At 69.7% G+C, this 230686-nt stretch carries 213 protein-coding genes, 3 tRNA genes and 6 pseudogenes (2 of these 222 cut by a window edge); 88 read left to right on the top strand and 134 right to left on the bottom strand.

The features are described 5' to 3' along the window. A protein-coding gene (locus NRF20_RS25350; protein WP_398628066.1) for a TetR/AcrR family transcriptional regulator crosses the window boundary here: on the top strand, positions 1-298 show its 3' portion. It extends 287 nt beyond the left edge of the window; the window shows 298 of its 585 coding nt (coding positions 288-585); its start codon lies beyond the left edge, outside the window; the stop codon is at positions 296-298. A 54-nt stretch (positions 299-352) separates the two neighbouring features. On the opposite strand, the gene NRF20_RS25345 is transcribed toward NRF20_RS25350, so the two are convergent. Together NRF20_RS25345 and NRF20_RS25340 are read right to left on the bottom strand one after the other, a co-directional pair. Then, positions 353-1042, bottom strand: coding sequence for a M23 family metallopeptidase (locus NRF20_RS25345; protein ID WP_266360513.1), 690 nt, complete (start codon positions 1040-1042; stop codon positions 353-355). A gap of 952 nt (positions 1043-1994) precedes the next feature. Further along, positions 1995-4523, bottom strand: coding sequence for an ATP-dependent Clp protease ATP-binding subunit (locus NRF20_RS25340; protein ID WP_093894034.1), 2529 nt, complete (start codon positions 4521-4523; stop codon positions 1995-1997). Between the two features lie 427 nt (positions 4524-4950). Here NRF20_RS25340 and NRF20_RS25335 point away from each other — a divergent pair, with 427 nt between their 5' ends. Further along, the gene (locus NRF20_RS25335) at positions 4951-5559 is read left to right on the top strand and encodes an SCO3374 family protein (protein WP_413753314.1); all 609 of its coding nucleotides are present in this window, start codon (positions 4951-4953) and stop codon (positions 5557-5559) included. On the opposite strand, the gene NRF20_RS25330 is transcribed toward NRF20_RS25335, so the two are convergent. The 10 genes from NRF20_RS25330 to NRF20_RS25285 form a co-directional block, all read right to left on the bottom strand. After that, entirely contained in the window at positions 5538-5873 is a 336-nt protein-coding gene (locus NRF20_RS25330) for a histone-like nucleoid-structuring protein Lsr2 (protein ID WP_266360508.1), read from the bottom strand. The genes NRF20_RS25335 and NRF20_RS25330 overlap by 22 nt on opposite strands. A 144-nt stretch (positions 5874-6017) precedes the next feature. Next, positions 6018-6575 (bottom strand): amino-acid N-acetyltransferase, encoded by a 558-nt coding sequence (locus NRF20_RS25325; RefSeq protein ID WP_398628070.1) that lies wholly within the window; start codon positions 6573-6575, stop codon positions 6018-6020. A gap of 9 nt (positions 6576-6584) precedes the next feature. Then, positions 6585-7085 (bottom strand): BlaI/MecI/CopY family transcriptional regulator, encoded by a 501-nt coding sequence (locus tag NRF20_RS25320; protein ID WP_398628071.1) that lies wholly within the window; start codon positions 7083-7085, stop codon positions 6585-6587. Positions 7086-7195: 110 nt separating this feature from the next. Beyond that, positions 7196-7372 (bottom strand): hypothetical protein, encoded by a 177-nt coding sequence (locus NRF20_RS25315; RefSeq protein WP_266360502.1) that lies wholly within the window; start codon positions 7370-7372, stop codon positions 7196-7198. A 61-nt stretch (positions 7373-7433) separates the two neighbouring features. Next, complete coding sequence (locus NRF20_RS25310; protein ID WP_398628584.1) at positions 7434-8012, bottom strand: hypothetical protein; 579 nt, start codon at positions 8010-8012, stop codon at positions 7434-7436. Positions 8013-8150: 138 nt separating this feature from the next. Continuing rightward, entirely contained in the window at positions 8151-8948 is a 798-nt protein-coding gene (locus NRF20_RS25305) for a type III pantothenate kinase (RefSeq protein WP_114245204.1), read from the bottom strand. Continuing rightward, positions 8948-9991, bottom strand: a complete 1044-nt coding sequence (gene nadC / locus NRF20_RS25300) for a carboxylating nicotinate-nucleotide diphosphorylase (protein WP_398628072.1) — start codon at positions 9989-9991, stop codon at positions 8948-8950. Before nadC ends, NRF20_RS25305 begins: the two co-directional genes overlap by 1 nt. Positions 9992-9993: 2 nt before the next feature. Next, positions 9994-11739: an L-aspartate oxidase gene (locus NRF20_RS25295; RefSeq protein ID WP_413753313.1), complete on the bottom strand. Its 1746-nt coding sequence runs from the start codon at positions 11737-11739 to the stop codon at positions 9994-9996. Further along, the gene (panC, locus tag NRF20_RS25290; RefSeq protein ID WP_413753312.1) at positions 11736-12815 is read right to left on the bottom strand and encodes a pantoate--beta-alanine ligase; all 1080 of its coding nucleotides are present in this window, start codon (positions 12813-12815) and stop codon (positions 11736-11738) included. Before panC ends, NRF20_RS25295 begins: the two co-directional genes overlap by 4 nt. Next, positions 12812-13762, bottom strand: a complete 951-nt coding sequence (locus tag NRF20_RS25285) for a Rossmann-like and DUF2520 domain-containing protein (protein ID WP_413753311.1) — start codon at positions 13760-13762, stop codon at positions 12812-12814. The genes panC and NRF20_RS25285 overlap by 4 nt, the downstream gene beginning before the upstream one ends. Positions 13763-13952: 190 nt before the next feature. Here NRF20_RS25285 and NRF20_RS25280 point away from each other — a divergent pair, with 190 nt between their 5' ends. Then, the gene (locus NRF20_RS25280; protein ID WP_398628075.1) at positions 13953-15176 is read left to right on the top strand and encodes a threonine aldolase family protein; all 1224 of its coding nucleotides are present in this window, start codon (positions 13953-13955) and stop codon (positions 15174-15176) included. Positions 15177-15236: 60 nt separating this feature from the next. On the opposite strand, the gene NRF20_RS25275 is transcribed toward NRF20_RS25280, so the two are convergent. Continuing rightward, entirely contained in the window at positions 15237-15497 is a 261-nt protein-coding gene (locus NRF20_RS25275) for a hypothetical protein (protein ID WP_266360490.1), read from the bottom strand. A 105-nt stretch (positions 15498-15602) separates the two neighbouring features. Between NRF20_RS25275 and NRF20_RS25270 the strand changes: the two genes are divergently transcribed. After that, the gene (locus NRF20_RS25270; protein WP_413754603.1) at positions 15603-16715 is read left to right on the top strand and encodes a DUF5937 family protein; all 1113 of its coding nucleotides are present in this window, start codon (positions 15603-15605) and stop codon (positions 16713-16715) included. A gap of 12 nt (positions 16716-16727) precedes the next feature. On the opposite strand, the gene NRF20_RS25265 is transcribed toward NRF20_RS25270, so the two are convergent. From NRF20_RS25265 to NRF20_RS25255, 3 genes are read right to left on the bottom strand one after another with little or no spacing between them, the layout of a single operon-like run. Then, a complete protein-coding gene (locus NRF20_RS25265) occupies positions 16728-17336 on the bottom strand; it encodes an AAA family ATPase (protein ID WP_413753310.1) in 609 nt (202 codons plus the stop codon). 3 nt (positions 17337-17339) lie between these two features. Beyond that, positions 17340-18017, bottom strand: coding sequence for a response regulator (locus NRF20_RS25260; protein ID WP_398628077.1), 678 nt, complete (start codon positions 18015-18017; stop codon positions 17340-17342). Positions 18018-18062: 45 nt separating this feature from the next. Further along, positions 18063-19265 carry a sensor histidine kinase gene (locus NRF20_RS25255; RefSeq protein WP_398628078.1) on the bottom strand — a complete coding sequence of 401 codons (1203 nt, stop codon included), beginning with the start codon at positions 19263-19265 and terminating at the stop codon, positions 18063-18065. 96 nt (positions 19266-19361) lie between these two features. On the opposite strand from NRF20_RS25255, the gene NRF20_RS25250 reads away from it, so the two are divergent. Together NRF20_RS25250 and NRF20_RS25245 are read left to right on the top strand one after the other, a co-directional pair. Continuing rightward, positions 19362-20396, top strand: coding sequence for an SAM-dependent methyltransferase (locus NRF20_RS25250; RefSeq protein WP_413753309.1), 1035 nt, complete (start codon positions 19362-19364; stop codon positions 20394-20396). Between the two features lie 101 nt (positions 20397-20497). Next, complete coding sequence (locus NRF20_RS25245) at positions 20498-21640, top strand: NADH-quinone oxidoreductase subunit D (RefSeq protein ID WP_093893679.1); 1143 nt, start codon at positions 20498-20500, stop codon at positions 21638-21640. 37 nt (positions 21641-21677) lie between these two features. Here the strand turns inward: NRF20_RS25245 and NRF20_RS25240 are convergent, their stop codons facing one another. The 4 genes from NRF20_RS25240 to NRF20_RS25225 form a co-directional block, all read right to left on the bottom strand. Next, on the bottom strand, positions 21678-22688 hold the full coding sequence (locus NRF20_RS25240) for a hypothetical protein (protein WP_398628080.1): 1011 nt from the start codon (positions 22686-22688) through the stop codon (positions 21678-21680). A 94-nt stretch (positions 22689-22782) separates the two neighbouring features. Beyond that, positions 22783-23769, bottom strand: coding sequence for an ABC transporter substrate-binding protein (locus tag NRF20_RS25235; protein ID WP_413753308.1), 987 nt, complete (start codon positions 23767-23769; stop codon positions 22783-22785). 100 nt (positions 23770-23869) lie between these two features. Continuing rightward, on the bottom strand, positions 23870-24544 hold the full coding sequence (locus NRF20_RS25230) for an ABC transporter permease (protein WP_398628082.1): 675 nt from the start codon (positions 24542-24544) through the stop codon (positions 23870-23872). A gap of 2 nt (positions 24545-24546) precedes the next feature. Next, positions 24547-25269, bottom strand: coding sequence for an ABC transporter permease (locus NRF20_RS25225; RefSeq protein ID WP_266360473.1), 723 nt, complete (start codon positions 25267-25269; stop codon positions 24547-24549). A 127-nt stretch (positions 25270-25396) separates the two neighbouring features. Between NRF20_RS25225 and NRF20_RS25220 the strand changes: the two genes are divergently transcribed. Beyond that, a complete protein-coding gene (locus NRF20_RS25220; protein ID WP_398628083.1) occupies positions 25397-26584 on the top strand; it encodes an ABC transporter ATP-binding protein in 1188 nt (395 codons plus the stop codon). Positions 26585-26629: 45 nt separating this feature from the next. Here the strand turns inward: NRF20_RS25220 and NRF20_RS25215 are convergent, their stop codons facing one another. Further along, a complete protein-coding gene (locus NRF20_RS25215; RefSeq protein ID WP_398628084.1) occupies positions 26630-27751 on the bottom strand; it encodes an alpha/beta hydrolase in 1122 nt (373 codons plus the stop codon). Positions 27752-27890: 139 nt separating this feature from the next. Between NRF20_RS25215 and NRF20_RS25210 the strand changes: the two genes are divergently transcribed. The 6 genes from NRF20_RS25210 (at position 27891) to NRF20_RS25185 (ending at position 32834) form a co-directional block, all read left to right on the top strand. Continuing rightward, positions 27891-29732: a phosphatidylglycerol lysyltransferase domain-containing protein gene (locus NRF20_RS25210; protein ID WP_398628085.1), complete on the top strand. Its 1842-nt coding sequence runs from the start codon at positions 27891-27893 to the stop codon at positions 29730-29732. Between the two features lie 94 nt (positions 29733-29826). Then, positions 29827-30624 (top strand): dihydropteroate synthase, encoded by a 798-nt coding sequence (gene folP, locus NRF20_RS25205; protein ID WP_398628587.1) that lies wholly within the window; start codon positions 29827-29829, stop codon positions 30622-30624. Next, complete coding sequence (locus tag NRF20_RS25200) at positions 30621-31109, top strand: nuclear transport factor 2 family protein (protein ID WP_398628086.1); 489 nt, start codon at positions 30621-30623, stop codon at positions 31107-31109. The genes folP and NRF20_RS25200 overlap by 4 nt, the downstream gene beginning before the upstream one ends. Before the next feature lie 191 nt (positions 31110-31300). Then, positions 31301-31660, top strand: coding sequence for a dihydroneopterin aldolase (gene folB / locus NRF20_RS25195; RefSeq protein WP_093893688.1), 360 nt, complete (start codon positions 31301-31303; stop codon positions 31658-31660). Then, complete coding sequence (folK, locus tag NRF20_RS25190; protein ID WP_266360463.1) at positions 31657-32268, top strand: 2-amino-4-hydroxy-6-hydroxymethyldihydropteridine diphosphokinase; 612 nt, start codon at positions 31657-31659, stop codon at positions 32266-32268. Before folB ends, folK begins: the two co-directional genes overlap by 4 nt. 83 nt (positions 32269-32351) lie before the next feature. Beyond that, positions 32352-32834 carry a DUF3180 domain-containing protein gene (locus tag NRF20_RS25185; protein WP_398628087.1) on the top strand — a complete coding sequence of 161 codons (483 nt, stop codon included), beginning with the start codon at positions 32352-32354 and terminating at the stop codon, positions 32832-32834. A gap of 37 nt (positions 32835-32871) precedes the next feature. Here NRF20_RS25185 and folE read toward each other — a convergent pair whose 3' ends face one another. The 6 genes from folE to dacB form a co-directional block, all read right to left on the bottom strand. After that, on the bottom strand, positions 32872-33477 hold the full coding sequence (gene folE, locus NRF20_RS25180; RefSeq protein WP_266365474.1) for a GTP cyclohydrolase I FolE: 606 nt from the start codon (positions 33475-33477) through the stop codon (positions 32872-32874). Between the two features lie 155 nt (positions 33478-33632). Beyond that, a complete protein-coding gene (gene ftsH, locus NRF20_RS25175) occupies positions 33633-35663 on the bottom strand; it encodes an ATP-dependent zinc metalloprotease FtsH (RefSeq protein ID WP_266360461.1) in 2031 nt (676 codons plus the stop codon). 224 nt (positions 35664-35887) lie between these two features. Next, complete coding sequence (gene hpt / locus NRF20_RS25170; protein WP_072487175.1) at positions 35888-36427, bottom strand: hypoxanthine phosphoribosyltransferase; 540 nt, start codon at positions 36425-36427, stop codon at positions 35888-35890. Positions 36428-36526: 99 nt separating this feature from the next. Then, positions 36527-37609 (bottom strand): tRNA lysidine(34) synthetase TilS, encoded by a 1083-nt coding sequence (tilS, locus tag NRF20_RS25165; protein ID WP_266360459.1) that lies wholly within the window; start codon positions 37607-37609, stop codon positions 36527-36529. Positions 37610-37808: 199 nt separating this feature from the next. Further along, positions 37809-38942, bottom strand: a complete 1134-nt coding sequence (locus tag NRF20_RS25160) for a zinc-dependent metalloprotease (protein ID WP_266360457.1) — start codon at positions 38940-38942, stop codon at positions 37809-37811. Positions 38943-38991: 49 nt separating this feature from the next. Beyond that, positions 38992-40497, bottom strand: coding sequence for a D-alanyl-D-alanine carboxypeptidase/D-alanyl-D-alanine-endopeptidase (gene dacB / locus NRF20_RS25155; protein WP_413753307.1), 1506 nt, complete (start codon positions 40495-40497; stop codon positions 38992-38994). 86 nt (positions 40498-40583) lie between these two features. Between dacB and NRF20_RS25150 the strand changes: the two genes are divergently transcribed. After that, complete coding sequence (locus tag NRF20_RS25150) at positions 40584-41078, top strand: inorganic diphosphatase (protein WP_003968257.1); 495 nt, start codon at positions 40584-40586, stop codon at positions 41076-41078. A 229-nt stretch (positions 41079-41307) separates the two neighbouring features. Then, a complete protein-coding gene (locus tag NRF20_RS25145) occupies positions 41308-43023 on the top strand; it encodes a threonine/serine exporter ThrE family protein (protein ID WP_398628090.1) in 1716 nt (571 codons plus the stop codon). Between the two features lie 24 nt (positions 43024-43047). Here NRF20_RS25145 and NRF20_RS25140 read toward each other — a convergent pair whose 3' ends face one another. Further along, a complete protein-coding gene (locus NRF20_RS25140) occupies positions 43048-43761 on the bottom strand; it encodes a DedA family protein (RefSeq protein WP_413753306.1) in 714 nt (237 codons plus the stop codon). Between the two features lie 149 nt (positions 43762-43910). On the opposite strand from NRF20_RS25140, the gene NRF20_RS25135 reads away from it, so the two are divergent. Continuing rightward, a complete protein-coding gene (locus NRF20_RS25135; protein ID WP_266360449.1) occupies positions 43911-44276 on the top strand; it encodes a YbjQ family protein in 366 nt (121 codons plus the stop codon). 56 nt (positions 44277-44332) lie between these two features. Here NRF20_RS25135 and NRF20_RS25130 read toward each other — a convergent pair whose 3' ends face one another. Continuing rightward, a complete protein-coding gene (locus NRF20_RS25130; protein ID WP_398628092.1) occupies positions 44333-45091 on the bottom strand; it encodes a MerR family transcriptional regulator in 759 nt (252 codons plus the stop codon). Between the two features lie 196 nt (positions 45092-45287). On the opposite strand from NRF20_RS25130, the gene NRF20_RS25125 reads away from it, so the two are divergent. The 3 genes from NRF20_RS25125 to NRF20_RS25115 all read left to right on the top strand — a co-directional run bounded on the left by NRF20_RS25125 (position 45288) and on the right by NRF20_RS25115 (position 48814). Further along, positions 45288-46562 (top strand): ion channel protein, encoded by a 1275-nt coding sequence (locus NRF20_RS25125; protein WP_413753305.1) that lies wholly within the window; start codon positions 45288-45290, stop codon positions 46560-46562. 134 nt (positions 46563-46696) lie between these two features. After that, positions 46697-47320, top strand: coding sequence for an NAD(P)H:quinone oxidoreductase (gene wrbA / locus NRF20_RS25120; protein WP_398628094.1), 624 nt, complete (start codon positions 46697-46699; stop codon positions 47318-47320). 69 nt (positions 47321-47389) lie between these two features. After that, positions 47390-48814, top strand: a complete 1425-nt coding sequence (locus NRF20_RS25115; protein WP_398628095.1) for a glutamate decarboxylase — start codon at positions 47390-47392, stop codon at positions 48812-48814. Between the two features lie 16 nt (positions 48815-48830). Here the strand turns inward: NRF20_RS25115 and NRF20_RS25110 are convergent, their stop codons facing one another. The 6 genes from NRF20_RS25110 to NRF20_RS25085 all read right to left on the bottom strand — a co-directional run bounded on the left by NRF20_RS25110 (position 48831) and on the right by NRF20_RS25085 (position 54336). Beyond that, positions 48831-49607 (bottom strand): ABC transporter permease, encoded by a 777-nt coding sequence (locus tag NRF20_RS25110; RefSeq protein WP_398628588.1) that lies wholly within the window; start codon positions 49605-49607, stop codon positions 48831-48833. 5 nt (positions 49608-49612) lie between these two features. Beyond that, positions 49613-50560, bottom strand: a complete 948-nt coding sequence (locus NRF20_RS25105; RefSeq protein WP_398628589.1) for an ATP-binding cassette domain-containing protein — start codon at positions 50558-50560, stop codon at positions 49613-49615. 78 nt (positions 50561-50638) lie between these two features. Next, positions 50639-51280, bottom strand: coding sequence for a PadR family transcriptional regulator (locus NRF20_RS25100; protein WP_398628096.1), 642 nt, complete (start codon positions 51278-51280; stop codon positions 50639-50641). An 18-nt stretch (positions 51281-51298) separates the two neighbouring features. Beyond that, positions 51299-51850 (bottom strand): DinB family protein, encoded by a 552-nt coding sequence (locus NRF20_RS25095; protein WP_413753304.1) that lies wholly within the window; start codon positions 51848-51850, stop codon positions 51299-51301. A 92-nt stretch (positions 51851-51942) separates the two neighbouring features. Beyond that, positions 51943-53400, bottom strand: coding sequence for an aldehyde dehydrogenase family protein (locus NRF20_RS25090; RefSeq protein ID WP_413753303.1), 1458 nt, complete (start codon positions 53398-53400; stop codon positions 51943-51945). Positions 53401-53454: 54 nt separating this feature from the next. Next, complete coding sequence (locus tag NRF20_RS25085) at positions 53455-54336, bottom strand: helix-turn-helix domain-containing protein (protein ID WP_266365470.1); 882 nt, start codon at positions 54334-54336, stop codon at positions 53455-53457. Positions 54337-54662: 326 nt separating this feature from the next. On the opposite strand from NRF20_RS25085, the gene NRF20_RS25080 reads away from it, so the two are divergent. Next, on the top strand, positions 54663-55163 hold the full coding sequence (locus tag NRF20_RS25080) for an ATP-binding protein (protein ID WP_398628099.1): 501 nt from the start codon (positions 54663-54665) through the stop codon (positions 55161-55163). A 60-nt stretch (positions 55164-55223) separates the two neighbouring features. On the opposite strand, the gene NRF20_RS25075 is transcribed toward NRF20_RS25080, so the two are convergent. Further along, positions 55224-55466, bottom strand: a complete 243-nt coding sequence (locus tag NRF20_RS25075) for a DUF397 domain-containing protein (RefSeq protein ID WP_037690973.1) — start codon at positions 55464-55466, stop codon at positions 55224-55226. A gap of 252 nt (positions 55467-55718) precedes the next feature. Here NRF20_RS25075 and NRF20_RS25070 point away from each other — a divergent pair, with 252 nt between their 5' ends. Further along, positions 55719-56192 (top strand): hypothetical protein, encoded by a 474-nt coding sequence (locus tag NRF20_RS25070; protein ID WP_398628100.1) that lies wholly within the window; start codon positions 55719-55721, stop codon positions 56190-56192. A gap of 21 nt (positions 56193-56213) precedes the next feature. Here NRF20_RS25070 and NRF20_RS25065 read toward each other — a convergent pair whose 3' ends face one another. Together NRF20_RS25065 and NRF20_RS25060 are read right to left on the bottom strand one after the other, a co-directional pair. Next, complete coding sequence (locus NRF20_RS25065; protein ID WP_413753302.1) at positions 56214-58367, bottom strand: FUSC family protein; 2154 nt, start codon at positions 58365-58367, stop codon at positions 56214-56216. Between the two features lie 66 nt (positions 58368-58433). Next, positions 58434-59624, bottom strand: a complete 1191-nt coding sequence (locus tag NRF20_RS25060; RefSeq protein WP_398628102.1) for a DUF2786 domain-containing protein — start codon at positions 59622-59624, stop codon at positions 58434-58436. Positions 59625-59730: 106 nt separating this feature from the next. Here NRF20_RS25060 and NRF20_RS25055 point away from each other — a divergent pair, with 106 nt between their 5' ends. The 6 genes from NRF20_RS25055 to NRF20_RS25030 all read left to right on the top strand — a co-directional run bounded on the left by NRF20_RS25055 (position 59731) and on the right by NRF20_RS25030 (position 68668). Further along, entirely contained in the window at positions 59731-60543 is an 813-nt protein-coding gene (locus NRF20_RS25055) for an ABC transporter ATP-binding protein (RefSeq protein WP_398628103.1), read from the top strand. 28 nt (positions 60544-60571) lie between these two features. Next, entirely contained in the window at positions 60572-62767 is a 2196-nt protein-coding gene (locus NRF20_RS25050) for an FtsX-like permease family protein (RefSeq protein ID WP_413753301.1), read from the top strand. 92 nt (positions 62768-62859) lie between these two features. Further along, complete coding sequence (locus NRF20_RS25045; RefSeq protein ID WP_398628105.1) at positions 62860-63861, top strand: DUF1259 domain-containing protein; 1002 nt, start codon at positions 62860-62862, stop codon at positions 63859-63861. 236 nt (positions 63862-64097) lie between these two features. Then, a complete protein-coding gene (locus NRF20_RS25040; protein WP_398628106.1) occupies positions 64098-65303 on the top strand; it encodes a cytochrome P450 in 1206 nt (401 codons plus the stop codon). 432 nt (positions 65304-65735) lie between these two features. Further along, on the top strand, positions 65736-66791 hold the full coding sequence (locus tag NRF20_RS25035) for a type III polyketide synthase (RefSeq protein ID WP_398628107.1): 1056 nt from the start codon (positions 65736-65738) through the stop codon (positions 66789-66791). Positions 66792-66973: 182 nt separating this feature from the next. Then, entirely contained in the window at positions 66974-68668 is a 1695-nt protein-coding gene (locus tag NRF20_RS25030; RefSeq protein ID WP_398628108.1) for a bifunctional 3'-5' exonuclease/DNA polymerase, read from the top strand. Between the two features lie 15 nt (positions 68669-68683). Here NRF20_RS25030 and NRF20_RS25025 read toward each other — a convergent pair whose 3' ends face one another. From NRF20_RS25025 to NRF20_RS24960, 14 genes and pseudogenes are all read right to left on the bottom strand, one after another. Further along, the gene (locus tag NRF20_RS25025; RefSeq protein ID WP_413753300.1) at positions 68684-68920 is read right to left on the bottom strand and encodes a hypothetical protein; all 237 of its coding nucleotides are present in this window, start codon (positions 68918-68920) and stop codon (positions 68684-68686) included. A 235-nt stretch (positions 68921-69155) separates the two neighbouring features. After that, positions 69156-69800 (bottom strand): annotated as a pseudogene (locus NRF20_RS25020) (carbohydrate-binding protein); the annotation flags it as partial. A gap of 162 nt (positions 69801-69962) precedes the next feature. Continuing rightward, positions 69963-70487 (bottom strand): serine hydrolase domain-containing protein, encoded by a 525-nt coding sequence (locus tag NRF20_RS25015; protein ID WP_413753299.1) that lies wholly within the window; start codon positions 70485-70487, stop codon positions 69963-69965. 142 nt (positions 70488-70629) lie between these two features. Beyond that, positions 70630-70703, bottom strand: a tRNA-Thr gene (locus NRF20_RS25010). Positions 70704-70822: 119 nt separating this feature from the next. After that, positions 70823-72337, bottom strand: a complete 1515-nt coding sequence (locus NRF20_RS25005) for an alpha/beta hydrolase (protein WP_413753298.1) — start codon at positions 72335-72337, stop codon at positions 70823-70825. 106 nt (positions 72338-72443) lie between these two features. Then, positions 72444-73649, bottom strand: coding sequence for a DNA polymerase III subunit delta' (locus NRF20_RS25000; RefSeq protein ID WP_398628112.1), 1206 nt, complete (start codon positions 73647-73649; stop codon positions 72444-72446). A 185-nt stretch (positions 73650-73834) separates the two neighbouring features. Continuing rightward, positions 73835-76969, bottom strand: a complete 3135-nt coding sequence (gene tmk, locus NRF20_RS24995; protein WP_398628113.1) for a dTMP kinase — start codon at positions 76967-76969, stop codon at positions 73835-73837. A gap of 278 nt (positions 76970-77247) precedes the next feature. After that, the gene (gene topA, locus NRF20_RS24990; RefSeq protein WP_413753297.1) at positions 77248-80103 is read right to left on the bottom strand and encodes a type I DNA topoisomerase; all 2856 of its coding nucleotides are present in this window, start codon (positions 80101-80103) and stop codon (positions 77248-77250) included. 330 nt (positions 80104-80433) lie between these two features. Then, positions 80434-80631, bottom strand: a complete 198-nt coding sequence (locus NRF20_RS24985; RefSeq protein ID WP_093893721.1) for a hypothetical protein — start codon at positions 80629-80631, stop codon at positions 80434-80436. Positions 80632-81014: 383 nt separating this feature from the next. Further along, positions 81015-82529, bottom strand: a complete 1515-nt coding sequence (locus NRF20_RS24980; RefSeq protein ID WP_398628116.1) for a methyltransferase — start codon at positions 82527-82529, stop codon at positions 81015-81017. A gap of 92 nt (positions 82530-82621) precedes the next feature. Next, positions 82622-83239, bottom strand: a complete 618-nt coding sequence (locus NRF20_RS24975; RefSeq protein ID WP_398628117.1) for a small secreted protein — start codon at positions 83237-83239, stop codon at positions 82622-82624. 305 nt (positions 83240-83544) lie between these two features. Further along, on the bottom strand, positions 83545-85986 hold the full coding sequence (locus tag NRF20_RS24970) for a sodium-translocating pyrophosphatase (protein WP_413753296.1): 2442 nt from the start codon (positions 85984-85986) through the stop codon (positions 83545-83547). 294 nt (positions 85987-86280) lie between these two features. Continuing rightward, complete coding sequence (locus NRF20_RS24965; protein ID WP_398628119.1) at positions 86281-86763, bottom strand: ATP-binding protein; 483 nt, start codon at positions 86761-86763, stop codon at positions 86281-86283. 431 nt (positions 86764-87194) lie between these two features. After that, the gene (locus NRF20_RS24960) at positions 87195-87548 is read right to left on the bottom strand and encodes an STAS domain-containing protein (protein WP_003967428.1); all 354 of its coding nucleotides are present in this window, start codon (positions 87546-87548) and stop codon (positions 87195-87197) included. A 78-nt stretch (positions 87549-87626) separates the two neighbouring features. On the opposite strand from NRF20_RS24960, the gene NRF20_RS24955 reads away from it, so the two are divergent. Continuing rightward, a complete protein-coding gene (locus NRF20_RS24955; RefSeq protein WP_398628120.1) occupies positions 87627-90164 on the top strand; it encodes a DEAD/DEAH box helicase in 2538 nt (845 codons plus the stop codon). On the opposite strand, the gene NRF20_RS24950 is transcribed toward NRF20_RS24955, so the two are convergent. From NRF20_RS24950 to ssd, 7 genes are all read right to left on the bottom strand, one after another. Beyond that, complete coding sequence (locus NRF20_RS24950) at positions 90046-90426, bottom strand: Rv3654c family TadE-like protein (protein ID WP_398628121.1); 381 nt, start codon at positions 90424-90426, stop codon at positions 90046-90048. The genes NRF20_RS24955 and NRF20_RS24950 overlap by 119 nt on opposite strands. A 122-nt stretch (positions 90427-90548) precedes the next feature. Then, complete coding sequence (locus NRF20_RS24945; protein ID WP_266360346.1) at positions 90549-90953, bottom strand: TadE family type IV pilus minor pilin; 405 nt, start codon at positions 90951-90953, stop codon at positions 90549-90551. Further along, on the bottom strand, positions 90940-91140 hold the full coding sequence (locus NRF20_RS24940; RefSeq protein ID WP_398628122.1) for a DUF4244 domain-containing protein: 201 nt from the start codon (positions 91138-91140) through the stop codon (positions 90940-90942). The genes NRF20_RS24945 and NRF20_RS24940 overlap by 14 nt, the downstream gene beginning before the upstream one ends. A gap of 58 nt (positions 91141-91198) precedes the next feature. After that, a complete protein-coding gene (locus tag NRF20_RS24935) occupies positions 91199-91993 on the bottom strand; it encodes a type II secretion system F family protein (RefSeq protein ID WP_398628123.1) in 795 nt (264 codons plus the stop codon). Further along, positions 91990-92787, bottom strand: coding sequence for a type II secretion system F family protein (locus NRF20_RS24930; RefSeq protein WP_266365463.1), 798 nt, complete (start codon positions 92785-92787; stop codon positions 91990-91992). The genes NRF20_RS24935 and NRF20_RS24930 overlap by 4 nt, the downstream gene beginning before the upstream one ends. 80 nt (positions 92788-92867) lie before the next feature. After that, entirely contained in the window at positions 92868-94016 is a 1149-nt protein-coding gene (locus NRF20_RS24925) for a TadA family conjugal transfer-associated ATPase (RefSeq protein ID WP_398628124.1), read from the bottom strand. Continuing rightward, entirely contained in the window at positions 94013-95074 is a 1062-nt protein-coding gene (ssd, locus tag NRF20_RS24920; protein WP_398628591.1) for a septum site-determining protein Ssd, read from the bottom strand. The genes NRF20_RS24925 and ssd overlap by 4 nt, the downstream gene beginning before the upstream one ends. A 565-nt stretch (positions 95075-95639) precedes the next feature. On the opposite strand from ssd, the gene NRF20_RS24915 reads away from it, so the two are divergent. Then, positions 95640-96479, top strand: coding sequence for an HAD family hydrolase (locus NRF20_RS24915; RefSeq protein WP_266360342.1), 840 nt, complete (start codon positions 95640-95642; stop codon positions 96477-96479). 530 nt (positions 96480-97009) lie between these two features. Here NRF20_RS24915 and NRF20_RS24910 read toward each other — a convergent pair. After that, positions 97010-97834 carry an oxidoreductase gene (locus tag NRF20_RS24910; RefSeq protein WP_413753295.1) on the bottom strand — a complete coding sequence of 275 codons (825 nt, stop codon included), beginning with the start codon at positions 97832-97834 and terminating at the stop codon, positions 97010-97012. Positions 97835-97936: 102 nt separating this feature from the next. Here NRF20_RS24910 and NRF20_RS24905 point away from each other — a divergent pair, with 102 nt between their 5' ends. Then, positions 97937-98932 (top strand): ATP-binding protein, encoded by a 996-nt coding sequence (locus NRF20_RS24905; protein ID WP_398628126.1) that lies wholly within the window; start codon positions 97937-97939, stop codon positions 98930-98932. A 149-nt stretch (positions 98933-99081) separates the two neighbouring features. Here the strand turns inward: NRF20_RS24905 and NRF20_RS24900 are convergent. After that, positions 99082-99678 (bottom strand): annotated as a pseudogene (locus tag NRF20_RS24900) (hypothetical protein); the annotation flags it as partial. A gap of 10 nt (positions 99679-99688) precedes the next feature. On the opposite strand from NRF20_RS24900, the pseudogene NRF20_RS24895 reads away from it, so the two are divergent. The 7 genes and pseudogenes from NRF20_RS24895 to NRF20_RS24865 form a co-directional block, all read left to right on the top strand. Further along, positions 99689-100164, top strand: a pseudogene (locus NRF20_RS24895) (hypothetical protein); the annotation flags it as partial. Between the two features lie 526 nt (positions 100165-100690). Further along, entirely contained in the window at positions 100691-103498 is a 2808-nt protein-coding gene (locus NRF20_RS24890; protein ID WP_398628128.1) for a bifunctional SulP family inorganic anion transporter/carbonic anhydrase, read from the top strand. 209 nt (positions 103499-103707) lie between these two features. Beyond that, on the top strand, positions 103708-105708 hold the full coding sequence (acs, locus tag NRF20_RS24885) for an acetate--CoA ligase (RefSeq protein WP_413753294.1): 2001 nt from the start codon (positions 103708-103710) through the stop codon (positions 105706-105708). 214 nt (positions 105709-105922) lie between these two features. Continuing rightward, positions 105923-107329: a Na+/H+ antiporter NhaA gene (gene nhaA, locus NRF20_RS24880; RefSeq protein WP_413753293.1), complete on the top strand. Its 1407-nt coding sequence runs from the start codon at positions 105923-105925 to the stop codon at positions 107327-107329. A gap of 47 nt (positions 107330-107376) precedes the next feature. Next, complete coding sequence (locus NRF20_RS24875; protein WP_398628131.1) at positions 107377-107910, top strand: phage holin family protein; 534 nt, start codon at positions 107377-107379, stop codon at positions 107908-107910. After that, positions 107907-108953, top strand: a complete 1047-nt coding sequence (locus NRF20_RS24870; protein WP_413753292.1) for an alpha/beta fold hydrolase — start codon at positions 107907-107909, stop codon at positions 108951-108953. Before NRF20_RS24875 ends, NRF20_RS24870 begins: the two co-directional genes overlap by 4 nt. Positions 108954-109059: 106 nt before the next feature. Then, positions 109060-109263: a hypothetical protein gene (locus NRF20_RS24865; RefSeq protein WP_229845996.1), complete on the top strand. Its 204-nt coding sequence runs from the start codon at positions 109060-109062 to the stop codon at positions 109261-109263. Between the two features lie 117 nt (positions 109264-109380). On the opposite strand, the gene NRF20_RS24860 is transcribed toward NRF20_RS24865, so the two are convergent. From NRF20_RS24860 to nth, 3 genes are all read right to left on the bottom strand, one after another. Then, positions 109381-110586: a MarP family serine protease gene (locus NRF20_RS24860; RefSeq protein WP_398628133.1), complete on the bottom strand. Its 1206-nt coding sequence runs from the start codon at positions 110584-110586 to the stop codon at positions 109381-109383. Positions 110587-110674: 88 nt separating this feature from the next. Further along, positions 110675-111505, bottom strand: a complete 831-nt coding sequence (locus NRF20_RS24855; protein ID WP_413753291.1) for an NUDIX hydrolase — start codon at positions 111503-111505, stop codon at positions 110675-110677. A 62-nt stretch (positions 111506-111567) separates the two neighbouring features. Next, complete coding sequence (nth, locus tag NRF20_RS24850; RefSeq protein WP_398628135.1) at positions 111568-112506, bottom strand: endonuclease III; 939 nt, start codon at positions 112504-112506, stop codon at positions 111568-111570. A 301-nt stretch (positions 112507-112807) separates the two neighbouring features. Here nth and NRF20_RS24845 point away from each other — a divergent pair, with 301 nt between their 5' ends. Further along, entirely contained in the window at positions 112808-113482 is a 675-nt protein-coding gene (locus NRF20_RS24845; RefSeq protein ID WP_014046869.1) for a Crp/Fnr family transcriptional regulator, read from the top strand. 88 nt (positions 113483-113570) lie between these two features. Here NRF20_RS24845 and NRF20_RS24840 read toward each other — a convergent pair whose 3' ends face one another. The 4 genes from NRF20_RS24840 to NRF20_RS24825 all read right to left on the bottom strand — a co-directional run bounded on the left by NRF20_RS24840 (position 113571) and on the right by NRF20_RS24825 (position 116094). Beyond that, positions 113571-114401, bottom strand: a complete 831-nt coding sequence (locus NRF20_RS24840) for an MBL fold metallo-hydrolase (RefSeq protein ID WP_398628136.1) — start codon at positions 114399-114401, stop codon at positions 113571-113573. Continuing rightward, positions 114398-115306 carry an NUDIX hydrolase gene (locus tag NRF20_RS24835; RefSeq protein WP_413753290.1) on the bottom strand — a complete coding sequence of 303 codons (909 nt, stop codon included), beginning with the start codon at positions 115304-115306 and terminating at the stop codon, positions 114398-114400. The genes NRF20_RS24840 and NRF20_RS24835 overlap by 4 nt, the downstream gene beginning before the upstream one ends. 159 nt (positions 115307-115465) lie before the next feature. Then, positions 115466-115936, bottom strand: coding sequence for a RidA family protein (locus NRF20_RS24830; RefSeq protein ID WP_398628138.1), 471 nt, complete (start codon positions 115934-115936; stop codon positions 115466-115468). Further along, positions 115936-116094 carry a DUF4177 domain-containing protein gene (locus NRF20_RS24825; protein WP_003967454.1) on the bottom strand — a complete coding sequence of 53 codons (159 nt, stop codon included), beginning with the start codon at positions 116092-116094 and terminating at the stop codon, positions 115936-115938. The genes NRF20_RS24830 and NRF20_RS24825 overlap by 1 nt, the downstream gene beginning before the upstream one ends. Positions 116095-116165: 71 nt before the next feature. Between NRF20_RS24825 and NRF20_RS24820 the strand changes: the two genes are divergently transcribed. After that, positions 116166-117164 carry an ArsA family ATPase gene (locus tag NRF20_RS24820; protein ID WP_398628139.1) on the top strand — a complete coding sequence of 333 codons (999 nt, stop codon included), beginning with the start codon at positions 116166-116168 and terminating at the stop codon, positions 117162-117164. After that, positions 117161-118534 carry an ArsA family ATPase gene (locus tag NRF20_RS24815; RefSeq protein WP_398628140.1) on the top strand — a complete coding sequence of 458 codons (1374 nt, stop codon included), beginning with the start codon at positions 117161-117163 and terminating at the stop codon, positions 118532-118534. Before NRF20_RS24820 ends, NRF20_RS24815 begins: the two co-directional genes overlap by 4 nt. Positions 118535-118547: 13 nt before the next feature. On the opposite strand, the gene NRF20_RS24810 is transcribed toward NRF20_RS24815, so the two are convergent. The 3 genes from NRF20_RS24810 to NRF20_RS24800 form a co-directional block, all read right to left on the bottom strand. Then, positions 118548-118898 carry a WhiB family transcriptional regulator gene (locus NRF20_RS24810; RefSeq protein WP_176740522.1) on the bottom strand — a complete coding sequence of 117 codons (351 nt, stop codon included), beginning with the start codon at positions 118896-118898 and terminating at the stop codon, positions 118548-118550. Between the two features lie 398 nt (positions 118899-119296). Then, entirely contained in the window at positions 119297-119605 is a 309-nt protein-coding gene (locus NRF20_RS24805) for a hypothetical protein (protein WP_398628141.1), read from the bottom strand. A gap of 373 nt (positions 119606-119978) precedes the next feature. Next, positions 119979-121073: a PLP-dependent cysteine synthase family protein gene (locus NRF20_RS24800; RefSeq protein ID WP_413753289.1), complete on the bottom strand. Its 1095-nt coding sequence runs from the start codon at positions 121071-121073 to the stop codon at positions 119979-119981. A gap of 306 nt (positions 121074-121379) precedes the next feature. Between NRF20_RS24800 and NRF20_RS24795 the strand changes: the two genes are divergently transcribed. Beyond that, a complete protein-coding gene (locus NRF20_RS24795; protein ID WP_398628143.1) occupies positions 121380-123623 on the top strand; it encodes a transglycosylase domain-containing protein in 2244 nt (747 codons plus the stop codon). A gap of 97 nt (positions 123624-123720) precedes the next feature. Here NRF20_RS24795 and NRF20_RS24790 read toward each other — a convergent pair whose 3' ends face one another. Continuing rightward, positions 123721-124185 carry a GatB/YqeY domain-containing protein gene (locus NRF20_RS24790; protein WP_114245277.1) on the bottom strand — a complete coding sequence of 155 codons (465 nt, stop codon included), beginning with the start codon at positions 124183-124185 and terminating at the stop codon, positions 123721-123723. 79 nt (positions 124186-124264) lie between these two features. Here NRF20_RS24790 and NRF20_RS24785 point away from each other — a divergent pair, with 79 nt between their 5' ends. The 3 genes from NRF20_RS24785 (at position 124265) to NRF20_RS24775 (ending at position 127489) form a co-directional block, all read left to right on the top strand. Continuing rightward, positions 124265-125203, top strand: a complete 939-nt coding sequence (locus NRF20_RS24785; RefSeq protein WP_398628144.1) for a metallophosphoesterase — start codon at positions 124265-124267, stop codon at positions 125201-125203. Positions 125204-125303: 100 nt separating this feature from the next. After that, positions 125304-125377: transfer RNA gene (locus NRF20_RS24780), tRNA-Pro, on the top strand. A 495-nt stretch (positions 125378-125872) separates the two neighbouring features. Next, positions 125873-127489 (top strand): MFS transporter, encoded by a 1617-nt coding sequence (locus tag NRF20_RS24775; RefSeq protein WP_398628145.1) that lies wholly within the window; start codon positions 125873-125875, stop codon positions 127487-127489. Between the two features lie 343 nt (positions 127490-127832). Here the strand turns inward: NRF20_RS24775 and NRF20_RS24770 are convergent, their stop codons facing one another. The 3 genes from NRF20_RS24770 to NRF20_RS24760 form a co-directional block, all read right to left on the bottom strand. Further along, the gene (locus NRF20_RS24770; protein ID WP_398628592.1) at positions 127833-128477 is read right to left on the bottom strand and encodes a methyltransferase domain-containing protein; all 645 of its coding nucleotides are present in this window, start codon (positions 128475-128477) and stop codon (positions 127833-127835) included. A 68-nt stretch (positions 128478-128545) separates the two neighbouring features. After that, entirely contained in the window at positions 128546-129169 is a 624-nt protein-coding gene (locus NRF20_RS24765) for a DUF2064 domain-containing protein (RefSeq protein ID WP_398628146.1), read from the bottom strand. Continuing rightward, positions 129166-129873: a glycosyltransferase family 2 protein gene (locus NRF20_RS24760; protein ID WP_398628147.1), complete on the bottom strand. Its 708-nt coding sequence runs from the start codon at positions 129871-129873 to the stop codon at positions 129166-129168. Before NRF20_RS24760 ends, NRF20_RS24765 begins: the two co-directional genes overlap by 4 nt. Before the next feature lie 114 nt (positions 129874-129987). Here NRF20_RS24760 and NRF20_RS24755 point away from each other — a divergent pair, with 114 nt between their 5' ends. Further along, positions 129988-130686, top strand: coding sequence for a response regulator transcription factor (locus tag NRF20_RS24755; protein ID WP_398628148.1), 699 nt, complete (start codon positions 129988-129990; stop codon positions 130684-130686). A gap of 2 nt (positions 130687-130688) precedes the next feature. Next, a complete protein-coding gene (locus NRF20_RS24750) occupies positions 130689-131801 on the top strand; it encodes a sensor histidine kinase (protein WP_398628149.1) in 1113 nt (370 codons plus the stop codon). Here NRF20_RS24750 and NRF20_RS24745 read toward each other — a convergent pair. Both NRF20_RS24745 and NRF20_RS24740 read right to left on the bottom strand, forming a co-directional pair. After that, positions 131776-132834, bottom strand: a complete 1059-nt coding sequence (locus NRF20_RS24745) for an NAD-dependent epimerase/dehydratase family protein (protein WP_413753288.1) — start codon at positions 132832-132834, stop codon at positions 131776-131778. The two genes, NRF20_RS24750 and NRF20_RS24745, sit on opposite strands and share 26 nt — an antisense overlap. A 204-nt stretch (positions 132835-133038) precedes the next feature. After that, a complete protein-coding gene (locus NRF20_RS24740; protein ID WP_266360298.1) occupies positions 133039-133542 on the bottom strand; it encodes an FBP domain-containing protein in 504 nt (167 codons plus the stop codon). A 285-nt stretch (positions 133543-133827) separates the two neighbouring features. Between NRF20_RS24740 and NRF20_RS24735 the strand changes: the two genes are divergently transcribed. Together NRF20_RS24735 and NRF20_RS24730 are read left to right on the top strand one after the other, a co-directional pair. Further along, complete coding sequence (locus tag NRF20_RS24735; RefSeq protein WP_383072438.1) at positions 133828-134001, top strand: hypothetical protein; 174 nt, start codon at positions 133828-133830, stop codon at positions 133999-134001. Between the two features lie 235 nt (positions 134002-134236). Then, positions 134237-134464: a hypothetical protein gene (locus tag NRF20_RS24730; RefSeq protein ID WP_398628151.1), complete on the top strand. Its 228-nt coding sequence runs from the start codon at positions 134237-134239 to the stop codon at positions 134462-134464. 322 nt (positions 134465-134786) lie between these two features. Here NRF20_RS24730 and NRF20_RS24725 read toward each other — a convergent pair whose 3' ends face one another. Together NRF20_RS24725 and NRF20_RS24720 are read right to left on the bottom strand one after the other, a co-directional pair. Continuing rightward, a complete protein-coding gene (locus NRF20_RS24725; RefSeq protein WP_266360294.1) occupies positions 134787-135107 on the bottom strand; it encodes a hypothetical protein in 321 nt (106 codons plus the stop codon). Then, the gene (locus NRF20_RS24720) at positions 135104-135508 is read right to left on the bottom strand and encodes a winged helix-turn-helix domain-containing protein (RefSeq protein ID WP_398628152.1); all 405 of its coding nucleotides are present in this window, start codon (positions 135506-135508) and stop codon (positions 135104-135106) included. The genes NRF20_RS24725 and NRF20_RS24720 overlap by 4 nt, the downstream gene beginning before the upstream one ends. Before the next feature lie 315 nt (positions 135509-135823). Between NRF20_RS24720 and NRF20_RS24715 the strand changes: the two genes are divergently transcribed. Next, positions 135824-136627: an SGNH/GDSL hydrolase family protein gene (locus NRF20_RS24715; RefSeq protein WP_398628153.1), complete on the top strand. Its 804-nt coding sequence runs from the start codon at positions 135824-135826 to the stop codon at positions 136625-136627. A gap of 209 nt (positions 136628-136836) precedes the next feature. Here NRF20_RS24715 and NRF20_RS24710 read toward each other — a convergent pair whose 3' ends face one another. Beyond that, positions 136837-137673: a class I SAM-dependent methyltransferase gene (locus NRF20_RS24710; protein ID WP_398628154.1), complete on the bottom strand. Its 837-nt coding sequence runs from the start codon at positions 137671-137673 to the stop codon at positions 136837-136839. Positions 137674-137743: 70 nt separating this feature from the next. Between NRF20_RS24710 and NRF20_RS24705 the strand changes: the two genes are divergently transcribed. Together NRF20_RS24705 and NRF20_RS24700 are read left to right on the top strand one after the other, a co-directional pair. Further along, on the top strand, positions 137744-139639 hold the full coding sequence (locus NRF20_RS24705; protein WP_398628155.1) for a S9 family peptidase: 1896 nt from the start codon (positions 137744-137746) through the stop codon (positions 139637-139639). 304 nt (positions 139640-139943) lie between these two features. Beyond that, positions 139944-140792: an SURF1 family protein gene (locus NRF20_RS24700; protein WP_413754602.1), complete on the top strand. Its 849-nt coding sequence runs from the start codon at positions 139944-139946 to the stop codon at positions 140790-140792. Between the two features lie 91 nt (positions 140793-140883). Here NRF20_RS24700 and NRF20_RS24695 read toward each other — a convergent pair whose 3' ends face one another. From NRF20_RS24695 to NRF20_RS24665, 7 genes are all read right to left on the bottom strand, one after another. After that, complete coding sequence (locus tag NRF20_RS24695) at positions 140884-142176, bottom strand: hypothetical protein (RefSeq protein ID WP_413753287.1); 1293 nt, start codon at positions 142174-142176, stop codon at positions 140884-140886. Positions 142177-142247: 71 nt separating this feature from the next. Continuing rightward, complete coding sequence (locus NRF20_RS24690; protein WP_413753286.1) at positions 142248-142910, bottom strand: SigE family RNA polymerase sigma factor; 663 nt, start codon at positions 142908-142910, stop codon at positions 142248-142250. A 273-nt stretch (positions 142911-143183) separates the two neighbouring features. Then, positions 143184-144248: an aspartate-semialdehyde dehydrogenase gene (locus tag NRF20_RS24685; protein WP_266360281.1), complete on the bottom strand. Its 1065-nt coding sequence runs from the start codon at positions 144246-144248 to the stop codon at positions 143184-143186. Then, entirely contained in the window at positions 144245-145516 is a 1272-nt protein-coding gene (locus NRF20_RS24680) for an aspartate kinase (protein WP_266360279.1), read from the bottom strand. The genes NRF20_RS24685 and NRF20_RS24680 overlap by 4 nt, the downstream gene beginning before the upstream one ends. 774 nt (positions 145517-146290) lie before the next feature. Further along, positions 146291-146950 (bottom strand): DUF5063 domain-containing protein, encoded by a 660-nt coding sequence (locus NRF20_RS24675; protein ID WP_266360271.1) that lies wholly within the window; start codon positions 146948-146950, stop codon positions 146291-146293. A gap of 113 nt (positions 146951-147063) precedes the next feature. Then, the gene (gene recR / locus NRF20_RS24670) at positions 147064-147663 is read right to left on the bottom strand and encodes a recombination mediator RecR (RefSeq protein WP_093899342.1); all 600 of its coding nucleotides are present in this window, start codon (positions 147661-147663) and stop codon (positions 147064-147066) included. 83 nt (positions 147664-147746) lie between these two features. Further along, positions 147747-148082, bottom strand: a complete 336-nt coding sequence (locus tag NRF20_RS24665; RefSeq protein WP_351086067.1) for a YbaB/EbfC family nucleoid-associated protein — start codon at positions 148080-148082, stop codon at positions 147747-147749. Between the two features lie 356 nt (positions 148083-148438). Here NRF20_RS24665 and NRF20_RS24660 point away from each other — a divergent pair, with 356 nt between their 5' ends. Then, a complete protein-coding gene (locus tag NRF20_RS24660) occupies positions 148439-149212 on the top strand; it encodes an SLATT domain-containing protein (RefSeq protein ID WP_398628158.1) in 774 nt (257 codons plus the stop codon). 101 nt (positions 149213-149313) lie between these two features. On the opposite strand, the gene NRF20_RS24655 is transcribed toward NRF20_RS24660, so the two are convergent. The 3 genes from NRF20_RS24655 to NRF20_RS24645 form a co-directional block, all read right to left on the bottom strand. After that, positions 149314-149964, bottom strand: coding sequence for a hypothetical protein (locus NRF20_RS24655; protein ID WP_266365455.1), 651 nt, complete (start codon positions 149962-149964; stop codon positions 149314-149316). Between the two features lie 206 nt (positions 149965-150170). After that, positions 150171-150944 carry a GntR family transcriptional regulator gene (locus NRF20_RS24650; protein ID WP_398628159.1) on the bottom strand — a complete coding sequence of 258 codons (774 nt, stop codon included), beginning with the start codon at positions 150942-150944 and terminating at the stop codon, positions 150171-150173. 105 nt (positions 150945-151049) lie between these two features. After that, on the bottom strand, positions 151050-152423 hold the full coding sequence (locus NRF20_RS24645; protein WP_266360265.1) for an aspartate aminotransferase family protein: 1374 nt from the start codon (positions 152421-152423) through the stop codon (positions 151050-151052). 326 nt (positions 152424-152749) lie between these two features. On the opposite strand from NRF20_RS24645, the gene NRF20_RS24640 reads away from it, so the two are divergent. Beyond that, positions 152750-154606, top strand: coding sequence for a protein kinase domain-containing protein (locus NRF20_RS24640; protein WP_398628160.1), 1857 nt, complete (start codon positions 152750-152752; stop codon positions 154604-154606). Here the strand turns inward: NRF20_RS24640 and NRF20_RS24635 are convergent, their stop codons facing one another. Then, a complete protein-coding gene (locus NRF20_RS24635; protein WP_398628594.1) occupies positions 154607-154993 on the bottom strand; it encodes a hypothetical protein in 387 nt (128 codons plus the stop codon). 175 nt (positions 154994-155168) lie between these two features. On the opposite strand from NRF20_RS24635, the gene NRF20_RS24630 reads away from it, so the two are divergent. Together NRF20_RS24630 and NRF20_RS24625 are read left to right on the top strand one after the other, a co-directional pair. Continuing rightward, positions 155169-156005: a Scr1 family TA system antitoxin-like transcriptional regulator gene (locus NRF20_RS24630; RefSeq protein ID WP_398628161.1), complete on the top strand. Its 837-nt coding sequence runs from the start codon at positions 155169-155171 to the stop codon at positions 156003-156005. Next, complete coding sequence (locus tag NRF20_RS24625; protein WP_398628162.1) at positions 156002-156238, top strand: DUF397 domain-containing protein; 237 nt, start codon at positions 156002-156004, stop codon at positions 156236-156238. The genes NRF20_RS24630 and NRF20_RS24625 overlap by 4 nt, the downstream gene beginning before the upstream one ends. Positions 156239-156278: 40 nt before the next feature. On the opposite strand, the gene NRF20_RS24620 is transcribed toward NRF20_RS24625, so the two are convergent. Continuing rightward, positions 156279-157025 (bottom strand): AraC family transcriptional regulator, encoded by a 747-nt coding sequence (locus NRF20_RS24620; protein WP_398628163.1) that lies wholly within the window; start codon positions 157023-157025, stop codon positions 156279-156281. A 54-nt stretch (positions 157026-157079) separates the two neighbouring features. Between NRF20_RS24620 and NRF20_RS24615 the strand changes: the two genes are divergently transcribed. Together NRF20_RS24615 and NRF20_RS24610 are read left to right on the top strand one after the other, a co-directional pair. Continuing rightward, positions 157080-158291 (top strand): MFS transporter, encoded by a 1212-nt coding sequence (locus NRF20_RS24615; RefSeq protein WP_398628164.1) that lies wholly within the window; start codon positions 157080-157082, stop codon positions 158289-158291. Next, on the top strand, positions 158288-158992 hold the full coding sequence (locus tag NRF20_RS24610; RefSeq protein ID WP_413753285.1) for a pyridoxamine 5'-phosphate oxidase family protein: 705 nt from the start codon (positions 158288-158290) through the stop codon (positions 158990-158992). Before NRF20_RS24615 ends, NRF20_RS24610 begins: the two co-directional genes overlap by 4 nt. A gap of 47 nt (positions 158993-159039) precedes the next feature. Here NRF20_RS24610 and dnaN read toward each other — a convergent pair whose 3' ends face one another. Continuing rightward, complete coding sequence (gene dnaN / locus NRF20_RS24605) at positions 159040-160167, bottom strand: DNA polymerase III subunit beta (RefSeq protein ID WP_413753284.1); 1128 nt, start codon at positions 160165-160167, stop codon at positions 159040-159042. Positions 160168-160528: 361 nt separating this feature from the next. Between dnaN and NRF20_RS24600 the strand changes: the two genes are divergently transcribed. After that, a complete protein-coding gene (locus NRF20_RS24600; protein ID WP_398628595.1) occupies positions 160529-162007 on the top strand; it encodes a helix-turn-helix domain-containing protein in 1479 nt (492 codons plus the stop codon). A gap of 100 nt (positions 162008-162107) precedes the next feature. On the opposite strand, the gene NRF20_RS24595 is transcribed toward NRF20_RS24600, so the two are convergent. Together NRF20_RS24595 and NRF20_RS24590 are read right to left on the bottom strand one after the other, a co-directional pair. After that, complete coding sequence (locus NRF20_RS24595; RefSeq protein WP_398628167.1) at positions 162108-162995, bottom strand: glycoside hydrolase family 19 protein; 888 nt, start codon at positions 162993-162995, stop codon at positions 162108-162110. Positions 162996-163323: 328 nt separating this feature from the next. Next, entirely contained in the window at positions 163324-163917 is a 594-nt protein-coding gene (locus NRF20_RS24590) for a TetR/AcrR family transcriptional regulator (protein WP_398628168.1), read from the bottom strand. A gap of 114 nt (positions 163918-164031) precedes the next feature. On the opposite strand from NRF20_RS24590, the gene NRF20_RS24585 reads away from it, so the two are divergent. Then, positions 164032-164853, top strand: a complete 822-nt coding sequence (locus tag NRF20_RS24585) for an SDR family oxidoreductase (protein WP_398628169.1) — start codon at positions 164032-164034, stop codon at positions 164851-164853. Between the two features lie 72 nt (positions 164854-164925). Here NRF20_RS24585 and NRF20_RS24580 read toward each other — a convergent pair whose 3' ends face one another. Beyond that, positions 164926-165159: a hypothetical protein gene (locus NRF20_RS24580; RefSeq protein WP_398628170.1), complete on the bottom strand. Its 234-nt coding sequence runs from the start codon at positions 165157-165159 to the stop codon at positions 164926-164928. 77 nt (positions 165160-165236) lie between these two features. On the opposite strand from NRF20_RS24580, the gene NRF20_RS24575 reads away from it, so the two are divergent. Continuing rightward, a complete protein-coding gene (locus tag NRF20_RS24575; RefSeq protein WP_413753283.1) occupies positions 165237-166766 on the top strand; it encodes a substrate-binding domain-containing protein in 1530 nt (509 codons plus the stop codon). Positions 166767-166828: 62 nt separating this feature from the next. Here the strand turns inward: NRF20_RS24575 and NRF20_RS24570 are convergent, their stop codons facing one another. Continuing rightward, entirely contained in the window at positions 166829-168112 is a 1284-nt protein-coding gene (locus NRF20_RS24570; protein ID WP_398628172.1) for an adenylosuccinate synthase, read from the bottom strand. A 186-nt stretch (positions 168113-168298) separates the two neighbouring features. Here NRF20_RS24570 and NRF20_RS24565 point away from each other — a divergent pair, with 186 nt between their 5' ends. Continuing rightward, the gene (locus NRF20_RS24565) at positions 168299-169156 is read left to right on the top strand and encodes a diacylglycerol kinase (RefSeq protein ID WP_398628173.1); all 858 of its coding nucleotides are present in this window, start codon (positions 168299-168301) and stop codon (positions 169154-169156) included. Between the two features lie 24 nt (positions 169157-169180). Further along, a complete protein-coding gene (locus tag NRF20_RS24560) occupies positions 169181-169438 on the top strand; it encodes a hypothetical protein (RefSeq protein ID WP_398628174.1) in 258 nt (85 codons plus the stop codon). Between the two features lie 19 nt (positions 169439-169457). On the opposite strand, the gene NRF20_RS24555 is transcribed toward NRF20_RS24560, so the two are convergent. Then, complete coding sequence (locus NRF20_RS24555; protein ID WP_398628175.1) at positions 169458-169988, bottom strand: GbsR/MarR family transcriptional regulator; 531 nt, start codon at positions 169986-169988, stop codon at positions 169458-169460. A gap of 101 nt (positions 169989-170089) precedes the next feature. On the opposite strand from NRF20_RS24555, the gene NRF20_RS24550 reads away from it, so the two are divergent. The 3 genes from NRF20_RS24550 to NRF20_RS24540 are packed head-to-tail and all read left to right on the top strand — an operon-like array spanning position 170090 to position 173052. After that, on the top strand, positions 170090-171031 hold the full coding sequence (locus tag NRF20_RS24550; RefSeq protein WP_398628176.1) for an ATP-binding cassette domain-containing protein: 942 nt from the start codon (positions 170090-170092) through the stop codon (positions 171029-171031). Continuing rightward, positions 171028-172662 carry an ABC transporter permease gene (locus NRF20_RS24545; RefSeq protein ID WP_413753282.1) on the top strand — a complete coding sequence of 545 codons (1635 nt, stop codon included), beginning with the start codon at positions 171028-171030 and terminating at the stop codon, positions 172660-172662. The genes NRF20_RS24550 and NRF20_RS24545 overlap by 4 nt, the downstream gene beginning before the upstream one ends. Positions 172663-172722: 60 nt before the next feature. Continuing rightward, positions 172723-173052: a hypothetical protein gene (locus NRF20_RS24540; protein ID WP_413753281.1), complete on the top strand. Its 330-nt coding sequence runs from the start codon at positions 172723-172725 to the stop codon at positions 173050-173052. Positions 173053-173122: 70 nt separating this feature from the next. On the opposite strand, the gene NRF20_RS24535 is transcribed toward NRF20_RS24540, so the two are convergent. The 17 genes and pseudogenes from NRF20_RS24535 to NRF20_RS24455 all read right to left on the bottom strand — a co-directional run bounded on the left by NRF20_RS24535 (position 173123) and on the right by NRF20_RS24455 (position 189727). Continuing rightward, the gene (locus NRF20_RS24535; protein ID WP_398628179.1) at positions 173123-174361 is read right to left on the bottom strand and encodes a cytochrome P450; all 1239 of its coding nucleotides are present in this window, start codon (positions 174359-174361) and stop codon (positions 173123-173125) included. Positions 174362-174461: 100 nt separating this feature from the next. Next, a complete protein-coding gene (locus NRF20_RS24530; RefSeq protein ID WP_413753280.1) occupies positions 174462-175139 on the bottom strand; it encodes a response regulator in 678 nt (225 codons plus the stop codon). Further along, positions 175136-176497, bottom strand: a complete 1362-nt coding sequence (locus NRF20_RS24525) for a sensor histidine kinase (protein WP_413753279.1) — start codon at positions 176495-176497, stop codon at positions 175136-175138. The genes NRF20_RS24530 and NRF20_RS24525 overlap by 4 nt, the downstream gene beginning before the upstream one ends. A gap of 104 nt (positions 176498-176601) precedes the next feature. Continuing rightward, positions 176602-177477: an alpha/beta hydrolase gene (locus tag NRF20_RS24520; RefSeq protein ID WP_398628181.1), complete on the bottom strand. Its 876-nt coding sequence runs from the start codon at positions 177475-177477 to the stop codon at positions 176602-176604. A gap of 140 nt (positions 177478-177617) precedes the next feature. Then, the gene (kynU, locus tag NRF20_RS24515) at positions 177618-178808 is read right to left on the bottom strand and encodes a kynureninase (protein ID WP_398628182.1); all 1191 of its coding nucleotides are present in this window, start codon (positions 178806-178808) and stop codon (positions 177618-177620) included. After that, entirely contained in the window at positions 178801-179649 is an 849-nt protein-coding gene (locus NRF20_RS24510) for a tryptophan 2,3-dioxygenase family protein (protein ID WP_398628183.1), read from the bottom strand. Before NRF20_RS24510 ends, kynU begins: the two co-directional genes overlap by 8 nt. Before the next feature lie 213 nt (positions 179650-179862). After that, positions 179863-180276, bottom strand: a complete 414-nt coding sequence (locus tag NRF20_RS24505; protein WP_413753278.1) for a DUF3151 domain-containing protein — start codon at positions 180274-180276, stop codon at positions 179863-179865. Between the two features lie 57 nt (positions 180277-180333). Further along, entirely contained in the window at positions 180334-181896 is a 1563-nt protein-coding gene (locus NRF20_RS24500) for an MFS transporter (RefSeq protein WP_413753277.1), read from the bottom strand. Positions 181897-181969: 73 nt separating this feature from the next. Beyond that, positions 181970-182323, bottom strand: coding sequence for a DUF6891 domain-containing protein (locus tag NRF20_RS24495; RefSeq protein ID WP_413753276.1), 354 nt, complete (start codon positions 182321-182323; stop codon positions 181970-181972). Between the two features lies 1 nt (position 182324). Continuing rightward, positions 182325-182393: pseudogene (locus NRF20_RS24490) on the bottom strand (hypothetical protein); the annotation flags it as partial. 92 nt (positions 182394-182485) lie between these two features. Further along, positions 182486-183661 carry a MalY/PatB family protein gene (locus NRF20_RS24485; RefSeq protein WP_398628186.1) on the bottom strand — a complete coding sequence of 392 codons (1176 nt, stop codon included), beginning with the start codon at positions 183659-183661 and terminating at the stop codon, positions 182486-182488. 87 nt (positions 183662-183748) lie between these two features. Further along, positions 183749-184780: a class II fructose-bisphosphate aldolase gene (gene fbaA / locus NRF20_RS24480; protein WP_327274372.1), complete on the bottom strand. Its 1032-nt coding sequence runs from the start codon at positions 184778-184780 to the stop codon at positions 183749-183751. A gap of 214 nt (positions 184781-184994) precedes the next feature. Further along, positions 184995-185534: an orotate phosphoribosyltransferase gene (gene pyrE, locus NRF20_RS24475; protein ID WP_266360207.1), complete on the bottom strand. Its 540-nt coding sequence runs from the start codon at positions 185532-185534 to the stop codon at positions 184995-184997. Positions 185535-185579: 45 nt separating this feature from the next. Further along, a complete protein-coding gene (locus tag NRF20_RS24470) occupies positions 185580-186377 on the bottom strand; it encodes an aldose 1-epimerase (protein ID WP_398628187.1) in 798 nt (265 codons plus the stop codon). Positions 186378-186402: 25 nt separating this feature from the next. Further along, on the bottom strand, positions 186403-187437 hold the full coding sequence (locus NRF20_RS24465) for a carbon monoxide dehydrogenase (RefSeq protein WP_413753275.1): 1035 nt from the start codon (positions 187435-187437) through the stop codon (positions 186403-186405). A gap of 85 nt (positions 187438-187522) precedes the next feature. Beyond that, on the bottom strand, positions 187523-189121 hold the full coding sequence (locus tag NRF20_RS24460) for a polyamine aminopropyltransferase (protein WP_413753274.1): 1599 nt from the start codon (positions 189119-189121) through the stop codon (positions 187523-187525). 84 nt (positions 189122-189205) lie between these two features. Then, a complete protein-coding gene (locus NRF20_RS24455) occupies positions 189206-189727 on the bottom strand; it encodes a DUF2617 family protein (protein WP_398628190.1) in 522 nt (173 codons plus the stop codon). Between the two features lie 787 nt (positions 189728-190514). Between NRF20_RS24455 and NRF20_RS24450 the strand changes: the two genes are divergently transcribed. Further along, a complete protein-coding gene (locus NRF20_RS24450) occupies positions 190515-191690 on the top strand; it encodes a pyridoxal phosphate-dependent aminotransferase (protein ID WP_398628192.1) in 1176 nt (391 codons plus the stop codon). A gap of 92 nt (positions 191691-191782) precedes the next feature. On the opposite strand, the gene NRF20_RS24445 is transcribed toward NRF20_RS24450, so the two are convergent. From NRF20_RS24445 to clpB, 3 genes are all read right to left on the bottom strand, one after another. Then, complete coding sequence (locus NRF20_RS24445) at positions 191783-192343, bottom strand: YbjN domain-containing protein (RefSeq protein ID WP_114245333.1); 561 nt, start codon at positions 192341-192343, stop codon at positions 191783-191785. Positions 192344-192414: 71 nt separating this feature from the next. Next, positions 192415-193668, bottom strand: a complete 1254-nt coding sequence (locus NRF20_RS24440) for an MFS transporter (protein WP_413754601.1) — start codon at positions 193666-193668, stop codon at positions 192415-192417. 399 nt (positions 193669-194067) lie between these two features. Then, the gene (gene clpB, locus NRF20_RS24435; protein WP_398628194.1) at positions 194068-196668 is read right to left on the bottom strand and encodes an ATP-dependent chaperone ClpB; all 2601 of its coding nucleotides are present in this window, start codon (positions 196666-196668) and stop codon (positions 194068-194070) included. 204 nt (positions 196669-196872) lie between these two features. On the opposite strand from clpB, the gene NRF20_RS24430 reads away from it, so the two are divergent. Beyond that, positions 196873-197277: a pyridoxamine 5'-phosphate oxidase family protein gene (locus NRF20_RS24430; RefSeq protein ID WP_398628195.1), complete on the top strand. Its 405-nt coding sequence runs from the start codon at positions 196873-196875 to the stop codon at positions 197275-197277. 118 nt (positions 197278-197395) lie between these two features. On the opposite strand, the gene NRF20_RS24425 is transcribed toward NRF20_RS24430, so the two are convergent. Continuing rightward, complete coding sequence (locus tag NRF20_RS24425) at positions 197396-197716, bottom strand: (2Fe-2S)-binding protein (protein WP_398628196.1); 321 nt, start codon at positions 197714-197716, stop codon at positions 197396-197398. After that, positions 197713-198057 (bottom strand): 5'-nucleotidase, encoded by a 345-nt coding sequence (locus NRF20_RS24420; RefSeq protein WP_398628197.1) that lies wholly within the window; start codon positions 198055-198057, stop codon positions 197713-197715. Before NRF20_RS24420 ends, NRF20_RS24425 begins: the two co-directional genes overlap by 4 nt. A gap of 264 nt (positions 198058-198321) precedes the next feature. Here NRF20_RS24420 and NRF20_RS24415 point away from each other — a divergent pair, with 264 nt between their 5' ends. Both NRF20_RS24415 and NRF20_RS24410 read left to right on the top strand, forming a co-directional pair. Further along, positions 198322-199173: a helix-turn-helix transcriptional regulator gene (locus tag NRF20_RS24415; RefSeq protein WP_398628198.1), complete on the top strand. Its 852-nt coding sequence runs from the start codon at positions 198322-198324 to the stop codon at positions 199171-199173. Positions 199174-199643: 470 nt separating this feature from the next. Then, positions 199644-201104: a hypothetical protein gene (locus NRF20_RS24410; protein ID WP_413753273.1), complete on the top strand. Its 1461-nt coding sequence runs from the start codon at positions 199644-199646 to the stop codon at positions 201102-201104. Between the two features lie 376 nt (positions 201105-201480). Here NRF20_RS24410 and NRF20_RS24405 read toward each other — a convergent pair whose 3' ends face one another. From NRF20_RS24405 to dnaK, 4 genes are all read right to left on the bottom strand, one after another. Continuing rightward, positions 201481-201927 (bottom strand): heat shock protein transcriptional repressor HspR, encoded by a 447-nt coding sequence (locus NRF20_RS24405; protein WP_266360179.1) that lies wholly within the window; start codon positions 201925-201927, stop codon positions 201481-201483. Between the two features lies 1 nt (position 201928). After that, positions 201929-203113 carry a molecular chaperone DnaJ gene (gene dnaJ / locus NRF20_RS24400; RefSeq protein ID WP_114245338.1) on the bottom strand — a complete coding sequence of 395 codons (1185 nt, stop codon included), beginning with the start codon at positions 203111-203113 and terminating at the stop codon, positions 201929-201931. A gap of 93 nt (positions 203114-203206) precedes the next feature. Further along, on the bottom strand, positions 203207-203848 hold the full coding sequence (grpE, locus tag NRF20_RS24395; RefSeq protein ID WP_266360175.1) for a nucleotide exchange factor GrpE: 642 nt from the start codon (positions 203846-203848) through the stop codon (positions 203207-203209). Further along, entirely contained in the window at positions 203845-205698 is a 1854-nt protein-coding gene (gene dnaK / locus NRF20_RS24390; protein ID WP_398628201.1) for a molecular chaperone DnaK, read from the bottom strand. The genes grpE and dnaK overlap by 4 nt, the downstream gene beginning before the upstream one ends. Positions 205699-205999: 301 nt before the next feature. On the opposite strand from dnaK, the gene NRF20_RS24385 reads away from it, so the two are divergent. The 3 genes from NRF20_RS24385 (at position 206000) to NRF20_RS24375 (ending at position 210189) form a co-directional block, all read left to right on the top strand. Next, a complete protein-coding gene (locus NRF20_RS24385; RefSeq protein ID WP_413753272.1) occupies positions 206000-206665 on the top strand; it encodes a sugar transferase in 666 nt (221 codons plus the stop codon). 102 nt (positions 206666-206767) lie between these two features. Further along, positions 206768-209035, top strand: coding sequence for a (Fe-S)-binding protein (locus NRF20_RS24380; protein WP_398628203.1), 2268 nt, complete (start codon positions 206768-206770; stop codon positions 209033-209035). A gap of 194 nt (positions 209036-209229) precedes the next feature. After that, positions 209230-210189 (top strand): Yip1 family protein, encoded by a 960-nt coding sequence (locus NRF20_RS24375; protein WP_413753271.1) that lies wholly within the window; start codon positions 209230-209232, stop codon positions 210187-210189. A 501-nt stretch (positions 210190-210690) separates the two neighbouring features. On the opposite strand, the gene NRF20_RS24370 is transcribed toward NRF20_RS24375, so the two are convergent. Beyond that, complete coding sequence (locus tag NRF20_RS24370; RefSeq protein ID WP_398628205.1) at positions 210691-211191, bottom strand: phosphoribosyltransferase; 501 nt, start codon at positions 211189-211191, stop codon at positions 210691-210693. A 6-nt stretch (positions 211192-211197) separates the two neighbouring features. Further along, a complete protein-coding gene (gene dcd / locus NRF20_RS24365) occupies positions 211198-211773 on the bottom strand; it encodes a dCTP deaminase (protein ID WP_398628206.1) in 576 nt (191 codons plus the stop codon). Positions 211774-212240: 467 nt separating this feature from the next. On the opposite strand from dcd, the gene NRF20_RS24360 reads away from it, so the two are divergent. After that, positions 212241-212311: transfer RNA gene (locus NRF20_RS24360), tRNA-Gly, on the top strand. A 127-nt stretch (positions 212312-212438) separates the two neighbouring features. Here NRF20_RS24360 and NRF20_RS24355 read toward each other — a convergent pair. Together NRF20_RS24355 and NRF20_RS24350 are read right to left on the bottom strand one after the other, a co-directional pair. After that, positions 212439-213050, bottom strand: a complete 612-nt coding sequence (locus NRF20_RS24355; RefSeq protein WP_398628207.1) for a DUF6461 domain-containing protein — start codon at positions 213048-213050, stop codon at positions 212439-212441. Between the two features lie 67 nt (positions 213051-213117). Then, a complete protein-coding gene (locus NRF20_RS24350; protein ID WP_398628208.1) occupies positions 213118-213942 on the bottom strand; it encodes a hypothetical protein in 825 nt (274 codons plus the stop codon). 368 nt (positions 213943-214310) lie between these two features. Between NRF20_RS24350 and NRF20_RS24345 the strand changes: the two genes are divergently transcribed. The 10 genes and pseudogenes from NRF20_RS24345 (at position 214311) to NRF20_RS24300 (ending at position 220833) form a co-directional block, all read left to right on the top strand. After that, a complete protein-coding gene (locus NRF20_RS24345) occupies positions 214311-214667 on the top strand; it encodes a hypothetical protein (protein ID WP_398628209.1) in 357 nt (118 codons plus the stop codon). Between the two features lie 7 nt (positions 214668-214674). Next, positions 214675-215022: a transcriptional regulator gene (locus tag NRF20_RS24340; protein ID WP_398628210.1), complete on the top strand. Its 348-nt coding sequence runs from the start codon at positions 214675-214677 to the stop codon at positions 215020-215022. Beyond that, positions 215019-215690, top strand: a complete 672-nt coding sequence (locus NRF20_RS24335; protein ID WP_360542931.1) for a nucleotidyl transferase AbiEii/AbiGii toxin family protein — start codon at positions 215019-215021, stop codon at positions 215688-215690. The genes NRF20_RS24340 and NRF20_RS24335 overlap by 4 nt, the downstream gene beginning before the upstream one ends. A gap of 302 nt (positions 215691-215992) precedes the next feature. Beyond that, a pseudogene (locus NRF20_RS24330) lies at positions 215993-216172 on the top strand (IS3 family transposase); the annotation flags it as partial. A 19-nt stretch (positions 216173-216191) separates the two neighbouring features. Continuing rightward, the gene (locus NRF20_RS24325) at positions 216192-216605 is read left to right on the top strand and encodes a DDE-type integrase/transposase/recombinase (protein WP_413753270.1); all 414 of its coding nucleotides are present in this window, start codon (positions 216192-216194) and stop codon (positions 216603-216605) included. Between the two features lie 627 nt (positions 216606-217232). Beyond that, entirely contained in the window at positions 217233-217505 is a 273-nt protein-coding gene (locus NRF20_RS24320) for a hypothetical protein (protein ID WP_398628212.1), read from the top strand. A gap of 110 nt (positions 217506-217615) precedes the next feature. Beyond that, positions 217616-217888: a hypothetical protein gene (locus NRF20_RS24315; RefSeq protein ID WP_398628213.1), complete on the top strand. Its 273-nt coding sequence runs from the start codon at positions 217616-217618 to the stop codon at positions 217886-217888. A 273-nt stretch (positions 217889-218161) separates the two neighbouring features. Beyond that, complete coding sequence (locus NRF20_RS24310) at positions 218162-218584, top strand: YjbQ family protein (RefSeq protein ID WP_398628214.1); 423 nt, start codon at positions 218162-218164, stop codon at positions 218582-218584. A 216-nt stretch (positions 218585-218800) separates the two neighbouring features. Continuing rightward, positions 218801-219391: a DUF5994 family protein gene (locus NRF20_RS24305; RefSeq protein WP_398628215.1), complete on the top strand. Its 591-nt coding sequence runs from the start codon at positions 218801-218803 to the stop codon at positions 219389-219391. 449 nt (positions 219392-219840) lie between these two features. Further along, positions 219841-220833, top strand: coding sequence for a phosphotransferase family protein (locus NRF20_RS24300; protein WP_398628216.1), 993 nt, complete (start codon positions 219841-219843; stop codon positions 220831-220833). Positions 220834-220850: 17 nt separating this feature from the next. On the opposite strand, the gene NRF20_RS24295 is transcribed toward NRF20_RS24300, so the two are convergent. From NRF20_RS24295 to NRF20_RS24275, 5 genes are all read right to left on the bottom strand, one after another. Further along, positions 220851-221405: an AAA family ATPase gene (locus NRF20_RS24295; RefSeq protein WP_398628217.1), complete on the bottom strand. Its 555-nt coding sequence runs from the start codon at positions 221403-221405 to the stop codon at positions 220851-220853. After that, the gene (locus tag NRF20_RS24290) at positions 221399-221902 is read right to left on the bottom strand and encodes a hypothetical protein (RefSeq protein ID WP_398628218.1); all 504 of its coding nucleotides are present in this window, start codon (positions 221900-221902) and stop codon (positions 221399-221401) included. The genes NRF20_RS24295 and NRF20_RS24290 overlap by 7 nt, the downstream gene beginning before the upstream one ends. A gap of 11 nt (positions 221903-221913) precedes the next feature. After that, on the bottom strand, positions 221914-222423 hold the full coding sequence (locus tag NRF20_RS24285) for a GNAT family N-acetyltransferase (protein ID WP_398628219.1): 510 nt from the start codon (positions 222421-222423) through the stop codon (positions 221914-221916). Positions 222424-222756: 333 nt separating this feature from the next. Next, entirely contained in the window at positions 222757-223332 is a 576-nt protein-coding gene (locus NRF20_RS24280) for a PIN domain-containing protein (RefSeq protein ID WP_398628220.1), read from the bottom strand. A 45-nt stretch (positions 223333-223377) separates the two neighbouring features. After that, positions 223378-223827 (bottom strand): helix-turn-helix domain-containing protein, encoded by a 450-nt coding sequence (locus tag NRF20_RS24275; RefSeq protein WP_266360143.1) that lies wholly within the window; start codon positions 223825-223827, stop codon positions 223378-223380. Positions 223828-224287: 460 nt separating this feature from the next. Here NRF20_RS24275 and NRF20_RS24270 point away from each other — a divergent pair, with 460 nt between their 5' ends. The 3 genes from NRF20_RS24270 (at position 224288) to NRF20_RS24260 (ending at position 227487) form a co-directional block, all read left to right on the top strand. Then, positions 224288-224503 (top strand): DUF6243 family protein, encoded by a 216-nt coding sequence (locus NRF20_RS24270; protein WP_413753269.1) that lies wholly within the window; start codon positions 224288-224290, stop codon positions 224501-224503. Between the two features lie 1245 nt (positions 224504-225748). Then, positions 225749-227104, top strand: coding sequence for a hypothetical protein (locus NRF20_RS24265; RefSeq protein WP_398628221.1), 1356 nt, complete (start codon positions 225749-225751; stop codon positions 227102-227104). Positions 227105-227241: 137 nt separating this feature from the next. Continuing rightward, on the top strand, positions 227242-227487 hold the full coding sequence (locus NRF20_RS24260) for a hypothetical protein (RefSeq protein ID WP_413753268.1): 246 nt from the start codon (positions 227242-227244) through the stop codon (positions 227485-227487). 64 nt (positions 227488-227551) lie between these two features. Here NRF20_RS24260 and NRF20_RS24255 read toward each other — a convergent pair. Next, positions 227552-228231 (bottom strand): annotated as a pseudogene (locus NRF20_RS24255) (site-specific integrase); the annotation flags it as partial. A gap of 617 nt (positions 228232-228848) precedes the next feature. Here NRF20_RS24255 and sigJ point away from each other — a divergent pair. Further along, positions 228849-229793 (top strand): RNA polymerase sigma factor SigJ, encoded by a 945-nt coding sequence (gene sigJ / locus NRF20_RS24250; protein ID WP_398628223.1) that lies wholly within the window; start codon positions 228849-228851, stop codon positions 229791-229793. Between the two features lie 113 nt (positions 229794-229906). Next, a protein-coding gene (locus tag NRF20_RS24245; protein ID WP_398628224.1) for an NAD(P)/FAD-dependent oxidoreductase crosses the window boundary here: on the top strand, positions 229907-230686 show its 5' portion. It continues 423 nt past the right edge of the window; the window shows 780 of its 1203 coding nt (coding positions 1-780); the start codon lies at positions 229907-229909; its stop codon lies beyond the right edge, outside the window.

Below are 230686 nucleotides of genomic sequence, written 5' to 3'. Positions count from 1 at the left end.
GGCACTGACCGCCGCCGCCCCGCTCTTCCAGTTCATGCAGGAGAACCAGGCGACCGTACGGGACCTCAGCATCGGGAAGACCATCAAGGACCGTGTCGTCGGCCTGGTCGATCTGATCAAGGAACCCGATGCTCCGCTGACCGACCAGGTGCGCTGTTTCACCGCGCTCTTCACGATGCACGCGGGCATGTTCGCCTTCAAGGACTTCGAAGGCGACCCCGAGGAGAAGCGCAAGGCCGTCCTCGAAGTCGCCTTCGATCTGGTCACCCGGGCGCACAGCCCGGGATCCGCCGAGTAGGTCTGTCCGGCCGCGATCCGCCGGACAGGCCCCGAGGGGTGCGTCCCGGTCAGGTCAGACCATGACGCCTTCCTTGTGCAGGAACGAGACCGGGTTGATCGCGGAACCGTAGTTCGGCGTGGTCCGGATCTCGAAGTGCACGTGCGGGCCGCTGGAGTTTCCGGTGTTGCCGGAGAGGGCGATCTTCTCGCCCGTCTTCACGGTCTGGCCGATGTGCACATCGATCCGCGACAGGTGGGCGTACTGCGAGTACACGCCGTTGCCGTGGCTGATCACGACGGCATTGCCGTACGCGGGGCCGTCACCGCCGCCGTTCGGACCGGCCTTCACGACGGTGCCACTGTGCGTGGCCTTCACCTCGGTACCGATCGGCACGGCGAAGTCCTGGCCGGAGTGCTTGTGGGCCCAGCGGGCGCCGTCGTTGCCGAAGCTCGCGCTCAGCACGTAGTGGCGCACCGGGGTCTCCCAGGCGGCAGCCTTCTTCACGGCCGCCTTCTTGACCGCCGCGCGTTCGGCCTCGGCCACCTTGGCCGCCTTGCCCTGCACCGCCGCCTGCTTGGCGACCGAGTCGGCCGCGCTGGTATTGATCAGGCTCGCGGCGTCGGGGGCACCCGCCGTGCCGGCCGCGAACGCAGCACCCACGCCGAGAACCATCGACGTCCCCAGGCCGGCTGCCACCACGGCGCCACGGACACGGGACAGGGACGGGCGACGGGAGTGCTGGAACGAAACGCGCTTCGACATAAGCGGAGAACCTCCGGAGATGACTGGACCCGACGCTTCCGCCGGGCTGGCCATCCCTTGGTAACCCGCACCCCCACCAATGCTCAAACACCCCATCTACGAACAAAAGCCGTAGCGAGGGCCTCGGGAATTCACCGGCGCGGGTTTCGCGCACCCCATGCCCCGACTCATCGAAACTCTCTTTTCGGACAGGTTTAACCCCAGGCCCAAACCGCCCTAATCGGACTAAACATAGCGATCCGGGCCCTTCTCCTTCCGCCCTCGAAAACCCCTCTCCACGCAGGGGCAAAGGCCCCCGACGCGATCACGGCGCCTGCCCCTATCACCCCTAGTAGGCCCGGAACGGGCTGTGCGCCTTGTCACGGCCGGCGAGGCCTGAGGCCGTCCGATTCGGGACCTTCGGCCTGCAACCCGACTACGCTGATGCGGCGACCGGCTCGGCGCTCCCGGGGGGGGCAGGCCATGGCCAGTGACGCCGTGGGCGCAGCGGGGCGGCGCAGCCCGGCCGCCCCCGTGCGGCTCGGTGTCCTCCACAGCGCCCAGGCGCTTTCCCGACTGCGAGATCACGGCTTCCCCGACATCCAGCGGTACGGCCCCGAGCAGCATCTGGAGGCCGACCAGCACCACCGCCACCGTCCTGCCCATGGCCGGCTGTGCGGCCTGCTGGTCTGCGAGCTGGCCCCCCGCCGCCCGTCGGGGGCGAGTCCGGGCCCCCGTCGTTACGGGGCATGTCCGGCGGTCCGGTCTTCGCCGGGACGTCATGCTCGGCATCGCACGGCAGATCCCTGGCAACGCGGCGGCCGGCGCGTGGAGTACGTGCCGCTCGCCACTGACGGCAGCACCGCGGGGACGGCGGCACGGCGGCACGGCGGCACGGCAAAAGGGGCTGCCCCGGACCGTTCTCACGGTTCCGGGGCAGCCCCTTCAGGTGCTCAGGCGCTCGGGGGCGTCCTTACACGTCCTTCGACATGTTCGGGCCCGCGCCGCCTGCCGCCTGCTCGATCGGGGGGACGTCGGGCAGAGCCGACTTCTCCTCGCCGCGGAAGGTGAACTTCTTCTCCTCACCCTCGCCCTCGGTGCCGACGACCACGATGTGACCGGGGCGCAGCTCACCGAAGAGGATCTTCTCGGAGAGGATGTCCTCGATCTCGCGCTGGATCGTCCGGCGCAGCGGCCGGGCGCCCATCACGGGGTCGTAGCCCTTCTTCGCCAGCAGCGACTTGGCTTCCGAGCTCAGCTCGATGCCCATGTCGCGGTCCTTCAGGCGCTCGTCCACCTTGGCCAGCATGAGGTCGACGATCTGAATGATGTCTTCCTCGGTGAGCTGGTGGAAGACGACCGTGTCGTCGACACGGTTGAGGAACTCGGGGCGGAAGTGCTGCTTGAGCTCTTCGTTGACCTTGTTCTTCATCCGCTCGTAGCCGGTCTTGACGTCGCCCTGGGCTGCGAAGCCCAGGTTGAAGCCCTTGGAGATGTCCCGGGTCCCGAGGTTGGTCGTCATGATGATGACCGTGTTCTTGAAGTCCACGACCCGGCCCTGGGAGTCGGTCAGGCGACCGTCTTCCAGAATCTGGAGCAGGGAATTGAAGATATCGGGGTGGGCCTTCTCGACCTCGTCGAAGAGGACGACGGAGAACGGCTTGCGGCGCACCTTCTCGGTGAGCTGGCCGCCCTCTTCGTAACCCACGTAGCCGGGGGGAGAACCGAAGAGGCGGGAAACCGTGTGCTTCTCGCTGAACTCCGACATGTCGAGGGCGATCAGCGCGTCCTCGTCACCGAAGAGGAATTCGGCGAGCGTCTTGGAGAGCTCCGTCTTACCGACACCGGACGGGCCGGCGAAGATGAACGAGCCACCGGGACGCTTCGGGTCCTTCAGTCCGGCTCGCGTACGGCGGATCGCCTGCGAGAGGGCCTTAATGGCGTCCTTCTGGCCGATGACGCGCTTGTGGAGCTCGTCCTCCATGCGCAGCAGACGGGACGACTCCTCCTCCGTCAGCTTGAAGACCGGAATGCCGGTCGCGGTGGCCAGGACTTCGGCGATCAACTCGCCGTCGACCTCGGCCACGACGTCCATGTCGCCGGCCTTCCACTCCTTCTCGCGCTTGGTCTTCGCGGCGAGAAGCTGCTTCTCCTTGTCGCGCAGGGACGCGGCCTTCTCGAAGTCCTGCGAGTCGATCGCGGACTCCTTGTCGCGGCGGACACCCGCGATCTTCTCGTCGAACTCGCGGAGGTCCGGCGGCGCGGTCATCCGGCGGATGCGCATCCGGGAACCGGCCTCGTCGATCAGGTCGATCGCCTTGTCCGGCAGGAAGCGGTCCGAGATGTACCGGTCAGCCAGCGTCGCGGCCTGGACCAGCGCCTCGTCCGTGATGGAGACGCGGTGGTGGGCCTCGTAGCGGTCGCGCAGACCCTTGAGGATCTCGATGGTGTGCGGCAGCGACGGCTCCGCGACCTGGATGGGCTGGAAGCGGCGCTCGAGAGCGGCGTCCTTCTCCAGGTGCTTGCGGTACTCGTCGAGCGTCGTGGCACCGATGGTCTGCAGCTCGCCGCGGGCCAGCATGGGCTTGAGAATGCTGGCGGCGTCGATCGCGCCCTCGGCGGCGCCCGCACCCACCAGGGTGTGGAGCTCGTCGATGAACAGGATGATGTCGCCGCGGGTGCGGATCTCCTTGAGGACCTTCTTCAGGCGCTCCTCGAAGTCACCGCGGTAGCGGGAGCCGGCGACCAGCGCACCGAGGTCGAGGGTGTAGAGGTGCTTGTCCTTGAGGGTCTCGGGCACCTCGCCCTTGACGATGGCCTGCGCCAGTCCTTCGACGACCGCCGTCTTGCCGACGCCGGGCTCGCCGATGAGAACCGGGTTGTTCTTGGTACGGCGGGACAGCACCTGCATGACCCGCTCGATCTCCTTCTCGCGCCCGATGACCGGGTCGAGCTTGGATTCGCGAGCGGCCTGGGTGAGATTCCGGCCGAACTGGTCGAGCACCAGGGACGTGGAGGGCGTGCCTTCCGCGGGGCCGCCCGCGGTTGCCGCCTCCTTGCCGCCCGAGTAGCCGGAGAGCAGCTGGATGACCTGCTGCCGCACCCGGTTCAGGTCGGCGCCCAGCTTCACGAGGACCTGGGCTGCGACGCCCTCGCCCTCGCGGATCAGGCCGAGCAGGATGTGCTCGGTGCCGATGTAGTTGTGGCCGAGCTGGAGGGCCTCGCGGAGCGACAGCTCCAGGACCTTCTTGGCCCGGGGCGTGAAGGGGATGTGCCCGGACGGGGCCTGCTGGCCCTGGCCGATGATCTCCTCCACCTGCTGGCGGACCGCCTCGAGCGAAATCCCGAGGCTCTCCAGGGCCTTAGCGGCGACACCCTCACCCTCGTGGATAAGGCCCAGGAGGATGTGCTCGGTGCCGATGTAGTTGTGGTTGAGCATCCGGGCTTCTTCCTGAGCCAGGACGACAACCCGCCGCGCGCGGTCGGTGAACCTCTCGAACATCGTTAATCGCTCCTCAGAGCGGTCAGGCAGTAAGGGGTCGGTCCCCTCCCTGTCCTTCCGCAGCTTAGTCCCGCAAGCGGGGACCGCTCATTCCAACTGCCGACACCGTCCTTGGCCTCCTGCCCCGAACGCCGACATCTGCTCCAACCCGATGGTGCGAGACGATGTTCCCGCAGGCCAGGCAGATACCCCTTTCGCCAGTACGCCGATGGCGAACGTGAGATGCCCGAGCCTGCGTGTCGCCCCTCCCCACTAGGGATGTCTTACCCGCAATTACAGACAGTCCATGCGGCGCACGCCGGTTCCCTCCGCTACGGGCGAACATCTTCGCGCTCTCGAATACGTCTCCACGCCCCCATAACGGACACACTGGGCGCTCGGCCGCAGACCCTGCGTAACTCCTGGGGTGCTCGGCCGTTCTCCTGACATGGCCATCACCGCCCCGTCCATCCTGCAGTCGCTCGCCGACGAGCAGGAGGGTCACGCCGAATGCACACGGTGGGCGCAGTGGTACGAGCGCGAGCTCGGCTGGGCAACGGAGGGCACCACACCGGTGCGGTTGCTGACCGGGCTGCGGTTCGACGCCCTGGAAGTGCCTGCGGCCGCCGGCCATGCGGCGCTGCGGCGGGTGGGCCGGACCGGACCTGTGGCGCTGACGGGATCGCGGATGAGCCTGCTGGTGACAGCGGGAAGCGCCGACGAGTTGCCCGGGCTGCTCGACTGGCTGGAGTGGGGCGGTGTCGCCCTCTCGCTGACCGCCATCGGTACGGGCGGTCGGATCACTGCGCCGACGCCGCCCGGTCGGGTGGCGGGCCGGTCGGGGGCCGCCGTATGGCTGCGGCCCCCCGGGCTGCGGCACGAGGGAGAGCCGGAGCTCCCGGCCCTGGTCGGCCTCGGGAGCAGGGGTGGGGATGCTCCCGATCTCGTACGGCTCGTGGACGCGGTGGCGACGGAATGCCACCGGGTCCGATTGATGCGCGCCCGAACGGGGCGGTCGACCGATGAGTCGACAGCTCAGCCGTTGGCCTTCTCGTAAGCCTCACGGATCTCCGCGGGAACACGGCCACGGTCATTCACATTGTGGCCGTTCTCGCGCGCCCACTTACGGATCTCCGCGGTGTCCTTGTTGCCACCCGTGACGGCACGGCCCTTGCCACGGCCGGCCGCTGCACGGCCACCCGTACGCCGGCCACCCTTGGTGTACGGCTCAAGAAGACCGCGGAGCTTGTCCGCGTTGCTCGTGGTGAGGTCAATCTCGTACGTCTTGCCATCCAGAGCGAACGTGATCGTCTCGTCCGCCTCGCCACCGTCGAGGTCATCGACAAGAAGGACCTGAACCTTCTGTGCCACCGGATTTCCTTTCATCGAAAATGCAGTACGCGGAAAGGAAACCGCTTTTCCCCGAAAAACACAAACCCCCGGCAGAGGTTCAGGATCCCGAGAAGACGGGAAACGTGCGCGATTCGGACATAGGGCTACGGCTTCTTGCGGCGGTCACAGGTGCAGAAGCATCCGACTGTTGCCCAAGGTGTTCGGCTTCACTCGTTCGAGACCCAGGAACTCTGCGACACCCTCGTCATAGGAACGCAGCAGCTCGCTGTAGACATCTCCGTCGACCGGTGTCTCTCCGATCTCCACGAAGCCGTGCTTCGCGAAGAAGTCGACTTCGAAGGTGAGACAGAAAACCCGCCGTACGCCCAGCCAACGGGCGGTCTGCAACAACTTGTCCAGTACTTGATGCCCGACTCCGGCACCCCTGATGCTGTGATCGACTGCGAGAGTGCGCACTTCGGCGAGGTCTTCCCACATCACATGCAGTGCCCCGCAGCCGATGACCCGGGCGTCCTCGTCGCGTTCTGCGATCCAGAACTCCTGGATGTCCTCGTAAAGCGTCACCGTTGCTTTGTCGAGCAAGATGCCTTCGCGTACGTACCCGTCGAGGAGACGGCGGACCGATGCCACATCGCTGGTCCTGGCACGGCGGACTGTGATGGCCACGTTTATAACCGACGGTTTGGTACGGAAATCGGTATGCGGAAGCTCTGAGGACATACCCAGACGCTATCGCCCGGTCTCCGGGTCCGCGCCATCGGCCGGATCTTCGGCCGCTTCTCCGGCCGGTTCATCAGTCGGTTCATCGACCCCTTCATGGGTCGCTTCATCCGCCGCTTCGCCGGACGGCAGCTCGGAGGCCCCGTGCAGGTTGGGCAGAACGATCCGCATGGCGTCCTTGAGGGCCTCGCGCTGCTCGGCGGACATCATGCCGAAGAAGGCGACAAGAGCGGCGGCGGGGTTGTCGCTGTGCGACCAGGCTTCGTTCATCAGTGCGGCCGAGTAGGCGGCGCGGGTGGAGACCGCCGTATATCGATATGCGCGGCCGTCGACTTCCCTGCGTACCCAGCCCTTCTGATGGAGATTGTCCATTACCGTCATGACGGTGGTGTAGGCGATGGAGCGTTCCTGCTGAAGGTCCTCAAGGACTTCCCGCACGGTGACCGGACGGTTCCATTGCCAGACCCGCGTCATCACGGCGTCTTCCAGATCTCCCAATTGACGGGGCACAATGTCACTTTAGTGCCAGATGCCGGGAATGCTCGGCTATTTACGCAGCAAAAGGGCGCACGACTCTTGACGAGTCGTGCGCCCTTCGCGTGCTGCGAGGTCCGGGGAAGTCAGACACCGTCGCGCGGCGCCTGCTGGACCGACTCGGCGCGACCGATCGCCATGTCCACGGCCGCGTCCTCCTTGGCCTTGTTGGGACCGCCCTGGCTCTTGACGATCGTCACGACGAGGCCGATGAAGAAGGCGGCCATCACCACGGGGGGCACGAGCGCGGATACGTAGTCCATGGCATCCAGAGTAGCGAGGCCGGTACCGGCTTCCGCGCGCCCCCTCCGCGTTGCGTCGGGGCTAACCCGCGGCCCACTGCTGCGGCGGCGGGACCGGACGGCGGGGCGGGAAGACCTCCGAGGGTTTCGGCGCCGGGCGCTCGGACGGCGGGGCCGGCCGGGGCGGGGCCGCCGGGGTCTTCGGCCGTTCGGGTTCGGCGTCGACGGCCCGGCCGCCGGGCAGGGCGAGGAGTCGGCTGCGGGGTGCGGGGGCCGTCGACGGCGCGGAGCGTCCGGCGAGGCGGGCCCGCACCGACCGCTCCGCGAGCGCCTGACAGCGCTCCAGGAGCGCCGCGGCCACCGGTCTGTGGCGCAGGGCGCGCAGCGCGGCGAGGTCATCGGGACGGGGGTCGTATCCGCCCGCCAGGGCGTCCTGGAGAAGCTCCAGATAGCCGCTGACGGAGCCGGGGAGGGCGTTGCGATAGCGGACGAGGTCGGCGAGGAGGAACGTGCGCAGCCGTCCCGCTTCGCCGACCGCCTCGTCCACGGCGCCTGCCAGCCGCAGGCAGTCCTGGACATCCTCGTCGGGCAGGGGTGTGGGGTGAAGGGCGATGGAGAGGGCGCGTCGGAGCACACGCAGCTCGTCCGCGCTGAACGCCATACCGCCGCGTGATCCGTAAGGCGTGGGCATGACGCGACAATACGTGCTAAATGGACAAAATCGGCTTAACTGGCCGTTGGCGGCGCGGCGGCGGCCCCCGTTCCGCCGAACCGTTCCCGCAGGTGCGCCCCGTATCCGCTACATCCGGGACACATTCCGCTCGTACACCAGACGCAGACCGATGAGGGTGAGCCAGGGCTCGTGCTCGTCGATGACGGAGGACTCGCCCAACACCATCGGCGCAAGGCCGCCCGTCGCGATGACGGTGACGTCGTCGGGGTCGGCCGCCAGCTCCTTCTTCATCCGTGCGACGACACCGTCGACCTGGCCCGCGAAGCCGTAGATGATGCCCGACTGCATCGCCTCGACCGTGTTCTTGCCGATCACGCTGCGCGGCCGGGCCAGCTCGATCTTGCGGAGCTGGGCGCCCTTGACGCCCAGTGCCTCGACCGAGATCTCGATGCCGGGGGCGATGACACCGCCGGTGTACTCGCCGCGGGCGGAGACCGCGTCGAAGGTCGTGGCCGTGCCGAAGTCGACGACGATCGCCGGACCGCCGTACAGGTCGACGGCGGCGACCGCGTTGATGATGCGGTCCGCGCCGACCTCCTTCGGGTTGTCCATCAGGATCGGCACCCCGGTCTTGATGCCCGGCTCGACGAGGACCGCGGGGACGTCGCCGTAGTAGCGGCGGGTCACCTCGCGCAGCTCGTGCAGGACGGCCGGGACCGTGGAGCAGATCGCGATGCCCTCGATGCCGTCGCCCAGTTCCTCACCGAGCAGCGGGTGCATGCCCATCAGGCCCTGGAGCAGCACCGCGAGCTCGTCCGCGGTGCGGCGGGCGTCGGTGGAGATCCGCCAGTGCTCGACGATCTCCTCTCCGTCGAACAGGCCGAGGACGGTGTGGGTGTTGCCGACGTCGATGGTGAGCAGCATCAGACGCCGGCCCCGTCGGTGTCGCGGAAGTCCAGGCCGATGTCGAGGATCGGCGAGGAGTGGGTGAGCGCGCCGACCGCCAGGTAGTCGACGCCCGCTTCCGCGTAGGCGCGCGCGGTGTCGAGGGAGAGCCGGCCGGAGGACTCCAGGACCGCGCGGCCGCCGACCAGGGCAACCGCCTCGGCCGTCTGCAGCGGGGTGAAGTTGTCCAGCAGGATCAGGTCGGCGCCCGCGTCGAGGACCTCTCGGACCTGCTGCAGGGTGTCGACCTCGACCTCGATCGGTACGTCCGGGAACTCATCGCGTACGCGCTTGAAGGCCTCGGCCACGCCGCCCGCCGCGACGACGTGATTGTCCTTGACCAGCGCCGCGTCCGACAGCGACATGCGGTGGTTGACGCCGCCGCCGCAGCGCACCGCGTACTTCTCCATGGCGCGCAGGCCCGGGGTGGTCTTGCGGGTGTCGCGGACCTTGGCCTTCGTGCCTTCGAGCGCATCGGCCCAGGCGCGGGTGGCGGTCGCGATGCCGGAGAGCCTGCACAACAGGTTGAGTGCGCTGCGCTCGCCGGTGAGCAGGTCGCGGGTGCGGGTGGTGACGGTCAGCAGCTTCTGGCCGGGGGCGACGCGGTCGCCGTCCTCGACGTGGCGCTCGACCGCGAACTCGTCCGTGCAGACGATGGACAGGACGGCCTCGGCGATGCGCAGGCCGGCCACGACGCCCGCCTCGCGGGCGGTGAAGTCGCCGGTGGCCACGGCGTCCTCGGAAACGGTCGCGACGGTGGTGACGTCGACACCGCCGTCGAGGTCCTCCTCGATGGCGACGTGCGCGACGTCCTCGACCTGGACCGGGTCCAGGCCCGCGTCCGCGAGGAGCTGGGCGAGGTCGGGGTCGAGGCCGCACTCCAGGGGGTCGAGCTCGTAGAGCTCGTCCCCGCCGCAGCCGCAGCCGTCCCCGCAGCCGCCCGCGGACGGTGCGGGCGCGCCGATCTGGATCAGCGGTACGTCCACGGGTGTGGGGCGCGGATTCTCTTCGGGCGTGCTCACGGTTACGGCTCCTCGGTGACGTCGGCGGGGTGAATCAGTGGTGCTGCTGCTGCGCAGTCTGGTGCCTGCGTCGGGTGTACGGGCCCGAATGCCTCGGTCTCCGTCCGACGGAGGACCGGTTGACGCTCCGGGGTGAGCCGGACGACGAGGTGGCGGCGCCAGTTCTCGTCGTCGCGCTCGGGCCGGTCCTCGCGCCAGTGGCAGCCGCGGGTCTCCTCGCGCCGGCGGGCGGCGGCGACCAGGACGCGCGAGACGAGGAGCAGGTTGGTGGCCTCCCACGCCTCGACACCGGGCACCGCGACCTTGGGCTCGGCGGCCCCGGCGGCCTCGGCGGCGCTGTTGTGCAGGGCCTCCAGCTGCTCGGCGGCGGCGGCCAGGCTCTCGGCGGAGCGCAGGACTCCGGCGCCCCGGGTCATGATCCGCTGGATCGTGGCGCGTGCCTCGGGGGCGAGGAGCGGCGAGGGGGCGGGAAGGGTGCCGGTTGTCGCGGCGCCCGCGCTGGGCCGGTCCCCGACGATGTCCGCCGCGATGCGCTCGGCGAATACGAGGCCCTCCAGGAGGGAGTTGGACGCCAGCCGGTTCGCGCCGTGCACGCCGGTGCAGGCGACCTCGCCGCAGGCGTACAGGCCGGGCACGGTCGTACGTCCCCGCAGGTCGGTGCGGATGCCGCCGGAGGCGTAGTGCGCGGCGGGGGCGACCGGGATGGGTTCGGTGATCGGGTCGATGCCATGGGCGCGGCAGGCCGCCAGGATGGTGGGGAAGCGCTGTTCCCACATCGCGGCGCCGAAGTGGCGGGCGTCGAGATACATGTGCTCGGTGCCGTTCAGCTGCATCTGGCGCGTGATGGCCTTGGCGACGATGTCGCGCGGCGCCAGTTCCGCCAGTTCGTGCTGCCCGGCCATGAAGCGCGTACCGGACGCGTCGACGAGATGGGCGCCCTCGCCCCGTACCGCCTCCGACACCAGGGGCTGCTGGCCCTCGGCGCCGGCGCCGAGGAAGAGGACCGTCGGGTGGAACTGGACGAATTCGAGGTCGGAGACCTCCGCACCGGCCCGCAGCGCCAGGGCCACGCCGTCGCCCGTGGAGACCGCCGGGTTGGTGGTGGCGGAGAAGACCTGGCCCATGCCGCCGGTGGCGAGGACCACCGCGGGGGCGCGGACCGCGCCGACACCGTCGTGCTGACCCTCGCCCATGACGTGCAGGGTGACGCCCGCGGTACGGCCTTCGGCATCCGTGAGAAGGTCCAGGACGAGAGCGTTCTCGACGGTGTGCAGGGCGGCTTCGCGGACCGCTTCGACCAGGGCGCGGGAGATTTCGGCACCCGTCGCGTCACCGCCCGCGTGGGCGATACGGCGGCGGTGGTGGCCGCCCTCGCGAGTCAGCGCGATGTCGCCGCTGTCCGTGGTGTCGAAGTGGGCGCCGGTCTCGATCAGCCGGCGTACGGCGTCGGGGCCCTCGGTGACCAGGGTCCGTACCGCGGCCTCGTCGCACAGGCCCGCGCCCGCGACCAGGGTGTCGGCCAGATGCTGCTCGGGGGTGTCGCCGTCGCCGAGGGCAGCCGCGATGCCGCCCTGCGCCCAGCGGGTGGAGCCGTCGTCGAGGCGGGCCTTGGTGACCACGACGGTGGCGAGGCCCGCGGCTGCGCAGCGCAGCGCGGTGGTGAGACCGGCCACGCCGGAGCCGACCACCACGACGTCGGCGTCGATGGACCAGCCGGGGGCGGGGGCGGTCAGCCGTATTCCGGTCACGTGGTGGCTCCGAAGGTCAGCGGGATGTTGTCGATCAGGCGGGTCTTGCCGACCTTCGCGGCGATGGCGAGGATCGCGTCACCGGTGGTGCGGTCGTCGGGGATCTCGGTGAAGTCGGCCGGGTCCACGAGCGCGAGGTAGTCCAGGGCGAGCGGCGGCTGTTCGGCGGCCGCGTCGTCGAGGATCAACTGCGCGGCGGCGCGTACCGCCGCGGGTCCGTCCACGGGGCGGGCCAGCGCCACCGCCTGGGTGTCGGCGGCCGCGCGGGTCTCGCCGAGCGCGGTGAGCGCGGCGGCCCTGCCGGTGGTCGCCGCGGTGGTCTGCGCGCGGGCGTGCAGCGCCTGCTGGGCGGCGAGCCTGTCCCGCGCGGCGAACAGGGCCCGGGACAGGGCGAGTGCGGTGTGCCGTTCCTCGGCGTCCAGGAAACGGTTGCGGCTGGAGAGCGCGAGGCCGTCCGGTTCGCGGACCGTCTCCACGCCGACGATCTCCACAGGGAAGTTCAGATCGCGCACCATGCGGCGGATCAGCGCCAGCTGCTGGGCGTCCTTCTGCCCGTAGAACGCGATGTCGGGGCGGGTGAGGTGCAGGAGCTTGGCGACGACGGTGAGCATCCCGTCGAAGTGCCCGGGGCGGGAGGCTCCTTCGAGCCGCTCGCCCATGGGGCCCGCCGAGATCCGGACCTGCGGTTCGCCGCCGGGGTAGACCTCGTCGACGGACGGCGCGAAGACCGCGTCCGCCCCGGCGGCGCCGGCCACGGCGAGATCGGCGTCGAGGGTACGGGGGTAGCGCTCCAGGTCGGCGGCCTCGCCGAACTGGAGCGGGTTGACGAAGACGGTGACGACGACCTGGCCGTGCGTGCCCGCGGCCGCACGTGCGGTACGGATCAGGGTGGCGTGGCCCTCGTGCAGTGCGCCCATGGTCATGACCACGGCCCGCTGCCCCTTGAGGGGGGCGAACGCGGCGAGTTCGGCGGCCGTACGAAGAAGGGTGGCCGCGGGGGCGGTGCCGGGCGTGCGGGGCGGGGCGGCGGTGTGGGGCGTACCGGACGTGCCGGGCCTGCCGGTCCTGTTTGTCATCGGGACTCCTGTGATCCGGTGCCGCCCGTCGTGCCGGCGCCGTCGGCCAGGACTCCGAGCAGGTCCTCGGCCAGCTCCGGCTTGAGCATGCCGTGGGCGAGTGCGCGGTCGGCGGTGGCGCGGGCCATCGCGACATAACCGGCCACCGCCTGCGGAGCGTGCCTGCGCAGCTCGCCGATGTGCGCGGCGACCGTGCCCGCGTCGCCGCGGGCCACGGGGCCGGTCAGCGCGGCGTCGCCGGAGCGCAGGGCATTGTCGAGCGCGGCGCCCAGGAGGGGGCCGAGCATCCGGTCGGGGGCGGCGACCCCGGCCGTACGCAGCAGCTCCATCGACTGGGCGACCAGGGTGACCAGATGGTTCGCGCCGAGGGCGAGCGCCGTGTGGTAGAGCGGGCGGGACTCCTCCGCGATCCATTCGGGCTCGCCGCCCATCTCGATGACCAGCGCCTCGGCCGCGAGCCGCAGCTCCTCGGGGGCGGTCACGCCGAAGGAGCAGCCGGCCAGCCGCTGGACGTCGACCGAGGTGCCGGTGAACGTCATCGCCGGGTGCAGGGCGAGCGGCAGGGCGCCGACCCGCAGAGCCGGGTCCAGCACCTTCGTCCCGTAACGCCCCGACGTGTGGACGATCAGCTGTCCCGGCCGCACGGCGCCGGTCTCGGCGAGGCCCTCGACCAGGCCGGGCAACGCGTCGTCGGGAACGGTCAGCAGCACCAGCTCGGCGCGCGCGAGGACTTCGGCCGGGGGCACCAGCGGTACGTCGGGGAGGAGGGCGGCAGCCCTGCGCACGGACGCGTCGGAGACGCCCGACACGGCTACCGGTCGGTGCCCGGCGAGTTGCAGGGACGCGGCGAGAGCGGGGCCGACGCGGCCCGCGCCCACGACGCCGACCGTGAGGCGGGCGGGGCGGTCCCTCGCGTCGAGGGGCTCCTTGGGGACTTTTGCATTCACGCGGCAGTGGCCTTCCGTTCCAGTCCGCGGGGGGTACCGGACGATTTCTCTGCATGCTACGCCAGCGTTTCGCCCTGGCTCCTGGCTGTCCACAGCCTGTGGGAAAAGTCCGGGCGGGGGCGCGGCCCGAGGCCCGGGTGAACCCGGAAATCGTCCGGGCCCGAGCTGCGCTCTGCATGATGATCGTCCCATGACAGACATGGCAGACACAGGCGAGCAGGCACGGCAGCGGCAGGCACAGGACGGGGCGCGGAGCAACGCGAACGAGCGGGAGCAGCCGCAGGAGTATGTGCAGCGGCTGCGCAGGACAAATGCCTGGCGCGCGGCCGAGCGGGTCCTGATCAGGCCGCCCATGAACCTCTCGCTCGGTGAACGGCTGGCCTCGCTGGCGGCGGGGGCCGGGTCGGTCACCGACCTGGAGCGCCCTGCGGACATATACGGCGATGGCGTCGTCGCCGAGCTGGAGGATCGGATCGCGGGGCTGCTGGGCATGGAGGCCGCCGCGTTCTTCCCGACGGGGACGATGGCCCAGCAGGTCGCGCTGCGGTGCTGGGCCGGGCGGACCGGCAATTCCACGGTGGCGCTGCATCCCCTGGCACACCCCGAGGTGCACGAGCGCGGCGCGCTCGAGGCGGTGAGCGGGCTGCGTACCGTCCATCCGACGTCCGAGCCCCGGCTGCCCACTGCGCAGGAGATCCGTGACTTCGCCGAGCCGTTCGGCACGATGATGCTGGAACTGCCGTTGCGCGATGCCGGTTTCGTCCTGCCGACGTGGGAGGAGCTGGAGGCCGTGGTGGCGGCCGCACGGGAACGCGATGCAGTGGTGCACGTCGACGGCGCGCGACTGTGGGAGTGCGCCCCCCATTTCGGGCGGGAGCTGCCGGAGATCGCGGCGCTCGCGGACAGTGTGTACGTGTCGTTCTACAAGACCCTCGGCGGAATCTCCGGGGCCGCGCTGGCCGGTCCCGAGTCGCTGATCGAGGAGGCCCGCACCTGGCGACACCGGTACGGCGGGCAGCTCTTCCAGCAGTTCCCTGCGGCGCTCGCCGCCCTGATCGGTCTGGAGCAGGAGCTGCCGCAGCTGCCGTCGTACGTCGCGCAGGCGAAGGTAGTGGCCGGGGCGCTGGCCGAGGGCTTCTCGGCGGCCGGCGTCGGGTGGTTCCGGGTGCATCCGGAGCCGCCGCACACGCACCAGTTCCAGGTGTGGCTGCCTTACGGGGCGGATGTCCTGACGGAGGCCTCGGTGCGGCAGGCGGAAGAGACGGGCGTGGCGCTCTTCCGCGTCTGGTACCCCGCGGCTTCCGGGCCGCCCGGGGTGTCGTTCACCGAGGTCACGGTGGGGTGGGAAGGGCTGGAGTGGACGGCGGGGGACGTACGGGCGGCGGTGGGGGAGTTCGTGAAGCGGCTGGCCTAGCGGGGGTTGGCCGGACCGCGACGGGGGTGCCGGACACGCCCAGCCCGGACGGCTGCGTCCTCAAACGCCGGACGGGCTGGAGTTGCCGCACCGGCTGGGGACGCCGGGCCGGGCGGTGCGGTGGCGCCGGGTGAACAGGGCCCATAGCGCCGTCCGCCGGCGGCGGCGCGCCGGGCGGCCCGCGATCACCGCGTCGAAGCGGCGCCGGTCGCGTGCCTCGCGCACCACCCCCCAGTCGTGCCGGCCCGGCATTGGCGGCGGCGCTTCCCCCCGCTGAGCTGCGCGATAGCTGTCGATCATGTGCTGCTGAATGGCGTCCATGGCCTCAGCGTGGGCCGGTCCCGGCTCGCCCCGCCCGTCGATTGACGACCACCGTCAAACGGCGCGTGGGCTGCTGCGCGCACCCCGCACTATGGAGAGGTGAGCGTGCACATCGACATCGCGGGGCTGGCGCCCGAACGCATCGTTTTCGAGACCTCCCCCCTCGCCGAGCTGGGGCTGGCCCTGCACGCCCTCTCCGAGCCGGGGCACCACCCGGGCCTGCACGGCTGGGCGACAGCGACCGCGAGCGCGCTGGAGCCCGATCTCGCCGACCGGCTGCACGAGGCCGACTTCCTGTGGCGCCACACGTTCTCGGACGTCTTCATGCCGTTCGCCGGGGTCCGTGGCGGCAACGGCAGGACGGGGGCGAACCTCGCCGAGGACCTGGACATCCTCGACCGGCTGGACGACGAGCGGTTCGTCTCCGCCGCCCTGGAGTTCACCTGCCACAGCCTGTACGGAACGGGCGCGCCCTCGCCGCTCAGCGACGCGACGATGCGCGCCCGCGCCCTGGACATGGCGGCGGCGCGCGGCCCCCGGCAGGTGGAGTTCACCGAGCAGCTGCTGACCGGCCCCACCTCCGTACGCCGCTGGGTCCGGCGTCTGTTCGAGGACTGCGACCAGGCGTTCTTCGCCGACACCTGGCGGCGGGTGCAGGTCCAGCTGGTCGCCGACGCCCGGCACAAGACGGATCTGCTGCGGCGCAAGGGGCTCGGCGAGGCGGTGGGCGCGGTGTCCCCGGCCCTGTCGATCGACGAGGCCGGGACCCGGATCAGCGCCGACAAACTGACCGAGGGCCGGACCGACGCGGCCGACCCGGCCGTCGGCCCCGGGCTCACCCTCATCCCGTCCACCTTCGGCTGGCCGCACCTGAATCTGCTGCACGCGCCGGGCTGGCGTCCGGTGATCCACTACCCGGTGCACCACCCCGAGCTGCCCTCCCCCGCCTCCGTGGAGCTGCTCCAACTGCGCATGGAGGCGCTGGCCCACCCGATGCGGATGCGGCTGTGCCGCCACCTCGCCCGTTCCGCGCACACGACCGGTGAACTCGCCGACACGCACGGCATCACGGCGCCCGAGGTCTCCCGGCATCTCACGGTGCTGAAGAAGGCCGGCCTGGTCATCACCCGGCGGCGCGGCCGGTACGTGCTGCACCAGTTGGACCTGACCGTGGTGGCACGGCTCGGCAGCGACTTCCTGGAGGGCATCCTGCGCTGAGCCGTGGCCGGTTCAGTCGAAGCGGATGTGCTTGATGCCCGTCCAGGTACGCCGCACCCGGTGCCGCAGCGCGCTGTCCCTGTCCGGCAACACGGTCAGCCCCGCCGATCCGGTGATCCGGTCGGCGACCTGCGGGATCGTCAGCCGGTCGGTACGCAGGTGCTCGGCGAACTCCGGCTCCGCGAGCCGCTCCAGGCAGTGATCCAGCTTCCGTACGGCGAAACTCTCCCGCTTCAGCCCACGCCCGAGCCCGCGTTCGGACAGCCGGCGCAGCACCGTGGCCCGCTCGGCGAGCAGCGCGAAGTGGTGCACTGTGTGCCCGTCGTCGCGCAGCCTCCCGATGATCTCGGCGAAGTAGCCGGGGTCGACGAGCGTCATCGGCACGATCACCGGCCCCGGATGACCCCGCAACGCCAGTTCCAGCACCTCGCGAACGCCGTCGCGCCAGGCCGTCAGATCCTGGAAGTCACCGCGCAGTCCGGGCGGCAGCATCCGGTGCAGCCCGAACCCGACGTGCTCGGGGTCGCAGACCACGCTGCCGGGCAGCCGCCGATTCAGCTCATACGCCGTTTGCGTCTTGCCGCCGCCGAACGGTCCGTTGATCCAGAGCAGCGCGCCCACGGGTCAGCCCACCCCGCCGCCGCCGGCCCGGACCAGCCCCGTCTCGTACGCGAGGACGACGACCTGCACCCGGTCGCGCAGGCTCAGCTTGGTGAGGATGCGGCCCACGTGCGTCTTCACGGTCGCCTCGGAGAGCACCAGGCGGGCCGCGATCTCGCCGTTCGACAGGCCCTGCGCGACCAGCAGCATCACTTCGCGTTCGCGTTCGGTGAGCTTGCCGATGCCCTTGTGCTGCGGTTCGCGGTTGCCGCTCGGCAGCATCGGTGAGAAGCGGTCGAGCAGCCGGCGGGTGGTGGACGGGGCGACTACGGCGTCGCCGCTGTGCACGGAGCGGATGGCGGCGAGCAGTTCGGCGGGCGGCACATCCTTGAGCATGAAGCCGCTGGCCCCGGCCTTCAGCCCGGAGAAGGCGTACTCGTCGAGGTCGAACGTGGTCAGGATGAGCACCTTCGGCGCATCCGGCTGCGCACAGATGCGACGGGTGGCCTCGACGCCGTCCAGCCTCGGCATCCGGACATCCATCAGCACCACATCGACGGCGGTGGAGCGCAGGATCTCGATCGCCTCCGCGCCGTCGCCGGCCTCGGCCACGACCTCCATGTCCGGCTGGGCGGCGAGCACCATCCGGAAGCCGGTGCGCAGCAGCACCTGGTCGTCGACGAGCATCACGCGGATGGCCATGAGGTGTCCTGTCTCCTGTCTGTCCTGCAAGGGGGGTCCGAAGACCTAATGGGTCGGCTTGAGCGGCAGCAGTGCGCTGATCCGGAACCCGCCGCCGGGCCGCGGCCCGGCGTCCAGCGTGCCGCCGACCATGCCGACCCTCTCGCGCATACCGATCATTCCGTGGCCCGCGCCGTCGGCGCCGCCGTCCTCGTACAGCTCGTGCGCCGCGCCCCGCCCGTCGTCCTCGACCAGCAGCCCGAGCCCGTCGTCGAAGTAGACCAGCCGCACACTGGCCCCGGCGTCCGGGCCGCCGTGCTTGCGGGTGTTGGTCAGGGCCTCCTGCACGATGCGGTACGCGGTCAGCTCGACCCCGCTGGGCAGCGGGCGCGGCGTGCCCTCGATCTTGAAGTCGACGGCCAGTCCGGTCTGCCTGACCTGCTCGATCAGGTCCTCGATCTGCTCGACATCGGGCTGCGGGACGTACTCCCCGCTCTCCTGGCTGTCACCGGTCCGCAGCACCCCGAGCAGCCGCCGCATCTCGGCGAGGGCCTGCCTGCCGGTGCTGGAGATGGTCTCCAGTGCCTGCCGTGCCTGGTCGGGGGCCGCGTCCATGACGTACGCGGCACCGTCGGCCTGCACCACCATCACCGAGACGTTGTGCGCGACGACATCGTGGAGTTCGCGGGCGATACGGGCCCGCTCGGCGGCCACCGCGACCTTCGACTGCGCCTCGCGCTCCCTCTCCAGCCGGGCTGCGCGCTCCTCCAGCTGGCTGAAGTAGGCGCGCCGGGTCCGCATCGAGTCGCCGAGCACCCAGGCGAGCACGAACGGCACGGTCATCACGACGCCGATGAAGACCTGCTGGGGCCAGCTGGTCTGCGGGACGTCCTGCGGCCAGCGCAGCTGGGAGACACCGGCCGCGCTCAGGCTGCAGACCAGTGCGAGCCGGGATGCCCAGCGCTCCCCCAGGGTGGCCACGGTGAAGACGATCACCAGCATCGCGAAGTTCGCGATGCCTGGTCCGACCCCGAACACCAACTGCGCGACGCCCATCGCGACGGCGAGCAGCAGCATCTTCTCCGGCGCGCGCCGACGCAACGCGACGACGGTGCAGAGGCCGACGATGATCAGCAGGGCGGCGAGCCGCTCACCGGGGCTGCCCGCGTGCGCCACCATGGACAGGCCGGAGAGCCCGAGGAGGAAGACAGCCCAGAAGCTGTCGACGCCCGTCGGGTGTCTGCGGATGAAGTCGTAGAGGCGCTGCACGTAACCCAGCGTAGGGAAAGGCGGGAGGTGCATGGGTCAGCCGAAGGGCCGATCCAGTTGCTGGGACCGTACTCCCCAAGGTGGAGACTTGGAAACGTGACGGATGAGTGGCGTGGGTGGCAGGAGGCGGCAGAGACCGCTTTGTACGGAGACGGGGGGTTCTACCGGAGCCCCGAAGGACCGGCGGGGCATTTTCGTACGTCCGTCCACGCATCCCCGCTGTTCGCCTCCGCCGTCGCCAGGCTGCTGGTCAGGACGGCGCGGGAGCTGGGCACCGACTCGGTCGACCTGGTGGACCTGGGGGCGGGGCGGGGCGAACTGCTGGCGGGGGTGCTGGCGGCGCTGCCGGCCGTGGGCGCCGACGGTCTCGCCGTACGGGCGTACGCCGTGGAGCTCGCCGCCCGCCCGGCCGGTCTGGACCCCGGAATCGAGTGGTGCGCCGAACCGCCGCCGGGGACGCACGGTCTGCTCTTCGCCAACGAGTGGCTGGACAACGTCCCGACCGACGTCTCCGAGACCGACGCGGACGGTGTCGACCGGTATGTCCTCGTCCGGACAACGGACGGTACGGAACGGCTGGGCGAGCCGGTGACCGGGGCGGACGCCGAGTGGCTGCGCCGCTGGTGGCCGTCGGCCGGACCGGGCAGCCGCGCGGAGATCGGCCGGCCGCGCGACGAGGCCTGGGCACGGGCGGTGTCCACGCTGTCCGGGGGGCTCGCGGTGGCGGTGGACTACGCCCACGCAAGGGAGGCACGGCCCCCCTTCGGCACGCTGGCCGGCTTCCGGTCCGGCCGCGAGGTGCGGCCGGTGCCGGACGGCAGCTGCGACCTCACCTCGCACGTGGCGCTGGACGCGTGCGCGGCGGCGGTGGACGCCGGGGCCGGCGCACCGCCCGAAGTGCTGACGCAACGCGAGGCGCTGCACCACCTCGGCATCAACGGCGAGCGCCCACCACTGGCCCTGGCGTCGACCGACCCGGCCGGATACGTACGGGCCCTCGCTTCGGCGGGCGAGGCAGCGGAACTGACGGCCCGGGGCGGCCTGGGCGACTTCGGCTGGCTGATGCACCGAAAAAAACAGCCCCACCGGCGCTTGAGGCGCGGAGCGAAATCCAGCCCCTCCGGCGAATGAGGAGCGGGGTCCGGGGCAGCGCCCCGGTCGGGCCGGCCCCGTCGGCGCTTGAGCCGCGGGGCCCGGAGCGGAACCCCGGACGCTCAGGGAATACTGGCCGTATGACGGAGACGACAGTCGGCATCGGCGGCGCAGCGGAGAGCACCGACATGGTGCTCAACATCGGCCCCCAGCACCCCTCCACCCACGGCGTGCTCCGTCTGCGCATCGTCCTCGACGGCGAACGCATCCAGCACGCCGAACCGGTCATCGGTTACATGCACCGCGGCGCGGAGAAGCTTTTCGAGGCCCGCGACTACCGGCAGATCGTGATGCTCGCCAACCGCCACGACTGGTTGTCGGCGTTCTCCAACGAGCTGGGCGTCGTGATGGCCGTCGAGCGCATGCTCGGCATGGAGGTCCCGGAGCGCGCGGTCTGGACGCGCACCCTGCTCGCCGAGCTGAACCGGGTCCTGAACCATCTGATGTTCCTCGGTTCGTACCCGCTCGAACTCGGCGGGATCACCCCGGTGTTCTACGCCTTCCGCGAGCGCGAGGAGCTCCAGGCCGTGATGGAGGAGGTCTCCGGCGGCCGGATGCACTACATGTTCAACCGGGTCGGCGGCCTCAAGGAGGACCTCCCGGCGGGCTGGCTCGGCCGCGCCCGGGACGCCGTCGCCTCGGTCCGGTCCCGGATGGACGTGTACGACGACCTGGTGCTCGGCAACGAGATCTTCCGGGGCCGTACCCGCGGTGTCGGCGTGCTGTCCGCCGAGACCGTGCACGCGTACGGAGTGTCCGGTCCGATCGCCCGCGCCTCCGGGGTCGACTTCGATCTGCGCCGCGACGAGCCGTATCTCGCGTACGGGGAGCTCCAGGACACCCTCAAGGTCGTCACCCGCACCGAGGGCGACTGCCTGGCCCGCTTCGAGTGCCTGCTGGAGCAGACGCACAACGCCCTGGATCTGGCGGACGCCTGCCTGGACCGGATGGCCGGCCTCGCGCCCGGCCCGATCAACCAGCGGCTGCCCAAGGTGCTGAAGGCCCCCGAGGGCCACACCTACGCCTGGACCGAGAACCCGCTCGGCATCAACGGCTACTACCTGGTGTCCAAGGGCGAGAAGACCCCGTACCGGCTGAAGCTCCGATCCGCCTCGTACAACAACATCCAGGCGCTCACCGAGCTCCTGCCGGGCACGCTGGTCGCCGACATGGTGGCGATCCTGGGCTCGCTCTTCTTCGTCGTCGGCGACATCGACAAGTAGGCCGACACCCAGGCCGACCCGCGCAGCGCCCGCGCGCCTACGAGATCGCGCTGCGCAGCTCCGCCATGTCCAGCTGCTCGGTCTCGTCGTGCGCGGTCAGGTCGATGACCTTGCCGACGGCCCGGTTCTCGGCCGTGCCCGTGCGGTGCGCGGCCAGCGCCTCCTCGCCCACCACGTCCGCGAGGTCCTCGTTCTGCACCGACTCGATCGCGGCGCGCGCCTTCTGCGTACCGAAGAAGTCGAAGCTGCCCTGCGGCACCGGATGACGGCGGGACGCCGCGTACGGAGCGACGGCGCTGGCGGCCGGCACAGTGCGCGCCGCGGGCAGCGCGGGAGACGGCCGGGTCGCGGGAAGGGCGGCCGGCGGGAGGAGGTGCTGCGCCCCGGACGCGTCCGCGGCCGCCGCGTGCTTCCCCTGCCGCTCCTCCGCCTCCCGGGCCCGCTCCGCGAGGTCCCGCTTCCTGGCCTGCTCGGCGGTACGGCGCGCCTCCTGAAGCGCCCCGTTGCGCGAGAGGTCCTCCAGCGCCTGGGCGGCACGCAGATAGGCGGCCGGTGTCGGTGTGCTGCGTGCGGCGGGCAGCTCCCGGGGCGCGGCGGCCTCGATCGCGAGTTGCCTGCGGCCCTCCAGCGCGCTGGCCCGCTCGGTCTCGGCGTTGGCGTACCGCCGCAGCAGCGCGGCGTGCTCCCCGCGCAGACCGGCGAGCTCCACCCGCTTGCGGCGCAGCTTCGTCTCCAGCCGTACGCGCAGCTCCCGCGACTCCTCCAGGTCGGCCTCGAGCTCGGCCGTACGCTCCTCGGCCCGAGATTCGTCGCCGGCACGGGCACGCGTCAACTCCGCGACACGACGGCCCGCTTCCCGGTCCCAGCTGCGCATCAGATACGCACCGGTCACGGCAGTGGCCGCCGCGGCGGCCACCAGACCGCGCAGGATCAGGGGCTCGGCGAGCAGCCAGGCGCCCGCGGCACAGACGATCGAGACTCCGACGACGGCCGAAGACGGAAGGATTCTGTGCAGAGGTGGCGAATGGCGATGACGTCCACGTGGCATGGCCTGAAATTTACAGTGCGTACGGGGCGCTTGGGGGGCCGCCCGCCAATCTGTTCCCGGCCGGTTACCTGACGGCCCCCGATTCCCCCAATCCCTACTTCTTGATGAGGCCCTTCGACTGCAGATAGTCCTTGGCCACATCGGCGGGCTTTGCGCGCTCGGCGTCGACCTTGCGGTTCAGTTCCGCCAGATCCTCGGTCGTGAGGGCCTTGGTGAGCTTGCCGAGTGCGTCGGCAATGTCCTGGGAACCCGCGTCCTTGGCATTGACGACCGGCAGAACGTTGTCCGCGTTCTGGAGCTTCTTGTCGTCCTCCAGGAACACCAGGTCGTAGCTGTCCAGCACCGCGTCCGTGGTGGTGGTGAGAACCAGTTGGTCCTTGCCGTCCTTCACGGCCTGCTTGGACTGCGGCGTACCGACTCCCTTGGGGTCGATGCCGGTGACATCGATGCCGTACGTCTCCTTCAGACCCGGTGCGCAGAACGGCCGTACCTCGCACTCGTCGCCCGCCGCGATCTTCACTTCGGCCTTCGACCTGCCGAGATCCGAAAGTGTCTTGAGCTTGTTCTCGGCGGCGAATTCCTTCGTCACCGCGAAGGCGTTCTGGTCGACGGCCTCGCCGACCGGGAGTACCTTCAGCCCGCGCGGGGTGGCAAGCTTCTCCAGCGCCGCGACCGTGGCGGTCGCGTCACCGGAGGCGACCGGCTTCTTCTCGGCCTCCTTCGCCCCGTTCACCTTGGCATTGAGGAATTCGGCGATCGTCGCGGCATATTCGGGGACGACATCGATCTCGCCATTCTCCAGGGACGGTTCGTACAGTTCCCGGTTGGCCACCGTGGTGACCGAGGTGCTGTATCCGGCGTCGCCCAGGATCTGTGCGTACAGCTCCGCGAGCACCTTGGACTCGGTGAAGGAGGCCGCGCCGACGACGAGCGAGCCCTTCTTGCCGGAGCCACCGGAGCCGCCGGACGATGCCGAGCCCCCCTTGTCCTTCTCCAGGCTGTCGCCACCGCAGGCGGCGAGCGAGCCGGCCAGCGCGACCATGCCGATGACCGCGCCCGCTATTCGCGAGGTCTTGCTCATGAGTTGTTCTCCGTCCACAGCAACAAGGTCTGTTTGAGATGGGATCCGGGGATCGAGAGGGTGCGATGAAGTGGGCCCGACGGGCGGTCGTGCCGCGTCGTCATGCCGCCCTGCGGCGGCGCAGCGGTGACAGCATCCGGTCCAGGCCCACCAGCACCGCCTCCACCAGCAGGGCGAGCACAGCGACCAGCAGCGCCCCCGCGACCACCTGCGGCGTGTTGTACGTGTTGAACCCGGCGGTGATGATCCGGCCGAGTCCGCCCTGGCCGACCATCGCGGCGATCGTCGCCGTGGCGACCACCTGGACCGCGGCCGAGCGCAGCCCTGTCATGATCATCGGGTAGGCCAGCGGGAGTTCGACCCGTACGAAGAGCTGGCTCCCGGACATTCCCATGCCCCGCGCCGCCTCGGTCACCGACCGGTCGACCTCCGTCATCCCGACATAGGCGTTGGTGAGCAGCGGCGGCACGGCGAACAGCACCAGCGCGGTGATCGTCGGCACATATCCGGCGTTGCGCAGCGGCGAGACCATGAAGAGGGCCAGCACCGCGAAGACCGGGATCGCCCGCCCCACATTGGAGATGTTGACGGCCAGCGCGCCCCCCTTCCCGATGTGCCCGAGGCAGAGCGCGATCGGCAGGGCCACGGCGCAGGCCAGGGCGAGCGCGACGCCGCTGACGTACAGATGCTCACCGAGCCGGTGGGCCGCCCCGTTCTCCCCCGACCAGTTGGCGCCGGTGGTGAGCCAGGTCCAGGCCTCGCCGAGAACTCCCATGGTCAGACCGCCTTTGCCGTGGTGACCGCGACCGCACCCGCGCCTGCGTGAACGGCGCGTATTCGGGTCCAGGGGGTCAACAGCCGCTGGAGGCCCAGCAGCAGCAGATCGGCGACGACCGCGAGCAGTACGCACAGGACCGAGGCGGTGAGCACCTGGGCCTTGAAGAAGCTGGGCAGAGCGTCCCCTATGAGGTTGCCGAGGCCGCCTCTGCCGATGATCGATCCGACCGTCGTCAGCGCGATCGTCGAGACCGTCGCGATCCGCACCCCGGCCATCAACGCGGGCATGGCAAGGGGGAGTTCGACCTCCCACAGCAGCCGGACCGGCCCGTACCCCATTCCCTTGGCGGCTTCCTTCGCCTCCTGCGGGACCGCTTCGAGGCCCGCCAGGATGTTCCGTACGAGAATGGTCAGCGAATACAGCACCAGGCCGGTGACGACCAGCGCCGCGGAAAGTCCGAACAGCGGCAGCAGCAGCGAGAACATGGCGAGCGAAGGCACGGTGTAGAGCACCGTCGTCAGCCCGAGGACCGGTCCGGCGAAGCGGCGGCTGCGGCGTGCGAGCAGCGCCAGCGGAAAGGCCACCAGGAGTCCGATCAGCACCGAGACCGCGGTGATCCAGATGTGCTGGACCGTCGCATCGGTCAACTCCTGGCTGCGGGAACGGAGATACTCCGCACAGATCCAGTCGTTCGTCACCATGCAGTTCTGTGCGGCAGCCATCCGCCCCCCTCCGATTACCGCCTCGTACCGGTGTTCTGGTGACCCTATCCTCGACCACTGACAATCGCCGAGGCCGTTGTATTCCAGCAACATGTCCTTCACAGAACACGCGCGACAATGGGGAACCATGATCCGTTTCGAGCATGTCACCAAGCGGTACGCGGACGGCACCACCGCCGTCGACGACCTTTCCTTCGAGGTCGCCGAGGGTGAACTGGTCACGCTCGTCGGACCGTCGGGCTGCGGCAAGACGACCACCATGAAGATGGTGAACCGGCTGATCGAACCGACCGAGGGCCGGATATTCCTCGACGGGGACGACATATCCGCCATCGACCCCGTCCGACTGCGCCGCCGTATCGGCTATGTGATCCAGCAGGTGGGGCTCTTCCCGCACCGTACGGTCCTGGAAAACACCGCGACCGTCCCTCATCTCCTCGGCTGGAAACGGGGAAAGGGACGTGAGCGCGCGGCGGAACTCCTCGACCTTGTCGGACTTGATCCTTCCGTTTATGGCGACCGCTATCCGGAACAGCTCTCCGGCGGCCAGCGTCAACGCGTGGGCGTGGCAAGGGCACTGGCCGCGGATCCGCCGGTGCTCCTGATGGACGAACCTTTCGGCGCGGTCGACCCGGTCGTACGGGAACGGCTGCAGAACGAATTCCTGAAACTCCAGGCACAGGTCCGCAAAACCGTGCTGTTCGTCACGCACGACATCGAGGAAGCGGTCCGGCTCGGTGACCGTATCGCCGTCTACGGACAGGGTTCCATCGAGCAGTTCGACTCCCCGGCGACCGTGCTCGGCACCCCCGCCACCCCCTATGTCGCGGACTTCGTCGGCGCCGACCGTGGACTCAAGCGGCTCTCCGTGACCCCCATCGAGGAGGGCGACCTGGACCAGCCACCGGTCGTCCACCTCGACGACTCGCTGGCGAGGGCGACCGAGCGGCTGCGGGCCGAAGGAGCGCGCTGGGCCGTCGTACTGGACGGCGAGGACAATCTGCACGGCTGGATCCCGGCCGACGGCTCCACCACCGGGACCAAGGACACAGTGCGCGCCCACGCCCGCAGGATGGAGGCATGGCTGCCCGTCGGCGCCCCGCTCAAGCAGGCGTTCGCCACCATGCTCCAGCACGACGCGGGCTGGATCGCCGTCATCGACAAGGAGAGCAACGGCCGCTTCCTCGGCGTACTCACCCCGGCGCGGCTCCATGAGGCGCTGCGCCGCTCGATCGACGCGGACGCCCAGGATGTCCCGCGTGCCGAGGTGGCCGTCGAGACAGTGGAGAGCGTCACCAAGACCGCCGCACGGTGAGCCGGTGAACGGAGGCCGGTGAGCGGGTCCTGAACCGGACCCGTCTCAGTTCTCGCTCAGCCGGCTGCTCATCCAGTCCAGCGCCGAAGGAATCTCCCGCCGCCAGGTGTTGAAGTTGTGCCCGCCGCTGTCGAGCACGATCGACGAGACCTGGGCGGGCGGCTTCACCTTGGCGATGAACTGCTTCGTGGTGCGGTAGTTCCCCTCGCCGCGCTTGGAGGTCGTGACGAGGAAGGACGAGTCGGGCTGCGGCAGATTGTCCAGGCTCCACATCAGATCGGAGCGCTCGCGCGCCCCCTGGTCGCCGTGGAAGAGGTCGCCGGTCGTCGGGTCCTCGGCCGCCTTGTAGTACGCGGAGAGCCCGGCGCTCGCGGAGAACCGGTCCGGATGGTGGAACCCGATCTTCAGCGCACAGTAGCCGCCGGTCGAATTGCCCATGATGCCCCAGTTACGGGCCAGCTTGCCGACCCGGTACGTATCCGAGACCGCCCGCGGCAGATCCTCGGCGAAGAACGTCTCGGTCTTCGGTCCGCCCTTTATGTCCACACACTCGGTGTCCCGCGGCGGCGCCACCGTCGGCCGCAGCATCACCAGGATCATCGGCTGCGCCCGGCCGGCCTTCACCCGCTCGTGCGCCGTCCGCGGGTAGTGAAGGCCCTTCAGGAGGTTCTCCGAGATACCCGGGTAGCCGGTGAGGACGACGACCGCAGGGAACTTCCGGCGGGCGAACGCCGCCTGGAAGTACTCCGGCGGGAGGTACACATACGCCGAACTCTCGATCTTCGACTTCCGCCCCGCTATCACGACCTTGTCGATCCTTCCGCCCATCGTGGGCCGCGAACCACCCGGCACGTCCGGCCGTTGTATCCCGACCCGCACGATGTTCTTGGATGCAAGCGTTCCGGCCGCGTGGTCCGTGACCACTCCCAGATCCTGCTTCTGGCCGAACAGATCGGCCCAGGAGCCGTAGAAGAGGAACGAATTGTTGGCCACCAGACCGACGGAGACGAAGACCGTGAGCTGAGTCACCAGCAGCAGGCCGACCCTGCCGAACACCGCGGACACGCTGCGCCGGGCCAACCGCGGCCAGAGCCAGACCGTGGCGGCGAAGAACACCACGGCCAGCACGATGGCCGTGGCCAGAAATGTCTTGCTGGTAAGACCCATGGGGGGTGAGCTTTCTTGTCAGGAATTTTCCGGCCGGTGGGTGAACCCTCGCCCCGGAAGCCTCGTCCTACAGATCGCACATCGTCCGGAAGGCCTCGGCCGAAGGACTCAAGAATCTCTCGCGGAGCCACGGGAAGCGATGTCTGTCACGCTAGATGGGGATAAATCGGGATCGGTTCCGAGTCCTGTACGTAAGTTCGTACGCGGCCCGCGCCCCGAATCCGTACCGACGCTGGTCGGTACCGCCTGCACCGTCGTCGGCCTGATCGATGTCGCCGCGGGCGTCTTCCCGCGCTTCCGGCACAGCCGGATGCACACTCTCGCCGAGGTGCTCCCCGGCGCCCTCGGACCGTTCGCCGCCGCCCTCTCCCTGAGTGCGGGCGTCCTGCTGCTGCTTCTCGCCCACGGGCTCAAGCGGCGCAAGCGACGGGCCTGGCGGGCGGCTGTCGTGCTGCTGCCCGCCGGTGCGCTGGCGCAGTTCGTCTACCGGCACTCGGTCATCGGCACGCTCGTCTCGCTGGCGCTCTGCCTGCTGCTGGTTCGCCATCGCGGTGAATTCGCCGCGCTCCCCGACCCCAGGAGCCGCTGGCGTGCCCTGGCCAACTTCGTGCTCCTCGGCGCGGGGTCGCTGGGTCTGGGCCTGATCATCGTCAGCGTCCACCCCGGCCGGGTCGTGGGGAGCCCCAGCATCGCCGACCGGCTCCAGCACGTGCTGTACGGGCTGTTCGGCTTCGAGGGCCCCGTCGAGTACGCCGGAGTCACCTCCTGGACCGTGGCGTTCTCGCTCGGCGCCCTCGGTCTGCTGACCGCCGTCACCACCATCTACCTCGCCTTCCGCCCCGAGCACCCGGCCGCCCGCCTCACCGAGGACGACGAGGCCCGGCTGCGCGCCCTGCTGGAGAAGCACGGCGGCCGCGACTCGCTCGGCCACTTCGCGCTCCGCCGCGACAAGGGCGTCGTCTTCTCCCCCAGTGGCAAGGCCGCCGTCTGCTACCGCGTCGTGTCCGGGGTGATGCTGGCGAGCGGCGACCCGATAGGCGACGTGGAGGCCTGGCCCGGTGCCATCGAGCGCTTCATGGACGAGGCCAAGGCCCACTCCTGGACCCCCGCCGTGATGGGCTGCAGCGAGACCGGCGGCGAGGTCTGGACCCGCGAGACCGGGCTCGACGCACTGGAACTCGGCGACGAGGCGGTGGTGGATGTCGCGGATTTCTCGCTCGCCGGGCGCGCGATGCGCAACGTACGCCAGATGGTGAAGCGCATTGAACGTCTTGGCTACGAGACCCGGGTCCGGCGCATCCGCGACATCGGCGACGCCGAACTGGCCCGCATCCGGCGGGCCGCCGCCGACTGGCGCGGCACCGACAACGAGCGCGGCTTCTCCATGGCGCTCGGCCGGATAGGCGACCCGGCCGACGGGGACTGCATCATCGCCACCGCCCACAAGGCCGACGAGCACACCGCCGACTCCCCGTACGGCGACCTGAAGGCCGTACTCCACTTCGTCCCGTGGGGCAGGGACGGCATGTCCCTCGATCTGATGCGCCGCGACCGCTCCGCCGACCCGGGCATGAACGAGCTGCTGATCGTCGCCGCCCTGCAGGCCGCCTCCCAGCTCTCCGTCGAGCGCGTCTCGCTGAACTTCGCGATGTTCCGCTCGGCACTCGCCCGCGGCGAGAAACTGGGCGCGGGACCGGTGCTGCGGACCTGGCGCGGACTGCTGATCTTTCTGTCGCGCTGGTTCCAGATCGAGTCGCTGTACAAGTTCAACGCCAAGTTCCGGCCCCGCTGGGAGCCCCGCTTCGTCGTCTACCGCGCCGCCCGTGACCTGCCGCGCATCTCCCTCGCGGCCATGCAGGCCGAGGGCTTCGTGAACCTCGCGCTGCCCCGCCCCCTCGCCCGCCGATTCCCGGGACGCCGGCCGCGCCCCTGCGCCCACACCCGGGCGCCGGGCCAGGAGCACCACGCCCGCGCGGCGTAACAGCATGCCGTACGGGGCCTACGCTGGTCGCATGAGTACCTTGCGTGGACGAGGCACGGTCCAAGGCCTGCCGGAGTGGGACCGCTGTGCGGTCATGGGTGTCGTCAATGTGACCCCGGACTCCTTCTCCGACGGCGGCCGCTGGTTCGACACCACGGCCGCGATCAAACACGGCCTCGACCTGGTCGCCGAGGGCGCCGACCTGATCGATGTCGGCGGCGAGTCGACCCGTCCCGGCGCCAGTCGGGTGGACGCGTCGGAGGAGTTGCGGCGCGTGGTCCCGGTGGTCAAGGGCCTGGCGTCCGAAGGGGTCACGGTCTCCGTGGACACCATGCGGGCCCGTGTCGCCGAGGAGTCGGTCGCGGCCGGAGCCGCCCTGGTCAATGACGTGAGCGGCGGCCTCGCCGACCCGGACATGGTCAAGGTCGTCGCCGCGGCCGGCGCGCCGTTCGTCGTGATGCACTGGCGCGGCTTCAGCGAGTCCATGAACAGCCGGGCGGTGTACGAGGACGTCGTCGCCGAGGTCGCCCGGGAGCTGCGGGAGCGGATGGACGCCGTGATCGCGGGCGGTGTCGCCCCGGAACGGATCGTGATCGACCCCGGTCTCGGCTTCGCCAAGGACGCCGGCCACGACCTCTCCCTGGTCGCCCACCTCGACGAGCTGCGCGCCCTGGGCCGCCCGCTGCTCGTCGCCGCCTCCCGCAAGCGCTTCCTCGGCCATGTGCTGGCCGACGAGGGCGCCCCACCGCCGCCCGCCCGCGAACGCGACGCCGCCACTGCGGCGATCTCCGCGCTCTCCGCCCGCGCCGGTGCCTGGGCCGTCCGTGTCCATGAGGTACGGGCCACGGCCGACGCGGTACGGGTCGCCCGCGCCGTCGAGGGAGCCGCGTGAGCGGGCCCCGCGACGAGCACGCGGAGGCGGCCGCCGACATCGCGGCCGTCGAGCAGGCCAACACCGCCTTCTACGAGGCGATGGAGCGCGGCGACTTCGACGAGCTCTCCGGGCTCTGGCTGCCGGGCGAGGACCTCACCGTCTCCTGCGTCCACCCCGGCTGGCCGGTGCTCACCGGCCGCGGCGAGGTGTTGCGCAGTTACGCCCTGATCATGGCGAACACCGAGTACATCCAGTTCTTCCTGACCGATGTCGGGGTCTCGATGACCGGCGACACGGCCCTGGTGACCTGCACGGAGAACATCCTCAGCGGCGGCCCCGCGGAGGACGGCAACGCGCTCGGACCGCTGGTCGGCCAACTCGTCGTGGCCACCAATGTGTTCCGGCGCACGCCGGACGGCTGGAGGCTCTGGTCCCACCACGGCTCGCCCGTCCTCACCGAATCCGATGAGGACGAGGACGAGGACGAGGACACATCCCCCTGACCGAGGCATCCACCCGACAGGGGTTGGAATCCGGAACCGCGGGTAGAAGCGGCTACCAGCCCCGCAAGGTCCTGTCCGGAGCCCCCGCGGGCGGGCACTGTCGGTGCTCGCAGGTAGATTCGAAGGAGAGCACCCAGCCGTCCGCACACGGCCCCGTGTCTCTACGCCCAACGACAGCAGGAGTGATTCGCGTGGATCGTGTCGCGCTGCGCGGCCTCAAGGCCCGTGGACACCATGGCGTCTTCCCCCGAGAACGGGAAGAGGGCCAGACGTTCATCGTGGACCTGGTGCTCGGCCTCGACACCCGCCCCGCGGCAGCCGCCGACGACCTGACGAAGACCGTGCACTACGGCGTCGTCGCGGAGGAAGTCGTCGACGTGGTGCAGGGGGAACCGGTCGATCTGATCGAAACGCTCGCGGAGCGCATCGCCCAGAAGTGCCTCAAGCACGAAGGAGTCGAGGAGGTGGAGGTGGTGGTGCACAAGCCGGATGCGCCGATCACCGTCCCCTTCGACGATGTGACCATCACCATCACCCGGAGCCGAGTATGACTGCATTTTCTACCGAGGGGCAGAGCGACCCGACCGTACAGCCGGTTCCCGCCTCCGTGGTCGAGCAGGTGGACGCCGCGGACATCACCCTCTCCAACCCCAAACGCGCCGTGATCTCCCTGGGCTCCAATCTGGGCAACCGCCTGGAGACCCTCCAGGGGGCCATAGACGCCCTGGAGGACACCCCCGGCCTGCGGGTCAAAGCGGTCTCCCCGGTGTACGAGACGGAGCCCTGGGGCGTCGCTCCCGGCTCCCAGCCCTCGTACTTCAACGCGGTGATCGTCGTGAAGACGACGCTCCCCCCGTCCTCCCTCCTGGAACGCGGCCAGGCCATCGAAGAGGCCTTCGACCGGGTCCGTGAGGAACGCTGGGGCCCGCGCACCATCGACGTCGACATCGTGGCGTACGCGGACGTCGTCTCCGACGACCCGGCGCTCACCCTCCCCCACCCCCGTGCCCATGAGCGCGCCTTCGTGCTCGCCCCGTGGCACGACGTCGACCCCGAGGCCCAGCTGCCCGGCTCCGGCCCCGTCGCGGAGCTGCTGGCCGGTGTCGGCCGGGAGGGCGTACTGCCCCGTGCGGATCTGGAACTCCGTCTGCCCGAGTAGTCGTTAGGCTCAACGGAAACGGATCACTGGCTACACGGATCACTGGTGACATGCACCACTGGCGGCGAAGGGCGGATCACTCGGTGAAGCAACTACGGCTCGGGGTACTGGCCGGCCTCTTCGCCGCGGCCGGGGTGCTCTCCTGGGGCGGTGCCCGCCTCTGGGACTCCCTGGGCAGTCTGCCGAGCGTTCCCCTCGCCGCGCCGATCGTGCTCGCGGTGATCGCCGCCATCCTGCTCGCGACGGCGCTCTCCATCCGTTCCCGGCTGCGCGCCCAGCGTGAGCGCCGGCCGGGAGCCAAGGGCGTCGAGCCACTGATGGCGGCCCGCGCAGTCGTGTTCGGCCAGGCCAGCGCGCTGGTCGTCTCCCTGGTCTCCGGCATGTACGGCGGCACGGGCGTCTTCCTGCTCGGCTCCCTCGACATCCCGGCCCGTCGCGAGCAGGCGATCTACGCGGGCTTCGCGGTCCTGGCCGGCATCGCGGTGGTTGCCGCGGCCCTCTGGCTGGAGCGCATCTGCAAGCTCCCGGAGGACAAGGACAACGACAAGAGCTCGGCGGCCGCGTAGCGGTCACCGGGCTCTCCCCTCACAGCCGCTCCGGAGCTCAGCGCGCCATGATCAGGCTCATGGCCTCGGCTCGCGTCGCGGGGTCACGGAGCTGGCCGCGTACCGCCGAGGTCAGCGTCTTCGCACCGGGTTTGCGGATACCGCGCATCGACATGCACATGTGCTCGCACTCGACGACGACAACGACCCCGCGCGGCTCCAGAATCTCCATGAGCGAATCGGCGATCTGCGTGGTGAGCCGCTCCTGGACCTGCGGGCGCCGGGCGAAGACATCGACGAGGCGGGCCAGCTTCGACAGGCCGGTGATCTTGCCGCTGGTCGCAGGGATGTACCCGACATGCGCGACACCCCGGAACGGCACCAGGTGGTGTTCACAGGTGGAGAACACCTCGATGTCCTTGACCAGCACCATCTCGTCGTGACCGAGGTCGAACGTGGTCGTCAGAACGTCCTCGGGCTCCTGGTAGAGGCCCGCGAATATCTCCTTGTACGCCCGTGCCACCCGCCCCGGCGTCTCGCGCAGTCCCTCACGGTCCGGGTCCTCGCCCACGGCGAGGAGGAGTTCGCGTACGGCCGCCTCGGCCCGCTTCTCGTCGAACTCACCGATCGAACCCTGGCCGTCCAACGTCACCGGGTCGGTCATCTGTGCCTCGTTCCTCTGAGCTGTCACCCGCACATACCTCCGCACGGGCGTACGAAAAAGCCGCGCCCCCACAGGCTAGAACCTGCGGGGGCACGGCATCCATTCCGGGCCCGGTGCAGCTCCCGTGACAGGCGCCACACCGGGGTCGCGGGATCTCAGCTCTCGGGGCGGTCCTCCGGAAGCACCTCGGTGGCCGGGACGGTGTCCGTGGGGACGACCGAGCCGTTCGCCGTGGTGGCGCCGTTGGTGAGGGCGAGCTCCTTCGGCGAGAGCACCGGCGGCCGCGTCGACGGGGTGCGTCGGGCGGAACCGGTCCATGCCGGACGGGACGGGCGCTTCACGATCGGGGCGAAGATCTCGGCGATCTCCTCCTTGCCGAGCGTCTCCTTCTCGAGGAGCTGGAGAACCAGGGCGTCCAGAACGTCGCGGTTCTCGACGAGGATCTCCCACGCGTCGTTGTGCGCGGTCTCGATGAGCTTCTTGACCTCTTCGTCGACGAGGGCCGCGACCTCTTCCGAGTAGTCGCGCTGGTGGCCCATCTCCCGGCCCACGAAGGGCTCGGTGTTGTCGCCGCCGAACTTGATCGCGCCGAGCCGCTCCGTCATGCCGTACTGCGTGACCATCGCGCGGGCCGTTGCGGTGGCCTTCTCGATGTCGTTCGCAGCGCCGGTGGTCGGGTCGTGGAAGACCAACTCCTCGGCCGCGCGCCCGCCCAGCATGTAGGCCAGCTGGTCGAGCATCTCGTTGCGCGTCGTGGAGTACTTGTCCTCCTCCGGGAGCACCATCGTGTAACCGAGGGCGCGGCCGCGGGAGAGGATCGTGATCTTGTGGACCGGGTCCGACTGGGGGGAAGCCGCCGCGACCAGGGCGTGTCCGCCCTCGTGGTACGCGGTGATCTTCTTCTCCTTCTCGGACATGATCCGGGTCCGCTTCTGCGGACCCGCCACGACACGGTCGATGGCCTCGTCGAGCATCTTGTTGTCGATCAGCTTCAGGTTGCCGCGCGCCGTGAGGAGCGCCGCTTCGTTCAGCACGTTCGACAGGTCGGCACCGGTGAAGCCGGGCGTACGACGGGCAACGGCGCCGAGGTCGACGTCCTTTGCGACCGGCTTGCCCTTCTGGTGCACCTTGAGGATCTCGAGACGGCCCTGCATGTCCGGCCGGTCGACCGCGATCTGCCGGTCGAAACGGCCCGGTCGCAGCAGTGCCGGGTCGAGGATGTCCGGCCGGTTCGTGGCGGCGATCAGGATGACGCCGCCCTTCACGTCGAAGCCGTCCATCTCGACGAGCAGCTGGTTCAGCGTCTGCTCGCGCTCGTCGTGACCGCCGCCCATTCCGGCACCGCGGTGCCGGCCGACGGCGTCGATCTCGTCGACGAAAACGATCGCCGGAGCGTTCGCCTTGGCCTGCTCGAAGAGGTCACGGACCCGGCTGGCACCGACACCGACGAACATCTCGACGAAGTCGGAACCGGAGATCGAGTAGAACGGGACGCCCGCCTCGCCCGCGACGGCGCGTGCGAGCAGCGTCTTGCCCGTACCGGGAGGCCCGTAGAGCAGGACACCCTTCGGGATCTTGGCGCCGACGGCCTGGAACTTCGCCGGCTCCTGGAGGAACTCCTTGATCTCCTGGAGCTCCTCGACGGCCTCGTCCGACCCCGCCACATCGGCGAACGTCGTCTTCGGGGTGTCCTTGGTGATCAGCTTCGCCTTGGACTTCCCGAACTGCATGACCCGGGATCCGCCGCCCTGCATCTGATTCATCAGGAACAGGAAGACGACCACGATCAGGACGAAGGGCAGCAGCGAGAGGAGGATCGAGATGAACGGGGACTGCTTCGACGGCGAGACAGTGTAGCCCTTGTCGATCTTGCCGCTCTCGAACTTCTGCTGCAGCGTGTCGGCCAGCTGGACACCCTGGTCGCCGATGTAGCTCGCCTGGAACTTGCTGCCGGACTCGCCCGAAAGCTTCTGTCCCTTGTTCAACTCGATCTTGATGATCTGTTCGTCACCGGTGGTCAGCTTGGCCTGCGCCACCTGGTCCTTGCTGATCGCCTGGATCACCTTGCCGGTGTCCACCGATTTGTAGCCGCCCGACGAGCCGACGACCTGCATCAACACGACCACGGCGAGGACGGCCAGCACGATCCACATGACCGGCCCACGGAAGTATCGCTTCACGTCCATCCATACGGGGCGATGACGCCCCGTCCCTCCTGCCCGTAGGTAAATGCTGCTGTGAGAAAAGACTGTTCTTCGGACGGTACCCCAGCATTGTCGCCTGCGGCTGCCGAGGACGTCTGTCAAAACCCGCCTTCAAAGGCTCAACGGCGGGAATCCGGTGAAAGGTTCCCGTCGTCCGCCCCGGACGGGCCGGGCACCCCGGCCGGGCGAGAGGCGCCGGGAGGCGGTCAGCCCCCGTAGACGTGCGGAGCGAGCGTGCCGACGAAGGGCAGATTGCGGTACTTCTCCGCGTAATCCAGCCCGTATCCGACGACGAACTCGTTGGGAATGTCGAAGCCGACCCACTTGCAGTCGAGCGCGACCTTGGCCGCGTCCGGCTTGCGCAGCAGGGTGCAGATCTCCAGGGACGCCGGCTCACGCGAGCCGAGATTCGACATCAGCCAGGACAGCGTCAGGCCCGAGTCGATGATGTCCTCGACGATCAGGACGTGCTTGCCCTTGATGTCGGTGTCCAGGTCCTTGAGGATCCGGACCACTCCGGAGGACTGGGTGCCCGCGCCGTACGACGAGACGGCCATCCAGTCCATGGTGACGGGGGTGGACAGCGCGCGCGCCAGGTCCGCCATCACCATCACTGCGCCCTTGAGGACGCCGACGATGAGCAGGTCCTTGCCCGCGTACTCCGCGTCGATCTTCGCGGCCAGCTCGACGAGCTTCGCGTCGATCTCTTCCTTGGTGAGGAGCACCGACTGAAGGTCGGTGCCCATGTCCTTCTCGTTCACCCGCGTCTCTTTCTTTGCCTGCCGGATCCGGGGTATTGGCCCGGACCTGCGCGGCCGCTCGCCTGCATGTCAGCCGCTCGTGCTTCAGCTCTGCCGAATCACCAGTCTGCCACCCTGTCGCATGGCTTCGACCCGGCCCGGCAGGTTGATGGCCCGCTGGCCGCGCCAGCCGGTGATCAGACGGTCGACTTCCTCGATGTGCCGGGCGAAGAGCGAACCGGCCGGGGAGCCCGCCTCCATGGCGGCCCGGCGCAGTACCCGGCGGCGCACGGCGGGCGGCAGCGCGTACAGCTTGGCGCACTCCAGCCGGCCCGCGTCGTCCCGCACGGCGCGGTCGGCCTCGGCGGCCCAGGTGTCCAGGGCGTCGGCGTCGTCGCGGGAGAGCTGCGCCGTACGGGCCAGGGCCTCGACGACCCCTTTGCCCAGGGCCTTCTCCAGGGCGGGCAGGCCCTCGTGGCGCAGTCGGGAGCGGGTGTAGGCGGGGTCGATGTTGTGCGGGTCGTCCCAGACGGGCAGCGACTGGACGAGGCAGGCCTTGCGGGCGGTCTGCCGGTCGAGCTGGAGGAAGGGGCGGCGGTAACGGCCGGCCGGGCCGGATGCGGCGGCCATGCCGGAGAGGGAGCGGATGCCGGAGCCGCGGGCGAGGCCCAGCAGCACCGTCTCCGCCTGGTCGTCACGGGTGTGGCCGAGCAGGACGGCGGCGGCGCCGTGCCGCTCGGCCGCTGCGTCCAGGGCGGCGTAGCGGGCGTCGCGGGCCGCGGCCTCCGGTCCGCCTTCCTGGCCGACCTGCACGGCGACGGACTCGACCGGGTCGAGGTGCATGGCGGTGAGGCGGTCGACGACCTCGGCGGCCCGGGTGTCGGATCCGTCCTGGAGGCCGTGGTCGACGGTGATGCCGCCGGCCCTGACGTCGAGTTTGCGGGCCTCGAAGGCGAGGGCGGAGGCGAGGGCCATGGAATCGGCGCCGCCGGAGCATGCCACCAGCACCAGCGGGGTATCGGGGCGTTCGGGGAGTGGGGCGCGCTGCCTGCCCGCACCGGCTTCGGCGAGCTCGGGGTGCGGGGTGCGCCGGGTGTGCTCGGCGCTCCGGGTGTGTTCGGTGAGTACGTCGTGGAGTACGCGGCGGACCGCCAGGCGTATCGCCGCGACCGCAGGATGGGGACCCATGTCCGGTGCCCTTCGTGAAGTTTTGGGAGGTGCCTCGGAGTGCCGGGACGGGAAGAGTGCCGTCACTCAGAGTGCGTCGATGGTGACAGAGGCAAGCCGTCCATCGAGCATTGCACGCCTTCCCATGCCTCTACGGTCCCTCGGATGGGTGATTACCGGCGCGTTCGTGTCCTGTCGTCCGCCGTCGGGCCCGTCGTGATCAGGACTCTGCCTTACGGTGCACCCTCGCGATCCAGTCCGTCGGTTTCGCGATCTCCGCCTTGGTCGGGAGGGTGTTCGGCGAGGTCCAGACCCGGTTGAAGCCGTCCATGCCGACCTCGTCGACCACGGCACGGACGAATCGCTCGCCGTCGCGGTACTGGCGCAGTTTGGCATCGAGTCCGAGAAGCTTGCGCAGCGCCTGGTCGAGACGGCTCGCACCGCGCGCCCTGCGCTGCTGGAACTTCTCCCGGATCTCGCCCACGGAGGAGACGACCTCGGGGCCGACGCCGTCCATCACGTAGTCGGCATGGCCTTCGAGCAGGGACATCACGGCGGTGAGCCGGCCGAGGATCTCGCGCTGGGCGGGTGTCTGGACCAGTTCGACGAGGCTGCGGCCGCCGTCCTCGCCGTCCTCGCCCTCGGGGCGGCCCCCGGCCAGGGACTGGGCGGCCTCGCGGAGCCGTTCCAGCACGGTCATCGGGTCGACGTCGGTCTCTTCGAGGAACGACTGGATCTCGCCCTGCAGATGGTCGCGGAGCCAGGGCACACCGGTGAACTGGGTGCGATGTGTCTCCTCGTGGAGGGCGACCCAGAGCCGGAAGTCGTGCGGGTCGACCTCGAGTTCGCGCTCGACGTGGACGATGTTCGGGGCGACGAGCAGCAGCCTGCCGCCGCCGTCGGCCGAGGCCGGGAGATCACGGGTGGCGGGGGCGAACGTCTCGTACTGGCCGAGGACCCGGGAGGCCAGGAACGACAGCAGCATCCCCACCTCGACGCCGGTCACCTTGCCGCCGACCACACCGAGCACGGCGCCGCCCGGGCCGTTGCCGCGCCGGTCCTGCATCTTCCCCAGGAGCGGGCGGAGCAGTTCGCGGAAGCCCGCGGCATTGGCCTTGATCCAGCCGGCCCGGTCCACGACCAGGACCGGGGTGTCCTCCGGTTCGGTCCCCTCGGGGATCATCCGGGTGAAGGAACGGACGTGCTCCTCCGCGGCCTTGGCATGCCGGCGCAGCTCCGCGACGACCTCGCGGGCGTCCTCGCGGCTGATCTCGGGCCCCGGCCGCACAAGTCGGGTCGCGGTCGCGACCGCGAGATTCCAGTCGACCATCTCGGCACCACCGATGCTCGTCATGCGTCAACCGTACGTGCTCGGGTGCGTCCGCGGTGTGGTGTTGACCGGCTCATCGGGTACGGACGGCGAGGCTGGTGGCGAGGGCGTCGAGGGAGGACTGGGCCTCGGACGGGGATGTCGTACCGGATGCCAGGAAGGCGAAGGCGAGCAGCCGGCCCTGCCTGTCGACGACCGTCCCGGCGAGGGTGTTCACGCCGGTGAGGGTGCCGGTCTTGGCGCGGATCAGGCCGGTGCCTGCGGACTTCTGGGTGTAGCGGCCGCTGAGGGTGCCGCTGAACCCGGCCACCGGGAGACCGGTGAGGACGGGGCGCAGTTCGGGGTGGTCCGGGTCGGCGGCGCGGGCGAGGAGGCCGGCCAGCAGCCCGGCGGTGACCTTGTCCTTGCGGTTCAGCCCGCTGCCGTCGGCGAAGTTCGCACCTTTCAGCGGCAGGTGGAGCTTCTTGAGCTGCGCGGTGACGGCCCGCCGGCCGCCGTCGAAGTCGGCCCGTTCGCCCGCGGCCAGGGCGGTCTGTCGGGCGAGTGCCTCGGCGATGTCGTTGTCGCTGTTGGTCAGGGCCCGTTCGACCAGTGCGGAGAGCGGGGCGGAGAGGTGTTCGGCGACCGGCCGGGACTTGGCGGCCGGCCGGCCGGGCGCCGGGCCGGACCGGGTGGCGATCCCGGCGTCGTCGAGCAGCTCACCGAAGGTCCGGGCGGCGTCACCGGCGGGGTCGTCGCTGCGTGGGGCGGGTCCACTGTCGGTGCTGTCGAGCCTGCCCTCGTCGGTCATCAGGGCGCTGACGGGCGCGATGTTCTCGTTGGGACCGATCGGGTGCCGGGCCGGGCCGGAGTAACGGGAGGTGTCGTATGTGAGGCGGACCGTTTTTACGCCCCGGTCCTTCAGGGTGCGGGCGGTGTCGGCGGCCAGTGCGCGCAGGGCGGCCTTGTCGAGGGTGGGGTCGCCGCCGCCGACCAGGGCGATGCTGCGGGAGTCGGGGGACGCCCGGACCGTCGTGGCAATGCGGTGGTCGGGGCCGAGCGCGCTCAGGGCGGCGACCGCAGTGGCGATCTTGACGGTGGAGGCGGGTGTCATGGGCGTGTCGGCGCCCTGGCCGTACAGCCGCTCGCCGGTGGCCGTGTCGATGACGACGGCGCTACGCACGGTGCCCAGGGCGGGGGCCTTCAGCAGCGGGCCCAGGGTGGCGCGGAGGGCGGCCGCTGCACCGTCCGGGGCGTCTCGGGCGTCCGGGGCGGCGTTGTCGACGACGGAGGAGAGGGGCGTGAGGACGGCCGGGGCGCTGGGTGCGGGCTCCGGTCCGGACGGCGCGCCGGGTTCGTGATGTACGCCACCTGTACGGCTCCGGGCGGCGGCCCAGTCCTGCTCGGCCTTACGCTGACCCGAGTCCCAGGGGCCGGCGGCAAGGACGACGCCGGCTGCGAGCGCCAGGCCGAGGCCGGCGGAGACAGCCGTGAACTGCCGATTGTTCAGTCCCTTCAACCTGATCACGCTGGCCTGCCGGGTGAGCCTGCTCAGCTTGTCGAGCGGATTGACCGACGGTCTTTTCACCGGCTCGTCCACCGTTGACCAGCCCCTTTCGCGAGCACACATCTGCGTGGGGGACACTTAATCACCAGTCGTATGTCTTGATCATGGAGGAGCCACCCGTGGAGTTCGACGTCACCATCGAGATCCCGAAGGGTTCGCGGAACAAGTACGAGGTGGACCACGAGACCGGTCGGATCCGCCTGGACCGTCGACTCTTCACCTCGACCAGCTACCCCGCGGACTACGGCTTCGTCGAGAACACCCTCGGCGAGGACGGTGACCCGCTGGACGCGCTGGTCATCCTGGACGAGCCGACCTTCCCCGGCTGCCTCATCAAGTGCCGCGCCATCGGCATGTTCCGGATGACGGACGAGGCCGGTGGCGACGACAAGCTGCTGTGCGTGCCGGCCTCCGACCCCCGGGTGGAGCACCTGCGCGACATCCACCACGTGTCGGAGTTCGACCGCCTGGAGATCCAGCACTTCTTCGAGGTCTACAAGGACCTGGAGCCCGGCAAGTCCGTCGAGGGCGCCGACTGGGTCGGCCGCGCCGAGGCCGAGGCCGAGATCGAGGCCTCCTACAAGCGCCTTGAGGCACAGGGCGGCGCGCACTGACCCAAGGGTCGCGGCCGGGTTCCGGCCGGGGTACATCGCACGGTTCCGTTTACGGTTCCGTGCCGGAGACGGGCGGCACTCCTTCCCACAGGGTGCCGCCCGTTTCGTATGCCCGCCCGCGTGTCCGTCCGGTCCGTGGTTCCGCCCGCCTCGCATCAGCACCCTTGCCCGTGGCCATACTGGGCAGAAGCGCAACCGAAGACGCGCAGCCGATGAGGAGCGAGGTCGAGTGGTGGCGGAACCGGGCGGTCCGGAGGACCAGAAGCCCCAGTCCGACGAGGCGCGCAGCGCCTTCGTCCCGCCGGCCGGGGTGGGGAGGCCCACGTCTGCCTCCGACGACGACCATCCGACATCGGAATTCGCCATTCCGACCGGTCTGACGACCGAGCCCCAGGGGTCGGGGACTGGTTCCGCTTCGGGCCCCGGATCCGGTTCCGGTCAGGCCTCCGGCCCGGACACGATCGGCTCCGCCTTCGCCCCGCCGCGCACCTACAGCGCCCAGCATCCGCCACCCGCGTTCACTCCGGCGCACGGCAGCCCGATGATCCGGCTGACCAAGGAGGCTCCTTGGCAGGACCGGATGCGCACGATGCTGCGGATGCCGGTCGCCGAGCGCCCGGCACCCGAGCCGGTGCAGAAGTCCGACGAGGCGGGGCCCGCGGTGCCGCGCGTACTCGACCTGACGCTGCGTATCGGGGAGCTGCTGCTCGCCGGTGGCGAGGGCGCCGAGGACGTCGAGGCGGCGATGTTCGCGGTGACACGCAGCTACGGCCTGGACCGCTGCGAGCCCACGGTCACCTTTACCCTGCTGTCGATCTCGCACCAGCCGTCGCTGATCGACGACCCGGTGACGGCGAGCCGTACCGTACGCCGTCGTGGCACCGACTACACCCGGCTGGCCGCCGTCTTCCGGCTCATCGACGACATCACCACCGAGGATGTCGAGGTCTCGCTGGAGGAGGCCTACCGGCGCCTCGCGGAGATCCGGCGCAACCGGCATCCGTACTCCGGCTGGGTGCTGACGCTGGCCGCCGGCGGTCTGGCGGGGGCGGCATCGGTGCTGGTCGGCGGTGGTCCGCTGGTGTTCCTGGTGGCGGCGATCGGCGCGATGCTCGGCGACCGGCTCGCCTGGCTCTTTGCCGGGCGGGGGCTGCCGGAGTTCTACCAGTTCGTGGTGGCCGCGATGCCGCCCGCCGCGATGGGCGTGGCGCTGACCCTCACCCACTGGTCGGACGTACGGCCGTCCGCGGTCATCACCGGTGGGCTGTTCGCGCTGCTGCCGGGGCGGGCCCTGGTGGCGGGTGTGCAGGACGGGCTGACCGGTTACTACATCACCGCGGCCGCGCGTCTGCTCGAAGTCATGTACTTGTTCATCGGCATCGTCGTCGGTGTGCTGCTGGTCCTGTATCTGGGACTTCAGCTGGGCGCCCAGCTGAACCCCGAGGCCAGGTTCACCGCCCCCGACCGGCCGGTGGTACAGATCCTGGCATCGATGGCGCTCTGTTTGGCCTTCGCGATCCTGCTCCAGCAGGACCGGTCCACGGTGCTGGCGGTGACCCTCAACGGCGCCGTGGCCTGGGTGATCTACGGGGCGATGGCCAGGACCGGCGGCATCTCGCCGGTGGTGGCGACAGCGACGGCGGCCGGTCTGGTGGGCCTGTTCGGGCAGCTGCTCTCGCGCTACCGGTACACCTCGTCGCTGCCGTTCATCACGGCGGCGATCGGCCCGCTGCTGCCCGGCTCGGCCACGTACTTCGGTCTGCTCGGCATGGCACAGGGCAATGTGAACACCGGGCTCGCCTCGCTGTCGACCGCGGTGGCGACGGCGCTGGCCATCGCGATCGGGGTGAACCTGGGAAGCGAGATCTCCCGGCTGTTCATGCGGGTGCCGGGGGCGGTCGGCGGGGCGAACCGCCGCGCGGCCAAGCGGACGCGCGGCTTCTGAGACTGCCGCCGGCACGGCTCCGGGTCAGCGCTTGGCGTGACGGCCGCGCTGGCCGGAGGCCGGGCTGCCGCCGGCGGACGGGCCATGGCCCTCGCCGCCACCGGCCGCCGCTTCCTTCTTCGACTTGGAACGGGCCCGCAGGAACTCGATCGCGATCGGCACCACCGAGATGAGCACGATCAGGATGAGCATCGCCTCGATGTTCTCGTGGACGAAGTCGATCTTGCCGAGGGCTGCGCCGAGCAGCGTGACCCCGACGCCCCAGAGCACACCGCCGATGATGTTGAACGTGATGAACGAGCGGTAGTTCATCCGGCTCACACCGGCGATGATCGGCGTGAACGTACGCACGATGGGCACGAAGCGGGCCAGGATCAGCGACTTCGGTCCGTACTTCTCGAAGAACTCGTGGGCCTTCTCGACGTTCTCCTGCTTGAAGAGGCGGGAGTCCGGGCGCTTGAAGAGCGACGGGCCGACCTTGCGGCCGAAGAGATAGCCCACCTGGTCGCCGATGATCGCCGCCAGCGCCACCAGGACGCAGACCAGCCAGAGCGGAACCTTCAGCTGGCCCGTGGTCACCAGCAGACCCGTGGTGAACAGCAGGGAATCGCCGGGAAGGAAGAAGCCGATCAGCAGTCCGGACTCGGCGAACACGATGAGGAGGACGCCGGGAAGTCCGAAGGTGTTGATCAGATAGTCCGGGTCCAGCCAGCTCGGTCCGAGCGCAAGCGTATTCAAGGGTCCGGGGCTCCTGGATCGATCGATGGCGGCTGCGTGGCCGCCCAAAGCTATCAACGCGGGATGACGCCCCCGGGTTCCAGTGGCCCGTGCGAGGATGCATACCCCGGCGAACCGGGGCGAAAGCTTTCTGCAGGAGGTGTCACGCGATGGGCATTGAGGAATACGGCGGCGGCCAGACGGCCCAGTCCGACGTCCTGGTCGTCACCACGAATGACGTACCGGGCTACCAGGTGACCCAGGTGATCGGGGAGGTGTTCGGCCTGACCGTCCGCTCCCGCCACCTCGGCAGCCAGATCGGCGCCGGACTGAAGTCCATGATCGGCGGCGAGCTGAAGGGGCTGACCAAGACCCTCGTCGAGACCCGTAACCAGGCGATGGAACGACTCGTCGAGCAGGCGAGGGCCCGGGGCGCCAACGCGGTGCTGATGATGCGCTTCGATGTGACCGAGGCGGCCGACGTGGGCACGGAGGTGTGCGCGTACGGCACGGCCGCCGTGATCAGCAAGAGCTGAGCGCCGCGTCTACGGGGGTGAGGGCGCCCTCGCCCCCGTAACGACTGTCCGTGCGGTTACGCCGGGCGCTCCGCGTTGGCGTCGATCGCGTCCCGCAGGTGCGTGGCCAGGCCCGGCCGCATCGACTCGTAGTACGCGCGGAACTGCGAGTCGGACACATACATCTCGCCGAGTCCCCGGTGGATCTCGGGAGTGCACTCGTAGAACCACTTGGTGATGTGGAGCCGGTGGGCCTCGGCGAGGTCCATCGCCCGTTCCCCGGTGGCCGGTTCACCGGCCTCCATCAGCGCGTTGTACGCGGCGCCCCAGTCGGCGACCTCCGCCTGCATCCGCTTCCAGTCGTCCTTGGTGTACCGGGCGACCCGGCGCTGCGACTCGGCGTACGTGGCAGTGCCGCCCCAGCGGCGTTCGGCCTCCTCCGCGTGCTCCTCGGGGTCCTTGCCCCCGAAGACCTCGAACTTCTCCTCGGGCGTGAGGTTGATGCCCATCTTCCGTGCCTCCATGGCTGTTTCGACGGCGGCGGCCATCTTTCGCAGTTCGGCGATCCGGTCGGACAGCAGCCGGTGCTGGCGCCGCAGATGCTCCTGCGGGTCCGCGTCCGGGTCGTCGAGCAGTACCGCGATCTCGTCGAGCGGGAAGCCGAGCTCCCGGTAGAACAGGATCTGCTGCAGCCGGTCGAGGTCACCGTCGTCGTAGCGGCGGTGCCCCGCGTGGCTGCGCCCGCCGGGCGAGAGCAGTCCGATGCCGTCGTAGTGATGCAGGGTGCGCACCGTGACTCCGGCGAATCCGGCGACCTGTCCCACGGAGTAGTCCACGACTCCCCGCTCCCTTCTCCGTTCCGGTACGTACTGAGCCTGAGTCCTGACGTGACGTGAGGTGCAAGCCCGAGGCGCCACCGCCGTCGGCGCCATGCGAGGGGTTATGCCGCTTGTGCGTCGTTATGGTGATCGGATGGTCATAGATTCTCCCGATCCTGTCAGTACCGCTCCTGCCGATGCCGCTCCCGTCAAAATGGGTCCCGTCACAACCGTTCCCGCCAGAGCCGATCCCGTACGCCGGCTGCTGCCCGTCATCGTGCCCGCGCTGGCCGTCGGGGCCGTCTCGGCCCTCGTCCTGCTCGGCGTGAGCCTGCTCGCGGAGAAGCTGCAGGATGTGCTCTGGGGGACGCTTCCCGACGCGCTCTCCATCGGCCGCTACTCCGCGCTCTGGATAGTCGTGGTGCTCACCGCGAGCGGGCTGGCGGCCGGGCTGCTCATCCGGGCAATGCCCGGCCATGCCGGTCCCGATCCGGCCACCAGCGGGCTGGTCGATCCGCCGCTCGCGCCGGGCGTGGTTCCGGGTCTGCTGCTCGTCACGGTCGTCACCCTGGCGGGCGGGATCAGCCTCGGTCCGGAGAATCCGATCACGGCTGTCAATATCGCGCTGGCCTTCTGGCTCGGCCGCCGGTTCGCTCCCGGCACGTCGGCGGAGCTGTGGGTCTCCCTCGCCGCGGCCGGCACCATCGGCGCACTCTTCGGCACCCCGGTCGCCGCCGCACTGATCCTCTCCGAGATTCTCGCCTCCCGCGCCGGACCGGGTGCGCTCTGGGACCGGCTCTTCGGCCCGCTCGCGGCGAGCGCCGCCGGTGCGCTCACCATGACGCTGCTGGCCAGCCCCAGCTTCGACCTGTCGCTGCCGCCCTACACCCACCCGCACTGGGGCGATCTGCTCTCCTCGGTCGTCATCGCCGCGGCGGGCGCGCTGCTCGGCCTGGTGGCGGTGTACGCCTTCCCGTACGCGCACCGGGCCTTCCGGGCTCTGAAGCACCCGGTCCTGGCGCTGGCCCTCGGCGGGCTGCTGCTCGGCCTGCTGGGCGCGCTGGGCGGCCCTCTCACCCTGTTCAAGGGGCTCGACGAGGTGATGGAGCTCGCCGCCGATCCGAGCGGCTGGTCGGCCGGGCAGTTCGCGGTCATGGCCGTGGTGAAGACGGCCGCGCTGCTGATCGCGGCGACCTGCGGTTTCCGGGGCGGGCGGATCTTCCCCGCCGTCTTCGTGGGTGTCGCGCTGGGGCTGTGCGCCCATGCCCTGGTCACGTCGGTGCCGGTGGCGCTCGCGGTGGCCTGTGCGGTGCTGGGGGTGCTGCTGGCCGTCACCCGGCAGGGCTGGCTGAGTCTGTTCACCGCGGCGGTGCTGGTCGGTGACACGGCCGTGCTCCCGATGCTGTGCATCGCCTCGCTGCCGGCCTGGCTGCTGGTGACCGGGCGGCCGCAGATGCAGCTGCACGAGGACGGTATGCCGCTGAGGTGAGCCCGGACCGGACCCCTTGCCCGACCCCTGATTCCCCGCCGCTCGACGCGCCGGATGCCCCTGCTTTCCGTATCGTCACATCCGTATGGATTCGCATGGATACGTCCCTCAAGGCCCTGTCGGAGGATTCCGCAATGCCCACGTCCGTCAACGTCGCCGTCATCTACTACTCCTCGACCGGCACCGTCGCCGCGATGGCCAAGGCCATCGCGCAGGACGCCGAGAAGACCGGTGCGGAAGTACGGCTGCGCAAGGCCGGTGAGCTCGCCCCGCAGGCGGCCATCGACTCCAACCCGGCCTGGGCCGCCAACGCGAAAGCGACCGCGGACATCGCCGAGGCGTCGAAGGAAGACGTGATCTGGGCGGACGCCGTGATCTTCGGTACGCCGACCCGGTTCGGCAATGTCACCGCCCAGCTCAAGCAGTTCATCGACACCCTCGGCAGCCTCTGGCAGGCGGGCCGTCTCGCCGACAAGGTCTACAGCGGCTTCACCTCCACCAGCACCGCGCACGGCGGCCAGGAATCCACGCTGCTCGCGCTCTACAACACGATCCACCACTTCGGCGGCATCCTGGTCGCCCCCGGCTACACGGACCCGTCGAAGTTCGTCGACGGCAATCCGTACGGCACTTCGCATGTCGCGGGGCAGGGAGACATCCCGGTCGGCGTGCAGACCCTGACCGCCGCCCGGGTCCAGGCCGAACGGGTCGTGAAGTTCACCCGGGCCATCAAGGACGGCCTCGCCGCCGAGAACTGAACCACCGCACACCGACAGGACCGTCGCGGGTCACGATGACCGCCGAGAGCCGAGAAGGACTGTCCGCCGATGCCTCTCCACAAAGGTTCACCCCAGGGCACGGAACCGTCCGAGGAACGCCGCAGGCTGGCCCTCAACCCGTTCTTCGGGGAAGCCGACCCGACCGCCGGGATGGAGTCGGCACCGCCCCGGCACCGGCTGCCCGACGGGCCGATGCCGCCCGCGACCGCGTACGGCCTCGTCCATGACGAGTTGATGCTCGACGGCAATTCGCGGCTCAACCTCGCCACCTTCGTCACCACCTGGATGGAGCCCCAGGCCGGGGTGCTGATGGGCGAGTGCCGCGACAAGAACATGATCGACAAGGACGAGTACCCGCGCACCGCCGAGCTGGAGCGGCGCTGTGTGGCGATGCTCGCCGATCTCTGGAACGCCCCCGACCCTTCGGCCGTCGTGGGCTGTTCGACCACGGGTTCCAGCGAGGCCTGCATGCTCGCCGGCCTGGCGCTGAAACGCCGTTGGGCGGCCAGGAACGCCGACCGCTACCCGGCGACCGCCCGGCCGAACCTGGTCATGGGCATCAATGTGCAGGTCTGCTGGGACAAGTTCTGCAACTTCTGGGAGGTCGAACCGCGCCTGGTCCCGATGGAGGGCGAGCGCTTCCACCTCGACCCGCAGGCCGCGGCCGGCCTCTGCGACGAGAACACCATCGGCGTCGTCGGCATCCTCGGTTCCACCTTTGACGGTTCGTACGAACCGGTCGCGGAGCTCTGCGCGGCCCTGGACGCCCTTCAGGAGCGCACCGGCCTCGACGTCCCCGTCCATGTGGACGGGGCGTCCGGTGCGCTGGTGGCACCGTTCCTGGACGAGGACCTGGTGTGGGACTTCCGGCTGCCCCGGGTCTCCTCCATCAACACCTCCGGGCACAAGTACGGCCTGGTCTACCCGGGTGTCGGCTGGGCGCTGTGGCGCTCGCCCGCAGAGCTGCCCGAGGAGCTGGTCTTCCGGGTCAACTACCTGGGCGGCGACATGCCGACCTTCGCACTGAACTTCTCCCGGCCCGGCGCACAGGTGGTGGCGCAGTACTACACCTTCCTGCGGCTGGGCCGGGAGGGCTACCGGGCCGTTCAGCAGGCGTCCCGGGACGTCGCCGGCGGGCTCGCGAAGCGGATCGAGGAGCTCGGGGACTTCCGGCTCCTCACCCGGGGCGACCAGCTGCCCGTCTTCGCGCTGACGACCGCGCCGGACGTGCAGGCGTACGACGTCTTCGACGTGTCGAGGCGGCTGCGCGAGCACGGCTGGCTGGTGCCCGCGTACACCTTCCCCGCCAACCGGCAGGACCTGTCGGTGCTCCGGGTGGTGTGCCGCAACGGCTTCTCGTCGGACCTCGCCGAACTGCTCCTTGAGGACCTCGGGCTGATCCTGCCCGAACTGCGCCGCCAGTCACACCCGTTGAGCCGCGACAAGCAGGCGGCGACGTCCTTCCACCACTGAGAGCCGGGCAGCGGCTCTAGCGGCCGATCCGGGCGAACCTCCTCACCGCCAGCGGGAAGAACACCGCGATCAGCACCAACGGCCAGGCCACCGCCAGCAGTTCGGCGTGGCCGGACGCCCAGGTGCCGCCGGGCCCGCCCGGGTTGCCGAACAGGCCGCGCACCGCCGTGGCCGTGGCCGACATCGGGTTCCATTCGACGACCGCGCCCAGCCAGCCCGGCATCGACTCGGGGGTGGCGAAGACGTTGGAGAGGAAGCCGACCGGCCAGACCAGGATCTGCACCGCCTGCACCAGCTCCGGCTTCCCGGCCACCAGCGCCAGCTGGATGCCGATCCACAGCATCGCGAAGCGCAGCAGCAGAAGCAGCCCCAGCGCCCCCAGCACCGCCGCCGGCCCGTGGTGCCAGCGCCAGCCGACCGCGTATCCGACGCCGGTCATCACGGCGAGCGCGGCGGCCGACTGGAGCATGTCCGCGACGCTGCGGCCGACCAGCACCGAACCGGAGACCATCGGCATGGCACGGAACCGGTCGATGACGCCCTTGTTGAGGTCCTGGGTGACCGCGAGCATGGTCGACTCCAGGCCGAAGGCCATGGTGAGCGCGAGCATGCCGGGCACCAGGAACTCGGTGTTGTCGCCGTCGACGCCCTGCCCGCCGCCGACCAGATAGTTGAACATCAGCAGCAGCATCACGGGGAACACCAGGCCGACGACGATCCGCACCGGCTGCCGTGCCCAGTGCGCCAGTTCGCGTCGCGTCATCGTCCAGGAATCGGACACCGCCCAGCTCATCGCGCTCACGCCGCCACCTCCGCGTGCTCCGGCCTCCGGTCGGTCAGCGAGAGGAAGACCTCGTCCAGCGTCGGGCGCCGCACCGCGATGTCCTCCGCCTCGATGCCCGCCTCCTCCAGCGCCCGCACGGTCCGGGTCAGGGTCGCCATCCGGTCCGGCGCCGGCGCCCCGATCAGCCGCCGGTCCGCGTCGACGACCGCGCCGTCACCCAACAGCATCGCAGCGGCGGCCAGTTGCGAACCGTCCCGGACCACGACATCGATGCGGTCCCCGGCCACCATCGCCTTCAGCTCGTCGGCCGTTCCCTCGGCGGCCACCCGTCCGGCGTCGATCACCGAGATCCGGTCCGCCAGCTGATCGGCCTCCTCCAGATACTGCGTGGTCAGCAGTACGGTCGTGCCGCCGCCCACCAGTGAGCGCACCGCCGACCACACCTCGGCCCGGCCGCGCGGGTCGAGTCCGGTCGTCGGCTCGTCCAGGAAGAGCACCTCCGGGTCGGTGATCAGCGAGGCGGCAAGATCGAGCCGTCGCCGCATGCCGCCGCTGTACTCCTTGACCGGCCCCCGGCCGGTGTCCGCGAGCCCGAAGCGGGCCAGCAGTTCGTCCGCCCGCGCACCCGCCCGGCGTACGCCCAGGTGGTAAAGACGGCCGAACATCTCCAGGTTCTGCCGGCCGCCGAGCTCCTCGTCGACCGCCGCGTACTGCCCGAGCAGCCCGATGCGGCGCCGGACCTCGCCGGCCCGGTCCCGTACGTCGAACCCCGCCACCTCGACCCGTCCCTCGTCGTGCCGCAGCAGCGTCGACAGGATGCGTACGGCCGTGGTCTTGCCCGCGCCGTTGGGGCCGAGCACGGCATGGACGGTGGAGCGGCGGACCGTGAGGTCCAAGCCGTCCAGGGCGCGTTTGGCCCCGTATCGCTTGTGCACACCTTCGACAACGATCGCGTCGGTCAAAATCGCCACACCCTCTCGTAGTCAAACTTGACTAGCAGGGTCGAAAGTAACCGCACCGACCCCATTCGTCAAACTTGATTACTCGTCGTCGCCGGGATCGTGGGCACCCGTCGCGTACGGGTTCTCCTGCCCCTCGGCAAGCACGCCGACGAAGGGTTCACCCTCCCCCGCGAAGGTGTACGCCCCGCCCTCGATGCGGGCGATCAGCCCGCGCGTCCACTCGGCCCCGGCATCCGCCGAGTGGACCCACATGTTCATGATTTCGCCGATGTGACCGATCGACTCGGGCCCGGCCTCCGGCGTGTAGTACTCGGTGACCGAGGCCCGCCAGGCCGCGAGACCGGCCACCCGCTCCTTGAGCAGCGCGACCGCCTCGGACCGCTCCAGGTCGACGATGCCGCCGAGGCCCGCCGACAGCACATCCAGCTTCTGGTCGTACGAGGTCAGCGCCGCGCGCAGCAGAGTGAGGTACTCCTCGTTGCCCCGCTCGGTGATCTCGTACTCGGTACGGGGCGGGCCGCCCGCCGTACTCGGGGCGATCTCATGGGCGACCAGCAGCCCCTGCTTCGCCATCTGCTTCAGTGCGTGGTACACCGACCCGGGTTTGGCGTTGGACCACTCGTGAGCGCCCCAGTACTCCAGGTCGTTACGGACCTGATAGCCATGCGCCCGGCCGTGCTGACGCACGGCGCAGAGGACCAGCAGCCGGATCGCGGACATGTCACGCACCCTTTCTATTCAACTTTGATTAGAGTAGCCCCCCGCCTCGGCGACCAACTCGAACGCGGTTCGGCCGTCCAAGGACTCCCGGATGATGTCGGCGTGCCCGGCGTGCCGGGCGATCTCCTCGACGAGATGGACCAGCAGCCAGCGCATCGAGCAGTTCTGATCCTTCGGGAACCAGGGCGCCTCGGGCAGCGGGAACGTGTCGTTCATGCTCTCCACCGAGTGGATGAACTCCTCGGTCTCCGCCGCGACCTTCGCCCAGAACTCCAGCATCTGCGGGACGGTCTCGTCCCCGACGAGACGGAAACTGTCCGCCCAGGTCTCCTCGGTACGGACCTTCTCGTTGGGGCGCTGCTGAGCGAGACGCAGCCAGTTCAGCTCGGTCTCGGCGACGTGCTTGAGCAGCCCGGAGAGGGAGAGCTCACTGGCGCTGGGCCGGCTCGCCGCCTGCTCCTCGGTCAGACCGATGAGCGAGCGCCGGATCGCGCCGCGCTGCGCCTCGACGAAGGAGAGGAGCGCGCCGCGCTCGTCGCCGGAGGCTTCTGCGGGAACGTGAGTGACCATGATGTCCGCCTTGGGGAACCGTGCCGGTTTCTTCCTGACACCGACCAGGCTACGGACCCTTGCGGTCAGCTCCTGTCCTCAACCCATCGGTGTCAGAAGGGGAATGCAGTCCGGCCGTGCTGAATGGACATCCACTTCTGGGTGGTGAAGGCGTTCACGGTCGCCTCCCCGTTCAGCCGGCCGATCCCGGAGGACTTCTCGCCCCCGAAGGCCACCAGCGGATCGTCCTGGACGGTGGAGTCGTTGACGTGGAACATCCCGCTGACGACGCGCTGCGCGAACCGCACCCCTCGTTCGGTGCTGCGGGTGTGCACAGCGCCGCTGAGTCCGTACGGGGTGTCGTTGGCGATCCGTACGGCATCGTCCTCGCCGTCGAACGTCACCAGCAGCGCCACCGGGCCGAATATCTCCTGGGACAGCAGCGGGGAGTCCTCGGGGAGCCCGGTGAGCACGGTCGGTTCGACGAGGTTGCCGCGGGTCCGGCCCCGTACGAGCGCGGTGGCCCCCTCGGCCAGTGCCTGGTCGACCAGAGAGGTCAGGGCGTCGGCCTGGAAGGTGTTGATGACCGGGCCGATCTGGGTCTCCGGGTCGCGCGGGTCACCGGTCCGCAGCGCGGCCACCCTGGCGGTGAACTTCTCGGTGAACTCCCGCTCGACGCGGCGGTCCACCAGGATGCGGTTGGCGGCCATGCAGACCTGCCCCTGGTACACGAAGCGGCTGAAGACGGCCGCGTCGACCGCGTAGTCGACGTCGGCGTCTTCCAGCACCACCAGGGCGCTGTTGCCGCTGAGTTCGAGGATCGTCCGCTTGAAGTGTCCGGCCGCGATCGCGCCGACGTGGCGGCCGACCCGGTCCGTGCCCGCGAAGGAGATCACCTTGGGCACGGGGTGCTCGATGAACGCGTCCCCTATCTCGGCGACATCGGTGATCAGGATGTTGAGAAGTCCGGCGGGCAGCCCGGCATCCTCGAAGATCTTGGCAATCAGCCCGCCGCCGACGACCGGGGCATTCTGGTTGGGCTTGATGACGACCGCGTTGCCGAGCGCGAGGGCCGGTGCGACGGACTTCATCGTCACCAGGAAGGGGAAGTTGAAGGGGCTGATCACCCCTATGACGCCGACGGGCTGCCGGAAGAGACGGTTCTCCTTGCCGTCCACCGGGGAGGGCAGGATGCGGCCCAGGGGGCGCAGCGCCTGCTGGATCGCGTCGCGCAGGAACTCCTCGGCGACGCACACCTCGTGCTCCGCCTTGAGACGGGTGCCGCCCAGCTCGTCGACGATCGCCTCGACGATGTCGTCGTGCAGCTCCTCGGTGATGCGCAGGGCGCGTTCCAGGACGCTGCGGCGCTCGTACGGGCCGGTGGTGGCCCAGGACCGCTGGGCGCGCTCGGCGGCGCGGTAGGCCAGGTCGACCTCCTGCGCGGTCGCGATGGTGATCGCGGCGAGTTTCTCCCCGTTGTAGGGATTGAAATCGATGATGTCCCACGAGCCGGTGCCGGTCCGCCACTCACCGTCGATGTATTGGTCGGCCAGCTCGTAGAAGAAGGACATGCGATCCCTTAACTCAGGTGCAGACTCCCGTCGAACCGTCATCGTACTGATGAATCAGATGAGTTGGAGCAGACCACGGAGCAGATCGCGGCTCTCCTCGGGACCGGGGCTGTCCTCGTGCAGTCGCACCATGGCCTTTTCGTACTGAGCGACTTCCTCGGCCTTGTCCAGATAGAGCGCACTTGTCAACTGCTCCAAATAGACAATGTCCGACAGATCGGATTCCGGGAATCGGAGCATCGTAAAAGAACCACCCTCCCCCGCATGCCCGCCAAAACTGAAGGGCATCACTTGAAGAGTGATGTTGGGCTGTTCCGACATTTCGATCAGATGCCGCAGTTGTCCGCGCATCACTTCACGGTCGCCGTACGGCCGGCGCAGCGCCGCCTCGTCCAGCACGGCATGGAAACGGGGTGCACGTTCGGAGACGAGGGCCTTCTGGCGCTCCAGCCGCAGCGCGACCCGGCGGTCGATCTCGACGGCCGGGGCGTCGCCCATGCCCCGGCTGACGACCGCGTGCGCATAGGACTCGGTCTGCAACAGGCCATGAACGAACTGGACTTCGTACACCCGGATGAGCGATGCCGCTCCTTCCAGACCGATGTACGTCTGGAACCACCCGGGCAGCACATCTCCGTAACTGTGCCACCAACCCGCCACATTGGCCTCGCGGGCCAGGCCGAGCAGGGCGTCGCGCTCCGCCTCGTCCGTGACACCGTAGAGCGTGAGCAGGTCCTCGACATCCCTGGCCTTGAAGCTCACCCGTCCCAACTCCATGCGGCTGATCTTCGATTCGGAAGCCCGGATGGAGTAGCCGGCCGCCTCGCGGGTGATCCCGCGCGAGTCGCGCAGCCGCCTGAGCTGCGAGCCCAGCAGGATGCGCCGCACCACAGATCCACTCGACTCGCCTGCCGCCACTGGTCCGGCCCTCCCCATCGCTTCCTGGACACCGGGGCTCCCCCTGAACCCCAAGTGCCGGATTCTGCCATCAAAACGCTTCAGCCCGTACTCGTTCGATTACGGAAATGAGAAGGCTCCCAGAAAGCTACGAAAATACACGCAGGAAGAAATGACCAAGAACCGGCACGGGTTCGGACAGGTCAGGCGCGTGCACGTGCATCTGCCCTTGCATCTGCCCTGCGCATTCGGAACCATGGTCCTCGCGCACCTGCGTGCTCGTTCGTGTTGTGCCGCTGTACCCCGCAGTACCGATACAGCCGCGAATCCCGGGAGTGCCTCGCATGGGGACGAATGGATCGACGATGCTCGAGCCGTTACGGCAGGGGCTTCCCCCCATCGATCCCTCAGCCGTCTCCGGATCGGCCACCTGCACCCTGCCCGCCCGCTACGAATCCGTGGGCGGAGCACGGCAGTTCACCAGGACGACGCTGAACGGCTGGGGGCTGGGCGAGCGCTTCGACGACGTCGCACTGGTCGTCTCCGAACTCGTGACCAACGCTCTGCGGCACGCCCTTCCTGCGGACACCGCACCGGAGCCTCAGGAACCTCCCGTGCGGCTGCACTTGATGCGCTGGAGCTCGCGCCTGGTGTGCGCCGTGCGCGACCCCAGTCAGGAGAGCCCCGTAGCCTCCGAGGCTCCCGACTCGGCGGAGTCGGGTCGCGGCCTCTTCCTGGTGGAGTCCTTCAGCGACTCCTGGGGCTGGCACCCCTCCCCCGCCCCGGGAGCGGACAACCCGAACACCGCGGCGACACCGCACGGCAAGGTGGTCTGGGCACTGTTCCGGCTGTCCGACGACGTGTGACCCGCGCGGCGGCCGCGCGGACTGCCGACGGGTGGCCGGACACCGCCCCGCGGGACGCGGTCAGCCGCCCGCTATGAGGTGGTCGAACTCCCCGTCCTTCACCCCGAGCAGCAGCGCCTCTATCTCGGCCGGCGTATAGACCAGAGCCGGCCCGTCGGGGTGGCGTGAATTCCGCATCGCCACATCTCCGTCGGGCAGTTTCGCGAACTCCACGCAGGATCCCTGGGAGTTGCTGTGTCTGCTCTTCTGCCAGACGACTCCGCGAAGCTCTGTGGCCGCCATGCCGTTGTACACGTGGTGCACAGGACGCTCCCCGAGTTGCAAGGTGCAAGTGTCAACTGTCTCGGATCATAGCTCTGTTCAATTATCCCTGCATGAGCAGATGCATGAGCGGATGCACGTGCACGCGGGGTGTTCCCGCGATTACAGCCTTGGACACAGAGATAGACGCACGGGGCGCCTGTTTGGCTCCGTCCACCCCGAGTTGAGCAGCCCATCCCGACGGCACGCGCTGGTAGCTTGGCGCGGTCTTTTGTCAACAAGGGGGAATTTCGCATGCACAAAGTCGTACATACCGGCGCCGTGATCATCGCCGGACTCGTCACCGCCGCGGCACTGACCGGCTGCAGCAGCGACGGCAAGAAGAGTGACCCGGACAGCAGCTCCGGCGCCGCGAAGTCCAGTCGGGCTCCCGGCGACAGCGGCAGCGACTTGGGGGCCGACGCCGCGGCGCTGGAGGGCGGCTGGGCCGGGAAGACCGACGGCAAGGCCGTGGTCCTGTCCGTCGCGTCCGGGAAGGCCGTGCTTGTCACCGAGCAGCGTGCCTGCACGGGCACCGTGAAGGACGTGGGCAAGGTGATGCTGGCGCTGAAGTGCGCCGACGGCGACACCGACCGCACCATGGGGACCATCGAGTCCAACGACGGCAAGACCGTCGTCGTGTCCTGGGACGGCGGGACGAAGGACACCCTGGCCAAGACCGAACCGGGTGCGATCCCGTCGGGTCTGCCGGACCTGCCGACCCCCTGACGGCCCGCCGCTCCGCCCCCCTCAATCGGCTTGGCCCGACGGAGGGTTCGACTTCGGCGTCCCGTCCAGTCCCCGGGAGAACTCCTCCAGGGCTTCGAGGAGGAGGCCGGCCCCGTTCCGTACGAACGGGTCCGCCTCCCCTTCGCCCGTCCGCTGCTGCGCGTCCCACTGCGCCAGCGCCTCGCGCACCTCCGCCCAGTCCGGTACGCGCCGCTCCCGCAGCTCCTTCGCGCCCTGTTCGGTGGCCCGGCGCAGCGCTTGCGCCAGGCGCGCGGCGGCCGGTACGGGGGTGGCGCTGCCGCACGGGAGGTGGGCCTCCAGCAGCATCGCGACCCTGCCGAGCTGGGCGAGGGTGTGCTGGGTGTCCTCGGCGACGGCGCGGGAGAGGCCGCGGTTGCGCACCGGTTCGTGCTGGGCGGTGGCAAGCGCCTCCTGCCAGGCGACGCGGGCCTCGCGGGTGTCGAGCAGGGCGGAACGGACGTCGTCCTGGCCACGCTCGGCCGGTTCGGCGTACTGGTCGACGACCGCGGCCGCGTACCGCCCGTCCGCCTCCAGCCAGTCGCCGAGCCTGCCGCGAAGCCTCGGGGTCTCCCACGCCGGGTAGGCGGCGTACGAGATCATCGCGAGGAGGCCGCCGACGAGGGTGAGGACGACCCGTTCGTGTACGGTCTGCGACCAGTTGTCGCCCGCCATGCCGAGCAGAAAGACGACGTACGCGGAGACGCACGCCTGGCCGACCACGTACCCGGTGCGCATCAGCAGATACATCAGCAGGGCGCAGAACACGGAGAGCATCGCGGACCAGGTCACACCGGGATCGGTGGCCTGGCCGATCGCGGTGGCGAGCGAGACGCCGACGATCGTGCCGCCGAAGCGGGCCACGGAACGCCCGTACGTCTGGGAGAACTCCGGCCGCATCACCATGACGGCCGCCATGGGTGCCCAGTAGCCGTGACCGAACGGCAGCGCGGCACCGATGAGATAGCCGACGGCGACGACGACGGAGACCCGCACGGCGTGCCGCAGGATCGGTGAACCGGGCCGCAGTTCGGCCCGCACCGCCCTGACGACGACGGGGAGCAGCCGCAGGAGAGTGGGGCGGCGGCGGTGCGCAGCGGCGGGGATCCCGTCCCCGGTGGCCCTGATGGCCTCGGCGGCCTCCTCGGCCTCGGCCCGTTCCTCCTTCGTCCCCTCGCCCTCGGCCGTCTCGATGACATCGGAGAGCAGCGCGCCGAGCCGGGCGGCGGCACGGCGGGACGGGCCGGTGAGGAGAGTGCCGGTGTCGGGGGTCTTCAGCGCGGCGACGGCGGACGGGGAGAGCTTCACCGGGTCGCCGCCCCGGATCGCCCGGGCCGCCGAGTCGAGCACGGATCCGGCGGCGGCGAGGAGCTCGCGGACCCGGTCCCGCTCCGGCCCCTCGGACGGGACGCCCATCGCCGGGTCCGCGAGCGAGGCGAGCACCGGTCTGATCCGTTCGGCGACACCGCGGGAGCCACGCAGCTCGGGCGGCCGGTGGCGGGCCTGACGCGGGGTGACCGCGGCTGCGCTGCGGGCCGTCATCAGCGGCACCGGGTCGAAGGCGGCGAGCGGATCGTGGCGCAGCCGGCGGGCGTAGTCGGCCTCGGCGGCCAGGGCGTCGGCGAGGGCATCGCGCTGGGCGCCCCATCTCCGTACCGGGAACAGGACGATCAGCGCCGCCTGCACCACACCGCCGAAAAGGATCATCACGGCATGTACGGCCGAGTTCGCGACGGAGGTGGGCAGGGTGACCGTCACCAGCATGATCGCCACGTTGGACGACGCGATGAGGCCGCCTGTCGGTCCCGCCGCCCAGGCCAGGCCCGCGAGGAACGTCCAGAGCACCAGCAGGGCCAGGAACAGCGGCATTCGGGGGCCGGCGAGATAGCCGAGGAATGTCGATACGGCGAGGCTCGCCCCGGAGACCAGGGCGAGGACTGGACGGGGGCGCCAACTGCGCTGGAACGTGGCGATGGCCGCCTGGAACGCACCGAACGCGGAACTCGCGGCGACCACCGGCCCGAAGAGCGCGAGGCCGACCCCGATGACGAGGGCGAGGCCGGCCGCGCCGCGGATCGCGATGAGCGGTTCGAGACGCCGCCGCTCGATCGTCAGCCCCGAGCGGGCGGTCTCCTTCAGCGCCCGGAGCCAGCCCATGCGCAGAGCCTAGCCGGAATCACCGATAAGCCTGAGTTGCCGTAATTCATAAGGCATCTGAGGTTTCTACCGGTTTCCATGTCTGCCGTGGATCTCCGGCCCGGTCCCGCCCATCCTCGCCCGGTCCGCGGCGGCCGTTCCATGGGTCCATCCGTCGAGGTCCGTGGCGCCCCGGACGCGCGTGGTCGTGGTCTCGGGGAACATCCGCTCGGCGGTGTCCGTGACAGCCATGTCGCGGGCGGCAAGGACCGGGAGCAGGTGGGGTACTGCCGCCCCTGCGGCTTCGGATTCGGTCCCGGCTTCGGCGGCCGCTGTGACGCGGGCGGTGTCTGCGGCGAGCCGGCTGCCCAGGCGCTGGGCGTACGCCATCAGGAAGGACTGCCGGAACGTCTTGGTCCGCTTGCGTCCGCCGGCCCGCTGACCCGCCTCCGCCCTCGTCATCGCCACCGCGCCCTGGACCAGCAGGGAGGTGTGCAGCAGCTCCACGGCTTCCAGGTCCGGCTCGAAGCCGACCACCGTGGAGAAGCCGAGGTCGCTGTTCCACACCGCACGGCAGCGGTTCGCGGAGGCGACCGCGTCGAGCAGGATCGCCTTCGCCGTCTCGTACGGGGCATCGACCCCGATCCGGCACGCTCCCGGCGCCTCCTTGCTGTGGGTGCGGGCGGCGAGCAGGGCCTCGTCGATGGAGTGCCTGGCCATCAGCTCCTGCGCCTTGGTGGTGAGGGCCTCCGCCTCCTCGGGGAAGCCGGTCGCCTCCGCCTTGGCGAGCAGGGCACGGATCCGGGTCAGCATCCGGGGTTCGTCGTGCGCGCGCGGCAGGTGGAGCCCGTACGGGGAAGCGCCGGGCGGCGGACCGACCGGTTCGATGGCGGGGAGCCTGAGCAGCAGCCGGTACAGGCCGAGGAGCGCGGAGGCGTAGGAGAATCGGTCGGGCCGGTTCCGGGGCGGCGCGGCGGGGAGCCCGTCGAGCTGGGACCGCCAGCGGGGCGGCAACTGCTCGTACCGTCCGGTCTCCGATGCGATCAGCCCGGCGGCGAGGCCGACCGCGGTCTCGTCGAGTTCGCGGCGGACGACGCGTACGACATCGGCGGGCTGCCAGCCGCGCTCCCAGGCACGGCGGACGAACTCCTCGCCGCGCCGGAACAGTTCCGCGTCGGCCGTCGGATCGGCGGCCAGGAGAGAGGCTCCGGTGTCGAGCCCGGCGTCGCCCTCGGAGTAGAGGGCTGCCGCGAATGCCTGGTCGATCACCGGTTCCATGAGGCCAGGGTAGGCAGGGCGGTGCGGCCGGGTATGCCTGGCCCTACCCCGAGGACGGGCTCTGGTGGTCGTGATCGCGGAGCGCGGAAACGGTTCGATCGAGGACATGACTTCCCCGCATGCATGCGCCGCATCCGCGAGTGCCACCGATGCCGTACGGCTCCGCTCCGTACGCCGTACCTATGGGGAGGTCGACGCCCTCGACGGCATCGACCTCACCGTCCGTCCCGGCACCTTCACCGCCGTCATGGGCCCGTCCGGCTCCGGCAAGTCCACGCTGCTGCACTGTGCGGCCGGGCTGGACCGGCCGACGTCCGGCACCGTCGAGGTGGGCGGGGTGGAGCTGACCGGCCTGAGCGAGCGCCGGCTGACACTGCTGCGCCGGGACCGGATCGGCTTCGTCTTCCAGTCGTTCAACCTGGTCCCTTCGCTGACCGCCGCGCAGAATGTCGCGCTGCCGCTGCGGCTCGCGGGCCGCCGCCCGTCCCGTACCGAGGTGCGTGAATCCCTGGCCCGGGTCGGTCTCGCCGACCGGGCGGGGCACCGGCCGGCCGAAATGTCCGGCGGGCAGCAGCAGCGGGTGGCCCTGGCACGGGCCCTGATCACCCGGCCCGCGGTGCTCTTCGGCGACGAGCCGACCGGTGCACTGGACACCGCGACGAGCCAGGAGGTGATGGTGATGCTGCGGGAACTGGTGGACCGGGAGGGGCAGACGATCGTGATGGTCACCCATGACCCGATGGCCGCGGCATATGCGGACCGGGTGGTCTTCCTGGTCGACGGGCGGGTGGCGGACGATCTGACCGGACTGCCGGCCGAGCGGATCTCGGCCTGGATGGCGGCGGGACGTACCGCGGCACGCCGCACGACGGCCGCCGCAGCAGGTGCCGCGGGCCGTGCGGGGGTGGCGTCGTGCTGACCGTCGCGGGCCACACGGGGGTGGCGTCGTGCTGACCGTCGCCCTGGCCACCCTGCGTACCCGCTGGACCACGCTCATCGGCACCTTCGTCGCACTCGCGCTGGGCGTGGGGTTGATCGCGGTCATGGGCCTCGGCCTCGCCTCGACCTTCGACACCCCGGACCGGGCGCCGCAGCGGTTCGCCGGATCGCCGGTGGTGGTGATGGGTGACGACACCTTGACCGTGGAGGTGCGGCGCGGGCCGTCCACAACGGAGGTGAGCCGCAGGCTCGCTCATCCACACCCTGTGGATATCGCACTCCTGCGCGACCTCCGGGCGCTCGGCCAGGTGACACGGGACGACGGAAACGGAGCGCACCGCGGGCCGGACGCCGTAGGCGTGGACGCGCCCGTCGCCGAGGTGCGCCGCGTCGTCGGCGACCGCGCCCTGGTCCTCACCGGCGACGGCCGCCGCCGCGCCGACCCGGCCGCGGAGCGGGACGCCGAGGGGCTGCTGACCGTGAACGCCCTGTTCGGCACGGCGGGCGGCGTCACCGCCTTCGTCTCGGTCTTCGTCGTCGCATCGACGTTCGCCTTCGCGGTGGCGCTGCGCCGGCGCGAGTTCGGGCTGCTGCGTACGGCCGGCGCCACGCCGGGCCAGCTGCGGCGGCTGCTGCTGACGGAGGCGGCCGTGGTCGGCACGCTCGCCTCGGCTGCCGGGTGCGCGCTGGGCCGCTGGGCCGCGCCGCTGTCGGCCGGACTGCTGGCCGACGAAGGGATGGCGCCGCCCTGGTTCACCATCCGCCCGGTCGCCTGGCCGCTGCACGCCGCCTTCTGGACCGGCCTGGCCGTGGCGTTCGCGGGGGTCTGGGTGGCCTCGCGGCGGGCAGGCAGAACCGGCCCGGCCGAGGCACTGCGCGAGGCCGATGTCGATACGGGCGTGCTGCCGCCGGCCCGTCGTCTGCTGGGCTTCGCCCTGCTCGCGGGAGCCGCGTTCCTCATGGCGAAGTCCCTCGCCACGGACCCGTCCGCGCTGCTGAAGCGGAAGACGTACACCACTCAGCCGATGGTCCTGATCACGGGCACTGCCCTGCTCGCACCGCTGCTGGTACGCCCGTTGGCCCGGCTGATCCGGCTGCCCGGGGCGACCGGAATGCTCGTGAGCGCGAACACGTCGGCGTCGCTGCGGCGTACGGCGGCGGTGGCCGCTCCGGTGCTGATCACCGTGGCGCTGGCGGGTTCGGTGGCCGGCTCCGCGATGACGGTGACGGCGGCGAAGGCGGCCGAGGCGCGCGAGCACACACGGGCCGATCTGGTCGTGACGGGCAAGGAGTTGAAGGTACGGCCGGTGCGTGGCGCAACGCTGTCCGCGTCCGCCTCGACAGCCGTCTACGTACGCGAGGACGGCACCGCTCTCATCACTTCCGAGGCACGGGCGGTGGACGACGCGAAGGCCCTCGCGACGGTGGAGCGGCTGCCGGTGGTGGCGGGCGACATCCGGGATCTGGACGACCGCTCGATCGTGGTGAACGAGGAGTGGGAACAGCACACGGTGGGCTCGACGGTACGGGTGTGGCTCGGCGACGGACGGCCGGTCGCGCTGCGGATCGCGGCGGTGCTGGCGCGCGGGACGGGGAACAACGGGGCCTATGTCACGCAGGCGAACGCGCCGGCGGCTCCGGTGGACCGGATCGACGTACGCCTCTCGCCGGGCGCGGACCGGGCCGCCGTCGCAGCACAGTTGCGCGGCACCGGCGGCGAGGTGCGGTCGACGGAGCAGTGGCTGGCCGCGACACACCCGCGCACGAGTCCGCAGACCCGGCTCGGCCTGGTCGTGATCCTGGGGATCGCGCTGGTGTACACGGCGATCGCCCTCGCCAACACGATGCTGATGGCGGGATCCGTACGGTCCTCGGAGCTGAACGCGCTCCGGCTGGCCGGGGCCACCCGGCCGAGGGTCCTCGCGGTGGTGGCCGGGGAGACCCTGTTCGCGGTCGGGCTCGGGGCGCTGCTCGGACTGGCTGTGACCGCAGTCGGCCTGGCGGGCCTCGCCGCCGCGCTGGCCTCGTTGTCCGCACCGGTGGCGATGTCGGTGCAGTGGCCGCTGACGGCCGGGGCGGCCGGGGTGTGCGCGGTGGTCGCGGTCGGAGCAGCGCTGTTGCCGAGAGCGGTGCGGTGCCGCTCGATGCCGGTGCACCGAAGGTCCGGATGGGCCGTACGGGACCAGGCCGGAGAGCGCGCTTAGTCCATCCAGCCCCACCCATTGACGATGCATCCGCTTTCACCCTTATATCCAGGTTTCCCGTGATTTCATCTCGCCATGGAGGCGATCAAGTGATGACCGGAGACCGACAGCAGGACACGAATACACGGGCGATCACGTCGCGGCGACGCGTACTGGCCGCGGCCGCACTCGCGCCGATGCTGACCGCGGCAGGGCCTGCCGCCGCTCGCGCGCTGCCCACCGGGATGCCCGGGCCGGGGCACGGCAGGCGGGTCAAGCCGGTGCCGACCGGCCTGGCGGACTGGGCGGGCGTGGCGAAAGCACTGGGCCGCACCGGCGACATGCTGCGCGGAACGACCTACCACACGGCCTTTCCCCGGCGGGATCTTCTGGTGGTCTCCGACGGCGTCGTCGTCACACCGGGGCTCGCGCTGGGCACTCATGTGGCCTTCGTCCGTTACGCCGACGGCAGCACGATGCTGATGGGCGACGTGGTGGTCACCGAGAACGAGCTGCAACGGGTGACCGATGCCTGGCAGGCGCACGGAATCGAGCAGACCGCGCTCCACAAGCACCTGCTCTCCCAGACCCCCGACATCTGGTGGACCCATGTCCACGCGCACGGTCACGACGCGGTGGCCCTGGCCCGCGGCCTGCGCGCGGGATTCGACCGCACCGGGACCCCGCCCGCCCTGCCGCCGGGCCCGCGGACCCCGATCGACCTGGACATCGCCGGAATCGAGGCGGCGCTGGGCGCCAAGGGCGTCAGCGACGGCGAGGTCTACAAGTGCGTCTTCCTCCGCCGCGAGACCATCGCGGACGGCCATCTGATCCTTCCCCCCGGCCTGGGATCGACCAGCGCGTTCACCTTCCAGCCGCTGGGCGGCGGCCGGGCCGCGCTCTCGGGCGACTGCGCCATGCTCGCCGGCGAGGTCCAGAACACGCTGAAGGCCCTGCGGCGCGGAGGGATCAAGCTCGTCGAGCTGCACAACCACCACCTGGCGGAGGACCCCCGCCTGTTCTTCACCCACTTCTGGGCCGTGGGCGACGCCGTCGAGCTCGCCCGGGCGCTGCGCCCCGCGGTGGAGGCCACCAACGTCGTACCGTCCCTCTGAGACCGGCCGTTCACGCCGAACGCGCCTGAATTCGCCGAGTTCGTCGGGTCGCACCGGCCGAACAGGGTCGCTGGACCGATTGCGCCGGTCCAGCGACCAGGTCTGTCGAATCCGTTCTGCATATGGACCAATCGGCCCGGAGTGGCGCGTGCCTGTGCGGGTGACCGGGCACCCATGTCCCGTCCAGCCCGCAGATTCCTCGAACCACCCGTCAGATCCCCCCTCTGGAGCTCCGTATGGAACCAGTCGCCGGCGCACGGCACTGCCCGTTCGACTATGCCGAGGCCCTCGAATTCGACCCGGTGCTCAGGCACTTGATGACCGAAGAACCCGTCTCCCGCATCCGGCTGCCGCACGGCGACGGCGAGGCATGGCTCGTCACCGGCTACGACGACGTGCGCACGGTGACCACCGACCGGCGCTTCAGCCGGAGCGCCATCATCGGCCGGAACTTCCCGCGCATGACCCCTGAGCCGATCGTTCAGGACGAAGCGATCAACGTGATGGACCCGCCGGGCAGCAGCCGCCTGCGCAGCCTGATCTCCAAGGGCTTCGCGCCTCGTCACATGGAGCGCATGAAGGTGCGTACCCAGCATGTCGTGGACGAGCTGCTGGACCGGATGGAGGAGCACGGAGCCCCCGCCGATCTCTTCGAGCATCTGGCGGCCCCGCTGCCCCTGACCACCATCTGCGAGGTCCTCGACATTCCCGAGGCCGACCGCGCACAGCTGCGCGCCCACGCCCGGACGATGATGGACACGACCGTCGAGAACCGGGACGCCGCGGTACGGGCCAAGGCCGATCTCCGCGCCTACTTCCAGAAGCTGACGGCGCAGCGGCGCGAGAACCCGGGCGACGACCTGATCAGCGCGCTGGCCACGGCTCGCGATGGGGACGAGATCCTCAACGAGCAGGAACTGACCGTGATGGCCATGGTGCTGCTCATCACGGGCCAGGACACCACCACGTACGAGATCGGGAACATCGCCTACACGCTGCTCACCAGGCCCGACGAGCTCGCGATGCTGCGCGACCGCCCCGAGATGCTCCCGCAGGCCATCGAGGAGCTGCTGCGCTTCATTCCCTTCCGCAAGGGTGTCGGCATCCCCCGTGTCGCCACCGAGGACGTGGAACTGAGCGGCGTGGCGATCCGGGCGGGGGACATCGTGCATGTCTCCTATCTGACGGCCAACCGCGACGGCCGGAAGTTCGACCGGCCCGACGAGCTGGATCTGGAGCGCGAGGGTCCGTCCCATATGACCTTCGGCTGGGGCGGCCATCACTGTCTGGGTGCCCCGCTCGCAGCGACGGAGCTCCAGGTCGCCATCGGAACTCTGCTGGAGCGCTTCCCCGCTCTGAAGCTGGCGACGCCGGCCGAGGCAGTGCGCTGGAACAAGACCTCGATCTGGCGCTATCCCCTCGAGCTGCCTGTCAGCTGGTGACAGGGACGGTCCGGCAACGCACCGGACCTCTGTGCACGGACAGTGACGCTCATTGATGATGCGTCGCACCAAGGCGCCCGGCAACCCGGAACAATCCCGGGGCGCCGGGCGCCTTGCTGTGCCGTGCTGCGCGCTGCGCGTCGGCTCGACATGCGGCCCCGATCCGCCTGCCGTAGCGTGATCCCGACGGCCACCCACCCAAGCCGTGGCGGATCAGTATCCGCCCACGAACGGCTAGAACTTCAGTCTTCGACGGTCGGCCCGTCCGCGCCCGTATCAGGGGTACCGACCCCGGCGCAGGAATCCACCAAAAGCTCTGTTTCGCGCGGCACCGCGCGTGCGGAGCCGTGGTGGCCACTCCCGCGTCGGCGAACACCCCGCAACCGTTCCGGGCCCGGCGGTGTGGACCAAAAGTCCGCTAGGAGGAGTTCCATGGCGGTTCTCTGCAAGCCGGCAATCGAGGTTCCCGAGTATGTCATCACCAACGAGGAAACCCTGGAGCTGGCCCAACGGTTGCACGGCGACCATCCGCAGATCGACCTGGTCCTTCGTCTGATCGAACATACCGGGGTGCAGAAACGGCACCTGATCCAACCGATCGAGAAGGTACTGCAGCACCCGGGCTTCGACGCCCGCAGCATCACCTACGAGCAACAGACCAAGGCCAGGGTGCCGGCGGTGGTACGCCGGGCACTCGATCAGGCCGAACTGGAGCCGCGGCAGATCGACTTGATCGTCTACGTCTCCTGCACCGGCTTCATGATGCCTCCGCCGACCGCGTGGCTCATCGGCAAGATGGGCTTCCGGCCGGAGACACGGCAGATGCCGATCGCCCAACTCGGCTGCGCCGCGGGCGGCGCAGCCGTCAACCGGGCCCACGACTTCTGCACGGCCTACCCCGACGCCAATGTGCTGATCGTCGCCTGCGAGTTCTGCTCGCTGTGCTACCAGCCCACCGATCTGGGTGTCGGATCCCTGCTGTCCAACGGCCTGTTCGGCGACGGCATAGCCGCCGTCGTGGTCCGCGGCAGCGGTGGCACCGGAGTCCGCCTGGAACGCAACGGCTCGTACATCATCCCGGACACCGAGGACTGGATCTCCTACGCGGTCCGGTCCACCGGATTCCACTTCCAGCTCGACAAGCGTGTGCCAGGAACCATGGAGCCCCTCGCCCCGGCCCTGAACGCCGTCGCGGAGGAGCACCAGTGGAACGCCGGCAAGATGGACTTCTACATCATCCACGCGGGCGGCCCGCGCATCCTGGACGACCTGAGCCGCTTCCTCGACGTGCCGCCGGAAGCGTTCCGCTTCAGCCGCGCCACGCTCACCGAGTACGGCAACATAGCCAGCGCGGTGGTGCTCGACGCCCTTGGCCGCATGTTCGACGAGGCTTCGGCCCTTGAGGGTCACCGCGGCCTGATGGCGGGGTTCGGCCCCGGCATCACCGCCGAGATCTCCCTGGGCACCTGGACGACGGGCTCCGAGTAGGTTTCGGCCCGTCCGGCGCTTGGCCCCCGGCCCCTCCAGCCCGTCCGGCGTTCGAGGACCGGGGGCCGGGGCAGAGCCCCCGGTTTCAGGAAGGGGCGCGGGGTGGGGTGAGACCCCACGCAGCGGCCCACCCCACCCCGCGCCCCACGCCCCTGTCAGTGCCGGGTGCCAGACTCGACAACATGACCGAACGTTGGGCTCTGGCCACCACGGAGACCGGCGGCGCCCTCCTCGCCCCGCTGGACTCCACCGGCCTGCCCACCGCCCCGGTCCTGGCCGAACCCGACCTCGTGGAGGCGGTCCGCTCCCGCCCGGACGTCACACGCTGGGTCTGGCGGTGCACCGCCGAGATCTACCCGCGCCTGCTCGCGGCCGGCGTCCCCGTGGCCCGTTGTTACGACATCGAGGTCGCCGAGTCCCTCCTCCTCGCCCACGAGGGCCGTCTCGGCGAACCTCGTTCCGCAGCCGCCGCCCACGCCCGCCTGCGCAACGCCCCCGTACCCCCCGATCCTCCGCCCCGCTCCGCCGAGCCCGGCTCGCAGTCCTCCCTCTTCGAGCCGCAGTCCGGAACGGACCTGCCCTTCGACGACCTGCTCCAGGTGTACGCCGACCAGCTCCGCCGCCACGACGCCACCGCACTCCCGGGCAGGATGCGCCTGCTGACGGCCGCCGAATCGGCCGGCATGCTGGTCGCCACCGAGATGAACCGGTCAGGCCTCCCCTGGCGTGCCGACGTGCACCGGGACGTGCTCCACGAACTGCTCGGCGAGCGTTACGCGGGCGGCGGCGAGCCCCGCAGGCTGGCCGAGCTGGCCGACGAGGTGTCGGCCGCCTTCGGCAGACGGGTCCGCCCCGACCTCCCCGCCGACGTGCTGAAGGCGTTCGCACAGGCCGGCATCAAGGTGAAGTCCACCCGGCGGTGGGAGCTGGAGGAGCTGGACCATCCGGCGGTGGAACCCCTCATCCAGTACAAGAAGCTGTACCGGATCTGGACGGCGCACGGCTGGAGCTGGCTCCAGGACTGGGTGCGCGACGGCCGCTTCCGCCCCGAGTACCAGCCGGGCGGCACGGTCAGCGGCCGCTGGACGACCAACGGCGGAGGAGCGCTGCAGATCCCCAAGGTGATACGGCAGGCGGTCGTCGCCGACGAGGGCTGGCGCCTCGTCGTCGCGGACGCCGACCAGATGGAACCCAGAGTGCTGGCTGCGATCTCCCGCGACCGCGGTCTCATGGAGGTGGCGGGCCATGACGGCGATCTCTATACGTCGCTGTCGGACCGGGCCTTCCACGGCGACCGGGACCACGCCAAGCTCGCCCTGCTGGGGGCGATCTACGGCCAGACCTCGGGCGACGGCCTGAAGAACCTGGCAGCCCTGCGCCGAAGATTTCCGCTGGCCGTGGCCTACGTCGACGATGCGGCAAAAGCGGGCGAGGAAGGACGTCTCGTACGGACGTGGCTGGGCCGGACCAGTCCGCCCGCGGCCGGCAGCGAGGAGGACGACGAGGCCGGCATCCCGCAGGAGAGCACGGAACAACCCTCCGCCGAGGGCGAATTCACCCCTGGTTACGCATCGTCGAACGCCCGCGCCCGGGGCCGCTTCACCCGAAACTTCGTGGTGCAGGGCAGCGCGGCGGACTGGGCACTGCTGCTCCTGGCCGCCCTGCGCCAGTCGCTCGGCTCCGCCGGTCTCCGGGCCGAGTTGGTCTTCTTCCAGCATGACGAGGTGATTGTGCACTGTCCACAGGAGGAGGCAGAGGCGGTCGTGAAGGCGATCCGGGCGGCCGGTGACCTGGCCGGGCGGACCGCCTTCGGCGATACGCCGGTGCGTTTTCCGTTCACGACGGCGGTGGTGGAGCGCTACTCGGACGCGAAGTAGCCCGCCACCTGCGGATCACCCGCCGGAGCCGGGCGTACTCGGCCCCTCGGGCCCTCCGCTCCCCTGCTGTTCACCCATATCCGGCCCCGGGGCAGGTCGTGCGCCCGGTCCGTCGTCGAACCCGGCCAGCCCGTGATCGTAGTGCGCGGGACGCAGATGCTGATGCCGATGCCTGGCATTGAGCAGGTGGATGACGAACGCTGCGATCGCGATCATCGCGAGGACGACCATGACGGTGACCAGGGTGTCCATGCGGTACCGGCCCCCTTCGATGCGCAGGCCGACAAAGGCGGCTCACCGGGAGCCGTACACATCCAGGCTACTCCGCGGACCGGCACCCGCCCCCGGACAGCGGCCCCACCGCGTGCGCCCCACAAGGGCCCGGACCGCAGATGCTCCGGCCCGGGCCGAGCACGGCGTGCGCCCCGCGAGGGAATCCCCGGGGCACGCCCGCGCAGCGGTGGTACGCCTGCGCCGTGCTGCGTATCTACCCGCGTTCCCACAGCGCGGGCACGTTCGGCGGTTCCCAGCCGACGATGGCCGAGTGCGCCTGCAGACAGCGGTACGTGACCCCGCCGTACGTGACACGGTCTCCCGCGTTGTACAGCGATCCGGCCGCCCAGGCGGAGCCGGGCGGGTCGGTCGGCGGGTCCCTCGGGTCAGTGGGCGGGTGCGTCGGAGCGCCGCTGGTGACCAGGGTGAGCCCGTACGCCTGGAGCGCCGGGTTCACCGGCTGGAAGTACGTCGTACCGCCCTGGGAGCAGTTGCCGGAGCCGCCGGAGGTGACGCCCTGCGCCTGGCTGCCGGAGATGAACGAGCCGCCGGAGTCGCCCGGTTCGGCGCACACATTGGTGCGGGTGACCCCGGAGACGGTGCCCTCCTGGTAGGTGACGCCGGTGTTGCGCTGCTGGACCGTTCCGCAGTGCCGGCCGGTCGTCGAGCCCGAGCGGCAGACCGACGATCCCTCCAGCGCCTCGGTGGATCCGGTGACCGTCACCTCACCGCTGCCGTACCCGTTCACCAGGGCACGTGGCGTCCAGTTGATGCTGGTGGCGACCCAGGAGTAGTCGCGGTCGGGGAAGGTGGAGCCCTGGAAGGAGCCCTGGGCCTGCTGGTTGTAGCCGCTGGTGCCTCCGGCGGCATCCCCGACCGCCACCTCGCCGAAGCCGCCTCGCGCCGCGCGGCCAACCCGACGATGAGCCCGCACGAGGTGGCCCTCATCGGCCGAGCGACGTCACTGATCACCGAGTTGACGGACTGAGCACCCAGACCGCCGACCCGCCCACCGACCCGTTCACCGCCCCGCCGGCTGGGCCGGCAGCGTATGGATGTACTGCGGGGTCACGACGCGGGTGATCGCCTCACCGAACAGGGTGCTCGGTTCGGACTGGTCGAAGACCATGCCTCCGGCGGCCCACGCCCAGGAAGGGTTCCAGTCCGCCGCGTCCTCGGTCCTGCCGCTCGCCGTCTGGTCGGTATGGCCGTGCGCGTGCGGGGCCGGGAACTCCGTTCCCCGCGGCAGGAACGTGTGGTTCATTCCCGCCGGTTCGAGGACGTTCCGCTCGATGTACTCCGCCAGCGGCCGACCGCCCACCTTCTCCACCACCAGTCCCAGCAGGATTGCATTGGTGTTGGAGTACTCGAACTTCTCACCGGGCTGGAACTGCACGGGATGCCCGAACGAGTACGCGAGCAACTGCTCCGGGGTGAAGGGCCGTTGGGGATGGCTCGTCAGCGCCTTGAAGAAGCCCGGATCCATCGAGTAGTTGAACAGCCCGCCGGCCGATGCTCCCGGTGGCCGTCCGACCGCCTCGGACATATCGGCGTCGGGCGGGACTTGATGCCTCTTCCACCCTCCCACCGGGTCGCCGCATGTCAACCGGAGGCCCCTTGCGGCAACGGTCGAGCAAGCGCATAAGAAAAACCCCAGGTCACGGCGAGTGAGTCCTGGGGTTTCTCGGAGCCGCCTTCGGGATTCGAACCCGAGACCTACGCATTACGAGTGCGTTGCTCTGGCCAACTGAGCTAAGGCGGCACGCCCTGTCGCACCATGGCGCGATCAGCAGCGTCGCCAAGTCTACACAGTTTCCGGGGGTGCTCCGTACCAGCCCGCCTTTGGCCCGTTTTCGCAGGTCAGCGGAGCGCCGGATGGGATCAGGAGCACATCTTGCCCTTGGTCGGCGGGGTGCCGTCCAGGAGGTAGGTGTTGATCGCCGAGTCGATGCAGTCGCTGCCGCGGCCGTACGCCGTGTGGCCGTCACCGCGGTAGGTGAGGAGGGTGCCGGAGGAGAGCTGACCGGCCAGGGACTCGGCCCACTTGTACGGAGTGGCCGGGTCGCGGGTGGTGCCGACCACGAGGATCGGATCGGCACCCTTCGCCTCGATGCGGTGGGGGGTACCGGTGGGCCGGACCGGCCAGTGGGCGCAGTTCAGGGCGGCCCAGGTGAAGGTCCTACCGAAGACCGGGGATGCTTTCTCGAATCCGGTGAGTGCCTGGGCTGCGGCATTGGCGTCGGCGAAGGCGGGCGGCAGATCCAGACAGTTCACGGCGGTGTTGGCGAACATCAGGTTGGCGTACGTGCCGTTCGGCTCGCGTTCGTAATAGCTGTCCGCCAGGGAGAGCAGGCCGGAGCCGTCGCCCTTCTCGGCCCCGGTGAGGGCGTCGCGGAGCTGTGGCCAGGCCGACTCGTCGTACATGGCGGCGATGACTCCCGTGGTGGCGAGGGATTCGGTGAGCTCGCGGGAGGCGCCGGTGGGAATCGGCCTGGCGTCGAGGCCGGCGAAGAGCTGCTTCAGGCGGGTGGCCGCGTCGGCGGTGGAGGTGGTGCCGAGCGGGCAGTCCGCCTTCTTCACGCAGTCGGCGGCGAAGGACTTGAACGCGGTCTCGAAGCCCGCGGTCTGGTCGCGGTTCGCGTCGACTGCGGGGAGCGACGGGTCCATCGCGCCGTCCAGGACCAGGCGGCCGACCCGGGCGGGGAAGATCTCGGCATACGTCGCGCCTAGATAGGTGCCGTACGACGCCCCGACGTAGTGCAGCTTCTCGTCACCGAGCAGGGCCCGCAACATGTCCATGTCGCGGGCCGTCTCGACGGTTGAGACATGAGGAAGGATCTCGCCCGAGCGCCGCTCGCAGCCGCTTGCGAACTCCTTGTAGGCCTCGCTCAGCCTGTTGACCTCGGTGGCGTCGTCCGGGGTCTGGTCGACCTGGGTGTAGGCATCCATCTGCGGACCGGTGAGGCATTCGACGGGCTCGCTGCGGGCCACTCCGCGCGGGTCGATGGCGACCATGTCGTAACGGGCCCGGACCTGGGCGGGATAGCCGATGGCCGCGTAACTCTGGAGGTAGCCGACGGCCGAGCCGCCGGGGCCGCCCGGATTCACCAGGAGGGAGCCGATCCGCTTGCCTGGTCCGGTGGCCTTCGCGCGGGAGACGGCCAGCTCGATGTCGCCGCCGTCCGGCTTCGCGTAGTCCAGGGGCGCCTTCATCGTCGTGCACTGGAACCCCCCGACGCCGCAGTCCCGCCAGTTCAGCTGTTGCGCGTAATGCGGCGCGAGCGCTGCGGGGACCGATGGGGCGCTCGTCGAACTGCCACTGCTGCAGCCGGAAATGAGGAGGCCGGCAGTGCCGAGCGCGGTGGCAAGGATGCGGAGCGGGCGCCTGGTGTCCATCCCCGGAGCGTAGTCGTCGCGTGACGGGACGCCCGTTTGTCTGCTCGTACGGGTGAAAAAGCAGTGATGAACGGTGATGAGCAGCGGCGATGGGTGATGAGTGGCGTCAGCCCGCGCGCAGCGCCATCGTCATCGCCTCCACCGCGAGCAGCGGCGCCACATTGCGGTCCAGCGCACGGCGGCAGGCGATCACCGCCTCTATCCGGCGCAGGGTTCGCTCGGGCGTGGAGGAGCGGGCGATGCGGTCGAGGGCGTCCTGTGCGTCCGCATGTGCGATGGCGATCCGCGAGCCCAGCTGGATGGCCAGTACGTCGCGGTAGAAGCCGGTCAGATCGGTGAGGGCGAGATCGAGGCTGTCGCGCTGGGTACGGGTCTTGCGGCGCTTCTGTCTGTCCTCCAGCTCCTTCATCACCCCCGCCGTGCCGCGCGGCATCCGCCCCCCGGCGGCAGCGCCGAGCGCGGCCTTCATCTCCTCCGTCTCCTTGGCGTCGACCTCCTCCGAGACCTGCTTGGCGTCATCGGTGGCGGTGTCGATCAGCTCCTGGGCGGCCTTGAGGCAGCCTCCGATGTCCTCGACCCGCAGCGGGAGCTTGAGTACGGCGGCGCGACGGGAGCGGGCCCTCTCGTCGGTGGCGAGGCGGCGGGCCCTGCCGATGTGGCCCTGGGTGGCACGGGCGGCGGACGCGGCCCGCTCCGGATCGATGCCGTCGCGCCGGATCAGGACGTCGGCGACAGCGTCGACCGGGGGCGTGCGCAGCGTGAGGTGACGACAGCGGGAACGGATGGTGGGCAGCACATCTTCGAGGGAGGGTGCGCAGAGCAGCCACACCGTGCGCGGCGCGGGCTCCTCGACGGCCTTCAGCAGAACGTTCCCCGCGCCTTCGGTGAGCCGGTCGGCGTCCTCCAGAACGATGACCTGCCAGCGGCCGACGGCCGGGGAGAGCTGGGCGCGGCGGACCAGCTCGCGGGTCTCCTTCACACCGATGGAGAGCAGATCGGTACGGACCACCTCTACGTCGGCGTGCGTGCCAATGAGGCTGGTGTGGCAGCCGTCGCAGAAGCCGCAGCCCGGTGCGCCGCCCAGGGCGCGGTCGGGGCTGGTGCACTGGAGGGCGGCGGCGAAGGCCCGGGCGGCGGTGGAACAGCCTGAGCCCGGCGGGCCGGTGAACAGCCAGGCGTGGGTCATCTTCGACCCCGGAGGCACTGGCTCCCCCGCGGAGTGGGCGGTGACCAGCGCATCGGCGTCCCGGGCGGCGGCACCGAGCTGCTCCTGCACCCGGTCCTGACCGACCAGGTCGTCCCATACGGTCATGGGTCACCGCCCTTCCGGTGGTGTGCGGCCGCGCGGCTGTCCTGCGATGCGGCCGCGCAGCTGTGATGTCACTGCTTGTCGATCCGGCTTCCCCGATCCGACTCCCATTGTGGGGGACGGGTCTGACAATCCCGGCAGCACCGCAGTCCGGCTGCCGGGCAGGCCCGCCCGGCAGCCCCCGCGGATCAGCGGCGCGGGCGCCGTCCCCGGCCCGAGGGGCCTGAGCCCTCGTCGTCGCGGCGGTCGCCCAGCAGCTCGTCCGCCAGCGTCGGAAGATCGTCCAGCGGAGTCTCCTCGGCCCAGTCGGGACGAGGGCGCCGGCCCCGGCGCTCCTGGTGTTCCTGACCGTCCCAGTGGTCCTGAACCGGCTCCGGGGTGACCGCATGCGGGTCGCTGATCTGCGGAAGCTCGCGCGTGCGCTCGTTCTCGCTCTCCCGGGCGAAGTCCGCCGGGCGCTCGTCACGGAAGATGCCCCGCGGAACCCGGTCTGCCGGATTCGCGTCCCGGGCGTCACGAGCAGCCCGGGCGTCACGTACGTCCTGTACCGGAGGAAGAACCGCCGTCTCATCCGCGGCACCCGCCGCGCCAGGGCGCTCGGACCGGTCGTGGATCTTCGGAATCATTGCCGTCTCGGCCTCGTCGGAGGGCGAGGGCGGGGTGACCGGCGAAGGCACGGGCTGCGTCACATCGTTCGGGTTGACGATCGGTGTCGGCACCGTGATCTCGCTGTCCGGTACGGACGTCGCCGCAGCCGCCTCGGCCTGTCGGCGGGCTTCCTCGGCCCGCAGCAATGCCTCTTCGGCCTTGCGCTGCTTCTCCAGCCGCCGCGCCTCGGCCTCCTTGCGCAGCCGGGCCTCCTCTTCGGCCTGTCTGCGCAGCCGGGCCTGCTCGGCCTCGCGGGCCGCTTCCTCGGCCGCCAGCCTGGCCCTCTCCTCCTCGGCAAGACGCCGGGCTTCCTCGGCCCGCTGCCGGGCCTCCTCCGCCTGGCGTTCGGCCTCGCGTCGGCGTGCCTCCTCCAGCTCCCGGCGCTTGCGCTCCTCCTCCTCGGCGCGGAGCTTGGCGAGCTGTTCCTGCCGCTCGCGCTCCAGCCGCTCCTCCTCGGCCTTGCGGGCCGCCTCTTCCTCGGCCTTGCGCCTGGCCTCTTCCTCGGCGGCCTTGCGCGCCTCCTCCTGGGCCTTGATCTCGGCCTCGGAGAGCGGGAGGAGCTGGTCGAGCCGGTGGCGTACGACCGTGGTGATCGATTCCGGGTCCTGGCCCGCGTCCACCACCAGGTAGCGGGTCGGGTCGGCCGCGGCCAGCGTCAGGAAGCCGGACCGCACCCGGGCATGGAACTCGGGCGGTTCGGACTCCAGCCGGTCGGGCGCCTCGGTGAACCGTTCCCGCGCAGTCTCCGGGTCGACGTCCAGCAGCACCGTCAGATGCGGTACGAGTCCACTCGTCGCCCAGCGCGAGATCCGGGCGATCTCGGTCGGGGAGAGGTCACGGCCCGCGCCCTGGTAGGCAACGGACGAGTCGATGTAGCGGTCGGAGATGACGATCGCGCCCCGCTCCAGCGCCGGACGGACGACCGAGTCGACGTGCTCGGCGCGGTCGGCGGCGTACAGCAGTGCCTCGGCCCGGTTGGAGAGCCCGGCCGACGACACATCGAGCAGGATCGAGCGCAGCCGCTTGCCGACCGGGGTCGCGCCCGGCTCGCGGGTGACGACGACCTCGTGGCCCTTGGCGCGGATCCACTCGGCGAGCGCCTCGACCTGGGTGGACTTGCCGGCGCCGTCGCCGCCTTCCAGGACGAGGAAGAAACCGGTCGTGGCGGGGGCGACGGCCGGGTCGCCGCCGCGCAGTGCCTCGCGCAGATCACGGCGCAGCGGCACTCCGGAGCGGTCGTCAGTCTTGGCGAGGACGATCGCGGCGACGGGCAGCAGCAGTGCGCCGATCAGCATCAGCGCGAAGGCCGCTCCACCGTGGGCGAAGACGAAGTCACCGGAGGTCAGCCGGTGCTCGCCGATCGCGGCGGCCAGCAGCGGGCCCGCGAGCGCGCCGAGCGCGATGAGGACCCGTACGACAGCCTGGAGGTGTTCGGTGGTCCTGGCCCGGCGGAACTCCTCGGCCTCCTGGTCGACCAGGACATGACCGGTGCCGGCCGCGACACCCGCCGCGTATCCGGCGAGCACCGCGATCATCAGCACGGTCGCCGTGTCCGGCACGAGCCCCATGGCAAGGAGTGCGATGCCCGTGACGGCGGTGGCCAGCGCGAGCAGCCGGCGCCGCGACAGCGCGGGCAGCACCTTCCCCGCGGTTCGGATGCCGACGCCCGTGGCTCCGGTCAGGCCGAGGATCAGCAGGGCGAAGGTGGCGGGGCCGCCACCCAGGTCGGCGGCGTGCAGTACGGCGACGGCCGCAGCGGCGGCAATGGCTCCGGCGACTGCGGCACAGACGCCGACGATCAGCGGCACGGAACCGGTGCGGCCCTTGTCGGTTCCGCTGCCGGTCGACGGCCGGCGCAGGCCCTCCAGCGGCGAGCGCGGGCGGGGCGTCTGCGAACCGGGCAGTTCCAGGAAGTACAGGGTGGAGATCGAGGCCGAGAAGAGCCCGGCCGCGACGTACGAGCCGAGGGCCGCCTGATGGAGCGAGAACCACTCCAGGCCCGAGCCCAGCAGGTTGCCGATGAGCGTGGCGATCAGCAGGACGGCCGCGGCGGCCGGAATGGCGGCGAAGTCGGTACGGATGGAGAGCCGGCGCAGTGCGTCGAGGTGATCGGGCAGCGGACGTACGGCGGCGCCTTCGGGGGGCGGGGCGGGCAGCAGCGCGGGGGCGGCACCGTCCTTGGCAACCGTCCACAGGCGTTCGGCTGCGCCGATGACGAAGACGGTGATGAGGATCATCATGAGCGCCTTGTCGGGCATCCAGTCGATCCACAGCGGTGCGACGACCAGCAGCGCGAGCCGCAGCCCGTCCGTCCCGATCATCAGCCACCGCCGGTCCAGCGGCCCTCCTGGCGCGGTGAGCGTCGTCAGCGGCCCCAGGAGTACGGCTCCGAAGAGCAGGGTGGCAAGGATCCGGGCACCGAAGACCGCGGCGACGGCAAATGCCGCCCCTCGGTACCCGGCTCCGAATGAGCCCTCAAGGACCGCCGCTTGCAGCGACATCAGCACCAGCACGAGAAGGGCGAGTGCATCGCCGATACTGCCGACGAGCTGGGCGCTCCACAACCGCTTCAGCGGGGGAACACGCAACAGGGCTCGTACGGCGCGCTCGCGTGAGTCTGCGGCAAGTGTGTCGGAGGTGGGGCTCACGACCGTTGGCTGCTCGGCTCGCGTCATCCGCCCAGCCTATCCGGAGCGGCGGGGTCCCCGGAGGCCCCGCCCGAACATATGGGCGTCCGGGGGCGGGCGTCTCCAGCCCCGCCGGCGATTTGAAGGGCATTCCCAGAGCCTCCGGCGCTTGAGGAGCGGAGGTCCGGGGCAGAGCGCCGGTTCCGGGAAGGGGCGGGTAGGGGACCAGCCCCGCAACAGGCGTCCCGCCCCTCGCCCACCCGGCCCCGGTACGCAAACGCCGGAGGGGCTGGAAAACCCAGCCCCTCCGGCGATCGGTCGTACGGTCAGTCCTCCACAGACGCCGCAGTCGTCTTCTTCGCCGCAGTTGTCTTCTTCGCGGTCGTCGTCTTCTTCGCCGCGGTCTTCTTGGCTGCCGCAGTCGTCTTCTTGGCCGCCGTCTTCTTCGCGGTCGCCTTCTTGGCCGGGGCCTTCTTGGCCGGGGCCTTCTTCGCCGTCTTCTTCTTGGCGGGCCCCTTGGCACGCTTCTCGGCGAGCAGCTCGTAGCCGCGCTCCGGCGTGATGGTCTCGACGCTGTCGTCGGTCCGCAGCGTGGCGTTTGTCTCGCCATCGGTGACGTACGCACCGAAGCGCCCGTCCTTGACCACGACCGGAGCCCCGCTCACCGGGTCGGTGCCCAGTTCCTTCAGCGGCGGCTTGGCGGCGGCGCGGCCGCGCTGCTTGGGCTGGGCGTAGATCGCGAGGGCCTCTTCGAGGGTGATGTCGAAGAGCTGTTCCTCGGAGGTCAGCGACCGCGAGTCCGTGCCCTTCTTCAGATACGGGCCGTAGCGGCCGTTCTGCGCGGTGATCTCGACGCCGTCGGCGTCCTCACCGACGACACGCGGCAGCGACATCAGCCTGAGCGCGTCGGCCAGCGTCACCGTGTCCAGCGACATGGACTTGAAGAGCGAGGCCGTCCGCGGCTTGACCGCGTTCTTGCCGGTCTTCGGGGTGCCCTCGGGAAGCACCTCGGTGACGTACGGGCCGTAGCGCCCGTCCTTGGCGATGATCTGGTGCCCGGTGACCGGGTCCGCACCGAGCTCGAAGTCGCCGCTCGGCTTGGCCAGCAGCTCCTCCGCGTACTCGACGGACAGCTCGTCGGGCGCCAGGTCCTCCGGCACGTCCGCGCGCTGGTGGCCCTCGGAGTCCTTCTCGCCGCGCTCGATGTACGGGCCGTACCGGCCGACCCGGAGCTTGATGTCGTTGCCGACGGAGAAGGAGGAGATCTCGCGCGCGTCGATCGCGCCGAGGTCGGTGACGAGCTCCTTCAGACCGCCGAGGTGGTCGCCGTCGCCGTTGCCCGCGTCGGAGGCCGCCCCCGCTCCGGCCGTGTCGCCGGCGCCCGCACCGAAGTAGAAGCGCTTCAGCCATGGCACGGCCTGGGCCTCGCCGCGCGCGATGCGGTCGAGGTCGTCCTCCATCTTCGCGGTGAAGTCGTAGTCGACGAGCCGGCCGAAGTGCTTCTCCAGCAGGTTGACCACGGCGAAGGAGAGGAAGGACGGGACGAGCGCCGTGCCCTTCTTGAAGACGTAGCCGCGGTCCAGGATCGTGCCGATGATCGAGGCGTACGTCGACGGGCGGCCGATCTCGCGCTCTTCGAGCTCCTTGACCAGCGAGGCCTCGGTGTAGCGGGCCGGCGGCTTGGTGGCGTGGCCGTCGACCGAGATCTCCTCGGCGGACAGCGCATCGCCCTCGGCGACCTGCGGGAGGCGCCGCTCACGGTCGTCGAGCTCGGCGTTCGGGTCGTCGGCGCCTTCGACATACGCCTTCATGAAGCCGTGGAAGGTGATCGTCTTGCCGGACGCGGAGAACTCGGCGTCACGGCCGTCGCTCGCCCGGCCGCCGATCTTGACGGTGACGGAGTTACCGACCGCGTCCTTCATCTGGGAGGCGACGGTCCGCTTCCAGATCAGCTCGTAGAGCCGGAACTGGTCGCCGGTGAGGCCGGTCTCGGCAGGGGTGCGGAAGCGGTCGCCGGAGGGGCGGATCGCCTCGTGCGCCTCCTGCGCGTTCTTGACCTTCCCGGCGTACGTGCGCGGCTTGTCCGGCAGGTAGTCGGCGCCGTACAGCTGCGTGACCTGGGCCCGGGCCGCGGAGACCGCAGTGTCCGAGAGGGTCGTGGAGTCTGTACGCATATAGGTGATGAAGCCGTTCTCGTACAGCTTCTGCGCAACCTGCATGGTGGCCTTGGCCCCGAAGCCCAGCTTCCGGCTCGCCTCCTGCTGGAGGGTCGTCGTGCGGAACGGGGCGTACGGGGAGCGACGGTACGGCTTCGACTCGACGGACCGTACGGCGAACGTGGCGTCGGCGAGCGCGGCGGCCAGGGCGCGGGCGTTCGTCTCGTCCAGGTGCAGCACCTGCCCGGAGCCGGACTTCAGCTGCCCGTCCGGACCGAAGTCACGGCCCTGGGCGATGCGGCGGCCGTCGACCGCGCTGAGGCGGGCGGTGAGGGTCGACGGGTCGGAGGCGTCGCCGGTGCGGCCGGTGGCGAAGGTGCCGGTCAGGTCCCAGTACTCGGCGGAACGGAAGGCGATGCGCTCGCGCTCCCGCTCGACGACGAGACGGGTCGCCACGGACTGGACGCGGCCGGCCGACAGGCGCGGCATGACCTTCTTCCAGAGGACCGGCGAGACCTCGTAGCCGTAGAGACGGTCGAGGATTCGGCGGGTCTCCTGGGCGTCGACCATGCGCTGGTTGAGCTCGCGCGGGTTGGCGACGGCCTCCCGGATCGCGTCCTTGGTGATCTCGTGGAAGACCATCCGGTGGACCGGGACCTTGGGCTTCAGGACTTCCTGCAGGTGCCACGCGATGGCTTCGCCCTCGCGGTCCTCATCGGTGGCGAGGAAGAGTTCATCGGACTCGGCCAGCAGCTGCTTGAGCTTCCTGACCTGGGCCTTCTTGTCCGCGTTGACGACGTAGACGGGCTGGAAGTCATGCTCGACGTCGACGCCGAGCCGACGGACCTCGCCGGTGTACTCGTCGGGGACCTCTGCGGCGCCGTTCGGCAGGTCGCGGATGTGCCCGACGCTCGCCTCGACGACGTATCCGGGGCCGAGGTAGCCCTTGATCGTCTTCGCCTTGGCAGGCGACTCGACGATGACGAGTCGGCGGCCGCCCTGTGCGGTCTCGCTGGTCGGGGACAACTTCGCTCTTCTCTCCGGTCGACACTCAGTGGGCATCCGGGCAGCGCGATGACGCTGCCGACGGTGCTGTCGCTGCGGAGTGTGACGGTACAACCCGCCCCCGTGTCAAACGGCAAAAGCCCGCAACGGCCACTCGAACGGTAACCCGACTTCCGCCATTCCTGCCGCCCGGACTGCCCGGTCCGCTGCGCGCACGGCCGCTGCCTGCGGGTTTCTGGTTGCTGTCGCGGCGCTGTCGGCACCGGCGGTGAGAGGCGGACGGTCCGGGCGTGTTCCCTGCCACTGGCCGCCGTGCCCTGCGGTTCCCGGCCCTGTCCGGCGGGGAGTGGATCAGATGCGGGTGAAGCACCACACACCGAGGACGAGAAAAAGTACGCCGAACACAGTGGCGAGAGCGGCGGAGGCGACGGGGCTCACACCGTGCGCCACCGGCGCGCGGTGCAGCACGCGCGCCCCCGTCCACAGCAGCAGCGCGGCGCCGAACAGTGCGAATGCTGTTCCGGCGAAGACCGCAGGTCCGCTCTCCATGTCCGTACGCCTCCCTGTCCCTGCTCGGCCGTGGCCTGTGCCATCCGGTCAGGGGGAGGCTGCCACCCCAGGGCGTCGTGCACGCGAACCCCCGGTAAATGGCCGGATTCACACATCCCGGAACAGCGGGGCCGAGGCCCCGGGGGGCAACACCGGTCCGTGAGCCAACCGGAATCCGCAGCCCCTGCGGCGGACCGTCGGCGGTGAGCGTGAAGACGCTGGTGGCGAGCCCGTTCATTACATACGGCAGCACGCGCCCGGACCGGAACGGAGCCCACATCCGGAGACAGCTGCGGTGGCGAAGTCGACAGCCGCTCCACCCCGGGGCCGGGGCTGGGACCGGGGCTTGGACTGGAACCAGGACCAGGACCAGAGCAACGTCATCAGCTCGCCGTTGGCACCGGCTCCAGGAAGCCCTCCTCCACCAGCAGTCGGATCGCCTGCGGGGTGCGATCGCGCAGCAGCACGGGGTCCTCGTTCATCAACTGGGCGATCGCGTCCAGGATCCGGCCCGCGGGCAGCGTTCCGTCGCACACGCCCGCGAAGCCCGCGCCGACGGCGTCGACCTTCGTCGCACGCCGCATGCCGCGGTTCTGACGGAGCACCACATGCTCGGGGTCCTCCGCGCCGGGCAGTCCGACCTGCTCCTGCACGACCTCGGCGGCGAGTGCGAAATGGCCGGCCAGGAGCGCCGCGTCGTCCTGTTCGCGGAGGTAGTCCTGGCGGGCGAAGTGGGCCTGGACGGCCGGTCCGAGCGGCTGCTCCACCGCGTGCGGCCACTCCTCGATCACGACGGACGGGTTCCCGGCGGCAGCTGCGGCGGACTTCCGCAGGGTGATCCAGCCGAAGCCGACGCCCTTGGTCTTGCGGGCCTCGAACTCGTCCAGCCAGGCGTCGTACCGTGCGGCGTACTCGGCGGGGTCCGTGCGGTGGTCGCCGCTGTCGCGCAGCCACAGCTCCGCGTACTGCGTGACGTCCTGGACCTCGCGCTGCACGATCCAGGCGTCGCAGCCGTGAGGCACCCAGGAACTCAGCCGGTTCTGCCACTCCTCGCCCTCGATATGCTGCCAGTTGGCGAGGAAGTGGGCATATCCGCCTTCGTTCAATCGGTCGCCCGACTGCTGCACCAGGGTCCGGCACAGATCGTCGCCGCCCATGCCGCCGTCGCGGTAGGTGAGGCGGGCACCGGGCGAGATGACGAACGGCGGGTTGGAGACGATCAGGTCGTACGTCTCGGTTCCGACCGGCTCGTACAGGGAACCCTGGCGCAGCTCGGCCGGGGCGGCTCCGGACAGAGCGAGCGTCAGCCGGGTGAAGTCCAGCGCACGCGGGTTGAGGTCGGTGGCCGTGACCCGGGTGGCGTGCTGCGAGGCGTGCAGCGCCTGGATGCCCGAGCCCGTACCGACATCGAGCGCGGAGGCGACAGGCGTACGGACGGTGATCCCGGCGAGCGTGGTGGACGCCCCGCCGACTCCGAGGACCACGCCCTCCTCGCGCGAACCGATGCCGCCCGCGCCGCCGACCGCGCAGCCCAGATCGGAGACGATGTACCAGTCCTGCCCCTCGGGCCCGCTGTACGGGCGTACGTCGACCGTGGCCCGCACCTCGTCGCCGGTCCGGGTCACCCAGCCGTCCTCGATGCACTCGGCCAGTGGGAGCGCGGTGCGGGCCCGCTCGTACGGGACGGGGTACTGGAGCAGGAAGAGCCGCACCAGTATTTCGAGCGGGGAGTCCCCCCTGGTGGCACGCAGCGCCGGAACCGTCTCGCTACGGGCGAGCGCGGCATAGGACGGCGCACCGAGCAGGTCGAGGAGCCCGTCGGCGGTGAAGGCGGCGGCGAGCAGGGCTTCGCGGAGCCGGGGCGAACGGTCGGGCGCGGGGAGACTGGTCGTACTCACCCACCCATTGTGGCCGCTACCGCTGACAACGGCAGCGGCCCGGCGCCCACCGGGGCCGCCGGGCCGTCCGTACAACCGCTGCTTCCGCCCAGTTACGACTTCTTGCTGGGCGAGGCGGACGGGGAGGTCGGCTTCGAGGAAGCGCTATTCGGCGGCACCGAGGCGGTCGGCTTCTGGCAGCCCTTCTGCTTCGCCATCGCGGTGCCGACCTCGCCGGACTGGAGCTTCTTCAGCGCCTCGTCACCACTGGTGCTGATCTTGTTCAGCTCGTCCGCGATGCCCTTGAGACCGTCGGCGAACTTCGCCTGGTCCTTCGTGTTGAGGGCGTCGACCTTCTTCTGCAGGTTCGCGTACGCCGCGGAGGAGGCGTTGAGCTCCTTCACGGCCTCCTTCTGCGTGGTCTCGCCGCCGTCGACCGGCGGCGCGCCCGCCGAATCGACAGCCGCGCCCAGTGCCTTGTACGCCTGCGAGATCTGCTGGAAGGCAGCCGAGTCGGTCTTCTGGACATCGGCGGGCTTGCTGTTGTCGGCGGTCTGCTGCTGGATGGCGGCGTTGGCGTTCGCGATCTTCTGCAGTTGGGGCTGGACCTGGTCGCAGACCTTCTTGGCCCAGGCGTTCACCTTGTCGCTGTTGTCGTCGCTGCTGCAGCCCGACAGCGTAAGTACCAGTACCGCACCGCCGGACAGCGCGGCCGCAAGCTTCTTGTTCACCGGATCGGTCCCTTCCAAGGCTCTCGGCCCCGGAACTTACACGTCGAGCGCCCTCCATCCGGGTGCCGGACGTCCGATAGGTGGCCTTTTGTAGCCATTTGCACCAAGGGAAATGAGGGAGATACAACTCACCCACACAGCCCTTGGCAAGCTGGAACGCCTGCACGAGCAAGCACACGGACGGGCGTACCGACCGGCATACCGACACCAGAACACGACCGGGCGGACGACACATCAGAGTGCGTCGCCCGCCCGGTCGTTGAGCGGGGCCGACTACATGCCACCGGCCTCTTCCTGTCGCCGCTTCACGAAACAGCCGCCTGGTCGGCCGGTTTGGCGGGTCCCCCGCCACTGTCAGCGGGGTCCTCCTCGTCCCCCACGGCGATCCCACGCCGTTTGGAGACGTAGACCGCGCCGATGATGACGGCGACGGCGAGCACCGCCACCACCGCTCGTACGCCGGTGCTCGCGTCCTGCCCGTAGCTGAACTGCACCACCGCCGGGGCGATGAGCAGCGCAACCAGGTTCATCACCTTGAGCAAGGGGTTGATCGCCGGTCCTGCCGTGTCCTTGAACGGGTCGCCGACCGTGTCCCCGATGACGGTCGCGGCATGGGCCTCGCTGCCCTTGCCGCCGTAATGACCGTCCTCAACGAGTTTCTTGGCGTTGTCCCACGCACCACCGGAGTTGGCCAGGAAGACCGCCATCAGTGTGCCGGTACCGATGGCGCCCGCGAGATACGAACCCAGCGCCCCGACGCCGAGCGTGAACCCGACGGCGATCGGCGCCAGGACGGCGAGCAGGCCGGGCGTGGCGAGCTCGCGCAGGGCGTCCTTGGTGCAGATGTCGACGACGCGCCCGTACTCCGGCTTCTCGCTGTAGTCCATGATCCCGGGATGGTCGCGGAACTGCCGCCGCACCTCGTAGACCACGGATCCGGCGGACCGGGACACCGCGTTGATCGCCAGCCCGGAGAAGAGGAAGACGACCGCGGCACCGAGGATCAGGCCCACCAGGTTGTTGGGCTGCGAGATGTCCAGACTGAGTGTCATCCCCCCGGCCTTGGCCCCCACGTCGTCGACCGCCGTGGCGATCGCGTCGCGGTACGAACCGAAGAGCGCCGACGCCGCCAGGACGGCGGTGGCGATGGCGATGCCCTTGGTGATGGCCTTTGTGGTGTTGCCGACGGCGTCCAGGTCGGTGAGGACCTGAGCACCGGCGCCCGTGACGTCACCGGACATCTCCGCGATGCCCTGCGCGTTGTCGGAGACCGGGCCGAAGGTGTCCATGGCAACGATGACACCGACGGTGGTGAGCAGCCCGGTCCCCGCCAGGGCCACCGCGAAGAGCGCCAGCATGATCGACGTACCGCCGAGCAGGAACGCCCCGTAGACGCCCAGACCGATCAGTAGTGCCGTGTAGACGGCGGACTCCAGACCGATGGAGATACCGGCGAGTACGACGGTGGCCGGCCCGGTCAGCGAGGACTTGCCGATGTCCCTGACGGGCCGCCGGCTGGTCTCGGTGAAGTAGCCGGTCAGCTGCTGGATCAGGGCGGCCAGCACGATGCCGATGGCAACGGCGACCAGGGCGAAGACCCGCGGGTCGCCGCCGTGCGAGGAGATGGCGGTGTCGGTGACGCCGTCCAGATCCGCGTACGAGGACGGCAGGTAGACGAAGACCGCCACGGCCACCAGGACGAGCGAGATCACCGCGGAGATGAAGAATCCGCGGTTGATGGCGGTCATTCCGCTGCGGTCGGCGCGCCGCGGGGCGACCGCGAAGATCCCGATCATCGCGGTGACTACGCCGATCGCCGGGACGATCAGCGGGAAGGCCAGTCCGGAGTCGCCGAAGGCGGCCTTGCCGAGGATGAGCGCCGCGACGAGCGTCACGGCGTACGACTCGAAGAGGTCGGCCGCCATGCCCGCGCAGTCACCGACGTTGTCGCCGACGTTGTCGGCGATGGTGGCGGCATTGCGTGGGTCGTCCTCCGGGATGCCCTGCTCCACCTTGCCGACGAGGTCGGCGCCGACGTCCGCGGCCTTGGTGAAGATACCGCCTCCGACCCTCATGAACATGGCAATCAGCGCGGCACCGAGACCAAAGCCCTCCAGCACCTTGGGCGCGTCGGCGGCATAGACGAGGACGACACAGGAAGCACCGAGCAGCCCGAGGCCCACGGTGATCATTCCGACCACGCCACCGGTACGAAAAGCGATCTTCATCGCCTTGTGCGAAACAGCGGTGAGATCCCTTTCGGGTTCCCCTTCCGCGGGAGTCGCCTCACGCGCAGCAGCAGCCACACGGACATTACTGCGTACGGCGAGCCGCATCCCGATGTATCCGGTGGCCGCCGAGAAAAGCGCACCCACCAGGAAGAACAGCGAACGGCCTGCGCGCTGCGACCAGCTGTCGGCCGGAAGCAGCAGAAGCAGGAAGAAGACCACGACGGCAAAGATGCCGACGGTGCGCAGCTGCCGGGCCAGATAGGCATTAGCGCCCTCCTGGACGGCTGCCGCGATCTCCTTCATGCGGTCGGTGCCCTCACCGGCCGCCAGCACCTGGCGCACCAGCAGCCGGGCGACGACCAGCGCGGCGATGGCGACGACCGCGACGACGATCACGATGATGCGGTTGTCATCGGTGAGTACCGCGGCCGCGAGAGATGCGGGTCGACCGGAAGGTGTGGAAAGTGCGGAATCTTGCGTCAGTCCTGCCAGTGGGGTGTTGAAGAACTCCGCCATACGTCCTCCTTGACGCTCAGCGCTCAAGACGTGGACGGATTGTAGGGAGCGGGAGCTGATCAAAACAGTGCGCGGTAAATGTAATTGACCTTAACGGCGGATCGGCAAATGATCACGGTCGCGGATCGACCCGAATGCAGTAATGGGGCAGGCACATTTTCTGTAGATCAATGATCACACAGAAATGAAAAAAGGCCCTGCTCAGCAGGGCCCAAAAGAGGGATCAAGAAATGGATCGGGGAATGGCTTCGCAGGAATCGGGACGGCCGGACCGCCCGTGATGCCCGCGGCGCCTCAGGGAAGCACCGTCACGGGCGTCTTAGGCCAGCTCATGCGGATCACTCCGCCGTTGGTCCCCGATCTGACTTCCACATCATCGACGAGGCCACTGATGACTGCGAGACCCATCTCGTCCTCTCCGTCGGCGTCGGCCTCGGAATCCGGACCGTCGAGTCCCACGCCGGGCGTGGCGCCGCGTGTCGCGGAGGCTCCGGCGGGTCCGCCGGGAGCGGGCTCGGCACCCGGCCCGGGCACCTCGTCGCCGACCTCGATGGAGAAGGACTTCTCCTCCTCGGTCAGGACGACGGAGACGGGAGCGGTAATGCCATGACTGCGGTGCAGCCCGACTGCGCGGCTGCAGGCTTCACCGACGGCGAGTCTGACCTCGTCGAGCACGGCTTCATCGACCCCCGCCCGGCGCGCCACGGCGGCTGCCACGAGGCGGGCCGTCCTGACGTGTTCGGGCTGGGCGCTGAAGCGGAGTTCAACGGTGGCCATGCGATCCCCCTCAGACGTACGGGCGTGCATCCCAGGGGACCCGGGCGGGCTGCCCGACACCCCTGCTCCTCTTCCAGTGTTCATCCGGTGTTGTTCCGGTCTTCTTCCGGAACCGGCGAAGCCGTCGGCCGACCGGCCTGGTCGCCGACCGCCGGCCCACTGACGGACAGGCTGTCGACTGACCGACAGGCGCCCGAACCGGCAGACGGCCCATTCCCAAGCGGCCGAATGCCGAACAGCCGACCGGCAAGCAGTCGGCCGACAGACCGGACGCCGACCGGTTGTTCAGCGGTCGGGGTACTGGATATCCAGGTCCCGACCACTGACTGCCCGACCGGCCGACTGCCTGACTGAGGCAATCGGCGGTCAGGCCGCCCGTCGGTCACGGCTACCGGTGCACCGACCGCGCCGGACCGGCCGCGGACCGACCGTCAGTCGGTGGCCGCAACTGCCTCGTCGACCGTGGTGTGAATCGGGAACACCTTGGTCAGACCAGTGATCCGGAAAATCTTGAGAATGCGCTCCTGGTTGCAGACCAGGCGCAACGAGCCCTCATGGGCCCGGACACGCTTCAGGCCGCCCACGAGCACGCCGAGGCCGGTGGAGTCGAGGAAGTCGACGCCTTCCATGTCGACAACCAGGTGGTAGCTGCCGTCATTCACCAACTCGACCAACTGCTCGCGCAGCTTGGGCGCGGTATACACATCAATCTCGCCACCGACCTCGACGACCGTACGGTCGCCACCAGGGCCGGACACATTGCGAGTCGACAAGGACAGGTCCACGGATCCTCCAGCACCTTGCTATCGAGCGGTCGCCCCTCAGTCTCCCCGGCGGAGCCAGGGGACGGATCGCCAGCCGCGATGGCATTCAATCACTTACCAGCAGCCATGCACGACGCCTTGGGACCATTGTCCGTCACGCCGGTGACACACTCGGTGCCGATGGCCAAGAATCACCGCCCCAGTCGACCACCCGAGAACAGGGACTCCCGCCCCTCTCCCGCCATGGTCCTCGACCGGCTCGCCGCAGCGGCGGGCCGGTCCGCGCGCATCACTCATACGGAGCACTTGCCCCCGCGTACGGGAACCCATGCCATCTGGCCCGATCGCATCCGGCCAGAAGTGATCGCCGCGATCCAAAAAGCCGGAATCGACCACCCTTGGGCGCACCAGGCGGCCGCCGCCGAGCATGCCCTGGACGGCAATTCCGTGGTCATCGCCACCGGCACGGCGTCCGGCAAGTCGCTCGCCTACCTCGCCCCGGTACTCAGCGCACTGCTCGACGGATCCGAGGCCCCGAACGGCCGTGGCGCGACCGCCCTGTATCTCGCCCCCACCAAGGCCCTGGCCGCCGATCAGAGGCGTGCGGTGAAGGAACTCGTGGCACCGCTCGGCAACGCCATCAGGCCCGCGGTCTACGACGGCGACACGCCGGTCGAGGAACGCGAGTGGGTGCGCCAGTACGCCAACTACGTCCTGACCAACCCCGACATGCTGCACCGCGGGATACTCCCGTCCCACCCCCGCTGGTCCTCCTTCCTGCGCACCCTGCGCTTCGTCGTCATCGACGAGTGCCACACCTACCGGGGTGTCTTCGGCTCCCACGTCGCCCAGGTGGTGCGCCGGCTACGCCGTCTGTGCGCCCGCTACGGAGCGAATCCGGTCTTCCTCCTCGCGTCGGCCACCGCGGCGGAGCCCTCCGTCGCGGCGGGCCGCCTCACCGGTCTCCCGGTCAAGGAGGTCGCCGACGACGCCTCGCCGCGCGGCGAAATGGTCTTCGCCCTGTGGGAGCCGCCCCTCACCGAGCTGCACGGCGAGAAGGGCGCGCCCGTGCGCCGTACCGCCACTGCCGAGACAGCCGACCTCCTCACCGATCTGACCGTCCAGGGCGTCCGCTCGGTCGCCTTCGTACGCTCCCGGCGCGGCGCCGAACTGATCTCCGTCATCGCCAAGGAACGCCTCGCCGAGGTGGACCGCTCCCTGCCCGCCCGGGTCGCCGCCTACCGCGGGGGTTATCTCCCCGAGGAACGCCGCGCCCTGGAGCGCGCCCTGCACTCCGGCCGACTGCTCGGCCTGGCCGCCACCACCGCCCTCGAACTCGGCGTCGATGTTTCCGGCCTGGACGCCGTCGTCATCGCGGGCTATCCCGGGACCAGGGCGTCGCTGTGGCAGCAGGCGGGCCGCGCCGGACGCTCCGGCCAGGGCGCCCTGGCCATCCTGGTGGCCCGCGACGACCCGCTGGACACCTTCCTCGTCCACCATCCCGAGGCGCTCTTCCAACAGCCCGTGGAGTCGACCGTCCTCGATCCGGACAACCCGTACGTCCTCGCCCCGCACCTGTGTGCCGCAGCTGCGGAGCTCCCGCTCACCGAGTCCGATCTGGAGCTCTTCGGCCCGGCCGTGGCCGGGCTGCTGCCACAGCTGGAGGCCGCGAAGCTGCTGCGCAAACGGGCATCGGGCTGGCACTGGACCCGCCGCGAGCGCGCCGCCGATCTCACCGACATCCGCGGCGAGGGCGGCCGCCCCGTCCAGATCGTCGAGGAGGGCACCGGCCGGCTGCTGGGCACCGTCGACGAATCGGCCGCGCACACCGCCGTCCACGAAGGCGCCGTCCACCTCCACCAGGGCCGCACCTATCTGGTCCGGAAGCTGGACCTGGAGGACTCGGTGGCCCTGGTCGAGGAGGCCAACCCGCCGTACTCGACGACCGCACGCGACACCACCGCCATCGCCGTCCTGGAGACCGACACCGAGCTCCCGTGGGGTGACGGGCGGCTCTGCTACGGCTCCGTGGAAGTCACCAACCAGGTCGTCTCCTTCCTGCGTCGCAAACTGATCACCGGCGAGGTCCTCGGCGAGACCAAGCTGGATCTGCCGCCCCGCACTCTGCGCACGCGCGCCGTGTGGTGGACGGTCACGCAGGACCAGCTCGACGCCGCCCGTATCAACCCGGAGATCCTGGGCGGCGCCTTGCACGCAGCGGAGCACGCGTCGATCGGGATGCTGCCGCTCTTCGCCACCTGCGACCGATGGGACATCGGTGGCGTCTCCGTGCCGTTGCACCCGGACACCCTGCTGCCCACGGTCTTCGTGTACGACGGTCATCCAGGCGGTGCCGGATTCGCGGAGCGGGCCTTCCACACCGCCCGTAGGTGGCTGACCGCGACCCGCCAGGCCATCGCGTCCTGCGAATGCGAGGCGGGCTGCCCGTCCTGCATCCAATCCCCCAAGTGCGGCAACGGCAACGATCCGCTGCACAAGCGGGGCGCCGTGCGCCTCCTCAGCGAACTCCTCCGGTCCGCGCCGCCGGACCCGGGGGAGCCGGGCCCTCCGGAACCGTCGGAGGCGACGGATCCGGGGAGCCGGGAGCAGCCGCCGGAGGGCCGGCCCGGGACCTGACCGCCGGTTCGTACGGCCCGAAACTCACCCGGGCCGTCACATCGGCGATCTCCCCACGCACCGTGCACCGCACCACCACCGCCCCCTGTGCCGCGGCCACCTCCTTGGCCGCCCCGCATGCCTCCCCGGGCCCTTGCAGGGCCCGGTCGGCCGCGGCCAGGGCTGCCAGGTCCGCTGCACCGCCGGCCCGGTGCCGGGCGACCATCACCTGCCCGAGCGCCAGCACGACCGCGAACACCGCGCACAACGTGGCCGTGGTCATCGCCACCCACACCGTCGCCAGGCCTCTGTCCCGGTCCGGGGCCCGACCTCGATTCCGACCGTGATCCCCACTCCTGTGCAGCCACCCGAGGACGGCCTTCCGGGCTCCCCCGCCTGTCCTGGTCACGGCGCCACCCCCACCGTGTCCTCTGCCAGTGCTGCCGCCTCCGCATGGAGCTTGAGGGCCAGCGGGCCGGGTCCGGGCATCGGCGCCGCCACTCGTACCCGCCACAGCTCCCCGGCCCGCTCCATCGCGACTTCGGCCCCGCCCGGTGCCGCCGAAAGAGTGGCTTCCAGCACCTGCGCCTCCGGTTCCGAGCGGGCCGCCGCCCTCGCCCCGGCCCTGGCCGCGTCCACGCAACGGATCTGGGCGGAGGCGGCCATCAGCGCCCAGACCAGGGCCAAGGCGAACACCACCAGCACCGGAATCGCCATGGCCGCTTCCGCCGTCACCGCCCCCCGGTCTCCGCACACGGTCCTGGAACGACCTCCGGCGGACGCCCCGGAACTGCTCCTAGAACTTCGCATCGAGCGCGTCCTTGAGCAGTGACTGCAGTGCGGACATAACCGGCTGGCTGGTGACCACCTTGTAGAGCACCGCCGCGAACGCACAGGCCGCGATTGTCCCCACCGCATATTCGGATGTCGTCATTCCGTTGTCCGACCGGACTCGGCGCACCATGCTCCGCACCCAGCCCCTGATTCGCTGTTCCATTCCAACCCCCACGAAATACATAATTCATATCAAATAGATACTTGCTAGTACTTTTCTGTCACCCGTTGTGAAGCAGACCGGTTGCCAGACCGATCACCACCGGCGCCACTCCGACCGCCAGGAAAGCGGGCAGAAAGCAGAGCCCGACCGGAGCGGTGATCAGCACACCTGCCCGCTGGGCGCGCGCCACGGCCGCGCTCGCCCGCTCCGCCCGCATCGCCTCGGCCAGCCGCGCCACCGGCTCCGCCGCCGGAGCCCCGGTCGATCCCGCCCGGTCCAGGCAGCGGGACAGCGCACCCGCGCCCGGTATCTCCCCGAACCGCCCCCAGGCCAACGCAGGTTCACCCCCGAGCCGAATCTCCACGGCCGTCCGCGCCAGACGCACGCCGACCGGTCCACCCAGTGACTCCCCCACCGCCTCCGCCGCCTCTCGGGGCCCGGCTCCGGCAGAAATGCAGGCCGCCAAGAGATCTGCCGCCAATGGGAGTTGACGTGATACCTGCGCCGCTTCCACAGCGCCGACCCCCGGTTCGCGGCCGCGCCGGGCCCGCTGCCACCTCCAGGCGCCGTACGCCCCTGCCAGCCCGGTAGCGAAACCGGGCAGGCCGCCGATCAGGACCACGCCCGTCGCCAAAGCACCCAGTGGCGCAATCCATTCCTTCACCTGGGCGCCGGAAACCGTCCGCCCGCGCCGACGCCTCTCCGGGCCGACGGCCAGCAGCACCGCACCCCGACGGTGTACCGTCCGCCTCCGCCGCAGTCTCGCGAGGACGAGGGCCAGATACGCGACCGTGCACAGAACCGCCCACACTGCCGCCGCCCGGTGGACGGCTTCGCCGGTGCCCCCGTTCACGCCGCCTCCCCCGCCCGTACGATCCGGCCGGCCCAACAAAGCCCGGCCGCCTCCAGCAACCCACCCGCCACCAGACAGACCAGCCCGGCCGGCGTGTGCAGCAGCACCCTCAGCGGATCGGCCCCGAGCGCCGCCCCCAGCCCCAGACCCAGCACCGGCAGCAGCGCCAGCACGGCCACCGTCGACCAGGCACCTGCCAGTTGGGCCCGTAACTCCTCCCGCCTGCGTCGCTCCGCCCGCAGCGCACCCTCCAGGCGGTCCAGGCCCGCCGCGAGCCCAGTCCCGCCGTCCACCGCCACCCGCCAACAGGCCGCCACCCCGGCAAGCCCGTCCAGACCCGGCTCCCGAGCCGCCTGCCCGAGCGCCCCCGGCACATCGCCGCCGAACCGCGCCGCAGCGGACACAGCGGCCTCCGCCGTTCCCATCACCCCGGTCCCGCGGACAGCGACGAGCAACGCCCGCCCCGGCTCGTGCCCGGCCCGCAGCTCACCCACGACCGCACCGCACAACGCCACCACCCCATCGGCCCGGCGTTCCCGCTCCTGTGTCAGGGCCCGTCTCCGCAGCCACCGCCGCACCAGCGGCACCGCCACCACCACCGCCAGCACCGGCAGCACGGATTCCCCCAGCACGGCGATGGCCAGCGCCACCGGCAGACAGAGCCACTCCCGCCGCGCCCGCAACCGCTCCTGGAACCAAGCCCGAATCCGCTCCCAGCGCTCACACAGCGGCGACTCCATCACCCCGTCGACGAACAACACCCGCGCTCGCCGACGCCCCTGGTCCTGCACCATCACCAGCCAGGCCGCCACCCCTACACACAAGCCCGCCGCAAGGCTCGCGCCGGCCGACAGACCCACCGCCACGTCACCGCTCACAGCGCACCCCCGGTCATCGACCGCAGCCTTTCCCAGCCCCGCTCCTGCACAAATCCGTCGGTGCCCCAGCGCAGTGCCGGCACGGTCACCACCAGCCCAGCCGCATCCCGCTCCAGGACCTGCACCTCGGCGATCCGCCGCTGCCCGGACCGGTCCCGTACGAGATGGACCACCACCGACAGCGCGGCCGCCAACTGGCTGTGAAGTGCCGTCCGGTCCAGTCCCGCCGCCGTCCCCAATGCCTCAAGGCGGGCCGGGACGTGCTCGGCTGCATTGGCATGAACCGTCCCGCAGCCGCCCTCATGGCCGGTGTTCAGCGCGGCCAGCAGTTCGGTGACCTCGGCGCCCCGTACCTCCCCGACCACCAGTCGGTCGGGCCGCATCCGCAGCGCCTGCCGCACCAGGTCCCTCAGGGTCACTCGCCCCGCCCCCTCCTGGTTGGCGGGGCGCGACTCCAGGCGCACCACATGCGGATGGTCCGGCCGCAGCTCCGCCGAGTCCTCGGCGAGCACGATTCGCTCACGCTCCCCGACCGCACCCAGCAGACTCGACAAGAGGGTTGTTTTCCCGGCCCCCGTCCCCCCACTGATCAGATATGAGACCCGGGCTTCCACCAACGCCCTCAGTACCTGGTCACCGCCCGGCGGCACGGTCCCCGCCGCGACCAGCTCCGTCAGCGAGAAGGCCCTGGGCCGCACCACCCGCAGCGACAGGCACGTCGAGCCGACGGACACCGGCGGCAGCACGGCATGCATACGGGTGCCATCCGGCAACCGCGCGTCCACCCAGGGCCGGGCGTCGTCCAGCCGCCGCCCCGCCACGGCCGCCAGCCGCTGTGCCAGTCTGCGCACCGCGGCGGCGTCCGGAAAGGTCACCCCGGTGAGTTCGAGCCCGCCTCCCCGGTCCACCCAAACCCGGTCCGGCGCGGAGACCAGGACATCCGTCACGGCCGGGTCTGCGAGCAGCGGTTCCAGCACCCCGGTGCCGACCAGCTCGCCGCGCAACTCATCGGCCGCGCCGAGCACTTCGGCATCGCCGAGCAGTCGTCCCTGGGCCCGAAGAGCTGCCGCGACCCCGGCCGGGGTCGGCGCCGCGCCGCTCTGTGCCAGCCGTTGCCGCACGGCGTCAAGCAGTGTCTCGGTCACGACGCACCCCCACCGGCGCGTCCCCCTGCACCCTCCGGGTCGAGCGCCCGCTCCCAGAACGCCGCGCAGAACCTTGCCAGTGGACCGCGCGCACTGCCGCCGGGCGGTGCGCCGCCGTCCTGGGTGGCCAGCAACCCGGAGTCGAGCGGGAGTTCACCGGCAAGCGGCAGCCCCAGCGCCTGCGCCACCCACCGCTCGTCGAGGCCCGCCGCGTACGGGCCGCGGGCCACCACCCGCAGGTCGTCCAGCACCATCCCGGCCATCGAAGCCACCCGCTTCGCCGCCGCGACTGCGCGAAGCTCCCCGGGAACCACCAACAGCCCGAGGTCCAGCTGCGCGAGCGCCTCCGCCACCGACTCGTCCACCCGGCGCGGCAGATCGACAACCACCACCCCGCCGAGCCTGCGCGCGGCGGCCAGCACGGCCTGCATGGCCTGTGGCGGGATGACCACCCAGTCGTCGCGGCCCCAGCTGAGCACCCGCAGACCGTGGAGTGCGGGCAGCGACTCCTCCAGTGCGCCTCCGCCGACCCGCCCTTTGGAATGAGCGAAATCCGGCCACCTCATTCCCTCGGCCCGTTCGCCACCGAGCAGCACATCGATGCCCCCGCCGAGCGGGTCACCGTCGATCAGCATGGTCCGCCGTCCGGCCCTGGCCGCGGTCACCGCGAGGGCGCAGGCCAGCGTGGATGCGCCGGATCCGCCCCGTCCGCCGATCACCCCGACGGTGAGTGCCGGCCGGCCCACGCCTTCCGCCGCATTGGCGATCTGATCGACGAGCCACCCCTCCGAATCGGGCAGCCTCAGCACATATTCGGCCCCGATCTCCACGGCGCGGCGCCAGACATCCGGGGCATCCTGGTCCCGGCCTACGAGCATCACACCACGCCTGCGCGCCGCTCCGCGGCACCGCTGGGCGGCATCGTCCCCCACGAGAACCATCGGGGCCTGCTCCCAGCCGCCTCTGCGTTCGGGCAACGAGTGATGAACTTCTGGTTCCGCTCCGGCGGCCGCGCACAGCCGCAGCAGATCGTCGAGGAGTTCCGCATCCTCGGTCACGATCAACGGTCCGCCCCGCCGCACCCCGACGGTCGGCAGACGATCCCGTGCGATGGATTCAGCCACGGTCTCCGCCCCCTTCTCACTGCACCTTCATCGCGGTTCGCGGTGATCTCGGAGCGTTCCGAGATCGGCGATTCCACAAGCCGCGGACTTCGCGGCTGGAATCACCGTGCAGTGCTTCGGGAAATCGTGTGGATCTTGCTCAAAAACTGTGGACAACTCTGCCGTTGTGAATATCTCTGTCGCTCATACCGGCGACTTCCGGAGAGCAGCACTTCCGCTACGCACCGTGACGAGTCAAGATGGTGAGAGACGGAACGAGAAGCGGGCCATCGCGGCCGAAATGGAGGCAGAATGCTTGATTCCGAGTGACAGAAACGCGTCCGGACATGCGACGACCCCCGCCGGGGGGGAGAGCGGGGGTCGTCCCCACGGCCGACTCGGGGGGGAGGAGCCGGACCGGGTTAGCACGGTCGCGAACGATCCGTGACTTCCATGGTGTACCCGAGAGCCTTCTCAGGCAAACCCACGCGCCAGAGTTTACGCCGAATGGTGGGCCCCTATGCTCAGCCTTGTGGAAAACCGCTTCTTGCCGCGCACAGCAGCCTTCTTCGACCTGGACAAGACGGTCATTGCGAAGTCTTCGACGCTGACCTTCAGCAAGTCCTTCTACCAAGGCGGACTGATCAACCGCCGCGCTGTACTGCGCACTGCGTACGCACAGTTCGTGTTCCTTGCCGGGGGTGCAGATCACGACCAGATGGAGCGGATGCGGGAATACCTCTCCGCGCTCTGCAAGGGTTGGAACGTCCAGCAAGTGAAGGAAATCGTCGCCGAGACCCTGCACGATCTGATCGACCCGATCATCTACGACGAAGCGGCGACGCTCATCGAGGAGCATCACACCGCCGGACGCGATGTGGTGATCGTCTCGACCTCGGGCGCCGAGGTCGTCGAGCCGATCGGCGAGCTGCTCGGCGCCGACCGAGTCGTCGCCACCCGGATGGTCGTCGGTGACGACGGCTGCTTCACCGGCGAAGTGGAGTACTACGCGTACGGGCCGACGAAGGCCGAGGCGGTCAAGGCGCTCGCACTGTCGGAGGGATACGACCTCTCGCGCTGCTACGCCTACAGCGATTCCGCGACCGATGTACCGATGCTGGAGTCGGTCGGCCACCCGCACGCAGTGAATCCGGACCGCGCTCTACGGCGCGAAGCAACCCTTCGCGAATGGCCGATTCTCACCTTTGACCGACCGGTCCGACTCAAGCAGCGACTGCCGACGTTCTCGATGCCGCCGCGCCCGGCGTTGGTCGCTGCGGCAGCGCTGGGCGCAGCCGCCGTCACGGCGGGACTGGTCTGGTACAGCTCCCGCCGCCGCACCACCACGACCTCCACCTGATGTACGAGCCGGGCGGCGGCGCCCCCTACGCACCTCCCAGACCCCGCCGCCCGGCCCGATCGATGGGATCAAGCAGGGCGACCGATGAGTCCAATTCATCCAGCCGAACCGAGTTGTCCAACTCGCCCGTAATTGAACCTAAAAGTAAAGAAGTATGGTCAGCACTACCGCTCGCCTCGGCTCTGGAGTACAAAGGACTCAACGGCCCGCGAGACCAAGGACATCCGAGAGGATTACCTGATAACGCAGAGAAGGCCCCACGGACCGAGCATGAAAACCGAGCACCCACGCGACGTCGACCCGTCGATTACGGGCCAGCCGCACCAGGGAACGGGCAAAGCCCCCGACCTGATGGGCACATATCGAGGACGCATGGTAACTGGGTAGACATGCCAGCGGCGGTACCGAGGACGGTACCGCCGCAACCCTTTTACCGGGCAGTGGAGTTACCGCGCTGGAGTTACCGCGGTGAAGTCATCGATTAGCCGCGCCCGTTTCGCGTGCCCAGCCCGCGGAACCGACGCACCCTGCTACGCAGCGCCGCGCTGCAGCGCCTCGCACACCGCCGTCGATTCCCTGACTCCCAGCTCCACGGAGCACCCGCAGTGCGCGATCCAGGCCGCCATCCCCTCCGGCGTCCCCGACAGATAACCCTCGAACGCAGCGATGTACGCCACCCGCCCCTGCTCGGCGTGGCCCACCTCGGCGGGACAGATCGACTTGGGGTCGAGGCCGCTCCCGATCAGCACGATCCGCTCGGCGGTACGCGCGACGAGGCCGTTGTACGAACCGAAGGGACGCAGGGCCAGCAGTTCACCGTGCACGACCGCCGCCGTCACCAGCGCGGGCGCCGCAGTGCCCGAAAGGATCAATCCGGAAAGCCCTTCCAGCCGCCCCGCCACCTCCTCGGCGTCCGGCAGCGGCGCTTCGATCAGCGGCTCGTCCACGGGTTCGCCGGCCAGACGTGGCCGGCCGACAGCGTCCTCGGGCGCCGCGCCGCCGGCCGCAACCAGATGCAGCCGTGCCAGGACACGCAGCGGCGACTGCCGCCAGATGGAGAGCAGTTGGCCCGCTTCGGCGGTGAGCCTCAGGGCCGCTCCGATCACATGCGCCTCACCGTCACCGCTGAAGTCGGTACGCCGGCGCACCTCCTCCAGATACCAGTCGGCGCCGGACAGCGCCGCCGAGCCACGGGCGCCGCGCAGCGCCGCTTCGGCGGTGACCTCATTGCTGCGGCGCCGCATGACGCGGTGACCGTAAACCCGGTCGACGGCCTTGCGTACGGAGTCCACCGCGTCGGCGACCCCCGGCAGGGTGCCCAGGGTGGCGAGCGGATCAGAGGCAGTCGTACTCATAAGTAGCGAGGCTACGCGCCCCCTACACCAATACCGCCCGGGAGTGGCCTTCTTCACGAAGCGCGACAGCAGACTGCAATCAGACCGCTACCCTAGGTGAACATGAAGATCGCTTTCGTAGGGAAGGGCGGCAGCGGCAAGACCACGCTGTCCTCGCTCTTCATCCGCCACCTTGCCGCCAATGAAGCCCATGTCGTCGCGGTGGACGCCGACATCAACCAGCATCTCGGGGCCGCGCTCGGCCTCGACGACCAAGAGGCTGCGGCGCTGCCCGCCATGGGGGCCCAGCTGCCTCTGATCAAGGAGTATCTGCGCGGCAGCAATCCCCGTATCGCCTCCGTCGAGACGATGATCAAGACGACTCCGCCCGGCGAGGGCTCGCGGCTGCTGCGGGTCCGCGAGAACAACCCGATCTACGACGCGTGCGCCCGCACGGTCCGGCTCGACGACGGGGAGATCCAGCTGATGGCCACCGGGCCGTTCACCGAGTCGGATCTGGGTGTGGCCTGCTACCACTCCAAGGTCGGTGCGGTCGAGCTCTTCCTCAACCATCTCGTCGACGGCCCCGACGACTATGTCGTCGTTGACATGACAGCAGGTTCGGACTCCTTCGCTTCCGGGATGTTCACCCGCTTCGACATGACGTTCCTGGTCGCCGAGCCGACCCGTAAGGGCGTCTCGGTCTACCGCCAGTACAAGGAGTACGCCCGGGACTTCGGGGTCGCGCTGAAGGTCATCGGCAACAAGGTGCAGGGCGAGGACGACCTGGACTTCCTGCGCGCCGAGGTGGGCGACGATCTGCTGGTCAGCGTCGGGCACTCCGATTGGGTACGGGCCATGGAGAAGGGCAGGCCGGCCCGCTTCGAGCTGCTGGAGGCAGACAACCGGATGGCTCTGCAGGCGCTGCAGAACGTCGCGGAGGATTCGTACGAGCAGCGGGACTGGGAGCGCTACACGCGACAGATGGTGCACTTCCATCTGAAGAACGCGGAGAGCTGGGGCAATGAGAAGACGGGCGCCGACCTGGCCGCCCAGGTCGACCCGGCCTTCGTACTCGACGAGCGGTACGTGCAGGACGGCGCCGCTCAGCCCGCCTGATCCGTCGGCGCCCGGGCCGGGAGGATGCCCTCGTTCCGGCCCGGGCGCCATGGCGCCCTCACGCGGCAGTCGCAGCCGAAGGGCGTGCAGCTCGGTGGCCGAGCACCGTCGCCGAGCACGGTCACCGAGCTGGCGGCCGGCCTGATCCGCGCCGGACCCGGCATGAGCCTTGCCGGCCCCGGCGCACGGTCCGCGTCCGCCCCCGAAGTCGCGGCTTCGTCGAGGAAGTCCGTCCAGCCCTTCGCCGGGGCCTGGCCGACATCGAGCGTGCCGAGCTTCGCCAGCGCTACCGGGTCCTGTGCGTCCAGCCAGTCGGCCAGCTGCCGGAAGGACACGCAGCGGACGCCCTCTTTGGTGCAGACCGCCGCGATGGTCTGCTCGACGGCCCGCATGTACGTGCCGCCGTTCCAGGACTCGAAGTGATTGCCGATGATCAGCGGGGCACGGTTCCCGTCGTACGCGCGGTCGAGGGCCTGGATCAGGCCGTCGCGCATCTGGTTGCCCCAGTACTCGTGTCGGCCCGGATCGCTCTGCGTCGTACCGGACTGATTGAACATAAAGTTGTAGTCCATCGGCAGGGTCTCGAAGTCGCGCCCCAGAACCGGGACGAGCTGCATCGAAAGATCCCAGATGCCGTCCTTCTTCTTGGGCCAGACCTGGTTGTTGACGCCACTGGAGTCGTAGCGGAAGCCCGTCGCCCGCGCTGCGGCCACCCCATTCTTCTGCCCCTCCAGACAGGGGGTGCGGCCAGCCGTGGCACAGCGCTTGGCACCCGGCCGGAAGCCCCCGCAGTTCGTGGTGTTCTCGTGGGACGGTGCCGGAGAGGACAGCCAGAAGCTGTTCTCTCACTTCCGTGAGGTGGGCAAGAAATACCACGCGAACATGACGTACTTCCTCAGCGGCGCATATCTGCTGCCTGAGGGCAAGCGAGAGCTCTACGACCCGCCGAAGCGCAGCGCCGGCAGCCCCGACATCGGCCTCAACGACACCGAGGGAATCCGGAACACCATCACCCAGGTTCGCGGTGCCTGGGAGGGCGGCGACGAGATCGGTACGCACTTCAGCGGCCACTTCTGCGACTCCGACGGCGGCGTCGGCACACGGTCCGTCGATCAGTGGAAGAGCGAGATCAACTGGCCAAGACTTTTGTGAAGAGCTGGAAGACCAACGACCCCGACCTCAAGGGCGAGCAGCCGCTTCCCTTCGACTACGACAAGGAGGTCATCGGTGCTGCCCGTGAAGGCGGTGGAGCCGTCGCCGATGAGCCGGAACATGCTTTCGGGAGCGGCTCGGGGGACGTTCTTCTTCGCTCCGGCGTCTCGCTTCACGGCAGCGGGGCCGGCTGCTCCGGTCCTGGAATCCGCACGGGAGGAGCAGTCGGCCACTCCCGCGGCGAGTGCCACGGCCATGACACCCAGTGTGACCCGCTTGGCGGCGATCCTTTTCGCGGCGACTCTCTTCGTGGCGCCCATCACCCGCCCCCTCTTCCTTGCGGGAAATTTGCGTTGAACTGCAGACGCGGCGCGGTCAAGGTCACATACAGCGATGCCGAAATTAATATGACAAGCCGAATGAAAAGCCGCTTATTCACTTGAACAGGTGATTGGATGGGCCATTTGATCTCAAGTATGGACAGAGATCTTTACTCTCCATTACGATCTGTTTACTGAGAGTTGAGAAATCCCGCCGCTGCACGCCGTGACCCACGGCCGCGTCCCCCACGTTCCGCGACCGCGCTGCCCCGGAGGAGACGGGAACATGTCTGCTTGCGTCCCCACTCGTCATGACCACACATCCCGCAGTTCGCGTCCACCCCGCGCCTCGGGAATCAAACGACCGCACAGCCCGCCACCGCCGCCAGGCGACAGACGATTCCGCATCGCGGGCGCCGACCTGTCCGCATCGATCACGGTCTTCCTGCTTGCCGTCCCCATGTCGCTCGGCCTCGCCGTCGCCATGGACGCCCCGCTGGAGGCCGGCCTCATCTCCGCCGCGATCGGCGGAATCGTCGCCGGACTGCTCGGCGGCACACCCCTCCAGGTCAGCGGCCCGTCCGCCGGACTGACCGTGGTCACAGCCGAGTTGATCCAGATCTACGGCTGGCGCACCACCTGCGCGATCACCATCGGCGCGGGACTTCTGCAGATCCTGCTGGGCTCGTTGCGGGCGGCACGCAGCGCCCTAGCCGTCAGCCCCGCCATCGTGCACGGCACCCTCGCCGGCATCGGCGTGGCCATCGCACTCGCCCAGCTGCACATCGTGCTCGGCGGCTCGCCTCAGAGTTCGGCCGTCGCCAACGCCCTCGCCCTCCCGGACCAGTTGGGGCGGGTGAGTCCGGCCGCCCCGCTGATCGGCGTGCTGACCATCGCCGTCCTGATCCTGTGGCCGCGGATTCCGGGGCGGATCGGCCGGGTGGTACGGCGGATTCCGGCTGCCCTCGCCGCAGTGGTGACCGCGACGGCGGTGGCCGCGATCACGGCGCCCGGGATCGCCCGGGTCGATCTGCCGTCCTGGCGCTCGCACGCACTGCCGGAGATGCCGCACGGCCCCGTACTCGCTCTGGCCACCGCTGTATTGACAGTGATGTTGGTGGCCAGTCTGGAGTCGCTGCTCGCCGCGGTCGCCGTGGACAAGCTGTCGGCCGACCGTGCCGGCGGGCAAGCGGCTGCCCGGTCCAAAGCCGACTTGACGTCGACCTCGGCCTCGGATCCGGCTTCGGTTTCGACTTCAGCCACGGCCCAGGGCCGCCCGGGCCCGGCCTGTCCGTCCCCGCCGGACCCACCCGTCAGACGCTCCGATCTCGACCGTGAGCTGCGTGCCCAGGGCATCGCCAACACCCTTTCCGGGCTTGTCGGCGGGCTGGCGGTTTCCGGCGGTGCGGTGCGCAGTTCGGCGAATGTTCGGGCCGGAGCAACGGGCCGCGCCTCCACCGTGCTGCACGGCGTCTGGGTGGTGCTCGCCGCAGGGCTGCTGGTCACCGCCCTGGAGCAGATCCCGCTGGCCGCGCTCGCCGCGCTGGTCATGATGGTCGGCATCCAGATGGTGAGTTTCGCCCACATCCGCAATGTCCATAAGCACCGTGAATTCCTGGTGTACGGGGCGACGATCACCGGCGTGCTCCTCTTCGGTGTGCTCAAGGGTGTAGTGATTGGCATCGCGGTGGCAGTGGCCGTCGCGCTGCACCGGCTGGCCCGGACCAGGATCACCGTGACCGAACAGGGCGGCCAGCATCTGGTGGTCGTACGGGGCCAGTTGACGTTCCTCGCGGTGCCCCGGCTCAGTCGGGCGCTCGCCCGGCTGCCCCAGGACGGGGATGCCGTCGTCGAGCTGGACGGCTTCTTCATGGACCATGCGGCGTACGAGACGATCCAGGACTGGAGCATTGCCCAGACGGCCCACGGCGGCCGGGTCGTCTTCACCGGCAGGTCCGGCGGCCGGATCGCCGAGCCCGCCTCGGCGGCGCATTCCTGTTGCCGCCCATGGACGCCGTGGCGCAACCATCACTGCCACGACCGGCCCGGCCAGACGCCCGAGACCCACCACACCCGCCTCGACACGGGCCGCACCCCCGACTGCGGATCCGGCTCCGCCGAGGACCGCTCCCCCGAGCAGCACACGTCCCACGACGCCTCCGGAGCCCACAGCACCCCCGGCCCGGCCGGCTCACCCACCGCCGCCCCGCGCCGGACCGGCGGCAACCGCCTGTTCAGCGGTCTGAGTTCGTTCCAGCGGAACACCGCTCCGCTGGTGCGCGAGGAGCTGGCTCGGTTGGCCCGCGAGGGTCAACGCCCCTCTCAGCTCTTCATCACCTGCGCCGACTCCCGCCTGGTCACCAGCATGATCACGGCGAGCGGCCCGGGTGACCTGTTCACCGTACGGAACATCGGCAATCTGGTGCCCCCGCCGGACGCCGAGTCGAGTGACCACTCGGTGGGCGCCGCGATCGAGTACGCGGTGGATGTACTGAAGGTGGAGTCCATCACCGTCTGCGGGCACTCCGGCTGCGGCGCGATGCAGGCTCTGCTCGGCGCCAAGCCGGACCCGGACACTCCGCTGACGTCCCTGTGGCGCTGGCTGAGACACGGGCTGCCGAGCCTGGAGCGGATGAGATCCCGGCATCATGCCTGGGCCCGGATCTCCGGCCGCCTTCCGGCCGATGCGGTGGAACAGCTCTGCCTCACCAATGTGGTCCAGCAGTTGGACCACCTGCGGGCCCATGGATCGGTGGCGCGGCGGCTCGCCGAGGGCACACTTCAACTGCACGGGATGTACTTCCATGTGGGCGAGGCGCAGGCCTATCTGCTGGCCGAGGGCGCGAGCGCCGGGCTCGCGCTCGACGAGGTGTTCAACCGCGTGGACCCTGGCGACGCCCACGCCTCGTCCGATTCCCACACCCCGGCCGATGCCTATGCCTCGTCCGATTCCCACACCCCATCCGACGCCTATGCCTCGTCCGATTCCCACACCCCATCCGGCTCCCGCTCGCCCGGCGACACCGACACCCCCAGGCCCGCCGCCCCGGGTGATCCAGCCGGTTCCGGCGAGTTGGAACGTACCGGCGTCTGAACCACATTCGCCCCCGGTCCGTGAGACCTTGTGGTCCCGCCTCCATGTCGCTCCGTACGGCTCCGTGTCGCTGTGCTCCGCACTGTGGTGCACAGCGCCGCGCCGCACCGGACCGCATGTGGAGGCGGGAGCGTGTCTCCATACACGAGACACAGGTCTAAACCAATTCCGGGCAGACACTTGTCACCCGGCCTTTGGCCTGATGAGCTATGCCCCGGGACACAACGGACACCCTGGGAATGGGAGATGTCGTGAGCAACGAAAGCCTGGCCAATCTGCTCAAGGAGGAGCGGCGGTTTGCACCGCCTGCCGATCTGGCCGCCAATGCCAACGTCAAAGCGGAGGCGTACGAGCAGGCCGAGGCGGACCGGCTGGGCTTCTGGGCCGAGCAGGCCCGACGCCTGACCTGGGCCACGGAGCCGACCGAGACGCTCGACTGGAGCAACCCGCCCTTCGCGAAGTGGTTCGCGGACGGCAAGCTCAACGTCGCGTACAACTGCGTGGACCGCCATGTCGAGGCCGGCCATGGTGACCGGGTCGCCATCCACTTCGAGGGCGAGCCCGGCGACAGCCGCGCCATCACCTACGCCGACCTGAAGGACGAGGTCTCCCGCGCAGCGAACGCCCTCACCGAGCTCGGTGTCGGCAAGGGCGACCGGGTCGCCGTCTATCTGCCGATGATCCCCGAGGCTGCCATCGCGATGCTGGCCTGCGCCCGCATCGGCGCGGCGCACTCGGTGGTCTTCGGCGGCTTCTCCGCCGACGCCATCGCCGCCCGTATCCAGGACGCGGACGCCAAGGTCGTCATCACCGCCGACGGTGGCTACCGCCGCGGCAAGCCATCCGCACTCAAGCCCGCCGTGGACGACGCCGTCTCCCGTTTCGACAGCGTCGAGCACGTCCTCGTGGTGCGGCGCACCGGCCAGGACATCGCATGGACCGAGGGCCGGGACGTCTGGTGGCACGAGATCACCGGCCGGCAGTCCGCCGAGCACACCCCCGAGGCGTTCGAGGCGGAGCAGCCGCTCTTCATCCTCTACACCTCCGGCACGACGGGTAAGCCGAAGGGCATCCTGCACACCTCCGGTGGCTACCTCACGCAGGCCGCGTACACCCACAACGCGGTCTTCGACCTCAAGCCGGAGACCGATGTCTTCTGGTGCACCGCCGACATCGGCTGGGTGACCGGCCACTCGTACATCGTCTACGGCCCGCTGGCCAACGGCGCGACGCAGGTCATGTACGAGGGCACGCCCGACTCCCCGCACCAGGGGCGTTTCTGGGAGATCGTGCAGAAGTACGGCGTCACGATCCTGTACACGGCGCCGACCGCGATCCGTACGTTCATGAAGTGGGGTGACGACATCCCCGCCAAGTTCGACCTGAGCAGTCTTCGGGTCCTCGGTTCGGTCGGTGAGCCGATCAACCCCGAGGCGTGGATGTGGTACCGCAAGCACATCGGCGCCGACAAGTGCCCGATCGTGGACACCTGGTGGCAGACCGAGACCGGCGCCATGATGATTTCGCCGCTGCCGGGCGTCACGGAGACCAAGCCGGGAAGCGCCCAGCGCGCCCTGCCCGGTATCTCCGCCACGGTCGTCGACGACGAGGCCAATGAGGTTCCGAACGGTGGTGGCGGCTATCTCGTCCTCACCGAGCCGTGGCCGTCGATGCTCCGCACCATCTGGGGCGACGACCAGCGCTTCATCGACACGTACTGGTCACGCTTCGAGGGCAAGTACTTCGCGGGCGACGGCGCCAAGAAGGACGAGGACGGCGACATCTGGCTGCTCGGCCGGGTCGACGACGTGATGCTCGTGTCCGGGCACAACATCTCGACCACCGAGGTCGAGTCGGCGCTCGTGTCGCACCCCTCGGTCGCCGAGGCTGCCGTGGTCGGCGCCGCCGACGAGACGACCGGCCAGGCCATCGTCGCCTTCGTGATACTGCGCGGTACGGCTGCCGCCTCGGACGAGCTCGTCGCGGAGCTGCGCAACCACGTCGGCGCCACGCTCGGCCCGATCGCCAAGCCGAAGCGGATCCTGCCGGTCGCCGAGCTGCCGAAGACCCGCTCCGGCAAGATCATGCGGCGTCTGCTGCGTGACGTCGCCGAGAACCGCGAACTGGGCGACGTCACGACGCTCACTGACTCGTCGGTGATGGACCTCATCCAGACCCAGCTGCCGTCCTCCTCCTCATCCGAGGACTGACCGAGGCGAGTACGTCCCCGAGGGGCATCCGGCGACGCGCCGGGTGCCCCTCGGGCATTTAAGGTGAAGATCACCGGATACCGCCCCGCGCACCCCGGGTACAGTGGCAGCCGCGTCAACAAAGCAATAAGAAATCTCCACAGGGTGTGCCGGGAAGTCTGGTCGGCAAGTGCATCAGCCATGCCATCGCTGCCCGACCCGGAGGTCCTCACTCGTGGCCACGCCCACCCCCACACCATCTTCCTCCCGCCGCACCTTTCTGGCGCGCCTGTCCCTCCCCGAGCGGAACTACCTCGCGGACGCCCTGCGCACCGAGACCGTCGGCGGAGTCATCCTGCTGGTGGCCGCGATAGCCGCCCTGGTGTGGGCGAACACCTTCGGTTCCAGTTACGCGGCCGTCAGCGACTTCCACTTCGGTCCCGGGTCGCTGGGTCTCAACCTCTCCGTGGAGCACTGGGCGGCGGACGGGCTGCTCGCGGTCTTCTTCTTCGTCGCGGGCGTCGAACTCAAGCGGGAACTGGTCGCGGGCGAACTGCGCGACCCCAGGGCGGCCGCACTCCCGGTCGTTGCCGCGCTGTGCGGAATGGCTGTTCCGGCCGTCGTCTACACACTCGTGGCCGTGACCGGCGGGGGTTCCACGGACGGCTGGGCCGTCCCCACCGCCACCGATATCGCCTTCGCGCTCGCCGTCCTCGCGGTCATCGGCACCTCGCTGCCGAACGCGCTGCGCGCCTTCCTGCTGACGCTCGCCGTCGTCGACGACCTCTTCGCGATCCTGATCATCGCGGTCTTCTTCACCGAGCAGATCAACTTCATGGCGCTGGCCGGCGCCTTCATCGGTCTCGCCGTCTTCTATCTGCTGCTGCGCAGGAATGTGCGCGGCTGGTACATCTACGTACCGCTCGCCCTGGTCATCTGGGGGCTGATGTACAACAGCGGCATCCACGCCACCATCGCCGGTGTCGCCATGGGCCTGATGCTCCGCTGCACCCGGCGGGACGGCGAGACCCACTCCCCCGGCGAGCACATCGAGCACCTGGTCCGCCCGCTGTCGGCCGGTATCGCCGTGCCGCTGTTCGCCCTCTTCTCAGCAGGTGTCCCCCTCTCCGGCGGCGCACTGGCGGGCGTCTTCACCCGGCCCGAGACGCTCGGTGTCGTCCTGGGGCTCGTCGTCGGCAAGACGGTAGGCATCTTCGGCGGTACGTGGCTGGCCGCCCGCTTCACGAAGGCGGAGCTGAACAAGGACCTGGCCTGGGCGGATGTCTTCGCGGTCGCCTCGCTCGCCGGGATCGGCTTCACCGTCTCGCTGCTCATCGGTGAACTGGCCTTCGCCGGCGACGAGGACATGATCAACGAGATCAAGGCCGCCGTGCTGATCGGCTCGCTGACAGCCGCCGTACTCTCCGGTCTACTGCTCAAGCTCCGGGTACGCAGATACCGGACGCTGCACGAGGCGGAGGAGCTCGACGAGGACGAGGACGGCGTGCCCGACGTCTACGAGCAGGACGACCCGGAGTACCACCTGCGGATGGCCGCGATCTACGAGAAGAAGGCGGCCGAGCACCGCCGCCTTGCCCAACTGGCGGGGGCAGCGAGCAGCAAGCCGGACGGTCCGGCATGATCTGACACCAGATGTGTTGAGCAGGAAAGCAGGAGAGGGAGTCAGGGATGAGCGACCCCGGCAACAACGCGGGCAGTGCCGACCGCAGTCTCGGGCAGTTGGTCGCCGCGGCGACGGCCGAGATGTCCGCACTGGTGCACGACGAGATCGCCCTGGCCAAGGCCGAGGTGCGGCAGGACGTCAAGCGTGGCGTAACCGGGAGCGTGGCGTTCATCATCGCGGGCGTGCTGGTTCTGTTCGCGATCCCGGTGCTGAGCTTCGCGGCGGCGTACGGAATCCACTACCTGGGGCTCGGCCTCGCCGTGTCGTTCACGATCGTGGGAGCCGCCTTCATCGTGCTGGGGGCGTTGCTCGCACTGTTCGCCATCGCCAAGCTCAAGAAGGTGAAGCCTCCGGAGAGGTCCATCGCTTCGGCCAAGCAGACAGCGGCCGTGCTGCAGGGCGTCAAGCCGCACCCGCGGCCCGCTGTCACGGCGGGGGCGAGCCGTCCGGCCGCTGTGGGCAGCAGGCCTGCGGACAAGGCTCTGGAGAAGTCTTCGGTCCAGGACAAGGCGTCCGCTGTGGCACGCTCGTCCACATGACGGTCCCCGATTCCAGTGCATCCGGCCCAGTAGGCCCGGAAGGTCAGGCAGGCCCGGACGGCTCCTCGGGCTCGACCGGCCGCTCAGGCCCCTCTGACCTGCCGAGTTCCCCCGGCCCGGTCGGCTCCGGTGGGCCCGTACGGCTCGACGGGCCGTGGACCCACCGGGACGTGGCGGCCAACGGCGCCCGCTTCCACATCGCCGAGCTCGGCGAGGGGCCGCTGGTGCTGCTGCTGCACGGCTTCCCGCAGTTCTGGTGGACCTGGCGCCATCAGCTCACCGCACTGGCCGACGCCGGTTTCCGGGCTGTGGCGATGGATCTGCGCGGAGTCGGCGGCAGTGACCGCACGCCCCGGGGTTACGACCCCGCCAACCTGGCGCTCGACATCACCGGCGTGATCCGCTCGCTCGGCGAACCGGACGCCGCCCTGGTCGGCCACGACATGGGTGGCTACCTCGCCTGGACGGCTGCGGTGATGCGGCCGAAGCTGGTGCGCCGCCTCGCGGTCTCGTCGATGCCGCATCCGCGCCGCTGGCGTTCCTCGATGCTCTCCGACTTCACGCAGTCCCGCGCGGGCTCGTACGTCTGGGGCTTCCAGCGCCCGTGGGTGCCGGAGCGTCAGCTCGTCGCGGACGACGCGGCGTTGGTGGGACGGCTGATCCGTGACTGGGCGGGCCCCCGGACCCCTGAGTTCCCCGACGATGCGGCGGTCGACGTCTACCGGCGCGCGATGTGCATCCCTTCGACGGCGCACTGCTCGATCGAGCCGTACCGCTGGATGGTGCGCTCCCTGGCCCGTCCGGACGGAATCCAGTTCAACCGGCGCATGAAGCGGCCGGTGCGGGTACCCACACTGCATTTGCACGGTTCACTCGATCCGGCGATCCGTACGCGGAGCGCGGCGGGGTCCGGCGAGTACGTCGAAGCGCCGTACCGTTGGCGACTTTTCGACGGTCTGGGGCACTTCCCCCACGAGGAGGATCCGGACGGGTTCTCGGCCGAACTCATCAACTGGCTCAAGGATTCCGAGCCCGACCGGTAGCCGTACGGGCACAGTTGTCCGACGAACAGCCAATTGCCTGGCGCATAGGCCAATTGGCTGGCGGATGGGCGGTTACCGACCATGAGGCACGGGCAGACGTCGGGGTATGGGCTGGACGCACGACTTCGGTGACGCAGCACGCAACCGTCGCTCGACCGCCACGGCGAGTCCGAGCACTCATGAGGGGGGCGGCCCCCAGGGCCGGGTGCACGATATGCATGTTCTGCATGATCCCCGGCTCGGCATTCCGCGCATTCTGCGCCGTCGGGCCCGCTGGGTCTCGGCGCGGCTGCGCCATCCACGCGGATGATGTCCGCCCCGGCCGGCCGGTGAGCGTTCACCGACCGGGCGGGACTTCCACGACTCTCCCGGCTGCCACAGGGCAGTACGCCCAGGGCCTGTCCGGCGGATCAGGGCCGGAGAGGCTCTAGAGGGCGCACGCCTGGCTGTCGACCTGCTGGTTGGCGGTGCGGCCGTGCGCGATGTCCTTGCGGATCTCGTCGGCCGTCAGCGCGTAGCCGGTGTCGGGGTCGTCGAGCGACTTCGCGAAGACGACTCCGTACACCTTGCCGTCGGGGGTCAACAGCGGTCCGCCGGAGTTGCCCTGACGGACGGTCGCGAAGAGCGAGTACACATCGCGGCGGACAGTGCCCCGGTGGTAGATGTCCGGTCCGTCGGCGTCGATACGGCCCCGGACGCGCGCGGCCCGTACGTCGTACGAGCCGTTCTCCGGGAAGCCCGCGACGATGGCGCTGTTCCCGGTGCCGGCGTCGTGATCGGTGTCGGTGAACTTCAGCGGCTTCGCGTCGAGATCCGGTACGTCGAGTACGGCGATGTCGCGCTGCCAGTCGTAGAGAACGACCTTCGCGTCGTACAGCCTCCCCTGGCCGCCGATCTGGACGGTCGGCTCGTCGACGCCGCCGACGACATGGGCGTTGGTCATCACCCGGCGGTCGGAGAAGACGAAACCGGTGCCTTCGAGGACCTTGCCGCAGCTCGGGGCCGTACCGACGACCTTGACGATGGACTTCTTGGCGGCGGCCGCCACGGGGCTGCCGACCAGCGCCGGGTCCGGGGCCCGGACCTCGGTGATCGGCTCGTTGGCGAAGGGGCTGAAGACCTGCGGGAAGCCGTTCTGCGCAAGGACCGAGGAGAAGTCCGTGAACCAGGTGGAGGCCTGGGCCGGCATCACCCGGGAGATGCCGAGCAGGACCGACGAGCTACGGACCTCCTTGCCCAGCGTAGGCAGTGAGGTACCGGCCAGTGCGGAGCCGATCAGCCAGGCGACCAGCAGCATCGCGACCACATTGACCAGGGCGCCGCCGGTGGCATCGAGAGCGCGCGCGGGCGACCACGTGATGTACCGGCGGAGCTTGTTTCCGAGATGGGTGGTGAACGCCTGGCCCACCGAGGCACAGACGATCACGATGACGACGGCGACGATGGCCGCCGTCGACGAGACTTCGGAGCCGTTCGTCAGCTGGTCCCACAGGACCGGCAGCAGATAGACGGCTACGAGACCGCCGCCCAGGAACCCGATCACCGACAGGATGCCGACGACGAACCCCTGGCGATAGCCGATGACCGCGAACCACACGGCGGCGGCCAGCAGCAGGATGTCCAGCACGTTCACCGTCTATAGCCTCGCAGATTCGTCACCGGGCCTGTTCCTTCGACTGGGTCCGGGCAGGGCCGGACAGCGCAGCACGGGAGTCAGCCTGTCATGCACGCCAGTCGAGCGGCACCTGCTTGGCGGTGTCCCACGGGCGCTCCCAGCCCGCGAAGTGCAGAATCCGGTCGATCACTCCGGCCGTGAAACCCCAGACCAAGGCGGATTCGACCAGAAATGCCGGGCCTCGGTGACCGCTCGGATGGACCGTGGTCGCGCGATTGGCCGGGTCCGTGAGATCCGCCACGGGGACAGTGAAGACCCGGGCTGTCTCACCCGGATCGACGACGCCGACCGGACTCGGCGACCGCCACCAGCCGAGGACCGGTGTCACGACGAAGCCGCTCACGGGGATGTAGAGCCGGGGCAGCACACCGAAGAGCTGCACTCCGCGCGGATCGAGGCCGGTCTCCTCCCGGGCCTCCCGCAGAGCGGCCCTGAGCGGCCCTGTAGTGGCTTGGTCGCCGTCCTCCGGGTCCAGGGCGCCGCCGGGGAAGGAAGGCTGCCCAGCGTGGGAACGCAGGCTTCCTGATCGCTCCATGAGGAGCAGCTCGGGACCGCACTCACCCTCCCCGAACAGTACGAGTACGGCGGACTGCCGCCCGGCGCCGCTCTCCGGCGGCAGAAAGCGGCTGAGCTGGTCCGGCTCGATCGTCCGCGCGGCACGGGCCACGGGGTCGAGCCAGTCCGGCAGGCCCTCGGTCGTGACGGTGATGGCTCCGTCGTGACCTGCGCCTGCCGTGGTGGCGGCGGCCGCCGCGATCGCCGCAGCGGGGCTCACGGCCGCCGGGTTGACCGCAGCAGGGCTGACCGCCGCGGGCGCGGCTGCCGCTTCCGCGCTCTGTTCGTGCGTGCTCTGCGTGCTCTGTTCGTGCGTCTTCATAGGCACCCCTCGTCTCACAACGCCTGTCATCACGCATTTCGTTCCGGAGCGAGCGCCGTGCGTCAGCCGGCCCCCAGGGCCGGCGCGGGCTTGCCCGGGTAGTCCGCCGGCGGGCTCAGCCGCTGCCCGGGCTGACCGCCCATCTCGTACTTCAGCAGCTTCCTGGCCTTCTCCGGGTCCGTCTCGCCCTCCCCGTACGCCGGGCAGAGCGGGGCGATCGGACAGGCGCCGCAGGCGGGCTTGCGGGCATGGCAGATGCGGCGGCCGTGGAAGACGACGCGGTGCGAGAGCATCGTCCACTCGCTCTTGGGGAAGATCGCAGCGATCTCGGCCTCGACCTTCTCCGGGTCCTCCTGCTCCGTCCACTTCCAGCGGCGGACCAGGCGCCCGAAATGGGTGTCGACCGTGATGCCCGGTACGCCGAAGGCATTCCCGAGCACGACATTGGCGGTCTTGCGGCCGACTCCCGGAAGCGAGACGAGATCGGCGAGCCGGCCCGGCACCTCGCCGCCGAACCTGTCCCTGAGCGCCACGGAGAGGCCTATCAGCGACTTGGTCTTGGCCCGGAAGAAACCGGTCGGCCGAATGAGCTCTTCCAATTCCTCCGGGACGGCCGCGGCCATGTCCTCGGGGGTGGGGTAGGCGGCGAAGAGGGCGGGGGTGGTCTGGTTGACCCTCAGATCAGTGGTCTGGGCGGAGAGGACCGTGGCGACGAGAAGCTCGAAGGGATTCCTGAAGTCCAGCTCGGGGTGGGCATACGGGTAGAGCTCGGCGAGCTCACGGTTGATCCTGCGCGCACGGCGGACCATCGCCAGATGCGATTCCGGTTTCGCACCGGGCTTTGCTCCGGATTTCGCGGGTTTCACAGTGGCCACCGCGGTGGACTTGGCTGCGGCCCGTGCGGTGGCCTTCGCGGCAGACTTGGCTGCGGCCGGTGCGGCGGACTTCGGCGCGGGCTTCGCTGCGGTCTTCACACCGGCCCTAGGGACCTGCTCACCCACGGGGCGTTTTGTCGCTTTTTTCGGGCGACTCGCAGCCTGTTCGCCCACAGCGGAATCACGGCCTTCCGACACCCCATCAGCCCCCTTGGCCTGCGCTCTCACCGGCGATTTGGACACCCGGCCAGCCTAGAGCCACACACCGACATCCGCCCCGGTCACCGCGTATCCACCCCCAATCGGCCCCCTGCCTCACGGTTCGGCACGCTCGTGCGTCAAACTGGTTTGTGATTGATCGCACTGTTTTACCGTCCGGCATGATGGGGACCACGGTTCCCTGAACAGGCCGACAAGGAGAGAACTCGTGGACGACGTTCTGCGGCGCGCCCCGCTTTTCGCGGCGCTCGATGATGAGCAGGCCGCGGAGCTCCGCGCCTCGATGAGTGAGGTGACCCTCGCGCGCGGCGACGCGCTCTTCCACGAGGGCGACCCGGGCGACCGCCTCTATGTGGTCACCGAGGGCAAGGTGAAGCTCCACCGCACCTCCCCCGACGGGCGCGAGAACATGCTGGCGGTCCTCGGCCCCGGCGAGCTGATCGGTGAGCTGTCGCTCTTCGACCCGGGCCCGCGCACCGCCACCGCGACCGCGCTGACCGAGGTCAAGCTCCTCGGCCTCGGCCACGGCGACCTCCAGCCCTGGCTGAACGCCCGCCCCGAGGTGGCCACGGCCCTGCTGCGTGCCGTCGCCCGCCGACTGCGCAAGACCAACGACCAGATGTCCGATCTGGTCTTCTCGGACGTACCGGGCCGTGTCGCCCGCGCCCTCCTCGACCTGTCGCGCCGCTTCGGCGTCCAGTCCGAGGAAGGCATCCATGTCGTCCACGACCTGACCCAGGAAGAGCTGGCCCAGCTGGTCGGCGCCTCCCGCGAGACGGTCAACAAGGCGCTCGCCGACTTCGCCGGACGCGGCTGGCTGCGCCTGGAGGCGCGCGCCGTGATCCTGCTGGACGTGGAGCGCCTGGCCAAGCGGTCCCGCTAGCCGGCCCGCCCGGCCGGCCCCGGCCGGGCGCCATCTCCGTACGCAAGGCCCTGCCGCACGGCGGGGCCTTGCGCATGTCCGTTCCGGCCTAGATCAGCCCGTGCTCGCCGAGGTACTCCAGCTGCGCCAGAACCGAGAGTTCCGCCGCGGGCCACAGGGACCGGTCCACGTCCGCGTACACCTGCGCCACCACCTCCGACACCGTCCGGTGTCCGGCCTCGACCGCCGTCTCCACCTGGGCCAGCCGGTGCGCGCGGTGTGCGAGGTAGAACTCGACCGCGCCCTGCGCGTCCTCCAGCACCGGGCCGTGCCCCGGCAGCACCGTGTGCACGCCGTCGTCGACCGTGAGCGAACGCAGCCTCCGCAGCGAGTCGAGGTAGTCGCCGAGCCGCCCGTCCGGATGTGCGACGACCGTGGTGCCGCGTCCGAGGATCGTGTCCCCCGTCAGCACCGCCCGGTCGGCGGGCAGATGGAAGGAGAGCGAATCCGCAGTGTGCCCGGGGGTCGGCACGACGTGCAGCTCCAGGCCCCCGGTGGTGATCACATCGCCCGCGGTCAGGCCCTCGTCGCCGAGGCGCAGCGCCGGGTCCAGGGCGCGCACCGCGGTACGGGTCAGCTCGGCGAAGCGCGCCGCGCCCTCCGCATGGTCCGGGTGCCCGTGGGTGAGCAGGGTGAGCGCGATCCGGCGGCCCGCCCGCTCGGCGGTGTCGATGACGGCCCGCAGATGTGTGTCGTCCAGCGGGCCCGGGTCGATGACGACCGCGAGGTCGGAGTCGGGCTCGGCGACGATCCAGGTGTTGGTGCCGTCCAGCGTCATCGCCGAGGCGTTGGGTGCGAGGACGTTGACGGTACGGGTGGTGGCGGGTCCGGACAGCACCCCGCCGCGTGGCTGGCCGGGCAGCGCGGCCGCGTCGCTCATACGGCTTCACCTCCCGCGCCACCTGCACCTGTCGGCCGGCTCGGGATGTGCTTGGTGAACTCGTCGTGTCCCGGCCAGCTCAGCACCAACTCGTCGCCCTCCAGCCGCGCCTGTGCCAGTACGGGGGTGAGGTCCTGGGAATCCGCCGCCTTCAGGGCCTCGGCGGCCGTCCCGTACGGCCTGAGCGCCCGCAGCGTCGACACGGTCGGCGGCATCATCAGCAACTCGCCCCTGTCGTACCCGTCGGCGGCCTCTCCGGGCGCTATCCACACCGTGCGGTCGGCCTCCGTGGAGGCGTTGCGGGTGCGCTGGCCCTCGGGGAGCGCGGCAACGAAGAACCAGGTGTCGTAGCGGCGTGGTTCGAACTCGGGGGTGATCCAGCGCGCCCAGGAACCCAGCAGGTCGGAGCGCAGCACCAGACCACGACGGTCCAGGAACTCAGCGAAGGAGAGCTCGCGGGCGACCAGTGCCCCGCGGTCGGCCTCCCAGTCGGCGCCGGTCGTGTCGCTGACGACCGTATCGGCGGTCGGGCCGGCGAGGAGGACACCCGCTTCCTCGTACGTCTCACGGACCGCCGCGCAGACGATGGCCTGCGCCTCGGCCGGTGTACCGACGCCGAGCCGCTCGGCCCAGCTCTCCAGCGCGGGTCCGGCCCAGCCGACGAGCCGGTCGTCGTCGCGCGGGTCGACCCCGCCACCCGGATAGGCGTACGCCCCGCCGGCAAAGGCCATGGAGGCTCGGCGGCGCAGCATGTGGACGGCGGGGCCGCCCCCGGTGTCAGCGGCAGGATCCCGGAGCAGCATCACGGTGGCGGCCCGCTTCGGGGTCGCGGCCGTCAGCTCGCCCGCGGCGAGTGCCCGGATCCGGTCGGGCCATTCCGGTGGGTACCACTGACCATTGGACATGGCCGGAGGCTATCCGGAACCGCGACGATGTTCGAGAGGCACGTTGACCCGTACATGCCCCGTACACACATGATCCCGCCCGGTCATCACGACCGGACGGGATCAGAGAATCGACAGCGGACGGCAGCGACCGCCCAAGGACCGCGGCGGGCGTACGGCTCAGGCCCCGACCAGCTCGACCTGGACCTCGACCTCCACCGGCGCGTCCAGCGGCAGCACCGCGACGCCCACCGCGCTGCGCGCGTGCACGCCCTTGTCGCCGAGGACCGCGCCCAGCAGCTCGCTGGCGCCGTTGATCACGGCGGGCTGCCCGGTGAAGTCGGATGCCGAGGCGACGAAGCCCACGACCTTCACGACTCGCGCGATCCGGTCCAGGTCGCCCGCGACGGACTTCACGGCGGCCAGCGCGTTGAGCGCGCAGATCTTCGCCAGTTCCTTGGCCTCGTCGGGCGTGACCTCCGCACCGACCTTGCCGGTGACGGCGAGCTTGCCGTCCACCATCGGGAGCTGGCCGGAGGTGTACACGTACACCCCCGACTGCACGGCCGGCTGGTACGACGCCAGCGGCGGCACGACGTCCGGCAGCGTCAGCCCGAGCTCGGCGAGCTTCGCCTCCACAGCGCCGGCCACTACGCCTTCTCCCGCTTCAGGTAGGCCACGAGCTGCTCGGGGTTGTTCGGGCCGGGAACGACCTGGACCAGCTCCCAGCCGTCCTCGCCCCAGGTGTCCAGAATCTGCTTGGTCGCGTGCACGAGAAGCGGCACGGTCGCGTATTCCCACTTGGTCATGGCCCGACTGTAATGCCTTGCACGCGCAGCCTCGTGCGTAGCCCGCGGCCCGACTGGTTAGGCTCGAATACGTGAGCAGGTTCCAGGTCGTCAGCGGCAAGGGTGGTACCGGTAAGACCACGGTCGCCGCCGCCCTCGCGCTCGCCCTCGCGACCGAGGGCAGGCGGACCCTCCTCGTGGAGGTCGAGGGCAGGCAGGGCATCGCCCAGCTCTTCGAGACGGAGTCCCTTCCGTACGAGGAGCGCAAGATCGCCGTCGCGCCGGGCGGCGGCGAGGTGTACGCCCTCGCGATCGACGCCGAACGCGCCCTTCTCGACTACCTCCAGATGTTCTACAAGCTCGGCAGCGCGGGCCGGGCGCTCAAGAAGCTCGGCGCGATCGACTTCGCCACCACGATCGCGCCCGGTGTACGGGACGTGCTGCTGACCGGCAAGGCCTGCGAAGCCGTACGCCGCAAGGACAAGCAGAACCGGTACGTCTACGACTACGTGATCATGGACGCCCCGCCCACCGGGCGCATCACCCGCTTCCTCAACGTGAACGACGAGGTGGCGGGGCTGGCCCGGATCGGCCCTATACACAATCAGGCGCAGGCCGTGATGCGGGTGCTGAAGTCCCCCGAAACGGCTGTCCATCTGGTGACACTGCTCGAGGAGATGCCGGTCCAGGAGACCGCGGACGGCATCGCGGAGTTGCGGGCCGCCGAACTGCCGGTCGGCCGGGTCATCGTGAACATGGTGCGACCGCATCTGCTGGACGAGGACGCGCTGCGCACCGCCGCGGGCGGCCGCCGCAAGGAGATCGCCAGGGCACTGACCCGGGCGGGCGTGACCGGCTCCGCGGGGCTCGTACGCCCCCTGGTCGAGCAGGCGGCCGAGCATGCCCAGCGGGTCGAGCTGGAGCGCGAGCAGCGCGGGGTGCTCGCGGGCCTGGAGCTGCCGGGGTACGAACTCCCGCTGATCGGCGAGGGCATGGACCCGGCCGGGCTCTACGACCTGGCGACCGAACTCCGCAAGCAGGGCGTGGGTGACGGGGTGGGCGAAGGGGTGGGACAAGGGGTGGGTACATGACACAGGGCACGGACGCGGACACGGCCACAGACAGGGCCACCGCACCCGCACCCGCGCTGGACACCGACGCACTGCTCGACGACCCCGGCATCCGGATCGTCGTGTGCTGCGGTTCGGGCGGGGTCGGCAAGACCACGACCGCCGCGGCGCTGGGCGTACGGGCGGCCGAGCGCGGCCGTAAGGTCGTCGTCCTCACCATCGACCCGGCGCGCAGGCTCGCCCAGTCCATGGGCATCGACTCGCTGGACAACATCCCGCGCCGGGTGTCGGGCATCGACGGCGAGGGCGCCGGGGAGCTGCACGCCATGATGCTCGACATGAAGCGGACGTTCGACGAGATCGTCGAGGCGCACGCGGACGGCGAACGGGCCCGCGCGATCCTGGAGAACCCCTTCTACCAGTCCCTGTCGGCCGGTTTCGCGGGCACCCAGGAGTACATGGCGATGGAGAAGCTCGGGCAGCTGCGCGCGCGCAACGAGTGGGACCTGATCATCGTCGACACCCCGCCGTCGCGCTCCGCGCTGGACTTCCTGGACGCACCGAAGCGGCTCGGTTCGTTCCTGGACGGAAAGTTCATCAAGCTGCTGATGGCCCCGGCGAAGATGGGCGGCCGGGCAGGGATGAAATTCCTCAATGTGGGCATGTCGATGATGACCGGCACCCTCGGCAAGTTGCTCGGCGGTCAGTTCCTGCGCGACGTACAGACCTTCGTGGCGGCGATGGACACCATGTTCGGCGGCTTCCGCACCCGGGCCGATGCCACGTACAAACTGCTGCAGGCGCCCGGTACGGCGTTCCTCGTCGTCGCGACACCGGAGCGGGACGCGCTGCGCGAGGCGGCGTACTTCGTGGAACGGCTGGCCGCGGAGGAAATGCCGCTGGCCGGCCTGGTACTCAACCGTGTCCATGGCAGCGACGCCGCCCGGCTCTCTGCCGAGCTCGCACTTGCGGCCGCAGAAAATCTTGACGGGGTCGGCATTGTGGATCAGACGGCCGGGAAGGCTGGACTTCGTGACCCGGCCGACTGGTCGGTCGCCTCTCCCGCAGCCGTTGCCGATCCTTCCGAGCACGAGGACACCGAAGACCGCGAGCCAGATCCCGAACCGGCTCCCGAAGTCGCAACCAGGACCGAGACCGTGACCGAGGCCGCTTCCGTCCAGCAGTTGACCGCAGGTCTGTTGCGGCTGCACGCGGAACGGATGCAGGTGGTCGCGCGCGAACAGCGCACACGCGACCGCTTCACCGCGCTGCACCCCGAGGTCGCCGTGACCCAAGTGGCCGCGCTGCCCGGTGACGTACATGACCTCGCGGGGCTTCGGGCCATCGGGGACCGGCTCGCGACCGGTTCCACCCCGGCCGGAGCTGCGTAGCCGCCCGTCCGCTCTACCCCACCGCGGCGTACCTCTCGTGCAGTTCGTCATCGTCCAGCCCGATCGCCACGGGCAGGATGCCCGTGGACTGCTCATACTCGCTGCGCGCGGTCTCCAGCAGCCGGCGCCAGGACGTGACGGTCGGTCGCCTGCGCAGCAGTGCGCGGCGCTCCCGCTCCGTCATTCCGCCCCACACGCCGAATTCGACGCGATTGTCCAGCGCATCGGCCAGGCACTCGGTCCGCACCGGGCATCCGGTGCACACCGCCTTGGCCCTGTTCTGCGCTGCCCCTTGTACGAACAGTTCATCCGGATCGGTAGTGCGGCAGGCTGCCTGCGCACTCCAGTCGGTTACCCAGCCCATCACGGCGCCGTCCTCTCCCGAATCGAGGCTCCCCCACGGCGGTAGCGGCATATTCACCGCTGCCAGTTGAGGACGTTACGGAAGGCGGCGACAGCACAACACCCCCTTCGGGCCCAATCTTGAATGGCCCGAACGGACTATGCGTATGCGGCAGATCACCCAGGGGAGTGAGGTGAGGACATACCTGAATGTCCCAGCAGAATCAGGACAGTTCACCTGGATCACAACGGACGTTCGATGACACAGGAGGCGAATTCGGGAGTGCCTGAACTCGTGGCCGGATCGTGCATGGGGGTTGATACGCAACAGGACTGCTGTGACAGTTGGGAGCAGCTTAGGCCAAGGCATATACGCGTGTCCGGCGAATGAGAACGTAGACACCTCACGTTGCTATGCCGTCAAGTTCGCGGGATGAGTCCTCCGAACACGGCGCGGTCGTAGAGCCGCTGGCTCCACTCGTTGGCGTCGGGGCCGGGGGCAGTGGTCAGGACGGGGTTCGGGCCCGTCTCGATGAGGTGCAGGAGCGTCCAGGCGACGCCGTAGCAGTCGTCGGGCCCGAAACACGCGACCAGCGCCTTCGCTTCCTCCCCGGTGACCGGCTTCGGGATCGCACGTAGCTGCTGATCGCGCCTGTCGATCTCTTCTTCGCTCGCGTCCCAGTCGGGGAGCGGGCCACCCGCAACGAACGTCTGCACTTCGGGTCTCATGGGCGAATGATCGGCTGCTGCCGGCCCTCTGGGCCACCGACTCAGCAGGGAATCTGCCACCCCTCCTTTGTCGATGTCAGAGTCGGGCAGCCGATCCACTCGCCGCTGTCTGGATACTCCCAGTTGTCGTCATCGGCCAGAAGCACTGGCAGGTCTCCCCGTGCGATGGGCGCGCCGGGCTGAAGGCCAGGGCTTCCATCAGGAGCAGTCCAGGGAATGACGCGGCAGACCTCGATCCAGCCCCTGTCGACGAGAGACAGAAGGACGGGGGTCAGCTCCGCGGAGGGTCCTCATGACCGTTCTCACCGAAGCCAGTCGCCGTCTCATCCAATCCAGTCGGGGTAGAGGCCTGAGGGGCATCCGCGCCCGGCCGTCACGCGGGCCGCTGTACGGCCGGCCATTCCCCGGTGCGGGCGAACCGCTCGATCTCGGCCTCGTACGGTGTGGGGTCGAGGCCTCGCGCACGCACCCACGCCGTGTCGAGGTGGGTGTTCCGGTACGGATCAGCGGTGTCGCCGATGATGGTGACGATGCTGCCCTGCGTCCCCGCCTCGCGCATCCGTGCCACGAGGTGGCACGTCCCCCAGAAGTTGGTGCCGGTCGCCGGTCCGGCTTCAATCCCGGCAGTAGCGCGAAGCCACCGCAGGGCTGCAATGGACGCCGCGTCCGGTACCGGGATCATCAGATCGATCAACGCCGGCAGGAAGCCGGGTTCGATGCGTGGGCGACCGATGCCAGGTATCCGCGAGGGCATTCCCGTGGTGTAGTCGCCACAGCCGCTCGCCCAGGCGGGGAAGTAGGCGGAGTTCTCCGGGTCCACCACGGCCAGCCGAGTCGGATGACCGTGTCGCCGCAGGTGGCGCCCGACCGCGGCCGAGGTCGCCCCCGTTCCGGCACCGGTGACGATCCACTTCGGGATGGGGTGTGGCTCCCTGCTCAGTTGAACGAAGATCTCGTCGGCGATCGTCGGCTCACCCCATCCGGCCACCGCTCGCTCCGCGTCAGTGAAGTGGTCCAGGAAGTGGCCACCGAGCCGCTCGGCCAACGCCCTCGCCTCCCCCTGCACCGCAGCCGGCGGCTGCTCACCCACCTGCCACCGGCCGCCCTCCCTCTCGATCCTGGCCAGGACGTCCACAGAGGTCTTCGCCGGTACGACGGCGGTGAACACCAGACCCAGCAGTCTCGCGAAGTGGGCTCCGGCGACGGCGACTGCCCCGCTCGTAGCCGCGATTACCGGCGTATCCGCCCTGATGGCGCCGCTAGCTATCGCCTCACAGAACATGGCCCGCACCAGGCGATACTTCATACTGCCGGTGGGATGCGCGGACTCGTCCTTGACGTAGATCTCGACGTCCCGGATTGCGGGTAGCGGAAGCGGGCGCAGGGGCGTCGGTGTCAGACGCCGGCCGTCGGACTGTACCCGTCGGATCGCGTCGGCAGCCCACGAGTTGGGGTGGTCCATGGCCATGACCGGACCCTACTGGAGGCTCGGCACCAGTCAGGTCGCCATGCCCAGCGGTCATCATGGCGACACGAACCTGCCGCTGTGCCAGCTACCGCGCTTCGGCTCTGCCGTATCGCTTGGGCGGCTGGATCGGATGAGACGGCGACTGGCTTCGGTGAGAACGGTCGGCTCAAGGTCCGCCATCCTGGGACAACGCGACAGGTCACGCAGCCACTGCTTCCACGCCTGGATGTCACGGTCTGGTACTCGAACGCCCCGAGAAGCCCCTGCTCCTACGGAACGCTCATAACTACGGATTAGGCTGCCCCCATGCCAAAGAAGCGCTCGGGCGGGGGTCTCACGACGACCCAGCAGGCCGCCAAGTTCCTCGGTGTCGCCGCACTTGCCGGAGTTGTGCTCGCGGGCATCGCTCTGCCGGCCGCCGGAGCACTGGGTCTCGCCACCAAGGGGACGGTCGAGGGATTCGACGAGATCCCGGCCAATCTCCGTACTCCACCGCTGAGCCAGCGCACCACAATCCTGGACAACAAGGGCGGAATGATCGCCACCGTCTATTCGCGCGACCGCACGGTGGTCGAGCTGAAGGACATCTCGCCGTACATGCAGAAGGCGATCGTGGCGATCGAGGACGCCCGCTTCTACGAGCACGGGGCGATCGACCTCAAGGGCATCCTGCGCGCGCTGAACCGCAATGTGCAGGAGGGCGGGACCGCGCAGGGCGCATCGACCCTCACACAGCAGTACGTGAAGAACGTCTTCGTCGAGGAGGCCGGCGACGACCCGGACAAGGTCGCGCAGGCCACCCAGCAGACCATGGGCCGCAAGATCCAGGAGCTGAAGTACGCGATCCAGGTCGAGGAGAAACTCGGCAAGAAGCGGATTCTGACGAACTACCTGAACATCACCTTCTTCGGACAGCAGGCGTACGGCGTCGAGGCCGCCTCCCAGCGCTACTTCTCCAAGTCGGCGAAGGACCTGACGCTGGAGGAGTCCGCGCTGCTGGCCGGCATCGTGCAGTCGCCGAGCCGCTACGACCCGGTCAACGACACCGCCGAGGCGACCAAGCGCCGCAACACCGTGCTCCAGCGCATGGCCGACGTCGGCGACATCTCGCAGGCCGAGGCCGACAAGGCGAAGTCGAACCCGATCAAGCTGAAGGTCAAGAAGCCGCAGAACGGCTGCATCACGGCCGTCAGCGGAGCCGGTTTCTTCTGTGACTACGTCCGTCACGTCTTCCTCTCCGACCCGGTCTTCGGCAAGACCAAGGAGGACCGGGCCAAGATCTGGAACCGGGGCGGTCTGACGATCCGGACGACGCTCGACCCGCAGTCCCAGCAGTCGGTGCAGAGCTCGATCAAGAGTCACGTCTACAAGTCGGACAAGGTCGCGACCGCCGTGACGCTGGTCCAGCCGGGCACCGGCAAGATCATGGGAATGGGCCAGTCCAAGCCGTACGGCTTCGGGACCAACGAGACCCAGTACAACTACTCGGTCAACAAGAGCATGGGCGGCTCGAACTACGGCTTCCCGACCGGTTCGACGTTCAAGCCGTTCCTTGCCGCCGCGGCCATAGAGGGCGGCAAACCGGCCACGCAGACCTACCCCTCCCCGTACGAGATGGACTACCCGGACACGGTGCAGTCCTGCGGGAAGCCGTGGGTCAACGACGGCGTGCCGAAGTATCACCTGGAGAACGAGAGCGAGTCCGAGAGGGGGCCGTACCCGCTGAAGGTCGCGATGGAGAAGTCCGTCAACACCTACTTCGTGCAGATGCTCCAGGACATCGGCATGTGTCCGGTCTCGAAGATGACCGACAAGCTGGGCGTGGTGCAGGGCGACGGCACCAAGCTGCCGCAGAACCCGTCCACACTGACCCTCGGTTCCAATGGCCTGTCGCCGCTGACGATGGCCAGTGCCTACGCCGCCTTCGCCAACCGCGGTACGTACTGCACACCGATAGCCATCGAGTCGGTGAAAACGGCGGACGGCACCTCGCTGCCCGTACCGAAGACCACCTGCTCACAGGCGATGTCGCAGACGACGGCGGACACCATCAACACCCTGCTGCGCGGCGTGGTCGACTCCGGTACCGGTCAGGAGGCCGGCCTCCAGAGCCGCGACAACGCGGGCAAGACCGGTACGACCGACGCCCGTAAGAACGCCTGGTTCGTCGGCTACACGCCGAACATGTCCGGCGCGGTCTGGGTCGGCAGCCCGTCCCAGAGCGTCGAGATGGAGCGCATCACCATCGGCGGCGTGTACCAGGACAAGGTGTACGGCGGACAGGTCCCCGGACCGATCTGGCGTGACGCGATGACGGGCGCCCTCAATGGAGTAGACGCCCCCGCCTTCAACACCGTCAACATCCCGGACCCGCCGGAGCAGCACGGCGATGACGAGGACCATGGCAGGCCGGGTCCCGGGGGCAAGAAGCCCGGCAAGAAGCCCGGCGACAAGAATCCCTTCCCCGGCATGAGCATCCCGCCGGACCTGATCGGCGGGAACACCGGCGGCCGCGGCGGTCAGACCAACGGCGATACGCAGGGTCCCTGACCCCTACGGTTCACGCACATGAAGGTGGGGCGCCCCGGATCGATCCCGATCCGGGGCGCCCCACTTCGTACATCCCTGTCCCGTACGTCGCGCGGCCTCAGCCCGCCAGGAGCTTCTTCACCGCGGCGGCCACCCGGCCGCCGTCCGCGCGCCCCGCGACCTTCGGGTTCACGATCTTCATGACGGCGCCCATCGCCCGCGGCCCCTCGGCCCCGGCAGCCTTCGCCTCCTCGACGGCGGACGCCACGATCGCACCCAACTCGTCGTCGCTCAGCTGCTTCGGCAGGTATGCGTCGAGCAGCTCGCCCTCCGCCTTCTCACGTTCGGCCTGCTCGGTCCGGCCGCCCTGGGCGAAGGCCTCGGCCGCCTCGCGGCGCTTCTTCGCCTCCTTGGCGATCACCTTCTGCACCTCGTCGTCGGAGAGCTCGCGCGCCGTCTTGCCGCTGACCTCCTCCTTCGTGATGGCGGTGAGGGTCAGCCGGAGCGTGGACGAGGTCAGCTCGTCACGCGCCTTCATGGCCGTGGTGAGGTCTTCCTTGAGCTTGGACTTGAGCGTGGTCATGTGCTGATTGTGGCAGGTACGGGGCGCCCGCCGCCCGCCGGTTTTCTTCCTGCCGCACCGCGTCTGCGACGATGGACGCATGCGCGCACGCTACGGAGTACCCCTGAAAGTCACGGCAGTCGGCGCAGCGGTCGGCGCTGCCGGCCTCGCCTACGCCGCCGGATTCGAGGCCCGCTCGTTCCGCCTGCGACGGGTCACCATCCCCGTACTCCCGTACGGGGCCCGACCGTTGCGCGTACTCCAGGTCTCCGACATCCACATGGTGAGCGGCCAGCGCAAGAAGCGCGCCTGGCTGCAGTCGCTGGCCGGCCTGCGCCCGGACTTCGTCGTGAACACCGGCGACAACCTCTCGGACCCCGAGGCCGTACCCGAGCTGCTCGACGCGCTCGGTCCGCTGATGCAGTTCCCGGGTGTGTACGTCTTCGGCTCCAACGACTACTACGGCCCCAAGCTCCGCAACCCTGCCCGTTACCTCTTCGAGAAGGCCCGGGGCAAGCACGGCCTCAACGGGAACGCCCCCGCGGTCGGCGTCGTCCACAACCCGTGGGAACCGATGCGCGACGCCTTCGACGAGGCGGGCTGGCTGGGCCTGTCCAACACCCGCGGCCGCCTCAAGGTCGACGGCCTGGAGATCGCCTTCACCGGCCTGGACGACCCACACATCAAGCGCGACCGCTACGCGGAGGTGGCGGGCGGCCCCGAAACCGGCGCCGACCTCTCCATCGGCGTGGTCCACGCCCCCTACCTGCGCTCCCTGGACGCCTTCACGGCGGAGGGTTACCCCCTGATCCTGGCCGGTCACACCCACGGCGGCCAGCTCTGCATCCCCTTCTACGGTGCCCTGGTCACCAACTGCGACCTGGACACGGACCGGGTCAAGGGCCTCTCCACCCACTCCGTCGAGAACCACCGCGCCTACCTCCACGTCTCCGCAGGCTGCGGCACCAACCGCTACACCCCGGTCCGCTTCGCCTGCCCGCCCGAGGCGACCCTGCTGACCCTGACGCCCCAGGACTGAGCACCCACGCCCCCTCGCCCTCGGCAGCACATAAAGCGGATTTCGCCTGAGGGCGCAGGTGGGCTAAAGTAATCGATGTCGCCGGGAGACCGGCGACGATCGGGGTGTAGCGCAGCTTGGTAGCGCGCTTCGTTCGGGACGAAGAAGTCGTGGGTTCAAATCCCGCCACCCCGACAAAGGTCAGAGGCCCATTCGCTTGATCGCGAATGGGCCTCTTTCGTGCTCGAGGGGGGCCAAGCAGGGGGCCACCCGAAACTGATCAAGCCTCGTCGGCGTCTACCTCGCGATCGCCGGCAAAGATCTCGTCCGTGGCCTCGGCGCCCTGAACGATCACGGGCCGGAGCTGCTTGCGACAGACAGCCTCGGTCGTCGCCCGGCTGCTGTGGCCGACCAAGAGCGCGACGGTCCGACGACTCTTCCGCGTCTTGGTCTCGCCGTGCCTGTGGACGGAACGCACACCGCGACGTGCGGCGGAATGCCGTCCCGCGTCGACCGGTAGACGTGATCCCACGTGAGAGGGCGCGCCTCCTCAGTACGGACGCCACTCAATAGCGAGACCCCATGACAGCTCCCGGCCAACGCCGCTACGCCGACCTCCCGCCCGCCAACCGGTTGATCTCCATGGCGGGTCGCGGATCCGCCCTCCGGGGCGGCTGGGACGATTCGCCCATGGCACCCAGGGCAGGCACTGCTCCGAGTTCGGCAACGGCGCGACTCGTCCTGTTGACGCTCGCTGCCGGTCAGTTCCTGATGGCGCTCGACAGCTCTGTCATGAACGTCTCGATCGCGACCGTGGCCGACGACGTGGGCACGACAGTGACGGGTATCCAAGGGGCCATCACGGCATACACCCTTGTGATGGCAATGTTCATGATCCCCGGGGGTAAGGTCGGGGCGCTGATCGGCCGCAAACGCGCGTTCGTGATCGGTTGCGGCATCTACGGCTGCGGATCCCTCATCACGGCGCTCGCGCCCAACCTGCCTGTGTTGCTGCTCGGCTGGTCGTTCCTCGAGGGGGTCGGAGCGGCGCTCATCCTCCCCGCGATCGTGGCGCTCGTGGCCGGCAACTTCGCCACGGATCGTCGTCCTGCGGCCTACGGACTCGTCGCGGCAGCAGGGGCCGTGGCGATCGCGCTCGGGCCGCTCATCGGGGGTGTCGCCACGACGTACTTCTCGTGGCGGTGGGTCTTCGCCGGGGAGGTCTTGGTGGTCCTCGGCATCCTGGTGCTTGCCCGTCGCACCGCTGACGCTGTGAGCGACGAAAGCCCACGCATCGATCTCGTCGGCGCCGTGCTCTCCGCGCTCGGGCTCGGGATCTTCGTCTACGGGGTGCTCCGCTCGGACGAATGGGGCTGGTTCAGTCCGAAGCCCGCCGCGCCTTCGTGGCTCGGGGTTTCCCTGGTCGTGTGGTTGATGCTGGCAGGGCTGCTTCTGGTCTGGCTCTTCCTCCGCTGGGAGGCCCGGCTCGTGGAGCGGCGCAGGGAGCCGCTCATTCACCCATCCATGCTGGAGAACAAACAGCTCACCGGCGGGCTGACGATGTTCTTCTTCCAGTACCTCGTGCAGATGGGCGTGTTCTTCGTCGTACCGCTCTATCTGTCGGTTGCCCTGGGCCTGTCCGCGCTCACGACCGGTGCCCGCCTCCTGCCGCTCTCGATCACGCTGCTGGCTGCCGCAGTCCTGATCCCACGCTTCTTCCCCGACGTCTCCCCGCGGCGCGTGGTGCGGCTCGGGGTTCTCGCGTTGCTCGCGGGCGCCGTCGCCCTGATGGCCGCGCTCGACGCAGACGCCGGTGCGGAAATCGTCACCATCCCGCTCCTGTTGATCGGGCTCGGCATGGGATCGCTGGCGTCCCAGCTCGGATCAGTCACCGTGTCCGCAGTGCCGGAGCAACAGAGCGCAGAAGTCGGCGGCGTCCAGAACGCCGTCACCAACCTCGGCGCCTCGATCGGAACCGCACTCGCCGGGTCGATCATGATCGCCGCGCTCACGTCTTCTTTCCTGACCAACGTCGAACAGAATCCGGCGGTCCCGGCCGACGTCAAGAGCAAGGCGACCGTCGAGCTCCGAAGCGGAGCACCCTTCCTGTCGGACGCCCAGCTCAAGACCGCCCTCGAAGAGGCCGGCACAAGTACGGAGGTGACTCGGGCGACGCTCGACGCGAACGCCGAAGCGAGACTCGACGGCCTGCGCGCCGCACTCGCCATCCTCGCCCTCACCGCTCTCCTCGCGATGTTCTTCACCCACCGGATCCCGACGTCCCAGCCCCGGTCGACGGAGCCATAGATCCCGGCGTCGCGTTCACGAGCCACGAGAACCGTAGATGCCGGGCGGCAACGACCGCTTGGAGAACGCCGTTTGGGTTTTCCTCACACACACGCGCGGGTTGGGGCCTCACACGGAGAGAGCACCGAGTTCGGGTCATGAGTGCTGCGGGCCTTCCCGGCAAGGGATTCGATGGCCGGGTTCCCTGAATCACCGACTTCCCGTACCACGTCGGGCGCCCAGTCCTCCGTGGGCGGCTCGGACAGGACCAGGTACCGACGCTCCACGCCGCCCGTACGTCGGGCGGGGCGCTCGCGGTCGTGGCGGTCGGTACGGCCGGGCTCCTCGTCGTACGGACGCTCCTTCAGCGACGCCGTAGCCGAACGAACCAGCGGTCCTCGGCCTGCCACGGGCCGTCGGCCGTCCAGCCCGCGGCCTCCGCGTACGCCGACAGGGCCCGTATCCCTACGCGGGCCCAGGGAAACGCGGTTCCCCGCGCTCCCCGCCCGTCGACGACCCGTACGTCGACCCGCTCGTCCACATCGAGGGCGGCGGCCTCCACGATGGCCACGCCGTCGGGGCCCACCAGCTCGGCCGTTCGCGCGAGCAGAGCCGCGGGGTCACCACCGATGCCGATGTTCCCGTCGACGAGCAGCACCGTCCCCCACCGTCCCTCGCTGGGCAGTGGCTCGAAGACGGAGCGGCACAGCGCCGTCCCGCCACCCCGGACCGTACGGTCGACCGCCTCCTGACTCACATCGATGCCGAGCGCGGGACGGCCGAGCGCGGCCAGAGCCGTCACCAGCCGCCCCGGCCCGCACCCGATGTCGAGCACCGGGCCCCTGCACCGGGCCAGCACGGTACTGTCGGCACTGTCCGCCGCCGCACACCAACGCTCGATCTCCAGGGGCAGCAACCAGCCGTCACCGCGTCGCAGGAAGAGCGGGCCGCGCCCCGAACGCAGGGCGTCGGTGTACGGGTCGGCCCGCCAGGCCCGAAGCGAATCCAAGGACCGCGCGGATGCCAGGGGCCCGACGGGCTCGACGGATTCCGCCGGCCGCGCCGACTCCAGGGCGCTCACCTGACACCTGTCCCGGTAAGTGCCGCGTGCAGCACGGCGAAACGGCTGCCCGGGACCTTCCCGGCCACCGCCAGGGCGTCGGCGGCGGTATCCACGTCCCGCAGCGCCGGCAGGTCGCGGACGGTGAGACCGGCCTCCGTCAGCCGACGGCGCTGCACCCTCCCGGTCTCCGGTACGGACATGGGTACGCCGCGCAGCAGTTCCGGGTCCGGCGCGGCGAGCCCGAGGGCCCAGAAGCCGCCGTCGTCCGCCGGCCCGAACCAGGCGTCGCAACGACCGAATTCCAGTCCGGTGGCCAGGAGCGCCGGAGTGACCTGCGGGGTGTCCATGCCGATCAGCAGTGTCGGCCCGGCACATCGGGCGAAGGCCGCGGCCAGCCGTTCGTCGAGCCCGCCCGGAGACTGCGGCACCACTTCGAAGCCGACGGGCAGCCAGGCGCCGGGATTCCCCGCCAGGACCAGGACTCGGCGGTCGGCGGGCGTGGCGAGCACCGTCTCCAGAGTGTCGGCGAGCGCGGCCTCGGCGAGCCGGGCCGCCTCCGAGGGGCTGAAGGGCGGAGTGAGCCGGGTCTTCACCCGGCCCGGCACCGGCTCCTTGGCGATGACCAGCACGGTGCTCACCGGGCCGCCTCCAGCGGCTCCTCGCCCAGCACCTTCCGCATGTCCCGTACTGCGTGCCAGGTGCCCCGCCACGTTCCGGTGACCTTCGACTTCCCCGTGCGGGGCAGATACGGGACGTCCCTCTCCCGCACCCGCCAGCCGGCGTCGGCGGCGCGCACCACCATCTGGAGCGGGTAGCCGCTGCGCCGGTCGGTGAGGCCGAGGGAAAGCAGCGCCTCGCGGCGCGCGGCCCGCATCGGGCCGAGGTCGTGCAGGCGCAGACCGGTACGACGGCGCAGCATCCGGGCGAGAGCGAGGTTGCCCGCGCGGGCGTGCGGAGGCCAGGCCCCGCGAGACTGCGGACGCCGCCGCCCCAGAACCAGGTCGGCTTCTCCTGAGGCCACTTGGGCCGCGAAGGAGGTGAGCAGGCCGGGGTCGAGCGAGGCGTCGCAGTCACAGAAGCAGACGATGTCCGCGTCCGCAGCGAGCAGACCCGCATGGCAGGCGGCGCCGAAGCCCCGCCGCGGCTCGCTCACCACGGTGGCGCCGAGAGAACGGGCGATCTCCGGAGATCCGTCGGTCGATCCGTTGTCGACGACGATCGGCCGCCAGCCGGTCGGGATCCGTTCCAGGACCCAGGGCAGGGCCCCTGCCTCGTCCAGACAGGGCAGGACAACGTTCACCGCGTACGGGGCCGCGGAATTCGAGTCGGTCACGGATTTCACCGTACGAATCCGAACCGGGCACAAGGGTTCCGAAGTCCTTACGAAACGCGGACATCGCTCCCCTGCGCCACTTCGGGGCGCCCGTCGGCCGAAGCCCGGTGCGAGGCTGGCCCCATGCACACAGCGCAGCACGTCCTGGTCGTGGACGACGATCCGACCGTCGCCGAAGTCGTGACCGGCTATCTGGAGCGCGCGGGCTTCACCGTGGACCGGGCAGCCGACGGCCCGGCTGCGCTGGCGGCGGCCGCCGCACGGTGGCCGGACCTGGTGGTCCTCGATCTGATGCTGCCCGGCGCGGACGGCCTGGAGGTCTGCCGCGAGCTGCGCGGCCACGGACCGGTACCCGTGATCATGCTGACAGCCCGCAGCGACGAGGAGGACCGCATCCTCGGCCTGGAGATCGGCGCCGACGACTACGTCACCAAACCGTTCAGCCCCCGCGAACTGGTGCTGCGCGTCACGTCCGTACTGCGCCGCCATGTCGTCGGCCGGCGACCGGGCCCCCGCCTGCGCGCGGCGGGGCTGGAGCTCGACCCGGCGGCCCGCCGTGCCACCAAGGACGGGCGGTCGCTGGCACTGACCCTGCGCGAGTTCGACCTGCTGAACTACTTCCTTCTCCATCCCGGCCAGGTGTGCGACCGCGAGCGGCTGATGCGGGAGGTGTGGGGCTGGGACTTCGGCGATCTGTCCACCGTCACGGTCCATGTCCGACGGCTGCGCGGCAAGATCGAGGAGGATGCGGCGCAGCCCCGGCTGATCCGGACCGTATGGGGCGCCGGCTACCGCTTCGATCCCGCCCCGCCGGAGGTGTGAGCGTGCGCGACATACTCCTCATCGCTCTGTACGCCTTCGTCGGCGCGGCCGCGGCAGGCCTGCTGGGCGCGGCCGTACTGCGGCTGCTGCGGCTCCGCTCGGTCGCGGTGTCCCTCGCGATCGTCGCCGCCGTCGCCGTGACCGCGATGCTCGCCGGAACCCTCGCGGTGGCGTGGGCGATGTTCCTGTCACCCCACGACCTGTCCGTCGTCACCACGGTCGTCGCGATGGCGGCCGTCGTCTCGCTCGTCACCGCCCTGCTGCTGGGCCGTCGCGTCGTCGTCAGCTGCCGCGAACTCGCCCTGGCCGCCCGTGAATTCGGGGACGGCGGCGTCTTCACCGCACCTGGCCTCCCGGCTCCCGCCGAGCTGGCAGCGCTCAGCCGCGAGCTGTCGGCGACCAGCCTGCGCCTGGCCGAGTCCCGGGAACGCGAACGCGCCCTGGAGGCCTCCCGTCGCGAACTCGTCGCCTGGATCTCCCACGATCTGCGCACCCCGCTCGCCGGTCTGCGCGCCATGTCCGAGGCCCTGGAGGACGGCGTGGTCAGCGACCCGGCCCGCTACCACCGCCAGATCCGTACCGAGGTCGACCGGCTCAACGGCATGGTGGGCGACCTCTTCGAACTCTCCCGGATCCACGCCGGAGCGCTCGCACTGACCCCTGCCCGCATCTGTGTCCACGACCTCGTGGGCGACGCTCTCGCCGGCGCGGGACCGCTCGCCCGCGAGCACGGCGTCCGGCTGGTCGGCGACCGGGTCGAGGCCGTCCCCGTAGAGGTCGACGGCAAGGAGATGACCCGGGTCCTGGCGAATCTGCTGGTCAACGCCATCCGCCACACTCCCGCCGAGGGCACGGTCGCGGTCGACGCCGGACTCCGCGCCGGCTCCGTCGTCCTCGCCGTCACGGACGGCTGCGGCGGCATCCCCGCCGACGACCTCCCCCGGGTCTTCGACACCGGCTGGCGCGGCACCGAGGCCCGCACCCCGCCGGCCGGCGCAGGCCTCGGCCTCGCGATCGTCAAGGGCATCGTCGAGGCCCACGCGGGCCGCGCCGACGTGCGAAACGTGACGGGCGGCTGCCGCTTCGAGGTCACTCTCCCCGCAGCCGGCTCGTAGCGAACTCGGCCATGCCCGCGGCGAATCCGACCTCGGGCCGCCAGCCCAGTTCCGACTTCAGACGACTGGAGTCGGCCGTGATGTGCCGTACGTCCCCGAGCCGGAACTCCCCGGTCACCACCGGGGACGGCCCGCCGTGCCCGGCCGCGAGGGCCGCCGCCATCTCTCCCACCGTGTGCGGCTCGCCACTGCCGGTGTTGTACGAGGTCAGAGCTCCGGGCACCCGGACGTCGATGGCTTCGAGCGCCACCGCGTTGGCTGCGGCCACGTCCCGGACATGGACGAAGTCCCGGCGCTGTCCGCCGTCCTCGAAGACCCTGGGCGCCTCCCCCCGCGCGAGTGCCGAACGGAAGAGGGAAGCCACTCCGGCGTAGGGGGTGTCACGGGGCATCCGAGGGCCGTAGACGTTGTGGTAGCGCAAGGACACCGCACGACCACCGGTGGTACGGGCCCATGCGGCCGCCAGGTGTTCCTGGGCCAGTTTGGTCGTCGCGTAGACATTGCGCGGATCAACCGGCGCGTCCTCCCCCACGAGCCCGGGCGACAGCTCCGCACCGCACTGTGGGCACAGAGGCTCGAACCGCCCCGACACCAGATCCTGCTCGGCGCGCGGACCGGGCCGCACCCACCCGTGGCTCGGGCACTCGTAGCGCCCCTCGCCGTACACGACCATCGACCCGGCGAGCACCAGCCGCTCCACCCCGGTCTCCGCCATCGCGGCGAGCAGCACGGCAGTCCCGAGATCGTTGCAACCCACGTAGTCGGGCGCGTCCGCGAAGTCCTTTCCGAGACCGACCATCGCGGCCTGATGGCACACCGCGTCCATCCCGCTCAGCGCCTGCCGCACCACGTCCCCGTCTCGTACGTCCCCGCGCACCCACGCGGCACCGCCCGGCTCCGGCGGCCCGGTCACGCTGCGGTGCGCGGTCGGGAGCAGGCTGTCCAGCACGACCGGTTCGTGCCCGCGGGAGATCAGGGCCTCGACGATGTGGGACCCGATGAACCCCGCACCGCCGGTCACAAGTACACGCATGTGCCCCACCGTACGGACCGGGCGGCGCCGCGTCCGGGTACGCGCGCGCACGTCAGCGAGCCGTAAGAAAGCGGGCCGTCACGAGAGAGCGGGCCGTCACGGCCCCGGCCTCCGGCTCATTGCGGCCCGGCCGGGACAGGCATCCCCCTCCCCCGTCGGACGTTTCTGCTTCCTTACGGGGTGACGGGCTGTGCTCGTGAGGGCTTACGCCGCGGCGACCTTGGCCGCGAAGGCATCCAGATTGCCCGACATGCGCGCGAGGCGCTCGTCCAGCGTCAGGGACTCCTCGTACCGCCCGGAACGCAGCTTCGGCTGCCGCTTGCCCCGCAGATACAGGGGGCAGGCGAGGTCCGCGCAGATGTAGATACCGACTGTGTTGCCCTCGCGACCCCGGGCGCCCGCCAAGGGGGCAGCGAGCAGGGTGACCCCGGAGGAGGCGTGACCTGTCAGGCAGATCTGGCACATGCTGGACTTCACGGCGCTGGTACGCCTCACGGAGGGTATACGCAGAGATATCCCCAGCGGACCCTGTGTGCGGGACACCACGAGGTGTGCCCGCAGCGGCGCTCCAGGATCCACCCATCCCAAGAAGTCCAGGTCCTCCCAGGGCAGTTCGTCGAAGTCGAGCGGCAGCCGAAGCCGTGCCGCCTCACCCTTGGTGCAGTTCACGAAGGATGAGCGGATCTGTTTCTCACTCAGCGGTTCCACGGGCATCGACCCTATGTCCGTCCCCGACCGGCCCGCATCTCAATATCCCGGTGCGGTGACCGCCCGGCCGAGGGGCGGCTTTCCCCTGGGCAGTGTCCCGCCGACGGACGCCCATGCGGCGCGGATCCGGTCCGCAAAGGGGCGGATACCCGGGCTGTGGCCAGTCCCTGCCGCCTGCGTCGGGATAAGCGCTCTCGACAACGGAAGCCTGAGATGCACCTTCCGTACTCAAATGCGAATCTGGTAGTGGCCCATCGTCCGAGATCCGCTACAGGAGGCACGATCGTGGGCAAGAAGCAGAGTCGGCAGAACCGAGGTGCCCGCACCGGCGGCCACGAACGCAGCGCTGCTCCGGAGACGAAGGAACAGCCGACGCGGCCAACGGCTGCCCAGGACACGGTGCACTCGATCTCAGAACAGGTCTCCCACCGGAAGCAGCGGAGGTTCGGCCACAACTGACCCTCGTAGATCTACGACAACCGCCCTCTGTGGTGGCAACCCCGACGCGGGGTTGCCACCACAGAGGGCGGTTGTCGTCAGGGCCTACGGTTTTGGCCGTCCGGCGGCCCGGAGCGGTCCCGGAAGAGTTCTTGATGGCTTCTTCATAGGTCCTTCATGGGCGCGGTCCTACATTCGTCGCCGTCCGGCCGGAGGGGAATCCGGGCGACGGCCAATGTGCGAGGAGCCCATGAGCATGAGTGCGCGTCGGTGGTACGGGGGATGGCTGCTGATCGGGGTGGTGTCGGTGGTGACGTTGACCGTGACCGGCTGCGGGGGCGGCGGAAACAGCGGGAACGAGGTCGCCTCGGCGTCGAACGGCAAGACCGGCGCCACGGCCTCCAAGAGCGGTTCGAGCGAGCTGACCGACTATGTCGAGGGGCAGCGGAAGTGGGTCGAATGCCTGCGCGACGAGGGGTTGTGAGCTGCTGTCGGTTTGCTGAGCTGGAGTGCGTTGTAGTGAGCGGGAGTGAGTCCTGTCGGCGGGTTCACCGCGATCGGACGACGCGCCCTCGGACACCCGATCCGGCGTCGGACGGCACCGCCCCCACACGACCGGAGAGATCGTGCGAGGCATCGGACCGCCCAGGCCAGGCCAGGCAACCGAGGACGTGACGGAACCCGCCCACCCGCAACGGACCACGCCCCCAGAGACGTGCCGCCGAACGGGACGCGAAAGCGGCAACCCAGCGCATCCAACACCGTTCGGGATGCGCCCAGAACACATCGGTGGGTCCAGGACCCACTCATGCACACTGGCTAGGAACGGTTCGACACCCCCGATCCCGACTCCGGGGGCAGGATCGGACCGCCTCCGTGGCGACGCGGATGCGCTGACCGGTGTCCTTCGCCAGCGCGCCCACCGTCGGCGAGACCCCGTCCCAGGTGCCGTGCGCGAAGCCGTACGCGTACAGTTCGCCGGTGATCCGGGAGACCTCCTGCTGCCCGGCGGCGACGGAGTCGCGGACCTGGAGGTTCGCCTGCCGCAGAGTCAGCCGGGCGGTCGCCGCTGTGGCGGCCATCGCGACAAGCATCAGCAGACCGAGCGCCCGCAGTCTGAAGCTCACTGCCCCGCACCGGGCCCGTTCGCCAATCGGTATCCCCGGCCGTAAACGGTCTCCACATACCTCTGGTCCGCTCGCCCCCGCTCCAGCTTCCGCCGCAGGTTCATCACATGGGCATCGACGGTACGTTCCAGTACGTTCTGGTCGAACCCGAAGACCTGGTCGATGATCTGCGCCCGGGTGAACGCCCGTCCGGGCTCCCCAGCGAGCACGGTCAGGATGGCTAACTCCTTGCCGGTCAACACCACCGGCGCCCCGGCCACCCGTACCTCGAAACGGGCGGTGCCGATCTCCAGGTCGCCGGCCGTGAGCACCGCCGGACCGGTGCGCCCGGCCGCCGTCGACCGGCGCAGCAGCGCCCTGACCCGAGCTGTCAGCTCCCTGGGGCTGTACGGCTTGGCCACGGCGATTGACGGCCCGTCACACGGCGGCCTTCGTCAGCCTGTTCAGGCGCCGACTACTTGGCCCAGCGGGGGCCGACTCCCGCACCCCAGGAGCCATGCAGCGGGGCCCCACCGCCGCCCGAACACTCAGGTCTCGCAAGGAGATTCAGGTACCCGAGAGGTTTATCTACGCGCGGAGCCAGCACGACCGAACGATCATTCGGGCATATCAGACCAGTTCTTACACAGCTATTACCGGCGAGTACCAACAGCTGCTAGAAACGGGCGCGCAATCAACCCCCCACCCACCCCCCACACTTCGGAGGGCTGACAGCCATGTCAGTACGGAGATTCTGGGCGTCCGCATCCACTCTGGTCCTCGCCGCCGTGGCCGCTCTGGGCGTCGCCCAGCCGGCCTCGGCATCCTCGGCCGCCGCCGGCGGGTACGTCGCGCTCGGCGACTCGTACTCGTCCGGCGTCGGTGCGGGGAGCTATCTCTCCGACAGTGGCGACTGCCGCCGCAGCACCAACGCCTACCCCTACCTCTGGGCAGCTGCGAACTCACCTTCCTCTTTCGCCTTCGTCGCCTGTTCGGGCGCCACGACGAGTTCGGTGGCCGGCAGCCAGCTGGGCGCACTGAGCTCGTCCACCGGCCTGGTCAGCGTCACGGCGGGCGGCAACGACGTCGGCTTCGCCGATGTCATGCAGGACTGCGTGCTGTCCAGCGAGGCCACCTGCCTGAGCAGCGTGAGCTCGGCCGTGTCGCAGATGCAGAACTCACTTCCGTCCGGTCTGAGTTCGCTCTACGGTTCCATTCGGTCGCGGGCCCCGCAGGCACATGTCGTGGTGCTGGGATACCCGCGCTTCTACCGGCTGAGCGGCAGCTGCATCGCCGGCCTCTCGGAGAAGGAGCGGGCGGCCATCAACAACGCGTCCGACGTCCTGAACGGTGTCATCGCCAAGCAGGCGGCCGACGCCGGGTTCACGTTCTCCGGTGTGGTGGACGAGTTCACCGGGCATGAGCTGTGCTCCGGTGACGCATGGCTCAACAGTGTGACGCTCCCCGTCTACAACTCGTACCACCCCAAGGCCGCCGGACAGTCGGGCGGCTATCTTCCGGCCTTCCGCTCGGCCGCGTAGGACGCGGACGACGGAGGTACAGAAGCGCGGCGGGCCGCCGGGGTGTTCCGGCCACCCACCGCGCTTCTGTTGCGTCCAGGCACGCGCACATCGCCTCAGTCGCAGGCGGTGCGGCTTCGCGCGCGGGCGTGTCGCTTCAGGCGTGGGCAGCCGTGCCCCGTCGGTGCAGAGCGAGGCACTGACAATGGGCCTTGAGTGTCGGTCTCCGGTCAGGATCCGGCCGGGCGCGACGCCTTGACCGAGTACATCAGCGGGATGCGCGGACGGTCGGCGGGGAAGCGGTAGAAGCCGTCGCCGTGCCGCTCCAGCGCCGAGAAGCGGGCGAAGAGCGAGGCGTCGTGCTCGTGCAGGAACTCGATCCGCAGCCCGGCGGCGGCCAGTGCCGACACCACGTCGCCGATCGGGTGCTGCCATTCGACGCTGCGGTTGTGGACGGTCGGTGCGTCGAAGTCCGCGTAAGTGCCCGGCGTCTCGTCCACCCAGGCGTCACGGCTGAAGTAGTCGTGGACGACCTTCGCGCCGGTCGAGTCGTCGAGGCAGTCCGTGAGCGGATGGAACTCCGCGAGGTAGAGGAAGCCACCGGGCGCCACGAGCGATGCGGCGGTCTCGGCCCAGCGCCGGGTGTCGGGCAGCCAGTTCAGCGCGCCGACGCCGGTGTAGACGATGTCGTACGACGAGTCCGGGACGGCCTGCGCGGCGTCATGGACGTCGGCGGCGACGAACGCTGCCCGGTCCTGGGTGAACCCCAGCTCGCGGGCCAGGGCGCGCGCGGTCTCCACGGCCGGTTCGGAGAAGTCCAGACCGACGACGTGTGCGGCGCCGTGCCGGGCCCAGGAGAGGGTGTCGACCCCGATGTGGCACTGCAGATGCAGCAGCGACTTGCCCGTGACGTCCCCGACCTCGGCGAGTTCGAAGTCGCGCAGGGCGTCCTTGCCGGCGCGGAAGGAATCCAGGTCGTAGAAGTCGCTCCCGGCGTGGATGGGGACCCGCTCGTCCCAGTGCGCGCGGTTTGCCTCGTGCCAGTCGGCAGGGGTCGATGCATGCATGCCGGGAGGTTATCCACAGGCTGCGGACGAAGCGAACGAATTGTCGGCGTTCCGGCGCAGAATGGGGGACATGACTGAGACCACTGGCTCGACGGCCCCCACCGCACCGGCGACCGATTCCGCTCCGGCAACCGCTTCCGTACCGGAGTGGGAGCAGCGTTTCCGGGCGCCGCGGGTGTCGTTGCCCGACTGGGCGGAGGATGCGCCGGACCGCGCGCTGTTCGTCTCCAATGCCACGGGGACGTACGAGCTGTACGCATGGGACCGCGCGACCGGCAAGCAGCGTCAGGTGACCGACCGGCCGAACGGGACGACTGACGGCGTGCTGACACCGGACGGCGAGTCGATCTGGTGGTTCAGCGACACCGACGGGGACGAGTTCGGGGTGTGGATGCGCCAGCCGTTCCACGGCGGCGTGGGCGAGGAGGCGGTGGACGAGCCGGCGGCGCCCGGTCTCGGTGCCTCGTACCCGGCGGGGCTCGTGATCGGGCGTGACGGTACGGCGGTGGTCGGCCGTTCGACCGACGAGGACGGGACGACGGTCCATGTCGTACGGCCCGGGGCCGCGCCTGTCGAGATCTACCGCCACCGCGAGTCGGCGGGCGTCGGCGACCTGTCGTACGACGGGACGCTGATCGCCCTGGAGCACACCGAGCACGGCGATGCGATGCACTCCGCGCTGCGCGTGGTGCGGCCCGACGGGTCGACGGTCGCCGAGCTGGACGACACCGAGGGCGGTACGAAGGAGCTGGGCCTGTCCGTGCTGGGCTTCGCCCCCGTCGCCGGGGACACGAGGCTGCTGGTCGGGCATCAGCGGCGGGGCCGCTGGGAGCCGATGATCTGGGATCCGATGACGGGCACGGAGACGGACCTCGCGATCGACCTGCCCGGTGATGTGGGCGCCGAGTGGTATCCGGACGCCTCCGCGCTGCTGATCGTGCACGGCTTCGAGGCCCGCAGCGACCTGTGGCGGTACGAGCCGGGGGCGGGCAGCGCTCCCGTCCGGTTGGATACCCCCGCGGGTTCGGTGTCGGGAGCCACGGCCCGGCCCGACGGCACGGTGGAGTACCTGTGGTCGTCGGCCGCGCAGCCGTCCGTCATCCGGTCCACCTCGGGTGCGGTGGTGCTCGAGGCGCCCGGCTTGAGGGCTCCGGCCTCCGTGCCTGTGGAGGACGTGTGGGTGGACGGGCCCGGGGGCCGCATCCACGCTCTCGTGCAGCGGCCCGCCGCCCCGGCAAAGGGCCCGTTTCCCACCGTCTTCGAGATCCACGGCGGCCCGACCTGGCACGACAGCGACGCCTTCGCCTCCGGCCCCGCCGCCTGGGTGGACCACGGTTACGCGGTCGTCCGGGTCAACTACCGCGGCTCCACCGGATACGGCCGCGCCTGGACGGACGCGCTCAAGCACCGGGTCGGTCTGATCGAGCTGGAGGACATCGCCGCGGTACGGGAGTGGGCGGTGAAGTCCGGGCTCGCGGACCCGGCGAAGCTGGTCCTGGCCGGTGGCTCCTGGGGCGGCTATCTGACCCTGCTCGGCCTCGGTACGCAGCCGGACGACTGGGCCCTGGGCCTGGCGGCGGTCCCGGTCGCCGACTACGTCACGGCGTATCACGACGAGATGGAGGACCTGAAGGCGATGGACCGCACACTGCTGGGCGGCACGCCGGAGGAGGTTCCCGAGCGTTTCGAGGCCTCGTCCCCGCTGACGTACGTCGACGCCGTACGGGCGCCGGTCTACATCTCGGCGGGCGTCAACGACCCGCGCTGCCCGATCCGCCAGGTCGAGAATTACGTGGACCGGCTGAAGGGCCGTGACGCGGTGCACGAGGTCTACCGGTACGACGCGGGACACGGTTCGCTCGTCGTGGAGGAACGGATCAAGCAGTTCCGGCTGGAACTCGACTTCGCCCAGCGCCACCTCGCCACGGGGAGCGCCCCCGCCTCTTCGAGCCTGTCCGGCAAATAGGGGCGTCTGTCCCTCCTGCACGAAGCCCGCACGACACCACCGCCACGGGCCGTCGTGAGCCTGTCCGGCGATCGAGGACAAACCCGCCGGCCCCGCCACCGGGCGTCCGACGCGCCCGGGCGGGCCCGAGCGAACCGATTCGAGCCCGCCGGCGATCGAGGACAAATCGGTGACCGGCGAGCAACGCCCAGCGGTCGGGGTGCCGAGCCGGACGCCGATGGCCACCGGCCCCGTCGGCACCGCGGCCGCGCCCCACCCGGCACCCCGCTCCGGGCGACCGGAGCGGGGACCGTACCGTGGAGGGGTGTACCGGTTCCTGCTGACCCCGCGATGGTGGGGGATCAACCTCTTCGTCGTGCTGGCCATCCCGTTCTGCATCTTCATGGGCACCTGGCAGCTCGGCCGCTTCGAGGACCGCGTGCAGACGCACGACGCCGCCGAGAAGCAGCCCGCCCCGGGCACGAGGGCCGCCAAGCCGATCGACGAGCTCCTGCCTGTCGACACGGTGACCTCGGGCCGCCCCGCCACCGCCACCGGCCGGTACGCCGACCAGTTCCTGGTACCCGGCCGGGAGTTGGACGACAAGAGCGGCTTCTATGTCCTGAACATGCTCCGCACGGACAGCGGCAAGGCCCTGCCGGTGGTGCGCGGCTGGCTGCCCGGCAAGGCCGGCCACACCGCCGTGCCCGCCGCACCGACCGGCGAGGTCACGGTGACCGGCGACCTCCAGGCGTCCGAGAACGCCGGCACCGCGGGCGTCGACGCGACGGGGGGACTCCCGGACGGTCAGCTCGGCATGATCAGCGCCGCTTCCCTGGTCAACCTCGTCCCGTACGACGTCTACGACGCATGGGTGACACTCCAGGACACCGGCTCCAGCGGCGCGCTGCGTCCCGTACCGGCCGCCGTACCGCAGGGCACCGGGCTCGATCTGAAGGCCTTCCAGAACCTCGGCTACACCGGCGAGTGGTTCGTCTTCGCCGGGTTCGTGCTCTTCATGTGGTTCCGGCTGGTCCGCCGCGAGGCCGAAGCGGCGCGGGACCTGAAGCTGGGCCTCATCGACGGCGCGGACGCGGATGCGGGCAAGGATGCGGGCACGAACACCGGCCCCACCGATCCCGCCGACTCCAACGTGAGCGCCGGCACGGCCTGAGACAGGCACCTGAGACAGACATACGTGAGGGGGCCCGCCGAATCGACCGGCGGGCCCCCTCACGTATACGTCGTACGCCGTCGCCCCGGTGTCACGTCGCGGGGGCCAGCACCCCGGTCCGGTAGATCGTGCCCGCGCAGGCGTTGGAGATCTTCGTCTCCGCGACCGGTGCTCCCGCCTCCGGCGTGTGCGTCACGGCAACGCTGCCGTCCAGCACCCCGCCGCCGTCCTCGCTGCCGAACTGCGCAGCCGTATCCGAAGTCCCGTCGGTGGTACCCGTACCGGTGCCGGCGGCAGTGGCGCCGCCCGCGCCGTCCGTGCCGCCCGTCGGTGTCGGGCTCGGTGAACCTCCGGAGGTCGGGCAGGTGTCCTTCGGCACCCAGGCGAACTTCACCTCGTACGCCATGGACGGTTTCAGCAGTACCGTCCCCTGCTCCTGCGAGGGGTCGGGCAGTCCGGCCGCCGCGTCACCCGCGGTGTGCTGGACGACCGTGATCCTGGCCGGGTCGGCCGCGCCCATCGCCTGGAAGCCCACGCTGCCGCTGCTGACCACCGAACAGTTCTTGCCGGAGACATTGGCGATCCGGAACGTGCCGTACACCGTGCCGTCGGCACCCGCCACGCCCGTCTCGGCCGAGGCGACACCGAGCTGACCCGGATCGCAGGCCGGTATGGAGGCCGCCTCGGAGTTGTCCGGGTCGGCGCCCCCGCCGACCAGGTTGCCGTCGGCGCCCTGGCCACGGCCGTCGGACGGACTGCTCGTGCTCGTCGGCTGATTCCGGCCACCTTCGGCCTGCCCGTCGGTGCTGCCGCCGCTGCTCTTCCCGCCGGCTCCCGAGCCGTTGTCGGTGCCGCTGCCGCCCTGCGCCTGCTCGCCGTGTCCGGCTATCGCGGGGTTGGCGGTGCTCGAACCGCCGGAGTTCGCGACGTGGACGAAGGCGGGGACCGCGGTGCCGATGAGCAGCGCCGCTGCCGCCATACCGACGACAGCCTGCCGCCGCCTGGCACGCCGCGCGGGCACCGCGCGGTACAGATGGTCGAGGGTGCCGTCGCGGGGTTCGATGTGCTGGACGGCCCCGCGCAGCATGCGGCCCAGCGCGACCTCGTCCATGTCCGGGCCGCCACCGCCCCCCGAACCGGAACCCGCGCCAGGACCCTCGCCGAAGAGGCTGCTCAGCCCCCCGAGCTCGGCCGTCTCAGCGGCTGCGTCGCCCTCACAGAGGCCACCCGCGCCTCCCACGGACGCGAGGTCCCGATCCGCGAGATCCCGTTCCGCGTGATCCCGTTCCGCGTGATCCGTATCCGTGTCCGAGTTCGCGTCCGAGTTCGCGTCCGGGTTCGCGTCCGGGTTCACATGCGAGGCGCTCTCCGGCCCGTCGTTCACAGTTCCGTTTCCAGTCCGGTCAATCCGATGCTCACGCTCGTGGCTGTTCTCGTTCCTGCGGTAGCGCCGACTCATCCCTGCGCCTCCATCACGACGCGCAGCGCCGCGATCCCACGGGAGCCGTACGCCTTGACCGAGCCCAGGGATATGCCCAGCGTCTCGGCCACCTGGGCCTCCGTCATGTCCGCGAAGTAACGCAGCACCAGCACCTCCCGCTGGCGCCGTTGCAGCCCCCGCATCGCTTTGATCAGCGCGTCCCGCTCCAGCTGGTCGTACGCGCCCTCTTCCGCGCTCGCCATGTCCGGCATGGGCTTGGACAGCAGCTTCAGCCCGAGGATGCGGCGGCGCAGCGCGGAGCGCGACAGGTTGACGACGGTCTGGCGCAGATACGCGAGTGTCTTCTCGGGGTCCCGTACCCGGCTGCGCGCCGAGTGCACGCGGATGAACGCCTCCTGCACGACGTCCTCACATGAGGCGGTGTCGTCCAGGAGCAGAGCCGCGAGGCCCAGCAGCGAACGGTAGTGGGCCCGATAGGTCTCGGTGAGATGGTCGACCGTGGTTCCGGCAGCCACGCTCTCCTCAGCGCCCTTGCGCTGCGACGGCAGCCGTGCGGGACGTGCAGCGGGCATGGGCGCAATCACCGGCATACCGCCGGGTGCGCGGGGCCGTCTGAGCGGACGCACCGAAGCGCCGCGCAAGGGGCCCACCACTGTGATATCGAGAACCTCTGCCACGCCAGTTGGACACGTTTCCCCCCGTCAGGGTTGTACGCGCGCGGCACCGCGTTCATCGCAGTGCGAGATGCCCTCATACGTACCTGCTCTTCCACAAATGCCCCGAATATGCGCCCCGCCGTGCAAGAAGTGACCGCATAGACGCGTGCCCTCCGGCCGACGGTTGCACCAGGCCGAAAGGTCATCGTCGGATACCCCGACACCCCAGCTCAAGAGCTTCAGGCCTTCAACTTGCTCACAGGGCATTCACAGAGAGTACAAAACAGGTTCGAATCAGACCCGGAGAAATTCGGCAGCCACCGATTCGGCGATCTGCGCCACGTTCAACGCCGCTCCCTTGCGGAGGTTGTCGCCGCAGACGAACAGTTCCAGGCCCCTGGGATCGTCCAGCGACCTGCGCACCCGCCCGACCCAGGTCGGATCGGTGCCGACGACGTCGGACGGTGTCGGGAAGTCCCCCGCCGCCGGGCTGTCGTAGAGCACCACGCCCGGTGCCGTCGCAAGGATCTCGTGGGCCCGGTCGACCGCGATCTCGTTCTCGAACCGTGCGTGCACGGACATCGAGTGCGTCGCGATGACGGGTACGTAGACACAGGTCGCCGCCACCCGCAGGCTGGGCAGGTCCAGCACCTTGCGGCACTCCTCGCGGATCGCCAGCTCCTCCGACGACCAGCCGTCCCCGGCCTCGGTCCCGGCCCAGGGCACCACATTGAGGGCCACCGGCGCGGCAAAGGGGCTGCCTTCCGTGTCCCCCAGGGCCCGGCGTACGTCCCCGGGCTGCGTACCCAGCTCCGTACCGGCCACCATCGACAGTTGTTCGCGCAGCGCCGCGACACCGTCCCGGCCCGCCCCGCTCACCGCCTGGTACGAGGAGACGACCAGTTCCCGTACCCCGAATTCGGCGTGCAGCGCGCCGACCGCGACGATCAGCGAGAGTGTCGTGCAGTTCGGGCTCGCGACGATGCCGCGCGGCCTGATCCGCGCGGCATGCGGATTGATCTCGGGCACGACCAGCGGAACGTCCGGGTCCAGCCGGAACGCGGCGGAGTCGTCGATGACGACCGTGCCCTTGGCGGCGGCGATCGGCGCCCACTGCGCGGAGACGGCGTCGGGCACCAGGAACAGCGCCACGTCGACGCCGTCGAAGACGTCCTCGGTGAGTTCGAGGACTTCGCTCTCCTCGCCGCGCACGACCAGCTTGCGGCCGGCCGAACGCGGCGAGGCGATCAGTTTCACCTCGCCCCAGACATCCGCGTGCTGCGAAAGGATCTGGAGCATGACGCCGCCGATAGCCCCGGTCGCTCCGACGACCGCGAGCGAAGGACGGCGGGCGGTCATCGGCCGGTGCCCCCGTAGACGACGGCCTCGTCGGAATCGCTGTCGAGACCGAAGGCGGTGTGCACGGCGCGCACGGCCTCGTTGACGTCGTCGGCGCGGGTGACCACCGAGATGCGGATCTCGGACGTCGAGATGAGCTCGATGTTCACACCGGCGTCCGACAGCGCCTCGAAAAAGCCCGCCGTGACACCCGGGTTGGTCTTCATGCCGGCGCCGACCAGGGAGATCTTCGCGATCTGGTCGTCGTAGCGCAGCGACTCGAAGCCGATGGTGCCGCGGTTGCGCTCCAGGGCGTCGATGGCCTTGCGCCCCTCGGACTTCGGCAGCGTGAACGAGATGTCGGTCAGACCGGTCGACGCGGCGGAGACGTTCTGCACCACCATGTCGATGTTGACTTCCGCGTTCGCGATGGCGCGGAAGATCGCGGCGGCCTCGCCCGGCTTGTCGGGCACGCCGACGACGGTGATCTTGGCCTCGGAGACGTCATGGGCGACTCCGGAGATGATCGCGTGCTCCACCTTCTGGTCCCCTTGCGGCTCGTTGCTGACCCAGGTTCCGCGCAGTCCGGAGAAGGACGAGCGGACGTGGATCGGGATGTTGTAGCGGCGTGCGTACTCCACGCACCGGTGCAGCAGCACCTTGGAGCCGGATGCGGCCAGCTCCAGCATGTCCTCGAAGGAGATCCAGTCGATCTTCCGGGCCTTCTTCACGACCCGCGGGTCGGCGGTGAAGACACCGTCCACATCGGTGTAGATCTCACAGACCTCGGCATCCAGCGCGGCCGCGAGCGCGACCGCGGTGGTGTCGGACCCGCCGCGGCCGAGGGTGGTGATGTCCTTCTTGTCCTGGGACACACCCTGGAACCCCGCGACGATTGCGATGTTCCCCTCGTCCAGCGCCGTACGGATACGGCCCGGCGTCACATCGATGATGCGCGCTTTGTTGTGGACCGAGTCGGTGATGACGCCTGCCTGGCTACCTGTGAACGACTGGGCCTCGTGGCCCAGGTTTTTGATCGCCATCGCCAGCAGGGCCATGGAGATCCGCTCTCCGGCGGTCAGCAGCATGTCGAACTCACGCCCGGCAGGGATCGGGGATACCTGCTCGGCGAGATCGATCAACTCGTCCGTCGTGTCGCCCATCGCTGACACCACGACAACCACCTGGTTGCCGTTCTTCTTGGCATCGACGATTCGCTTGGCGACGCGCTTGATGCCTTCGGCATCGGCTACGGAGGAGCCTCCGTACTTCTGCACGACAAGGCCCACGTGCGCTCCTCGCTCAGTCCATTACTGCGGTCGACTCAGTTTAACGAGCAGTCCGGAAACGCCCCGCCGATACCACATGGTGAGATGTCCCGCTCAACACGTGATCATCGGTGTGTCGCCCCGAACCGCTCGTACGGGGCTGCTGCCCGCCGATCGGGCCCTTACTCCCATATGTGGCCTGGCCCACACGCGCGGCGAGCCGGGTCCGCGATTCATGTACCACCCACCTCCAGCGTGGACCGGAACCTTACGGTCCGCCCTTCGGAGGCCCCCGCCATGCGTAAGCCGCTCCGCGTGCTCCCCGCACTCCTGGCCCTGTCCGCCGCGCCCCTTGGCGTCGGTGGCGCCGCTTTCGATCTCGTTCGGCAAGACCCCGGTTGGTGTTGGCGCACCGCCGGGGTCGTCCGTTTTTCGGATTGTGGGTTCCTCAACGCGAACCCATAGCACGCACACGCTGTGACGCACGCAGGTCACGGAAAGTCACCCGCACGTGTGTGCACGGGACTTGGGAGGGCGGGCGGGATCGAACCCAACCGCCCATTCCTCAAGAAAAGGGCTCGGAGCCCGAGGCTTGAGCCCCGGGCCGACCTGCGACAACTCAGCCGCGAGCGACGGCGAAGCCGACGAAAGGAGTTCCAGCTGCTCCCGCCGGAGGTTGTGCGGGTGGTCGTCCGGATCACGCCCGAGCGCGCGGTGGCGCTGCCACAGACCAAACAACGTGACACTCGGACGTCGAGTGCCACGTTGCTGTGAAGGGTGGGTGGGCGCCGGGCGTTACTGCACCGGTCGCAGCCCCAGCGGTCCCGCGATCTCCTCGGCCATCACCCGGCCCGCCTCCTCGGCCAGCTCGTCGTCGGCGGTCTGCGAGTCCGTGTCCAGGCCGTCCAGCTCCTGGAGGGGCTGGTTGAGGCGGATGTGTGCGATGAGGGACTGGAGGGCGCGCAGAGTGGCGGATGCGGTGGAGCCCCAGTTGGAGAAGTAGGAGAACTGCCACCACCACAGGGCCTCGGTCGTGCGGTCCTCTTCGTAGTGGGCCAGACCGTGGCGCAGGTCGGTGACCAGGTCGGCCAGGTCGTCGGAGATACGGGCCGGCACCGGGGCCTTGCGGGGCTCGTACGGGTCGAAGACCTCGGAGTAGACGTCGATCGGCTCCAGCAGGGCGGCGAACCGCTCGCGCAGGCCGTCGGCGTCCGGCTCGGCGCCCAGATCCGGCTCGTAGCGCTCGTCGGGGACGATGTCCTCGTACGCACCGAGCCTGCCGCCCGCCAGCAGCAGCTGGGAGATCTGGAGCAGCAGGACCGGGACGGCCTCCTCGGGCTCCTCGACCTTGGACACCTCGGTGACCGCGACGATGAACGTCTTGATCTGGTCGGCGATCTGGACGGCGAAGTCGTCCGGGTCCTGCGTGACGGAGTTCAGCGTGGCGTCAGACATCGAGGGGACCTCCCGTGGGCACGGTCGCGAACGGTGAGTAGAACATAGCGTCGCTGAACGTAAAGCCGTCGTGAGCCGATGCAAGAACATCGGACGTCGCCATCGTGAAGGCATCAGACATCGAGCAGGCGCCTCCCCTCGAAGGCGCGGCCCAGGGTGACCTCGTCCGCGTACTCCAGGTCGCCACCCACCGGCAGGCCGCTGGCCAGCCTGGTGACCCGCAGGCCCATCGGCTTGACCATCCGCGCCAGGTACGTCGCGGTGGCCTCGCCCTCCAGGTTGGGGTCGGTCGCCAGGATCAGCTCCGTGATCGATCCGTCGGCGAGACGGGCGAGCAGCTCGCGGATGCGCAGATCGTCGGGGCCGACGCCCTCGATCGGGCTGATCGCGCCGCCGAGCACGTGGTACCGGCCCCGGAACTCACGGGTCCGCTCGATCGCGACGACATCCTTCGGCTCCTCGACCACACAGATGACCGTCTGGTCGCGGCGCGCGTCGCGGCAGATGTTGCACTGTTCCTGCTGGGCGACATTGCCGCAGACCGAACAGAACCGGACTTTGTCCTTGACCTCCAGGAGGGCATGGGCAAGGCGGCGCACATCGGTCGGCTCGGCCTGCAGGATGTGGAAAGCGATCCGCTGCGCGCTCTTGGGACCGACGCCGGGCAGCCTGCCCAACTCGTCGATGAGGTCCTGAACCACGCCTTCGTACAACGGAACGCCTTCCTGGAATGAGCTATGAATACAACTTACGAGTTCGGATCGCAGGTCAGAAGAGATCTGAAGGATCAGAAGCGTCAGAAGGGGAGGCCGGGCATGCCGCCCAGACCCTGGGCCAGCGGGCCCAGCTTCTGCTGCTGGAGCTGCTGCGCGTTCTCGTTCGCTGCCTGGACTGCGGCGACGACGAGGTCCGCGAGCGTCTCGGTGTCCTCCGGGTCGACGGCCTTGGGGTCGATCACCAGAGCACGGAGCTCGCCGGAGCCGGTCACGGTCGCCTTCACCAGACCGCCACCCGCCTGACCCTCCACCTCGGTCCTGGCCAGTTCCTCCTGGGCCGTGGCGAGATCCTGCTGCATCTTCTGGGCCTGCTGCAGCAGCTGCTGCATATTGGGCTGACCACCACCGGGAATCACGGTCGCTCCTGGCAATTCGACGACAAAATGTTTCGGTACGCCGAGCCTACGTGGTCACCGCGCAGCGCGCCCCACCCACTGGCGAGCAACTCTTTCGAGTGAGTTCCAGGCAACGTCGGCGAGACTCCTATACCTGATCACAGGCCCTGCACACCCGGGAATACCGCGATTTCGACCCCACGGCCCACCATTCGGCGGTAGGAAGGGCATGCGCTCAGGACACACAGGCGCACCGATCGTCACGCAAGGTTACGTACGCGGGACAGTCGGCAACGCCGGAGAGCAGTGATCAGCCCACCGTCGAACACACCGCCACACATCAGGTGTCGCTACGCAGAATGCAGAGGAGTACCCCGGTGAGTCAGCCGGAGATGCAGCCCGAAGGGCCGCCCCGTAACGAGCCCGGTCCGACCGGCTCGGGCTCCGGCGCACGCGGCCGGGGCGCGCGGGGCCGGGATCTGACCGGCACGCCGTTCCCGCTCGGCGACTGGGGCGAACCCGCCGAACGCCTCGACGAGCTGTACCGCTGGATCGAGGCCGATGCGCTGCACACCGCCGGCTGGTATCTGCGCGACCGGGTGTGGAAGCGGCGCGGGGCCAGGGCGCTGCGGATCGGTACGGCGGCCGGGGCGGTGGCGGGCGCCGCACTGCCGTTGCTCGATCTCACCGGGGCGCTGGGCGGGGCAGCGGGCTGGGGCTATCTGTCGCTGCTGCTGGGCGCCGCGTGCATGGCGTGCGACCGGTACTTCGGCCTGACCTCGGGCTGGATAAGAAACCTCGCCACCGCCCAGGCCGTGCAGCGGCGCCTTCAGGTGCTGCAGTTCGACTGGGCGTCGGAGTGCGTGCGGGAGGTACTCGGCCCGACCGAGGGGACGGCCAGCGAGGCCGCCGAGCGGTGTCTGGGGGTGCTGCGGCGGTTCTCGGAGGACATCACGGAACTCGTACGGACCGAGACCGCGGACTGGATGGTGGAGTTCCGGGCCGGGCCCGCGCCGATGGGGATGCAGGCGCTGTCGTCGGGCAGCCAGGGCGGCCGTACGGACCAGGGGGCGCCGCCGGGACGGTTCCCGATGCAGACGATGGCCCGGCCGAACATGCCGCGGCAGCGGCCCCCGGAGTCCCCCCGGTGATCCCACCGCGGTGACACCGAAGGCGCGTGGCTTCCTTGGTGCCGGTACTCGTACCTGTACCGGCACCTGCACCCGGTACCAGGACCGGTACCGGTATCTGCTCAGCTGAAGATGATCATGGAGCCTTGGGCGAGGCTGCGGGTGGCCGCCGCGTGCAGGCCCAGCCAGACGTGCCGCTCACGGGCGAACGGACTGGCATCGTAAGGAATCGGGCCTGCCGGCTCCTCCAGGGAGGTCGGTGCGGCGGGCGGCAGCGGGGCGGCCGGCGGGTTCGCCGGGTCGATGCCGATGGACCAGGCGACGAACTCCAGCTCCCGCAGCAACCCGTGCGCGGAGCCGAGCGGGCCGCCGCCCTCCAGCAGGTCGTCGTTGGAGAGCGGGACGGCGAAGTCCAGCGGGACGTACGCTCCCGCATGGTCGTAGTGCCAGACCAGGTGGGACTGCTGGGCCGTCGCCCCGAACATCTCCAGCAACTGCTCGTAGTCCCCGCCCAGTTCGCCGACGGGCGTGACGCCGAGGCCGCTGAGCTGGAGCAGATAGGCGCGGCGCAGGAAGTGCAGTGCGTCGTAGTCGAAGCCCGCGACCGGGGCGACCTCGCCGGTCAGGCCCGGCATGTAGGCGTACACGGGGACGGGCGGCAGTCCGGCCTCACCCAGTGCCTTGTCGTAGACGGCTATCTCTTCGGCGAACGGGTTGTCGGGGCTGTGGCACAGCACATCGACGAGGGGGACCAGCCACAGGTCACAGGCCACGAAGTCTCGCTCTCCCACGGGTGCGCATCGGAATATTCACAACGGTCGGGACAGCGTAATGCGGCAGGCTCGTCGCGCACAGTGGCCGGCGGATACGGGTAGGGGCCGGTCGTGGCCCGTGGCCCCGGCCGACGCGTTCGGCACGTGGGGGCTGCGGCTCCTGACGTGCGGTCAGCGCGTCGGGGGGCCCAGCTCCTGACGTGCGGTCAGCGCGTCTGGGGCTCTGGCTCCGACGACCCGGGGGGCGCTGCCTGCCCGGTCGGCTGCGGACCGTGGCCCGGGTGCGTGGGGTTTCCGGCCGCGAGCCGGTCCGCCCAGCTCAGCGCGTGTGCGTTGAAGTCGTCAATCACCGCGCGCACCGCGTCGTGGCTGCCGAGCGTGATCGCCGCGACCAGTTCCGGGTGGCCGTGCCAGAGCCAGTCCCGGGCGCCCGCGTCATGGCGCAGGTACGGCACCGCGAACACCCAGGCCTGGACGCGCAGCCGGTGCAGGAAATCGTTGATGTACGTGTTGCCCACGAGCGCGCCCAGCTCGCGCCAGAAACGCAGGTCGTAGCCGATGAGGATGTCGAGGTCGCCGCCCTGCGCCGCCCGTGCGGCCTCCTGGGCCCTGCGGCGTACGGAGACCAGGCAGTCCGGGTACGTCGCCGTCTGCGCGGGCGACAGCGAGGGCCCGTGGTAGATGCCGCGGATGACTCCGTCCATGACCAGGGTGCGGGCCTCGACCATCGACCGGTAGTCGGCGACGGTGAACTCACGCACCCGGAAACCGCGGTGCTGATCCGATTCGAGCAGGCCCTGCGCGGAGAGGTCGAAGAGCGCCTCGCGTACCGGAGTGGCCGAGACACCGTACAGCTCGGCGATCTGCTTGACGGTGAACTCCCGTCCCGGTTGCAAACGCCCGGCAAGCACTTCGTCACGCAGCGCGCCCGCGATCTGCTGCCGCAGCGTACTGCGAGTTACAGCTCCGCTCGCGCCCATGGCGCCCCTTCCCCTTTTTCGGCTTGGGTCACCTTAAGCCAGGGTCGCCGTGCCCGGATCCGGGCAGGGGAGGGGCGCCGTACTGCTGAGCTGCGCGGGTCCGCGCTACACGGTGTACTCGTCCGCGACCGACAGTGCCACGTCGAGAGCAGCGAGGCCCTCCTTGGCCTCGGCCTCGGTGACGTTGCAGGCCGGAACGGCGTGGGTGCGGTTCATGTTGACGAAGGGCCACAGGCCGTTCTTCTTCGCCGCCGCGCCGAAGGCCGCCATGGCCGCGTTGGCCTCGCCCGCCGCGTTGTACGGGACCAGCGGCTCGCGGGTCTCCTTGTTGCGGACCAGGTCCAGCGCCCAGAACGCGCCGAGGCCGCGGACCTCGCCGACCGACGGGTGGCGTTCGGCGAGCTCGCGCAGGCCGGGGCCGAGGACCGTCTCGCCGATGTGGGCGGCGTTCTCGATGACCTTCTCGTCCTCCATCACATGAATGGTGGCGACAGCGGCGGCGCAGGCCAGCGGGTGACCGGAGTAGGTCAGTCCGCCCGGGTAGGGGCGGGTCTCGAAGGTGGCGGCGATCTCGGCGGAGATGGCGACACCGCCGAGCGGTACGTAACCGGAGTTGACGCCCTTGGCGAACGTCATCAGGTCCGGCACCACGTCGAAGTGGTCGGCGGCGAACCACTTGCCGGTGCGCCCGAAGCCGGCCATCACCTCGTCGAGGACGAAGACGATTCCGTACCGGTCGCAGATCTCGCGTACGCCCGCGAGATAGCCGGGCGGCGGCGTCATGATGCCCGCCGTGCCGGGGATCGTCTCCAGAATGATCGCGGCGATGGTGGCGGGGCCCTCGAAGGCGAGGGTGTCCTCCAGGTGCTGGAGCGCGCGGGCGCACTCCTCGGCCTCGGTCTCGGCGTGGAACGGCGAGCGGTAGAGGAACGGGGCCCAGAAGCGTACGACGCCCGCCGAACCGTTGTCGGACGGCCAGCGGCGCGGATCACCGGTCAGGTTGATCGCGGTGGAGGTGGCGCCGTGGTACGAGCGGTAGGCGGAGAGCACCTTCGTACGGCCGGTGTGCAGCCGGGCCATCCGGACGGCGTTCTCGACGGCCTCCGCGCCGCCATTGGTGAAGAAGATCTTGTCCAGGTCACCGGGGGTGCGCTCGGCGATGAGGCGTGCGGCCTCGGAACGCGCCTCGATCGCGAACGCGGGGGCGAAGGTGGCGAGCTTGCCCGCCTGCTCCTGGATCGCGGCGACGACGGTGGGGTGCTGGTAGCCGATGTTGGTGTAGACGAGGCCGCTGGTGAAGTCCAGGTAGCGATTGCCGTCGTAGTCCCAGAAGTACGCCCCCTCGGCGCCGGCGACGGCGAGCGGGTCGATCAGGCCCTGGGCGGACCAGGAGTGGAACACGTGCGCGCGGTCGGCGGCCTTCACGGCCGCACCGGCAGCGGGGTCGACATGCGGGGCATGCGGGGCATGAGGGGTCATGCGGTGAGCGTAGGTCGCGCCGGGAGCGGCTCGACATGGCCACCTTGTATGGCGTGGGGCGCTTTGGTGGGCAGGGTGTCGGGTCGGCGCGGTGGGTGGGGGCGGGCAGCGGGAACCGGGGGCCGTCCGGTGACCGTCTCTGTGACGGGCGCCGAATGCAGCCCGTCCGGCGAAAAGACAGCCCGTCCGGCGATTGAGGACAGAGCAGGGGGCAGGGCCGGGGGCACCCCACGGACGGGCCTGAGAACCACGCCCGCCGGGGCACACCGCGCGCCGCTATTCTCAACGCGTTCCGGCGTATCGCCGCACGGGGGAGGACGCACACCATGGAAAATCTCGGGCCCACCGACCCACAACGCATCGGCGCCTACCGCCTGCTGGGCCGGCTCGGCGCAGGCGGCATGGGCCAGGTCTATCTTGCCCGCTCCGACCGCGGCCGCACCGTGGCGATCAAGCTGGTACGCGGCGAGCTCGCCGAACAGCAGGAGTTCCGCGACCGCTTCCGCCAGGAAGTGCACGCCGCCCGCCGGGTCGGCTCCGCCTGGACCGCCCCCGTGCTGGACGCCGACACCGAGGCCGCCGTGCCCTGGGTCGCGACCGGGTACGTCGCCGGGCCCTCCCTCCGGGCCACCGTCTCCGGCCGCGCGGGCGGCCCCGTGGGATCGGCTTCCGGTGTGTACGGCCCCCTGCCCGAGCGTTCGGTTCACATCCTGGGTGCCGGTCTCACCCACGCCCTCCAGGCCATCCACGCCGCCGGGCTCATCCATCGCGACCTCAAGCCCTCCAACATCCTGCTGACGATCGACGGACCGCGCGTCATCGACTTCGGTATAGCCCGGGCACTCGACACCGTCGCCGAAGGCGGTGGCCTCACCCGCACCGGGGCCCTGGTCGGTTCGCCCGGCTTCATGGCGCCGGAGCAGGTGCGGGGCGAGCGGGTGACCCCGGCGTGCGACGTGTTCTGTCTCGGCTCGGTACTGGCGTACGCGGCGACCGGCCGGCTTCCGTTCGGGGCGTCCGACAGCGGCGTGCATGCGCAGATGTTCCGGATCGCGCAGGAGGACCCGGACCTGACCGGTGTCCCGGTGGACCTCGCCGAACTGGTCAGGGACTGCCTGCACAAGGACCCGGCCGCCCGCCCGACGACGGACGCGATCCTGGAACGTCTGGCCGACGGCGACACGACGGAGCCCTGGCTCCCGGGCGCACTCATCGCCCAACTCGGCCGCCACGCCGTGGAACTGCTGGACTCCGAGGACCCGGAGGACGCTGCCGAGGCGGCGGACGCGGCACCGGAAATACCCGCAGCGCCCCCAGCGCCCGAAGCACCCACGGACCGCCCCGCCCCGCAGACGCCCGGCGCGGTCCACACGCTCCCCCCGATGGCCGGCCCCCCGACGCCCCCCACCCCCGCGCCCGCCCCGCCCCACGGGCCGCCCTCCCCCGCGTACGGCTATCCACAGCTGCCCGCCCAGCCGCACCCCGGCCAGGCCTTCGGCCCCCAGCAGAACTACGCCGGGTACGGATATCCGCCGCAGCAGCAACAACCCGGCTTCGGCGCCACACCCCCGTACGGCCCCGGCTATCCCGCCGTCCCGCAGCCCGGCCCCGAACCCGCCCGCCGCGGAAGGGGTTCGACCATCGCCCTCGTCGCGATCGCCGTGCTCGTCGCCATCGGCGCGGGCGGCTCCGTCTACGCGTTCATGAACGACAGGGGGCCGGCGCCCAACCCGTCCCACACCGCCTCGGACTCCCCCGTCACCGACGATCCGTCGTCCCCGGACGCGGATCCCTCCCCCTCCGACGAAAAGAAGAACAGCGACGGCCCCATACCCGCCGGCTACCTGGGCACCTGGTCGGGCTCCATCGACAACGCCTCGGGCCACTCCACCCGGGAACTCGTCATCCAGCAGGGCCCGGTCGGCCGGACCGTCCTCACCCTCACCGCGGACGGCCCGCTCGACGGCGGCGGCTCCTACCACTGCGTCTTCCAGGCGGACCTGACCGCGGAACCGTCCCCGACCGGCCCAGTGGAGGTCGGCCCCTCCACGGTCGTCGTCGGCGAACCCATGACGTCCTGCACCGCGGGCAAACCCACCAGGCTCACCCTGCTCCCGGACGGCTCCCTGCGCCGCGAGAACACGGACAGCGGCGAGCAGCTCACGTACACCAAGGCCGACTGATCAGCCCAGCAGCGCGGACACCGCGTTCAGCAGCAACAGGGTGTGGACGAACCTGTCGGGCGCCGTCGGCGGGAAGTGCCACGCCAGTGGCCAGGTACGTCCGGTCAGGGCGGGGATCGGCACGTAACTGATCCGGCCCGCAGTCGCGTTCAGCGGAGTCACCCCGTCCGGCCAGGACTTGCGTACGGTGCTCCCGGCCGGGACCAGGAAGTACACCGCCCGCCGCCCGTTCGCCTCGGTGACGACGGGCCCCGGCTCCCCGCCCGTGATCGCCTCCATCAGGAGAGCGAGCTGCCGCCCTTCGTCACCGTCCACGCGCACGGCGTCGAATTGCACACCGGCTTTGCGGAGTTGAAATCCGGAAGCCGGAATCCATTCAAGTTTCAGTTCACTTTTCGGCGCATTCACAGGACCAGTCTGCCCCCGGTTGGCTAGCGTTTCCCCTGACTGACGAGGGGCGTCGCACACCCGTTGACCTGCGTGAACTCCCCTGAACCTCAGTTGAGTTCGGCGGGGAAGGGTAGTGACCGGTTGAGACCGGTTGAGTCGAAAAGGGATCGCAATGGCGCGAGCGGAAAACAAAGAGATGGCGAGTCCGACGGCAAAGCTGGTGGCCGACGTTGCCAAAAGGGCACGCTTCCGGAAGAAGTTGACCCAGGAGCAGCTTGGCAAGGAAATCGGGTTCTCGGCGGCGGCCGTGAGCGCGATGGAAACGTGCGCGCAACCTGCCAGCGACGAGATGCTGGCAGGTCTGGAGCGGGTACTCGGGGACGGCATGGGCTTGTTCGAGCAGGCGAGGATCTACATGCGGATGGAGGCGTACCCGCCGCAGTTCAAACCCCACGCGCCTCTTGAGCAGGCGGCGCTGAGCCTCCATCTGTACTCGATGCAGGTTGTGCACGGCCTCTTTCAGACGGAGGACTACGCACGAGCACTGATCGGCGGCGGCTACCCGCCGCTGCCGGAGCAGCGGGTGGAGCAACTGGTGGAGGCTCGCATGATCCGCAAGATGCTGTTCGACCGGGAGCCGCTTCCCATGATCGAGCTGATCCTCGAAGAGTCGGTGCTCACCCGGGTCATCGGCAATGCGGCCATCATGAGAGCGCAGATGCGGCACCTCGCTGAGTGTGCTCGCCGTCGTAACGTCACGTTCAACGTGCTGGCGCTGGACTGCGGGAAGTTCGGAGAGTACGCAGGCGCTCGCGGCGGAATGACGCTGGTGGAGACTCCGGAACACGAGTACCTCGTCTACCTGGAACCCCAGGACGAGAGTCTGCTGATCAGCGACCCGGGGAAGGTGAGTACATATGCCCAGCGCTATGCGAAGATCCGGTCACAGGCCATGGGTCCTCGTGAATCGCTGGACCTCATCGAGCGGTTGGCAGGAGTAGAGGAATGAGCAACACCCTGCAGTGGTTCAAGTCCAGCTACAGCGACAGTGGCGGCGGTAACTGCATCGAGGTGGCCTTCGACTGGCACAAGTCCTCGTACAGCAGCGACAGCGGCGGCGAGTGCATCGAGGTCGCCACCTGCCCCCACGCCGTCCACGTCCGGGACTCCAAGGTGCCCGAGGGGCCCACCTTCGCGGTCGCCCCCGACGCCTGGTCGACGTTCCTCACCTGGGCGAACTGACGGTTCACGGGGCCAGGCACACCCCGGCCCCGCACCCCTGTCAGGGACGGCGGTTGTGGGTTCCGGGGGTGTAGCCGAAGGCTCGGCGGAAGACATCGATGAAGGCGCTGGTGGAGGACCAGCCGCAGCGATGGGCGACCGTGGTGACCGGCATGTCCTCGGCCAGCATGCGCAGGGCATGGTAGAGGCGTAGCTGGGTGCGCCACTGGGGGAAGGTCATGCCCAGCTCGCGGCGGAAGAGGCGGCTGAGGGTGCGTTCGCCGGCTCCCGCCGTGGTTGCCAGGGCGGCCAGGTTGCGAGGGTCTGCGGGGTTGTGATGCAGGAGTTCGCAGACGGCCGCGAGACGGGCGTCCGTGGGCGCGGGCAACTGGACGGGCTGCTGGGGTGAGGCGCGCAGCTGGTCGAGCAGGACCGCGCGCAGGCGGCGCCGTTCGGGGGTGTCATCGAGGGGGCCGCGGGTCGAGGCGAGGATCAGTTCGCGCAGCAGGGGGCTGACGGCGAGGACGGTGGGGTCGTCGAGGCCCAGTGGGTTGGTGCCGGCGGGCAGGCCGAGCAGGTGCAGATCGAGGCGGCCGTGGGCGCGGTGGGCGTGGACGCATCCGGCGGGCACCCAGATGGCGCGGGTCCCGGGGGCGAACCAGGTGCCGGCGGCGGTTGTCACGGCCAGGACACCGGAGCCCGCGTAGATGATCTGGTGGTCGTCGTGGCGGTGCGCGTCGATGTGCTCTCCCGGAGCGAGCACCTGGGTGCGGGTGGGCGCCTCGGGAGTGTGGCGGATATCCGGCATACTTTGGCATTTTATCGGAAGCGCGCCAGGCCGCACCGTGGCGACGATGGTCGTGTGCCGACAACCCGTACCTCTCGTACCGGTCCGATCACGCTGCTGTCCCTGGGCCATGCCTGCGTGGACATCTACCAGGGAGCGGTGGCCGCGCTGGTGCCGTTCTTCGTTTCCGAGCGTGCCTACACGTACGCCGCCGCCTCCGGTGTCGTGCTGGCCGCGTCCCTGCTGTCCTCGGTCGTACAGCCGCTGTTCGGTGCCTTGACCGACAAGTGGGCGATGCCTTGGCTGTTGCCGGTGAGTTCGCTGGTGTGCGGGGCCGGGGTCGCTTTCGCCGGTGTCGGCGATTCCTATGCCCTCACCCTGGCGGCCGTGGCGGTGTCGGGGATCGGTGTGGCCGCCTACCACCCGGAAGCGGCCCGCGTGGCCCGCATGGCCGCCCGCGGCAGCCATACCGCGATGAGCTGGTTCTCCCTCGGCGGCAACCTGGGTTTCGCCGCCGCACCGTTGATGGTCTCCGCCGTCGTCGCCACCGGGGGTCTGCGCGCCTCGCCGCTGCTGGTCGTTCCGGCCCTCGCGGGCGTGGCGCTGTGCGTGGCCGCGCTGCGGGGCATCGACGTCCCCGCCACGGCTGCGGACTCCCCGGCGGGTCAGGCGCCCGGCAGGGACGACTGGGCATCGTTCCTGAAGCTGTCGGGGGCCATCGTGTGCCGCTCGGTCGTCTTCGTCGGCCTCAGCGCCTTCATCTCGCTGTACGTGCGCCAGCGCACCGGCGGAGGGGAGTTCGCCGGTACGGCCGCGCTGTTCGTCCTCTACCTCGGGGGCGCTGTGGGCACCGTGGCCGGTGGGAGGCTCGCCGCCCGCCACGGCCGCATCCCGGTCGTCCAGTGGTCGTACGCCTCGACCGTCCTCGCGGTGGCGGGTGTGGTCTTCGTGCCCGGTCCGCTGTTCTACGGGTTCGTCGCGCTCACCTCGGCCGCTCTGTATGTGCCGTTCTCCTTGCACGTCACCCTCGGCCAGGACTACCTGCCCCGGCGTGTGGGCACCGCCGGGGGCATCACGCTGGGCCTGACCGTCAGCATCGGCGGTATCGCCGGACCGGTCATCGGCGCCGTCGCCGACGCCACCTCCTTGCAGACGGCCCTCGCACCGCTGATCGCACTGCCCGCGCTCGGCTGGATTCTCCTGCGTACTCTGAACGAGCCCGAGTTGCTCGATGCGGCCACCGGCCGCCCGTCGGCCACGACACAGCGAAAGGCCCCGAACCCGTGACCGAACCCGTGACCAACGCCCTGAGCATCCCGCCCCATGACCAGCAGTTGCCGGAAACCGGACGCACCCGCCACCGCCGTCTCCGCGAACAGGGGAGCCTCGACCGCGACGTACTCGACGCGATCCTCGGGGCCGGCTTCGTCTGCCATCTCGGTGTCACCGTCGACGGAAACCTCCTGGTGGTCCCCACCGTCTACGGCGCCGACAGCACCACCCTCTACTTCCACGGCTCCGTCGCCAGCCGCAGCCTGGTCGCCTCCCCCGAAGCGACGGTCTGTGTCACCGTCACTCACGTCGACGGCCTCGTCCTGGCCCGGTCGGTCTTCGAGCACAGCGTCAACTACCGCAGTGCCATGGTCTTCGGCACTCCCCGCCTGATCACCGACCCGGACGAGAAGCTCGCAGGCCTGCGCTGCCTGACCGAGCAGGCGACACCCGGCCAGTGGGACTACGCCCGCCGCCCCAGCCGCAAGGAACTCGCCGCGACGTCCCTGCTCGCTCTGCCGCTGGACGAGGCATCGGTGAAGATACGTACCGGGGCACCGGACGACGGCGACAGCGAGGACGCGCAACTCGGCCTGTGGGCGGGCGTGCTGCCCCTGCACACGACCTGGGGCGAGCTGCGACCGGACCCCCTGCTGCCCCCGGGCATCGAGGCCCCGGCCCATCTGAGCCAACGCGCCCACACAGCGATGAACTGAACCGAGCCGGGCGCTCACGGGGGCATCCGGGAGGTATCCGGGTCGCGCTAGACCAACGGCCTGGCCGACATCAACAGATGCTGGTGGACCGGGCACGCCGCCTCGTCCGCCGCGTCCTCCCGGGACGTCCATCCGGTGACCATCGCACGCTGGCCGGGGCCCATCAGGTCGAACCGGACCACTGGTGCGTCGAACGAGGCCAGGGCGTCCATCAGGTACGAGGGGTTGAAGGCGACCGTCAGCTCATCGGTGCCGTCGAGGACGGCAGGCAGACGCTGGGAGGCGACGTCGTCCTCGTAACCCGCCTGCAGCAGCACCGATTCACCGCAGAACGTGAGTTGGAGCGGGCTGCCGCCCTCCGCGACCACGGATACGCGCTTGACGGCCTCGACGAGGGGCGCCCGGTCCAGGACCGCGCGGGCGGGGTCCGTCATCGCGAACAGCTTGTCGTGGCGCGGCAGTCGGCCGTCCAGCAGACGCACCGTGGTGCGCATCCCGGCCAGTTCGAAACCGGCCGAACCACCGTCCAGCGCGAGTTGGACCATTCCGGCCCGGCCGAAGGAGCGGGCGATCTCGGTCAGCCTGCGGGCGGAGACCACGACATCGGCCGAGACGCCGTCCTTCCCGGGCTTCCAGGGGAGCGTGCGTACCGCGAACCGGTAGCGGTCCGTTGCGGCGAGCGTCATCGTGTCGCCGTCGAGCGCCAGCCGGATACCGGTCAGGGTCGGCAACGTGTCGTCCCGGCCCGCCGCCACCGTCACATGGGCGACGGCCGCGGCGAACTCCTCCGCGTCCACCGCGCCGAGCACCTCCGGCAGCGACGGCAGCGCCGGATAGTCGTCGAACGGCAGCACCGAGAGTCCGAACCGGGCACTGTCACTCATCAGCGAGAACCGTGAGCCCTCGACCGCGCACTGCACCGCCCCCTCGGGCAGCACCCGGCAGACATCGAGCAGCCGACGGCCCATGACCAGCACCTTCCCGGCCCGTACGGTCTCCGCCTCCACCTCGATGCACGCGGACGCCTCGTAGTCGAGGCCCGAGATGCGCAGCCGGCCGTCGGAAGCCTCCAACAGCAGCCCGCCCAGCACAGGAACGGGCGAGCGCGTGGGCAGCACCCGGGCCGCCCAGGCCACGGCGTCGGTCAGTGCGCTGCGCTCAATGCGGAACTCCATGGCGGCGGCCTCTCCCGGTCGTCTCTGATCGCGATCGTGATCGTGAGCCGACACTAGGGGCCACCACTGACAACGGGAGAAAGAAGGACGGTCGCGGCCGACGACAGCGGCCACCCCCGTGAGCCGCGGCCGTCGTCCCCGTGCCCCTCCCCCGAAGAGCCCCGCAACCGTGTTCGGACTTTAGGACTTCGGGTACGCGACATAAAGATTCAGTTCGCACTGCGTGGGCCGCCAGGGGTAACAATCCGCACAGCCAGACCGATACGCTGCACTCCGGTTTTTTGACAGGTACGCAGTAACTCAGGGACACAGAGGCGGAGGACGCGTGCACGCGCGGGAACGGGCCGACGACGTGCTGCGGATGTACCGGATGGCCCGATCCGGCGGATCGCAGGAGCTCCTGCGCTGGGTGTCCGGCCGGGCGGAGGGCTGGGCCGGACTGCTCGACGGTGACGGCACCGTTCTGCACGGCGTGACCCGGACCCCGGACCGTACGGGCGTCGAGGCCGCCGCGCTGGCCACCGAGGGCGTGAGGGAACTGGCGTCACTCGGCGCACACTCCTTCTCGTTCGACAGGGGGCCGCACACCGCGTTGCTGTTCCCGCTGGACGGCCCGCCGAATGTCTCTCCCCCGGTCCTGGCCGTCGTCGCCCCGCGCCCGCTGCCGGACGGACTCGTCACGCTTCTCTCCGACGTGGCGTTGCCTCTCGCCATGTGCTGGGCCGCGGAGACCGTGGAGCGCAAGCGCCGCCGCGTGGACCTCGCGGAGTCCCGCAGCCGGGAAGCAGTGCTGCATCTGCTCATGACCGGCCAGTTGTCCATCGCCCATCAGGTGGCGGGCGCTCTGAAGCCCACGCTGCCCGACCCCGTCCGAGTGTGTGTCGTGGAGTGCCCGGGCGGGCGCCGGGACGAGGTGGCACGGATCTGCGCGGAACTCTCCGGCGGCCGGTCCTGGATCGTGCGGTGTCCGGTGTACGCACGTCATCTGATCCTCGTCGTGCCGGCGGGCCCGGACGCGGCCGAACAGCAGCTCGGTCTGCGGGTCGCCGACGTGGTGGACGAGTGTGTCGTGGGGGCGAGCGAGGACGTACCGCTGTCCGACACGGCGACCGGATACCGCCAGGCGTTCCATGCCCTGGCCGTGGCCCGCGGGCTGCCCGCCCGGCATGCCCGCTTCGGCTCGGCGCCGGAGGCCGCCCTGGTCGCCGGTGCGGCCGGCGCGCAGTGGGCGGATGCGCTGCTGCACCCGCTGCTCACGCATCTGCCACGGCGCAGCCATGACCCGGGCAGCCAGGAGCTCGCGGCGACCCTCTCCTCCTGGCTCGCGTTCTCCTCGCACGCGACCCAGCATCTGAAGATCCACCGAAACACCCTGGCCGCACGGCTCCGGCTGATCGGCGAGCTGCTCGGCCTCGACCTGAACCGGGTCGCCGACCAGGCCGCCCTCGACCTGGCCCTGCGCATCCGCGCCACGCCCACCGTGCCCCGGACGGTCGGCCCGGCCGGGGCAATGCCTGCGCCGCCCCACCGGCTGGACGACATCCTGCGCGGCCCGGCCGTCCAGGAATGGGCGGCCCAGCAGCTGCGCCCGCTCACCACGTCCCGCTCTTCCCGGACCGCCGCCGACCCGCGGGCAACGCTCCGTACCTGGCTGGAGTGCGAGGCCCAACTCGGCCCGACGGCCGCCGCGTTGGGCATTTCGGTGCCGGGGGCCCGTAAACGCCTCGCGCGGCTCGAGTCGATTCTTCAGCGCTCGCTGCTGCAGACGCCGAGTGCTCGTTACGACCTGTGGCTGGCCTTCCGGGCCCTGGACGTCGCGGGAGCGGACGCCGCCGTGTGAACCGAACGGGGGGCGTGTCCGGCCGGGGCCGGGCACGCCCCCGTCGGGTGGGGGGACCCGCAGCTACGGATCCGCATACCGCGGATCTACGGACTGCGGGTCAGCAGCTCAGGTTGGAGCCAGGGGTGGTGCCGAGGATCGATACGAATGCCTGGTAGCGGTCGATACGGCTCTGGACCTGGGCGGGGTTGCCGCCGTTGCACTCCAGGGAACCGTTGATGGAGCGGATGGTCTCGCCGAATCCGGCACCGTTCACCATGGCGTTGTGGGCGGTCATGGTGCCGGGGCCGTTCTGGGTGTTCCAGTACCAGAGGCCGGTCTTCCAGGCGACCGAGGCGTTCTGCTCGACCAGGTACGGGTTGCCCAGCAGATCGATGCCGAGAGCGTCACCGGCGGCCTTGTAGTTGAAGTTCCAGCTGAGCTGGATAGGGCCGCGGCCGTAGTACGCGGACTGGCCGGCCGGGCAGCCATAGGGCTGGCTGCTGTCGCAGTAGTGTGGGTAGTTGGCCGTGTTCTGCTCGACCACGTACACCAGACCGCCCGTCTCGTGGCTGACGTTGGCGAGGAACGCCGCCGCCTCCTGGCGCTTGACGGTGTCGCTGCCGGTGTTCGCGAAGCCCGGGTAGGCGCTCAGCGCCGCGGTCAGTCCGCTGTACGTGTAGAACGGATTCCGGTTCGGGAACATCTGGTTGAACTGCGCCTCACTGACGACGAAGCCGGACGGGGTGCCCGGGTCCGTTCCGCCGCCACCGCCGCAACTGCCCTGGTCCGCCCAGACGTCGGAGCTGCCGGGGGCCTCGTTCTGGGTCCACCACTTGGCGGTCCAGTTGTGCCCGTTGTAGGAGGCCGCTCCGCCGCCGGTGTAGACGGACGAGGAATTCCAGGGTGCCGCGCAGTCGGCTGCCGCGGCGGTGCCGGCAGGGAGAACGACGACCATCGCGACGACCGCGCCCAGCGCGGCCAGCAGGCCCATGATGCGTCTGATCACGTGATCACTCCTTCGGTACGGCGCACCGAGCTGGACGGTGCGCCGCCATGGGGGGTTGACGGTCACTCAAGCGCCGCTGGTCTGAACCTGTCAAGGTCTAGACCAACATTGGGAAACCTTCCCGAAGGAGCGTTCACAGGCGGGCCCGCAGCACTTTCGCGCCGCCGGACCCGCTCTCAACAGGAGGAATTCCGGAAGGAGTTCATCCGGATCATGCGCCGCAAAACGGACGGGCCCGAAGGTAAAACCTTCGGGCCCGTCCAGCATGCGGAACGTCGGACCGGTCGGCCGGTCAGCAGCCGGCGGCACTCGGGCCCGGCCATCCGCGTCAGGTCAGCGTGTCGAGCCAGCGGACGAGGCGGGCACCCTCGCGGGTCATGATCTCCGGATCGCGCAGAGCGCTGGAGAGCAGCGACATGCCCTGGTAGGCGCCGACGAACGTCAGCGAGAGACCTTCGGGGTCGGCCACCCCCATCTCGCGGAACTGCCGCTCCACCCAGTCCAGCAGACGGCGGATGACCTGGCCCACCGACAGGTCGAGACCGCCCTCGGCGCGCTTGTCGAGTTCGACCGCGAGGGTGCCGGTGGGGCAGCCGTAGCGGGCCGCGGTATCGCGCTGCCCGACCCACGCGTCCACGAGGCCCTTCAGGCGTTCGCGCGGATCGGCGAGCTGATCGAGGCTGCCGGTGAGGGCTTCCAGGTGCCTGGTGTGTTCGGAGAGGGCGGCCTCGACCAGCTCCCCCTTGGTCTTGAAGTAGTAGTACACGTTGCCCGCCGGGACGTCGGCGGCCTGGGCGATGTCCGCGATGGTCGTGCGTTCCACGCCCTGCTCGTGCAGGACCCGGGCGGCGGCCGCCATCAACCGCTGCCGCTTGTCGGCGGCCTTCGCCCGAGGGCGCCGGGCATCCATTGAGTCAGTCACCCGACTAACTATAGACAGCGACCGGTCCGCCTGTGCTAGCGTCCCGCCAAGCGAAGCAAGTGAGTCGACTGACTAACTCGGCTCACCGACTCATTCTCAACAAGGGAGACCGGCATGATCGTGGTGACAGGTGCGACCGGGAACGTCGGGCGGGCGCTGGTGCGGATGCTTACCGATGCCCGGGTGCCGGTGACGGCAGTGGCCCGGCACATCACCGACGCCGATGTACCGCCGGGGGTCCGGGCGACGGCCGCCGACCTGGCCGAGCCGGCCGGTCTGCGGGTCGCGTTCGACGGGGCAACGGCGCTGTTCCTGCTGGTGGCGGGCGACGACCCGCACGGCATTCTGGAGGTGGCGAAAACCGCCGGGGTTCGCAAGGTGGTACTGCTGTCCTCGCAGGGCGCGGGAACCCGCCCGGAGGCGTACCGGCATCCCCTTCTGTTCGAGACGGCCGTGCGGGAGTCCGGGCTCGACTGGACGGTCCTGCGGTCGGGCGGGATGGACACCAATGCCCTCGCGTGGGCCGAGTCGATCCGTACTCGGCGGGAGGCCGCAGCACCGTTCGGTGACGTCGGTCTGCCCTTCATCGACCCGGCCGACGTGGCCGCGGTCGCCGCCGCCGTCCTGCGCGAGGACGCTCACGCGGGTGCCACATACACCCTGACCGGTCCCGCGCCGACCACCCCGCGCGAGCGGGCGACGGCGATCGCGGCCGCGCTGGGCGAACCGGTGCGGTTCACCGAGCAGACCCGCGAGGAGGCCCACACGCTGATGGCGCGGTTCATGCCGCTCCCCGTGGTCGAGGGCACGCTGGCCATCCTGGGCGAACCCACCGAGGAGGAGCAGCGGGTGAGCCCCGATGCCGAGCGCGTCCTGGGCCGGGCGGCGGGCACCTTCGCCGCGTGGGCCGAACGCAATGCTGCGGCCTTCCGCTGAGCACTCCGGTCGGCGTCCGCACCGCCGGGCCGGGCAGGCCCAAGTCGTCCACGGCGCCGCGGCATTCGGCCGTCAGCAGTACAGCCGGGAGCCCGGCGCCGCGCCGAGGATGCCGGTGATCCGCTCGTACGTGGCGCCCCGGGCCGCGACCGAGGCGGGGTTGCCGCCGTCGCACTCCAGGGCGCCGTTGAGCGAGCGGACCGTCTCGCCGAAGCCCGCGCGCCACCGACGGGACCAGTGGGCGAACGGCGGGCGAACGTCGGCCGACAGGACCCGATTTGCGGCCCCAACTCCCTTACGTCGCATATACGGTGACCCGAACTGCACACCGGACCCGCACCAGCGCACGTACACGCGTTCAACGAGGGGAGTGCGAGGAAGCCGTGGAGTGGTTCAGCGCCGAGAACATCGTGGCCGTGGCGACCGCCGTACTGGGTGTCCTGGCCTCCGTCGGAGTGCTCTGGTACGAGCGCCGCGTCCCCCGCCGCAAGCGCATCGGCTACCGGGTCCAGATGGACACCCCGATCGGCAGCGACGTCAGTCAGGGCCGGGCCAATGTGCGGCTCGGTCTCTTCAGCGAGACGCCGGACATGGCCGATGCCACGCTCGTCCTGCTGCGGATCGAGAACGACGGCTCGCAGTCCATCGCCGACAACGACTACACAGGCCGCGAACTGCACGGGCTGACCGTCGAGTTCACCGGTCGCACGGTCCGCGGCATCGCGGTCACCCAGTCGCCCGGCGCCGACCATCTGATGGAGCATTTCACCCCGGCCGGCGGGATGCGCCACAGCGGCCCGCTCATCCGGCTGCCGCGCGTACCGCTCAACCGGGGCGAGCACTTCAAGCTGCTGGTGCTGCTCACCGGGGCGACCGTGGACAGCCCGATCAGGATCACGGGCGGCATCCGGGACGGCGAGGTGACACCGAACCGCGCTGCCCGCCCCGACGACAAGCCGCCGCTCTTCGGCCGGGCCGCCCGGCTGATCACCGTGGCACTGACCGTCTGCGTCATCACGCTGGCCTCGATCATCCTGATACGGGACGACACCCCGCCCCCGATCGGCTGCGCCCGGGGCAGTCTGACGGTGACCGGTTCCACCGCCTTCGGGCCAGTCGTACGTGAGCTGGCGAAGAAGTACGAGAAGGAGTGCGAGGGCTCCACCGTCACCGTCGACACGCACGGCAGCAACGCCGGGATACGGGAGCTCGCCGACCGGGGAGCCGAGGCCGGGAAGTCCGGCTCACCCGCACTGATCGCCCTCTCCGACGGCCCCAAGCCGGACGGCTTCCCGCAGCTGCGCGAGAGCCGGGTCGCCGTCTCGCTCTTCCACCTCGTCGTCAACGACCGGGTACCGCTGAAGAACCTGGCCCTCGCCGACATCCGGAAGATCTACCAGGGCGACATCCGCAACTGGAAGGTGCTCGGCGGGCCCGACCTGCCCGTCCGCCTGGTCAGCCGGGACGCCAACTCCGGCACCCGCGAGGTCTTCCAGCGCCGCGTACTCGGCCGCAACGAACCCGCCCAGTCCTCCCGCGACTGCGCCACCAAGGACGACACACAGGCCAGGGTCGTCCGCTGCGAACTCGACTCCACCGAACAGGTCCTGGCCGCCGTCGGCCGGCTGGACGGCGCGATCGGCTACAGCGAACTACGCGCCGGGACCAAGCTGTCGGGAGCGCACCAGCTCGCCATCGACTCCACCGTCCCGTCCGTCGACACGATCGGCTCCAGCACGTACCCGTACCGGGAGATCGAGTACGCCTACACCTACGGCCGGCCGCCCGCCGACTCCCTGGCCTCCAGCTTCCTGGGCTATCTGAGCCGGGGGAGCGGCCAGGACGTGATCCGCACGCACGGGCATCTGCCGTGCGCGACACCGAAGGGGCTGCGGATCTGCGGCGAGGACTGACCGGACGCCAAGAGGGCCGGGACTCACCGTCCCGGCCCTCTTGGCGTCTCCTGCAGAAACTCCTACAGGAAGGAGTTGATCTCGATGGTCTCGGTGCGGCCGGGGCCGACGCCGATCGCGGAGATCGGGGCGCCGGACATGTCCTCCAGCGCCTTCACGTACGCCTGCGCGTTCTTCGGCAGATCAGCGAAGGTCTTGGCCTTCGTGATGTCCTCGGACCAGCCCGGCAGCATCTCGTAGACCGGCTTCGCGTGGTGGAAGTCGGTCTGGCTGTACGGGAGCTCCTCGACGCGCTTGCCGTCGATCTCGTACGCGACGCACACCGGGATCTGCTCCCAGCCGGTCAGTACGTCCAGCTTGGTGAGGAAGAAGTCGGTGAGACCGTTGACCCGGGTCGCGTACCGCGCGATGACCGCGTCGAACCAGCCGCAGCGACGGTCGCGGCCGGTGGTGACACCGCGCTCGCCACCGATCCGGCGCAGCGCCTCGCCGTCCTCGTCGAGCAGCTCCGTCGGGAACGGGCCGGCGCCGACGCGGGTGGTGTACGCCTTGAGGATGCCGATGACCCGGCTGATCTTCGTCGGGCCCACGCCGGCCCCGGTGCAGGCGCCGCCCGCGGTCGGGTTCGACGAGGTGACGAAGGGGTACGTGCCGTGGTCGACGTCGAGCAGCGTGCCCTGACCGCCCTCGAAGAGGACGACCTTGCCCGCGTCGATGGCATTGTTCAGGACCAGCGTCGTGTCGGCGACGTACGGCTTGATCTGCTCCGCGTACTGGAGCATCTCCTCGACGATCTTGCCGGACTCGATGGCTCGGCGGTTGAAGACCTTGGCGAGGAGCTGGTTCTTCTGCTCCAGGGCCGCCTCGACCTTCTGCTCCAGGATCGACTCGTCGTAGAGGTCCTGGACGCGGATGCCCACACGGTTGATCTTGTCGGCGTACGTCGGGCCGATACCCCGGCCGGTCGTGCCGATCTTGCGCTTGCCGAGGAACCGTTCCGTCACCTTGTCGACCGTGACGTTGTACGGGGTGATCAAATGGGCATTACCGCTGATCAGCAGCTTGGACGTGTCCACGCCGCGATCGTTCAGCCCACTCAGCTCGGAGAGCAGGACGGCCGGGTCGACGACGACACCGTTTCCGATGACCGGGGTACACCCCGGCGAAAGGATTCCGGAGGGGAGGAGATGAAGTGCGTACTTCTGGTCACCGACGACCACCGTATGGCCGGCATTGTTGCCGCCTTGGTAGCGCACCACATAGTCCACGGATCCACCGAGGAGGTCGGTGGCCTTTCCCTTGCCCTCGTCACCCCACTGAGCACCGAGCAGCACAAGTGCGGGCACAGGCGTACACCCCTTCCGGGCGGGGCATGTCCAAGGTCAGGGGGCGTACGTAAACGTCGTACATGCCGTACGACGATGTACGACAAGGCCTGAACCGTCGAACCGGGTGCCCCGGAATAGACGAAGCCCCTGGCGCAATAGCGCAAGGGGCTCTTGCACCAAGATGCTACCCGAGGAAGGACCGAGGTGTCGGCTGCCCAGCCCCCCGGCGACGGTGCGCACCAGCTGCTGGTGGTCATCGACCCGGTAGCCCGCCGGACCGACGGCGAGTCCGTCCGTATCGCGAAGGACGTGCTCAGCGCCGGTTCGCACGCCAAGATCTGTCTGCCCGACGGGCCCGAGGAGTTCGCGCGGGCCTTGTCCCGCCGGGGCAGTCGGCGGCCGGTGGTGGTCGGCGACGACCGGGCGCTGCGGCGGGCGGTGTCCCTGCTGCACCGGGAGCGGGAGCCGGCCCAGGCCGCGCTCTCGCTGATCCCGGTCGGCGCCGCGGCCGCGCTGGAACTCGCCCATTCGCTCGGCGTGCCCCTGGGCGCGGTGGCGGCGGCGCGCACCGCGCTGGACGGTGCCGTGCGCAGGCTCGACCTGCTGGTCGACGACAGCGACGGCGTCGTCCTGGGCACGCTGCACATCCCGGCCCTGAGCGCGCTGCCGGGCGCGGTGGCCGCTCATACGGGGGTCACGGCGGTCTGGGACACCTGCCGCACCCTGGTCCGCACCCTGGTGCGCCCCACCCCGTCGACGCCCCCCGCCCCGCCGCGCACGCACCGGCTGCGCGTCGAGGCGGACGGCGTCCTGCTGAACGACCTGGACCGCCCGGTCGAGTCGGTGACGGTGACCTCGCAGGGCGGCGACGGGGGCCTCGCGGAGGTGGTGATCCGCACACCGGCGTCCGAACCGGTCACGGCGGAGGTGAAAGCCGTCACGGTCTCGGGTGCTGACTTCCGCTACCGCGCGGACATACAGGTCGGCGGCCCGGTCCGGACGAGGACCTGGACGGTACGGCCGGGGGCCTGGGGGCTGATGCTGCCGGTGGGCGAGGGGTAGCCTCCGGGCGGGCCGGCCGGAAAGGTGGGCTGGGTCGACGACGACCCTCCGCGGCAGGGCCAGCTGCGGCTCCTGCCGCCGGGGCCGGACAAATGCCCTTGGGCAGGACTGCCCGCGCCGGTCGGCACCGTCGAACTGCGGGGGTGGCTCAACGGGATTCCGGTGGTGGTCGCGTGGATCGAAGGCCGCCCGTACTGGCCGGCGGACCTGTACCGGAACGTCGATCCGTCCGACCCCGGGGCCCTGGAATCCCTGACGGATGCGGTCCCCGGGCCGGTGTGACGGGCGCCGTGCGGGGCCGTCAGGCGTGGCTGCGGCCGTCGGCCATCGGCAGGTCGAGTGTCTTGCGGTGCTCGCGCCAGCGGTCCATCATGCCGCTCAGCTCCGACTGCACGAACTCGAAGAACGCCGCGGTCTCGGCGAGCCGGGCGCCGGCCGGGGTGTGCTCGCCCAGGGTGCGGGCGCCGTCCTTGAGGGTGTTCTCCCAGCGGGTGATCACTCGGTCGCGCTGAGTGAAGGTGGTGTACCAGACCTCCTCGTGCAGGCGGTAGCGGTCCCGGCGCGAGCCGGGGTCGCGCTCGCGGCCGATCATGCTGACCTGCGTGAGGTAACTGACCGCACCGGATACGGCCGCCGGGCTGATCTGCAGCGCCACGGCGAGCTCGGCGGAGGTCATCGACCCGTCGTCGTCCGCGAGGAGCGCGGCGAAGACACGGGACGCCATCCGCTGCATCCCCGCTTCGGTCATGTCGGACGCGAACCGCTCCACGAACCGCGACACGGCCTCCGCATCCCGCTCGTCGCGCATGCTCTGTTCGGTTTCGCTGGTCATGACCCGATCGTCTCCCCTGATTCCCCGGCCCCCGCCGCGCCCCCAACTTTATACGCTTCCTTAACTTCACAAGTTTGTGAAAGTAGCGTATCTTCAAAAGCATGACGAAGGCAATCACGGTGGCCGGGCTGCACAAGTCGTTCGGTCGGACGCACGCGCTGGACGGTCTCGACCTCACGGTCGAGACCGGTGAGGTCCACGGCTTCCTGGGGCCCAACGGGTCCGGGAAGTCCACCACCATCCGGGTGCTGCTGGGGCTGCTGCGGGCCGACTCCGGCGCCGCCCAGCTGCTCGGCCGCGACCCGTGGAGCGACGCGGTCGAACTCCACCGGCGGGTGGCATACGTCCCGGGTGACGTCACGCTGTGGCGCAACCTCTCCGGCGGCGAGGTGATCGATCTGTACGGGCGGCTGCGCGGCGGCCTCGACCGGACCCGGCGCGCCGACCTCGTCGAACGGTTCGAGCTCGACCCGACGAAGAAGGGGCGTACGTACTCCAAGGGAAACCGGCAGAAGGTCGCCCTCGTCGCCGCGTTCGCCTCCGATGTGGATCTGCTGATCCTGGACGAGCCGACGAGCGGTCTCGATCCGCTGATGGAAGAGGTCTTCCAGGACTGCGTCGCCGAGGAGCGTGCGCGCGGGCGGACGATCCTGCTGTCCAGCCACATCCTCAGCGAGGTCGAATCGCTCTGCGACCGGGTCAGCATCATCCGCCAGGGGCAGACGGTGGAGACGGGTTCGCTGGCGGACATGCGCCATCTGACCCGTACGAACATCAGCGCCGAGCTGGCCGGTGCCCCCAACGGGCTCGCGCATCTGCCCGGCGTCCATGACCTCGACGTCCAGGGCCTGCGGGTCACGCTCCAGGTAGACACGGACAAGCTGGACGCGGTCCTCAAGTCGCTCTCCGCATCAGGGGTACGGACGCTGACCAGCACCCCGCCCACGCTGGAGGAGCTCTTCCTGCGTCACTACGCGACCGACGCGACGGGCACGGCCGGCACGACGGACAGCGGCGAGGGTGCGGGGGTGGCGGCGCGATGACTGCCGTGACCATGACCGCACCGGCCGGCGCGGGACGCCGGACCGGGTCCGCTACCGGGCAGCTCGCCGGCACCCGGCCCCTGCTGAGGCTCGCGCTGCGGCGCGACCGGATCATGATGCCGATCTGGGTGATCGTGCTCGGCGCTTCCTTCTCCTCCGTTGGGAAGTCCTTCGCCTCGCTGTACGACACGGCCGCCCGGCGCGCCGAGCTCGCCGCGTCGATGAACGCCAACAGCTCGCTCCGGGCGCTGTACGGACCGGTCTTCGACGACTCCGTCGGCGGGCTCGTCAGCTGGCGGATGGTCGGCTTCGGCGGAGCGCTGGCGGCCGTGATGAGCCTGATCGTCGTCATCCGGCACACCCGGGAGGAAGAGGAGACCGGCCGTCAGGAGATGCTCTCCTCCGCCATGGTGGGCCGCCGTGCCCCGCTGACCGCCGCACTCCTCGCCGCGCTGATCGCCAACGCCGCGCTGGCGCTGATGATCACGGCCGGTATGGCCGGGTCCGGCGGGGGCGGCGCCGGAGCGGTGGCGCTCGCGCTGGCGATCGCCGGGATCGGCATGCTGTTCGCCTGCACCGCCGCGATCGCCGCACAGTTCACCGAGAGCGCACGGCTCGCGAAGGGACTCACCGCGGCGGTGATCGGTGCCGCGTTCGTACTGAAGGCGGCGGGCGACTCGGCGACGGCTGACGGCTCGTCCGTGCTGACCTGGCTCTCCCCCATCGGCTGGGCGGAGAACGTGCGCGCGTACGCGGACGAGCGCTGGTGGGTGCTGCTCGTCATCGCGGCGGCCATCGCGGTCCAGGCCACCCTCGCGTACACCCTGGCGGGGCGGCGCGATGTCGGCATGAGCTTCCTGGCGACCCGGCCCGGGCCCGCGCAGGGGCGGATCTCCACGGCGTTCGGTCTTGCCCTACGACTCCAGCGCGGTTCGCTGATCGGGTGGACGCTGTCCTTCGCCGTGGTCGGTGTCGTCTTCGGCGGGCTGACCGGCGGGGCGGCGGATCTTGTCGGCGACAACGCGAAGACGCAGGAGATCTTCGAGCGGATGGGCGGACAGTCCGGGCTGACCGACGCGTTCCTCGCGGCGATGGTCTCGATGCTCGGGATGGTCGCGGCGCTGTACATCGTCGCGACGGTGCTGCGGCTGCACGGCGAGGAGACCGCCGGGCGCGCCGAACCGGTGCTGGCGGGCGGGGTGAGCCGGATCGGGTGGGCGGCCGGTCATCTGGCCATCGCCTTCGGCGGCGCCGCCCTGATCATGGCGGTCGGCGGCCTCGGCCTGGCCGTCGGCTACGGCCACGAACTCCCGGCCGTGCTGGGTGCGTCGCTGGTGCAGCTTCCGGCGATCTGGCTGCTGGGCGCAGTGGCGGTCCTGCTGTACGGGGCGCTCCCGAAGGCGGCGGCGGCGTCCTGGGGCGTGGCCGGGATCTGCCTGGCGCTGGGGTGGATCGGGCCCGCCATCGATCTGCCGCAGCCGGTGATGGACGTATCACCGTTCACGCATCTGCCGAAGCTGCCGGGGGGTACGGGGATGGAATGGGGCCCGGTGCTGGCGCTCACCGCGACCGCGGTGGTGCTGGTCGGGGCCGGGGTGGCGGCGTTGCGGCGACGCGATGTCCTGACGTGACGCGAGGGCGGGGACGCCCCGGGTGCAACCTCCCCCTGGTGCACCCGCGTCACCCCGATCATGGAGAACCGACGCGAAGCCATCCGCGGGGTCGCCGGATGCATGGTCGCCGCCGCCGGCGGGGCCGCCGGGATGCTTACCTGGGCCCCCTACGGCCGGCGCGGGATCTTCGGCGGCTTCGAGGGCGAGTCGGAGTGGAACGTGCTCCTGCTGGGGCTGCCGGTCATGACTCTCGGCGGCATCGCGGCCGGGATCGCGCTCTTCGCCCTCGTACAGGGGAAGTGGCGGCGGGCACTCGGGGCGGCGGCGCTCCTGACGGCCCTTGCCGGCTTCGGGGTGGCGTTCGACGTACTGGAAGGACCGCCACTGAACTGCGGGCCGGGGTGCTGACTCCCGGCCCGCACCGTGCCCGGCGCGTCGGCCCGCACCGTGCCCGGCCCGCACCCCTTTGCTCACCCCGTCACAGCTCGACGCGCAGTTCCTTCAGGCCCCTGATCACATAGCCCGGGTTCCACTCCGGCTCGGCCACCAGTCGCAGGTTCGGGGCGCGGCGCAGCAACTCACCGAAGGAAGCGGCCAGTTCGACCCGGGCCAGCGGAGCACCCAGGCAGAAGTGGATGCCGGCGCCGAAGGTGATGTGGGGGTTCTCCCGGCGGGCCAGGTCCAGGGCGTCCGGGGCCGGGAAGCGGGCCGGGTCGCGGTTGGCGGAGCCGAAGAGCAGGGCCACCTCGGAGCCACGCGGAATGACTGTGCCGTCGATCTCGATGTCGTCGAGGACCCAGCGCTCGAACATCTGCAGCGGAGTGTCGTACCGCATCAGTTCCTCGATCGCCGTCGGCAGCAGCCCGTGGTCGGTGCGCAGGGCGGCCAGTTGCTCGGGGTGGCGCAGCAGCGTCCACCAGCCGTTCACCGTGGTGTTGACGGTCGCCTCGTGGCCCGCGTTGAGCAGCAGCACACAGGTGGAGATCATCTCCTGCTCGCTCAGCCGCTCCCCCTCGTCGTGGGCGGCGATGAGCGCGGAGATCAGATCCGTACCGGGGTTCTTGCGCCGCTCCTTTATCAGCTCGCGCAGATACGCGGAGAAGTCGAGCGAGGCGCGGACGGCGGCACGGGCGGTGTCGTCGGACGGATTCAGTTCAAACATTCCGCAGATCGCCGCCGACCAGGGCCGCAGCGGGGCACGGTCGGACTCCGGGATGCCGAGCATCTCGGCGATGACGGCCACGGGCAGCGGTTCGGCGACGGCCGTCAGCAGATCGCCACCTCCCGCCTCGACGAACGAGTCGACCAGCCCGGCGGCCAGCCGCCGCACGGTCGGGACGAGCTGCTCGACCGTACGCGGAGTGAACGCCTTGGAGACCAGGCGCCGGATCCGGGTGTGGTCGGGGGCCTCCAGGTCGAGGAGCCCCTGGCCGTTGAGGGTGTGGAAGGGCTCGTGCTCCGCGGGCGGCGGCGTACGGCCGAACTCCTCGTGGGTGAAGCGGTGCAGATATGTACGGCCCAGGCGGCGGTCGCGCAGCAGCGCGGACACATCGAAGTGGTGCGGGACGAGCCACTGGTCGGTCGGCTCGAAGTAGTGCACCCGGCCGGCTGCTCGCAGCGCGGCGTAGGCCGGGTACGGGTCGGCGACGAACGCCGGGGACCAGGGGTCGAAGAGGGCGAAGGGGGCGTCGGCCGCGGAACGTGAGGACGGGTGCATATACGGACGCTAACCGGACCTGACGGCCGTCGACCACCCACCCCTGGGTCCCGTCGGCCGCCCACCCCGGGCCTCGTCGCCGACCGGTGCCCCGGACTCCTCAGGACGGCGTGACCAGCCGGGCCTCGTAAGCGAAGACCGCCGCCTGCGTGCGGTCGCGCAGCCCCAGCTTCACCAGGATGCGGCTCACATGCGTCTTGATGGTGGACTCGGCAACCACCAGATGCGAGGCGATCTCGGCGTTGGACCGGCCCTGCGCGATGAGGACGAGCACCTCCGTCTCGCGCTCCGTGAGGTCGCCGATCCGGGCGAAGGCGGGCGGGCGCGGGGTCTCGGCGAGCTTCGAGAACTCATTGATCAGCCGCTTGGTGACGGTCGGGGCGAGCAGCGCCTCGCCGGCGGCCACCACCCTTACCCCGTCGGCGAGTTGGCGGGCGGAGGCGTCCTTGAGGAGGAAGCCGGACGCCCCGGCGCGCAGCGCCTGGTACACGTACTCGTCAAGGTCGAAGGTGGTCAGTACCAGCACCTTGGCGTCCGCGTCGACGGCGACGATCTCGCGGGTGGCCTCGATGCCGTTGAGTTCCGGCATCCGGATGTCCATCAGCACCACATCGGGGCGCAGCGCCGCGACCTGCGCGATGGCCTGCCGGCCGTCGACGGCCTCGCCGACGACCTCGATCCCAGGCATGGCGTTGAGCAGCACCGAGAAGCCCTCGCGGACCATCATCTGGTCGTCGACGATCAGCACCCGGATGGCCGGGGCGGTGGGGATGGTCATGCCTTCGCCCCCTGTTCCGCCTGCGACTCGTGCGACGTGTGCGTCCCGTTCGGCTCGTCCGTGTCGCAGATGGGTTGGACGGGGATGAACGCGGCGATCTCGTAACCGCCCTCCTTCGTCGCCGCGGCCGTCATGTCGCCGTTCAGCATCGCGACCCGCTCCCGCATCCCCGTGATCCCGTGACCGGCCCCCGGCGAGGGCTTGACCGGACCGGTCGGCGGCCCGTTGACGACGCGCAGACCGAGTCCGCCCAGCACATAGCCGATCTCCACCTTGGCGGTGGCGCCCGGTGCGTGCCGCAGCGTGTTGCTGAGGGCCTCCTGAATGATCCGGTACGCCGACAGCTCGACGCCCTGCGGCAGTTCACGTACCGCGCCGGTGACCGTCTTCTCCGTCTCCAGGCCGGCCTCGTGCACATTGGCGAGGAGCCCGTCGAGCCGGGCGAGGGTGGGCTGCGGGGCGTCCGGCGCCTGGTAGTCCTCGGCCCGCACGACGCCGAGGACCCGGCGCAGTTCGGTGAGGGCGGCGACCGCGTTCTCCCGGATCGTGACGAAGGCCTGCTCCAGCTCGGGCGGCGGATTCTCCACCCGGTACGGGGCGGCCTCGGCCTGGATAGCGACGACCGACATGTGGTGGGCGACCACGTCGTGCAGCTCACGGGCGATGGTGGTGCGCTCCTCGAGCAGTGTGCGCCGGTCGCGTTCGACAGCGGTCACCGTGCGCTGCACGGTGACCTCGCGCTCCGCGTCGCGACGGATCTGCACCACGGCCACCACCAGCAGCGCGAACGCGGAGGCCAGGGCAAAGGCGGAGGTGGTCGAGGAGCGGTACCAGCCGCCGAAGTTCTCCAGCACGGCGCCGAACACCGTGGTGAAGCCCCACATCCAGGCGGCGGTACGGGGCCGGGTCCGGGCCGCGACCACGACCAGCACCGTCAGATGCGAGAGGAAGGTGCTCGGCGCCCATGGCCAGTAGCCACCGCTGGCGACCGCTGCGAACGGGGTGAGTGCCATCGAAATCCAGAACGCGCCGACCGGCCTGACCAGCGTCATCAGTACGGAGCCCACAGGGAGCAGCACGATCAGGGCGAGGTCGACCACGGAACTCAGACCGATGGAGTCCGACGAGACGAGGCCCACGAAGGCCGTGAGCAGTGCGGCGGCCCCGACCAGCACATGGGGTGTCCCGGCGGCACGCTCACGCATCCGCTCCGGCAGCTGCCGCAGCAGCGGCCCGTCGGTCCGCATCCGCTTCAGCGGACGGTACTCGAAGGCGTTGCGGAAAAGGTCCTGCCGCAGGCCGCCCAACGCCCCTGCGGCCAGTCTGATCTCGGGGCTTCTGCTCTTGGTCTCGGTCACGTTCCCAAGGTAGGGGCCGGATCGGCCCGGGTCGTCAGCAGCGATACGGATCCTGCGCCGTCCGTCGCAAGTACTACGGGCCCCACCGGCGCCGGACCGCCCGCTCACCAGGCGAGCTGGGCAAGCTCCTCCGCCACCACCGCGCACGCGTCGCCGGCCGGGTCGATCAGCGGGTAGTGGCCGACATCGGGCAGCAGGGTCAGGCCCACCGTCTCCCCCGCCTTCGCCGCCGCGTCGACGAACGCCTCCGAGACGGCCTGCGGCACATCGACGTCGGTGGTGCCCTGCACCACCGTGGTCGCGATCCCGGTGGGCAGCAGCACGGCCGGGTCGGCGTGCGGTGCCCGCGCCTCGAAGTCCTCCTCTCGGCCGAGGAATTGACCGACCGCCCCCGAGCACACATTCAGCTCGACGGCCGTGGTGAAGTCGGCGATCGGCGCGAGGGCGACGACACCCCGCAGCGGCGGCGGCGCCGACAGCCGCCACGGCGAGCCCTCGGGCAGTACGTGCCGGGCGGCGGCCCACAGGGCGAGCTGCCCGCCGGCGGAGTGCCCGGTGACGACGATCCGCCGGGCGTCGGCCTGCGGAAGTTCCCGGGCCAGCAGGGCCGGCAGTGCGTCCATCGCCGCGGCGACATCGTCGAAGGTCTCCGGCCAACGGCCCGCGACCGGACCGGATCCCCGCTGCTGCGGGATCTCGCTGCCGCGCCGGTACTCGACGCTGGCGACGGCGAAACCGCGCCGGGCCAGGAAGTCCGCGAACGGCGACACGTGCTGCCGGTCGTACGGCGCCCGCCACGCCCCGCCATGCATGACGACCACGACGGGCGCACCGGCCCGGCCGTCGCGCGGGGCGTAGAAGTCGATCACCTGGTCGGGGTGGTTGCCGTAGGCGGCCGATGCATCGGGGGCGACCGGTGGATGCGAGAGTGCCGACTCGGTCTCGGCTGCGTCACGATCACGCGCGGCAGAATCCGACATGCTGCTCCAACCGTCCTGTATCTGAGCCCAACAGCTCAACGACCCAACAGCCCAACTGGCCTGACCTGCGGGGACGGTACCAGTACGGAAGGTTCCCGTCCCCGCCGACGGATCATGCCGGGGCCCCTGGGTCCCGGCTGCTAGGGCTTCAGCACCTCACCCAGTACGCGCGCGGCCCGTTCCACGTCCGCGAACCCCACGTACAGCGGCGTGAACCCGAACCGCAGCACGTCCGGCCGCCGCAGATCCCCGACGACACCCCGCGCGGTGAGCGCGCTCATCACCGGTTCCGCGTCCTCGCACCGCAGCGCGACCTGGCTGCCGCGCTCCGCGTGCGCGGCCGGGGTGACGGAGGTGACCCGACCCTCGGGCACATGCTCGGCGACGCACTCCAGGAAGAAGTCCGTCAGCGCCAGGGACTTGGCCCGTACCGCCTCGATCGACACCCCGTTCCACACGTCCAGCGACGCTTCGAGCGCCAGCATGGAGAGGATGTCGGGGGTGCCGACCCGGCCCCGTACGGCACCGTCCGCCGGGGCGTACCCGGGTGTCATGCCGAACGGGTCGGCGTGCGACGTCCACCCCGGCAGGGGCGAGTCGAAGGCTGCCTGGTGGCGCTCGGCGACGTACAGGTAGGCGGGCGAACCGGGGCCGCCGTTCAGGTACTTGTACGTACAGCCGACCGCGAGGTCCACGCCGTGCGCGTCGAGGCCGACGGGCAGGGCACCCGCGCTGTGGCACAGGTCCCAGACGGCGAGGCCGCCCGCCGCGTGCACGGCGGCGGTGAGGCCGGGCAGGTCGTGGAGCCTGCCGGTGCGGTAGTCCACATGGTTGAGCAGGACGGCCGCGGTACGGGGGCCGAGGGCGTCCGGCACCTCGGCGGGGGCGACCGGGACGAGCCGGTGGCCGGTCATCCGTGCCGCGGATGCGGCGATGTATCCGTCCGTGGGAAATGTCGTCGCGTCGACGAGGATCTCGTCGCGGCCCTCCGGCGCCAGCCGGCTCGCGGCGACGACGGCCTTGAAGACGTTCACACTGGTCGAGTCGCCGACGACGATCTGCCCGGCGGCGGCCCCGACGAGCGGGGCGATGCGGTCGCCGATCCGCTCGGGCGCGGTCCACCAGCCGCTCTCGTCCCAGGACCGGATGCGCAGCTCGCCCCACTCGCGGGTGAGGACCTCGTGCACCCGGGCGGGTACGTGAGCGGGCAGCGCACCGAGCGAGTTGCCGTCGAGGTAGACGGTGTCGTCGAGGGTGAACAGCTTGCGCAGATCGGCGAGCCGGTCGGCGGCGTCGAGTGCCGCGGCCCGCGCGGCGAAGGTCTCAGACATGGCTGCGCGCCGTCCACAGCTCGGGGAAGACGTTCTTCGTGGCCCGTTTCTCCAGCCACGCGACCCCGGCGGAACCGCCGGTCCCGGTCTTCGAACCCATCGCGCGACGGGTGGCGACGAGATGGTCGTTGCGCCAGCGCCACACCAGTTCACCGACGTCGGTGAGCGCCTCGCCGAGCCGGACCAGCTCGTCGTGCTGGTCGGGGTTGGCGTAGATCTCCACCCAGACGGCCTCGACCTCGGGGGACGGCTCGTACTTCTGCGTCAGGTCCCGGCTGAGCACGGCCTGCGGTACGGCGTGGCCGCGCCGGGCGAGCAGGGCGAGCGTCTCGTCGTACAGACTCGGTTCGGCGAGCGCCTTCTCCAGCTCGGCGTGGACGCGGGGCGCTCCCCGGTGGGGCACGAGCATGGACGCGGACTTGTCGCCGAGCAGGAACTCCATCCGCCGGTACATCGCCGACTGGAAGCCGGATCCCTCACCGAGGGCGGCGCGGTAGGAGTTGAACTGGGCGGGGGTGAGCTGGGCGAGCGGCGTCCAGGAGGCGTTGAGCGCCTCCAGTTCCCGCACCGACCGCTTGAGTGCGTCGCGTGCGACGGGCAGCCGGTCCTCGCGCAGGGCGTGCGCGGCGGTCTCCCACTCGTGGACGATGACGGTGAACCACAGTTCCATGACCTGGGTGGTGACCAGGAAGACCATTTCGCCCGGATCGTCGGAGCGAAGGTGCTGGAGGTGGGTCAGGACATCCGCCTGGACATAGTCCTCGTACGGAGTCGTTCCCGCGAAGTCGAGGTGCGGGGTCTGCGCACCGGTGGCTTCGGGGTCGGGGTGGATCGTCGACATTGCTGTCTCCTCGACACGAGCTTCCGGGTAGCGGTCCGCCCCTTCCGTGAGGTGGTGGAGCTCCGGTCCCCTGCCCGCATCCTAAACGGAGCCCGCAGGGGCGCGCAGACCCCGCAGATACCGGTGCATCTGCGGGGTCCGGAACGTCACAAGGTGTACGTGTACGTCTGGCCGAGGGCCTCGGTCGCCCCCGGCCGAGGGGCTCGGCCGGCTCTAGCCGAGGGTCTCGGCGGCGGTCGGCGAGGAGTCGCGCAGGAACGTCGAGCAGCGCTCGTACTCCTCCTGCTCGCCGATCGCCTGGGCCGCCCGCGCCAGGGCGTGCAGGGCGCGCAGGAAGCCGCGGTTCGGCTCGTGCTCGAACGGTACGGGGCCGTGGCCCTTCCAGCCGGCCCTGCGCAGCGCGTCGAGGCCGCGGTGGTAGCCGGTGCGGGCGTAGGCGTACGACTCGATGACGCGGCCGCCCTCGAACGCCTCGTCGGCAAGCTGTGCCCAGGCCAGGGAGGAGGTCGGGTACTTCGCGGCGACGTCGGCGGGGGCCGTGCCGTTCGCGAGCAGCTCGCGCGGCTCCGGGTCGTCGGGCAGGTGGGTCGGGAGAGGCCCCCCGAGCAGGTTCTCGTGGATCGACATGGGTTCAAGTGTGCCTGGCAGATGCGCGCCGGGGGTACACGGGCGCCGTGCGGTGGGTCAGTTCGCGCCGGGAGCACCCGGGCGCCCCGGGGAGGGCCTGTCCGGTCCCGGCTTCCCCGCCTCCTCGTGCGTGGGTTCCAGGGGCGGGGCGACGACGCCACAGTGCACCGTGCACTCGGGGCGCGCCTTCTCCTTCTCGTCCGCCGTGACGGAGGGCTTGCGTACGGTCGCCCAGGCGATCAGCGAGCCCAGCACGAGCAGCCCGGCACACATCGGCATGGCCCGCCGGAACGTCGCGGCGAACTCGTCGGCGTTCCGGTAGGCCTCCGGGCCCATCCCGGCGAGCAGCGGCAGCGCTGCCACCGCGATCAGCCCGGCGGCGCGGGCGGCCGCGTTGTTGATCCCGCTGGCGAGGCCGGCCCGTGCGGTGTCCACGGAGGCCAGGACGGTCGCGGTGAGCGGTGCCACCAGGGTGACGAGTCCGACGCCGAGCAGACCGACCGCGGGGAGCACATCGGCGAAGTAGGCGGAGACGGAGTTCGACCCCGGCCCGACCCGCAGCATCAGGAGCATTCCGGTGGCGGCGACCAGTGGCCCGACGGTGAGGGGAATGCGAGGCCCGATGCGCTGCCCCAGTTCGCCCGAGGCGGCCGAGAAGAGCAGCATCAGCACCGTCGAGGGCAGCAGGGCCGTGCCCGCGCCGAGGGCCGAGTACCCGGCCACGACCTGGAGCTGGATCGCGGAGAGGAAGAAGTAGCCGCCGAGCGCCGCGTACACACAGAGGGTGATGATGTTGACGACGGTGAACTGCCGGGACGCGAACACCGAAGGCGGCAGCATCGGGTTCGCCCGCCGCCGCTCCACCTGCACGAACACCGCCCCGAGGACGATCCCTCCGACGGCCGCCCCGATCACCACCGCGGACGCCCCCTGTCCCGGCGCCTCGATCAGCGCATAGGTCACCAGGGCGAGGGCGAGCGCGCCGAGCACGGCGCCCAGCACGTCGAAGCGCCCGTGTGCGTCGGGGTCACGCGATTCCGGTACGTGGCGCAGCGCCACCGGCAGGCAGACCGCGGCGACCGGCACGTTGAGCAGGAACACCCATCGCCAGCCGGGCCCGTCGACGAGCCAGCCGCCGACGAACGGCCCGATGGCGGCGCCGACCCCGCCGAGTCCCGACCACAGTCCGACCGCGCGGGCCCGGTCGTCCGGGTGGAAGCTCGCCTGGATCAGTGCCAGCGAACCGGGTGTGAGGAGAGCCCCGCCGATGCCCTGGAGGGCGCGGGCGGCGATCAGGACTGCGGCGTTCGGCGCGATGCCGCAGATCACGGACGCTGCGGCGAACCAGACGACTCCGACGACGAAGACCCGCCGCCGGCCGTAGCGGTCGCCGAGGGCGCCACCGAGGAGGATCAGCCCGGCGAGGGTCAGCATGTAGGCGTTGACGGTCCACTGGAGGGCGGCCAGATCGGTGCCGAGGTCCTTGCCGATGCGGGGCAGGGCGACGTTGATGACGGTGGAGTCGAGCAGGGCCATGCTGGAGCCGAGGACAGTGGTGAGGATGACCCAGCGTCCGGTGGGGGAAGCGACGCGGATGGCTCCCGTCTCTGCGTCAGGCATACGAGCAGCATCGCCGCTCCCCGCCGGAAGGGCCATAGGGGCGCAGATGGCTCGGCAGAGTTCTGTCAGCCGGTCAGGGCGACGCAGGCGCGGCTGTTTCCCGTGCCGTTCCAGTCCACGTGGAATCCGGCCGCGCGGAACGCCCGGACGACGACCCGCCGGCGTGTTCCATCGTCCGGGTGCTGCCGTCCGGGGCGCCCCAGAACGCCAGGGAGAGATAGCCCGTGTCCCGCGCACGTTCGGCGTCCTGCCGCGTGTAGTAGCAGAACCCGACGAGGCCGGCGAGGCTGCCGCCGCGTGCGTAAGCGGCTTCGGTGCAGTCGTCGAAGCCGTCGAACTGGGTGGTGCCCGCGCCGACGAGCGCGACGAACCCCCGTCGCGGCCAGGTGCAGGGCGGTCCAGCCGTACTCGTCGGTCGCGGTGACATCGGCCCCGGCGTCCAGCGCGTCCCGCAGCGCGGCGACATCGCCGCTGCGGGCGGCTTCGAACACATCCATCGGCTGTTCCAGGCCCTGCCTACGAAAAGGCCCACGTCCCGGGCGGGGTGCCCGGGCGGGGTGCCCGGGGTGGCCACGGTCGGCACCCGACCCTACGACGCGCCTTGCGCCACGGCCCGTACGCCCCGGATCAGTGCCTCCACGCCCGCCTCCGCCTTGGACCGCGGACACCCGACGTTCAGCCGCACGAAGCCCTCCGCCCCATACACCGCCCCCGGCATCACCGCGACCTTCTCGCGCTCGATCAGCACCCGCTGCAACGCCTCGTCGTCGCCGACGCCCGCCGGGCGCAGATCGATCCACGCCAGATAGCCGGCCTGTGGCGGCTGCCATCCCAGTTCCGGGAACGCCTCGTTCAACCGTTTCGCGACCAGCGCCAGATTCCCGGCGACATACGTGCGGACCTCGTCCAGCCACGCCCCGGCCTCCCGGTACGCGGCGATGTGCGCGGTCAGTGACAGCACCGCCGGGGAGGCGAGCCCCTCTGCCGTCTCCATCCGGCGCAGGAACTCCGCCCGGTCGGCCGGATCGCCGATCAGCCCGTACGAGCCGGTCAGCGCCGGGAAGTTGAACGCCTTCGACGCGGAGGAGATCACCGCCCAGCGCCCGTCGCCCCCGACCCGCGTCCACGGCACATGCACATGCCCCTCGTGCACGAAGTCCGCATGGATCTCGTCGCTGATCACCGCGACCCCGTACCGCGCGGCGAGCGCCGACATCTCGCTCAGTTCGGCCTCCGTCCATACCCGGCCCGTCGGGTTGTGCGGCGAGCACACGAGAAGGACCTTGCTGTCGGGGCGGGCGAGCTCGCGTTCCAGCGCGGCCGTGTCTCCCACCGGCACGCCCCGAAGCTCGCGCCCGAGCCCGGTGATCACCTTGCGGAAACCGTCGTACGTCGGGGCGTGGACGACCACGCCCTCGCCCTCGGCCGTCCACATCTGCAGCAGCTGCGAGAGCTGGCTGAGCACGGACGGCCCGTACACCAGCTGCCCGGTGTCGATCCGTGTCCCGTACCGGGTCGCGTACCAGTGGGCTATCGCCGAGCGGAAGTCGTCCTGCTGCCAGGTCGTATAGCCGAACACCCCGTGGTCGAGACGGGCCCGCAGCGCGCTCAGCACCTCCGGTGCGGTCTCGAAGTCCATGTCGGAGATGGTGAACGGCAGCAGCCCGTCCACCCCGAACCGGTCCGCGACCCCGTCCCACTGGATGCACCAGGTGCCCCGGCGGTCGACGACGGTGTCCAAGTCATAGCGGGTGCTGGAACTCACAGGGATCCCTCACTTCTTCTCTCGGACATGCCGTGGGCCCGGCACCCCAGGGGGTTCCGGGCCCACAGCCACACTTCGTACCGGCTGCTACTTCAGCTTGGTGCCGGTGGAACGCAGGTTGGCGCAGGCCTCCGTGACGCGCTTGGCCATGCCCGCCTCGGCGGACTTGCCCCAGCTGCGCGGGTCGTAGACCTTCTTGTTGCCGACCTCGCCGTCGACCTTCAGCACACCGTCGTAGTTGCGGAACACATGGTCCACGATCGGGCGGGTGAAGGCGTACTGGGTGTCGGTGTCGAGGTTCATCTTCACGACGCCGTTCTCCAGCGCGGTGGCGATCTCCTGCTCGGTGGAGCCGGAGCCGCCGTGGAAGACAAAATCGAAGGGGTGGCTACCAGCGGCCTTGCCGTACTTGGCGGCGACGCCCTCCTGGAGGTCCTTCAGCAGCTCGGGACGGAGCACGACGTTGCCCGGCTTGTAGACGCCGTGGACGTTACCGAAGGAGGCGGCCAGCAGGTAGCGGCCCTTCTCGCCCAGGCCGAGCGCCTCGGCGGTACGCAGCGCGTCGTCGACGGTCGTGTACAGCTCGTCGTTGATCTCGTGCGTGACGCCGTCCTCCTCGCCACCGGTCGGGGTGATCTCGACCTCAAGAATGATCTTGGCGGCGGCGGCCTTGGCGAGCAGCTCCTGGCCGATGGCCAGGTTGTCGGCGAGGGTCTCGGCCGAGCCGTCCCACATGTGGGACTGGAACAGCGGGTTCTGGCCCTTGGCGACACGCTCGGCGGAGATGTCGAGCAGCGGACGTACGTAGCCGTCCAGCTTGTCCTTGGGGCAGTGGTCGGTGTGCAGCGCGACCGTGACGTCGTACTTGGCGGCGACGATGTGCGCGAACTCGGCGAGGGCGACGGCGCCCGTGACCATGTCCTTGTTGTGCTGGCCGCCCAGGAACTCCGCCCCACCGGTGGAGATCTGGACGATGCCGTCGCTCTCCGCCTCCGCGAAGCCGCGCAGTGCAGCGTGCAGGGTCTGGGTCGACGTCACATTGATGGCCGGGTAGGCGAACTTGCCTGCCTTCGCCCGGTCGAGCATCTCGGCGTAGACCTCGGGGGTTGCGATGGGCATCTGTCCGCTCCTTGGGATGTGCGGGTGTGCGTTGCTGGTTCCCTGACCTGGGGGCGACGTCATCGTCGCCCCCATCTTCCCAGACTCTCGCTCCGGCTCCACCCGGCCTGGCCCCTCAACGTTCGGACCGGACGGCGGAAGGCATACACCAAGGGCGGACGGTTTCACGTGAAACCGTCCGCCCTCGAAGAAAATCGCAGGTCGGACCAGACAATCAGGCCAGGTCGAGGTCCGCCACCGTGTAGGCGTGGACGTACGGGAGACCGGCCTCGGCAATGGCCCCAGCCGCACCCCGCTCCACGATCGTGGCGACGGCGACGACCTCGCCACCGGCCTCGCGCACCGCCTCGACGGCCGTCAGCGGCGACCCGCCGGTCGTCGAGGTGTCCTCGACGACCAGGCAGCGGCGGCCCTTCACGTCCGTGCCCTCGATGCGGCGCTGCATCCCGTGCGCCTTCTGTGCCTTGCGGACGACGAACGCGTCCAGCTCCTGCCCGCGCGCGGCGGAGGCGTGCAGCATCGAGGTGGCGACCGGGTCGGCGCCCAGCGTCAGCCCGCCCACGCAGTCGTAGTCCAGCTCGGCGGTGACATCGAGCATGACCTGCCCGACCATCGGAGCGGCCTTGCCGTCCAGCGTGATGCGGCGCAGGTCGATGTACCAGTCGGCCTCAAGACCTGAGGAGAGGGTCACCTTGCCGTGTACCACGGCCTTGTCCTTGATCTGCTGGAGCAGCTCAGCACGTACGTCAGTCATGGCTACGAGCTTAAGGCGCCCGTCTCACGACCCGCGCCCACGCGGTCAGAGCCTGCGCCAGTTCCAGGTCGTCGCGATCTCCAGCGGCTCGATCGGGGTGACATACCGGGGCGCGGTGTTCAGCCCGTTCGGCGGGCCGGACTGCGGCTCCACACAGACCGCCTCGGCCTGCTCGTCATAGATCACGACCCACTCGGCCCGGCTCTTCACGGTCAGTTGCAGCTGCTCCGGCCAGGTGAGCGTCACGTCGACGCCGTCCGGCATCCCGAAGCAGTCGTCCCACGGGCCGGGCAGGGGCGGGATGCGGCGGCCGGTCGGCAGATGGTTCTCGCCACGTTCCTCCTGCCAGGCCGCGTCGAAGGCGATCTCCACGTTCTTGCCGCCGCCGAGATCCCGCAGGAACCAGGGGTGCCAGCCGGCCTGCGCCGGGAACGAATCCCCGTACGTCTCGATGCCGAACGCAAGCGTGAGCGAGTCCTCGGACAACTCGAAGGTCTGGGTCACCCGGCCCGGATACGGCCAGGGGTCGGCAAGGTCGTAGTAGAACGCGGCCTCCTGCTCGCCCACCCGGGCGGTGCGCCAGGCGGTGTCCCTGCCGGTGCCGTGGATGGCGTGCGGCGGGGAGTTCAGCGGCAACCGGTGCGGGACGTCGCCGTTGTGGAAGAGCCCGTTCTCGGTGCGCCCGCACCACGGCACCATCGGGAAGCAGCCGTACCGCTCCCCCTGCCGCAGCACCTCGGTGCCACCGATCCGCAGACTGCTGATGCGACAGCCGTTGGCGGGGTTCACGGTCAACTCTGCATCGCCGACGGACAGCCGGACGTCCTTCTCGCTGCTACTCACCCGACCGACATTACTGGCGCTGCTACTACCTCCGCCGCCTCAGCGCCCTGCTCACCACGACGGCGGAGGCGAGCGCGAGTGCGGCGGCGGGAGCGACCCAGCGGAGTGTGGCGCCCGCGGTGGTCGAATCGGGTGACGGTACGGGGGCGTACCTGCCGCGCGGCGGCGCGTGGTCGACCTCCTCGGCGCTGCGGCCGATCATGGTGCGCCTGGCGTGCGCGGCCTCGGCCGGGGGGCCGTCGGGGACGGTGAACTCCACCTCCGCCACAGGGTCGAGCGACGGCGGGGGCACAGGGGCATCGAAGACGGAGCCCGTGCCCGGGGGGTTCTCGGTGGAGGGTGCCTCCTCCGCGGTGGCGCCGTCGTCGTCGGTGTCGCCGGTGTCGGTGTCGCCGGTGTCGGTGTCGCCGGTGTCGGTGTCGCCGGTGTCGGTGTCGCCGGTGTCGGTGTCGTCGGTGTCGGTGTCGCCGGCGGCTTCCGGAGCAGTACTCCGAGTGGTGGCCGCGCCGGTCGTGTCGGCCTCCTCGGCCGCCTCCTCGATGGCCTGTTCCACGGCTTCCCCGACGGACCGCTCGGCCCCGCCGATGTCCTCGCCCGCCTCGTCCTCGCCCGCCAGCGTCTCCGTCACCAGCTGCTGCACAAAGCGGTCCAGCAGTCGGTGGGCCGTCGCGAGCGCCGCCGCCGGGTCCAGCTCCAGGAGGCGGCCGTCGCCGCTCGCCGTACCCGCGAACCCGATCGCCGTACCGCCGTCCTTCTGCGTCAGGCTGATCGTCAGAGCCAGCTTCGCCGAACCGGTCCCCCGCGCCTCGACGCCCTCGCCCGCCACCAGGATCCCGTCGTCCCCGTCCGCGCCGTCCTGCGGGGAAACGGTGAGCCGCAACGCGCCGCGGTACGTGATCGTGTGGCCGTCGACCCGGACCTTGAGCCGGCCGGACAGCGGGCCCGCGGACGCGTCGGCGTCCTGCTGGAGCCCCGGTACGCAGCGCGCGACGCGGGCGGGATCGCCCAGCGTCCGCCGAAGGGACGGGACCGGAACCGGAACGAACACCTCATGCTCCATGGAAACCGAGCCTACTCAGCCCCGGCCATCACGTCAGCGGTTCCGCGTCGCAAAGCCACCGGGCGTACGGCGTACGACGTCCGGCTCACCGGTCCTCCCAGTACCGCGGATGCACCAGCGTCGACGGCAGCAGCCCGCGCAGCCGTCCGCTCTCCGCCTCCCGCCCCGCACGCATCAGCGAGGCCTGCGTCAGCGACCGCAGCTTCGGCGCCCCCGGGGCGAGGCGGAGCACCGGCGCCCCGACCGGCCGGGCGAGGACGAAGCCCCAGCCCTGCTCGGACTGCGCCCGGTGCGTGGCCCTGTCAGGGCCCGCCGCGAAATCGGAGAGCCTGCCGCTGATCCGGTACGGGCGGGTGTGCAGGCCCGCCGCCCTCATCGACGCCTCCACCGTCCAGTACGTACGCGGCCGGGTCATCGGCGGGCCCCCGTGCACCACCAGCCGGCCGCCCGGTGCGAGGGCCTCGGCGACCAGTCCGTAGAACTCCGCCGAGTAGAGCTTCGTGCCGGCGGAGATCCCGGGATCGGGCAGATCGGAGATCACCACGTCGTAGCTGCCGTGCGCCGCCCGCAGCCAGTTGAAGGCGTCGGCGTTGACGGCCGTCAGCCGCGGATCGCGGTACGCGTGGGCGTTCAGCGCCGAAAGTGCACGGTCGGTACGGGCCAACCGGGTGACGCCGGGATCGAGCTCGACGAGGGTGACGCTGCGTACGTCCGGGTAGCGCAGCACCTCCCGGGCGGCGAGACCGTCACCACCGCCCAGGATCAGGACACTGGCGCGTGGCCCGTTCATCGCCGGGTGCACCAGCGCCTCGTGGTAGCGGTACTCGTCGCGCGCGCTGACCCGCAGCCGCCCGTCCAGATACAGGTCCAGGGAGCTGCGGCCCGCCCCCGTCAGCACCACTTCCTGGACCCCGGTCTGCACCGCGACCCGCACCCCGTCCCCGTACACCGCACGCCGCGCCGCCCGCTCGAAGTCACCGACCAGCGCGGTAACGGTGGCGAGTACGGCGATCACGGCCACGTTGACGACGATCAGCAGCCACCGGGAGCGCGGGGTGAGATCCCGTCGGAACACCCACAGCACCAGCGCCCCGCCCGCCGCCGCGTTGACCGCGCCGGTGAACAGCGCCCCGGTGAGCTGTCCCAGCACCGGCAGCAGCAGAAAGGGGAACGCGAGCCCGCCGACCAGCGCACCCACGTAGTCGGCGGCGAACAGATCCGCGACGGTCCCGCCCGCGTCCTGCCGGTCGACGCGCTGGATCAGCGTCATCAGCAGCGGGATCTCCGCCCCGATCAGGACGCCGATCGTGAGCGAGAACCCGACCAGGGCGTACCGCGACTCCCCGATCCAGGCGAACGACGCGTACAGCACGACCGCCGAGGAGCCGCCGACGAGTGCGAGCGCCGCCTCGATCAGCCCGAAACCGACTGCTGCACGACTGCGTAAACGTTTCGCGAGGAGCGAGCCGACGCCCATCGCGAACACCATCACGGAGAGCACGACGGACGCCTGGGTGACGGAATCACCGATCAAGTAGGAGGCGAGCGCCACCAGTTCGAGCTCGTAGACCAGACCGCAGGCAGCACAGATGAAGACAGCGGCCAGCACGAGACACCGACCCGTCCTCGGCCGCATGGGAAGACGCGCCGCGCCCCCTCGCAGCGACACCTGCTGATCGATCATGATGCGAACGCTACGTCACGAAGAGGTGGCTGCCTGTCACCCACAAGGGTGCAAGTGGCGCGCCCACAACGGAGTTGGGCCGCGTCAGAGCGCCGCCGCCGGCATCCGCACTCCCACCCGGGTGCGCGTCACCACCAGCTGCCCCTCCTGCGGGTACGCATGCCAGGTGCGCCACCGCACCTGGCCCTCGGTCCGCTGGGCGAGCATGGCGGTGAAGGCGTGCGGGCTGCCGGGGAACGTCCCGGCGAGACCGTGGGGGTGGTCGGTCACGAGCGCGAGGAGCTCCTGCGCACGCCCCGCGAACGAGCCCGCCGAGAGCGTCTCGACGCGCGCCGCGAATTCGTACTCCCACTCCCCGAGTCGCTCGGAGACACCGAGCGGCAGCGGTGTGCTGCCGCCCGGGATGCACGCGACGGTTTCGGAACAGGTGCCCCGGTTCTCCTCCAGGAGCACCTGGTGGGAGGCGCCGAGCAGGCGCAGTTGGAGTCGGGCACCGGCGAGATCGAGGCCGAGCACGGCCAGGGCGGGGAGCGGTTCGCGCCCCAGTGCCCAGGCCAGGTCGGCAGCACGGGTGTCGGAATAGGCCGTCTGGAGGGTCGTGAGCATGGGTCGGCTCCGCAAACAAGCGTGGACACATGGACAGGGGACGCCTCCGACGTGATGCACGTGGGAGGTGGGAAGCGCCCGATCAGGTCCAACTCGGGTCCGAGGGCTGGATGTTCTCTCAACCGAGGGAATCACGAAGTAAGCCGCGTCCACAGCGTTTTTGCCCAACTTGACGCGGTTTCCATCCCCTCGGGGGCCCCTCGGTTCATCTGTTCACCGCTATCTCGCGAAAAGCCCCAACAAAAAGGTGCCCGGCGGGAGTTCATCCGCCGGGCACCTGTGGGGCACCGGAACCGCACGGGCCCGGCACCGGGCGTGTGGCCCTGCCCGGTCACGGATCAGCTGCCCCGTGTCAGCTGCCTCCGCCGCATCCGCCCCCGCCGCCGCCGCACGAGGAGCCGCCACCGCACGAGGAGTGACCGCCGCCGCACGAATGTCCCCCGGAGTGACCGCTGCTGCTTCCGCAGGACGAGCCACCGCCACCGCCACCGTCACCTCCCGCCCACCAGCTGCCACCCGCGGCGCTGCCGCCGCTCGCCCCCCGGCGCACACCCCGCCCGCGCTTCTTCTTCCGGTTGCCGGCCCCCACCAGCGAGATGACCAGTCCGATCACGGCAATCGCGATCACCACTGTGACAAAGGTTCCCACCGACCTCACATCCTTCTGTTCCCCCGAAGCGAGGTCCCCCGCTTCCATCCGCTTCCTGCGTGAGTGGGGGATGCCCCCGGCCCCGTACGGCCAAAGCAGACTTGAGCAACTCCAGAGCTTCCGCGCAGGATGGCTGCCATGACACAGGGACGACCGCCGCTCAACCGCCGCCTCGCCGAGTTCGGAACGACGATCTTCGCGGAGATGTCGGCGCTTGCCGTACGGACCGGCTCCATCAACCTCGGCCAAGGCTTCCCCGACACCGACGGCCCCGAAGAGATCAGAGAGGCCGCGGTCCGGGCACTGCGCGCCGGGCACGGCAACCAGTACCCGCCGGGCCCCGGCGTCCCCGAACTGCGCACCGCGATCGCCGACCACCAGCAACGGCGCTACGGGCTCGCCCTCGACCCCGACACCGAGGTCCTGGTCACCGCGGGCGCCACCGAGGCCATCGCCGCGGCCCTGCTGGCGCTGCTGGAGCCCGGCGACGAGGTCATCGCCCTGGAGCCGTACTACGACTCGTACGCCGCCTGCATCGCCATGGCGGGCGGCAGCCGCGTCCCCGTCACCCTCCACCCCGACGCGACCACCGGCACCTACCGCCTCGACCTCGACGAACTGCGCGCCGCCGTCACCCCCCGCACCCGGCTGATCCTGCTCAACACCCCGCACAACCCCACCGGCACCGTCCTCACCCGCGAGGAGCTCGGCGCGATCGCCGCACTGGCCTGCGAACGCGACCTCCTCGTCGTCACCGACGAGGTCTACGAGCACCTGGTCTTCGAGGGCGAGCACCTCCCGCTCGTCGGCTTCCCCGGCATGCGCGAGCGCACCGTCACCATCGGCTCGGCCGGCAAGACGTACTCCTTCACCGGCTGGAAGGTCGGCTGGGTCACCGCGAGCCCCGAGCTGGTGACCGCGGTGCGCTCGGCGAAGCAGTTCCTGACGTATGTGTCCGCCGGCCCGTTCCAGTACGCGGTCGCCGAGGCCCTGCGCCTGCCCGACAGCTACTACGACGGGCTGCGCGCCGATCTGCGGGCCAAGCGGGACCTGCTGAGCGGTGGGCTCGCCGAGGCCGGTTTCGAGGTCTACCGCCCGTCCGGGACGTACTTCGTCACCACCGACATCCGCCCCCTCGGCGAGAGCGACGGTTTCGCCTTCTGCCGGGCGCTGCCCGAGCGGTGCGGGGTCGTCGCCATCCCGAACGCGGTCTTCTACGACCACCGGGAGCAGGGTGCGCCGTTCGTACGGTTCGCCTTCTGCAAGCGTGACGATGTGCTGGCCGATGCGGTGTCCCGGCTCAAGCGGCTGTAACCCAAAAGCCGCCCCGCCGTGAAAGAACCCGGCCCGGGGCGGCGGTCGTGGAGACCGCCGCCCCGGGCCGGGCCGTCGCTGCCGTGCGGGACTCAGGCGTCCGGAGAGGCCTGCTCCGTGCCGTCCGTCTTCTCCTCGGCCGGCGTCAGGCCGAGGCGCTCCTGCAGCCACTTGTCGAACTCGATCGAGGCGCGCACCCAGCTGACCGTCGACGAGACGAAGTGCTCCAGGCTGACGCCCGTACCGATGAGCATCTGCGCCTCACCGATCAGACGGACCGAGACCTCGGTCTCCTCGGAGCCCTCCTCGGGCTCATGGGTGTGCGTGTAGACCTTGGGCCACAGGGTGCGGCGGTTCCAGTCGTCGATCGCGTCGAGGAGGACCGGACGCTGGTCCGCGGCGTGCGGGCGGTCGTAGAACGTACGGACCGAGAAGACCTGCTGCTCGTCCTCGCCGCGGAACATGAAGTACGTGCGGAAGTCCTCCCACGGCGCCGCGAGGTCGCCCTCGTCGTCGACGACGTACTTCAGCTCCATCTGTTCCAGGAGCTGCTTGACGAGGTCCTGGTCAGGGACAACGGGGCCCTCGGGTCCTGCCGCCTGCGGTTCGGGCTGGCCCCCGAAATTAGGAATCGAGGAAGGATCGATAGACATCGCTGGGTACTCCTGTGGATCGCACGTGGTTTCCTTCCGTCGACCCTAGCCGCGTTTGACGGCCAGTAGTTCTACGCCCTCCGGGGAATCGTCCCCGCATCAGCTTCCCGCGCCCGCGACCAGGCAACGGCGACAGGGATCGCACACAACACTCCGAGGAGTCCGGACGCACCGATGGTGTCCGCCGACGACCCGGACAGCTCCGCTGCCAGGCCACCCGTGGCGACACCGATCCCCTGCATGGCGATCAGCCCCGACCTGGCGAGCCCCAGCGCCTGGCCACGCTGGTCGGCCGGGGTCAGGAGTACGAAGGTGGCTCCGGCGGTTATCTGATAGGCGGAGCACACCCCCGACGCCATCAACACGAGCACGGCCACACCTATGCCGGGACCGAGCCAGTAGATGAGCAGCGGCAGATTCGCGCCGACCGCCAACGGCCCGAGCAGGCGGCGCCGCCACTCGTCCCCGACCTGAGCCCGCCCCAGAAGAGCTGCACCGAGCACCATTCCCGCCGGATGCGCGGCGAGCAGGAGTCCCACCGAGGCGGCGCCCCCGCCGACCTCGTCCGCGAAGGGGGCGGCCAGCCCCTCCGGCAGGACGACGAACCCCGCGAGCCACCCCAGCGCGACCAGCGACCGCAGCCTGCGATCCGACCAGATCAGTGCGGCCGCACTCCCGACCTGAACGCCGAGCCGCTTCTTCCGCGCATCGGCACCTGCCGCGGGACGGGCCTTCACGCCGAACCTGACCAGGGTCGCCGAGAGAAGGAAAGTCACCGCGTTCACACCCAGGGCGAGGTGACTGCCCAGCCATACGACCAGCACACCCCCACCGGCGAAACCGGCCAGCTGTCCGGCCTGGTGAGTGATCAGCATGACTCGCTGGCCCCGCTCGTACCTCTGCTCGCCGAGCACGGTCGGCAGCAGTGCGCCCTGCGCAGCGCCGAAGGGTGCCTCGGCCAGCTGCGCCAGCACCAGCAGCCCGGCCAGCAGCGGCAACGGCGTCCCGGGCAGGGCCATCAGCGCGACCAGCACCGCCCGCACCAGGTCGCATCCGATCATGACCGTACGCCGGGGGAAACGGTCCGACAGGCCGGACAGGAGCACCCCGGACAGCAGAGCGGGCAAGGTGGTCAGCGCATACGTTGCCGCGGTCCATCCGGGCGAGTCGGTGCGTTCGAACACCAGCAACGACAGGGCCACGCGTGCCAACTGGTCGCCCAGGATCGACTGGGCATAAGCAGCCCAAAGAGTACGAAATTCGCCAAGGTGAAAGAGATTGTCAGATCTGGGCTTTTCAGGCCCCGGACTTATCTCATCGCCCATCTGCTCGTTCATGCGCGCACGCTACCGGCTGCCGAATTCGGTCTCTAATCCTCCTTGTGAGCAGGTCACGGAAGGCGGCCCGAGGTGTCCTGATTATTCGCGCGCCCCCGGGCGGACGCTGCGGGCGCCCAAACAGGTGCCCCTTGTCAGGGGCGGGCGGTGCAGCCTGGGGCGGAGCAGGGCAGCGGGTCCCACCCGTCGACGCGGAGCGAACCATTTGGCTCAATACCGACGTTGGACAACGGATCACCGATGCCGGCGATCAATTTCCCGTTCTCCGGAAATCACCGCAATTATTCTTCAATTGCACTGCGGCGCAGACGACGGGTCCCCAGCCGGGACGCGTGGTCTTCCGGCTGGGGACATGACATCGAACAGGTCGTACGCCGTCTACAGGGCCTACAAGGTCTTCCCCGAGGTCGCGGGGCCGACGAGCAGGCCGTCCCCGACCCGGTCCACCCGGACGGTGTCCCCGTCCTTGACCTCGCCCGCGAGGATCTCCTTCGCGAGCCGGTCGCCGATCGCCGTCTGGATGAGGCGGCGCAGCGGCCGTGCGCCATAGGCCGGGTCGTTGCCCTCCTCGGCCAGCCAGGCCAGGGCCTGAGGCGTGACGTCCAAGGTGAGCCTGCGCTCGGCCAGACGCCCCGCGAGCCGGTCGATCTGAAGCTTCGCGATGTGCGAGAGCTCGTCGCCGGACAGGGCGGAGAAGACCACCAGGTCGTCGAGCCGGTTGAGGAACTCCGGCTTGAACGAGGCCCGTACGACCTCCAGGACCTGTTCCTTCTTCGCCTCGGGCTCGGTCAGCGGGTCCATCAGGAACTGGCTGCCGAGGTTGGAGGTCAGGATCAGGATGGTGTTGCGGAAGTCCACCGTCCGACCCTGTCCGTCGGTGAGCCGGCCGTCGTCGAGGACCTGGAGCAGGATGTCGAAGACCTCGGGGTGGGCCTTCTCGACCTCGTCGAGCAGAACGACGCTGTACGGGCGGCGGCGGACCGCCTCCGTGAGCTGGCCGCCCTCCTCGTAGCCGACGTAGCCGGGCGGGGCGCCGACGAGACGCGCCACGCTGTGCTTCTCGCTGTACTCGCTCATGTCGATGCGGACCATGGCCCGCTCGTCGTCGAACAGGAAGTCGGCAAGCGCCTTCGCGAGCTCCGTCTTGCCGACACCGGTCGGGCCGAGGAAGAGGAACGAGCCGGTGGGCCGGTCGGGGTCGGCGATTCCGGCGCGGGTACGGCGTACCGCGTCCGACACCGCCCGTACGGCCTCGGTCTGCCCGATGAGGCGCTTGCCGAGCTCGTCCTCCATGCGGAGCAGCTTCTGGGTCTCGCCCTCCAGCAGGCGGCCGGCCGGGATGCCGGTCCACGAGCCGACGACGTCGGCGATGTCGTCCGGGCCGACCTCCTCCTTCACCATCGTGTCCTTGGCGGCCTCCTGCTCGGCCTCGGACGCCTCCGCCAGCTCCCGCTCCAGGCCGGGGATCTCCCCGTACAGCAGCTTGGAAGCGGTGTCGAAGTCGCCGTCGCGCTGGGCGCGTTCGGCCTGGCCGCGCAGTTCGTCGAGGCGTTCCTTCAGTTCACCAACGCGGTTGAGGCCCTGCTTCTCCTTCTCCCAGCGGGCATTGAGGCCACGCAGTTCCTCCTCCTTGTCGGCGAGGTCGCGGCGGAGCTTCTCCAGGCGCTGCCTGGAGCCGGGGTCGGTCTCGTTCTTGAGGGCCAGCTCCTCCATGTGGAGACGGTCGACAGCGCGCTGGAGTTCGTCGATCTCGACGGGCGAGGAGTCGATCTCCATGCGCAGCCGGGACGCCGACTCGTCGACCAGGTCGATGGCCTTGTCGGGGAGGAAACGGGAGGTGATGTAGCGGTCGGACAGGGTCGCGGCGGCCACCAGTGCGGAGTCCGCGATGGAGACCTTGTGGTGGGCCTCGTAACGGCCCTTGAGTCCGCGCAGGATCGCGATGGTGTCCTCGACGCTCGGCTCCGCCACCAGCACCTGCTGGAAGCGGCGTTCCAGGGCGGCGTCCTTCTCGATCCGCTCGCGGTACTCGTCGAGCGTCGTCGCGCCGACCATGCGGAGCTCGCCGCGGGCCAGCATCGGCTTGAGCATGTTGCCCGCGTCCATGGCGGAGTCGCCGCCGGCGCCCGCGCCGACGACGGTGTGCAGCTCGTCGATGAAGGTGATGATCTGCCCGTCGCTCTCCTTGATCTCGGAGAGGACGGTCTTCAGCCGTTCCTCGAACTCGCCGCGGTACTTGGCGCCCGCGACCATCGCGCCGAGGTCGAGCGATACGAGCCGCTTGTTCCGCAGGGACTCGGGGACGTCGCCCTTGACGATGCGCTGGGCGAGCCCCTCGACGACGGCGGTCTTGCCGACGCCGGGCTCGCCGATGAGTACGGGGTTGTTCTTCGTACGCCTCGACAGGACCTGGACGACACGCCGGATCTCCTGGTCACGTCCGATGACCGGGTCGAGCTTGCCTTCCCTGGCGGCGGCCGTGAAGTCCGTACCGAACTTCTCCAGGGCCTTGTACTGACCCTCCGGGTCGGGTGTGGTCACCCGGCGCCCTCCCCTGCTCTTCTCGAACGCGTCCAGCAGCCTCTTCGCACTGGCCCCCTGAGCGCTCAGGATCTCACCGGCGCGGCCGCCCTCGGCAGCGATCCCGATCAGCAGGTGCTCGGTGGAGAGGTAGTCGTCGCCGAGCTCCTTCGCGCGCTGCGCGGCGTCAGCGATGACGGCGAGCAGCTCGCGGTTGGGCTGCGGAGGGGCGACGGTCGACCCGGTGACGCTGGGCTCCGCGCCCAGGAGCCGCTCCGTCCCGGTGCGTACGGCGATCTGGTCGGCCTCGACGGCGACGAGCAGGTCGATGATGTTCTCGTTGTCCTCGCCCGCGAGCAGCGCGAGCAGCAGATGCCCTGGGGTCAGATCGGGGTGTCCGTCCTTCACGGCCCTGCTGGTGGCCGCGTTGATGGCATCCCGGCTCTTGTTGGTCAGCTCGGCGTCCACGTGCGCTTTCTCCTCCTTGCGGTGGCTGGTCTCTCCACAACGCTGACTAGATCAACGTGCACAAAGTTGAGTCTATTCCACTCAACCTAGCTGACTTGCCTCTTCCGAGTGCTCTCCCGAGCGCGATTCCGAGTCAACCGGCCGGAGAGAACCTCCGCCACCGCAGGGGCGGGCCGCGGATGCGCACTCCCTACCCTGTTCCCCATGGCAGTCGACGTGACGAATCCGAGCCCCGAGTACCTCGCGTTCTGGCGCGAGTACCACCTGTGCACCCTGACCACACCCCGCCCCGACGGCACGCCGCACGTGGTGCCGGTGGGCGTGACGTACGACCCCGGGGCCGGGCTCGCCCGCGTCATCACCAACAAGGGCAGCCAGAAGGTCACCAACATCCTGGCCGCGGGCCCGGACGGCGCCCGGGTCGCGGTCTGCCAGGTCGACCGGGGCCGCTGGGCAACACTGGAGGGCCGCGCCTCGGTGCGCACCGAGGCGGACGTGATCGCCGACGCGGTATGCCGCTACGCACAACGCTACGAACGCACGCCGGCGCCCAACCCGGACCGCGTCGTCATCGAGATCGCCCTGGACCGGGCGCTCGGCAGGGCGTGAGGGAAACCGCGGACTTCCCGGGACTTCGCGGGCAGCACAACGGCGCCATCGTGTTCAGGTCACGATGGCGCCGTTGTGTGGGGGAGTGACTGAGCGACATGTAACGACGGGGGATCGCTCAGGCACTGCGGGGGGTGGCGGAAATAGTCTCTGGCTCGAACAGCTGGTGGTCCCGCCGGTCGAGGTTGACGAAAATCATGTCGTACCGAATCGCGCAGCGAACGGGCTGCGGGGCTCCACGCGGCTTGCGGAGGCACCGGTAGGCACGTACTTCGTCGTCTTCTTCACGTGCGACAACGATGGGGTCGCCGAACAGAGTGACCATCAGCGAGTCGCCATGGCGGGGGATGGCAGTGACGAGATCGATGAAATGCCAGCCTGATCGGTAGGCCGTGGCCATTTCCCGCCGGAAGGTCCGGTCGTCCGGCGGGATGGTCATGCGCCCTGATAGGTCGGTTCGGACCAGGCGATGTCACCGGGCTCGACTGCCGCGTCGACGCTCCATGCGATGTCGCCCGGCACAGCGGTCCGGGTGAGCCATGCGATGTCACCGTCGGCCGACGCCGACGCCTGAGTGGACCACGCGATGTCACCCGGCGCCGACGCCTGAGTGGACCACGCGATGTCACCCGGCGCCGACGCCTGAGTGGACCAGGCAATGTCACCCGGCGAGGATGCGGCCTCGCTGCTCCAGGCGATGTCGCTGCCGCTCAGTACCCCGAGTCCCAGGGCCGCGACGAACGAGGCGGCAAGCGCCGAGCGAAGCATTCGCTTATACATAGTCGGCTTCGTCCTCACTTGTGGATTCTTCTCCCCCGCACCTAAGACGATGTCTCACCTGGGCACACGAACACCACTGAGTCGATGCATCATGTTCCTGCATGTTCAGGAACCTGGGGGGTGGAGAATATGGTCATAAGCGATACAAAGCCGACACATTCTCATGGGATCACCGAACTATGCGAAGCGGGAGTCCGTCTCTACGCCAGCGCTTTGCGCTCGGGACGTATCGCCCGAAGCGAGGTGGAACCGGCGCCCTGCCTCATGGACTTCGCCCTGCTGCACCCCGACCCCGACGACCCCGACTGGCTGCGGCCAGTCCCGCCGTCCGCCGCTCTGGCGAAGCGCCTGCACCCCATAGAACGCGAGATCCAGGAGCGCCGACGGCATTCGGTCCTGCTTGCCGAGTCCTTCGAGCCGTTCATGGACATCAGCGCGCAGGACCCGCCGACCACCCACGCGATCACCGTGCTGGAGGGCGTCAACCGGATCAACGCGGCACTCGATCTTGCCACGGCGGAGTGTCGCTCCGAAGTCCTCACCGTCCAGCCCGGCGGCGGCCGTAGCGAAGACCGCCTCAGCGAAGCCCTGGAAAGGGGCCTCTCCGTGGTGGACCGCGGTGTCCGCATTCGCACTCTCTATCAGCACACGGTGCGTCACAGCCCCGGCACCCTGGCCTACGCCGAGCGGATGGCCGACAGCAACGTGGAGATCCGGACGCTTGAGGAGCTCATAGAGCGACTCATCATCTTCGACCGCACGGTCGCGTTCATACCCGCTCAGGACGACCGCCAAGTCGCCCTGGAACTGCGCCACCCTGGGCTGGTCGAGTATCTCGTCAAGGTGTTCGAGCAGCTCTGGACCCGCGCGGCTCCACTCCTGGAAGAGGTCAAGTACGACCCGACCCCCAAGGGGATCAGCGGCGTCCAGCGCTCCATCGCCCAACTCCTCGTAGAAGGACATGTCGACGACTCGATCGCCCGGCGTCTCGGCATGAACGTCCGCACCTGCCGCGCGCATGTCGCCAAGCTGTCCGCCGTCCTCGGCAGCAACAGCCGGGCCCAACTCGGCTACCTGATAGCCCGGTCGGGGATCCTGGAGCAGGATCCTGACTGAAGGGGCCGCAACCGCGATACGGGGGAGAACGACTGCGGCCCCCGGCACCGGAGAGGTTCCTCACCCGGCACAACGAGCATCCCTCTCCGACTACGTTTTCACTACCGTCATCTTGCGTCCGCACCTGCCGCGCACATATCTCCCGACTCATGCGGACGCTCAACGCCTCCAGCCGGACTCGACTCGGCGCCCTCAACGTCCAGTCGGGCATAGCGGAACGCACCGCAACATGAACGGGACACCCGCGCACACGGCACGGCAACCGGGAGCCGGCGCGTCCCGCCCAGCCGGGGACGGTCGAGGAGACATCCCGTGACGCCCCGTTGAGATCACGCTGACGGCCGGTCCGTCCAGTGTCGCCCGGAGCTCCCGGCCGGACGCGGGCGCACCGGCACCGACGTACAACCAACCCCAGCCCCGGCTCGTCCAACTCCCGTACGCGTACCGCATCGCAGGGAGAGCCCGACACCATGCAGGCAGCTCAGAATCACCGGCCCCCATCCCCCACCCGCATACGACCGGGGCGTCGGCTCCACATCCCGGTCGCGCTGGTCGCCGGGGCGGTCCTCGCGCTCGGCTCCGTCGCACCCGCCAGTGCCGACGAGCCGGAGACGGATCAGCTCTGGATCGCGGCGCCGTACGACCTCGTACTGCCGACCGCGGACGCCGACGGCTCCGCGACCGCCAACACCGTCGAGGTGAAGCTCGGGCACGACAACACGCACAACTCCGTGACCGGGGGCCGTCTCACGGTCGACGCGTCCGAGCTCGCAGGTGTGGCCGAGGTCAGCTGGCCCTTGACCTGCGCGCCGGCCCCCGACACCCTCACCGCGACCTGCGACTTCGGGTCCCTGGACGGCGCCCCGTACGTCTCCGTCGCCGAGATCGGGCTGCGCGCCGCAGCCGGCGCGCCCGCCGACGCCACCGGCACCCTGCACTTCACCGCGGCGGCGGACAGTTCCTTCGGCCCCCTCACCGGGTATCCGACGGACACCCAGATCCGCCTCGGCGACGGCCCCGACCTGGGCGTGAGCCAGCTTCCGTACCGCACCGGCGTCAAGCCCGGCACCGACCTCGCCCAGCCGATCCGCCTGACCAACCACGGCAACCGCACCGCCGACCGCACCCTGCTGACCCTCTTCGCCTCGCACGGCCTGGCGTTCTCGCAGCGCTTCGGCAACTGCACATACCTGGACGCGGACTCCGTCACCAACCAGAGCGGCACCACGGCCGTCTGCGTCCTCGACGAGCCCGTCGTCCCGGGGCAGGTGTACGACCTGTCCGCGGCCGGCGCGGTCCGTGCGACGAGCGCGGCGTTGTACGAGCGGTTCGACTACTCGGTCGACCAGTTCACCGACGAGGCGTACGAACAGGCCCTCGCGGGGAGGCCGTTCGTCCAGGGCGCCGGCGCCGACCTCAGCGCCACACCCGTCCCCGCGGCCGCCACCCGGAGCGCGGTGTCCCCCGAGCCCGACCTGAACCTCGACGACAACTACCGCTCCACGCAGATCACAGCAACCAACAAGGCCGACCTGATCGCCCTCGCGAGCGACATCACCTCCGCCGCGCCCGGTGACACCGTCACCGCCCGGATCGGCGTGAAGAACCGCGGCCCGGCCTGGGTCGCCTCCCTCGGCGCGGGTGCCTCCGTCGCGACGCTCGACGTACGCATCCCGGAGGGCACCACCGTCACCGGCAAGCCGGATTCCTGCTACGAGTCCGGCACGAACAGCTACACCTGCCGGACTCCGATCCTCCTCTGGGAGAAGGCCCGCTCCACGTTCGCCTTCACCCTGCACGTCGACCGCCTCGTCGAGGGCGGGGCGAAGGGTTCGGTCGCCACACTCAACGACGACCCGGAGCTGCGGATCTCGGCCTTCGATCCGCTACTGGCCAACAACACGGCCGAGTTCACGGTCTCCGGCACCTGATACGACGTGGGGTGCGGGCGCCTGCCTCCCCGTCGCCTCTGGCCGCGCCCACATGGCCAGGTCGTAGGGATTCCGCCCACCTGGGACGGACCGCATACGGGATATGCGTCGCCGACCAGGACGAGAAAGCGGAGGACCAGCGCGCCCAAACACCGTTCGGGGCGCGCCGGTGAGACAGGACTCACTCCTGCTCACTGCCCAGGAACGGTTTCGATGCGTACGAACATGGCCATGGGTCGGGTTTCGGCCGGATCCGGGGGCATGCACAGGGCGGCGGGCGCACGGCGAAGGGCCGGGGGCCGACCCGTAGGTCGACTCCCCGGCCCTGAACGAAACGAATCGTGAGCGAATCGTCCGGCCCGACGGCCGGACCCGCTCAGTCCTTCGGCCGCTTCGGCCGCCAGACCACCAACGCGCTGGTCTGCTGCACATCCTGATACGGCACCAGATCGCGCCGGTACGAGGCATGCACCTGGGCCTCGCGCTGCTGCATCGCCGCCGCCGCGCCGTCCACGGCCGCCGCGAGTTCGGCGACGCGCTGCTGGAGGGCGGCGACCTGGTTCTCCAGTTCGATGATGCGCTTGATACCGGCGAGGTTGATGCCCTCGTCCTGCGACAGCTGCTGCACGGTACGCAGCAGCTCGATGTCGCGGGCCGAGTAGCGCCTGCCGCGCCCGGCCGTACGGTCGGGGGAGACCAGGCCGAGGCGGTCGTACTGGCGCAGTGTCTGCGGATGCAGGCCCGAGAGCTGGGCCGCGATCGAGATCACGTACACCGGTGATTCATCGGTCAGTTCGTACGGATTGCGTCGTCGGCCGTCCACCTCAAGCTCCCTTCGCAGCCTGGAACAGCTCTGCCCGCGGGTCGTGGCCCGCGGTCGCCTTCCGGTAAGCCTCCAGCGCGTCCCTGGCCTCGGTACTGAGGTCCTTGGGCACCGTCACCTCGACGGTGACCAGCAGGTCGCCCCGGGTGCCGTCCTTGCGTACGGCGCCCTTGCCGCGGGCGCGCATCGTACGTCCGTTGGGGGTGCCGGCCGGCAGTTTCAGGGTGACCGGCGGACCGCCGAGCGTAGGCACCTTCACCTCGCCGCCGAGCGCCGCCTCCGTGAAGTCGACGGGCACGGTGACCGTGAGGTTGTCGTCCCTGCGGCCGAAGACCGGGTGGGCGTCGACATGGACCACGACGTAGAGATCGCCGGCCGGTCCACCGCGCTCGCCCGGGCCGCCCTTGCCGCGCAGCCGGATCCGCTGGTTGTCCGAGACACCCGCCGGAATCCTGACCTGCATGGTCCGGGAGGACTTCGCCCGTCCGCTGCCCTTGCAGACATCGCAGGGGTCCTGGGCGATGAGGCCCCGGCCCTTGCAGTCCACACAGGGGTCGGTGAGCGAGAAGCCGCCGCCGGTGCCGCGCGACACCTGGCCGGTGCCGAGACAGGTCGGGCAGACCCTGGGGGTGCCGTTCTTGTCACCGGTGCCGGAACACGCCTTGCAGGGCGCCTGGCTGGACATCCGCAACGGGACCGTGGCCCCTTCGACCGCCTCGATGAAGCTGAGCGTCACCTCGGACTCGATGTCCTGGCCGCGGCGCGGCTGCACCCGCGTCCCCGTACCGCCCCGGTTGAACAGGCCGCCGAAGACATCACCCAGGCCGCCGCCGCCGAAACCGCCGGCTCCGCCGCCCGCGCCCCCGCCCTGGGTGCCTCCGAAGAGGTCGCCCAGGTCGAAGTTGAAGTTGCCCCCGGCCCCTCCGGGTCCGGCCCTGAAGCCGCCGTTGCCGAAGAGGGCGCGCGCCTCGTCGTACTCCTTGCGCTTCTTGCTGTCGCCGAGGATGTCGTTCGCCTCGGAGATCTCCTTGAAGCGCTCCTCCGCCTTGTCGTCGCCCTTGTTGGCGTCCGGGTGGAACTCGCGGGCGAGCTTCCGGTACGCCTTCTTGATCTCGGCGTCGGTGGCGTCCTTGGGGACGCCGAGGACCTTGTAGTAGTCCTTCTCGACGAAGTCCTTCGTGCTCATCGACGTCCCTCCTTCCGGACGATCGGCCATGCGGCCGGCCCGCTGGCCGGTCGCATGGCCGGGCGGTGCGCCACGAGGTGGTCAGACGGGATGTCAGACCTCCTCGGTGCCACCGCTCTCCTCGTCGGTTGCCTTCTCTTCCTTGGCTGCCGCACCCGGCTGGGGTTCGGCCACCGCCACCCGCGCGGGGCGGATGGTGCGCTCGCCGATCCGATACCCCGGCTGCAGGATCGCCACGCAGGTCGTCTCGGTGACGTCCGGCGCGTACGAGTGCATCAGGGCTTCGTGGATCGTCGGGTCGAAGGGCTCACCCTCCTTGCCGAACTGCTGCAGGCCCAGCTTGGCGACGACCGTCTCCAGCGATTCGGCCACCGACTTGAACCCGCCCACGAGCTCGCCGTGCTCACGGGCCCGGCCGACGTCGTCGAGCACGGGCAGGAGCTCGGACAGGAGACCCGCGACTGCGATCTCCTTGACCGTGGCCCGGTCCCGCTCGACGCGGCGACGGTAGTTCTGGTATTCGGCCTGGAGCCGCTGGAGGTCGCCCGTGCGCTCGTTGAGCGCGGTGCGGACCTGGTCCAGCTGGGCCGTCAGACCGACTGTCTGTACTGCGTCCCCGGCCGGGGACGCCTCCTCCTCGGAAGAGGAAGGGACGTCCTTCGACTCAGCTCCGTCAGGGGTGGCGCCGGAGGGGACGTCGGGCTTCTCCTCGAAACCCGGAGTCTCCTCGGTCACACCGCACCGCCCTTCGCGTCCTTCTCGTCGTCCACGATCTCGGCGTCGACGACGTCGTCGTCGGCCTTGGCCTGCTGGGCGCCCGGCTGCGGGTCACCCTGCGGGCCGCCCTCGGCCTGGGCGTTGGCGTACATCGCCTGGCCCAGCTTCTGGGAGACGGCCGCGACCTTCTCGGTGGCGGTACGGATCTCGGCGGTGTCCTCGCCCTTGAGCTTCTCCTTCAGCTCGGTGAGCGCGGTCTCCACCTCCGTCTTCACGTCACCGGGGACCTTGTCCTCGTTGTCCTTGAGGAACTTCTCCGTCTGGTAGACGAGCTGCTCGCCCTGGTTGCGGGACTCGGCGGCCTCGCGACGGCGGTGGTCCTCCTCCGCGTACTGCTCGGCCTCCTCACGCATCCGGTTGACCTCGTCCTTCGGCAGCGAGGAGCCGCCGGTGACGGTCATCTTCTGCTCCTTGCCGGTGCCGAGGTCCTTGGCGGCGACGTGCATGATGCCGTTCGCGTCGATGTCGAACGCGACCTCGATCTGCGGGACGCCGCGCGGGGCCGGCGGCAGGCCGGTCAGCTCGAACATGCCGAGCTTCTTGTTGTACGCCGCGATCTCGCGCTCGCCCTGGTAGACCTGGATCTGCACGGACGGCTGGTTGTCCTCGGCCGTCGTGAAGATCTCGGAGCGCTTGGTCGGGATCGTGGTGTTGCGCTCGATGAGCTTCGTCATGATGCCGCCCTTGGTCTCGATACCGAGAGACAGCGGGGTGACGTCGAGCAGCAGGACGTCCTTGACCTCGCCCTTGAGGACACCGGCCTGGAGCGAGGCGCCGATGGCGACGACCTCGTCCGGGTTCACACCCTTGTTGGCCTCCTGGCCACCGGTCAGCTCCTTGACGAGCTCGGCGACGGCCGGCATACGGGTGGAGCCACCGACGAGAACGACGTGGTCGATCTCGGAGAGCTGAATGCCCGCGTCCTTGATGACGTTGTGGAACGGCGTCTTGCAGCGATCCAGGAGGTCGGCCGTGAGCTGCTGGAACTGCGAGCGCGTGAGCTTCTCGTCCAGGTGCAGCGGGCCCTCGGCGGACGCCGTGATGTAGGGCAGGTTGATCGTGGTCTCGGTCGAGGACGAGAGCTCGATCTTCGCCTTCTCCGCGGCCTCGCGCAGACGCTGGAGAGCCATCTTGTCCTTGGACAGGTCCACGCCGTGACCGTTGGCGAACTGCTTCACCAGGTAGTCGACGACGCGCTGGTCCCAGTCGTCACCACCGAGGTGGTTGTCACCGTTGGTGGCCTTCACCTCGACGACGCCGTCACCGATCTCCAGCAGCGATACGTCGAAGGTGCCGCCACCGAGGTCGAAGACGAGGATCGTCTGGTCGTCCTTGTCGAGCCCGTACGCCAGCGCGGCGGCCGTCGGCTCGTTGACGATACGCAGGACGTTCAGGCCCGCGATCTCGCCGGCCTCCTTCGTCGCCTGACGCTCGGAGTCGTTGAAGTACGCGGGGACGGTGATGACCGCGTCGGTCACCTTCTCACCCAGGTACGACTCGGCGTCCCGCTTCAACTTCTGCAGGATGAAGGCGCTCATCTGCTGCGGGTTGAAGCTCTTGCCGTCCAGGTCGATCTTCCAGTCAGTGCCCATGTGGCGCTTGACGGAGCGGATGGTCCTGTCGACATTGGTCACCGCCTGACGCTTGGCGACCTCGCCGACCAGCACCTCGCCGTTCTTCGCGAAGGCGACGACGGACGGCGTGGTCCTGGCGCCCTCTGCGTTGGTGATGACGGTGGGCTCGCCGCCTTCGAGAACGCTGACGACGGAGTTAGTCGTGCCCAGGTCGATGCCGACCGCACGTGCCATTTCAATTCCTCCAGCTTGACTACTTGAGTGGAACTGACTCAAGGATGCACGAGAGGCGTCCCAGTGTCAACAGAGTTGAGTCGGACAGACTCAACTATCGTGCACACACCTCGCGCGCACCAGGAATTCAAGGGCGACACCCACCCGCCCGGCGGGTCACGCGGGCCGCCCCCATCATCGCGCCATGGGATCGTTCTGTCACAAAAGGCCGTGAGTAACGCAAAACCGGCACTCGATCCGCCCGACCCCCAGGCAGGTGCGAACGATGCAGAGGCAGAGGCAGGGACAGGGACCGGGCCGCATGCGAGTCCGTGCGCAGGCACAGCCGCGGGAGTGGACATGGGAGTGGCTACGGGAATGGAGGCAGACGTGGCCGTCGGCCAAGCGCGTACTGGACCTGACCCTCGGCTCGATCCTGCTGGCCCTGGCCGCCCCCCTGCTCGCCGCGGGCACCCTAGCCCTCGCGGCGCAGCGGCTCCCCGGCGGCGTACTGACCCGCTCGCCCCGGATCGGCCTGGGCGGCCACCTCTTCGTACTGCACTCGCTGCGCACCCGGAGACTGCGGCTGGATCTGCTCTCCCGGCTGCCGCACGTCGTACGGGGAGACCTCTCCCTGGTCGGCCCGGAGCCCCTGACACCGGACGACGAGCGGGCCCGGACCCCCGGAGCCGATACCGATACCCCCGAAACCGCCACCGCCAACGCCGCGAGACACTGGCGGCAGGAACTGAAACCGGGCCTCACCGGCCTGGCACAGGTGCGCTCCCGCTCCGGAATGCCGTGGGACGAGCCGGCCCTGCTCGACCAGCACTACGCCGAGCACCACTGGGTGGGACTCGACCTGGCCATCCTGGCGAGAGCCGCACACGCTCCACTGCGCAGGGCGATCCGCGGACTCACCCGGCGCGGCAAGGCACGCCTGAGCGACACAGATCACCGCCGGTGCGGCTACAGCGCGGCGGAATAGGTGGATAGTGTCAGCACAGACTGATTAAGTTACTTCTTAGTAATCGCCAGTATTCGCTTGTAGACGCTGGATCCCACCCTCGCAGGCCCGAGGAGCCCCCAAATGCAACTCGCCGCGATCATCGTGTCGCTGGTGCTGACTGTGGTCGGCGTTGCGCTCATCGCCCGAGCCGTCGCGCAGATCTACCGGTTCGTCAAGCTCGGACAACCGGTCCCGGCAGGCAGCCGCACCGACAACATCAAGCAGCGCACGATCACCCTGGTCAAGGAGTTCCTCGGCCATACCCGGATGAACCGGTGGGGGATCGTCGGCTTCGCGCACTGGTTCGTCGCCATCGGCTTCCTGACGCTGCCACCGACGCTGCTCCAGGCGTACGGGCAGCTCTTCAAGGCCGACTGGGTCCTGCCGATCATCGGCAACTGGCCGCCGTTCGAGATGTACACCGAGTTCATCGGTCTGATGACGACGGTCGGCATCCTCGTGCTGATCGCCATCCGGCTGCTGAACCTCCCCTCCCGGGCCGGCCGCAAGTCCCGGTTCGCGGGCTCCAAGGCGTGGCAGGCGTACTTCGTCGAGTACGTCATCCTCACCATCGGTCTGGCGATCCTGACCCTGCGCGGCCTTGAGGGCGCGATCCACCACGTCGAGGGCTACGACGCCGCGTACTTCATCTCGTACCCCTTGGTCCTCGCGTTCAAGGGCCTCTCGCTCGGCACGCTGCAGAACCTCATCTACTTCACCGCGATGGTCAAGATCGGCGTCTCGCTGATCTGGATGATCACGGTCTCGCTGAACACCAACATGGGTGTCGCCTGGCACCGCTTCCTCGCCTTCCCCAACATCTGGTTCAAGCGGAATGCGGATGGCGCGGTCGCGCTCGGCGCGCTGCAGCCGATGACGTCGGGCGGCAAGGAGATCGACTTCGAGGACCCGGGCGAGGACGACGTCTTCGGTGTCTCCCAGGTCGAGCAGTTCTCCTGGAAGGGCATCCTCGACTTCTCCACGTGTACGGAGTGCGGTCGCTGCCAGTCGCAGTGCCCGGCCTGGAACACGGGCAAGCCGCTCTCCCCGAAGCTCCTGATCATGTCCCTGCGCGACCACGCGCACGCCAAGGCCCCCTATCTGCTGGCCGGTGGCGGCAAGGACATGGAGGGCAACGAAAAGGCGTCCGAGGAGCAGCTGAAGGACGTCCCGGCCGCGGCTCTCGCGGAGGCCGAGCGCCCGCTGATCGGCACGGCCGAGGAGAACGGCGTCATCGACCCGGACGTGCTCTGGTCCTGCACCACCTGCGGTGCGTGCGTGGAGCAGTGCCCGGTCGACATCGAGCACATCGACCACATCGTCGACATGCGCCGCTACCAGGTGATGATCGAGTCCGCGTTCCCGTCCGAGGCGGGCACGATGCTCAAGAACCTGGAGAAGAAGGGCAACCCCTGGGGGCTCGCCAAGAAGCAGCGCGTCGAGTGGACCAAGGAGGTCGACTTCGAGGTCCCGATCGTCGGCAAGGACGTCGAGGACCTGTCCGAGGTCGACTACCTGTACTGGGTCGGCTGCGCGGGCGCCCTGGAGGACCGGGCCAAGAAGACCACGAAGGCCTTCGCGGAGCTCCTCCACATCGCGGGAGTGAAGTTCGCGATCATGGGCGGCGACGAGAAGTGCACCGGTGACTCGGCCCGCCGCCTGGGCAACGAGCCGCTGTTCCAGCAGCTCGGCCAGGAGAACGTCGCGATGCTGAACATGGCGTTCGGGGAGGACGACGAGGACGAGGCGACGAAGAAGCCGAAGTCGTCGAAGAAGATCGTCGCGACCTGCCCGCACTGCTTCAACACGATCGCGAACGAGTACCCGCAGCTCGGCGGCGAGTACGAGGTCATCCACCACACCCAGCTGCTCCAGCACCTCATCGACGAGGGCAAGCTGATCCCGGTGACGCCGGTCGAGGGCCTCATCACGTACCACGACCCGTGCTACCTGGGGCGTCACAACAAGATCTACACCCCGCCGCGCGAGATCATCGCGAAGGTGCCGGGCCTCAGGAACGAGGAGATGCACCGCCACAAGGAGCGCGGCTTCTGCTGCGGTGCCGGTGGTGCCCGGATGTGGATGGAGGAGCGGATCGGCAAGCGCATCAACAACGAGCGCGTCGACGAAGCACTCTCCCTCAACCCGGACATCGTCTCCACCGCCTGCCCGTTCTGCCTCGTCATGCTGACCGACTCGGTCAACGGCAAGAAGAGCGACGGCAAGGCGAAGGAGTCGGTCCAGGTGGTCGACGTATCGCAGCTGCTGCTGGACTCCGTGAAGACCCCGGCCGACCCGGCCGGCGAGGCGGAGCCGGCGGACGCACCGGAGCCCGAGCCGGTGAAGTAGCCAGGGCTGTCGTGCGACAGAAGCGGCCGGACCTGCCTCGGGGGCAGGACCGGCCGCTTCTGTGTTCCCGCACGGCTGCGTATGGGGCCGACCCCCCAGGGTTCCCCTAGGGGATGTCACAGCTCGGCCGCAATGGCGGGCAGGTTCCCCAGGCCCTCTCACCGCACCGACGCGGACCAGGTACGTTCGATGACGTGGCTGGATTCAGGATCGGACGCGGCCGGGACAACCGCACCCCGCAGCAGCAAGCGCAACAGCAACCGCGGCAGCAGCCGTACGGCACACAGGCACCACCGCCGTACGCCCAGCAGCCATGGCCGCCGACGGGAGGCAACGGCGCCCCGCCCCCGTACAACAGCGGCGGGCACGGTGGAAACAACGGGCCCGGCGGGCACAACGGCGGCTACGGCAACGGCTACAGCGGTGGCGGCCATGGCGAGCCGGAGTATTTCGGCGACCCGTACCAGCAGCCCCACCACCCCCACGGGTCCCCCCAGCACGGCGACCCGTACGCCAACTCCCCCGGCCACACCCAGGCGTTCAGCATCGGCGAGGACCCCTACGGCGACGGCAACACCTACCATGCCGGCCAGGCCCCCGCGCAGCCCGCGGGCCCGCGGCTGCCGTGGAAGAACCTGCTCACCGGCATCGTGCTGCGCCCGGGACCGACGTTCTGGCAGATGCGTGACTACCCGGTCTGGGGCCCGGCGCTCATCGTCACGTTCCTGTACGGCCTGCTCGCCCTCTTCGGCTTCGACCAGGCCCGGGACGACGCGATCCACGCGACGATCTCCACAGCGGTCCCCTACGTCGTCATCACAGGCATCGGCTTCGTCATCGGCGGCCTGGTCCTGGGCGCGGTCACGCATACGCTCGCCCGCCAGCTCGGCGGCGACGGCTCCTGGCAGCCGACCGTGGGCCTCTCCATGCTGATCATGTCGATCACGGACGCTCCCCGCCTGATATTCGCGCTCTTCCTCGGCGGCGAGAACTCCCTGGTCCAGGTCCTCGGCTGGATCACCTGGCTGGCCTCCGCCGCGCTCTTCACCTCGATGGTGAGCAAGTCGCACGACCTGCCGTGGCCGAAGGCGCTGGGCGCATCCGCGATCCAGCTGATCGCGCTGCTGTCGATCATCAAGCTGGGCACGATCTGACAGCATCCGAACATCTGAGGAAGGGCCCCCGACACGCCGCGTCGGGGGCCCTTCCTCATGCGGGTACGACTGCTCGCGAATGACCGTGCCGCGCATCTCGGCCACGTGTGCCCGACGGAGAGGTCACGCACCGGCCCGGCGCCCCGTGGGAACGCGCGTACCCCGACCGGGCCGCCGCCGTGCAAGCGGACCTGACGGACACCCGGACTCTGCTGCTCACCACCGACGAGGCTGCGCCGGGCGGAACGGACATCGAAGAAGTGTCCGCGCAGGAGTGGCGCCTGCGGTTCCGCCGGCTGCTCACCGCGCACCCCGACCCGGCCCAGGAACTGCGCCGCGTACTGGTGCAGGAACTCACCCCTGCGCTTCCGGCCCAGCAGGCGCCCAGAGCGGATCCACCGTGTTCCACGCTGCACCGGCCGGCCACGCGCGCCTCTGCCAGTCCGCCGGGGACCCCGTCATCGGCCCTGACCACACACCACCGGCCGCGGACCGCCGGCTCTACGCGTCGAGAATCTGCCCGCTGCGCCGCACGACGGGCTTGTCCACGCTCCACGGGAAGTTGATCCAACGATCGGTCTTCTTCCACACGTACTCGCATTTCACGAGCGAATGCGACTTCTCGTAGATGACCGCGCTGCGCACCTCGGCAACATGATCGATACAGAAATCGCGCACCAGCTTCAGCGTCTTCCCGGTATCGGCGACGTCGTCGGCGATCAGAACCTTCTTGTCCGAGAAGTCGATGACATTCGGAACGGGCGCCAGCATGACCGGCATTTCCAGGGTGGTACCCACCCCGGTATAGAACTCCACGTTCACGAGATGAATGTTCTTGCAGTCCAGCGCATAAGCGAGCCCACCCGCGACGAATACCCCGCCCCGCGCGATGCTCAGCACGACATCGGGCTCGAATCCGTCGTCGGCCACGGATTGCGCCAGCTCACGCACGGCCTGACCGAATCCTTCGTACGTCAGGTTCTCCCGCGCATCATCGCTCATCCGGCATCACACCTGGGTCCGGTGGAAATTCATGAACGAGCGCGACGCGGTCGGCCCGCGCTGGCCCTGATACCGCGATCCGTACCGCTCGGAGCCGTACGGGAACTCCGAGGGCGAACTCAGCCGGAACATGCACAGCTGCCCGATCTTCATCCCCGGCCACAGCTTTATCGGCAACGTCGCGAGATTCGACAGCTCCAGGGTCACATGCCCGGAGAAACCGGGGTCGATGAACCCGGCAGTCGAATGCGTCACAAGGCCGAGCCGCCCCAGCGAACTCTTGCCCTCCAGCCGCGACGCAAGATCGTCGGGCAGCGAGATGACCTCGTATGTCGAAGCGAGCACGAACTCACCGGGGTGCAGAATGAACGCCTCGCCCCCGTCCGGCTCGACCATGCGCGTCAGATCGGCCTGCTCGACGGCTGGATCAATATGTGGATAGCGGTGGTTCTCGAACACCCGGAAGTAGCGGTCGAGCCGCACATCGATGCTCGAGGGCTGCACCATCGACGCATCGAACGGATCAATGCGTACACGTCCGGCGTCGATCTCGGCCCGGATGTCCTTATCTGAGAGAAGCACGCCCCGAGGATACGCAGAACGCGCGGGCCCGCCCCAATCCGGGACCGCCCCGCGCGCCTGTCACCGCCCCTACCGCTCCTCGAACACCACAGGCACGGCATGCCGAAGCCGCGCACAACGAGGACAGCGAATGAGCCGCCCGGGACCGATCCGCCCGGACCCGAGCTGCTGCATCGGGAACGAAGCGGTAGCGAAAACGTGCCCTTCGGCACAGCGGACGACGGTGCGCTCCATGGAGTCCATCAAGTCCCTTCCCCAACAAGCCTTGGACGAGAAAGCCACATTAGGGGATGAACAGGACCCCACTCCAGGCGGCGCTCCGGCCACCCACGCTACGCCCCCAACTCCCGCCCACGGCAACCGCATCCACCATCCCCCCACAACAAAAAGGCCCCACGGCTCAAACGCCGGGGACCTGGCATGGGGTACAGTATGGACGGTGCGAAGCTGATCAAACGGCTCGCTTCGCGGGTGTAGTTTAATGGTAGAACATGAGCTTCCCAAGCTCAGAGCGCGAGTTCGATTCTCGTCACCCGCTCTTTGAAAAAGCCCCAGGCCAATGGCCGGGGGCCCTTTTTTGTTGCCCGACCTCATAGACTCCGGGCAACAATCACGTTCCCCAGGAATCCGCACGACACGCCAGATCTCTTCTCCTGCGCCGACGGTCAGAGGAGCCAGGCTGCCTCCAGGTCACCGAAGAGGGCGTCGGGAGAGGCAAGGAGCACGGTACGGAGCGGCGCCCCCATCAGAGCTGGATCGACCGGTACACCCATAACGTGCTCCATCAGCGCCAAGGACTCAGCGCCCAAAGTACCCAGGTGAAAGGCGACGCCGGCCGCCCACGAGGGAATCTCGGGCACGGGGTCCACCCAAGGTGCGTCTTCCAGGTCGGCGGGGTCGAACATGCCATCCACTCGACCATCGAACGCATGGATGACCCGGGAGTGACCGTTGACCGCCTGCTGAACGCTGAAGAACTCACCCCCGTTCACCGAGGCGCGCCTGGCGATCTCCGGGATGCTTCCGCGGTAGCCCCACTCGATGGCGATGACGTGCTTATCCACCGTGACGACCCGCAGGAGCGCGTAGTCCTCGTAGAGATGACTCGCCTGTTCATCGGCAGCCTCGTCGAAAGTCATCGCCCGAGAGACTGCGGGATCCCCGCCGAAGGCCCGGATCACTTCGTCCTCGGTCATCCCCGAAATCACCGAGAACGTGTACACCACCAGCTCATCCGCATCAGCCCACGCATACCGGGCAACGAGGTCATCCCACACCGCAGCATCTCTCTTGTCAGGTTTGATAGAGCTCTCCTTTGGGCCAAGGGCTGTTCGAAAGTGCCAGTCAGCTGCTCGCTGGCCTATTCACGTCCGAGCTGGTGGAGAGGCGAAGGATCTTGTCCCAAGTAGCCATTACAGCCACAGCGGCGGCCGTAGCCAGGGCGACGCCGACAGCTGATGAGGCCAAGGCAAAGACGATGCCGGCGAGACAGAGGGTGAACGCAGATCCTCGCAACACCTGCTGTCGCCACGCTCTGCGCTCCCGGTGACTGTGCAACAGCCCGTCGGCGGATGCGTCACCGGGCGCGAGATCTTGCAGCTGACCACTGGCGAGGACTTTCAGGATTCTCTCAACTCCGAGCAGAGCACGCTTCGCACCGTCGATGCGATCAAGTTCAACCCCGTCCCGAAGCTCGCGCACGAGGGCGGCGGCTGCTGAGAATCGAGCCACGACCTGGGGCATGGGGTTCCGGCCGTCAGGAAGCGCACGTTGCACGGCGTATCTCTCCAACGCAATGGCGAAGTCTTCCAACGCTTGGACTGCCGCAACATGCGGGGAGTTGAAGGGCGATGCTGTCGGAGGCACCTTCCCCTTCACTTCCAGAGGCTTGAGAAGTGCCTCATAGGCCCTACGTACCGTGGCTGTCACAGCCTCGGTTGTCCACCGTTGCATGCCTTGGTTCGAGACAAGTGAAGCAATCAAGGCAGTGATCAGAATGGGCGTCACGAGGGCCCCGACAGCGAGGGTGTCGCGCCAGACGTGCCAGGCTGTGCGTTCGATGGTTGCTGCAAGGGCTAGCCCCGTTGAGAAGGATGTCAAGACGGGGGCGATCACCTTTATGGCGAGTGCCCTCCTCGACACCTGATAGAGGACGTCTTCGCGCTGCAAGTAGTCCAGCGTTGGATAGTCTGGACGTGTCGCCAGGGAACTGTCGCGGATCTGGCGCACCAAGTGAGCGCGACGACGTCGTGCGTGCACCCGCGCGCGAGCCCAGCAGAGCCGCTCCAAGAGTGTTCTTTTACCTCGGCGCTGCGACGTTGCCGTCATAGTCAGGGCCCATATCGACATTGTCCAAGCAGCGAAGACGAGCGCCACAAGGTCGGTTTTCGACACGTTCTCCCCCTCCGGAACATCGTGGGACTCAGCCCCACCACGCGCAGCGAACAGCCGGCAGAACTCGATAGAGAGCATCTCAGAGGTGCCGGGTCTGGTCGGTGCGGTGGCCGGTATCGTCGCCTCCTCCATCAGCCAGTCCGGTGGCCAGACGCTCTCGATCGTCGTGGGCGATCTGGGGGTGGGCATCACGCTGGTGCTGGGGCCGAGTTCCACCGCCGATCTCCGAGATAGGCACCGCGGGCGGCGGCGTCGTCGTCATCGGCGTCGCCGACGTCACCCTCGCCCGCGACGACATCGAAACCCTCGCCCGCCGCGCCCTCGCTATCATCCGCGGCAAGCTGTTGTGGGCCTTCGGCTACCACGTCGTGATCATCCAACTCGCCGTAGTGGGCCTGCTCAACCCGATGCTCGCCGCCGACGGGGCAGCGGGCCGGTGTCCTGCTCGCAGGAGTGATGTCTGCGGCCCGAGCGGCTCATCGTCGGCTCTTCCTGGATAATCGATGCATGGCATCACAGCCTCGTCTTTCCGACCTCCGTCGTGCCAAGTTCGCCCGGCGCCTGCCCGCAGCACTCTCCGAGCTTGCCGGTCCCAAGCACGGCCCGGTACACCTGCCGCTCCACCTTGCCTGGTCGGGGTTGACCACGTTCGACCTCGACCGGCCCCGGCTACGGATGAGCTACTACCGCATCGTGCTGGCCGAGGGCCGGCACGACGACTTGGTCCAGTACCTCGACCAGGACCTTCTCGTGGGCCTGTGGCCCACACTGCGCACACTGGTCAGCCGGGATGTCCGCGAGGTCTGGGAGAGCGCCTTCGGCGAGCTGGCCGACAGCGCCCGGACCGCTGCGTGAACCTCACGGGCCTGCACCACCGCTTGCTTGCAGACGTGCTTGCCGTGGGCGGCGCTTACCCTCTCGCGCTCACCGGCGGCTACGCGGTCCAGGCACACGGCCTTGTCGACCGGCTCAGCCAGGACCTCGATGTCGCGACCGAGAACCCAGATCCCATGGAGGACATCGCGACCGTCGTGCGCACCGGACTGGAGCGGCGCGGATGGCACGTAGAAGCCCTGGAGACAGACCCGCTGTCCGCACGCCTGATCGTCACCGACCCTGCCAGCCGCGAAGAGTGCGAGGTCGACATCCTCAAGGAAGCACTCTGGCGACCACCCGTACACACCGAACACGGCTTGGTGCTGTCCCTCGAAGATGTCGTCGGCACCAAGGTCCGTGCCCTGGCCGACCGCGGACTCGCCAGGGACCTGATCGATGTGCAGGCCGCCACGAGCCGCTGGAGCCCCGTCGAACTCGAAGAGCTCGGCCGACGCCATGCCCGCGACTCCTTCGACCTCAGCGAGCTTCAAGCGCGGCTGAGCGGAGCCGACTGGATCGACGACACGGAATTCGCCGCCTACGGACTCGACGCGCAGGCAATTGCCGGGCTGCGCCGGTGGGCACAGACCTGGGCCGACGACATCGGGGAACGGCTTCACGAGCTTGAGGCCCCGCACGAGGACTGATGGCCTGACGGATGCCGACCGTTCGACAGGAATGCGGTTCGCGACAGGGGCTGGCCACCCCTCGGCCGCCGTGCCCCATCCGTGCCCTTCGGAGCGGACAACAGCGGTCAAGCACGGCGCCCAGAGACCACGCCAGCCTCGGCCGCTCCGGCCAACCATGCAGGTCAGGGCCACTACGGCCGTTCAAGAACCGTTGATTCCCAAGCTCAGAGCGCGAGTTCGATTCTCGTCACCCGCTCCATGATGAAGGCCCAGGTCAACGACCCGGGCCTTTCTTGTTGTCTAGACCACATTCACGGCGCGTGTACAGCGTGGCCCTGCTGTGCCGCGTCACGGGGATCAACCGCTCCACCTACTACTCCTGGCTGGCGGCCCGGCCGGCGGCGGCCGAACGGCAGCTGGCGAAGGATGAGTTGACCGAGGAGATCCGCGAGATCCACGCCTCCTCACGGGGTGCCTACGGTGCCCCGCGCGTGCACGCCGCGCTGCGGCGCAAGGGCCATGCGATCAACCGGAAGAAGGTCGAGCGGATCATGCGCGCGCGACATCCGCGGCGTCACCCGCCGCAGGCGCCGCCACCTGACGCAGCAGGACACCAAGGCCGCACCGGCCCCGGACCTGGTCCACCGCGACTTCACCGCCACCCGGCCCGGCAAGAAACTCGTCGGCGACATCACCTATCTGCCGACGATCGAGGGCTGGTGGTATCTCGCGACCGTCATCGACCTGGCGACGCGCGAGGTGATCGGGTACGCGATGGCCGAACACCATGAGCAGCATCGAGCAGCACGCCGCTGGGAGCATGCCGCCGACATGCGCAACGCCTTGTCGGCTTCGCGAGGGCCCCTCACCAACATCACTACCGCGCCGGCAGAGCTTCCGGGAGCCGACTTGCTCACCGCAGTCACTCAGTGAGCGAGGGCGGCCGCCCCGGCTCGGCCCGCCTCGCCTTCAGTGCGGGTATGGCCGGTCGCCGGCCGGTGATGCCGAGGTCAGCAACGCGATCACCACTGAGCTCAGCGACGCGTTCACGACCCTCGGCGCGGTCGTCTGTACCGTCGGCGCGCGGTCCGACGCGGCGGTCGTGGTCAGCGTTGGCAGGGGTGGTGTACCCAAGTGGCGCAGAGAGGCCAACGCCCTCACCGACACCCCCCGCAGCGCTGGAGGGCCTCTTCTCACGCCCCGACCGCCGAGGGCGATAGGGCACGGGCCGCCCCCACGAACGCCTGGTCTCGTGTGGGTTCGGTGGACCGTCGGCCGGAGTACGGTGAACCCATCGGGATATTTCGAGCGCTCCCACCGCTTGCCGGTATCCCTCTCGGTGAAAGCGAGAGGAACGCAAGCTTTCACAGCAGCGATGCCTTGCCGGAGTAGGAAGACCGGCGGTGGGTCCGGCCGGTTCATCCCTCCTTCCATCGGCAACTCGCCGCGGACAGCACGATAAGGGCGGTGAGGACGCCAACCGTTCCATGACTGGCGGCGGTAGGTGTGAGCTTTCGCCTCACCCCGTGGGCACCTCACCCGCCTGGCAAAGAGGCTGGCATGAGACCTGTAGAACCGATGCCTTCGGCAGGGATGGCCGAGGTCCGTATCGTCGCCGCATCCCCCGAGGCCGCCCGCCGCGTCACAGAAGTTCTGCGGCACTGCTTCCTTGCCACCGAACAGCGCAGCTACCCCGCCGGCCACGATGGCGGGACCCGGCTCCACATCACTGTGGACACCACGCACACGCCCGAGCCCAATGCGACGGCCCCGCCGTGGCTGGTGACCAGCAAGTCAGCCGCGCGTGACCGCCCGCATCCGGACGAGGTCTGAGCGAGCCGGGCCTCAGATAAGCAGCTGCGACAGAGTCGGCTCCTCGCCGGGCATCCCGGCGCCCCTCCGCCGCGATAAGCACGGCGCCTTTCCCCCCAGAGGTGGCAGTCATGGCATCACTAGCCGACCGGAAGGCGTACCGCGAGAAGATCATGCAGGCTCTGTACGAGGCCACTGAAGGCAACCGCCTTCTGGGGATCACCGGGGCGAAGCTGCTCCAGGAACTCGCGATCCCCCAAGAGGATCTGGCGGCCGCCTGCACCTATCTGGTCGGCGAGGGCCTGATCACGGTCGACTGGGCCGCGGGCAATACGCCGCTCATGATCACGCTGACGCACCAAGGCATTCGACGTATGGAGTCTGAAGAGGAAGAGCACGGTTGACGCGGAGCCCGGGCGACGTCCGAGCTGCCCGGACTACACGGTGCCAGGTACCCCAGGTGCCGTTGGCCGGGGGCTGGACGCTGGACGCAAAGGGATGCGTCTGGGGCCGGGCAGGCGAGGAAGTCGCGGTCCACGTCTCGCTTGCGGGACTCGGATGAGACGGCATGAGGGACCTGTCCAGGTACGGGAGCGCGTGCCCCTACCGACGGAGTCCCGGAGGAACAACCCGTCCGGCCGTCAGTGCTCGGGCTCCGCAACGGGTATCGGTGAACCATGGCTGGCACCTTCACCACCCGCACGATCAACATCACAACCGGCTCCACGGAGACCCTGCACGACCTCACGAACGCATGCTCCGCGTTCCTCCGAGAGGTCGCTCACGGGCGAAACGGACTGCTGAACATCTTCACCCTCCACGCGACGTCCGGCCTGGCCATCATCGAGACCGGCGCGGGCAGTGACGATGATCTGTTGGCGGCCCTCCGCGACATTCTTCCCGCGGACGACCGCTGGCAAGACCGCCACGGCAGTCCTGGCCACGGCAGGGCCCACATGCTCCCGGCTCTGGTCCCACCACACGCCACATTGCCCGTAGTCGACGGTGAGCTGGGGCTGGGAACCTCGCAGTCCGTCGTACTGGTGAACACCGACCGGGACAGCCCCGAACGCCAAGTCCGGCTGTCTTTCCTCAGCTGACCACACGACCCACGCGGCCCTGCGGCTGACAGTCCCCTGCTGGCAGCCGGTGCCGTACGAGACCGTCCAGTTGCCCGCACGGGAGGCTCCGTATGGTCCGGCGGGCCTTACCGCGAGTAAGGAGGGTACTTCGTACACCAGTCTCCGTGCTCGTGTCGTTTTCGGCGATTCACGACACCGGGCGGGTTGCGATCGGCCCGGGGCAGGGTTCGCGTCATGATCACGACCATTCGGTATACGCATGCGGTCGAAGGCCGGACCTCTTCGCTGCCCCTCCGACTCATGCTGGCGCCGGCCGGTACCGCTCCGGCTCTGCTCGACGGTGCGTGGTGGCCCCACTCCCGTGACCTCACGGCAGAACTTCCCGCACTGACGGCCGTCCTCGACCCGCTGTGGGGGCGGATCACCCACGTCACGGTAAACCCCACGTTCTGGCCGGTCATCCCACGGAAGGTGCCCGTCGACGGGCATGTGGTGGGTGTCGGCTGGTTCAAGGCCGAGCAAGATCCCCACAAGCTGCTGCTGCTCTCCTACAGCACCGGCCGTTGGGGCCTGCTGGTGATTCCACCGGAGACCATCCCCGCCACAGCCGCCCGGCTCATGGCGGAGGCCGCCTATCCGCTGGGCACCCTCACCGCGAGCGCCCTGATGGAGAAAGCGGAGCAACGCCGGATCGCGGAGGAGATGGAGCTGTCCCTGGTTTCGGTCTGGGACTCCGAAGGCGGCCATAGAGCAAGCCTGCCGACATCACGTTCCCACGCCCAAGCAATCGTTGCTCAGGTACCAGATGCGGTGGAAGGTATCTGAGTATCGTGGAAACCTTCGAGAGCGCGGCGTCGATTCCCGTCCCGCGCCGGAAGAAAGCCCCGGGCCAACAGCCACCTGCGGTACTCATGCCCCATCCGCGCCCTTCAGAGCGGTCAGCACCGGTCAATAGCGGTACTGAGGCGCCCGGATGGCGCCCCCTCAAGGGCATCCCTGCAGTTCAGAGCGGTTTATGGGGGCTGAGCGCCAGTGATTCCCAAGCTCAGAGCGCGAGTTCGATTCTCGTCACCCGCCCCACGATGAAGGCCCAGGTCAGCGACCTGGGCCTTCATCAAGACCTCTTCAGTCACGGAGTGCCGTAAGTAACCGCTTGCCCCGACGAGTTCGGGCGGGCACACACCTTCGTCCAGGGGCGGCCGGGGACTGGTTCATGCTCTACCGCCGTGATACTGCGTTGCACCGGCCGGGCCGAGCGGAGCATGGTTGCGTGCGTGATCAATACGCCTGCCAGGAAACGGCTTGCCCAGGTCTTGTCCGCGTCGGGGATGCCCCAGGACGTCAAAGCGGTGCCGCTGGAGAGCTATTCCAACGACGCCTGGCGCATCGGCGATCGGATAGTCCGCGTGTGCTGGCGAGGAGACATCGGCCGGCTGCGGCGCGAAGCGGCGGTCGTGCCCGCGCTGCCCGCGGAGATTCCCTGTCCCGAGATCCTGGCGGCCGGCGACGACGGCGAACTGGCCTGGACGGTCACCCGTCGGATGCCGGGGCAGGGTCTACACGCGATCTGGCCCACGCTGGACGACGGCGAGCGCCGCAAGGCCATCGCCCAGCTGGCCGACGTACTGCGGGCACTGCACGCCTGGCAGCCGCCGGAGCGGGTCCGGAGCCTGCTGCTGGGGCATCTGCGCGCCCAGCCGACCGCCCCGGAGGCCATCGTGGGCGCCGACCTGTGCCCGCTGCCGGTGGAACGCGCCCAGGCACTGGTCGCCCATGCCGAGTCGCCCGGCCTCGACCTGGTCGAATCCAGACTCGGCGAGCTGGCCGGCCTCGACCCGTACAGGGAAGAGCCGCGGAGCATCGTGCACGGCGACCTGCACTTCGCGAACCTGCTCTGGGACAAGGGGCGGATCACCGCGGTCCTCGACTTCGAATGGGTCCGGATCGGACCGCCCGATCTCGACCTGTTGCCCCTTCTCCGCTCGGTCGACTGGGCCGGTTCCGGCGATGCCGAACTCGTACCGTCTCGGGAGATGACGCGGATCTTCGGCTGGCTGGCCGCCGATTACCCGCAGCTCTTCGCCCATCCCGATCTGATCCATCGCCTGTGGCTCTACCAGCTCGCCCACACCGTCCGCGAGCTGTACACATGGCCCCCGGCCGTGCCGGAAGAGGCAGCGGCCGATCACCCAGTGAACAACCTGCCCCGGTTCGGCCTGGGCACCGACCACCTGCGCGGCCTGTTCCCCCTGTCCCATGACGGCTGACGTCCCCGGTGACGTGCTCAGGATGTGGAGAACGCGAATCGCCGGGCAGCCTCCGTAGGGGTAACCCCCTGCCCTCGCCCGGGGACGTCGTAGACGAACGCAGCGCCTTCCGCCCGCAGCTGGGCACCATGCGCGCCTCGCGTCATAGTGGCGGCGTAGGCCCTGACATCCGCAGCGGAGACGTCGCCCCTCCCCCGCTCCTCGTTCTGCCTGAGTAGGTCCGCCTCGTCCTGGGGGAAGCGCAGCACAGTCACCGGCGCACCGAATCGTGCTGCAATGGCCGCGAGGCGTGCACGTGCTTGCGATGTGACGTTCGTCGACTCGGCGACCGCGATCCGGCCCCCAGCGAGTCTGACGGTGATCCGGCGGTCGCGCTCGTCGAAGACCCGCGCATCGGCCCTGTCGGAGGCGACATCCGCCGCCTCGACCCCGAAGAACTCCGCACGGATTTCGTCACTGGAGATGACGGCTTCCGGGGCGAGCTTCCCCTGAGCGACCAGCTCACGAACGAAGGCGGTCTTGCCCGAGGCCGGCGGTCCGACGAGTACGACAAGTCCTGTGGGGATCACCATCGGCTCGAAGCTCCTGGCACTTGGCCTGACGGGGAGGACAGGCTTGCGCGGGCCGCGGTCATAAAAGCGGTCTTGTGCTCCTCCAAGTGCTCGTTGACCTCGGTGTCGCCGATCTCACGCCACACCGCCTGATTGAGCGCGCGACCATAGGCGTGGACAGGGGCGTGCAGGTCCGGATCACAAAGCAGCACGAGGTGTCGCTCAGCGACCCAGAGCATGGTCATGGTGGCGGCAGCAGGTCCACTCCAGCCGTCATCACCGCTCCATGATTCAGGGCGGCTGTAGGCCGCTCGTTCGGCTTCCTGGGCGCATGCGATGAATTCCTTGATCGCCTGGAGCTGTTCGGCCCGGCGCGCCTCGTCGGTGGCCGCCCTCCGCCGTTGTTCCTCCGACCGTTCAGCGGATCGCTGGGTGGCGCGCTGGGAGAACGCCGTCAGACCACCGCCGAGCGCGACACCCGTGAGCGAGAGGACCGAAGTCCACACCTCCGAGGCCATGACCGTCCTCCTTACGACAAGTCCTTGTGCATCAGGGTGCACACGGTTTCGTACCGGCGGAGCGAGCCGTCCGGCGCCTCCACGTCCCAGGCATCCGGCCGACGGCCGTAGGCCACGTACCCCAACCGCTCGTACAGTGCCCGGGCCCGTGGATTGCTCTCCTCCACCCCGAGCTCCGCACGCCGCAGGCCGCGTGACCTGATGCGGTCCTCCGCGGCCCGGATGAGGACGGTGCCCAGACCGCACGATTGCAAGGCCGGGAACACCACGAGCTGCCACAGCGTGCCCGCGCCGACCGCGACCTGATAGTCGACACCGCCGATCGCCACCGGAAGACCGGCCGGGGTGCAGACAGCCAGGTAGTCCACGTCCCCGGCAGCCGCACGTTCCAGTTCCCGTGTCACCTGCACCAGATGGGTCGCCGAGCCGGACCAGGCACAGTCCGGGAGATCAGCGGACGTCAGATCACGGACAAGGACAGGTACGACGACCTCGGCCGCCCCGGCATACAAGAGACTCATACACCCATCCCAGCAGTCCGAAGAAGATCCGCACAATGGGTTTCGGCAGGGCACCAGCCCCGAACGGCGCGTGCCACTACGTGCCAGTCAGGGCGGTCAGCAGCGGTCAACAGCGGGCCTGACGAGGCAACCAGAACGGGGCCACCTGTGGGCATTCCCCCAGGTCAAAGACCATGCTGACGCCCAAGCACCGAGTGATTCCCAAGCTCAGAGCGCGAGTTCGATTCTCGTCACCCGCTCCATAGAAAAGCCCCAGGCCGGCGGCCAGGGGCTTCTTTGTTGTCTGGTCCGCTTCAGGGGTTCGGCACCACCTTCGCACCACCAGCCCTCGCGTCACCTCATTCGGCGCCCGAGGTGTCCCGTCAGCAGGTCGGCGAAGACGGGTAGGCCGGCCTTCGCGAGACGGGCGACGGCATCAGCGAGGGTGACTGGCGGGTTGCGCTTCTCTCCGACAAGTCTGACTACCGTCTCCGCCACCTCGTGCGGCAACTCCTTGTACAGCCCGCACAGGTACGAATCCGGGTCGATCACTCGCACTCCACGCTCGGCCAAATCACCGGCAGGGAAGTCGGCAAGGTTCCACGTGATCAGCGCGTCGGCACCGGCCGCCACCGCTGCCGCCGAGTGATGCCGGTCGTCGGGGTCATCACCCGGCATTTCATCCACGAGGTGCCCGTATACCGCCGCCTCGATCTCGCAGTCGGGGAAGAAACGCCGGACGGCTTGGGCAACTGCGGCAGCCGACTTCGCCGAACGCTTTCCCTCCCGGACGATGACCCGCTCCCACTCCGCGAGCAGCCGTTCGGACCACACGATCTCGTGGATAGCGTCCTCGGTGAGGGCCAGCATCACGTCCATGACCGAGAACGGAAACAGGACGTTGGTGTCCACAAAGACCCGCGCTGCCACGCTCCCCCTCTTCCTTCACTTCGACGGCTACCCGTAACGCCCGGATCAATAGGGCAGATCGACACCCTCCAAGACATCTGCGATCTGGCGCCGCCCCTCTCTGCGGCGCTCACGCTGCCGCTGGAACGCCAGCACGTCCGCAAGGCGGACCACCCGGTGGCTACTGCCCGGCAGGTTCGTCGAGGGGATGTCGCCGGCATCAAGCAAGCGTGCGACGAACGGCCGAGACAGACCCAGAAGCTCAGCGGTCTCAGCGGGCGACAGCTGCACCTCGGACGCCAAGACCGTCACCGCATGCCCACGGGCAAGCTCACCGGCCGAGGCCAGAAGCAGGCGGACCAGTTCCCCAGGCAGCACGAGTTCGCTGCCATCCCGGGTGCGCACCAACACCTCGACCGCCTCCGGCGCCATCCGAGCAGTCGCCGCGAGCGCGCCCTGGTGCGAGGGATCCGGCTCCACCTTCTCGGCACGGGCAAGAACGCTGGAACGAGCCATGGTCGCCTCCAATCACTGACCCCACCGAACGATTCATCTGAAATAACTGTAACCGGGGGGGTTCGGCGCGGGCAACCCCAATGGAGACAGGATCTGCCGCGTCCCGCCGGAGCGACTTGCCCTGCTCACCGATCTGCGGGCCATCGACCCGTGGAGGCCCTCCGAACGGATACATGAGCAGCACAGGCAAAGCTGACTGCCCCGGGCGCTCGGCGACCACCGGCGGGTGCTGGCGGTGCTGAGATTCTCGGAAGGAAACAGCTGGCCCCGGCCGGCGCCGGGGCGGCGAAAGGCTTGGCGTGCGGGGCCGACGGAACCGGGTAACGTCTTTGTCATGTTCTTCCAGACGCCGATTTACGAGTGAGAGTGTGATGGGCCCCTGCTGACGTCCCTCGACGTCGCCGTGCCCGCCCCTCACCGATAAATCCGTAGATCACTTCACATCATTCCGGGAGAACCCATGACCGTGAGCAAGAACATCAACAACCCCGTGGGCATGGGCGGCGGCCAGCGCAAGAGGCTGTCCCGCGCCGAACGGCAGAATAATGGTCCGCACCGCAACCTCGACCGCAAGGGTGCCGCCGACCGGAAGGCGGAGCTGGTGCGCAAGATGCGCGAGAAGACAGGCGCAGCCGAGGGCGCAGGACAGACGGGCGACGACACCTCACAGAGCTGACGCACCGCCGCCGCAGGGCGGCACCGCACGGGGCAGGGGCCCGGACCGCGACGCACGGTCCGGGCCCCTGCTGCCTGCCGTACCGGGGCTCTGCGGCCGTACCGGGCGCGGCCAGTCCCGCTCAGCTCTCGGCCCACCACCCGCGTCTCAGCCGACCACCCGGGGGTGGGCGTGCCACTACGTGCCAGTCAGGGCGGTGAACAGCGGTCAGCAGAGGCCCGACCGAAGCCGCTGCGGCACGCCCCCAGGGGCGCGTTTCCCCAGCTCAGAGGTGGGTAAGCCTACGCAGTACCGGGTGCTTCCCAAGCATCAGAGCGCGAGTTCGATTCTCGTCACCCGCTCCACGACGAAGGCCCAGGTCGTTGACCCGGACCTTTCTTGTTGTCTAGACCTCTTGGAGGGTGGCGTGCCCTCCGCGTGCCCCATCTACCCGATGAGGCACGCGCTTCGGCGCCGCCATCAACGCATGAGAGTCGTACCGGGTGGGCCACCGACAGACACTGCGCGGTGACTTGGGTCACGCCACCCATGGGCTGATGCAGCTGAACGCTTCAGCACGCCCAACACCCGTTTTCAAGACAATGCGGATTCGTAGCGTGTCGGCCGGCGCTGAGACGTTTCTGAGCCAGACGCGGTCATTCGTCAGCGAACTGGAGCCCTCGTGGCTGAGGGTAGGGCCTTCATAGGAAGCGTCCTCGGGGAAGGTGGCAGATGCCGCTGCTGTCATGGAGGGCAGTGATGCCCAACGGAAGCAGCTCGCCCTGTGACGACCAGCAGGAGCCGCCCGCTGTCCCCGGAGTTCCAGTGGACAGCGGGACCGGAAAGCCGGTCGCCTACGTGCCCGGGCAGCGCTCCGTCCGGACCAAATACGCGCGGCGAGACCCGGTCCCAAGCACGAACCCTGTTACCCGAGGATTGGCCGGCTCCGTGCATGAACGGGTCAACCGGATCGGGCAAGCGCAGGACTGGCTCGGACGATGGCAGGACAAGATCCAAGGAAGGCCCCCGCGTCCTATCCGGGCTCTGGACGAATTCACTGGCGAGTCTCTCGCACAGTGGGCCTTGGCCAACGTGCTGTACGCCCGAAAGCGGCCAGCACCGTCCTTCGGATTCGGGCTGGCGCCGGTGCTCACACACAGCGTTGCGGCACGAAGGCAGCGTCGGCTCCGTGGCGCGTTGTTGCTGGGAACGCCTGTTTATCTGGCGGGCTCACATCCACGAGGACTTGTAGCGATCGTCGCCGCCGTGTTGCTGTGGCAGTTTCTCACCGGGCGAGCTGGCCGGGCGATCGCGCGATGGGGTTTCAGTGCACTCGTTCCAGCTGTCTTCCTTGTTGCGGCGCTACTAGCCCTCTGGAATCTCGCCAAACCACATCACCCGCTGCTGCGTGATGCCGTCCTGGAAGGCTTACTTGTCGCGCCGCGTCTGTTGCTCGCCACCACTGCCGTTCACCTGCTCGACCGTTGGACGTGCCACGCCTACTTGCAGTCGCTGCGTCCTGGCCGCGGGCACATCGCCACGCGTCCCGTCCTCGCTCCCTTCGCCGCCAAGAGCATCGCTGCGCACAAGGTCACTGAGCAGTGGCAGAGCATCGCGTACCGCAGGGAAGGCGGGGTGGATCGCTTCGTCGGAGCCGGCCTCGACTCGTGGCCGAGAGGCGCCACCCGTATCCAGCTCACGTCAGCCCGTACCAGTGACGACGAAGAAGACGACCCGCCCTTGGCCACAGCTGATTTGTCCGACCTCGACGCAAGTCAAAAATTCGAGGCGGACGAACTGCTCGACAAGGTGCGCGACGAACTGGAGGAGCTTCGCGGAACTCTCGTCGAAACCCACGCCCTGCCCAACTGCGATGTGGCCGAGTTCCTCGGAATCCCCGAGGGCCGGTGGAAGAGCCTGGGCCAGAGCAGTGGAGGCGGCGATAAACCGGAGTGGCCGGAAGCCACAGAGATGTGCACCGAAGCCCGGGATGCGCCCACCGGTCACTTCTCGCGCAGATACCTCGCCGCGCAAGTCGTCGCCTGGGACGGCCAAATTGTCGTCACGGTCTTCGCGCATGCCGCTCTGGAAGGCAACACGCTGCACTTCGTCACCCGCCCCCACGTCCTGGCACCGCTGCTTCCCTCGGCAAACGTAACGCCCGCCAAGGGTTGGGCTCTCGCCAGGAAGCTGGCAGAAACACCGCTCCACGCATGCGGGGATACCGTGGCGCTCGCGTCCCGGGCATACACGAACATCGGACGCAGCCTCGGGCTGCTGACCTCAGTAACCACGGCCGCTGCCGCTGCCCGCGAGAAAGACGACGGCCGGCCGGTGAGCCTGAGAGAGCACTGCGGTCGGGTGGCAACTGAGGACATGCACCAGACCGAGGACGTGCAGCGCTACGTGTCGATCCTGCAATCGCGGATGTTCAGCACGGTGAGCGCTTTTCTCGCCGACCACGGTCTGGCAACCGGCGAGTTCAAACGTCAGGCCATCGCCATCACTCAGAACTTCATCAGCGGCGACAACAACCAGGTCAACACAGGCAATATGGGCGGCGGCATGCAACAAGGCCCCATGCCTGGCGGTCCGGCAAACAGAACCGAGAAGGCAGGTTGATCATGAGATTCGGGCGAGCAACCACTAGTGGTGGCACCCACGTCACCGGCAGCGGCAACCAGGTCAACACCGGCAGAGTCGGTGGCGACATGCGCCAAGTCCAAGTCTCGGGGACTGCAGCAGACGACCCCAGGCTGTTGGCTGCACAGACCAGACTCACCGAGCTGGCAGCTGCCCTCGAAGCACACGCAGACGAAGTGCACAGCATCGACAGTTGCCGCCAGGCCGTAGCCAGGATTGACGAGGAGCTACGCGAGCCGACGCCGGACGGGCGCCGCCTCACCGAGACCCTGGAGATGCTGAGCCTCGCGCTCGGGTCTGCCACGTCCCTGACCTCGCTCGCCGGATCACTTCGAAGTGCGATCGAGGCACTTCTCAGCTGAAGAACCGGATCGCCCCTTCATGCTGCGAGAAGGCCAAAAGCCAGCTGGAGGCCAGGCGGCACGGCTACGTGGGCAGGGCCGGTCGGCCCTGCCCACGTCCGCCTATTTCTCTCGTGCAGCCGAGCGGGCGCGCTCCCTCCATCTTCCGGCGTCCCTCCTGCACCAGGGCGTCGATGCCCGACGCCACCTCCCGCTGCCGCTCCCCGTCGGAGTGCTGGTAGATCAGCGCGGCCTTCTCCGAGGACTGGCCGGCGCGGACCATCATGTCCTTGAGCGTGGCGCCGGACTGGGTGGACAGGGTGTGGCCGGTGTGGCGGAGGTCGTAGAAGCGGAAGTCCTCCGGCAGGCCGACCTTGGCCCGGGCCCTGCGCCACTTGCGGCCGAAGGTGGACCGGCGGAAGGGAGCGGGCTTCTCCCCGACGAACAGGAGCCCGTCGGGTTCCTTCTCGGCGTACCAGTCGAGGTGACGCTTCACCTCGATGTACAGGAAGGCCGGGAGGAAAACGGTTCGCCTTCCGGCGGCCGATTTCGTGTCGCCTTCGACTCGACGGCCGGTGGTCAGCTCGGGTGCGGCGTCACGGATCTTGACCGCAAGATGTTCGAGCGTGACGTCGGGCCGCCGCAGGGCAGCCTGCTCCTCCGGGCGCATTGGCCCGTAGGCGCCGAAGTAGACCATCAGCCGCCACCTCGGCCCATGGCGTCGGCGAGTGCGTCGACCTGTTCGACGGTGGCCGTCGGGCGTTCCACCGGCCCAGAAAACGCCCATCAACATCGCCGGAACGCCCACGAAAAAGTTCCGGCCACCGAATTGCAGTGCCCACGCGTTGAACCGCAGCGCGGTCCGTACTCGGGCCACAACGGGCCTGCGGACCCCGAGCTTGATGAGCGCCGCCTGCATATCTGCGGACTCTTTGTCTGCTCGCGTGAATGCTTTGCGCCGCCGTCGCGCCTTGAAGGCCCTTAACGGTCGTATGCGTTTCACCATGGCTGGAGGATCGCACCGCGTGCTGACAACCGGGGGCGTATCCGCCAGATACCTCCGGGGCCTCGTGCCACAACGTGCCAGTAGGGGCGGTACACAGCGGTCAACAAGGGACCTGCCGAAGCAGCCACGATCGCCCCGCCGACACGCATTCCTGCAGGTCAGACAGCATATGCACGGTCAAATACCGGTGATTCCCAAGCTCAGAGCGCGAGTTCGATTCTCGTCACCCGCTCTTGAGAGAAGGCCCAGGTCAGCGACCTGGGCCTTCGTCGTTGTCCGGGCCTCTCATGGCGTCTTCGCCGCGAACTCCTCACCGCTCGCCGGGGAGCGTTGCCTCACCTGCCGTTCCACCCCGGGGGCGTCTAGGATCGCGGGCATGGCGCTGACCGTGAGTGACGTGGACCGGTTCGAGGCTGCCAGGCGCCGCCTGGAGGCCATTGCCTACCGGCTGCTCGGCTCGGCGAGTGAGGCGGAGGATGCCGTGCAGGAGACGTTCCTGCGCTGGCAGGCGGCCGACATCGGGCGGATCGAGGTGCCTGAGGCCTGGCTGACGAAGGTCCTCACCAACTGGTGTCTCAACATGCTCACTTCGGCACGTGCCCGGCGCGAGACGTACGTGGGGAGGTGGCTCCCCGAGCCGCTGCTCGCCGGGGACCCGATGCTCGGCCCGGCCGACACCGCCGAGCAGCGCGAGTCGGTGTCGTACGCCGTCCTCGTCCTGCTGGAGCGCCTGTCACCCAACGAGCGGGCGGTGTACGTGCTGCGGGAGGCCTTCGACTACCCGCACCGGGAGATCGCCAAGATCCTGGACATCACCGAGACCGCCGGCCAGCAGATCTACCACCGGGCCAAGAAGCACGTCGCCGACGGCAAGGCCCGCACCGAGATCGACGAGGCCGCCGCCCTGCGCATCGTCGAGGAATTCCTGGCCGCGGCGACCAGCGGCCGCACCGAACCCCTCGTCCGCCTGCTCACCCAGGACGCCGTCTCGGTCGGCGACGGCGGCGGCAAGGTCCCAGCCCGCGCGAAGGGGTTCGAGGGCGCGCTCGCCGTCGCCACGTTCCTGCGCGGCCTGTTCAAGCCCAGCAAGGCCAAGCGGGCCCTCGTCGGCGGCACACCCGAGATCTACGCCACGACCGCCAACGGCGAGCCCGCCATCGTCGTGGCCGTCGACGGCCGGGTCGTCGGTATCACCTGCCTGGAGATCGGCCCGGAGGGCATCGTGGCGGTCCGCAGCCAGGTCAACCCCGACAAGCTCGTCCGCGCGACCGCGCGGTGGGCCGCCACGGACCATGGAGAGGCCCCGCTCCACACCCTTTGACGGGACGTGACGCAGGTCACATTCCGATCCTGTCAGGAAACGTGGAGCTGTCCGGTTCAAGGGGCGACACCACGCCGGACAACGGCGGACCCCGCCCAGACAGGAGCACGGACATGCAGCACCGCATCGTCGTCCTCGGAGCCGGCTACACCGGTGCCGTCGCCGCCGGCCGTCTCGCCAAGCGGCTGCACCGCGAGGACGTCGCCATCACCCTCGTCAACCCCGAGCCCGACTTCGTCGAGCGCGTCCGGCTGCACCAGCTCGCGGCCGGCCAGGACCTCAAGCCCCGGCCGTTCAGCGAGATGTTCGCGGGCACGGGCGTGGAACTGAAGCTCGCGAAGGTCACCGCCTTGAACGTGGACCGCAAGACGGTGACGGTCGCCGCCGCGAACGGCTTCGGGCGGGAGGAACTGGAGTACGACACCCTGGTCTACGCCCTCGGCAGCGGCTGGAACGACGGAGGCGTCCCCGGTACCGCCGAGCACGCCCACGAGATCTCCAGCCGCCCCGGCGCCCTCCGCCTCCGCGACCGCCTGGCCGCCCTGGACACCGGCCGGCCCGTGGTCGTGGTCGGCGGCGGCCTGACCGGTCTGGAGGCCGCGACCGAGATCGCCGAGGCCCGCCCGGAGCTCGACATCTCCCTGGCCGCCCACGGAGCCCTCGGCGACTGGCTCTCGGAGAAGGGCCGCGCCCACCTGCGGAAGGTGGTGGACAAGCTCGGCATCACGGTCCACGAACACACCGCGGTCGACGTCGTGGAGGCGGACCGCGTCACGACCGCCGACGGCCGGACCATCCCCGCCGCGGTCACCGTCTGGACCACCGGATTCGCCGTCCACCTGATCGCCCGGGCCACCACTCTGGAGCTCACCGACCGCGGCCAGATCGTGGTC

The sequence above is a fragment of the Streptomyces sp. R-74717 genome, from assembly GCF_047305335.1.
GTDB lineage: Bacteria > Actinomycetota > Actinomycetes > Streptomycetales > Streptomycetaceae > Streptomyces > Streptomyces atratus.
This window is presented reverse-complemented; position numbering and strand designations above follow the sequence as displayed.

Bases quoted from the DNA above. Each gene is read 5' to 3' on its own strand.
- NRF20_RS25310 (WP_398628584.1), bottom strand. From the start codon at position 8,012: ATGGCGTTCAGCGCGGACGAGCTGCGTGTGCTCCGACGCGCCCTCTCC.
- NRF20_RS24675 (WP_266360271.1), bottom strand. From the start codon at position 146,950: ATGTCTGACGCCACGCTGAACTCCGTCACGCAGGACCCGGACGACTTC.
- NRF20_RS25015 (WP_413753299.1), bottom strand. From the start codon at position 70,487: ATGTCCGAGGCGGTCGGACGGCCACCGGGAGCATCGGCCGGCGGGCTG.
- ftsH (WP_266360461.1), bottom strand. From the start codon at position 35,663: ATGGACGTGAAGCGATACTTCCGTGGGCCGGTCATGTGGATCGTGCTG.
- NRF20_RS25090 (WP_413753303.1), bottom strand. From the start codon at position 53,400: ATGTCCTTCTTCTACGAGCTGGCCGACCAATACATCGACGGTGAGTGG.
- NRF20_RS24630 (WP_398628161.1), top strand. From the start codon at position 155,169: ATGGCGCGAGCGGAAAACAAAGAGATGGCGAGTCCGACGGCAAAGCTG.
- NRF20_RS25215 (WP_398628084.1), bottom strand. From the start codon at position 27,751: ATGGGTCTTACCAGCAAGACATTTCTGGCCACGGCCATCGTGCTGGCC.
- NRF20_RS24540 (WP_413753281.1), top strand. From the start codon at position 172,723: ATGGAGAACCGACGCGAAGCCATCCGCGGGGTCGCCGGATGCATGGTC.
- NRF20_RS24460 (WP_413753274.1), bottom strand. From the start codon at position 189,121: ATGATCGATCAGCAGGTGTCGCTGCGAGGGGGCGCGGCGCGTCTTCCC.
- NRF20_RS24340 (WP_398628210.1), top strand. From the start codon at position 214,675: ATGGCATCACAGCCTCGTCTTTCCGACCTCCGTCGTGCCAAGTTCGCC.
- NRF20_RS24910 (WP_413753295.1), bottom strand. From the start codon at position 97,834: ATGAGTACGACTGCCTCTGATCCGCTCGCCACCCTGGGCACCCTGCCG.
- NRF20_RS25000 (WP_398628112.1), bottom strand. From the start codon at position 73,649: ATGACCGTATGGGACGACCTGGTCGGTCAGGACCGGGTGCAGGAGCAG.
- NRF20_RS24455 (WP_398628190.1), bottom strand. From the start codon at position 189,727: ATGCTCACGACCCTCCAGACGGCCTATTCCGACACCCGTGCTGCCGAC.
- NRF20_RS24810 (WP_176740522.1), bottom strand. From the start codon at position 118,898: ATGGGCTGGGTAACCGACTGGAGTGCGCAGGCAGCCTGCCGCACTACC.
- NRF20_RS25045 (WP_398628105.1), top strand. From the start codon at position 62,860: ATGACCGGAGACCGACAGCAGGACACGAATACACGGGCGATCACGTCG.
- NRF20_RS24315 (WP_398628213.1), top strand. From the start codon at position 217,616: ATGGCATCACTAGCCGACCGGAAGGCGTACCGCGAGAAGATCATGCAG.
- NRF20_RS25100 (WP_398628096.1), bottom strand. From the start codon at position 51,280: ATGTCCGCGATCCGGCTGCTGGTCCTCTGCGCCGTGCGTCAGCACGGC.
- NRF20_RS24450 (WP_398628192.1), top strand. From the start codon at position 190,515: ATGACACAGGGACGACCGCCGCTCAACCGCCGCCTCGCCGAGTTCGGA.
- NRF20_RS24650 (WP_398628159.1), bottom strand. From the start codon at position 150,944: ATGGGCGCGAGCGGAGCTGTAACTCGCAGTACGCTGCGGCAGCAGATC.
- NRF20_RS24285 (WP_398628219.1), bottom strand. From the start codon at position 222,423: ATGAGTCTCTTGTATGCCGGGGCGGCCGAGGTCGTCGTACCTGTCCTT.
- NRF20_RS24945 (WP_266360346.1), bottom strand. From the start codon at position 90,953: ATGCGAAGTTCTAGGAGCAGTTCCGGGGCGTCCGCCGGAGGTCGTTCC.
- dnaJ (WP_114245338.1), bottom strand. From the start codon at position 203,113: ATGAGCACGAAGGACTTCGTCGAGAAGGACTACTACAAGGTCCTCGGC.
- NRF20_RS24855 (WP_413753291.1), bottom strand. From the start codon at position 111,505: ATGAAGACGCACGAACAGAGCACGCAGAGCACGCACGAACAGAGCGCG.
- NRF20_RS25280 (WP_398628075.1), top strand. From the start codon at position 13,953: ATGACAGACATGGCAGACACAGGCGAGCAGGCACGGCAGCGGCAGGCA.
- folK (WP_266360463.1), top strand. From the start codon at position 31,657: ATGACTGCATTTTCTACCGAGGGGCAGAGCGACCCGACCGTACAGCCG.
- NRF20_RS24535 (WP_398628179.1), bottom strand. From the start codon at position 174,361: ATGCACCCGTCCTCACGTTCCGCGGCCGACGCCCCCTTCGCCCTCTTC.
- NRF20_RS25345 (WP_266360513.1), bottom strand. From the start codon at position 1,042: ATGTCGAAGCGCGTTTCGTTCCAGCACTCCCGTCGCCCGTCCCTGTCC.
- NRF20_RS25325 (WP_398628070.1), bottom strand. From the start codon at position 6,575: ATGTCCTCAGAGCTTCCGCATACCGATTTCCGTACCAAACCGTCGGTT.
- NRF20_RS24385 (WP_413753272.1), top strand. From the start codon at position 206,000: ATGCGAGTCCGTGCGCAGGCACAGCCGCGGGAGTGGACATGGGAGTGG.
- NRF20_RS25060 (WP_398628102.1), bottom strand. From the start codon at position 59,624: ATGGAACCGGTGATCGACCAGGCATTCGCGGCAGCCCTCTACTCCGAG.
- NRF20_RS24495 (WP_413753276.1), bottom strand. From the start codon at position 182,323: ATGTCACCGCGACCGACGAGTACGGCTGGACCGCCCTGCACCTGGCCG.
- NRF20_RS24800 (WP_413753289.1), bottom strand. From the start codon at position 121,073: ATGGCCATGGACCACCCCAACTCGTGGGCTGCCGACGCGATCCGACGG.
- NRF20_RS24950 (WP_398628121.1), bottom strand. From the start codon at position 90,426: ATGACCACGGCCACGTTGTGCGCGGTGTTCGCGGTCGTGCTGGCGCTC.
- NRF20_RS24815 (WP_398628140.1), top strand. From the start codon at position 117,161: ATGACACAGGGCACGGACGCGGACACGGCCACAGACAGGGCCACCGCA.
- NRF20_RS24290 (WP_398628218.1), bottom strand. From the start codon at position 221,902: ATGGCCTCGGAGGTGTGGACTTCGGTCCTCTCGCTCACGGGTGTCGCG.
- NRF20_RS25040 (WP_398628106.1), top strand. From the start codon at position 64,098: ATGGAACCAGTCGCCGGCGCACGGCACTGCCCGTTCGACTATGCCGAG.
- NRF20_RS24785 (WP_398628144.1), top strand. From the start codon at position 124,265: ATGCGCGCACGCTACGGAGTACCCCTGAAAGTCACGGCAGTCGGCGCA.
- NRF20_RS25030 (WP_398628108.1), top strand. From the start codon at position 66,974: ATGACCGAACGTTGGGCTCTGGCCACCACGGAGACCGGCGGCGCCCTC.
- NRF20_RS24625 (WP_398628162.1), top strand. From the start codon at position 156,002: ATGAGCAACACCCTGCAGTGGTTCAAGTCCAGCTACAGCGACAGTGGC.
- NRF20_RS24505 (WP_413753278.1), bottom strand. From the start codon at position 180,276: ATGTCGATCCACGAGAACCTGCTCGGGGGGCCTCTCCCGACCCACCTG.
- tilS (WP_266360459.1), bottom strand. From the start codon at position 37,609: ATGGGTCCCCATCCTGCGGTCGCGGCGATACGCCTGGCGGTCCGCCGC.
- fbaA (WP_327274372.1), bottom strand. From the start codon at position 184,780: ATGCCCATCGCAACCCCCGAGGTCTACGCCGAGATGCTCGACCGGGCG.
- acs (WP_413753294.1), top strand. From the start codon at position 103,708: ATGCCCCGGGACACAACGGACACCCTGGGAATGGGAGATGTCGTGAGC.
- NRF20_RS24955 (WP_398628120.1), top strand. From the start codon at position 87,627: ATGGCATTCAATCACTTACCAGCAGCCATGCACGACGCCTTGGGACCA.
- NRF20_RS25240 (WP_398628080.1), bottom strand. From the start codon at position 22,688: ATGCCACGTGGACGTCATCGCCATTCGCCACCTCTGCACAGAATCCTT.
- NRF20_RS24500 (WP_413753277.1), bottom strand. From the start codon at position 181,896: ATGCCTGACGCAGAGACGGGAGCCATCCGCGTCGCTTCCCCCACCGGA.
- NRF20_RS24730 (WP_398628151.1), top strand. From the start codon at position 134,237: ATGAGTGCGCGTCGGTGGTACGGGGGATGGCTGCTGATCGGGGTGGTG.
- NRF20_RS25135 (WP_266360449.1), top strand. From the start codon at position 43,911: ATGGGCATTGAGGAATACGGCGGCGGCCAGACGGCCCAGTCCGACGTC.
- dnaN (WP_413753284.1), bottom strand. From the start codon at position 160,167: ATGGAGTTCCGCATTGAGCGCAGCGCACTGACCGACGCCGTGGCCTGG.
- NRF20_RS24775 (WP_398628145.1), top strand. From the start codon at position 125,873: ATGGCACCCAGGGCAGGCACTGCTCCGAGTTCGGCAACGGCGCGACTC.
- NRF20_RS24585 (WP_398628169.1), top strand. From the start codon at position 164,032: ATGATCGTGGTGACAGGTGCGACCGGGAACGTCGGGCGGGCGCTGGTG.
- NRF20_RS25335 (WP_413753314.1), top strand. From the start codon at position 4,951: ATGGCCATCACCGCCCCGTCCATCCTGCAGTCGCTCGCCGACGAGCAG.
- NRF20_RS24380 (WP_398628203.1), top strand. From the start codon at position 206,768: ATGCAACTCGCCGCGATCATCGTGTCGCTGGTGCTGACTGTGGTCGGC.
- NRF20_RS24865 (WP_229845996.1), top strand. From the start codon at position 109,060: ATGGGCTGGACGCACGACTTCGGTGACGCAGCACGCAACCGTCGCTCG.
- NRF20_RS25245 (WP_093893679.1), top strand. From the start codon at position 20,498: ATGACGGAGACGACAGTCGGCATCGGCGGCGCAGCGGAGAGCACCGAC.
- NRF20_RS24710 (WP_398628154.1), bottom strand. From the start codon at position 137,673: ATGCATGCATCGACCCCTGCCGACTGGCACGAGGCAAACCGCGCGCAC.
- wrbA (WP_398628094.1), top strand. From the start codon at position 46,697: ATGCCCACGTCCGTCAACGTCGCCGTCATCTACTACTCCTCGACCGGC.
- NRF20_RS24420 (WP_398628197.1), bottom strand. From the start codon at position 198,057: ATGTATAAGCGAATGCTTCGCTCGGCGCTTGCCGCCTCGTTCGTCGCG.
- NRF20_RS24440 (WP_413754601.1), bottom strand. From the start codon at position 193,668: ATGGGCGATGAGATAAGTCCGGGGCCTGAAAAGCCCAGATCTGACAAT.
- NRF20_RS24970 (WP_413753296.1), bottom strand. From the start codon at position 85,986: ATGGCGGAGTTCTTCAACACCCCACTGGCAGGACTGACGCAAGATTCC.
- NRF20_RS24600 (WP_398628595.1), top strand. From the start codon at position 160,529: ATGTACCGGATGGCCCGATCCGGCGGATCGCAGGAGCTCCTGCGCTGG.
- NRF20_RS25065 (WP_413753302.1), bottom strand. From the start codon at position 58,367: ATGGGCTGGCTCCGGGCGCTGAAGGAGACCGCCCGCTCGGGGCTGACG.
- NRF20_RS24410 (WP_413753273.1), top strand. From the start codon at position 199,644: ATGCAGGCAGCTCAGAATCACCGGCCCCCATCCCCCACCCGCATACGA.
- NRF20_RS24550 (WP_398628176.1), top strand. From the start codon at position 170,090: ATGACGAAGGCAATCACGGTGGCCGGGCTGCACAAGTCGTTCGGTCGG.
- NRF20_RS24295 (WP_398628217.1), bottom strand. From the start codon at position 221,405: ATGGTGATCCCCACAGGACTTGTCGTACTCGTCGGACCGCCGGCCTCG.
- NRF20_RS24705 (WP_398628155.1), top strand. From the start codon at position 137,744: ATGACTGAGACCACTGGCTCGACGGCCCCCACCGCACCGGCGACCGAT.
- NRF20_RS24320 (WP_398628212.1), top strand. From the start codon at position 217,233: ATGAGACCTGTAGAACCGATGCCTTCGGCAGGGATGGCCGAGGTCCGT.
- NRF20_RS24620 (WP_398628163.1), bottom strand. From the start codon at position 157,025: ATGCCGGATATCCGCCACACTCCCGAGGCGCCCACCCGCACCCAGGTG.
- NRF20_RS24985 (WP_093893721.1), bottom strand. From the start codon at position 80,631: ATGGAGAGCGGACCTGCGGTCTTCGCCGGAACAGCATTCGCACTGTTC.
- NRF20_RS24310 (WP_398628214.1), top strand. From the start codon at position 218,162: ATGGCTGGCACCTTCACCACCCGCACGATCAACATCACAACCGGCTCC.
- NRF20_RS24270 (WP_413753269.1), top strand. From the start codon at position 224,288: ATGACCGTGAGCAAGAACATCAACAACCCCGTGGGCATGGGCGGCGGC.
- NRF20_RS25005 (WP_413753298.1), bottom strand. From the start codon at position 72,337: ATGGACACCAGGCGCCCGCTCCGCATCCTTGCCACCGCGCTCGGCACT.
- NRF20_RS25305 (WP_114245204.1), bottom strand. From the start codon at position 8,948: ATGCTGCTCACCATCGACGTCGGCAACACCCACACCGTCCTCGGCCTG.
- NRF20_RS24415 (WP_398628198.1), top strand. From the start codon at position 198,322: ATGGACTTCGCCCTGCTGCACCCCGACCCCGACGACCCCGACTGGCTG.
- NRF20_RS25110 (WP_398628588.1), bottom strand. From the start codon at position 49,607: ATGAGCTGGGCGGTGTCCGATTCCTGGACGATGACGCGACGCGAACTG.
- NRF20_RS24430 (WP_398628195.1), top strand. From the start codon at position 196,873: ATGGCAGTCGACGTGACGAATCCGAGCCCCGAGTACCTCGCGTTCTGG.
- kynU (WP_398628182.1), bottom strand. From the start codon at position 178,808: ATGTCTGAGACCTTCGCCGCGCGGGCCGCGGCACTCGACGCCGCCGAC.
- NRF20_RS24465 (WP_413753275.1), bottom strand. From the start codon at position 187,437: ATGGAGCATGAGGTGTTCGTTCCGGTTCCGGTCCCGTCCCTTCGGCGG.
- NRF20_RS25085 (WP_266365470.1), bottom strand. From the start codon at position 54,336: ATGGGGAGGGCCGGACCAGTGGCGGCAGGCGAGTCGAGTGGATCTGTG.
- NRF20_RS24790 (WP_114245277.1), bottom strand. From the start codon at position 124,185: ATGACCACGCTCAAGTCCAAGCTCAAGGAAGACCTCACCACGGCCATG.
- NRF20_RS25230 (WP_398628082.1), bottom strand. From the start codon at position 24,544: ATGGGAGTTCTCGGCGAGGCCTGGACCTGGCTCACCACCGGCGCCAAC.
- NRF20_RS25235 (WP_413753308.1), bottom strand. From the start codon at position 23,769: ATGAGCAAGACCTCGCGAATAGCGGGCGCGGTCATCGGCATGGTCGCG.
- NRF20_RS24875 (WP_398628131.1), top strand. From the start codon at position 107,377: ATGAGCGACCCCGGCAACAACGCGGGCAGTGCCGACCGCAGTCTCGGG.
- NRF20_RS24940 (WP_398628122.1), bottom strand. From the start codon at position 91,140: ATGGAACAGCGAATCAGGGGCTGGGTGCGGAGCATGGTGCGCCGAGTC.
- NRF20_RS24805 (WP_398628141.1), bottom strand. From the start codon at position 119,605: ATGAGACCCGAAGTGCAGACGTTCGTTGCGGGTGGCCCGCTCCCCGAC.
- NRF20_RS24745 (WP_413753288.1), bottom strand. From the start codon at position 132,834: ATGCGTGTACTTGTGACCGGCGGTGCGGGGTTCATCGGGTCCCACATC.
- NRF20_RS24965 (WP_398628119.1), bottom strand. From the start codon at position 86,763: ATGGCCACCGTTGAACTCCGCTTCAGCGCCCAGCCCGAACACGTCAGG.
- NRF20_RS24580 (WP_398628170.1), bottom strand. From the start codon at position 165,159: ATGCGACGTAAGGGAGTTGGGGCCGCAAATCGGGTCCTGTCGGCCGAC.
- NRF20_RS24835 (WP_413753290.1), bottom strand. From the start codon at position 115,306: ATGTCCAATGGTCAGTGGTACCCACCGGAATGGCCCGACCGGATCCGG.
- NRF20_RS24870 (WP_413753292.1), top strand. From the start codon at position 107,907: ATGACGGTCCCCGATTCCAGTGCATCCGGCCCAGTAGGCCCGGAAGGT.
- NRF20_RS24640 (WP_398628160.1), top strand. From the start codon at position 152,750: ATGGAAAATCTCGGGCCCACCGACCCACAACGCATCGGCGCCTACCGC.
- NRF20_RS24520 (WP_398628181.1), bottom strand. From the start codon at position 177,477: ATGTCGGATTCTGCCGCGCGTGATCGTGACGCAGCCGAGACCGAGTCG.
- NRF20_RS24645 (WP_266360265.1), bottom strand. From the start codon at position 152,423: ATGACCCCTCATGCCCCGCATGCCCCGCATGTCGACCCCGCTGCCGGT.
- folE (WP_266365474.1), bottom strand. From the start codon at position 33,477: ATGACCGACCCGGTGACGTTGGACGGCCAGGGTTCGATCGGTGAGTTC.
- NRF20_RS24530 (WP_413753280.1), bottom strand. From the start codon at position 175,139: ATGACCATCCCCACCGCCCCGGCCATCCGGGTGCTGATCGTCGACGAC.
- NRF20_RS24325 (WP_413753270.1), top strand. From the start codon at position 216,192: ATGCGATCAACCGGAAGAAGGTCGAGCGGATCATGCGCGCGCGACATC.
- dnaK (WP_398628201.1), bottom strand. From the start codon at position 205,698: ATGGCACGTGCGGTCGGCATCGACCTGGGCACGACTAACTCCGTCGTC.
- NRF20_RS25080 (WP_398628099.1), top strand. From the start codon at position 54,663: ATGCTCGAGCCGTTACGGCAGGGGCTTCCCCCCATCGATCCCTCAGCC.
- NRF20_RS25115 (WP_398628095.1), top strand. From the start codon at position 47,390: ATGCCTCTCCACAAAGGTTCACCCCAGGGCACGGAACCGTCCGAGGAA.
- NRF20_RS25125 (WP_413753305.1), top strand. From the start codon at position 45,288: ATGGGTCCCGTCACAACCGTTCCCGCCAGAGCCGATCCCGTACGCCGG.
- NRF20_RS25070 (WP_398628100.1), top strand. From the start codon at position 55,719: ATGCACAAAGTCGTACATACCGGCGCCGTGATCATCGCCGGACTCGTC.
- panC (WP_413753312.1), bottom strand. From the start codon at position 12,815: ATGACAAACAGGACCGGCAGGCCCGGCACGTCCGGTACGCCCCACACC.
- NRF20_RS24685 (WP_266360281.1), bottom strand. From the start codon at position 144,248: ATGACCGCCCGCCGTCCTTCGCTCGCGGTCGTCGGAGCGACCGGGGCT.
- NRF20_RS24755 (WP_398628148.1), top strand. From the start codon at position 129,988: ATGCACACAGCGCAGCACGTCCTGGTCGTGGACGACGATCCGACCGTC.
- NRF20_RS25275 (WP_266360490.1), bottom strand. From the start codon at position 15,497: ATGGACGCCATTCAGCAGCACATGATCGACAGCTATCGCGCAGCTCAG.
- NRF20_RS25220 (WP_398628083.1), top strand. From the start codon at position 25,397: ATGATCCGTTTCGAGCATGTCACCAAGCGGTACGCGGACGGCACCACC.
- NRF20_RS24715 (WP_398628153.1), top strand. From the start codon at position 135,824: ATGTCAGTACGGAGATTCTGGGCGTCCGCATCCACTCTGGTCCTCGCC.
- sigJ (WP_398628223.1), top strand. From the start codon at position 228,849: ATGGCGCTGACCGTGAGTGACGTGGACCGGTTCGAGGCTGCCAGGCGC.
- NRF20_RS24795 (WP_398628143.1), top strand. From the start codon at position 121,380: ATGCCAAAGAAGCGCTCGGGCGGGGGTCTCACGACGACCCAGCAGGCC.
- NRF20_RS24890 (WP_398628128.1), top strand. From the start codon at position 100,691: ATGTCTGCTTGCGTCCCCACTCGTCATGACCACACATCCCGCAGTTCG.
- NRF20_RS25035 (WP_398628107.1), top strand. From the start codon at position 65,736: ATGGCGGTTCTCTGCAAGCCGGCAATCGAGGTTCCCGAGTATGTCATC.
- NRF20_RS25340 (WP_093894034.1), bottom strand. From the start codon at position 4,523: ATGTTCGAGAGGTTCACCGACCGCGCGCGGCGGGTTGTCGTCCTGGCT.
- NRF20_RS25095 (WP_413753304.1), bottom strand. From the start codon at position 51,850: ATGGTCACTCACGTTCCCGCAGAAGCCTCCGGCGACGAGCGCGGCGCG.
- NRF20_RS24825 (WP_003967454.1), bottom strand. From the start codon at position 116,094: ATGACCAAGTGGGAATACGCGACCGTGCCGCTTCTCGTGCACGCGACC.
- NRF20_RS24425 (WP_398628196.1), bottom strand. From the start codon at position 197,716: ATGACCATCCCGCCGGACGACCGGACCTTCCGGCGGGAAATGGCCACG.
- NRF20_RS24930 (WP_266365463.1), bottom strand. From the start codon at position 92,787: ATGGTGCAGGACCAGGGGCGTCGGCGAGCGCGGGTGTTGTTCGTCGAC.
- NRF20_RS25160 (WP_266360457.1), bottom strand. From the start codon at position 38,942: ATGACGAGCATCGGTGGTGCCGAGATGGTCGACTGGAATCTCGCGGTC.
- NRF20_RS24445 (WP_114245333.1), bottom strand. From the start codon at position 192,343: ATGTCTATCGATCCTTCCTCGATTCCTAATTTCGGGGGCCAGCCCGAA.
- NRF20_RS24370 (WP_398628205.1), bottom strand. From the start codon at position 211,191: ATGAGCGATGATGCGCGGGAGAACCTGACGTACGAAGGATTCGGTCAG.
- NRF20_RS24305 (WP_398628215.1), top strand. From the start codon at position 218,801: ATGATCACGACCATTCGGTATACGCATGCGGTCGAAGGCCGGACCTCT.
- NRF20_RS25055 (WP_398628103.1), top strand. From the start codon at position 59,731: ATGACTTCCCCGCATGCATGCGCCGCATCCGCGAGTGCCACCGATGCC.
- hpt (WP_072487175.1), bottom strand. From the start codon at position 36,427: ATGGGCACCGACCTTCAGTCGGTGCTCCTCACCAAGGAAGAGATCGAC.
- NRF20_RS24555 (WP_398628175.1), bottom strand. From the start codon at position 169,988: ATGACCAGCGAAACCGAACAGAGCATGCGCGACGAGCGGGATGCGGAG.
- tmk (WP_398628113.1), bottom strand. From the start codon at position 76,969: ATGACGCGAGCCGAGCAGCCAACGGTCGTGAGCCCCACCTCCGACACA.
- NRF20_RS24275 (WP_266360143.1), bottom strand. From the start codon at position 223,827: ATGGCTCGTTCCAGCGTTCTTGCCCGTGCCGAGAAGGTGGAGCCGGAT.
- NRF20_RS24510 (WP_398628183.1), bottom strand. From the start codon at position 179,649: ATGTCGACGATCCACCCCGACCCCGAAGCCACCGGTGCGCAGACCCCG.
- NRF20_RS24905 (WP_398628126.1), top strand. From the start codon at position 97,937: ATGAAGATCGCTTTCGTAGGGAAGGGCGGCAGCGGCAAGACCACGCTG.
- NRF20_RS25025 (WP_413753300.1), bottom strand. From the start codon at position 68,920: ATGGACACCCTGGTCACCGTCATGGTCGTCCTCGCGATGATCGCGATC.
- NRF20_RS25315 (WP_266360502.1), bottom strand. From the start codon at position 7,372: ATGGACTACGTATCCGCGCTCGTGCCCCCCGTGGTGATGGCCGCCTTC.
- NRF20_RS24545 (WP_413753282.1), top strand. From the start codon at position 171,028: ATGACTGCCGTGACCATGACCGCACCGGCCGGCGCGGGACGCCGGACC.
- NRF20_RS24915 (WP_266360342.1), top strand. From the start codon at position 95,640: ATGCTCAGCCTTGTGGAAAACCGCTTCTTGCCGCGCACAGCAGCCTTC.
- folP (WP_398628587.1), top strand. From the start codon at position 29,827: ATGGGTGTCGTCAATGTGACCCCGGACTCCTTCTCCGACGGCGGCCGC.
- NRF20_RS24840 (WP_398628136.1), bottom strand. From the start codon at position 114,401: ATGAGCGACGCGGCCGCGCTGCCCGGCCAGCCACGCGGCGGGGTGCTG.
- NRF20_RS25225 (WP_266360473.1), bottom strand. From the start codon at position 25,269: ATGGCTGCCGCACAGAACTGCATGGTGACGAACGACTGGATCTGTGCG.
- pyrE (WP_266360207.1), bottom strand. From the start codon at position 185,534: ATGACTGACGTACGTGCTGAGCTGCTCCAGCAGATCAAGGACAAGGCC.
- NRF20_RS25210 (WP_398628085.1), top strand. From the start codon at position 27,891: ATGTCTGTCACGCTAGATGGGGATAAATCGGGATCGGTTCCGAGTCCT.
- NRF20_RS25260 (WP_398628077.1), bottom strand. From the start codon at position 18,017: ATGGCCATCCGCGTGATGCTCGTCGACGACCAGGTGCTGCTGCGCACC.